219 protein-coding genes, 1 pseudogene and 1 riboswitch (2 of these 221 running past the window's edge) are annotated in these 230686 nt (G+C 39.1%); of the genes and pseudogenes, 107 read left to right on the top strand and 113 right to left on the bottom strand.

The window, feature by feature from the left end; genetic code table 11:
• The 7 genes from ABDV71_RS02625 to ABDV71_RS02595 all read left to right on the top strand — a co-directional run.
• Positions 1 to 912, top strand: the 3' portion of a protein-coding gene (locus ABDV71_RS02625; RefSeq protein ID WP_343530869.1) for a hybrid sensor histidine kinase/response regulator. The gene continues 213 nt to the left of window position 1, outside the view; only the last 912 of its 1125 coding nucleotides appear in the window; its start codon lies beyond the left edge, outside the window; it ends in the stop codon at positions 910 to 912.
• A 15-nt stretch (positions 913 to 927) separates the two neighbouring features.
• A complete protein-coding gene (locus ABDV71_RS02620; protein WP_343530868.1) occupies positions 928 to 4518 on the top strand; it encodes a response regulator in 3591 nt (1196 codons plus the stop codon).
• 9 nt (positions 4519 to 4527) lie between these two features.
• Positions 4528 to 4902, top strand: a complete 375-nt coding sequence (locus ABDV71_RS02615; RefSeq protein WP_343530867.1) for a response regulator — start codon at positions 4528 to 4530, stop codon at positions 4900 to 4902.
• Positions 4899 to 5729, top strand: a complete 831-nt coding sequence (locus ABDV71_RS02610; RefSeq protein WP_343531556.1) for a protein-glutamate O-methyltransferase CheR — start codon at positions 4899 to 4901, stop codon at positions 5727 to 5729. The genes ABDV71_RS02615 and ABDV71_RS02610 overlap by 4 nt, the downstream gene beginning before the upstream one ends.
• Positions 5726 to 6298 carry a chemotaxis protein CheB gene (locus ABDV71_RS02605; protein WP_343530866.1) on the top strand — a complete coding sequence of 191 codons (573 nt, stop codon included), beginning with the start codon at positions 5726 to 5728 and terminating at the stop codon, positions 6296 to 6298. Before ABDV71_RS02610 ends, ABDV71_RS02605 begins: the two co-directional genes overlap by 4 nt.
• Positions 6299 to 6304: 6 nt before the next feature.
• Positions 6305 to 6667, top strand: coding sequence for a response regulator (locus tag ABDV71_RS02600; protein ID WP_343530865.1), 363 nt, complete (start codon positions 6305 to 6307; stop codon positions 6665 to 6667).
• Between the two features lie 115 nt (positions 6668 to 6782).
• Positions 6783 to 9458: a T9SS type A sorting domain-containing protein gene (locus ABDV71_RS02595; protein ID WP_343530864.1), complete on the top strand. Its 2676-nt coding sequence runs from the start codon at positions 6783 to 6785 to the stop codon at positions 9456 to 9458.
• Between the two features lie 93 nt (positions 9459 to 9551).
• On the opposite strand, the gene ABDV71_RS02590 is transcribed toward ABDV71_RS02595, so the two are convergent.
• Together ABDV71_RS02590 and ABDV71_RS02585 are read right to left on the bottom strand one after the other, a co-directional pair.
• Positions 9552 to 11993, bottom strand: a complete 2442-nt coding sequence (locus tag ABDV71_RS02590; RefSeq protein WP_343530863.1) for a TonB-dependent receptor — start codon at positions 11991 to 11993, stop codon at positions 9552 to 9554.
• A gap of 253 nt (positions 11994 to 12246) precedes the next feature.
• Positions 12247 to 13923 (bottom strand): Zn-dependent hydrolase, encoded by a 1677-nt coding sequence (locus ABDV71_RS02585; RefSeq protein ID WP_343530862.1) that lies wholly within the window; start codon positions 13921 to 13923, stop codon positions 12247 to 12249.
• Positions 13924 to 14046: 123 nt separating this feature from the next.
• Here ABDV71_RS02585 and ABDV71_RS02580 point away from each other — a divergent pair, with 123 nt between their 5' ends.
• Complete coding sequence (locus ABDV71_RS02580; protein ID WP_343530861.1) at positions 14047 to 14871, top strand: N-acetylmuramoyl-L-alanine amidase; 825 nt, start codon at positions 14047 to 14049, stop codon at positions 14869 to 14871.
• 44 nt (positions 14872 to 14915) lie between these two features.
• Here the strand turns inward: ABDV71_RS02580 and ABDV71_RS02575 are convergent, their stop codons facing one another.
• Together ABDV71_RS02575 and ABDV71_RS02570 are read right to left on the bottom strand one after the other, a co-directional pair.
• Complete coding sequence (locus ABDV71_RS02575) at positions 14916 to 15323, bottom strand: hypothetical protein (RefSeq protein ID WP_343530860.1); 408 nt, start codon at positions 15321 to 15323, stop codon at positions 14916 to 14918.
• Positions 15324 to 15882: 559 nt separating this feature from the next.
• Positions 15883 to 16551, bottom strand: coding sequence for a S24 family peptidase (locus ABDV71_RS02570; protein WP_343530859.1), 669 nt, complete (start codon positions 16549 to 16551; stop codon positions 15883 to 15885).
• A gap of 86 nt (positions 16552 to 16637) precedes the next feature.
• Between ABDV71_RS02570 and ABDV71_RS02565 the strand changes: the two genes are divergently transcribed.
• The 7 genes from ABDV71_RS02565 (at position 16638) to ABDV71_RS02535 (ending at position 21832) form a co-directional block, all read left to right on the top strand.
• Positions 16638 to 16838, top strand: coding sequence for a helix-turn-helix transcriptional regulator (locus ABDV71_RS02565; RefSeq protein WP_343530858.1), 201 nt, complete (start codon positions 16638 to 16640; stop codon positions 16836 to 16838).
• A 3-nt stretch (positions 16839 to 16841) separates the two neighbouring features.
• Positions 16842 to 18902 carry a hypothetical protein gene (locus ABDV71_RS02560; RefSeq protein WP_343530857.1) on the top strand — a complete coding sequence of 687 codons (2061 nt, stop codon included), beginning with the start codon at positions 16842 to 16844 and terminating at the stop codon, positions 18900 to 18902.
• 2 nt (positions 18903 to 18904) lie between these two features.
• Positions 18905 to 19771, top strand: coding sequence for an ATP-binding protein (locus tag ABDV71_RS02555; protein WP_343530856.1), 867 nt, complete (start codon positions 18905 to 18907; stop codon positions 19769 to 19771).
• Positions 19771 to 20433 carry a hypothetical protein gene (locus ABDV71_RS02550; protein WP_343530855.1) on the top strand — a complete coding sequence of 221 codons (663 nt, stop codon included), beginning with the start codon at positions 19771 to 19773 and terminating at the stop codon, positions 20431 to 20433. Before ABDV71_RS02555 ends, ABDV71_RS02550 begins: the two co-directional genes overlap by 1 nt.
• 10 nt (positions 20434 to 20443) lie before the next feature.
• A complete protein-coding gene (locus ABDV71_RS02545; protein WP_343530854.1) occupies positions 20444 to 20800 on the top strand; it encodes a hypothetical protein in 357 nt (118 codons plus the stop codon).
• Between the two features lie 12 nt (positions 20801 to 20812).
• Positions 20813 to 21016, top strand: a complete 204-nt coding sequence (locus tag ABDV71_RS02540; protein ID WP_343530853.1) for a hypothetical protein — start codon at positions 20813 to 20815, stop codon at positions 21014 to 21016.
• A 171-nt stretch (positions 21017 to 21187) separates the two neighbouring features.
• Positions 21188 to 21832, top strand: a complete 645-nt coding sequence (locus tag ABDV71_RS02535) for a DUF3164 family protein (RefSeq protein WP_343530852.1) — start codon at positions 21188 to 21190, stop codon at positions 21830 to 21832.
• Positions 21833 to 21955: 123 nt separating this feature from the next.
• Here ABDV71_RS02535 and ABDV71_RS02530 read toward each other — a convergent pair whose 3' ends face one another.
• The 3 genes from ABDV71_RS02530 to ABDV71_RS02520 form a co-directional block, all read right to left on the bottom strand.
• Entirely contained in the window at positions 21956 to 25051 is a 3096-nt protein-coding gene (locus ABDV71_RS02530; protein ID WP_343530851.1) for a hypothetical protein, read from the bottom strand.
• Between the two features lie 294 nt (positions 25052 to 25345).
• Positions 25346 to 25828 carry a hypothetical protein gene (locus tag ABDV71_RS02525; RefSeq protein WP_343530850.1) on the bottom strand — a complete coding sequence of 161 codons (483 nt, stop codon included), beginning with the start codon at positions 25826 to 25828 and terminating at the stop codon, positions 25346 to 25348.
• 28 nt (positions 25829 to 25856) lie between these two features.
• A complete protein-coding gene (locus ABDV71_RS02520) occupies positions 25857 to 26138 on the bottom strand; it encodes a hypothetical protein (protein WP_343530849.1) in 282 nt (93 codons plus the stop codon).
• A 273-nt stretch (positions 26139 to 26411) separates the two neighbouring features.
• On the opposite strand from ABDV71_RS02520, the gene ABDV71_RS02515 reads away from it, so the two are divergent.
• The 18 genes from ABDV71_RS02515 to ABDV71_RS02430 all read left to right on the top strand — a co-directional run bounded on the left by ABDV71_RS02515 (position 26412) and on the right by ABDV71_RS02430 (position 39441).
• A complete protein-coding gene (locus tag ABDV71_RS02515; protein ID WP_343530848.1) occupies positions 26412 to 26870 on the top strand; it encodes a CHAP domain-containing protein in 459 nt (152 codons plus the stop codon).
• Positions 26871 to 26980: 110 nt separating this feature from the next.
• Positions 26981 to 27418, top strand: coding sequence for a hypothetical protein (locus ABDV71_RS02510; RefSeq protein ID WP_343530847.1), 438 nt, complete (start codon positions 26981 to 26983; stop codon positions 27416 to 27418).
• Between the two features lie 3 nt (positions 27419 to 27421).
• Positions 27422 to 28591, top strand: a complete 1170-nt coding sequence (locus tag ABDV71_RS02505; protein WP_343530846.1) for a DUF2586 family protein — start codon at positions 27422 to 27424, stop codon at positions 28589 to 28591.
• Position 28592: 1 nt separating this feature from the next.
• Positions 28593 to 29003 (top strand): hypothetical protein, encoded by a 411-nt coding sequence (locus ABDV71_RS02500; protein ID WP_343530845.1) that lies wholly within the window; start codon positions 28593 to 28595, stop codon positions 29001 to 29003.
• A 2-nt stretch (positions 29004 to 29005) separates the two neighbouring features.
• Entirely contained in the window at positions 29006 to 29299 is a 294-nt protein-coding gene (locus ABDV71_RS02495; protein ID WP_343530844.1) for a hypothetical protein, read from the top strand.
• A 284-nt stretch (positions 29300 to 29583) separates the two neighbouring features.
• Entirely contained in the window at positions 29584 to 31569 is a 1986-nt protein-coding gene (locus tag ABDV71_RS02490) for a tape measure protein (protein ID WP_343530843.1), read from the top strand.
• Positions 31570 to 31574: 5 nt separating this feature from the next.
• Positions 31575 to 32192, top strand: a complete 618-nt coding sequence (locus tag ABDV71_RS02485) for a DUF6046 domain-containing protein (RefSeq protein WP_343530842.1) — start codon at positions 31575 to 31577, stop codon at positions 32190 to 32192.
• Positions 32192 to 33169 carry a hypothetical protein gene (locus ABDV71_RS02480; protein WP_343530841.1) on the top strand — a complete coding sequence of 326 codons (978 nt, stop codon included), beginning with the start codon at positions 32192 to 32194 and terminating at the stop codon, positions 33167 to 33169. Before ABDV71_RS02485 ends, ABDV71_RS02480 begins: the two co-directional genes overlap by 1 nt.
• Positions 33166 to 33657: a hypothetical protein gene (locus ABDV71_RS02475; RefSeq protein WP_343530840.1), complete on the top strand. Its 492-nt coding sequence runs from the start codon at positions 33166 to 33168 to the stop codon at positions 33655 to 33657. The genes ABDV71_RS02480 and ABDV71_RS02475 overlap by 4 nt, the downstream gene beginning before the upstream one ends.
• The gene (locus ABDV71_RS02470; RefSeq protein WP_343530839.1) at positions 33658 to 33876 is read left to right on the top strand and encodes a hypothetical protein; all 219 of its coding nucleotides are present in this window, start codon (positions 33658 to 33660) and stop codon (positions 33874 to 33876) included.
• On the top strand, positions 33876 to 34172 hold the full coding sequence (locus ABDV71_RS02465) for a hypothetical protein (protein ID WP_343530838.1): 297 nt from the start codon (positions 33876 to 33878) through the stop codon (positions 34170 to 34172). Before ABDV71_RS02470 ends, ABDV71_RS02465 begins: the two co-directional genes overlap by 1 nt.
• The gene (locus tag ABDV71_RS02460) at positions 34172 to 34462 is read left to right on the top strand and encodes a hypothetical protein (protein WP_343530837.1); all 291 of its coding nucleotides are present in this window, start codon (positions 34172 to 34174) and stop codon (positions 34460 to 34462) included. The genes ABDV71_RS02465 and ABDV71_RS02460 overlap by 1 nt, the downstream gene beginning before the upstream one ends.
• The gene (locus tag ABDV71_RS02455; RefSeq protein ID WP_343530836.1) at positions 34462 to 35301 is read left to right on the top strand and encodes a hypothetical protein; all 840 of its coding nucleotides are present in this window, start codon (positions 34462 to 34464) and stop codon (positions 35299 to 35301) included. Before ABDV71_RS02460 ends, ABDV71_RS02455 begins: the two co-directional genes overlap by 1 nt.
• Positions 35291 to 35761: a hypothetical protein gene (locus ABDV71_RS02450; RefSeq protein ID WP_343530835.1), complete on the top strand. Its 471-nt coding sequence runs from the start codon at positions 35291 to 35293 to the stop codon at positions 35759 to 35761. Before ABDV71_RS02455 ends, ABDV71_RS02450 begins: the two co-directional genes overlap by 11 nt.
• Positions 35754 to 36602 carry a hypothetical protein gene (locus tag ABDV71_RS02445; RefSeq protein WP_343530834.1) on the top strand — a complete coding sequence of 283 codons (849 nt, stop codon included), beginning with the start codon at positions 35754 to 35756 and terminating at the stop codon, positions 36600 to 36602. Before ABDV71_RS02450 ends, ABDV71_RS02445 begins: the two co-directional genes overlap by 8 nt.
• Before the next feature lie 2 nt (positions 36603 to 36604).
• On the top strand, positions 36605 to 37126 hold the full coding sequence (locus tag ABDV71_RS02440; protein WP_343530833.1) for a hypothetical protein: 522 nt from the start codon (positions 36605 to 36607) through the stop codon (positions 37124 to 37126).
• Entirely contained in the window at positions 37126 to 37998 is an 873-nt protein-coding gene (locus tag ABDV71_RS02435) for a hypothetical protein (protein ID WP_343530832.1), read from the top strand. The genes ABDV71_RS02440 and ABDV71_RS02435 overlap by 1 nt, the downstream gene beginning before the upstream one ends.
• Positions 37999 to 38010: 12 nt before the next feature.
• Entirely contained in the window at positions 38011 to 39441 is a 1431-nt protein-coding gene (locus ABDV71_RS02430; protein WP_343530831.1) for a hypothetical protein, read from the top strand.
• A 230-nt stretch (positions 39442 to 39671) separates the two neighbouring features.
• Here ABDV71_RS02430 and ABDV71_RS02425 read toward each other — a convergent pair whose 3' ends face one another.
• From ABDV71_RS02425 to ABDV71_RS02385, 9 genes are all read right to left on the bottom strand, one after another.
• On the bottom strand, positions 39672 to 39920 hold the full coding sequence (locus tag ABDV71_RS02425) for a hypothetical protein (RefSeq protein WP_343530830.1): 249 nt from the start codon (positions 39918 to 39920) through the stop codon (positions 39672 to 39674).
• 2 nt (positions 39921 to 39922) lie between these two features.
• Entirely contained in the window at positions 39923 to 40231 is a 309-nt protein-coding gene (locus ABDV71_RS02420; RefSeq protein WP_343530829.1) for a thioredoxin family protein, read from the bottom strand.
• A gap of 198 nt (positions 40232 to 40429) precedes the next feature.
• Positions 40430 to 41062 carry a peroxiredoxin gene (locus ABDV71_RS02415; RefSeq protein WP_113638430.1) on the bottom strand — a complete coding sequence of 211 codons (633 nt, stop codon included), beginning with the start codon at positions 41060 to 41062 and terminating at the stop codon, positions 40430 to 40432.
• Positions 41063 to 41255: 193 nt separating this feature from the next.
• Entirely contained in the window at positions 41256 to 42809 is a 1554-nt protein-coding gene (locus ABDV71_RS02410) for a T9SS type A sorting domain-containing protein (RefSeq protein ID WP_343530828.1), read from the bottom strand.
• Positions 42810 to 43039: 230 nt separating this feature from the next.
• A complete protein-coding gene (locus ABDV71_RS02405) occupies positions 43040 to 43933 on the bottom strand; it encodes a DUF4886 domain-containing protein (RefSeq protein ID WP_343530827.1) in 894 nt (297 codons plus the stop codon).
• 128 nt (positions 43934 to 44061) lie between these two features.
• Positions 44062 to 46473 carry a prolyl oligopeptidase family serine peptidase gene (locus tag ABDV71_RS02400; protein ID WP_343530826.1) on the bottom strand — a complete coding sequence of 804 codons (2412 nt, stop codon included), beginning with the start codon at positions 46471 to 46473 and terminating at the stop codon, positions 44062 to 44064.
• A 12-nt stretch (positions 46474 to 46485) separates the two neighbouring features.
• Positions 46486 to 48213, bottom strand: coding sequence for a M14 family metallopeptidase (locus ABDV71_RS02395; protein ID WP_343530825.1), 1728 nt, complete (start codon positions 48211 to 48213; stop codon positions 46486 to 46488).
• 19 nt (positions 48214 to 48232) lie between these two features.
• Positions 48233 to 49879 (bottom strand): M14 family metallopeptidase, encoded by a 1647-nt coding sequence (locus ABDV71_RS02390; protein ID WP_343530824.1) that lies wholly within the window; start codon positions 49877 to 49879, stop codon positions 48233 to 48235.
• Between the two features lie 93 nt (positions 49880 to 49972).
• Positions 49973 to 51172 carry a hypothetical protein gene (locus ABDV71_RS02385; protein ID WP_343530823.1) on the bottom strand — a complete coding sequence of 400 codons (1200 nt, stop codon included), beginning with the start codon at positions 51170 to 51172 and terminating at the stop codon, positions 49973 to 49975.
• 102 nt (positions 51173 to 51274) lie between these two features.
• On the opposite strand from ABDV71_RS02385, the gene ABDV71_RS02380 reads away from it, so the two are divergent.
• Together ABDV71_RS02380 and ABDV71_RS02375 are read left to right on the top strand one after the other, a co-directional pair.
• Positions 51275 to 52672 (top strand): aldehyde dehydrogenase family protein, encoded by a 1398-nt coding sequence (locus tag ABDV71_RS02380; RefSeq protein WP_343530822.1) that lies wholly within the window; start codon positions 51275 to 51277, stop codon positions 52670 to 52672.
• 11 nt (positions 52673 to 52683) lie between these two features.
• The gene (locus tag ABDV71_RS02375) at positions 52684 to 53148 is read left to right on the top strand and encodes a DUF6265 family protein (RefSeq protein WP_343530821.1); all 465 of its coding nucleotides are present in this window, start codon (positions 52684 to 52686) and stop codon (positions 53146 to 53148) included.
• On the opposite strand, the gene ygiD is transcribed toward ABDV71_RS02375, so the two are convergent.
• From ygiD to ABDV71_RS02360, 3 genes are all read right to left on the bottom strand, one after another.
• The gene (gene ygiD / locus ABDV71_RS02370; protein ID WP_343530820.1) at positions 53149 to 53973 is read right to left on the bottom strand and encodes a 4,5-DOPA dioxygenase extradiol; all 825 of its coding nucleotides are present in this window, start codon (positions 53971 to 53973) and stop codon (positions 53149 to 53151) included.
• A gap of 71 nt (positions 53974 to 54044) precedes the next feature.
• Positions 54045 to 54617: a YceI family protein gene (locus tag ABDV71_RS02365; protein WP_343530819.1), complete on the bottom strand. Its 573-nt coding sequence runs from the start codon at positions 54615 to 54617 to the stop codon at positions 54045 to 54047.
• 76 nt (positions 54618 to 54693) lie between these two features.
• Positions 54694 to 55251 carry an AraC family transcriptional regulator gene (locus ABDV71_RS02360; RefSeq protein WP_343530818.1) on the bottom strand — a complete coding sequence of 186 codons (558 nt, stop codon included), beginning with the start codon at positions 55249 to 55251 and terminating at the stop codon, positions 54694 to 54696.
• A gap of 111 nt (positions 55252 to 55362) precedes the next feature.
• Here ABDV71_RS02360 and ABDV71_RS02355 point away from each other — a divergent pair, with 111 nt between their 5' ends.
• The 4 genes from ABDV71_RS02355 (at position 55363) to ABDV71_RS02340 (ending at position 59164) form a co-directional block, all read left to right on the top strand.
• Positions 55363 to 56064 carry a peptidylprolyl isomerase gene (locus ABDV71_RS02355; RefSeq protein WP_343530817.1) on the top strand — a complete coding sequence of 234 codons (702 nt, stop codon included), beginning with the start codon at positions 55363 to 55365 and terminating at the stop codon, positions 56062 to 56064.
• A gap of 1 nt (position 56065) precedes the next feature.
• Complete coding sequence (locus ABDV71_RS02350) at positions 56066 to 56833, top strand: exodeoxyribonuclease III (protein WP_343530816.1); 768 nt, start codon at positions 56066 to 56068, stop codon at positions 56831 to 56833.
• Between the two features lie 83 nt (positions 56834 to 56916).
• Positions 56917 to 58155, top strand: coding sequence for an imidazolonepropionase (gene hutI / locus ABDV71_RS02345; RefSeq protein ID WP_343530815.1), 1239 nt, complete (start codon positions 56917 to 56919; stop codon positions 58153 to 58155).
• Positions 58148 to 59164: a formimidoylglutamase gene (locus ABDV71_RS02340; RefSeq protein WP_343530814.1), complete on the top strand. Its 1017-nt coding sequence runs from the start codon at positions 58148 to 58150 to the stop codon at positions 59162 to 59164. Before hutI ends, ABDV71_RS02340 begins: the two co-directional genes overlap by 8 nt.
• Here ABDV71_RS02340 and ABDV71_RS02335 read toward each other — a convergent pair.
• From ABDV71_RS02335 to ABDV71_RS02300, 8 genes are all read right to left on the bottom strand, one after another.
• Positions 59121 to 59282: a hypothetical protein gene (locus tag ABDV71_RS02335; protein ID WP_343530813.1), complete on the bottom strand. Its 162-nt coding sequence runs from the start codon at positions 59280 to 59282 to the stop codon at positions 59121 to 59123. The two genes, ABDV71_RS02340 and ABDV71_RS02335, sit on opposite strands and share 44 nt — an antisense overlap.
• A gap of 15 nt (positions 59283 to 59297) precedes the next feature.
• Positions 59298 to 59864, bottom strand: a complete 567-nt coding sequence (locus ABDV71_RS02330) for a 5-formyltetrahydrofolate cyclo-ligase (protein WP_343530812.1) — start codon at positions 59862 to 59864, stop codon at positions 59298 to 59300.
• Between the two features lie 85 nt (positions 59865 to 59949).
• Positions 59950 to 60510, bottom strand: coding sequence for an elongation factor P (gene efp / locus ABDV71_RS02325; RefSeq protein WP_343530811.1), 561 nt, complete (start codon positions 60508 to 60510; stop codon positions 59950 to 59952).
• Positions 60511 to 60664: 154 nt separating this feature from the next.
• Positions 60665 to 61282, bottom strand: coding sequence for an ATP-binding cassette domain-containing protein (locus tag ABDV71_RS02320; protein WP_343530810.1), 618 nt, complete (start codon positions 61280 to 61282; stop codon positions 60665 to 60667).
• A gap of 5 nt (positions 61283 to 61287) precedes the next feature.
• The gene (lpxA, locus tag ABDV71_RS02315) at positions 61288 to 62073 is read right to left on the bottom strand and encodes an acyl-ACP--UDP-N-acetylglucosamine O-acyltransferase (RefSeq protein WP_343530809.1); all 786 of its coding nucleotides are present in this window, start codon (positions 62071 to 62073) and stop codon (positions 61288 to 61290) included.
• Complete coding sequence (locus ABDV71_RS02310; RefSeq protein WP_343530808.1) at positions 62070 to 63482, bottom strand: bifunctional UDP-3-O-[3-hydroxymyristoyl] N-acetylglucosamine deacetylase/3-hydroxyacyl-ACP dehydratase; 1413 nt, start codon at positions 63480 to 63482, stop codon at positions 62070 to 62072. Before ABDV71_RS02310 ends, lpxA begins: the two co-directional genes overlap by 4 nt.
• Entirely contained in the window at positions 63482 to 64555 is a 1074-nt protein-coding gene (lpxD, locus tag ABDV71_RS02305) for a UDP-3-O-(3-hydroxymyristoyl)glucosamine N-acyltransferase (RefSeq protein WP_343530807.1), read from the bottom strand. The genes ABDV71_RS02310 and lpxD overlap by 1 nt, the downstream gene beginning before the upstream one ends.
• Before the next feature lie 102 nt (positions 64556 to 64657).
• Complete coding sequence (locus ABDV71_RS02300; protein WP_343530806.1) at positions 64658 to 65881, bottom strand: HD domain-containing protein; 1224 nt, start codon at positions 65879 to 65881, stop codon at positions 64658 to 64660.
• Between the two features lie 98 nt (positions 65882 to 65979).
• Between ABDV71_RS02300 and ABDV71_RS02295 the strand changes: the two genes are divergently transcribed.
• Complete coding sequence (locus tag ABDV71_RS02295; RefSeq protein WP_343530805.1) at positions 65980 to 67533, top strand: bifunctional response regulator/alkaline phosphatase family protein; 1554 nt, start codon at positions 65980 to 65982, stop codon at positions 67531 to 67533.
• Positions 67534 to 67956 carry a tRNA (adenosine(37)-N6)-threonylcarbamoyltransferase complex ATPase subunit type 1 TsaE gene (tsaE, locus tag ABDV71_RS02290; protein ID WP_343530804.1) on the top strand — a complete coding sequence of 141 codons (423 nt, stop codon included), beginning with the start codon at positions 67534 to 67536 and terminating at the stop codon, positions 67954 to 67956.
• A gap of 2 nt (positions 67957 to 67958) precedes the next feature.
• Here the strand turns inward: tsaE and ABDV71_RS02285 are convergent, their stop codons facing one another.
• Positions 67959 to 69785, bottom strand: coding sequence for a hypothetical protein (locus ABDV71_RS02285; protein ID WP_343530803.1), 1827 nt, complete (start codon positions 69783 to 69785; stop codon positions 67959 to 67961).
• A gap of 171 nt (positions 69786 to 69956) precedes the next feature.
• Here ABDV71_RS02285 and ABDV71_RS02280 point away from each other — a divergent pair, with 171 nt between their 5' ends.
• On the top strand, positions 69957 to 71183 hold the full coding sequence (locus ABDV71_RS02280) for an alanine dehydrogenase (RefSeq protein ID WP_343530802.1): 1227 nt from the start codon (positions 69957 to 69959) through the stop codon (positions 71181 to 71183).
• Between the two features lie 3 nt (positions 71184 to 71186).
• Complete coding sequence (locus tag ABDV71_RS02275) at positions 71187 to 71873, top strand: M15 family metallopeptidase (RefSeq protein ID WP_343530801.1); 687 nt, start codon at positions 71187 to 71189, stop codon at positions 71871 to 71873.
• Here ABDV71_RS02275 and ABDV71_RS02270 read toward each other — a convergent pair whose 3' ends face one another.
• The 4 genes from ABDV71_RS02270 to ABDV71_RS02255 form a co-directional block, all read right to left on the bottom strand.
• The gene (locus ABDV71_RS02270; protein WP_343530800.1) at positions 71874 to 72395 is read right to left on the bottom strand and encodes a phosphoglycerate mutase family protein; all 522 of its coding nucleotides are present in this window, start codon (positions 72393 to 72395) and stop codon (positions 71874 to 71876) included.
• A gap of 35 nt (positions 72396 to 72430) precedes the next feature.
• On the bottom strand, positions 72431 to 73486 hold the full coding sequence (locus ABDV71_RS02265; RefSeq protein WP_343530799.1) for an aminotransferase class I/II-fold pyridoxal phosphate-dependent enzyme: 1056 nt from the start codon (positions 73484 to 73486) through the stop codon (positions 72431 to 72433).
• Complete coding sequence (locus ABDV71_RS02260; RefSeq protein WP_343530798.1) at positions 73487 to 74530, bottom strand: glycosyl hydrolase family 18 protein; 1044 nt, start codon at positions 74528 to 74530, stop codon at positions 73487 to 73489.
• A gap of 167 nt (positions 74531 to 74697) precedes the next feature.
• Positions 74698 to 76026 carry a D-alanyl-D-alanine carboxypeptidase gene (locus ABDV71_RS02255; protein WP_343530797.1) on the bottom strand — a complete coding sequence of 443 codons (1329 nt, stop codon included), beginning with the start codon at positions 76024 to 76026 and terminating at the stop codon, positions 74698 to 74700.
• A gap of 103 nt (positions 76027 to 76129) precedes the next feature.
• Between ABDV71_RS02255 and ABDV71_RS02250 the strand changes: the two genes are divergently transcribed.
• The 4 genes from ABDV71_RS02250 (at position 76130) to ABDV71_RS02235 (ending at position 79501) form a co-directional block, all read left to right on the top strand.
• Positions 76130 to 77368: an aspartyl protease family protein gene (locus ABDV71_RS02250; protein ID WP_343530796.1), complete on the top strand. Its 1239-nt coding sequence runs from the start codon at positions 76130 to 76132 to the stop codon at positions 77366 to 77368.
• Between the two features lie 6 nt (positions 77369 to 77374).
• Positions 77375 to 78244, top strand: a complete 870-nt coding sequence (locus tag ABDV71_RS02245) for a phosphodiester glycosidase family protein (protein WP_343530795.1) — start codon at positions 77375 to 77377, stop codon at positions 78242 to 78244.
• Positions 78192 to 79220 carry a hypothetical protein gene (locus ABDV71_RS02240; protein ID WP_343530794.1) on the top strand — a complete coding sequence of 343 codons (1029 nt, stop codon included), beginning with the start codon at positions 78192 to 78194 and terminating at the stop codon, positions 79218 to 79220. Before ABDV71_RS02245 ends, ABDV71_RS02240 begins: the two co-directional genes overlap by 53 nt.
• 89 nt (positions 79221 to 79309) lie before the next feature.
• Complete coding sequence (locus ABDV71_RS02235) at positions 79310 to 79501, top strand: cold-shock protein (protein WP_113647558.1); 192 nt, start codon at positions 79310 to 79312, stop codon at positions 79499 to 79501.
• A 73-nt stretch (positions 79502 to 79574) separates the two neighbouring features.
• Here ABDV71_RS02235 and ABDV71_RS02230 read toward each other — a convergent pair whose 3' ends face one another.
• Complete coding sequence (locus tag ABDV71_RS02230) at positions 79575 to 80360, bottom strand: glycerophosphodiester phosphodiesterase family protein (protein ID WP_343530793.1); 786 nt, start codon at positions 80358 to 80360, stop codon at positions 79575 to 79577.
• A gap of 196 nt (positions 80361 to 80556) precedes the next feature.
• Between ABDV71_RS02230 and ABDV71_RS02225 the strand changes: the two genes are divergently transcribed.
• Both ABDV71_RS02225 and ybeY read left to right on the top strand, forming a co-directional pair.
• A complete protein-coding gene (locus ABDV71_RS02225; protein WP_343530792.1) occupies positions 80557 to 83874 on the top strand; it encodes a DUF4175 family protein in 3318 nt (1105 codons plus the stop codon).
• Positions 83875 to 84010: 136 nt separating this feature from the next.
• The gene (gene ybeY / locus ABDV71_RS02220; protein ID WP_343530791.1) at positions 84011 to 84430 is read left to right on the top strand and encodes an rRNA maturation RNase YbeY; all 420 of its coding nucleotides are present in this window, start codon (positions 84011 to 84013) and stop codon (positions 84428 to 84430) included.
• A gap of 187 nt (positions 84431 to 84617) precedes the next feature.
• On the opposite strand, the gene ABDV71_RS02215 is transcribed toward ybeY, so the two are convergent.
• Both ABDV71_RS02215 and ABDV71_RS02210 read right to left on the bottom strand, forming a co-directional pair.
• Positions 84618 to 85238 (bottom strand): PepSY-associated TM helix domain-containing protein, encoded by a 621-nt coding sequence (locus tag ABDV71_RS02215; protein WP_343530790.1) that lies wholly within the window; start codon positions 85236 to 85238, stop codon positions 84618 to 84620.
• A gap of 6 nt (positions 85239 to 85244) precedes the next feature.
• Positions 85245 to 86762 carry a DUF2271 domain-containing protein gene (locus ABDV71_RS02210; protein WP_343530789.1) on the bottom strand — a complete coding sequence of 506 codons (1518 nt, stop codon included), beginning with the start codon at positions 86760 to 86762 and terminating at the stop codon, positions 85245 to 85247.
• A 271-nt stretch (positions 86763 to 87033) separates the two neighbouring features.
• Here ABDV71_RS02210 and ABDV71_RS02205 point away from each other — a divergent pair, with 271 nt between their 5' ends.
• The 5 genes from ABDV71_RS02205 to ABDV71_RS02185 all read left to right on the top strand — a co-directional run bounded on the left by ABDV71_RS02205 (position 87034) and on the right by ABDV71_RS02185 (position 94488).
• Entirely contained in the window at positions 87034 to 87666 is a 633-nt protein-coding gene (locus tag ABDV71_RS02205; RefSeq protein ID WP_343530788.1) for a DUF2807 domain-containing protein, read from the top strand.
• 169 nt (positions 87667 to 87835) lie between these two features.
• Positions 87836 to 88522: an MCP four helix bundle domain-containing protein gene (locus ABDV71_RS02200; protein WP_343530787.1), complete on the top strand. Its 687-nt coding sequence runs from the start codon at positions 87836 to 87838 to the stop codon at positions 88520 to 88522.
• Positions 88523 to 88848: 326 nt separating this feature from the next.
• The gene (locus tag ABDV71_RS02195; protein ID WP_343530786.1) at positions 88849 to 90705 is read left to right on the top strand and encodes an ABC-F family ATP-binding cassette domain-containing protein; all 1857 of its coding nucleotides are present in this window, start codon (positions 88849 to 88851) and stop codon (positions 90703 to 90705) included.
• A gap of 83 nt (positions 90706 to 90788) precedes the next feature.
• Positions 90789 to 92651: a tRNA uridine-5-carboxymethylaminomethyl(34) synthesis enzyme MnmG gene (mnmG, locus tag ABDV71_RS02190; protein WP_343530785.1), complete on the top strand. Its 1863-nt coding sequence runs from the start codon at positions 90789 to 90791 to the stop codon at positions 92649 to 92651.
• A 121-nt stretch (positions 92652 to 92772) separates the two neighbouring features.
• Complete coding sequence (locus tag ABDV71_RS02185; protein WP_343530784.1) at positions 92773 to 94488, top strand: Ig-like domain-containing domain; 1716 nt, start codon at positions 92773 to 92775, stop codon at positions 94486 to 94488.
• Here ABDV71_RS02185 and ABDV71_RS02180 read toward each other — a convergent pair.
• Both ABDV71_RS02180 and nadB read right to left on the bottom strand, forming a co-directional pair.
• Entirely contained in the window at positions 94485 to 94997 is a 513-nt protein-coding gene (locus ABDV71_RS02180; protein WP_343530783.1) for a gamma carbonic anhydrase family protein, read from the bottom strand. The genes ABDV71_RS02185 and ABDV71_RS02180 overlap by 4 nt on opposite strands.
• 47 nt (positions 94998 to 95044) lie before the next feature.
• Entirely contained in the window at positions 95045 to 96631 is a 1587-nt protein-coding gene (gene nadB, locus ABDV71_RS02175; protein ID WP_343530782.1) for an L-aspartate oxidase, read from the bottom strand.
• Positions 96632 to 97089: 458 nt separating this feature from the next.
• On the opposite strand from nadB, the gene nadA reads away from it, so the two are divergent.
• The 4 genes from nadA (at position 97090) to ABDV71_RS02155 (ending at position 101997) form a co-directional block, all read left to right on the top strand.
• Entirely contained in the window at positions 97090 to 98082 is a 993-nt protein-coding gene (nadA, locus tag ABDV71_RS02170; protein ID WP_343530781.1) for a quinolinate synthase NadA, read from the top strand.
• Position 98083: 1 nt separating this feature from the next.
• Positions 98084 to 99649: a S41 family peptidase gene (locus tag ABDV71_RS02165; protein WP_343530780.1), complete on the top strand. Its 1566-nt coding sequence runs from the start codon at positions 98084 to 98086 to the stop codon at positions 99647 to 99649.
• Complete coding sequence (gene thiL / locus ABDV71_RS02160) at positions 99636 to 100676, top strand: thiamine-phosphate kinase (RefSeq protein ID WP_343530779.1); 1041 nt, start codon at positions 99636 to 99638, stop codon at positions 100674 to 100676. Before ABDV71_RS02165 ends, thiL begins: the two co-directional genes overlap by 14 nt.
• 73 nt (positions 100677 to 100749) lie before the next feature.
• A complete protein-coding gene (locus ABDV71_RS02155; protein WP_343530778.1) occupies positions 100750 to 101997 on the top strand; it encodes a hypothetical protein in 1248 nt (415 codons plus the stop codon).
• Here ABDV71_RS02155 and ABDV71_RS02150 read toward each other — a convergent pair.
• Positions 101992 to 103275, bottom strand: coding sequence for a DNA recombination protein RmuC (locus ABDV71_RS02150; protein ID WP_343530777.1), 1284 nt, complete (start codon positions 103273 to 103275; stop codon positions 101992 to 101994). The genes ABDV71_RS02155 and ABDV71_RS02150 overlap by 6 nt on opposite strands.
• A 78-nt stretch (positions 103276 to 103353) precedes the next feature.
• Here ABDV71_RS02150 and purU point away from each other — a divergent pair, with 78 nt between their 5' ends.
• Entirely contained in the window at positions 103354 to 104193 is an 840-nt protein-coding gene (gene purU / locus ABDV71_RS02145; RefSeq protein WP_343530776.1) for a formyltetrahydrofolate deformylase, read from the top strand.
• A gap of 5 nt (positions 104194 to 104198) precedes the next feature.
• Entirely contained in the window at positions 104199 to 104804 is a 606-nt protein-coding gene (locus ABDV71_RS02140) for a hypothetical protein (protein ID WP_343530775.1), read from the top strand.
• A gap of 7 nt (positions 104805 to 104811) precedes the next feature.
• On the opposite strand, the gene ABDV71_RS02135 is transcribed toward ABDV71_RS02140, so the two are convergent.
• Positions 104812 to 105954, bottom strand: a complete 1143-nt coding sequence (locus ABDV71_RS02135; RefSeq protein WP_343530774.1) for an FAD-binding oxidoreductase — start codon at positions 105952 to 105954, stop codon at positions 104812 to 104814.
• Positions 105955 to 106036: 82 nt separating this feature from the next.
• Between ABDV71_RS02135 and ABDV71_RS02130 the strand changes: the two genes are divergently transcribed.
• A complete protein-coding gene (locus ABDV71_RS02130; protein ID WP_343530773.1) occupies positions 106037 to 106732 on the top strand; it encodes a zinc metallopeptidase in 696 nt (231 codons plus the stop codon).
• Between the two features lie 46 nt (positions 106733 to 106778).
• On the opposite strand, the gene ABDV71_RS02125 is transcribed toward ABDV71_RS02130, so the two are convergent.
• Positions 106779 to 107246, bottom strand: coding sequence for a cupin domain-containing protein (locus tag ABDV71_RS02125; RefSeq protein WP_343530772.1), 468 nt, complete (start codon positions 107244 to 107246; stop codon positions 106779 to 106781).
• A gap of 133 nt (positions 107247 to 107379) precedes the next feature.
• On the opposite strand from ABDV71_RS02125, the gene ABDV71_RS02120 reads away from it, so the two are divergent.
• Positions 107380 to 107730 carry a helix-turn-helix domain-containing protein gene (locus ABDV71_RS02120; protein WP_343530771.1) on the top strand — a complete coding sequence of 117 codons (351 nt, stop codon included), beginning with the start codon at positions 107380 to 107382 and terminating at the stop codon, positions 107728 to 107730.
• 11 nt (positions 107731 to 107741) lie between these two features.
• On the opposite strand, the gene ABDV71_RS02115 is transcribed toward ABDV71_RS02120, so the two are convergent.
• The 5 genes from ABDV71_RS02115 to dusB form a co-directional block, all read right to left on the bottom strand.
• Complete coding sequence (locus ABDV71_RS02115; RefSeq protein ID WP_343530770.1) at positions 107742 to 108173, bottom strand: VOC family protein; 432 nt, start codon at positions 108171 to 108173, stop codon at positions 107742 to 107744.
• Positions 108174 to 108260: 87 nt separating this feature from the next.
• Positions 108261 to 109067 (bottom strand): helix-turn-helix domain-containing protein, encoded by an 807-nt coding sequence (locus ABDV71_RS02110; RefSeq protein WP_343530769.1) that lies wholly within the window; start codon positions 109065 to 109067, stop codon positions 108261 to 108263.
• A gap of 26 nt (positions 109068 to 109093) precedes the next feature.
• Entirely contained in the window at positions 109094 to 109975 is an 882-nt protein-coding gene (locus ABDV71_RS02105; protein ID WP_343530768.1) for a DUF5694 domain-containing protein, read from the bottom strand.
• 149 nt (positions 109976 to 110124) lie between these two features.
• Entirely contained in the window at positions 110125 to 110511 is a 387-nt protein-coding gene (gene apaG / locus ABDV71_RS02100) for a Co2+/Mg2+ efflux protein ApaG (RefSeq protein WP_343530767.1), read from the bottom strand.
• Positions 110512 to 110545: 34 nt separating this feature from the next.
• Positions 110546 to 111553, bottom strand: coding sequence for a tRNA dihydrouridine synthase DusB (dusB, locus tag ABDV71_RS02095; protein ID WP_343530766.1), 1008 nt, complete (start codon positions 111551 to 111553; stop codon positions 110546 to 110548).
• A 101-nt stretch (positions 111554 to 111654) separates the two neighbouring features.
• On the opposite strand from dusB, the gene ABDV71_RS02090 reads away from it, so the two are divergent.
• Positions 111655 to 112551: a CPBP family intramembrane glutamic endopeptidase gene (locus ABDV71_RS02090; RefSeq protein WP_343530765.1), complete on the top strand. Its 897-nt coding sequence runs from the start codon at positions 111655 to 111657 to the stop codon at positions 112549 to 112551.
• Between the two features lie 6 nt (positions 112552 to 112557).
• Positions 112558 to 113367 (top strand): phosphatidate cytidylyltransferase, encoded by an 810-nt coding sequence (locus ABDV71_RS02085; protein ID WP_343530764.1) that lies wholly within the window; start codon positions 112558 to 112560, stop codon positions 113365 to 113367.
• Here the strand turns inward: ABDV71_RS02085 and ABDV71_RS02080 are convergent.
• The 3 genes from ABDV71_RS02080 to metE all read right to left on the bottom strand — a co-directional run bounded on the left by ABDV71_RS02080 (position 113364) and on the right by metE (position 116589).
• Positions 113364 to 113612, bottom strand: coding sequence for a hypothetical protein (locus tag ABDV71_RS02080; RefSeq protein WP_343530763.1), 249 nt, complete (start codon positions 113610 to 113612; stop codon positions 113364 to 113366). The genes ABDV71_RS02085 and ABDV71_RS02080 overlap by 4 nt on opposite strands.
• Positions 113613 to 113834: 222 nt before the next feature.
• On the bottom strand, positions 113835 to 114221 hold the full coding sequence (locus ABDV71_RS02075) for an acyl-CoA thioesterase (protein WP_343530762.1): 387 nt from the start codon (positions 114219 to 114221) through the stop codon (positions 113835 to 113837).
• Positions 114222 to 114285: 64 nt separating this feature from the next.
• Complete coding sequence (metE, locus tag ABDV71_RS02070; RefSeq protein ID WP_343530761.1) at positions 114286 to 116589, bottom strand: 5-methyltetrahydropteroyltriglutamate--homocysteine S-methyltransferase; 2304 nt, start codon at positions 116587 to 116589, stop codon at positions 114286 to 114288.
• Positions 116590 to 116742: 153 nt separating this feature from the next.
• A riboswitch (cobalamin riboswitch) is annotated at positions 116743 to 116947 on the bottom strand.
• A 255-nt stretch (positions 116948 to 117202) separates the two neighbouring features.
• Between metE and ABDV71_RS02065 the strand changes: the two genes are divergently transcribed.
• Positions 117203 to 119884, top strand: a complete 2682-nt coding sequence (locus ABDV71_RS02065) for a M14 metallopeptidase family protein (RefSeq protein ID WP_343530760.1) — start codon at positions 117203 to 117205, stop codon at positions 119882 to 119884.
• A gap of 452 nt (positions 119885 to 120336) precedes the next feature.
• The gene (locus ABDV71_RS02060) at positions 120337 to 121053 is read left to right on the top strand and encodes a DsbA family oxidoreductase (protein WP_343530759.1); all 717 of its coding nucleotides are present in this window, start codon (positions 120337 to 120339) and stop codon (positions 121051 to 121053) included.
• Positions 121054 to 121225: 172 nt separating this feature from the next.
• Here ABDV71_RS02060 and ABDV71_RS02055 read toward each other — a convergent pair whose 3' ends face one another.
• From ABDV71_RS02055 to ABDV71_RS02045, 3 genes are all read right to left on the bottom strand, one after another.
• Complete coding sequence (locus ABDV71_RS02055) at positions 121226 to 123430, bottom strand: carboxy terminal-processing peptidase (protein ID WP_343530758.1); 2205 nt, start codon at positions 123428 to 123430, stop codon at positions 121226 to 121228.
• A gap of 130 nt (positions 123431 to 123560) precedes the next feature.
• On the bottom strand, positions 123561 to 123779 hold the full coding sequence (locus tag ABDV71_RS02050; RefSeq protein WP_343530757.1) for a LuxR C-terminal-related transcriptional regulator: 219 nt from the start codon (positions 123777 to 123779) through the stop codon (positions 123561 to 123563).
• Between the two features lie 68 nt (positions 123780 to 123847).
• Positions 123848 to 124534 (bottom strand): hypothetical protein, encoded by a 687-nt coding sequence (locus ABDV71_RS02045; protein ID WP_343530756.1) that lies wholly within the window; start codon positions 124532 to 124534, stop codon positions 123848 to 123850.
• Between the two features lie 213 nt (positions 124535 to 124747).
• Here ABDV71_RS02045 and ABDV71_RS02040 point away from each other — a divergent pair, with 213 nt between their 5' ends.
• Positions 124748 to 125071: a YbjQ family protein gene (locus tag ABDV71_RS02040; RefSeq protein WP_343530755.1), complete on the top strand. Its 324-nt coding sequence runs from the start codon at positions 124748 to 124750 to the stop codon at positions 125069 to 125071.
• Between the two features lie 156 nt (positions 125072 to 125227).
• Here the strand turns inward: ABDV71_RS02040 and ffh are convergent, their stop codons facing one another.
• The 8 genes from ffh to ruvX form a co-directional block, all read right to left on the bottom strand.
• Positions 125228 to 126562, bottom strand: coding sequence for a signal recognition particle protein (ffh, locus tag ABDV71_RS02035; protein WP_343530754.1), 1335 nt, complete (start codon positions 126560 to 126562; stop codon positions 125228 to 125230).
• 312 nt (positions 126563 to 126874) lie between these two features.
• Positions 126875 to 127867 carry a DUF3078 domain-containing protein gene (locus ABDV71_RS02030; protein WP_343530753.1) on the bottom strand — a complete coding sequence of 331 codons (993 nt, stop codon included), beginning with the start codon at positions 127865 to 127867 and terminating at the stop codon, positions 126875 to 126877.
• Positions 127868 to 127939: 72 nt separating this feature from the next.
• The gene (locus ABDV71_RS02025) at positions 127940 to 128266 is read right to left on the bottom strand and encodes a hypothetical protein (protein ID WP_343530752.1); all 327 of its coding nucleotides are present in this window, start codon (positions 128264 to 128266) and stop codon (positions 127940 to 127942) included.
• A complete protein-coding gene (locus tag ABDV71_RS02020) occupies positions 128266 to 129015 on the bottom strand; it encodes a hypothetical protein (protein ID WP_343530751.1) in 750 nt (249 codons plus the stop codon). Before ABDV71_RS02020 ends, ABDV71_RS02025 begins: the two co-directional genes overlap by 1 nt.
• A gap of 50 nt (positions 129016 to 129065) precedes the next feature.
• Positions 129066 to 129911 (bottom strand): glucosaminidase domain-containing protein, encoded by an 846-nt coding sequence (locus ABDV71_RS02015; RefSeq protein WP_343530750.1) that lies wholly within the window; start codon positions 129909 to 129911, stop codon positions 129066 to 129068.
• A 7-nt stretch (positions 129912 to 129918) separates the two neighbouring features.
• Positions 129919 to 130587, bottom strand: a complete 669-nt coding sequence (locus ABDV71_RS02010) for a glucosaminidase domain-containing protein (RefSeq protein WP_343530749.1) — start codon at positions 130585 to 130587, stop codon at positions 129919 to 129921.
• 64 nt (positions 130588 to 130651) lie between these two features.
• Positions 130652 to 131281 (bottom strand): O-methyltransferase, encoded by a 630-nt coding sequence (locus ABDV71_RS02005; RefSeq protein WP_343530748.1) that lies wholly within the window; start codon positions 131279 to 131281, stop codon positions 130652 to 130654.
• Positions 131282 to 131286: 5 nt separating this feature from the next.
• On the bottom strand, positions 131287 to 131703 hold the full coding sequence (gene ruvX / locus ABDV71_RS02000; RefSeq protein ID WP_343530747.1) for a Holliday junction resolvase RuvX: 417 nt from the start codon (positions 131701 to 131703) through the stop codon (positions 131287 to 131289).
• A 212-nt stretch (positions 131704 to 131915) separates the two neighbouring features.
• On the opposite strand from ruvX, the gene ABDV71_RS01995 reads away from it, so the two are divergent.
• The 3 genes from ABDV71_RS01995 to ABDV71_RS01985 all read left to right on the top strand — a co-directional run bounded on the left by ABDV71_RS01995 (position 131916) and on the right by ABDV71_RS01985 (position 134442).
• Positions 131916 to 132467, top strand: a complete 552-nt coding sequence (locus tag ABDV71_RS01995; RefSeq protein ID WP_343530746.1) for a sigma-70 family RNA polymerase sigma factor — start codon at positions 131916 to 131918, stop codon at positions 132465 to 132467.
• Complete coding sequence (locus tag ABDV71_RS01990; RefSeq protein WP_343530745.1) at positions 132464 to 132997, top strand: hypothetical protein; 534 nt, start codon at positions 132464 to 132466, stop codon at positions 132995 to 132997. The genes ABDV71_RS01995 and ABDV71_RS01990 overlap by 4 nt, the downstream gene beginning before the upstream one ends.
• Positions 132998 to 133071: 74 nt before the next feature.
• Positions 133072 to 134442 carry a hypothetical protein gene (locus tag ABDV71_RS01985; RefSeq protein ID WP_343530744.1) on the top strand — a complete coding sequence of 457 codons (1371 nt, stop codon included), beginning with the start codon at positions 133072 to 133074 and terminating at the stop codon, positions 134440 to 134442.
• Positions 134443 to 134657: 215 nt separating this feature from the next.
• On the opposite strand, the gene ABDV71_RS01980 is transcribed toward ABDV71_RS01985, so the two are convergent.
• Genes ABDV71_RS01980 through ABDV71_RS01930 form a run of 11 tightly spaced genes read right to left on the bottom strand, consistent with a single transcriptional unit; the run spans position 134658 to position 149788 of the window.
• Positions 134658 to 135833 carry an AGE family epimerase/isomerase gene (locus ABDV71_RS01980; RefSeq protein ID WP_343530743.1) on the bottom strand — a complete coding sequence of 392 codons (1176 nt, stop codon included), beginning with the start codon at positions 135831 to 135833 and terminating at the stop codon, positions 134658 to 134660.
• A 1-nt stretch (position 135834) separates the two neighbouring features.
• Positions 135835 to 136767 (bottom strand): DUF4434 domain-containing protein, encoded by a 933-nt coding sequence (locus tag ABDV71_RS01975; RefSeq protein WP_343530742.1) that lies wholly within the window; start codon positions 136765 to 136767, stop codon positions 135835 to 135837.
• 49 nt (positions 136768 to 136816) lie between these two features.
• Positions 136817 to 137497, bottom strand: a complete 681-nt coding sequence (locus ABDV71_RS01970) for a GDSL-type esterase/lipase family protein (RefSeq protein WP_343530741.1) — start codon at positions 137495 to 137497, stop codon at positions 136817 to 136819.
• A gap of 2 nt (positions 137498 to 137499) precedes the next feature.
• On the bottom strand, positions 137500 to 138177 hold the full coding sequence (locus ABDV71_RS01965; RefSeq protein WP_343530740.1) for a GDSL-type esterase/lipase family protein: 678 nt from the start codon (positions 138175 to 138177) through the stop codon (positions 137500 to 137502).
• A 1-nt stretch (position 138178) separates the two neighbouring features.
• The gene (locus tag ABDV71_RS01960; RefSeq protein WP_343530739.1) at positions 138179 to 139489 is read right to left on the bottom strand and encodes an MFS transporter; all 1311 of its coding nucleotides are present in this window, start codon (positions 139487 to 139489) and stop codon (positions 138179 to 138181) included.
• A gap of 18 nt (positions 139490 to 139507) precedes the next feature.
• Positions 139508 to 140893 carry a DUF5009 domain-containing protein gene (locus tag ABDV71_RS01955; RefSeq protein ID WP_343530738.1) on the bottom strand — a complete coding sequence of 462 codons (1386 nt, stop codon included), beginning with the start codon at positions 140891 to 140893 and terminating at the stop codon, positions 139508 to 139510.
• Positions 140894 to 140927: 34 nt separating this feature from the next.
• Positions 140928 to 141839: a DUF5017 domain-containing protein gene (locus tag ABDV71_RS01950; protein ID WP_343530737.1), complete on the bottom strand. Its 912-nt coding sequence runs from the start codon at positions 141837 to 141839 to the stop codon at positions 140928 to 140930.
• 26 nt (positions 141840 to 141865) lie between these two features.
• Positions 141866 to 143677: a RagB/SusD family nutrient uptake outer membrane protein gene (locus ABDV71_RS01945; protein WP_343530736.1), complete on the bottom strand. Its 1812-nt coding sequence runs from the start codon at positions 143675 to 143677 to the stop codon at positions 141866 to 141868.
• A gap of 21 nt (positions 143678 to 143698) precedes the next feature.
• The gene (locus ABDV71_RS01940; RefSeq protein ID WP_343530735.1) at positions 143699 to 146878 is read right to left on the bottom strand and encodes a TonB-dependent receptor; all 3180 of its coding nucleotides are present in this window, start codon (positions 146876 to 146878) and stop codon (positions 143699 to 143701) included.
• 9 nt (positions 146879 to 146887) lie between these two features.
• The gene (locus ABDV71_RS01935) at positions 146888 to 148771 is read right to left on the bottom strand and encodes an FAD-dependent oxidoreductase (RefSeq protein ID WP_343530734.1); all 1884 of its coding nucleotides are present in this window, start codon (positions 148769 to 148771) and stop codon (positions 146888 to 146890) included.
• Positions 148772 to 148777: 6 nt separating this feature from the next.
• Positions 148778 to 149788 (bottom strand): phosphodiester glycosidase family protein, encoded by a 1011-nt coding sequence (locus tag ABDV71_RS01930; RefSeq protein WP_343530733.1) that lies wholly within the window; start codon positions 149786 to 149788, stop codon positions 148778 to 148780.
• Between the two features lie 178 nt (positions 149789 to 149966).
• Here ABDV71_RS01930 and ABDV71_RS01925 point away from each other — a divergent pair, with 178 nt between their 5' ends.
• The gene (locus ABDV71_RS01925) at positions 149967 to 151181 is read left to right on the top strand and encodes an ROK family transcriptional regulator (RefSeq protein WP_343530732.1); all 1215 of its coding nucleotides are present in this window, start codon (positions 149967 to 149969) and stop codon (positions 151179 to 151181) included.
• On the opposite strand, the gene ABDV71_RS01920 is transcribed toward ABDV71_RS01925, so the two are convergent.
• The 5 genes from ABDV71_RS01920 to radA all read right to left on the bottom strand — a co-directional run bounded on the left by ABDV71_RS01920 (position 151178) and on the right by radA (position 157195).
• Entirely contained in the window at positions 151178 to 153028 is a 1851-nt protein-coding gene (locus ABDV71_RS01920; protein ID WP_343530731.1) for a family 20 glycosylhydrolase, read from the bottom strand. The two genes, ABDV71_RS01925 and ABDV71_RS01920, sit on opposite strands and share 4 nt — an antisense overlap.
• A 4-nt stretch (positions 153029 to 153032) precedes the next feature.
• A complete protein-coding gene (locus ABDV71_RS01915; protein WP_343530730.1) occupies positions 153033 to 153833 on the bottom strand; it encodes an alpha/beta hydrolase family protein in 801 nt (266 codons plus the stop codon).
• Positions 153833 to 155020 carry a copper amine oxidase gene (locus ABDV71_RS01910; RefSeq protein WP_343530729.1) on the bottom strand — a complete coding sequence of 396 codons (1188 nt, stop codon included), beginning with the start codon at positions 155018 to 155020 and terminating at the stop codon, positions 153833 to 153835. The genes ABDV71_RS01915 and ABDV71_RS01910 overlap by 1 nt, the downstream gene beginning before the upstream one ends.
• A gap of 182 nt (positions 155021 to 155202) precedes the next feature.
• Positions 155203 to 155667, bottom strand: a complete 465-nt coding sequence (locus ABDV71_RS01905; protein WP_343530728.1) for a DUF4920 domain-containing protein — start codon at positions 155665 to 155667, stop codon at positions 155203 to 155205.
• Positions 155668 to 155818: 151 nt separating this feature from the next.
• Positions 155819 to 157195 carry a DNA repair protein RadA gene (gene radA, locus ABDV71_RS01900; RefSeq protein WP_343530727.1) on the bottom strand — a complete coding sequence of 459 codons (1377 nt, stop codon included), beginning with the start codon at positions 157193 to 157195 and terminating at the stop codon, positions 155819 to 155821.
• Positions 157196 to 157611: 416 nt separating this feature from the next.
• Here radA and ABDV71_RS01895 point away from each other — a divergent pair, with 416 nt between their 5' ends.
• On the top strand, positions 157612 to 158007 hold the full coding sequence (locus ABDV71_RS01895) for a hypothetical protein (protein WP_343530726.1): 396 nt from the start codon (positions 157612 to 157614) through the stop codon (positions 158005 to 158007).
• 177 nt (positions 158008 to 158184) lie between these two features.
• On the top strand, positions 158185 to 158607 hold the full coding sequence (locus ABDV71_RS01890; RefSeq protein ID WP_343530725.1) for a hypothetical protein: 423 nt from the start codon (positions 158185 to 158187) through the stop codon (positions 158605 to 158607).
• 187 nt (positions 158608 to 158794) lie between these two features.
• Here the strand turns inward: ABDV71_RS01890 and ABDV71_RS01885 are convergent, their stop codons facing one another.
• The 4 genes and pseudogenes from ABDV71_RS01885 to ABDV71_RS01870 form a co-directional block, all read right to left on the bottom strand.
• A complete protein-coding gene (locus tag ABDV71_RS01885) occupies positions 158795 to 160342 on the bottom strand; it encodes an Rne/Rng family ribonuclease (RefSeq protein WP_343530724.1) in 1548 nt (515 codons plus the stop codon).
• Positions 160343 to 160454: 112 nt separating this feature from the next.
• Positions 160455 to 160544: a hypothetical protein gene (locus tag ABDV71_RS01880; RefSeq protein WP_008506795.1), complete on the bottom strand. Its 90-nt coding sequence runs from the start codon at positions 160542 to 160544 to the stop codon at positions 160455 to 160457.
• Positions 160545 to 160583: 39 nt separating this feature from the next.
• Positions 160584 to 161432 (bottom strand): tetratricopeptide repeat protein, encoded by an 849-nt coding sequence (locus ABDV71_RS01875; RefSeq protein ID WP_343530723.1) that lies wholly within the window; start codon positions 161430 to 161432, stop codon positions 160584 to 160586.
• A gap of 12 nt (positions 161433 to 161444) precedes the next feature.
• Positions 161445 to 161765: pseudogene (locus tag ABDV71_RS01870) on the bottom strand (HU family DNA-binding protein); the annotation flags it as partial.
• Between the two features lie 157 nt (positions 161766 to 161922).
• Between ABDV71_RS01870 and mutY the strand changes: the two are divergent.
• Both mutY and ABDV71_RS01860 read left to right on the top strand, forming a co-directional pair.
• A complete protein-coding gene (gene mutY / locus ABDV71_RS01865) occupies positions 161923 to 162969 on the top strand; it encodes an A/G-specific adenine glycosylase (RefSeq protein WP_343530722.1) in 1047 nt (348 codons plus the stop codon).
• A gap of 12 nt (positions 162970 to 162981) precedes the next feature.
• Positions 162982 to 163419, top strand: coding sequence for a single-stranded DNA-binding protein (locus ABDV71_RS01860; protein WP_343530721.1), 438 nt, complete (start codon positions 162982 to 162984; stop codon positions 163417 to 163419).
• Positions 163420 to 163483: 64 nt separating this feature from the next.
• On the opposite strand, the gene glmS is transcribed toward ABDV71_RS01860, so the two are convergent.
• The 3 genes from glmS to ABDV71_RS01845 form a co-directional block, all read right to left on the bottom strand.
• Entirely contained in the window at positions 163484 to 165322 is a 1839-nt protein-coding gene (gene glmS, locus ABDV71_RS01855) for a glutamine--fructose-6-phosphate transaminase (isomerizing) (protein WP_343530720.1), read from the bottom strand.
• A gap of 81 nt (positions 165323 to 165403) precedes the next feature.
• Complete coding sequence (locus ABDV71_RS01850; RefSeq protein WP_343530719.1) at positions 165404 to 166837, bottom strand: DUF4270 family protein; 1434 nt, start codon at positions 166835 to 166837, stop codon at positions 165404 to 165406.
• 24 nt (positions 166838 to 166861) lie between these two features.
• A complete protein-coding gene (locus tag ABDV71_RS01845; protein ID WP_343530718.1) occupies positions 166862 to 167686 on the bottom strand; it encodes a glycogen/starch synthase in 825 nt (274 codons plus the stop codon).
• Positions 167687 to 167798: 112 nt separating this feature from the next.
• Here ABDV71_RS01845 and panC point away from each other — a divergent pair, with 112 nt between their 5' ends.
• From panC to ABDV71_RS01830, 3 genes are all read left to right on the top strand, one after another.
• Entirely contained in the window at positions 167799 to 168683 is an 885-nt protein-coding gene (panC, locus tag ABDV71_RS01840; RefSeq protein ID WP_343530717.1) for a pantoate--beta-alanine ligase, read from the top strand.
• 72 nt (positions 168684 to 168755) lie between these two features.
• The gene (panD, locus tag ABDV71_RS01835) at positions 168756 to 169106 is read left to right on the top strand and encodes an aspartate 1-decarboxylase (protein WP_097133386.1); all 351 of its coding nucleotides are present in this window, start codon (positions 168756 to 168758) and stop codon (positions 169104 to 169106) included.
• 333 nt (positions 169107 to 169439) lie between these two features.
• Complete coding sequence (locus ABDV71_RS01830) at positions 169440 to 170579, top strand: acyl-CoA dehydrogenase (protein ID WP_343530715.1); 1140 nt, start codon at positions 169440 to 169442, stop codon at positions 170577 to 170579.
• A gap of 86 nt (positions 170580 to 170665) precedes the next feature.
• On the opposite strand, the gene ABDV71_RS01825 is transcribed toward ABDV71_RS01830, so the two are convergent.
• Positions 170666 to 171013: a phage holin family protein gene (locus ABDV71_RS01825; RefSeq protein WP_343531555.1), complete on the bottom strand. Its 348-nt coding sequence runs from the start codon at positions 171011 to 171013 to the stop codon at positions 170666 to 170668.
• A 59-nt stretch (positions 171014 to 171072) separates the two neighbouring features.
• On the opposite strand from ABDV71_RS01825, the gene ABDV71_RS01820 reads away from it, so the two are divergent.
• The 6 genes from ABDV71_RS01820 (at position 171073) to ABDV71_RS01795 (ending at position 179597) form a co-directional block, all read left to right on the top strand.
• Positions 171073 to 171447: a hypothetical protein gene (locus tag ABDV71_RS01820; protein WP_343530714.1), complete on the top strand. Its 375-nt coding sequence runs from the start codon at positions 171073 to 171075 to the stop codon at positions 171445 to 171447.
• Between the two features lie 72 nt (positions 171448 to 171519).
• Positions 171520 to 172782, top strand: coding sequence for an MFS transporter (locus tag ABDV71_RS01815; protein WP_343530713.1), 1263 nt, complete (start codon positions 171520 to 171522; stop codon positions 172780 to 172782).
• A 140-nt stretch (positions 172783 to 172922) separates the two neighbouring features.
• Positions 172923 to 173387, top strand: a complete 465-nt coding sequence (rimP, locus tag ABDV71_RS01810; RefSeq protein WP_343530712.1) for a ribosome assembly cofactor RimP — start codon at positions 172923 to 172925, stop codon at positions 173385 to 173387.
• A gap of 2 nt (positions 173388 to 173389) precedes the next feature.
• Positions 173390 to 174625: a transcription termination factor NusA gene (gene nusA, locus ABDV71_RS01805; protein ID WP_199132310.1), complete on the top strand. Its 1236-nt coding sequence runs from the start codon at positions 173390 to 173392 to the stop codon at positions 174623 to 174625.
• Between the two features lie 67 nt (positions 174626 to 174692).
• Positions 174693 to 177695, top strand: coding sequence for a translation initiation factor IF-2 (gene infB / locus ABDV71_RS01800; RefSeq protein ID WP_343530711.1), 3003 nt, complete (start codon positions 174693 to 174695; stop codon positions 177693 to 177695).
• Positions 177696 to 178118: 423 nt separating this feature from the next.
• Positions 178119 to 179597, top strand: coding sequence for an MAC/perforin domain-containing protein (locus ABDV71_RS01795; protein ID WP_343530710.1), 1479 nt, complete (start codon positions 178119 to 178121; stop codon positions 179595 to 179597).
• Between the two features lie 96 nt (positions 179598 to 179693).
• Here ABDV71_RS01795 and ABDV71_RS01790 read toward each other — a convergent pair whose 3' ends face one another.
• Positions 179694 to 180659 carry an SGNH/GDSL hydrolase family protein gene (locus ABDV71_RS01790; RefSeq protein WP_343530709.1) on the bottom strand — a complete coding sequence of 322 codons (966 nt, stop codon included), beginning with the start codon at positions 180657 to 180659 and terminating at the stop codon, positions 179694 to 179696.
• A 201-nt stretch (positions 180660 to 180860) separates the two neighbouring features.
• Here ABDV71_RS01790 and ABDV71_RS01785 point away from each other — a divergent pair, with 201 nt between their 5' ends.
• Positions 180861 to 181946, top strand: coding sequence for an acyltransferase (locus tag ABDV71_RS01785; protein ID WP_343530708.1), 1086 nt, complete (start codon positions 180861 to 180863; stop codon positions 181944 to 181946).
• Between the two features lie 25 nt (positions 181947 to 181971).
• Here the strand turns inward: ABDV71_RS01785 and ABDV71_RS01780 are convergent, their stop codons facing one another.
• From ABDV71_RS01780 to ABDV71_RS01770, 3 genes are read right to left on the bottom strand one after another with little or no spacing between them, the layout of a single operon-like run.
• On the bottom strand, positions 181972 to 182820 hold the full coding sequence (locus tag ABDV71_RS01780; protein WP_343530707.1) for an alpha-1,2-fucosyltransferase: 849 nt from the start codon (positions 182818 to 182820) through the stop codon (positions 181972 to 181974).
• 5 nt (positions 182821 to 182825) lie between these two features.
• Positions 182826 to 183848 carry a glycosyltransferase family 2 protein gene (locus tag ABDV71_RS01775; protein ID WP_343530706.1) on the bottom strand — a complete coding sequence of 341 codons (1023 nt, stop codon included), beginning with the start codon at positions 183846 to 183848 and terminating at the stop codon, positions 182826 to 182828.
• A 10-nt stretch (positions 183849 to 183858) separates the two neighbouring features.
• Entirely contained in the window at positions 183859 to 185031 is a 1173-nt protein-coding gene (locus ABDV71_RS01770; RefSeq protein ID WP_343530705.1) for a glycosyltransferase family 4 protein, read from the bottom strand.
• A 146-nt stretch (positions 185032 to 185177) separates the two neighbouring features.
• Here ABDV71_RS01770 and ABDV71_RS01765 point away from each other — a divergent pair, with 146 nt between their 5' ends.
• Positions 185178 to 186134, top strand: a complete 957-nt coding sequence (locus ABDV71_RS01765; protein ID WP_343530704.1) for a glycosyltransferase family 2 protein — start codon at positions 185178 to 185180, stop codon at positions 186132 to 186134.
• On the opposite strand, the gene ABDV71_RS01760 is transcribed toward ABDV71_RS01765, so the two are convergent.
• Positions 186112 to 187059, bottom strand: coding sequence for a glycosyltransferase family 2 protein (locus ABDV71_RS01760; protein ID WP_343530703.1), 948 nt, complete (start codon positions 187057 to 187059; stop codon positions 186112 to 186114). The two genes, ABDV71_RS01765 and ABDV71_RS01760, sit on opposite strands and share 23 nt — an antisense overlap.
• Positions 187049 to 188884 (bottom strand): ABC transporter ATP-binding protein, encoded by a 1836-nt coding sequence (locus tag ABDV71_RS01755; protein ID WP_343530702.1) that lies wholly within the window; start codon positions 188882 to 188884, stop codon positions 187049 to 187051. Before ABDV71_RS01755 ends, ABDV71_RS01760 begins: the two co-directional genes overlap by 11 nt.
• A gap of 107 nt (positions 188885 to 188991) precedes the next feature.
• On the opposite strand from ABDV71_RS01755, the gene meaB reads away from it, so the two are divergent.
• The 5 genes from meaB to recG all read left to right on the top strand — a co-directional run bounded on the left by meaB (position 188992) and on the right by recG (position 195182).
• Positions 188992 to 189894 carry a methylmalonyl Co-A mutase-associated GTPase MeaB gene (gene meaB, locus ABDV71_RS01750; protein ID WP_343530701.1) on the top strand — a complete coding sequence of 301 codons (903 nt, stop codon included), beginning with the start codon at positions 188992 to 188994 and terminating at the stop codon, positions 189892 to 189894.
• 279 nt (positions 189895 to 190173) lie between these two features.
• Positions 190174 to 191508 carry an OmpA family protein gene (locus ABDV71_RS01745; protein WP_343530700.1) on the top strand — a complete coding sequence of 445 codons (1335 nt, stop codon included), beginning with the start codon at positions 190174 to 190176 and terminating at the stop codon, positions 191506 to 191508.
• Positions 191509 to 191778: 270 nt separating this feature from the next.
• Complete coding sequence (locus ABDV71_RS01740; protein WP_343530699.1) at positions 191779 to 192159, top strand: RidA family protein; 381 nt, start codon at positions 191779 to 191781, stop codon at positions 192157 to 192159.
• Positions 192160 to 192161: 2 nt separating this feature from the next.
• Entirely contained in the window at positions 192162 to 193070 is a 909-nt protein-coding gene (locus tag ABDV71_RS01735) for an EamA family transporter (protein WP_343530698.1), read from the top strand.
• Positions 193071 to 193073: 3 nt separating this feature from the next.
• Entirely contained in the window at positions 193074 to 195182 is a 2109-nt protein-coding gene (recG, locus tag ABDV71_RS01730) for an ATP-dependent DNA helicase RecG (RefSeq protein WP_343530697.1), read from the top strand.
• A 194-nt stretch (positions 195183 to 195376) separates the two neighbouring features.
• Here the strand turns inward: recG and ABDV71_RS01725 are convergent, their stop codons facing one another.
• The 3 genes from ABDV71_RS01725 to ABDV71_RS01715 form a co-directional block, all read right to left on the bottom strand.
• Entirely contained in the window at positions 195377 to 196579 is a 1203-nt protein-coding gene (locus ABDV71_RS01725) for a DUF763 domain-containing protein (protein WP_343530696.1), read from the bottom strand.
• A 114-nt stretch (positions 196580 to 196693) separates the two neighbouring features.
• Positions 196694 to 197227, bottom strand: a complete 534-nt coding sequence (locus tag ABDV71_RS01720; protein ID WP_343530695.1) for a GNAT family protein — start codon at positions 197225 to 197227, stop codon at positions 196694 to 196696.
• A 12-nt stretch (positions 197228 to 197239) separates the two neighbouring features.
• Entirely contained in the window at positions 197240 to 198475 is a 1236-nt protein-coding gene (locus tag ABDV71_RS01715; protein ID WP_343530694.1) for a serine hydrolase domain-containing protein, read from the bottom strand.
• Positions 198476 to 198923: 448 nt separating this feature from the next.
• Here ABDV71_RS01715 and fumC point away from each other — a divergent pair, with 448 nt between their 5' ends.
• The 4 genes from fumC (at position 198924) to ABDV71_RS01695 (ending at position 202256) form a co-directional block, all read left to right on the top strand.
• A complete protein-coding gene (fumC, locus tag ABDV71_RS01710; protein WP_343530693.1) occupies positions 198924 to 200321 on the top strand; it encodes a class II fumarate hydratase in 1398 nt (465 codons plus the stop codon).
• Positions 200322 to 200359: 38 nt separating this feature from the next.
• A complete protein-coding gene (locus ABDV71_RS01705) occupies positions 200360 to 200869 on the top strand; it encodes a fumarate hydratase (RefSeq protein ID WP_343530692.1) in 510 nt (169 codons plus the stop codon).
• Between the two features lie 56 nt (positions 200870 to 200925).
• Positions 200926 to 201717: a S1/P1 nuclease gene (locus tag ABDV71_RS01700; protein ID WP_343530691.1), complete on the top strand. Its 792-nt coding sequence runs from the start codon at positions 200926 to 200928 to the stop codon at positions 201715 to 201717.
• 101 nt (positions 201718 to 201818) lie between these two features.
• On the top strand, positions 201819 to 202256 hold the full coding sequence (locus ABDV71_RS01695; protein WP_343530690.1) for a low molecular weight protein-tyrosine-phosphatase: 438 nt from the start codon (positions 201819 to 201821) through the stop codon (positions 202254 to 202256).
• Here the strand turns inward: ABDV71_RS01695 and ABDV71_RS01690 are convergent.
• A complete protein-coding gene (locus ABDV71_RS01690; RefSeq protein WP_343530689.1) occupies positions 202245 to 202919 on the bottom strand; it encodes a hypothetical protein in 675 nt (224 codons plus the stop codon). The genes ABDV71_RS01695 and ABDV71_RS01690 overlap by 12 nt on opposite strands.
• A 92-nt stretch (positions 202920 to 203011) precedes the next feature.
• On the opposite strand from ABDV71_RS01690, the gene ABDV71_RS01685 reads away from it, so the two are divergent.
• The 5 genes from ABDV71_RS01685 to ABDV71_RS01665 all read left to right on the top strand — a co-directional run bounded on the left by ABDV71_RS01685 (position 203012) and on the right by ABDV71_RS01665 (position 206984).
• Positions 203012 to 203557, top strand: a complete 546-nt coding sequence (locus tag ABDV71_RS01685; RefSeq protein WP_343530688.1) for a DUF1543 domain-containing protein — start codon at positions 203012 to 203014, stop codon at positions 203555 to 203557.
• A 248-nt stretch (positions 203558 to 203805) separates the two neighbouring features.
• Positions 203806 to 204867 carry an NADPH dehydrogenase NamA gene (gene namA / locus ABDV71_RS01680; protein ID WP_343530687.1) on the top strand — a complete coding sequence of 354 codons (1062 nt, stop codon included), beginning with the start codon at positions 203806 to 203808 and terminating at the stop codon, positions 204865 to 204867.
• Positions 204868 to 204957: 90 nt separating this feature from the next.
• On the top strand, positions 204958 to 205782 hold the full coding sequence (locus tag ABDV71_RS01675) for an OmpA family protein (protein WP_343530686.1): 825 nt from the start codon (positions 204958 to 204960) through the stop codon (positions 205780 to 205782).
• A gap of 208 nt (positions 205783 to 205990) precedes the next feature.
• Positions 205991 to 206296 carry a YbaB/EbfC family nucleoid-associated protein gene (locus ABDV71_RS01670; RefSeq protein WP_343530685.1) on the top strand — a complete coding sequence of 102 codons (306 nt, stop codon included), beginning with the start codon at positions 205991 to 205993 and terminating at the stop codon, positions 206294 to 206296.
• A gap of 10 nt (positions 206297 to 206306) precedes the next feature.
• Positions 206307 to 206984, top strand: coding sequence for a metal-dependent hydrolase (locus tag ABDV71_RS01665; protein ID WP_343530684.1), 678 nt, complete (start codon positions 206307 to 206309; stop codon positions 206982 to 206984).
• 71 nt (positions 206985 to 207055) lie between these two features.
• Here the strand turns inward: ABDV71_RS01665 and ABDV71_RS01660 are convergent, their stop codons facing one another.
• The 3 genes from ABDV71_RS01660 to polA form a co-directional block, all read right to left on the bottom strand.
• On the bottom strand, positions 207056 to 207409 hold the full coding sequence (locus tag ABDV71_RS01660; RefSeq protein WP_343530683.1) for a hypothetical protein: 354 nt from the start codon (positions 207407 to 207409) through the stop codon (positions 207056 to 207058).
• Between the two features lie 50 nt (positions 207410 to 207459).
• On the bottom strand, positions 207460 to 208329 hold the full coding sequence (locus ABDV71_RS01655) for a TonB family protein (RefSeq protein ID WP_343530682.1): 870 nt from the start codon (positions 208327 to 208329) through the stop codon (positions 207460 to 207462).
• 125 nt (positions 208330 to 208454) lie between these two features.
• Positions 208455 to 211262, bottom strand: coding sequence for a DNA polymerase I (gene polA / locus ABDV71_RS01650; protein WP_343530681.1), 2808 nt, complete (start codon positions 211260 to 211262; stop codon positions 208455 to 208457).
• A gap of 135 nt (positions 211263 to 211397) precedes the next feature.
• Here polA and ABDV71_RS01645 point away from each other — a divergent pair, with 135 nt between their 5' ends.
• Both ABDV71_RS01645 and ABDV71_RS01640 read left to right on the top strand, forming a co-directional pair.
• Positions 211398 to 212165: a hypothetical protein gene (locus ABDV71_RS01645; protein ID WP_343530680.1), complete on the top strand. Its 768-nt coding sequence runs from the start codon at positions 211398 to 211400 to the stop codon at positions 212163 to 212165.
• 211 nt (positions 212166 to 212376) lie between these two features.
• Complete coding sequence (locus ABDV71_RS01640; protein ID WP_343530679.1) at positions 212377 to 213057, top strand: hypothetical protein; 681 nt, start codon at positions 212377 to 212379, stop codon at positions 213055 to 213057.
• A 98-nt stretch (positions 213058 to 213155) separates the two neighbouring features.
• On the opposite strand, the gene ABDV71_RS01635 is transcribed toward ABDV71_RS01640, so the two are convergent.
• The 3 genes from ABDV71_RS01635 to trmB form a co-directional block, all read right to left on the bottom strand.
• Positions 213156 to 213497, bottom strand: a complete 342-nt coding sequence (locus ABDV71_RS01635) for a carboxymuconolactone decarboxylase family protein (RefSeq protein WP_343530678.1) — start codon at positions 213495 to 213497, stop codon at positions 213156 to 213158.
• A gap of 131 nt (positions 213498 to 213628) precedes the next feature.
• The gene (locus ABDV71_RS01630; protein ID WP_343530677.1) at positions 213629 to 213955 is read right to left on the bottom strand and encodes an MGMT family protein; all 327 of its coding nucleotides are present in this window, start codon (positions 213953 to 213955) and stop codon (positions 213629 to 213631) included.
• A gap of 148 nt (positions 213956 to 214103) precedes the next feature.
• Positions 214104 to 214754, bottom strand: coding sequence for a tRNA (guanosine(46)-N7)-methyltransferase TrmB (gene trmB / locus ABDV71_RS01625; protein WP_343530676.1), 651 nt, complete (start codon positions 214752 to 214754; stop codon positions 214104 to 214106).
• A 231-nt stretch (positions 214755 to 214985) separates the two neighbouring features.
• On the opposite strand from trmB, the gene ABDV71_RS01620 reads away from it, so the two are divergent.
• Positions 214986 to 217304 carry a TonB-dependent receptor gene (locus tag ABDV71_RS01620; protein WP_343530675.1) on the top strand — a complete coding sequence of 773 codons (2319 nt, stop codon included), beginning with the start codon at positions 214986 to 214988 and terminating at the stop codon, positions 217302 to 217304.
• Between the two features lie 11 nt (positions 217305 to 217315).
• Positions 217316 to 218122, top strand: coding sequence for a DUF4249 domain-containing protein (locus ABDV71_RS01615; protein ID WP_343530674.1), 807 nt, complete (start codon positions 217316 to 217318; stop codon positions 218120 to 218122).
• A gap of 14 nt (positions 218123 to 218136) precedes the next feature.
• On the opposite strand, the gene ABDV71_RS01610 is transcribed toward ABDV71_RS01615, so the two are convergent.
• Complete coding sequence (locus ABDV71_RS01610; RefSeq protein WP_343530673.1) at positions 218137 to 218718, bottom strand: hypothetical protein; 582 nt, start codon at positions 218716 to 218718, stop codon at positions 218137 to 218139.
• Positions 218709 to 218987: a hypothetical protein gene (locus ABDV71_RS01605; protein WP_343530672.1), complete on the bottom strand. Its 279-nt coding sequence runs from the start codon at positions 218985 to 218987 to the stop codon at positions 218709 to 218711. The genes ABDV71_RS01610 and ABDV71_RS01605 overlap by 10 nt, the downstream gene beginning before the upstream one ends.
• A 205-nt stretch (positions 218988 to 219192) precedes the next feature.
• Between ABDV71_RS01605 and ABDV71_RS01600 the strand changes: the two genes are divergently transcribed.
• On the top strand, positions 219193 to 220125 hold the full coding sequence (locus tag ABDV71_RS01600; protein WP_343530671.1) for a LysR substrate-binding domain-containing protein: 933 nt from the start codon (positions 219193 to 219195) through the stop codon (positions 220123 to 220125).
• A 22-nt stretch (positions 220126 to 220147) separates the two neighbouring features.
• Here ABDV71_RS01600 and ABDV71_RS01595 read toward each other — a convergent pair whose 3' ends face one another.
• From ABDV71_RS01595 to ABDV71_RS01570, 6 genes are all read right to left on the bottom strand, one after another.
• A complete protein-coding gene (locus tag ABDV71_RS01595; RefSeq protein ID WP_343530670.1) occupies positions 220148 to 221041 on the bottom strand; it encodes a hypothetical protein in 894 nt (297 codons plus the stop codon).
• A complete protein-coding gene (locus ABDV71_RS01590) occupies positions 221038 to 221421 on the bottom strand; it encodes a DUF2784 domain-containing protein (RefSeq protein ID WP_343530669.1) in 384 nt (127 codons plus the stop codon). The genes ABDV71_RS01595 and ABDV71_RS01590 overlap by 4 nt, the downstream gene beginning before the upstream one ends.
• Positions 221418 to 221864 (bottom strand): hypothetical protein, encoded by a 447-nt coding sequence (locus ABDV71_RS01585; RefSeq protein WP_343530668.1) that lies wholly within the window; start codon positions 221862 to 221864, stop codon positions 221418 to 221420. Before ABDV71_RS01585 ends, ABDV71_RS01590 begins: the two co-directional genes overlap by 4 nt.
• 147 nt (positions 221865 to 222011) lie before the next feature.
• Entirely contained in the window at positions 222012 to 222626 is a 615-nt protein-coding gene (locus tag ABDV71_RS01580) for a superoxide dismutase (RefSeq protein WP_343530667.1), read from the bottom strand.
• Between the two features lie 84 nt (positions 222627 to 222710).
• Positions 222711 to 223184 (bottom strand): nucleoside deaminase, encoded by a 474-nt coding sequence (locus tag ABDV71_RS01575; protein WP_343530666.1) that lies wholly within the window; start codon positions 223182 to 223184, stop codon positions 222711 to 222713.
• Between the two features lie 69 nt (positions 223185 to 223253).
• Positions 223254 to 223589, bottom strand: a complete 336-nt coding sequence (locus ABDV71_RS01570; protein ID WP_343530665.1) for a tRNA-binding protein — start codon at positions 223587 to 223589, stop codon at positions 223254 to 223256.
• 128 nt (positions 223590 to 223717) lie between these two features.
• Here ABDV71_RS01570 and ABDV71_RS01565 point away from each other — a divergent pair, with 128 nt between their 5' ends.
• Positions 223718 to 224905: a class I SAM-dependent rRNA methyltransferase gene (locus tag ABDV71_RS01565; protein WP_343530664.1), complete on the top strand. Its 1188-nt coding sequence runs from the start codon at positions 223718 to 223720 to the stop codon at positions 224903 to 224905.
• A gap of 57 nt (positions 224906 to 224962) precedes the next feature.
• Complete coding sequence (locus ABDV71_RS01560) at positions 224963 to 225862, top strand: bestrophin family ion channel (RefSeq protein WP_343530663.1); 900 nt, start codon at positions 224963 to 224965, stop codon at positions 225860 to 225862.
• Between the two features lie 288 nt (positions 225863 to 226150).
• Here ABDV71_RS01560 and ABDV71_RS01555 read toward each other — a convergent pair whose 3' ends face one another.
• The 6 genes from ABDV71_RS01555 to ABDV71_RS01530 form a co-directional block, all read right to left on the bottom strand.
• Positions 226151 to 226402, bottom strand: coding sequence for a DUF6814 family protein (locus tag ABDV71_RS01555; protein WP_343530662.1), 252 nt, complete (start codon positions 226400 to 226402; stop codon positions 226151 to 226153).
• A gap of 3 nt (positions 226403 to 226405) precedes the next feature.
• Positions 226406 to 227995, bottom strand: a complete 1590-nt coding sequence (locus ABDV71_RS01550) for an MFS transporter (RefSeq protein ID WP_343530661.1) — start codon at positions 227993 to 227995, stop codon at positions 226406 to 226408.
• Between the two features lie 79 nt (positions 227996 to 228074).
• Positions 228075 to 228836, bottom strand: coding sequence for an SDR family oxidoreductase (locus tag ABDV71_RS01545; RefSeq protein WP_343530660.1), 762 nt, complete (start codon positions 228834 to 228836; stop codon positions 228075 to 228077).
• A gap of 63 nt (positions 228837 to 228899) precedes the next feature.
• A complete protein-coding gene (locus ABDV71_RS01540; protein ID WP_343530659.1) occupies positions 228900 to 229283 on the bottom strand; it encodes an AraC family transcriptional regulator in 384 nt (127 codons plus the stop codon).
• 53 nt (positions 229284 to 229336) lie between these two features.
• Positions 229337 to 230392: a nucleoid-associated protein gene (locus ABDV71_RS01535; protein WP_343530658.1), complete on the bottom strand. Its 1056-nt coding sequence runs from the start codon at positions 230390 to 230392 to the stop codon at positions 229337 to 229339.
• A 150-nt stretch (positions 230393 to 230542) separates the two neighbouring features.
• On the bottom strand, positions 230543 to 230686 hold the 3' end of the coding sequence (locus tag ABDV71_RS01530; protein ID WP_343530657.1) for a TerC family protein. 645 nt of this gene lie beyond the right edge of the window; the window shows 144 of its 789 coding nt (coding positions 646-789); the start codon falls outside the window, past its right edge; its stop codon occupies positions 230543 to 230545.

The raw sequence follows: 230686 nt of genomic DNA, 5'->3' as shown, positions 1-230686 counted from the left end.
AAAGAAACAGCCATTATTTTTCTTTCTGCGGCAAACACCGAGTTTCGATTCATTGCGAAAGGTTATTCTTCAGGCGGTCTAGATTACATTACCAAGCCCGTCGATATCAACATCTTACTATTAAAAATCAAAACATTCTATCGTATTTACGAACAAAATCGGAAATTGGGTGAAGTACAAAAAGCCCTTTTGGAAGAGATAGAGTTTAGAAAACAGGCCGAGCTTAAAAAAGACGAGTTCATTAGCATAGCCAGCCACGAGCTTAAAACACCGCTTACCAGTGTGAAAGGATACATCCAACTTCTGGAAAGAGGCTTAGCTAAAGGCGATATTGACTTGGTTAAAAGCCACTTGTCGAAAGCACAAATACAACTGGAGAAACTAAACGGACTTATTGCCGACTTGCTCGACATCTCGAAAATTGAAAGCGGAAAACTCAAGTTCAACAAACAATACTTCGATATGGACACCTTGCTAGACAACATTATCGAAGTTATGCACCAATCTAATCCTGATTTTAAAATCACCAAAAATGGCACTGTAAATGCCAAAGTTTTTGGCGACGAAATGCGTATTGAACAGGTGATTGTTAACTTTTTAACCAACGCCATTAAGTATTCGCCCGGAACCAATGAAGCCCTCTTGAATGTTCATTTACAAAACAATGAGCTGTATATTGGTGTTAAAGATTTCGGAATTGGCATGCAACCAGATCAAGTAAAAAGAGTTTTCGAAAAGTTTTATCGGGTAGAAGAAACCTCCCATCGCTTTCAAGGCCTTGGGATTGGCCTTTATATTTCTTCAGAAATCATCAAGCGCCATGGAGGCCATATCCATGTAAATTCCGTGTATGGGGAAGGGTCCGAATTTTATTTCACCATTCCTATTGACCAATTAATGACCGACGTTTAAAGTTAAATATTGTAGATGAAACTATCCCTAAAAACTAACCTCCGTATCGGTTTAGGCATATCATTAATCCTATTGATTATCAGTTCTGCAGCGTCTTACATCAGCATCAAAAATTTAATTAAAAGTGCCGATTTAGTGGTAGAAAGCAACAATATCATCAACGATGTAGATAATATTGTTTCAGCATTAAAAGATGCGGAAACCGGACAAAGAGGCTTTCTACTTACTGGAAATACTGTTTTTTTAGAACCCTACAACAATAGTGAAAGAAGAACCGATTCTCTGTTTACGAAGGTGATGGCCAGCACCAAGGATAATGCTTACGAGCAACAGAAACTCAAAGAACTTCGGGACATCATCGAGAAAAGGATGAAAATCTTAATAAGCACCATCCAAACCAAGCGCAATAAAGGCGTGGTTCTTGAAAATGCCCTGTTGGAAGGGAAAGTATATATGGATGATGCCCGCAGGGTAATTAGGGAAATTAAGGCAGAAGAAAAAAACTCCCTAGCTACAAAAACAAAAGAAATGAACACCTTAGCCGGGTTTTCACCAATTTTGATTGTATTAGCAGCAATATTATCCATCTTAAGTACCGTCTTTTTTTACCGAAAAGTAAGTTCAGAATTTAACGAACGCGTTGTTCTGTTTCAGCAACTACAACATCTTAATGAAGATACGGCCAAACGCATTGATACTATTAAAAGCATTGCTCATCAAATTTCTAACGGAAACTACAAAGTTAGGCTTCATGAAAATGCAAAAGATGGCCTCGGGGTACTATCAACATCCCTTAACAGCATGGCCGAGGCATTACAATCATCATTTAGCATGCTTGAGGACAAAGATTGGATGCAAACCGGCGTCGCAACATTAAATGATAAAATGGTGGGCGACAAAGATGTGCATTTACTCTCTAAAGATATTTTGGAAGCCGTAATAGAACACACAAAAAGCTTTGTGGGCGCATTTTATCTTTTAGAAGAAGACCACGAATTACATCTCATTAACGGCTATGCCCTAAATACCAAGCAACAACGAAAAAAAATTGCCATTGGCGAAGGAATAGTAGGACAAGCCTTCCAATCTGAAAAGCTCATCCTTTTAGAAAAAATTCCGGATAAAGAGGCAACCATCAGTTATGCTACCGGCGAAACAAAACCCACAACTGTAGTTGCCTTCCCAATTATTAGAAACGGTTTGGCTATGGGTGTAATCGAATTAGCAACCATTAATGCCTATCCACAGCGCAAGCTGGATTTCATGAATCATATTTCTTCAAATATTGGTATCGCCATTAATGCGGCCCAAAACCGAAAGAAATTGCAGGATTTCTTGGAAGAAACCCAATCACAGGCAGAAGAACTACAGGCCCAACACGGGGAGTTAGAAGCCTTGAACTCGGAATTAGAAGCACAAACACAAAAAATACAAGCTTCGGAAGAAGAATTAAGGGTACAACAGGAGGAATTACTGCAAAGCAACCAAGAGCTTGAGGAAAGAAGCAGTTTACTGGAAGAGCGCAACCAATTGATTTTGGAAAGAAATTTGGAAATCAAACAAAAAGCCGAGCAATTGGAGCAAAGTACCCGCTACAAATCCGAGTTTTTAGCCAATATGTCGCACGAGCTTCGTACACCTCTAAACTCTATATTATTGCTCTCTAAACTAATGGCCGAAAGCGAACAGTTAGAAAAAGAATACACAGAGTATGCGGCCGTAATCCAAAGTTCTGGCCAAGGCTTACTAAGCCTAATTGACGAAATTTTAGACCTTTCGAAGATTGAGGCGGGCAAAATGGAATTAGAAATTAGTGACGTGAGGACTGACGAAGTTACGGCTGATATCAGGTCATTATTTATGCCGATTGCCAAGGACAAGCACCTAGATTTGGTGATTGGGGTTTCAGGAGATACTCCGGCGTCTTTTACTACCGACAAAATGCGATTGTCGCAGATTTTGAAAAACTTATTATCCAATGCATTCAAATTCACTTCAAAAGGCCGGGTAAGCTTATCCATTGGTTACCATGCCAAAGAGGAAGCAATTACTTTTGCTGTTAGCGATACCGGAATAGGCATTCCGCCAAACAAACAAGGGCTTGTTTTTGAGGCTTTCCAACAAGCAGACGGATCTACCCGACGTAAATTTGGCGGTACAGGCTTAGGCTTATCCATCAGTAAGCAATTGGCCCAATTGTTAGGCGGCACCATTAAATTGGAAAGCAAAGAAAATGAAGGCAGTACCTTTACCCTGATTATTCCTGCCAATTTTAACGAAAGAACAGGCGCCTTATTTACCGACCTGCAAGAAGAGGAAAAAGCAACTGAAGAAAAAGCAGAACAACAACACGAAGAAGAACGCTTTGTGGTCTCAAAAATACCAGATGAGGTAGAAGATGACAGGAACCACCTCAACCCTGAGGATAAAGTTATCCTCATCATAGAGGATGATACCTATTTTGCTAAAACACTATTAAATTTCACCAGGAAACGCAACTACAAAGGTTTAGTAGCTGTACGTGGCGATGTGGGCATAGAAATGGCACAAAAATATAAACCTTTGGCCATCTTATTAGATATCCAACTTCCAGTTAAGGATGGCTGGCAGGTAATGGACGAACTGAAATCGAATCCAGTAACAAGGCCAATTCCTGTACATATCATGTCTTCGCTTTCGGCAAAAAGGCAAAGTCTGCAAAAGGGAGCCGTAGACTTTATCAACAAGCCTTTCGCACTAGAGCACATGAAACTCATCTTCGAAAAACTGGAGTATGCGCTTAGTAAAAACCCTAAAAAGGTACTCATTGTTGAAGAGAACCAGCAACATGCCCTAGCACTGAGCCAATTCCTGAGTTCCGCTAGCCTACAAACCATTGTGGCTTCGAACATCAGCGATAGCATTGAAGCTTTGCACCAAAAAGAAGTAGATTGCGTTATTTTGGATATGGGAATCCCCGATAAAAATGCTTATGAAACCTTAGAAACAATTAAAAAGAGCGAAGGATTGGAGAACTTACCAATCATCATCTTTACCGGAAAAAACCTTTCCAAAGGAGAAGAAAGCAGGATTAAACAATACGCAGATTCTATTGTGGTAAAAACCGCCCACTCTTATCAAAGAATTTTAGATGAAGCAGCTTTATTCTTACATCTGGTAGAAGAAAAAGGGAACAAGAGCAAAGAAATAAAGGGCGAGACCTTGCAAAACGTTACCGATGTGCTCAAAGACAAGGTGGTGCTTATCGCCGACGACGATGTACGAAACATCTTTTCGTTGACCAAAGCTTTAGAACCGCACAAAATGAAGGTGTTGCCCGCAATTGATGGTAAAGAAGCATTGGCCGCCATTAAAGCCAATCCCAAAATTGATGTGGTGCTCATGGATATGATGATGCCCGAATTGGACGGTTATGAAACTACCAAACAAATTAGGGCAATGCCTGCTTACAAAAACCTGCCTATTTTGGCGGTTACCGCAAAAGCCATGATGGGCGATAGAGAAAAATGTATTGCTGCCGGTGCTTCGGACTATATCTCTAAACCAGTTGATATAGACCAGTTGATTTCGTTATTGAGGGTTTGGCTTTATGATAAATCTAATTAGGCTCCAAATATGCAAAGTACAGAAAAGAAAATTTTAATTATTGATGATGATAGCAGAAACATTTTTGCCTTAAAAGCTGTTTTAACTGCTAAAAAGTATGCCTGTGTAGCCGCAAATAACGCTGAGGAAGGCTTAGACATCATTAAGAAAGATGGAGATGTAGGTGTGGTTCTTTTGGACATGATGATGCCAGACATGGACGGATACCAAGCTCTTGCAAAAATGCGGGAAGACCAACAACTGAGGGATATTCCGGCCATTGCCGTTACTGCACAAGCCATGTTGGGCGACAAGGAAAGATGCCTGGAAGCTGGAGCTGTAGGCTACATTTCCAAACCAGTTAACGTTGAAGAATTAATTAAACTCATAAACCAATATCTATAGTGTCCTACGCCGGCATCATATCTGACGAACAAGTGGAAATCCTTGTCAATGATGTGTTAGAGCATCATGGTTATGATTTTACGGGCTATTCTAGAGCATCCCTAAAAAGACGTTTATCTAGATTATATAGCTTGGACAAGCATTTGAGCTTTGCCGAATTCAGGTACAAAACCCTGAACGATGACGTATATTTTAAGCATTTTGTAGAGGGGGTAACGGTTAACGTGACCGAAATGTTCCGCGATCCTTCTTTTTATCATTTACTGCGGCACCAGATACTGCCCAACCTAAATACCTACCCATTCATCAGAATTTGGCTGGCCGGGTGTTCAACGGGCGAAGAATCTTACTCTATTGCCATTTTACTGAAAGAACTTAATCTGTTACATAAATCTCTAATTTATGCTACCGATATTAATCCTACGGTATTAGAAAAAGCATCCAACGGCATGTTTCCGCTTAGCCAAATGAAAGGCTACTCTGAAAACTACATTGCCTCCGGTGGAGTTAAGGATTTTTCTTCTTACTATACCGCCAATTATACCCTGGCGAAATTTGATGAGGAGCTGAAACGGAAAATGATTTTTTCGACACACAATCTCGTCTCTGACAGGTCTTTTAACGAGTTTCAACTAATTTTATGCAGAAATGTGCTCATCTATTTTGACAGACCTCTGCAATTTCGCGTACTTAATTTGTTTGACCAAAGTTTGGAAAACCTTGGTTATTTAGCTTTGGGAACCAAAGAAACCATCGATTTTTCGCCCATATCATCGAACTACAAAAAAGTAGGAACAGAAAAAGTTTGGAGGAAAGTGAGCACATGAGAAAAATAGATGCATTGGTGATTGGTGGTTCTGCGGGCAGCTTAGATGTGCTCCTTAAAATACTGCCCGAAATAAATCCTCATATCGACTTTTCTATCATTATTGTGGTGCATCGTAAGCAAGGCATGGATTCGTTACTTAGTGACCTCCTATCCTATCGCACAGAACTAAAAGTAAAAGAAGCAGATGAAAAGGAGAAAATCAAGAAAGCACATGTATATATCGCGCCTTCGGATTACCACCTACTTATAGAAAAAGACTATACCTTCTCCTTGGATTACTCGGAGAAAATCAACTATTCTCGTCCATCCATTGATGTTACTTTTCAAACTGCAGCCGATGCTTATGGAGACCGATTGGTTTGCCTATTACTTTCGGGCTCTAATGCCGATGGTGTGAATGGGCTGATATCTGCCAAGAAAAATGGGGGAATTACTTTGGCACAAGACCCCGAATCGGCACAAGTCACGTATATGCCCGAACAAGCAATTTTAAAAGCCAATGTTTCTGCGGTGCTAAAAATCGAAGAAATGGCTAATTATATCAATTCTTTATCTTTAAACCCTTAAAAAGTGATGAGCAAAAAGGTTTTCATTTTTGATGACAACAAAGACATTCTAGAACTTTGCACCCTTATTCTCGAGGGTGCAGGATATGAAACCAAAACCTCATCTACTTCCAATCATATTATTGAGCAAGTGGAGAGCTACCAGCCCGATGTAATTTTAATGGACAATTGGCTACCCGATGTAGGAGGCATAGCAGCCACACAGGAGCTTAAAAAACATCCGTTGTACAAACATATTCCCGTCATTTATTTCTCGGCCAATAACGACATTAAGGCACTTGCGGAAACGGCCGGAGCCGAAAGTTATTTGGCAAAACCTTTTGATATTGACCAATTGGAAGAAATTGTGGTTTCTATGATTGGGAAGTAACCTAAGCATTGATAACAACCCCATAAAACAATCTTCGTTTATATTTCTACGTTCATTACTCAAATCACTATTGGTTGATTTTAGGGTATTTACTACTTTTGCCAAAAAAATCGCCATGCTCAAATTCCGCCTCAAAAAAGCTATCTCCAGAAAGCTTTCTGCTTTTTATGCAATTTCTGCTTTTACCATCTTCAATTGTATTCCTGAAACCACCCACGCACAAAATTGGCAGGCCATAGGTCCCAATGATTTTACGCAGGCAAGTTACGATGAAGCGGCTTATACCAATCTAGAAATGCCCAATGGTATTGCCCATCTTATTTTTCAAGACAAGACCCAAAACAATAAATTAACAGCCCGAAAATTTAACGGTACGGAATGGGAAACCGTAGGCACGGCAGGTTTCAGCGCAGGAGCGGCCTATCAGGCGGTTAGCGCCACCGATCAATCAGGCCTCATCTATGTCGCGTATCAGGATGTCGCTAACAATAATAAAATAACGGTACAAAAATTCAATGGCACTTCGTGGGAAGTCGTAGGGTCACCTGGTTTTTCGGAGGGTACTGCATCCTATATTTCGCTCTGCATTGATGGTGCCACTCCCTATGTGGTTTATTGTGATATTTACAATAACAGTAAGGCCACCGTTCGAAAGTTCAATGGAACCTTATGGGAAACGGTAGGTGCAGCAGGCTTTTCTCCAGGAGTTGCCTACTTCAATTCCATTGCTGTAAACAGCAATGGCACTCCTTATATTCTTTACCAAGATGGCGCTAATGGCAACAAAGCCGCCGTTCAAAAGTTTAACGGAACTAATTGGGAAACTGTCGGCAACGCTGGGTTTTCTGGTGGCGCAATCAATTACGCTGACATTACTTTCTATCAAAACATTCCATATGTAGTTTATCAGGACCTGTCCAATGGAAACCAAGCGACGGTACAACGGCTAAACGGCTCCACTTGGGAACCTGTCGGCACATTTGGATTTTCTGGGACAACCGCTATCCAAAATGCCATTGCTATAGACCACAATGGTACTCCATACGTTACTTACCGAGGTGGTAATAACAAACCTACGGTACAAAAATTTAATGGAACCAATTGGGAAATTGTAGGACAGAGTGGAATGTCTGTCGGCATTATTAATTTTTTATCTTTTGCTATTAACAATGGGGTTCCCTATATAGCCTATGATGACAATGGGAACAACAACAAAGCCTATGTCAAAAAATTCAATGGCGTTAACTGGGAATCGCTCGGATTCAACGGATTTTCTGCTGGAACGGCAGATCACGTTGCTATTGAAAGCAATATCTCAGATGTTCCTTATGTACTTTATCAGGATCTTGCAAATAGTGGAAAAGCCAGCGTACAAAAATTTAACGGAACTGCTTGGGAAAATGTAGGTATGGCAGGTTTTTCTGCAGGAGCTGCATTTTACAACAGCATCGCTTTTAACGGGAATATACCCCAAGTAGCCTATTGTGATGCCAGTGATGCCTACAAGGGCTTTGTTAAAAAGTTCAATGGAACGTCATGGGAAACGGTTGGCAATACTGCATTTTCTGAAAGCTCGGCTCAGTTTAACGACATGACCGTTCACAACGGGGTCACCTATGTCGCTTATCGGGACGCAAACAACTCAAGCAGGGCAACCGTAAAAAAATTCAACGGTACGTCATGGGATCTTGTTGGTAATAGTGGTTTTTCGGCAGGTGCCGTAGCTTTTACGGCTATAGCCATCTACAATAATGTGCCCTATGTGGCCTATAGTGATATAGCAAATGGCATAAAGATAACCGTGCAGAGGTTTAATGGTGTGAATTGGGAACTTGTTGGGTCTCCACAATTTTCAGCTGGAACAGCGTTATATATTGATCTCGCAATTCATAACGGCACACCATATGTTGCTTACCAAGATGGAAATGCGAGCAATAAAATTACTGTACAGAAATTTAACGGCACCAATTGGGAAACCTTAGGTCCTGCCGGGTTTTCGCTTGGTGCGGCAAACTATATCAAAATGGTATTTTATGATGGTATGCCTTATGTTGGCTACAGTGATGCTGGCTATGAAAATAAGGCTGTGGTTAAGAAATTTAACCTCAATAATTGGGAGCTGGTAGGATCAGGTCCAGCCTCTGCCGCCAGCACTACCTATAGCAGCATTACTACTACTCATACCGAACTGCTTATTGCCTACTTATCAAAAGGGGTTTTTACCAAAAAAATAACCTTACCTCCAAGTACGCTCCCGGTACAGCTAATTTCATTTAAGGCCAGCAAAACGTTTGATCAATTGGCCTTATTGCAATGGCAAACCGGATCAGAACAAAACGTAAAAAGTTTTGATATTTATCGCCGTACAAATGAAACTGCCTTTACTAAAATAGGGACTTTAGCGGCAAATACCCAGTATGCCAACAATAGCTATACTTTTTATGATAAAGCCCCGTTAAACGGCACCAACTATTATCAATTAAAGTTGGTAAACCAAGATGCAACCACTACAGATTTGGGAACAGCGCATTTAACTTTTGGCTTTGAGAGCGATAATATGCGTGCGTTTCCCAACCCAACTTTACAGCATGTAACCGTTTCATTCAACCCAAGCAAATATGGCTCAATTAGCGTATTTGAGCAAAACGGACGAAAAATTGAGCACATACAAATTAGCCCTAAAGCAACCAGCATCACCATCGATTTATCCATTTACCCTAAGGGCATTTATTTCATCAGCTTAAATGGTAGTAATGGCATTATGGAAACAAAAAAAATCATCAGACAATAACATCATCTGCTTTACTGTTAGAAACTGTTCAAAATAAAAAGCCTCACGAAGTTTTTGATACTTCGTGAGGCTATCTTCACAACGGCTAAGATGCTAGTTCTTCATCCTTCCTTGTTCCGATTCTGTTCCCGTAGATCTTCTTCGGGCAGGTTTAATTTCATTCTTACCAAATCTGTAGCTAAAGTTAAGTCTGAATAACTGAGTTTCATTTTTTTGATAAAGGTTGTAGTTCAAACCAGGATATGCGCTGCTCAATCTGGTTCTGTTGGTATCAAAAACGTCAGAAACAGCAAATCTTATACTTCCTTTTTTGTTAAGGATAGCTTTGCTAATGCCTACATCAACAAATGCTTTCTCCTCTATCGCAAGTGTACCGTAGGTTAATGGCGATTCGTAATTAGCATTAATTTCTGCCGTTAAACCATCCATAATAATAAAGTTGTTCTGCATACGAACTTGATAAGAAGTTTGGCCAGTTTTTAAGGCTTGCCCTTCTAAATTAGGTGTTTCGAAAGTCAGGTGAAAAACATTTAAGTTATTGTTCATCGTCCACCATTTGCTCACTTTTACAGGTACGGAAAGATTTCCTGAAATGGTTGTATTTTTAGCAATATTAGCGTTGGTTTGGTACAAAGCTTTTTGTTTTTCATCTGGCAAAATTACCTCCGTAATCGCATCGTTTACCACACTGTAGCCAAAGTTCAAGAAGTATTTTTGCATAAAGGTGTAATTTACTTCGTAATTGTTGGTATACTGCGGATTTAAGAAAGGATTACCTTTGTTGTAGGTATATTGGTCCAAATAATACATAAATGGATTTAAGGCGTCGTAACTAGGTCTATCAATCCTACGGCCATATGAAACCCCTACCTGATGGTTTTTAGACAAGGTTTGTTGGATATAAATGGTTGGAAAGAAATCCCAATAACTGCGCTTTACCACTTCGTTAGTGGTTAGCAAATTACCTTTCGAGTTGGTTTGCTCCATACGTAACCCTAACTGAACATTGGTGTTCTTAAATTGCTTGCTCAAATTGGTGTATACTGCATTCACATTTTCATCGTACACAAATCTATTGCTACGGCGCACATCGTTTTGCCAAGCATTGCCTACCCATTCTTCAGCACGCAAATCGTTATCGGTTTCTACCCAGCTGCTTTTTGCACCGGCTTCAAACTTCATGGTTTTGTTTATAGGTAAAACATAATCTACCTTAACCGCTTTAATATCGATAATGCTGGGGCTATTGTTTCTTAAACGACCAATCGGCTTCACCAAAGATCCATCTGGAAAGCGATAATCATTTACCAGCTCGGCATTGTCCTTTCCATGATATCTAGAATAATCCGCATCTGCAGTAAACTCCTGCCCAGTAGTGTCCAAAACTGATTTATAATTTAGGTTATAAGAGAAGTTACGATAGCTTGATATTTGCGTGTTATTGGCCGCCAAGGTCGAATCGATTTGCGTAAACGACTTTCCAATCAACGTACGGTTGGTTGATATGTCTTCAGCGCTATTCAAATAACCATTCACCAAAACACCGATGGTATTGTTTTTATTAAGGAAGAAATCGGCTCCTACTTTAAAGTTATTGTTTTCGTAATCGCGGGTATCATCTCCTTTTTGAGAAAAATAGGTATCGGGATTAACGCCAGAACCTTTAGAAACACGATCAATATTAATGGTATTGTCCCTTGCTCCTTTGTTAAAATTATAGCTACCAAAAACGTTAACGCCTTTGTTCCTGTAGTTGAGGTTTAACCCAGTATTTCCCCTAAGGTTTTTACCGTAAGCCATCCCTGCATTGAAGCTACCATTAGCGCCGCCGTTTCTGGCTTTTTTGGTTTTGATATTGATGATTCCCGAGTTTCCAGACGCATCATATTTTGAAGATGGATTGGAGATCAGTTCAATAGTTTCTATTTCCGAGCTCTGCATGTTCCTCAACAAATTGGCCACATCTGCTTGGCTCATGTAAGTTTGCTTACCATCTAGCATGATCAAAACACCTTGCTTACCCTGCATCGAAATTCTATCATTTTGGTCTACCGTAACCCCTGGCGCTCTTTGCAGCACTTCCAATGCCGACGAACCTACCGCAGCCGAACTAGCTTCAACGTTCATCACTAATTTATCGGCCTTACGCTCCAAAAGAGGCTTTACGGCAGTAATACTCACGGCATTTAGGGTTTTGCTGGTGGCTACTAAAATAATTTCAGGTAAGCTGAGTGCTTGCTCGCCCACCGTAAACGTTTTGCCTTTATGAATTTGGTAGCCCATCATGTTAATTTTGATGTAATAGTTCCCCGAAGCAATGCTTGGAAAGCTAAATTTACCTTCAGGAGTGGTCATCGCAGTTTTTACCAATGACGAATCCGAAGATTTAAATAAACCTACCGTGGCATAATCGATGGGTTTGCGCTGCTCGTCTAAAACCAAGCCGTTAACTTCTACCTGTTTAGCTTTAATGGGCGAAGCATAAAGTGCTGTAGAAGCAAATAAAGTAAGGATTAAGAGGTATATAGTTTTCATTTGTGTGTGTTTTTATCTTCAAAAATCTGGACAATAAAATTCCTGTGCGCTTTTAGCGCATTTTTTAAACTTTTAAAAGCTTCTGCTTAGTTTTTCAAAAAGGGAAACCCCTTGGTAATAGTTTGTAGCATGTAGACGATAGACTTTTGCAAAAGGTTACAAGAAATTTTCACTTTTTTAAGCATCCGGGCCAAAAGACATAAAAAAAGCGGCCTAGTTGTTTAAACAGGCCGCTTTTTTTAATTAAAGAAATTTATTTCATTCCCAGGACATCTACTCCTTGTTCAAAAACTACATCTACAGGAATACCTTTTTGGGCCAATTTGTCTAAATCGGTTTGCAGTTCGGCCTTAATCACCCCTCTTTCCTTCTGCGCTTTTTCTACTGCTGCCTTATCTCCATTACCTTGCAGGGTAAGAATAGCAGCACTTAACTCATTCATTGCCGAAGCAAATTTATCATAGTTAACTTTATAAGCACCTTGTGCTGTGCGCTCAAATGCCCCTTTTTCCTGGAAAAAATTAAAACATTGCATGTTTGCTTTGCCATGTGCGCTAGAAGCACCAAAACGTACCGAGCGTAAAATACCCGCCATATAAGTCGTATAGTAATCTTTAATATCGCCCTGTAGCTCTCCTTTTTTAAGTAATCCAGTCACCATGTAAAGGCCCAACACATCTGCCTTGCCTTCCTCTAACCATGAGTATTGCTCTTGCAATGCATTACGCACCATTCCTTTTCCTGTAATTGTATTTTTAATCCCTAAACCGTGAGCCACTTCGTGAAACATTACATTAGCGAAAAAAGCATCAAACTTGATATACTTTTGTTGTTCTTTATCAATTAGCACATTGGCAATTGGCACTAAAATTTTATCAAATTTCGCTTTCATGGCATTTTTTAACTGCGAACGACGGGTCCCTTTTTCCTGTTGGATTTTCTCATCATTAGGCAGGTTTACCGCAATGGTTTTTGAACCTGAATTACAGTCACCAGCATAATAAACCACATCGTAAGCATTCAGCTCTGAATCGGTTCCTGGAACTTCTTTTTTATACTTATCTGGTACCGGCAACCCTTTTTGAAGCTCGGGAAGCAATGCCACGTACTTGGCTAAACGTTTGCTCCACTCCTTATCTTTTACCAACACATAGCTCTCAAAAGAAGCTCTTGCATTAAACAATTTATCCTCGTAGTTTTCAATTGGACCAATAATAATATCCAAACCATTTGTTTTCATATCCAGCCAAGCATAATCACTTGCGGTATAATTATCGCTAACCAAAGCATCGGCACGCAGGTTAAGATATTTTTTCAGACCCGCGTCATCGGTAATTAATGCAGCCTGTTTTAACAAACTACTCGCCTTTTGCAATTCATTAGCAAAATACACGTGATATGGTATCGAAATCAACTTTCCATTTTCTCTTTTTATCACAGAATAAAGTCCGTGTTTATCCTTTACATCCGACTTTTCCAACTCCTCCTTGGTCATATCCAAAGGATAAAAAGTCACCCCAAGTGGCTTTTCCCCAATACCAGCTACAAAAGGTTTATCGCCATTTAGCCTATCCCAAGGACCGTAGTTAATTTTTACAAACTCTTTTGTTTTTTCATCTTTAATAGTGGCCAATAAACTATCGCGTTGAGGATATGCTTGCCTCCAAAAAAGCTCATCCATAATTTGCGCCGCTTCTATAAGCAAAGGCAAAACCTGTCTTTCATTGGCCGTAAGCAGGTTAAGGTCAGTGCTTAATCGTACTTTTTCGTAAATTGGCAATCGTTGAGCAACATATTCTTGCAGGGTATCCAATTCATTGTTCCCAATATTTTCCTGGTTAGAATTTTTGCTTGTACAGGCAGTTATTGAAGTCGCTAAAGCAGTTCCTAATATCAAACTTTTGACTACACGTATCTTTATTTTTTGCATAAATAATATTCTTTCGGATGTTGTTTGAAAGCCCTAAATTAGTAAAAAAGTTGAGGAAGAATATAAGTAGTTAAATACCTGAAGGTTTCCCAATCAACTCACCCAACAACAAATCATATTTTAATGAACCGTTACCAATCTTCATTTCTTGCCGCAGCATTTGGGCTGTTAATTGCAGGATGCAGCACCTACAAGTATAAGGCTACCGATAAGGTGTACAAAAAAAATGCAAAGGCTTTTTCAGAAATCATTAAGGCTACCCCACCAGAGAATCAAAAAATTGATTCGCTATATAACGAGCAATATTTTGTGGGCACCACTAACATGGGCATCAGAAAACCAAACTTTGTCATCATACACCATACGGCACAAGATTCTCTTGGCCAAACATTAAGGACCTTTACATTGACGAGAACGGGAACCAGTTCACATTACGTGGTAAGTAGAGATGGAAAAGTAGTACAAATGGTGAACGACTATTTAAGGGCGCAACATGCTGGTGCTGGCAAATGGGGCAGTGTTACCGATATGAACTCTTGCTCTATTGGTATTGAAATGGACAACAATGGTACCACCGATCCTTGGACAGATGCCCAAATCAATAGTTTATGTGCTTTATTAAGTACTTTAAAGAAAAAATACAGTATCCCTACCGCTAATTTTATTGGTCATGCAGATTTTGCTCCTGGAAGAAAGAATGACCCGAAAAATTTCCCTTGGAAAACTTTGGCGCAAAAAGGTTATGGACTTTGGTATGATGAGGTATTGGATAGCGTTCCGCAGAACTTCGATACTACTGCAGCCCTAAAAGTGATTGGCTATAATGTACAACGCTTAAATTATGCCATTGAAGCTTTTAAAATCCATTATATCCAAACGGACATCACACAAACCCTAACAGATTTCGACAAGCAGGTGCTTTATAATTTGTATAAGAAGAGTTTGTAAAAAAGCAGGGAGAAAGCTATTACTGTTTCTCCCTACTAGCATGATTAATTAGCAGGGCAAATCCATTCGATTCCTCTCTGTAAGAAGAATTTTATGATTCTTTTCACCAATCCTTTAATAAATACCCCAAAAGGAATGATGGCAGCGATTGCTTCCAAGATAAACTCTATTATCTTATCGAAAACACTGCCCTCTTGCACAATAGAGCAAAATATTCGCTTTAATTCTTCCCATAAACTTCCCTTATTTAGGTTGACAGCCATAAATGCCTCTTTTCCATTTCCTTCAAAAAAGGCTTCCAATTGATATCGGTTATTTTGTAAGTATAGTTCTGCTAAAGCATCTTGCGCATCTTGCTCCGTAACTTCTCCTTCACCTAAGCCTTCAACTAATAATTCATCTACATAGGCGCGAATAGGCACCATCTGCATTTTTTCATTTCTGATCAACATGATTTCTTGGTTTTATAAGTTTGTTTTTAAGATTTTGAATAACCAAAACTAACCGTTGACTTATTGCACCAATAGGGTATTTAACCCCATGTTAACAGGGTATTTTTACGGCATCATTAGAAAATATTGAATGTAGAACGGGAGCCCTTATCCTATCTATACCCCTCAAAACAAACCGTGTCATCTTAGAGATTTCTCTTTGGGAATTTCAAAAACAAAACGTTCCAAAGTGCTGTAATTCCCTCAAAAGCTAATTTCATCATCAAATCCCTAACAATCTCTGCTTTAGAAGGGAGGAACAATATTCACCCATTTTTTAGAGGTTAGAAAACAATCTGCGAAAAGAATTAGAGAGACACTTAGGGAGACATTAAGGGAGACAAAACGATGCGAAAATAGCAGCATAGAGCCTGTCGTATCTAATCCAAAATGGGTTTTATCCGCTAAAAAACTGGGATTAGAAGGTAGATATCCCCTTACTTTTTACATTTACTTTTCAGCTAAAACACTTACTTATAAGATATTGCAGCTTATCCCTTTAGATATAAATGTGCGTGCGCTACTCCAAACGTATTACGCCCACAACAATAGCCACCTTATATATGGCAGAAACAGGTAAATTAAAAGGAGGATAGAACTCCGAATTATCAGATTTACAAATCAACACATCCTTTTTTTCTGGGTTTTCAAACAAGCGTTTTACAATGGCACCCTGTTCCGTATCTAATACATAGGGTTTGCCCCATTGTACAAAACTGAGGTCTTTAAGTGGTTTACAGGCCAGCAAATCCCCGCTTGCGTATTTTGGGTACATGGAATTTCCGGCAACAGAAATCAGATACTTTGCGCCCCTTTTTTCAAACAGGGGAACTTCATAGTAATCGGTTACTTCGTTTTCGCTAACCTGTATATCACCATTTCCAAACCCCGCCATTGCATCTATAGGAATAAGGGGTAAACCTAATCCACTACTGTTTTCTTTTTTAAAAAGGCGCTTAGACCCATAAGGTATTTGAGGCTCTCTAACCATAGTGCTATGACCGCCCTCAATCAATTCATAAACACTTTTATTTATTGACCTAGCAATCTCTTCAATGAACGACAGCTTCAAATCATCAGAATTAAGTTTACTTTGAAGATTTTGAGGAGACACCCCCATGCTTCTAGCAATTTCAGCCAACTCAATATTATATTTTTTCAGCTTGATTTTCAGTTCGTTGCCAGTCATAATAAACAAATTAATTTATAATCGCTTTTTTATATAAACAAAACTATTTATTTTTGCGTATACTATTTACAAATATGTAAACAATTATGCACGCATCCAAAGAAGTAATTAAATATCCTGAAAACCTTACCCTGGCCGAGGCCTTAAAAGAAACAGGCATTAGCTATAAACATATTGCCAAAAAAGTAAATGTAAGTCGTGTGTACCTGAGCAGGGTACTCAACGGAAAAGACAAAGGCGGACAAATTATCGGAAAACTAAAAGAAATCGCAGAACTAACCCAATAAGCAATGAGCAGCTCTCCCTACGAAATATACAATAATCATTACGGCGTAAGGCTAAGCTTTATCGTGAGCGACCATCATCGTCGACATAAAGAAAGCGTGAAGCTATTGGCTTATGATGCCTACAAAAAAAGGGCTTCACGCAAAGAAGGCTTCAGGCTTAGGGAAGGTAAAGGACTAGGAAACGAAGCGCTCATCAATTTCGAGAAGCTAAACCTTAACGAACAACAGGCGTTGGTAAATCGATGGGGAGAGCCTGTCAAAACAGCCAAAATCCATCAATTTAAAGATTTTATTGAAGAAGATGCCACGGCCATCACTTTTTTTAGTGCCTATCGCTTATCAGACAAACGCAGTTTACCTACCAACGTAATACTCGAATACACTACAAATGCCAAGGTTTTAAATGCCTGTCATACCATTATCACCAATAATGCAGCACGTCGTAAGGCAATGGGCGGTGTTCGTACCAACCTTTGGACAAAATTGGCAGACTGCGTCATCAATCTTAACAAAAAAGAATTCCCACACACGCTACCTGCAAATCCTCGCCGTTTGCAAGAAAAATACAGAAATTACAAAAAAGAAGGATACACCACACTGATACACAAAGGCTTTTGCAACAACAACAGCCGTAAAGTTACTGTAGATATTGAAAGGTTGATTTTAAGTTTATATGTACAGAGCAATAAGCCCTACGTTACAGAAGTTGCCAGCGATTACTGGAGGTTTTTAGCTGGAGATATCGACATTATAGATTTCAAAACTGGAGAAATATATGATAGCAAGCATTTTTACGAAAACGGACAGCCAATTACGCTAAGCGAAGCAACCATCTGGAACTATATCAACCAGCCTTCCAACCGTGCAATCGTTGACAAATACAGAATGGATGGCCAAACCTATCAAAGTGTGCATGGCCCACATCACCATCGCCATGCGCCCAATTATTCGTTCAGTAAAATCTCGATGGACGACAGGGACCTGCCCCGTAAAATGCCAAACGGAAAACGCGTTAAAGCCTATTATGCCTATGATGTTGCCAGCGGTTGCATTATCGGGTTCGCACACAGCCAGGCTAAAACCACAGAACTGTTTATCAACTGCATGCGCAATATGTTCCACTTTTTAGATAGCCAAGGCCACGGAATGCCTTTACAAGTGGAAGTTGAGCACCATTTGGTAAACAACTTTAAAGATGACCTGATGAAAGCTGGAGTAATTTTCCCTTTTGTTCGCTGGTGTAATGCAGGTAATTCGCAAGAAAAATGGGCTGAAACAGGGAACCGCGTCAAGAAATATGGTTTTGAAAAAAGGCATCAGGATGGTATAGGTCGCTTTTACGCCAAGCTAGAGGCCAACAGGACCAAAAGCGAAAAAATATTTGATGCCGACAATGACAACTACAAAGAAAAAGCCTACTCATATGAAGTTTTAGTGGCCGATGATTTAGAAATCATAGAGAAATACAACAACGCACTACATCCCAACCAAAAAAAGTACAAAGATTTAACGAGGGCACAAGTACTACAAATGTATGCAAATCCGCAAATGGCCCACATAGATAGGCCACTGTTGATGAAATACATTGGAAATAGTACTGCAACAACCATCAGGAGAAATCAATATGTGTCCGTAAAACAAGCTAAGTATGCTTTGCCATCTCCTGAAGTAATGGAACAGTTGCTTCCAAACAATTATGAGGTTATTGCCTATCACCTGCAGAATGAGCAAAAGGAAGTGGACTGCGTGTATCTCTATCAAAATGAAGTCTTCATCTGCAAATGCGACAAAATAAAAGCCTATAACACAGCCAATGCCGAATGGCTTGATCGAGACGTAAATAACTACCATGAACAGGCCAAATATGTTTCGAAGTTCAACCAGCAAATTAAAGAAGGCAAAAACGAATTGGGTAGGCTGAAATTGATGGAAAAGACTGGATATGAACATGACACTCCCGTAGAGATTATCCTACCAAAAGTGCCCGAACCTAACCAAACCATTGATTTTGAAGAAGCCTACGATAACGATTTTAACAGATTAAACGCCATTAATTCACTATAGAAATGATTACATCAGCAACCAAAGAGAAGATAATAGCGGCCATTAGCACTCAAAGAAAATTATATAGTAGTGAAGCCAAACAAGCGCTAGCCCTAGGCATTAACTCGGCACAATTAAATAGAATTAAAAAGGGTGAATTTGAAACCGAACTAAGCAATGCCAATTGGATCAGACTGGCCAGAATACTTGATATCCAGTTTAGCGATGCTCCGCAATGGATTACGGCTAAAACGCCAACCTATAGCTTCATCTACCAACAATTGAGCGCCTGTCAAGCATCTAGCCTATCGGCAATGCTTTGTGACCTGCCGGGCATTGGAAAAACTTACACAGCCAGACAGTACGCCCAAGAAAACGCCAATGCCGTTTATTTGGACTGCAGCCAATACAAATCAAAGCAGAAGCTCATTAGGGCCATTGCAAAAGAATATGGAGTGACCTACACCGGCAGATACAATGAGGTGTATAACGATTTAATCTACTACCTGTTGAGCATTCCCTCCCCCCTAATCATACTGGATGAAGTTGGCGACCTCGATTATGCTGCCTTTTTAGAGCTAAAAGCGTTATGGAATGCTACCGACAAATGCTGCGCCTGGTACATGATGGGCGCTGATGGTCTCCGCGAAAAGATAGAACGTAATAAGCATTTAAATAAAGTAGGTTATGCCGAAATCTTTGACCGCTACGGAAATAAATACCAGGAAGTCGTTCCACAGGGCAAAGAAGCCAGAGAGGAGTTTTTGCTCAAACAGGTTAGCCAGGTAGCAAGAGCCAACGGCATCCAGGATATCCAAAAACTATATGCCAGATCTGGCTATAGCCTAAGAAGAGTTTACATAGAAGTACAAAAATTAAAAGTAGCGTAATGGAGATCATAGCACAAACAAAAAGGACCAAATCGCTTAACGACCTGCCCAGGGCAAAAAGCGCTAAAGAACTGCAGACCATGAAATTTAAAGCTTGGTCGTTCGAAGGGAAATGGAAAGATTTTTTGGGAACTCCCGAAACTACGGGCTGCTGGATGATATGGGGAAACTCATTTAATGGCAAAACAAGCTTTGTACTGCAGCTCTGCAAATACCTCTCAAACTTTGAAAACGTCATTTATGATGATTTAGAAGAAGGCTGGTGCCAGGACACCCAAGATGCGGTTAAAGCTGCTGGCCTAGACGATGTAGGAGGAAAATTCCTACACCTCCACAAAGAGCAGATTCCTCTTTTGAAAAAGCGTTTGCAGAAGCATAAAAGCCCCAATATAGTAGTCATCAACAGCCTACAGTACGCAGACCTTAACCTCAAAGGATATATGGAGTTAAGAGCAATGTTCCCCAAAAAGCTCTTCATCCTCATCAGTCACGCCGAAGGAAAGCATCCCGAAGGAAGAATAGCTAAACGAATTAGATACGACTGCGCCAAAAAAATTAGGGTTGAAGGTTTTAGGGCTTTCGCTCAGGTGAGAGGAAAAGGACTTGGCCAATACGACATATGGCCTGAAGGCGCCGCACAATACTGGAACGAACTACAATAAAGCACCAACCATGAGAGATTTTAACAAACATGTAAAACAAATGGCACAACATGTTAATGTGAACGAAGAGTTTATCAACAACCTTTTTCTAGACACTGCCAATGAATTTTTAAAAGACTATACCAACAACGAAAACCTCACAATGCTATGGAAAGCAACCCCAGAGTTTTGGGCTTGGTGGCAACAAATATGGATCAACAGGGATCGGATGATTTTAAAACGATACCCCCACCGCATCACCGCCAACCATCGTAGGGAAATGTACAAAGTATGGCATAGCCCTGAATTTATGCAGGCAAGGCCAAGTGCCAAAGCCTATCGAGCATTTATCTGCATCGCAAAACAAAAACGAGTATTCATCAAATAAACAATTCAGCATATGATTACCAATCAAAAAGTTGCGTACTACCAAGGCAGCGAAGTGCGCATCGTTAACCACAAACACCCACATTTTAATGCCGTAGGCAATGTATTAAGAGGCGAACAAACCCCAATGGGCTATGGGCTGGTCGTTAAGCGGTTCGATACCCAGGAAATCTTTTTCGTAATGGATGAGAACGACGTGAAAGTCACCAAACGCTAATGCTACAGCACCAGATCAAAACGCTCGATAATAAAATACAGATCAAAGCTAATGAACTAAATAGCCCAAAGTTAAGCCAAGAAGAAAGATTAACAAAAACCCGAGAGCTGATCGATCTTTTTAAAGAGCAGAACAAATTGTTAAAGCAAATATTCACAAAACCTTAAGAACATGAACATCAACACCATCAACGAGTTAAGCACAAAAGAGTTAGAAACATTATTAATCAGTCGTAAAAAACAGGAAAACGCAAAAAGAGAAGCCGATAAAAAAGTATACGTAGGTCAAAGGGACTATATCATTGATGAGTTGTTTTCTGAAGCTAAGGATTTGGCGCTTTCGGTAAGCAGGTTTAAACAAAAAATGCATTCGGTAATGGATATCCAAAAGCAGAAATTGGAAGAATACGGCGCTATTAGAAGCAATAGCAAAGGCGGTTTTTCCATTTTCCACAGTGATGGAATTACACAAATTACCCGCAGACGAGACACCGATCCTGTTTGGGACGAAAGGGCGCATAAAGCTGTTGAACTTATCAAAGATTTTTTGAGCGATACCGTTAAAAAGCGTGATGCCAAATTGCACAGCATCCTTTTAGGCTTTCTGGAACGTAATGCCAAAGGCGATTTAGAATATGCCAAGGTAATGGATTTGCTCAACCACGAAGATAAATTTGAAGACGCCCGTTGGTTAGAAGGTCTTCGTTTAATCAAAGAAAGCTACTCACAAAGCTTCAAGGCCTTTGGTTACGAGTTTAAACAAAAAGACAATTATGGAAAATGGAAAGCTTTGGCACTTAATTTTTCGAGTTTGTAATCGTAAAATCATCGAGAACTGCTCAATTTCATATCTGCAAAGAGCGTATTAGAAGCGGTTAAGACGGGTAGTCTTAACCGCTTTTTTTTGTTTCAAGCTAATGATTCTCCTTAACTCTTTTTATTAGTAAGCCGACAATACCCTCCAATATTTAACACCCGACTTCTGTACTACCTGAAATGTATAGGTACGATAATCACTTATTAATATGTTATTGAAAGTGCTTGAATGACCAGAAATCTTATTGCTGGTGGAACAAGTAATATTCACCACATCACTCATAGCAGATATAACTACCATCCTACCTGTGGACTCATAACTTGGGTCTGGCAGTGTCACAGTTACGTTACTACTAACCACAATAGTATAATCAGTACTTTTTACAACATAACTAGACGTTACTTCTTTAGCATTTGTAACTTGCATTAAACCATCAGTGCTAGGAATGGTTATGATGTAGTTTCCGCTCTTTTCTTCTGTCTGTAACTGTTCCTGCTTTAAAATCACGCTTTCTTGGCCATACTTGTTAAATGTTAAAGAATTTGTAGCCAATACTGCACTGCCAATGTATTCGTTGTTTATTACGATATTTGGGATCGTAGATTCAGCATCAAGAATTACATTCCTATCTACATCTTTTGTTAATTCCAACTTGCCCATTTCCAATTTTGCCCTGTCATCTCCACCATGACCCTGCAAAATCACGTGCGGCACGGGCTGGTCTATATGTACCTGATAAGTGACATCCGCTTCGCTACTAAGCCACATCGCAGATGTACCTATGACTCCTGTGAAACCACCATTATTATCTCTAAAAACGATTCCATCGGTTGTCAAGGAAGCATATTTTGATTCATCATAATTTCTCAGCTTAACTGCTCCAGACCTATTGACCTCAAATGCCGGCGCCAGATAGTCAACGCCCCAGGCTTCTATAGCATTACTTAGATCGGCATCATCACCCGCAAAATACCTAAATCCTCCACCGTCGTAAATATTGCGAGCATCCACGGTAACGCCATACGTATTGCTAGCAGGCAGTACAGTATTAGCTCCCGTAAATGTATTTCCTCCAGATAAATTTGCTTTTCCGTCCAATTGAGAAGTTAAAGCTAATACACCACTATAGCTAGGCAATCCCACTTCTATAGGGAATGCAGAGTTAGCAACAATAGTCGTATTATCCATCTTAATTTGTGATGAATTACCCTCTAAGTTGCCTAACACAATCTCACCACCTTTTATTGTTGCTACACCCTCATCAGACGTAACTTTTATTCTACCCCCATTAACATCAAGTTTTTCAGTCGGTGTGCTAGTACCTATACCAACATTACCGCCAAAATAACCCGTGCCTAACGAGGTAAAACCTCCATCTACCCTAAAAGCACTAGGAGTATAAACACCATTAGAAAATGCAGAACCTTGGTTTAATCTCAGATAACCTCCCGAAGCCTCCAAAGCAGTAGAACCATTAATAAGATAAGCATTGTCAATGGCTATGCCAATATTCCCGTCTACAAACTGGTTACCACTAAACGTGTTGCCTCCAGTTAAATTTGCCTTGTTACTCAAGTCTAAGCCATAATAAATAGTCCCCTCTGTCGCAGCCCTAGTGATAGCATCAGGCGTAGCGCTATCGGTAAGATAATTGGCTATGAACGTTTTTACAGACAGGTCTGCGTCTATCGTGAACTTAGAAAATGCCGGAGTAGAATTGTTCACCACCGCACCAACTGATGTTACATTAAAAGCTACTCCAGTTAAAGATCTTTCATTATAAAGAACCAGATTACCGACATAATTGGCGAGAGCATTTCTTATATTACCTGCAAAAAAAGCGTGCCTAATCTCTGTTGCCCTTAGGTTAAACACTGTTCGGCCAGAAAATATTGAAGTAGCCAGTCGATTAGATATGGTATTCTGAGAAAATGCATTACAACTTATGATAGAAGTGGCCACCGTAAACAAGTTATTGCCATTAATCGCGAAATTTACACTAGCCGTACCTGTATTCAATCCCTGGAAGATAGATGCGGTGGTATTCTGAAATATGTTGTCGTAAAAATATTGCGTCCCCCTTATAGAGGCCGTATTATTCGTTGACAGCCCGGTAAATTTATTCCTAACCGTCGAAAAGGACTGCCCATCGGTAAAGAACACATTATTGGGCAAAGACAATGCACCATAACTTCCATTTTCTATCACGGTGGAAAATACATTGTTATAGTTGCTAAATGTATAGGTGTCTATGAAATCTGAGGCATTTACAGGTATGGTTATTGTCATACCTGCGGCATTAACATAAGTTCTATTCGTGCTTAAATACGATAGGTAGTCGGTATTATCTCTTATCACCACTCCCCAATATGGATTATTGTCCAGAGTCGGGGTTTGAGTATCAGAGTGTGCCTGTAAACATACATATACAGTATTATTGTATTGTACAACATTGCTATAAGCATAGCTCGTACCACCCACCCACGCGATAGGATTTAATTTCCATCTGCGATATTTTACATTCCTAAAGTCGTTAGGTAGATCATTACCCCTAGTATTGTCAATACGTCTGGTGATATAACCTTTTGTAGAACCTGCTGAATTGCTTACGGCGTACCATATGGTATCATTTGGATATAGTGTACTATGAGCTTCAGTAGAAAGGGTATTGGTTGAAATGGCCATTACTATCAGAGGTTCTATAGAGCCGGTATTCAACACGCTTGTATTGGGTATAGTATGAATAGTTTGAAAGTCGGTGATAATGTAGTGTTGATTTACTTTTAAACCATTGCTAGCAATCAAAGCGGTAAGATCTGCATAAGTAACAGAAATGGCATTACTAACTTTGGCATTCAATGCCGCTTGCAAATCTCCCTGGTCTGATAAGTTACCTGTAAGATCTCCCCAAGCATTACTGCCTCCAGCTGTAAATGGCATCCAATCTACATTGGCCAAGCCTACGCCAAGGGTATAGGTACTATCTACACTGGCCGATTTAACCCGAACCAGCATTCCAGCTTTTCTACGCTCAACAGGAATAGCATTTCTTTCCTGCCAACTTGTGGTGGTCATTAAACCGCCGCGCCCCAAGCTATCCACATGAGTAGGATATTTATCCGTGGCACCATTGGGCTCTATACGCCCTAAAACTTTTACCTGGGCATTCGTAAATTGATATGCCAGAACTAAAATTAAAACAATGAGTGTTTTTTTCATTTTAAATATAATTGTTTATAAAATTGATTAATCAAATGAATTTCAATACAAAAAGGATAAAGCTTTGCTAAACAATAAACAATTTTGTTTATTTTTGTGATATGACAAAGACTTATCTAAAAGACCGAAACTTAGCCCTTAGGCGATATTTTGATGAATTATGTAAAAAGCATCCCGAATGGCGGCTCGATGCTTTGGAAGAAAAAACCGCTAAACAGTTTTATATATCCCAACGAACCGTAAGAGCCATTCTTAAAGAGCAAGGTTGTTATAGTGTTTAATAACCCAACCTTGCTAAACAAAACTAATAGTGGTAACAGGGTTGGCCATTTCCTGATATTTCGGAGCGGTTCTTTTGTAAATCGTAGAAATAAAGGAAAGCTTGTAGGCCAACAAACCATCCACTTCCGTCTCTATCGATTCGTCTAAAATCTGCTCCAGCGGCTTAAATAATTCTCCTTTTAAAAATCTTAGCTTCGCAGTAATGGCATCTATTAGATCCATCGCTACCAAACCATCTACCCCCACTACTTCTGGATTAGGGTGTGTCTCAAATAAATAAAGAGTAGCCTCGACCAAAGCACTTCCCTCTTGCATCTGTTCGCTCATGGCGTCCCACTGAATGGAAACCACCTTTACCAAACAAGCCACCGCATAGGGTGGATAACTTTCTTTTCCCGGGGCAAACTGATTGCGGTGCAAATCGACGTATCCAATCTCCGGAATAGTGATCAGCTCGTCCTTTATCGCTAAATAAACTTCTTTTCTTGGTGTCATAAATTCTGTTGTTAAATTTTCAGGTAGGTTATCTATAATTTGCTTTGACCACTAGGGTATTTTCGTCGCTAAATCTTAGCTCATCCACCCTCATTCCATCATATTCAAAATTGCGCCGTGCCTCTATCAACATAGCCACCATTTCTTCGCTGTTGAGCAAGTTGAACATGCCCACGCCCAGTTCCGGAAATTGCTTGTATTCGCCCTTCTCCGCAATTAAAATATGCTTTTGGTGATACTCGTCACTAAAGCCTACCATGAGGTCTCCTGCCTCAAATTCCAAATCGTTGTTAATAATAAAATCTTGCATTTTTTGATCTCTGTTTAGGACAAATCTCCGGCTATTTTAAGACTACAGAAAAAGTTAAAACAATGGTTGTATGGCTATTTGACAATCGTTGTAAGGATAGTGACAATCATTGTTTGCCGATTTTTTTAGCGTCCAAAAACCCATCAATTTTGTATCAACATCACCCCCCAAACACACGGTCTTTACATAGCACGGGTACTTAAAATTGGGGGAATGAAATCAAGCTTGAACAGCTTAAGTCATCAACCATTAAAAAGTAAAAGCAAATAAAAAATGAGCAGTTGGATAAGAATAGCACAAAGCCAATTAGGCGTACAAGAGTTCCCAAAAGGAAGTAACTCTGGCAAACAAGTAGAAATCTACTTAAAGTCGGTAGGCTTGGGCAAGGGATATGCCTGGTGCATGGCTTTTGTTTACTGGTGCGTACAGCAGGCCTTTTCTACAAAAGGACTAAACTCGCCACTAAAACGTACAGGGGGCGTAAGAGATCAGTACATTTTTTCGAAGAAATGGATTGTAAAGACTCCACAGCCCGGCGACATCTTCATGATGCTCTATAGCAACGGTTCTGGACATACCGGCTTTGTAGAAAAGCTTTTGCCTGGCGGCTATATACAAACCCTAGAAGGAAATACCAACGACGAAGGATCAAGAGAAGGTTACATGGTCTGTAGACGTGTAAGGGCGATATCAACAATCAACGCCTTTATACGGCTAGAGGAACCGCTTTAGCCTTTACGTTTTGGGTTGATAGCACTTTGTTTCGAACGCGTCGCTTTAGGGCGGCCGTTCGCAAACCTAGTGTCGAAATAAAATAGCGAATAAAAATTGAAAAAATTATCATGAAAAATTTCATTAAAAAACTGATTGAAAAAATAAAAGCACTTTTCCAGGTATTAGCTCCCTCTTATAAAAAGGCCCTAATATTTGCCGTTGCCGTAGTAGATACTGTATACACCGCCATCAATAACCCCATGGCCGATGTTTTAGTGACACTAACTAAAAATACTACCGACGACAAAATTTTGGCCTGGCTAAGGGAGCGTTTGCCAACCTTCCTCAAACAATTTAAGCTTTTTGCAGAAGTGGCAGATCTTACCGACCCCCAGGAAATAGTACTGAAAGTTTCAGAAATCTTACAAAACCTAGAGAAAGCCGACCGTAACGGTGAACGCCTGAAAATGGCCGTTGCGTTGGCCTTAGAAATTACTGCAGACGGTAAGTTGGATTGGGCCGATGCTGTAAAAATAATCCAATCATTAAAAGACAAAAGTATTTAAAAAATGAGTTTACCAAACATTTCATTTAACATCCTCAATGGAGGGTTGCTACAACAACCTGTAACGAGCGACAAAGTTGCGGGCTTAATTTTAACTGGAGCAGCAGTAGTTGGCAAAGTTCAACTTGACACACCTTACCAAGTGTTCAGTTTATCGGAAATCGAAGAGCTGGGCATCACGGCCGAAGGAACTAACGCCTTTGCCTACAAACAATTTGAACAGTTTTACACCGAAGCAGGACAAGGTGCCGAATTATGGTTCATGTTGGTAGCCAGCACAGTTACTTACACCACCATGCTGGATGTAACCACCAACAACGCCGTAAAATTACTCGATGCGGCAAACGGAGCCATTCGAGTTCTAGGTGCGGTTAAAACACCTCCTACAGAAGTAACGGCTACCGAAGGTTTAGATGCGGACGTACACACAGCAGTAGTAAAAGCACAAGCTTTAGCTGAGCATTATGCTACCAAGTTTATGCCCGTTAGAATCATGATTTCGGGTAACAACTACAGCGGTACCATTGCAGATCTGAAAGATTACAAAACCGCAGGTTTTAACCATGTAGCTTGTTTAATTGCCAACACAGATGCCAGTAAAGTAGCAGCGGTAGGTTTAGCATTAGGCAGATTAGCACATATTCCTGTGCAACGTAACATTGGCCGCGTAGCCGACGGACCGGTAGAAAGTTTAGCTGCTTATTTCACCAACGGCGTAAAAGCAGAAAGCCAACAAAGCGGCTGGGAGGCCATCCACAACAAAGGCTACATCTTTTTAAGATCTTTTGTAAGCAAAAGTGGCTACTATTTTAACGATGACGTAACCCTTACTGCCGCAACTGATGATTTTGTAAGCTTGGCTCGCGGCTTAGTGATTGACAAAAGCATTGTTTTAGGTTACGCCACCCTGGTTGAAAACCTATTGAGCGAAGTAGAAGTAACTGCTGATGGGAAAATCCATCCTGCAATCGTAAAAGGCTGGCAAGCGCAAGTGGAGCGAGCATTATCGACCATGGTAGAAGCAGGAAACCTATCTAATGCCGAGTGTTATATCGATGAGCAACAAAACATCCTAAGCACAGGAAAATTAGACGTGGCCATCAGGTTGCAACCAGTAGGCTATGCCAAACAAATTAACGTAAATATCGGATTTACCACCACAATAAATAATTAATATGTTTTCAAGTAAGCAATATGCATGGAGCGACATTAGCGTGTCCATTGGCGGAAAAGTACTACAAGGCATTACAGCCATTGAGTACACCCAAAAAAGAGAAAAAGAACTGATTTATGGCCGTGGCGACGACCCGCACTCTATTGGCCGCGGTAAAAATTCCTACGAAGGAAAAGTTTCCATTTGGCAAAGTGAATTAGAGGCCATGGTACAAAGTACTGCAAGTAAAAATGTGCTTTCCTTATCCTTTGATCTAATCGTTTCCTATGTTCCTCAAGATGGCGGCCCAATTGTGACCGACATCCTTCAAAACGTGGAATTTACCGAGGTAAAAAAATCGATAAAACAAGGCGACAAAAACATGGTCATCGAAATGCCTATCATTTTCACCAAAATTAAACCACAACAATAAAAATGAGTAAAGTAACAACCCAACAAATTGCCGAGTGGAAAAAGAAGCACGGCGATATTTTCAAAATCACAGTAGATGGCAAAGAAGCCTATTTACATAAACCAGACAGGAAAACTTTAGGTTATGCCACAACCCTAGCCAGCAACGAGCCACTAAAATTTAACGAGGTTCTTTTAAACAACTGCTGGCTAGGTGGTGACGCCGAAATCAAGACCGATGACACCTTGTTCCTGTCGGCATCCTCAAAATTGGCAGAGCTTATTGAGATTAAGAATGCCGAACTGGTAAAGTTGTAGAGGGGAGTGAAGTAAGGGACGGTGAATGGATAAGAATTTGTAATGCTCAATTACGCTACTATATGCACCTTGATCCAAATGTTCTTAGCGACCATGAATGGGCTAGCGCTATAAAGGACTTAGAGTGGATCCGAAAACAGGAAGCGAGTGCAAATTCTTTCTAAAAAACCACATCGGTTTTGCCGTCCCAAGCTTTACCAATAGCATGCCCCTCAACACAATAATTCATTTTTTTAAGCAATCTGCTTCTTAACAAGCACCTTTTTCCAATAAAAACTACTTCAATGGCCGATATCCCAAGCAATATTTCCTCTTTATCTGATAGAATGTCACGATTGATTATTCTTAACGATATTTTATCCAATCAATGGGATAGAATAAACATAGGTACACGTGCATTATCCAGTGCTTTTGAAGGTTTAGCAAGATCGGCAGATACCTTGATCCAAAGATTGGACCGCTTGGGATCACAGTCTGGTCTTTTTTCGGGAATGAGCTTAAGTTATGTAAGGGCCTATAGCAATGAAATTAGCCAAGTAAACACTCAAGTACGTCAGCTCAGCAATGTTGACAGCATCGGAAGTTTCGAATCGAGCATACAAAGTGTCAGATCCTATAGTAATGAGCTAAGTGCACTAAACATCCAAATGAACAATGCACAAACGACCGCGCCTACCGAAGCCCCCCCTGCTCCAGCCCATAGCACCTGGATAAGGGATGCGATGCCAAATATCGAGACAAACCCCTATAGAGTATTAGGGAATATTATAGGTAATGGGATGGCGGCCGACAAACAAAAAGGCAGTTTATTGGGCGCAGTGAAAGGAGATACAGAAAAAGCAAAATCCCTATATGAACAGCTCTCTTCCTACAGCTTAAAATCTCCATATGACAAAGCAGAGCTGATAGAAGTACAAAATACGATGATGAAGTTGGGCTTAAGTTCTGAAACGGCTTTAGGCAAACTGAAGAACATTGGAGACATCGCCCTAGGAAACGCAAGCAACATGTCGACACTATCCGATGCACTCGCCAAAGCCACTGAAAAGGGACAGTTACAAAAAGAAGAATATCAGAAGATGAAAGATGCTGGCTTTGATCCTTTGGAGGCCATTAGCAAAAAGACAGGAGAAAGTATAGAAAGCCTTCAATCTAGGATGGCAAATGGCGCTATCAGTGCAAAAGAACTTTCTCAATCTTTTGAATGGGCTACCCAGAGCGGTGGAGATTTTTACCAAGGATCAGAAAAGGCCGGTCAAAACCTAGGAACCAAATGGCAACAAATGCTCCGGGGAGTATCAGAAGTTTCCTTAAAAATTCACGAACTGATTGCTCCAGTACTTATGCCAATTGTTTCGGGCATCACCGTTGTTTTTGAGAAAATAGCCCAGGGAATTGGTTGGTTCATTGGTCAATTGCAAGCGGGCAATCCATATGTTGTTGCCGCAGCAATCATAATTGGTTCTCTTGCAGCAGCCTTGCTAATATTTAACGCTTATACAGAACTGGCGGCCATTGCCCAAAATAAATTATCTCTGGCCTTTTTAAAAAATCCAGTAGTATGGGTAATTGCAGCAATTATTGCACTCATTGCTGCCATCGCTTATGTAATTTACAAAACCGATGGCTGGGGCAAAGCTTGGCAGCACACTATCAACGCTGGCCGATACATATGGCAGGCATTCTGTGCTGCTGGCCAACTACAGTGGGACATCATGGTTAACGGAATCATGATCGGACTTAATTTGATTAAGAGAGGCTGGTATATCTTTAGAAATAGCGTAGGCCTAGGGGATAGAAAAGAAAATAATGCCGCTATTGCCGAAATAAATGCAGACATGAGGCAGCGTGCAGTTGCAGTTGCCCAAGGAGCAGCAAACGTAGCCAGACTCACCGCAAGTGCTGGACGAGAGATGCGAGCAGCAGCCGGCTCTTTAAGCTGGAATAACGGACGAAACCTTTCAGACCTGACAGCGGGATTTAAAAAACAGCTTGGAATATCTGATGCACCAGGCCAACCTGCGACAGCTAAAGGAGCCGGGATTGAAGGCTCAAACACTTCCACAGGCAACCCTATTCGAGGCACAACAGATGGTATTACGGGTGGAGGTGGCAGGCCAAGCATCATCACCATCAACCTGGGCAAAATGCAAGACCAAATCGTGATCAATGCTATTACCGCTGGAGAAGGTGTCAACAGTATGCGTCAACTATTAGAAGAAGAATTAAACCGATTATTAGGCTCAGTGGCTGCCATGCAAACCACATAAATGATATGGAATTTTCAATAAAAGAATTAACCGCACTGGCTCACTTAAGCTATATCGCTGCACCCTACCCCGATTTTGGAGGACTAAAAAAAGATGCCTTGAAAAGAAAGGCCCAAAGCTACTACCTCCACGATGTTTATAACTTAGATCAGCGAGCGGCTTTAGGCAAGCCCTATTTCATGACTTTAGAGGTACAAGAGGAAACGATACAAAACAAAAATCAGAATCAAAATCAAATTGTTTCATTCCCTAATGAACCCTTGGTATCTATCTCTCGCAAAAAAACAATTGTAGAAACCGCTACCGTCGGTGAAAACCGCATGGGAACCGTAAAGGAATACATCTGCGCAGAAGATTATGAAATTGACATTAAAGGAGTAATTATTGGAGCTGGTGATGCTTATCCAGCAGAGGAAGTAAAAATGTTGAACAACCTATTCAACATAAAGGGGACTTTGACAATAGTCAAAAATCCATTTTTTGAGCTTTTTGGTATACAGCGAATCATACTAAAAACCATCAGTTTCGACGAAATGGTGGGTAAGCAAAGTATACAGAAATATACAATAAAGGCTGTGAGTGAGGAACCATTTTTTGCAGAACTAGAGAATAGGAATAAGTAATGTTTGTTTTAACTGGACACTTTGAAATAGGAGATTACAAGTTTGAAGCCATTAACGAGGTACAGATTACCCGCAGCATCGACGAAATCAGCGGAAGCGCGGTAATCAAAATGCCTTCGAGATTCTTCATTAAGCATAATAACGCCTTAAAATATACCGAAGAGGTAATAACCGCTGGGAATTCCGTAAAAATCACCATAGGATACAAAGATAAATTGGTGAAGCAGGAGTTTGTGGGCTTTGTAGACAGCATTAAAACGGGAGACACCATACAGATCAATTGTATAGATGGGCTCTGGCTTTTAAAAAGAAAAGATTTCAAATGCAACGAGCAAAAGACCACCCTTGCTAAAGTCCTTAAAAAAATTGTCGAAGGAACCGGTATTGAACTGTCTGACAAGGTACCAAAGCTGAATTTGGAAAAGTTTACCCGTAAACAAGGCAACGCCATGCAGGCACTTCAATCCCTTAAAGAACAAACGGGTCTAAGCATTTTCCTTAACGACGAAGGAAAACTTTACTGTGGACTACAACAATTGCTCAAGATAGGAAAAATTGCCACCTACGACCTCAACTACAATATCGTTAAAAACGACTTGCAGATTCGCACCAAAAACGACAAGAAAATAAAGATTGTTTACAGCGCAAAAACCAAGGACAACCAGAAAATTAGTGTAGAGGCTGGAGATAAGGATGGTGAATTACAAGAAATTACACAACAAACGGTTGTAGATGTAGACACACTAAGGCAAATGGCCAACAATCACCTATCAAAACTTAAATACGACGGTTACGATGGCGATTTAACAAGTTTTCTAATTCCTTATGCTGCACCATCAATGGGGGCCAAAATTATCGACGACAAACGTCCACATCGAAACGGCACCTATCTTATCAAAAAGGTGGTAACCACCTTCGGCACCAGCGGAGCCAGACGAAAAGTAAGTATCGGCAACAAATTATCCAATGAAAAATGAGTGAGACCATCAGAACAGCTTTAAAGCTGATTACCAAACAAGATACCGACACCAACATCATGACGGTACTATCGGTTGATAAACAAAATGGCACCTGCACTTGTGACGATGGATTCATTACCCATACCGATGTTAGGCTTTCGGCAATTATCGATGAAAAAGCGCAAAAGCTTTACGTCATCCCCAAGGTAGGCACTACGGTGTTGGTAACACCAATCGAAGCCAGTTACAACCTACAGTTTGTAGCGATGGCCAGCGAGGTAGAGGAGTTTTATTTAGGCATAGATCAAGTGGTATTTGATGTAACCAAAGAAGGTTTCCTGCTCAAAAAGGAAAATGAAACCCTCAGGACAATCATGCTCGACCTCCTAACGGCCATAAAAGCCATAAAGTTTACCACAAACGTAGGGCCTACCATTGCCCTGGTGAATGCCGCCCAATTTACCGGCATTGAAAATAGAATTAAGGATTTTTTAAAAGCAGATTAGATGGCATTAGATAGCAACAGGTTAAAAGCCAAAATTAAGGAAGCATTTGAGGCTGAGCAGAGTGAGCAAAATGACCACAACACTGCCTTGGACCGAATAGCCGACAAATTAGCACAGGCAATTGTGGAAGAGATTAAGCAGCTTAAAATAAACTATAACAATGGTTTATTGGCACCAAACGGAGCGGTAACGGGAACAATTAATGCCAGCATATCCTAATGGAAGATTTTTTTAAGAATTATTTAAGCGAATTGGCCCTGGCCGTCATCGGAGCTTTTGTGGGTTGGTTCTTTCAGCGCAAAAAGCAACAGGCCGAAGTAAGGGGCAGCGAAATTGAAAACGCCGAAAAAGGATTGCAGTACTACCGTCAAATGGTTGATGACCTGGGCAGTCGTTTAACTCAAGCCATTATGGAGCTTAACACCACCAAAATGGTGATCAAGGAACTGGAAGAAAAAATAGAAGCCCTTACAGAAGAGCTAAGGAAATATAAGCAGTTAAACGGGAAATTATAATGCAGATTAAAGCACTACACAATCAATCGGTTTTAGACTTACTGTTACAGCATACAGGTAGTTTGTCAAGCGCTCTCGCGTTTGCCGAGGCCAATCAAATGTCTATTACAGACGAACTGGAAATTGGCTCGAGCTACGCCTTACCTGATGGGGTTATTACCGACTCGGATATTTTAAACTATTATATCAACAACGCCTACAAACCTGCCACAGGCAACGCCGTCGTGGTCATCAACACCGATTATGGTATCGGCGAAATGGCAATAGCACAAACATTTATAATAAGATAATGGCTAGAAGTATAGATCAAATTCAAACAGAAATTATTCAAACGAAAGAGCAAAACCCAGCATTAGCGGGGCTCACCAGTACAAGCAAAACTTCCATCTGGCAGCTAATTACTTATGTGGTTGCATATGCCATTTATACTTTGGAAGGGTTGTTTGACGCTCACAAAGCAGAAACCGATAATGCGATTGCGCTGTTAAAGCCGCACACCAAACGTTGGTACAGGCAAAAAGCACTTGGTTTTCAATATGGTTTCGACCTGATGGAAGATAGCGACAAATATAACAACACAGGTGTAGAAGAGGATATCATTGAGCAAAGCAAAATCATCAAGTATGCTGCAGTAACAGAAGCAACAGACGAAAGTAGAGTGATTATTAAAATTGCGACGGAAACCGATGGAAAATTAAGCCCTATTGAACCTGAACAAAAATTCGCCTTTGATGCCTATATCAGCGAAATAAAGGATGCTGGTGTAAATGTAAGCGCTATCAATTTTCAACCAGATAAGCTTTATCTCAACATGAAAATTTTTTATGACCCCTTGGTATTAGACGCTCAAGGAAACAGCATTATCAGCGGGGGCAGGCCGGTAGAAGACGCTATTCTTAGTTACTTGAAAAACCTACCTTTTGACGGACAATTGGTGCTGGCACACTTGGTAGATGCACTTCAAAAAGTAGAAGGCGTACTCATCCCCCATTTGGACAGTGCAGAAAGTGCCTGGATAGACGGCACCATTAACAATTACGGTACTGCAGTTCCAATTGATGTGAAAGTAACTCCCGCATCCGGATATTTTGAAGTGGTAAACTTTAACAACATCAGTTATGTGGTATAAAATAGACATCAATAAGCTGGTTGTCCTCCTCACTCCCACTTTTCTCCGCAAGGCTAGCTTTCTAGCTTGGTTACAGGCCTTGGTTACACCCATTGCCTCCATACACCAGCTATGGCTACTGAATAGAGAAAACAACTTAAAGCGTCTTCAGCATAATGGTCAGGTATGCTATTTAAGGAAAGCCTTAAACGACACTTTTGACATCGAATTACGTCGAATTACTATTGCAGAAGGGAACAGGTATACACGCAAATACATCTATACCAACATTGAGCAGCAATCACAATATTTAGGCACGAAGTACCTGAGGCAAAGTGCAGATTATGCCGATACCGGTGTAGATTTTAGAATAGTAGTTCCGCAAGGATTTGATTTAACAAACAATAAATACCAGCTACAGGCCTTAGTTGACTTTTATAAGCTGGCAGGAAAAAGATATATAATTGAAGTAAATGAATAACGTGCTTTTACAACAAACGGGTGGTTTTCCGTTGGAAACCGACACGTTAAATTTTATGCAAAATGCTTATAGCTTCTTGCAGCATATGGCCGCACTAGGTGGTGATAATTACATTTTATCGGGCTGTACAATAACGGGATCTACCGTAAGTAATGGCGTAGTGGTAATTGCAGGCGAAGTTTTAGAGTTCAGGGGCGGTCTTATACAATCTACTGTGGTAGTAAGGGAAGACAAAGCCACTAGGCCTTTCGAAAATGGACAGGTGAAAGATGTATACTTTAGCAGGTACGTCACCTTTGGGACAGGTACAGGAACCATCGCCTGGGACAGCTTAATCCGCTTTAAACCGCTATTGGCCTTTAAAGATCTCCCTACCGAAAAAAGTAATGCCATTGATCTGGACGACGAAAACAAATTGGCTACCGCTAGAGCAGTAAAATTGCTGAACGACAAGGTAGAAAGCAGACTGCCTTCAGGAGCCATTATCATTTGGAGCGGAAGTATCAATGCTATTCCAACTGGATTTGCGCTATGCGATGGACAAAGCGGCCGCCCAGATTTGAGAGATAAATTTGTATTGGGAGCGGGTTTAGGTTACGGTGTTGGCGCGACAGGGGGTGAAAAAGAACATTTATTGACTCTCGCGGAAATGCCTAGACACCGCTTTTCTGTAAATGTTCCTACAAGAGCTGCATTAGTAGCCGCCCCAGGAAGTAGTGGCTCTAAATTAGCATGGTGGGACTTGTCTAGTACAAATGTTTCAACAGATGAGAAAGGCTCTGACCAACCACACAATAACATGCCTCCATATTACTCATTGGCTTATATCATTAAATTATAATTATGGCAAAGCAAACATTAAATATCATTAAAAACTGGTTTAAAACTGGTTTAAAGCCAACACAAGCACAGTTTTGGGATACTTGGGACAGCTTTTGGCATAAAGACGAGACCATCCCAACAAGTAGTATCGAAAATTTGGACGCCCGATTTAACCAAAAAGCAGATCAGGAAGCCTTTCAATCGCACTTGTTAGACACGAATGCACACGGCATTTCTACCAAAGCAAATGCAGCGGATCTATTGGCAGAAACACAAGCTCGGGAGCAAGCTGATCAGGCTTTGGCCCTTCAAATTGCAGAGATGCAGGGGCAGGTCGTGATTGTTAGTCGTCTGGGAGAAGCAGTAGATGTCAATGGCGATTTAAACCTATCAGAAGAAGAACTGCCAGAATATCCAAGGCAACCAACCGTCTACGTAGACGAAGTTGCCGGGAGTTGGCAAACCCAATACAATAAATCAACTAAAGTATTAACAGGGCTATATGGCATCTCACCAGAAGCCACCATCGAAATTATTTTCTAATGAGACAAATTTTGCTTTTTATCTTGATGCTATTTGCCTACGTTGCAAATGCTCAACAACAAAACATTACGGTTGATTCTATTGCCATTGGTCGCAAGCCTGCCAGCAAGATCAATTTGGATGGCAGTATCACCGCTAAAAATTTTAACGGCAAACGCCCAATTACCGGAAGCGTGGCAACCGGCCAAAATCCTAATACCAACGATTTGGTAGCTTGGTTAAATGCGGTATTTTACCCCAGTCAATCTCCTACAGCTAGTTTAATTGGCGGTCAAACCTATGAGCTCACCTCCCAATCTTTAATCGGTCCAATTAATGTAAATTGGACGATTGGAAGGCAAAATGCTACCGAACCTATCAATAGCATCGTGATTTCTAATAGTTTAAACGCTACCTCCTGGCCTCAAAGCTTCAATCAACCTGCAGCAGGTTCAACGGTTAGCGGAACACAAGGGTTTAGTATTGGCGGAAATATTAACCAAACCCTAACGGTTACCGCGACCACAACCGATGGGAAAAGTGCCTCAGCTTCTACATCTTTTACTTTTTTACCTAAAAGATACTGGGGCCGTACCACATCAGCTGCGGCAACAGAAAGCGATTTATTGGCAAGTGCCGGTGGCAACAATGCGCTATCAAACAGTAAGGCAGGAACTTTTTCGATTACAGCAAGCGGGAGCAACCGTGTTTTTTACGCCTACCCTTCAAACTTAGGGGACCTATCAAGCATCAATATCGGCGGACTGGAAAGCTTGTCGTCGTTTACCAAAACGGTGATAAATTTTACTAACGCCTCAGGTTACTCCCAGAATTACAATGTATATACTTCAAATAATGAAACAGGCGGTAACGTAACTGCCATCATTCAATAGTTTATGATAACCATGAAAAATTTAATAATCATATTCATTTTGGCTTTTTGCGCAACAATAGTGAATGCGCAAGTTAAAGTCCTGGGCAAAATAGAGCCCAATGGCCCTACCGACACCTATCCTACCCATGTGGATAGTTTGGGTCGTGGCGGCTTTGTAGCAGTCAAAACATGGCAGGAAAGAAACAATATTCCTCTTCCGAGGAGAAAAGCGGGAATGATGGTTTCTGTTAAGTCTGCTACTGTTGATAGTTTATATCGTTTAGGTGTTGGCTTGACAAATGTTGATTGGATGCCATATAACCCAACTGTAGATGTAAGTGATAAGGCATCTTTAACAACGGATAACTATTTTCAGGGTATTCAGAATTTTGACAGCGGAGCCTATAGCATAGCGGGATTTTGGACTGATGGTAATTTTGAAGCAGAAGGAGGTTTACAAACCAAATCTGGTATTTCGTTAGGGACTGATTACTTATCTGCCAATTCTTGGGCGCTTATTCAATTAGACCCTTCCTTACCTCCTAATTCTTCTTTAGATATAAAGATGCCCCTTTCCAGCGGTAGATTAGCTTTAACTAGTGATTTAGCAAACAAAGCTAACCTACTTGGCCCAAATAGTTTTTATGGAGGTATTAATAGTTTTAATTACATCACTCATTTTAATGATGAGTTACACGCAAGTTCCGGATTGTATACTGACGGTACTGACATTGATGTATCAGGTGCCAACATAAATAATCTTGGCTTCGCTAATTTTATACAGTTTAGCGGAAGTAATGCTTACAGAGGTCAATTAAGAGGTCCGACCTCTTATACAGCTAGTAGAACCTACACATTGCCTGATGCTACGGGAACAGTAGCTCTTATTGCTGATATAGAAGATAAAGCTAACTTAAATAGTGGTAACATGTTTAATGGTAGACAAACTATTGCGGGTGGTGGTCTACAGGTTGGTGGTAACGATTTTGGTAAAGTAACATTTTCCGACAACCAATTTGATAAAGCAGTCTCATTGGAATTTACCACAGCAGGTGTCAGTGGCGGCTATGGATTAGGATTTGGCGGCTCAAGCGCTTATTTAAGCATATTAACACAAGATGCTTTATCGGATAATAGAGAATATAGACTTCCTGATGCTAACGGTACTGTGGCTTTAACTTCTGATATTCCCAAGATGCTTTCTTTAACAGCAAGCGGAGACGGTGTTACAGGTACGTTTCAAATAGCACATGGCTTATCATACACGCCTACAATGATTTCGGTAACGGCTAATTCAAAGGATGCTGCCGTTAATGATTTGTTGGAGACGTCATTGGGTAACTGGGCCTATGCTGACGCAACTTATGTGTATGTTGTCGCATCTAAACCAGATGGTGGTCCTGGGGGCGTTGTTCCTGTTTCTGGAGTAAACAATTTGAAATGGACCATAATGGTTAAATAACGCTTTAAAGCAACCTTAAGAAGGAGCAGATTATAATCTTGCTCCTTCGTTGTTTTAAACCTTTTGAAATTGCCTTCAGACTCATTAGTTTACATCTGAAAATAATTTTAACACACAATTCGTTTTAATTTTAAACATAATTCGTTTTGGTGTTTACATAAGAGCAAAAGTGAAATAACAAAAAAGGCTGCCCAATATTTGAACAGCCTCTTTTATTGAGAAGATTATTTCTATCTATCAATAGAGCCCATTACCTTTTGAGAAAATGCATTTAATGCCTCTCTTTCTGCCATGCCTCCTTTTACACTTTCGTGAACTTCTAATGCACCACAAATATTGGTGATCATTTCGCCCGCTACATCAACTTCACCTTCACTTACTCCTCTAAATTCGCAAAATGCTTCTAACACTTCAAGAGTTGCATTTAATTGCTCAGGGGTTGCATTTTCGAAAAACTGTCTGATTACTGGAACCTTCATAATTACTTGATTTTAGCAAATAAATCGGTTAAAACTTCTGCTTTGTTAGTTTGAACCTGGTCAACCAAAGCACCGTTCTCAAAAGCTGCGAAAGTTGGCAGATTATCCACTTTTGCAAATTTTCTCGACTCTGGAAATTTCTCTGCATCAACAATCAAAAAAGGTACTTCTTCATTTTCTGATGCCAATTTTTTAAACTTTGGTTTCATGATACGGCAGTTACCACACCACGAAGCTGCATATTGTACCATCACCTTTGGATTATCCGAAAGGTATTGGCCTAAACTATCTTCTGTTAATTCTAAAAACATGATATAAAATTTAATAGCTATGCAATCACACTACTTTTACAGTCTTGTGTCAGTTTAGAAATCGCATAGTTAATGGTTTGAAAAAGAGATTATTTAAATGGTGTCAAGCTGAGCTTGTCGAAGCCTTATTTTAAAAGAATATTTCGACAAGCTCAATGTGACAAGCGTCGGCATGAACAGCCTCCGTTAAGCTTTTGCTTAGTTAGCGCTTAAGTATTCAGCAACGCCAGTTCTGGTAGCGTTCATTGCTGATTTACCTTCTTCCCAGTTAGCTGGACAAACTTCGCCATGTTTTTGTACGTGTGCGTAAGCATCAATTAAACGCAAGTATTCTTTTACGTTTCTACCCAACGGCATATCGTTTACGCTTTCGTGGAATACTTTTCCAGTTTCATCAATCAGGTAAGTTGCACGGTAAGATACGTTTGAACCTGAGAAAATTTCTTCACCTTCTTCAGTGTACTCAACCTCTTGATCCAAGATGCCTAAAGTACCTGCTAATTGTCTGTGAGTATCAGCAATTAGTGGATAAGTAACGCCTTCGATACCTCCGTTATCTTTTGCCGTGTTTAACCATGCAAAATGTACTTCGTTAGTATCGCAAGATGCACCGATAACCACTGTATTTCTTTGTTTGAAATCTTCTAAAGCGGCTTGAAAAGCGTGTAATTCAGTAGGGCAAACAAAAGTGAAATCTTTTGGATACCAGAACAACAATACCTTAGAGTTATTTTTTACTGCTTCTTCAAAAACGTTGATTTTCAAATCGTCACCCATTTCAGACATGGCATCAACTGTAATACTAGGGAATTTTTTACCTACGTAACTCATAATATTTAGTGTTTTTTAAATTTCGTGCTGCAAAGATAGGTTAAATAGCCCTGCAAGACAATGCCCAAGCCATACTTAATCTTGATGCAAGCATAGATAAAAACTATAACTTGCTTAAGAGAATTAGATAATAGCTATACAAAAAAGGCCCCAACATTCTGTCGAGGCCCTCCGCTTATTTAACTAACCCTATTTATTGTTTAATGAGCTTTACCGTTTTTTGGAGCTCGTTATTTTTTGAAATTCTTAGGTAATAGATAGAGGCAGGTAAACCGCTTAAGCTAAGCTCTTGTTGAGCCGCTTTGGCACTTTCGCTCAAAACTCTCCTACCACTAACATCAAACAATTCGTATTTAACCGCAGAATAATCATTGGTTCCTGCATTAACCGTTACATATTTGGTGGTTGGGTTAGGGAAAGCCACGACGCTATTTCCATCAAAACTAAGTTTTACGCTTACCACTTTATCAAACAGCTTTTCTCCTCCATCTAAATCAACTTGTCTTAGTTTGTAATAGTTTTCTCCCGCTTTTGCTGTACGATCTACAAAACTGTAATTCAATACCTCCGATGAATTGCCGTTTTGTGCCTTCGAATTCACAAAGCCAACTGGCGAGAAATTACTACCGTCATTTGAGCGTAGCACTTCAAAACCTTTATTTTTCGCCTCTGAGGCGGTTTGCCAGCTTAAGGTGCTTTGACCATTTATTAGCGCGGCATCAAATGAAGTTAGGGAAACCGGAAGGGTTCCTACGGTAGTATATGAAGCTAAGCCATTACCAGCTACCAAATGAAAGAAAGTATGTGTTCCATTAGCATTTTTCCGTATAGCAACATCAGCGTAGGCATTTCCATTTGCTGTATATGCTGCTGGAGCCAATGCTCCGCTGGAGATTAGCGTTGGTGCATTTACATTCGTAATATTATAAACTTGCAGATTTAACCCAATAGTTGAATTGTTTGCTCCAGAAATCGCGAGATAACTAGATGCGCCATCCTTAAAATACTCCGCATTTGAATATAACTGACTAATAGTTGCTGTAGGGATAATTTTTGTCGCTGTTATTACCCCTCCCGCATCAAAAGTTATCTTTCTAGCTTCAACGTTAAGTGTATTTATCCAAAGATTTGATGCATCTTGTACAGAGATACTTGAACGGGCTTGGGTTGCAGGTGTAAGCCCAAGCGTAATGGTTGAGGTATTAGCATCATTAAATGTCGCTCCGTCTTGAGTTTTACAAACATAAATTTTATCTAGCCCCGCCCCGCTGATGTATAATACAGTATTCAATCCTGTACCTGCAACCGTAAAAGAATCCCCTGTTCTTGCCGAAACGGCGATCGAGGAACGAGTAGGTGCATTATCGGTTTCAGATGCCCATCTGTAAATATACAATGTACCACTTCCCAAGGTCATGTTTACCGCATAGATGGCGCCATCTTCTGCAACCCTAACTTTGGTGTATTTATAACTTTCTGTCCAAGCTGCATTTGTAGCAAGTGTAGATGGACTACTTAGAGCTCCCGTAGCCGGATCTAATATGCTTATTTTATTATTCCTTTCCGGAACATACAATGTATTCTTAATGGGATTGTACGCAACAGTGGTCGGTGTATTAGTGCCTGAAATAATTGGCCCTCCAGATGCCACTGGCGATATCTCCCAGTCTTTATTTAACGGGACCGTTTGTGCAGACGCACTAAGTGCGGTAGTAAATAAAGCAATAGATAGTAAAAGTTTTCTCATACGTTTGAATTATGGTTTAAAGATTAGTTTGGTCAGTGAAATGAGTAAAAAATGGCGAATGCGGGTCAAAACGCAACAATTTGCAGGTTTAAACCAAGCAAAGCCGCAACTTCTCTCTGTTTCAATGAAATAATGATACGAAAACTAAATTTAAAACGCAAGAAAACGCATTAAAAAATTAAAAGCCGCATAAAAATATGCGGCTTTTAATTTTAAGGAGAAAATCCTATTTATTTAATTTTGGAGACCTTAAAGGGTTTTCTTACTGCTTCGTGGGCCGATTGCTGACCAACTGCGGCTTGTTCTTCCGTTACCTTTTCGGGTTTATAAGTATTTCCTATCACACTGGTTTTAAAAATGGCCTCGTACCAAGCACAAGAAGCGATGTATCGGCCAATATTAAGGTCTAGGTGATAACCGTCCCTACATAAGATATCGCCCAGTTTGGTGCGTGCATTTTGTATAGCCGTTCCCGATGGCACCAAAATATCAAAAGGAACTAGTTTCATGGCTTTCTTCGAAGCGCCCATAATGCTTTGGTACATCTTCATTTGATCCTTACCATAACTGGCAAAACCATTGTGGGTAGAGTTCTGTGCATAGGCCCAGGTTTGATGCCAAACAAATTTTACTTGGGGATTAGTAGCCTTGTCTTTTACATAGTTGAATAGCAAAGGAAGCGGTTCAATGTAAGTTTCAAACAAACCTGATTTAGGGCTAGATTGCTGCAGACTAATATAATCCCAATTTTCATCCGCTATAGCTTTAGAAATACTGGTTTTCGGAAAACGTTCCTTCTTACCATCTAATCCGATCTTGCGATATTCATAGGCATCTTTATCTTCTTGTACATTTTTCCAATGCAGATCCAATGGAGCACCACCGATGTACAGGTTACCAATAACCACCTTATAACCACCCGCTTTGGCCAGCCCATAAAAATATTGCTCCAAAGCATCTTCGGAAAAGCTGTTACCTATGGCCAAAATTTTGATGACACTATCTTTATTGGGCTTCTCAATGTTCAAAGGCTGTAAGGCACGAACATTTTGGAGCCCAATTGAAAAAAAGCATACCACTGCAAAAACATACGCAAAGCATCTTCTAAAAACCCTAATATCCATCATTTAATTTTTATTCTTTGTTATCTAATTTAGATAGAAAATTACTTATTGCCAATCTTTTTCGAGCAACAAAGCCTAAAGGATTAAAAAAGCATCTCTATCGGATAAAATAATACCGAGCCTCTCAGCTATTTCTTTAACGTGTTTTCGAATAGTTTGAATATCCTTTTGTATTCATCTGTCCAACTGCTCGGCTCTACAAAGCCGTGGTCTTCTACTGGATATACGGCTAGTTCCCAATTATCTTTGCCTAATTCGATAAAGCGCTGGCTTAAACGAACAATATCTTGAAAATGTACATTCACATCAACCATACCGTGTAACATCACCAAATCGCCTTTAAGCTTGTCTGCAAAGTAAATTGGAGAGCTCTTCTTATAGGCTTCTGGGTCGTTAAATGGTTCGTTAAGGATATTTGAGGTATAACCATGGTTATAGTGTGCCCAATCGGTTACCGATCTTAATGCCGCACCTGCTCTAAAAGTATCCGCCGCATTAAATAATCCCATTAAGGTGATAAAACCACCGTAAGATCCGCCATACAGACCAACATTTTTAGGGTTAACGCCGTATTTTTCTACCAGCATTTTTACTCCGTCAACCTGATCGGTCAAATCTTTTCCGCCCATATGGCGATAGATTCCTGTACGGTGGTTGCGGCCATATCCAGAACTTGCCGTATAATCAATGTCAATTACTGTATAACCATTATCTGCTAGCATATTATTGAACATGTATTCTCTGAAATATTGGCTCCACCAGTAGTGTACGTTTTGTAAATAGCCTGCTCCATGCACAAAAACAACCGCTGGTTTGTTGGGATGAGGGTCTTTAGCTGGATATACGCGAGCATAAACATCATCACCATAACGGTTTTTAAACGACACCAAATCTGGTTGACGCCACTGATAGCTCTCAAACTCCTCAGAAGTAGATTTGGTTACTCTTACTGCTTTCGCCCCTGGTTTATTGGCTTGGATATACAATTCCCAAGGTTTGTCCATGTAGGAGTAGTTGATGGCCAGCCATTTTTCATCGGGAGATAGGGTTACTTCATTACCACCTTTCATACTGGTAATTTGCACTAAATCGCCACCATTTACACTGATTTTGTAGAAATGGGTAACACCTGGATGTTCTTTATTTCCACTGATGTAAAAAGTGCTCTTATCTTTAGAAAGTTGTACCTGTTGAACTTCCCATTTTCCTGAAGTCAATTGCTTTTTCTCTCCTGTGCTGATATTGTAGGTATATAAATGTGAGTACCCAGTTGCCTCACTTTGGAAATAAAAACGTTGGTTGTCAATCCATCTTACATCTCTGTTGACCCCAGGACCTCCTACCCAAGCTTCATCTCGTTGACGATCAATCAACGTTAATTTCCCTGTGGCAGGGTCTAACTTCAAAATCCAGAAATCTTTATTGTCCTGTGCTCTACCAGAAACCACAGCAAAAGATCCGCTTTCATTCCAGTTCACCACGTTTAGGTTCACTTTTCTATCTTCGTTTTTCTTAGTTCTTTCTTCCAATTGTTTTGGATAATCTTTCACATAATCTGGCAAATCTTTAATGCCTGGTATTTGTGAGGCACTTACGGCATAAACCGAATCTTTGTCCAAATCCAAAACATAAGTGATACTGGTCGACAAGGTTTCTCCTACTTTGGTACGGCCGTTAATATCTTCGGTATAGCCCGAAGCGGTTACGTAATTGGGAACGATGGTATTTTTGTTTCCTGTAGCTTGTTTGATCAAACGATAACTAACAAACTTACCATCTGGGCTAACGTTTAAGCCTGCCATAAAATCTTCCTCTAAATAAATAGGCTTAATGGTTCTGGCAGGGGCCGAACTAGCACCTGCAAATCCAAAACGTCTTCCTCCTCCAGCACCTCTATTTCCTCCTTCTGCATTTCGTTTTTTGATGATATCGAATAACGCAGTTTGGTCGTTTCTTAACCAAGTATCTTGTTGAGAAGCACCTGCAGAACGAACAGGACCTCTACCCGCAGGCATTCCGAAGCCTTCCTGTTTACCTTTGATGAAATTGGTAAGCTGCTTCAATTCCCCTGTTGCCAAATTCAACTGGTAAACATTTTCTGTACGTTGAAAAACCACATCATTGTTGTACAAAAACTTGGCATTACTTTCTCTTTCTAAAGTATTGGTAAGGCGAGTTTCCTTTTTGGTCTTGAAGTTTGAAAGGTAAAGATCTCCTCCTTTTTCCAACAGCCCCAAGGATTTGTCCTTATTGTAGGCATAATTAACTTCCGCATTTTTATCCGCTTCTTCGTTTTCCGCTTTATCTACTTTTACGCTTGCTACATTTACCTTATAAGGCTGTGCCTTGTCTTTATTTTCAGGATTCCAGTTAAAGAAAACCGTTTTACTGTCTGCCGACCAACGGTAAGCTTCGGGAGAGGTTCCCATCCACTTGGGATCCCTCATAATTTTTTGAACGGTTAAGGGAGCCAGTTGCTGCGCCTGAGCCGATGCTCCTACTAACATAGAGAGCGATAAGAATGCAATATATTTTTTCATTATTCTGTATTTCTAGTTTGATTTACTTGCTGATCCGCCTTTTTTGCTATTTACATTTACGGTGAATTTAGTTCCTCCTTTTACCAACCATCTTACGGTTACATAAGAATTACCAGGAATATTTTCTACCCTAATGTTGGTTGGGTCGAGTTTTTGCTCCGTTGTAATTCCCAAGTCGCGATTGTTAACTACCATTCCTGCAACCACAGTCCCACCTGTTAAGGAAATCATATCCGGGATTTCGATATTGTTCTTAAGATCCTGGCTAGAGTGGGTTGGGATCATGCGCAAATTGCTTATTACTGCCGTAACTTGTTTTAAGCCTGACCCGATATCTTTCACCTCGATTTCGTCGATACTCAATTTTGGGGTATTGTAAGCATGAAAAACACTAAAGGCCATATTGCGATGGGCATCGCTTTCCAACAAAAAGCCTGGGTGGAGACGCGTGTAGGTTTTCTTGAATCCTCCTATCTCAATATCTCCATACTGAGGGTGTTTATAAGGCTTCCAGTCCACGAAAGCATCTTTCATTAGCAAATCCTTGTCGAAGGTGTAAAGTTGGTCTTGCGTGTTGTCTGCTCCAGCTTTGTTGTACATGGCGTAACCTGTCCAAAGTTCATTGGAGAAAGTATAAATTCCTCGGCCTCCGTAAAACCAGTCCAACTCACCGCCAAAAACTGAATACAGATCTTTGTAAACTACCAAGTAACGATAACCAGGCAACAATTCTTCTCCTTTTTTACCAAGCGCATCGTACACGCGTACATCTTGGGCATTGTAAGTGTCTACGTCTTCTGCAGCTCCGGGGCCGCGTAAAATCATTCCGCCATTGTTGTGATAAGATTGTGCCGCAGCAATATTAGGATGTTTCATCACGAAATCTACCACCGCACGGTTTTCTGGGATAGAGAATGGGTATTTATAAGCTCCGCCCTGGATGTAGTTAGGCTGCCAGTTCCATCCCCAATCGCGGTTAGGGTCATAGGCACCTTCGCCGTCTTCATTCACTAAACCATCGCCATCATTATCAATCCCTTCAGAACCCAAAAGTTCATATTCTCCTTTTTCATCGTAGCCTACTACAATCATTCTTCTCGGATCGCTTGGGTCCACTTTATAACGGCCATTCGGGTTTTTACGGCGCATCATGGTGATATGTCCATCGCCATCCAAATCGTCAAAACCATCTTCATTATCAACACCATCTCTATCGTTATCAATAGGAATTAGGCCTGTACGCGGCGAATGTGCAGTATTGGCTTTATGGATAAAACTATCTCTTGCATCAGGGTTAATGGTGGGTACGATATAAAAAGTTTTATCGGCCAAAAGCGATTGTATTGTTTGGTTATTGGCGGCATACATTTCTACCAAATACCAAGCGGTGTACAAAGCAAATTCACTTCCCTGTATTTCGTTAGAGTGGATATTTCCATCAATGTACATGGCTGGTTTTTGATCGGCGTTGCCAATTTTGTGGTCGCTGATGCTCATGATCCATAGGTCTTTGCCCTGAAAGGATTTGCCTATGGTTTCTAGCTTAATCAGGTTGGGATGGGCCGCGGCTAGCTTTTTACAGATTTCTGTAATGGCAGCATAATCATGATACCTGTTCCAACTGATCGGTACTTTTGGGTTTGGCGGTGTACCTACTGCCGCTAATATATTTTCCGGTTTCTGGGCTTTTAATGTTACGGCACACAAAATCACCGCAGCCATTAGCATGTATTTCTTCATCCTCATTTGTTGTGTCTGATTATAGTGTAACCTCTATTGATTTATTTCCTGTAGTTGGGCAACCTGCATCAATGGTAACCTTACCGCTGCCTTTAATGAGCCAAGTCAGTTCTTTAAACTCCTTACCCTGCAAGCTTTCAATGGTTTGGCTTTTACGTCCGCTTACTACTTCCTGTCCATTTTTAGCATTAACTTTTATAGCTATCTTTTTAAGGAAATAACTACGGTCGCCTATTTTCGTATAGGTAGATATATCACCTGTGTTGAGCAGTTGTACCGTCACACGGGTAAGACCGTCGGTAAGCTTTTCCGTTTTAAGGTTAACAAATTCAATTTGTGGAGCCATGGCCGCAAGTGCCACCAAAAAGTCGGTATGCTTGGCCACAATATTATCTACCAATTTGTATGGAGGGTTATTGAGCACAAAAGGATCTACGCCGCCCACTTCTACGGTTTGTCCAGCAAAATCTGGATGCGAAACCGTTTTCCATGGGGTGTAAGTATCGGTAATCCCTTCTTTAGCCGCCCAACGCAAATAGGCCGCTACCGGATCGTCATTGGTAAATTTCTTTTCTTTCTTAGCCGAATCAGGCGCAACCTTTGGCACCCACCACCCCGGTGTGCTAAAGCTTAGGCGGCCATAGTGAAAATAAGCCCATTGCGAAAAATCGCCAGGCTCTGCTTGCGTTTTCGGCGCATCTTTGGTTTTGGTAATTTTATTGTATCGTTCGGAAACCAGAGCATTAGATTTTACATCTGCGTCAAACCAGCTCGTGATAATTCTTTTGGTCAGGCCCGCTGGATTAAATGTCACTGGCGACGAAAGGTTATTCATCGGTCCAAAAGTAACTACTGCATATACGTTAAAGGCATCAAAAAGAAAGTCGAATAAAGCCCTATTCTCTTTTTCAGAAACCGCATACTCTCCTGCTCCTGGAACAAAATTTTTATAGTTGAAGCTTGCGTTTTTATTAAAGCTAACGCCCCCTTCCCCATCTTCATTAAATTGACCGTCCTTATCGTTATCTAGCCCCTCTTGCAAAAGGGTGTAGGCACCATTTTCACCTTTGGTCGCGTCAGCCAAAATCAGTGAACGGGGGTCATCAGGGTTTAGTTTGTATTTTCCCGTAGCATCCTTAACACGCATCCAAGTAATTTTGCCATTACCGTCTAAATCATCAAAACCATCTTCGTTTAACCTCCCGTCGCGGTCGTCATCAGTTTTGGTGGTGTTGCCGCTACGTTCGTATTTCAGCTTTGCAAAATATTGCTCGGTAGCATCAGGGCTCATGTTTGGGAAAACATAGAAGGTTTGCTTGTTCAACAGGTTTTTAACGCTGTCGGCATTTGAACTTGCCAATAATTTTTCAGCAAAGCCAATAGCCATTTCTACACCTAAAAGGTGTTTACCATCTACCCCTCCAACTACGGCAATGGCAGGTTTTTGGTCAGCGTTTTGGGTGCCTAAAGTAAGCATCCAAATGTCTTTTCCGCCAAGCGTTTGGGTGAGTGTTTTTGATTTGATTAAATTGGGATATTTGCTTGTCAACGTTTTGATGCGTTGTGCCAAGCTGGCACTGTTGCTATAGTTTTGCGGCGACTGCGCAAAAGCACCAAGCGTAACAGACCAGAAAAGGAGGTGGGTTAGGTAAAGTTTTTTCTTCATCTTGGTTTGTAGTTATGTATGCAAGTTATGCAAAAAAGTGCTGGGCTAGCATACCCCAAAACAAGATGTTACAATTGTTACAGATAGAAAAGCCTATCTAATGATTTTTCCCGTTTTATCTACCGTTACATTAAATGGAGGCATATAATCTTGCAGCAACACCGCAAGCTCTCTTCTAGAAATTTGTCTTTCCGCTTCAAATTTTGAAGTAAAAGCGTAGGTTGTTTTCCATTTCTTCTCCACTTCTTTGAGGGTGCTTTCAGGTGCTTTATTGCCTACGTAGCAGATCATATCCAAAGCAGCACCAATGGTAATCACATCGCTTTTATAGTCGTCGAACCAAATTTGGGCTTTGTAGTAATGGTCTTTCACCACCTGTTTAATATCGGCTGTGCTTACCAGCTTTTCCCCGTTGAACAACAGCTTTCCATTGGTTTCTTCAGCTTTGATGACACCAGAAATACCCACCATCTGGATAGCTTTCCAACTGGCATCCTTAATGCCAACGTCTACAAAAGGCATAAGGTTGCTATTAAAGGCAATGAGTTCGCCTTGTATTTTCTTAAGATTTGATTCTGAGGTTCTCTTATCAAAAAAGCCAGCAAAGGCTGCCACCGCCCCCCCGGCCTGTCCCATCAGCATACTGGTTGGGTCGCTCACATAAACTAAATTCTCCTGTGTGGGCATCAACAATTGATAGAGTGAGAAAATGGTGTTAGTACTTCCATTAATTTGTTTCCCCGCCGCAATATTGGTTTTGTAAATTGGGTTTTCATAGCTGAACTTTTGCCAAGTTCCTACCATAGAAGCATCTATTTTCAGGGCTGCATTTAATTTTTGGTCGGCCACATTCACAAAAATTTCTGGTCGAATGGTTTTACCATCTGATAGTTTAAAAACCCAGCCTTTCCCCGATCTATCGGCTTTTACCCACTGAACGTTTTTGATTACCGTGAGATTTTTAATGCTATCGGTCCATTGAAGCAGTACCTGATTGGCGGTTTGCTTATCAAACTGCACTTCGCCGATGCTATCATTCAATTGTTTAAATTTCTTAATCTTATTTAAAAAAGCCGCTTGAACCCCAGAATGCAAATCTTTTCCAATAGGCTCAATATCAAAGCCTCCTGCCTGCAACAGCAACACTGTTTTCACATTAGATTGTGCCGCTTGTATGGCTGCAGCAACTGCCGCATTGCCATTTCCGATTACAAAAACATCAGGTTTGACGGTTTGTGCACTTAACTCAAAGGATAAAAAGAAAACGGAAATTATAAACAGATACTTTTTCATTGTGTTATGCAATGGTATTACGGGACTAATTTGCTGATAATTATAAGAAGTTTTATTGGCGTTTAACTATATTTAACAATTAATCTTCCACTTTGTGAGACTATGAACAGAATTGGCTGCGTTTTCAAAAATCAGCAGGCGCATCATTTTGCGCTAAGGCAAACTAATGCAGCGGAACGAATAGAGCAGCTGCGGAAGCTTAAAGCGGCGATAGAAGAAAACGAGGATGAGATTTTTTTAGCCCTTTACAAAGACCTTGCAAAAAACAGGTTTGAAGCTGCAATTACCGAAGTTTTTTTTATTTATGGCGAGATTGATTATGCGATTAAAAATCTAAGCAGTTGGATGGCTCCCAAACGTATTGGCAAAACATTGAGCAATCCTTTCGCAAAAAACAGGATCTACTACGAACCAAAAGGCGTTTGCCTGATTATTGCTCCATGGAACTATCCTTTTCAGTTGGTCATGTCTCCATTGATTTCTGCCATTGCTGCGGGAAACTGTGTAATGGTGAAACCTTCGGAACTTAGCCCCGCCACCAGTAAAATCATCAGCAAGATCATCCTGAATACTTTTGATGAGGAACAAATTGCCTGCTTTGAGGGTAATGCAGAAACTTCAAAACAACTTTTGGAACAACCTTTTGATCATATTTTTTTTACGGGAAGCACCGAAATTGGAAAAGTGGTGATGAGCGCAGCGGCCAAGAACCTCACCTCGGTAACGCTTGAATTGGGCGGAAAATCTCCAACCATTATCGATAAGGAAGTGAACTTACCAAAAGCGGCACAAAAAATTGCTTGGGGGAAATTGGTCAATGCTGGGCAAACCTGTATTGCTCCCGATTACATTTTAATACAAAAGAATTTAGTTGACGAATTTGTAGGCCTTTACAAACAGTTTGCCACAGAAATGTATTTCAAGGCGAAAGAAGAAATTGACACCAAGGTTTACGGCAAAATTATTAGCAAAAAGCATTTTGATAGACTTGAACATTTGATTAACGATGCCGTAGACAAAGGAGCCAGAATTAACTGGGGCGGCAAATCTGACGAAAAAACATATCGTATTGACCCTGTGATTTTAACTCAACTGCCAAAAGATGCCAAAATTATGGAAGAAGAGATTTTTGGGCCTATTTTACCTATTATCCCTTATAACGATTTAACCGAAGCGATTGACTATGTGAACCAAAAAGCAAAACCCTTGGCCTTGTATATCTTTAGCAAAAGCAATAAGAACATCAAGAAAATCATTAAATCAACCAGTGCCGGAGGCACCTGCATTAATGATGTTTTGGTACACATTGCCAATCCAAAACTTCCCTTTGGCGGCATAAATCATAGCGGGATGGGAAGCAGCCATGGTTTTTTTGGCTTCAAAAACTTCTCTCACGAACGTAGCGTAGTTACTCAACGATCGCTTGATTTCAACAATTTGGTCTACCCCCCTTTCACCACCAAACAATGGGTGCTCAAACTATTGAGAAAAATCATGTAATTTCAACAAACATGAAAAAGCTATTCTTATTCTTCATTCTCTTTACGGCCGCTGCTTCTGTTTCCGCCCAAGTATCGTTGAAATCTTTTGATTTTATACTTGGAAAATGGGAAATGAATACAAAAGGAGCAAAAATTGTAGAACGTTGGCAGTTACATAAAGATAGCCTTACCGGCCAATCCTATCAATTTAAGGGGGCTGGGGATAGCGTTTTAACGGAATCCATCGTGCTCAAAAAGATCAAAGGCGAATGGACCTTTTGTGTAACCGGTTATGAGAAAAACAATCTTGGCACCACTCATTTCAAATTAGTCGGTAGCGAAAACAAGACCTTTACTTTTGAGAACAAACAGCATGATTTCCCTCAGCAAATTACTTATCAAAACAAAGGAAAAACCGAACTACTTGCTTGGATTGAAGGAAACATTGGCGGAAAGCATAGGAAAATGGAGTTTCCCTACAAACGCGTGGAATAATTAAGCCACTTTCACGGAAGTCATGGTAAGCGAGCCTCCCACCGCTTTGTCGTTAAATAAAAATGCTTGCTCGCCTTGTTGTTGTAAACCCAGGGTGTACATTAAGGGTAAATAATGTTCTGGTGTAGGCACTGCCAAACGCACATCGCTACCCATTTGTTCAAACTTAATGAGCGCCTGATGATCATGGTTAAGAATAGCCGACTTGAATTTTTCGCTTGCCTCCAAAGCCCAATCGTAACCACCACCATGGATCATTTCCCAACTTAACATGCGCAAGTTGTGTACCATGTTGCCACTTCCCAAAATCAAAACACCTTTTCTGCGCAATGCGGATAATTCCTTGGCCAAATCGTAATGATATTGTGGCCCTTTGCTATAATCAATGCTCAACTGTAGCACTGGAATCTCCGCATTAGGGTACATGTGTCTAATTACGGTCCAAGCGCCATGATCCAAGCCCCAATCGTGATCTAACGCAACGGAAGTTGAGGTAATTAATCCCGCAGTTTCTTTGGCCAACTCAGGATTGCCCGGCGCAGGGTATTGCACATCGAATAACGCTTGCGGAAACCCTCCAAAATCATGGATTGTCCGCGGGAAATCCATAGCCGTAATCTTGGTACCTGAGGTAAACCAATGTGCCGAAACCACCAAAACTGCAGATGGCTGCGGAATAGACTTGGCCATATTTGCCCAGCCATTACTAAACTCGTTCACCTCAATTCCATTCATTGGCGAACCATGCCCCATGAAAAGCACAGGCATTAAATCGCTTTGTGGTAAACTAGAGGTAAATGTTTTGAATTGATTGAATGTGTCCATGGGAATAAGAATATGTCATGCTGAGCTTGTCAAAGTATACATTTCAACAAGCTCAATGTGACAATAAAGGTTTATTTTGCTTGTGCAAACTGCAAATTCAAGGTAATGTTTACGTCTTTTGCAACGCCAGCACCAGTTGGGTCGTATTTAATGTTATAATCTAACCTGTTAATAGTCGTAGAAGCTGAGAAGCCAATCTTAGCATTTCCTCTTTGGTCTTTTGCAGTACCTCCATAAACTACAGTAAAAGTAACATCTTTGGTAACATCGCGTATGGTTAATTTACCGGCAAGCGCATAAGTATTATCTTTCATTTTCTTGAATGTAGTACTTACGAAAGTCATTTTAGGGAACTTTTCTGCATTAAAGAAATCGTCTGACTTCAAGTGATTATCACGCATGTCTACGCTAGTGCTAATACTCGCTACGTCGACAGAAAAATTGATTTTTGCATCGGTAAAATCAGTTTTTGAGGAAGTAAATTCACCCTCAAATTTCTTGAAAGATCCGTCTACAAGTGAAATTCCAGAATGTTTAACCGAGAAATTCACAAAGGAGTGCATCGGGTCAACTTTCCATTGGGTTTGGGCAAACGTAGCTACACTTAAGCTCGTTGCCAATAAAAATAAGAATAATCGCTTCATGGCTATTGTCTTTTGTTAATGAACAAAGCTACAACAGCGAATTACAGAAAAAGTTGATGTATGATAAGAAAGTAAATCAGACCTTGTCGAGCGTTTTCCGCTTCAAATCTTGTTTAAACTGCGAAGGCGTTAGACCTGTCTCCTTTTTAAACTGGGCAGATAAATGGGCAACACTGCTATAATTGAGCTGAAAGGCGATTTCGCTCAAGGTTAGTTCGCCATAGCTTAAGAGTTCTTTAACTCGTTCTATTTTCTGTTGGATATAGTAATGCTCGATCGTATTTTTCTCTTCGGCCGAAAAAACACTGCTCAAACTAGAATAGTCTGTATTTAGCTTATTGGCTAGAAAATCGGAAAGGTTTACTTTTAATGGTTCCTTGGTGTAATGTACCAGGCCCACTACAGCACCTTTGATCTGCGCTACTAACATCTTTCTTTTATCTTCCAAGAGCTCAAAACCAAGGCTTTCCAAAGTCTGCTTTACGCTTTGGTATTGTTCGTCGCCAAGTGCCTTTTCTTCAAGTTCTACTTCCCCTAAAGTAACCGCTTTTGTCTTAAGGTTTAGTCTTTCAAAAACATCACTTACCGCCATTTTGCAGCGGTCGCATACCATATTTTTAATGTAAAGCTTCATCAATCACTAAAGTAAATAATAAATTCTACAGCTTAAAATCGTGAAGAATAATTCAACTTTACTTAGACAATGATTTGCTTTTTAAATAACTTAGCGCAAAACCAATTTATCATGAAGAAACTGCTTCTATTTTGCACAGTATTACTTTGCCAAGTAACTTTTGCTGCAAAACCTAGATACCAATACGTTAAAATCAGCACCAACAAAGGCGAATGTATTGTAAGGCTTTATAATGAAACTCCGCTACACCGCGATAATTTTTTGAAACTCGCCAAAGAAGGTTATTACAACGGCACTATTTTTCATCGGGTAATCAAAGATTTTATGATCCAAGGTGGTGATCCCGATTCGAAAAACGCCACCCCGGAAGCTACTTTGGGTAACGGAGGTCCTGAGTACAAAATTCCCGCAGAGTTTCGCGATAGCATTTTTCACAAAAAAGGTGTTTTGGCCGCAGCTAGAGATAACAATCCCGAAAAAGCTTCTAGCGGAAGCCAATTTTATTTAGTGCAAGGAAAAGTTTTTACCGACGAGCAGCTGAACACTGTAGAAAAGAACCGATTGAAACATCAAATTCCCGATTATCAAAGAGAGGTTTATAAAACTATTGGCGGCACGCCACATCTGGATAGAAATTACACCGCTTATGGCGAAGTAGTTAAGGGAATAGAAATGATAGATGCTATTGCAGGCGTAGAAACCGGAAACGCCAATCGCCCCAAAGAGGATGTAAAAATGACCGTTACCGTGCTTAAAAAGAGGGAAGCAAAAAAACTGGAGAAAGAATTGAAAAAAGCAGAAGCTAAGAAATAAAATGAAAATAATATCATATAACGTTAATGGCATTCGTGCCGCCGCCACCAAAGGTCTTTTTACTTGGTTGCAAGCTACCGATGCAGATATGGTTTGCCTACAAGAAGTAAAAGCACTTAAGGAACAAATTCCTGATATTTTGGCCCTTATTGAGCAATTGGGTTACCATCATTACTGGTTCCCTGCCGAGAAAAAAGGATACAGCGGCGTAGCCATTCTTACCAAGATAAAGCCTAACCATGTGGAATATGGCTGCGGAGAGCCATGGATTGATGCCGAAGGCAGGGTTTTAAGGGCCGATTTTGATGGCTTTTCATTGATGAGCTTGTATATGCCTTCAGGATCAAGCGGCGATGAGAGACAGGCGAAAAAATATGAATTCATGGCTTTCTTCAACGGCTATATTGATGAGCTTCGAAAAAGTTATCCCAACTTGATCATTTCTGGAGATTACAACATTTGCCACAAGGCCATAGACATTCACAACCCGAAATCCAATGCCAATTCTTCTGGTTTCTTGCCCGAAGAGCGTGAATGGATGGAACTGTTCATCAATAATGGCTTTATCGACTCTTTCCGTCATTTTAACCAAGACCCACACCATTATACCTGGTGGAGCTACCGAGCTGGCGCCAGAGGGAAAAACTTAGGTTGGCGTATCGATTATCATTTAACGACAAGAGAATTGGAAACCCGGTTAAAAAATGTGCGCATTTTGCCTGACGCCTTACATAGCGACCATTGCCCCATATTGTTAGAATTACAATAAAAGGTTAATCGGTTAATTGTTTAAACTGTTTAACCATAGCCAAAGCAATTAACCGATTAAGCGATTTAAACAGTTAACCAAATATGCTCATTATCAACATCAAAGCCCTTGTTGGCGTACATCCAAAGGAAACACCTTTTCTTCGCGGTAGCGAACTAGATCAGCTTCCCGTTTTAGAAAACGCTTGGCTGCTATTAGAGAATGGCTTAATCAAGGATTTTGGGCCAATGGAGAATCTCCCTAATTCAAGTGCCAAGTTTGATACGCTAAACGCTAAAGGTCGTTTTGTGTTCCCTTCTTGGTGCGATAGTCACACGCATATTGTGTTTGCTGCGCCTCGCGAAGAAGAATTTGCCCTAAAAATTGCCGGCAAAACCTATGAGGAAATCGCCACAGCGGGCGGAGGTATTTTAAATTCGGCCAACAAGTTACAGAAAGCTACGGAAGATGAACTTTTTGAAAGTGCCAGCATTCGTTTAAACGACATGATCAAGCAGGGCACAGGAGCCTTGGAAATTAAAAGTGGTTATGGGCTAACGGTAGAAAGCGAGCTGAAAATGCTCCGAGTAATTCAACGGTTAAAAGCCACATTTCCCATTCCCATTAAAGCAAGTTTATTGGCTGCTCATGCTTATCCTTCCGAGTTCAAAGAAAACCATCAGGGCTATATTGATTTGATCATTAATGAGCTGATTCCCCTGGTAGCCCAAGAAAAACTGGCAGATTATATTGACGCCTTTTGCGAAAAAGGATTTTTCTCACTTGAAGAAACGGCTCTTATTTTGGAAACCGCAGCAAATTATGGTCTTAAGCCTAAAATCCACGCTAATCAACTTTCCGTTTCTGGCGCTGTACAATTGGGTATTCAACACCAGGCCGTATCTGTTGACCATTTAGAAGAAACTGACGGAGCTGTATTAACGGCGCTTAGTGAAAGCAATACCATTGCCACACTACTACCTTCGTGTTCGTTTTATATCAACATCCCTTTTGCCAATGCCAAAGGGCTGATTGAGCACAATGCCATTGTCGCTTTAGCTAGTGATTACAATCCGGGTTCAACTCCCTCTGGGAACATGAATTTTGTGGTTTCTTTGGGCTGTATCAAGCTAAAAATGACACCCCAGCAAGCCATTAACGCCGCTACCATTAACGGAGCTGCGGCTATGGAGTTAAGCGATGAAATTGGTAGCATTGCCATAGGAAAGAGAGCAAATTTATTTATCACCAGACCGATGACTTCCTTGGCTTACTTGCCTTATAGCTTTGGGCAGAGTCAGGTGGAAACCGTAATTTTAAACGGAGAAATTTACCATGGCTAGTTTCAAAATCTTTTCGCAAAGCGATATCCTAAATCTGGTAAATATCCGCAAGGGGGAAACCAAACTTGGCGAAAGAGTGGCATATTACGGTCAAAAGGATGCCATCTCGATAGATTCCTTGAAAAAATCATCTGCCAAATTTGTGCTTTTAGGCATTCCAGAGGATATTGGGATAAGGGCTAATTACGGAATTGGTGGTGCAGATACCGCTTGGAAACCCGCTTTGAAAGCATTTTTAAACCTGCAACAAAATCCTTTTTTAAAAGGCGAAGATATTTTGGTATTGGGTGAATTTGAAATCCCAGAAAATCCTTCTACCGATATTGCAACACTAAGAAATTCCGTAAAGGAAATTGATGATTTGGTGTTTCCTGTTATTCAAACCATTGTGCTGTCCGGAAAAACTCCAATCGTAATTGGTGGCGGACACAATAATTGCTACCCAATCATTAAAGGAGTTTCTTTAGCAAAAGAAGAAGCTATTAACGTGCTCAATATTGATGCACATACCGATTTACGTGACCCTAGCGAAGGCAGGCATAGTGGAAACGGCTTTAGTACAGCTATGATGGATGGCTTTTTAGAACAGTATCGAATCTTCGGCCTGCATCAAAATTATGTGAGCGAAGCTCAATTAGATTTTATTGCAACAAACAACGGCATTAAGGCCGCTTATTTCGACGATTTACTATCGAACGGCGAAGATATCCCTTCGGCCCTACAAAAGCTCCTAAAAGGCGTAAAATCGCCTTTGGGCCTAGAGATCGATTTGGATAGCATAACAGGTATCCTTTCTAGTGCCGCTACGTCCACAGGTTTTTCCATAAACGAAGTACGTCTACTGATTTTAACCGCCAAAAAGGAATTTTGCTACTTACATATCTGTGAAGGAGCGATGCAATTAAAAGACGGCAGAAGGGAAGCAACCATAGGCAAAACCATTGCCTATCTGATTAGCGATTTTATTAAAGCTCTTCATCCTCGTAACGTTGAGCAGCCTTCATCATAATTTCCATTTCCGCTAGTTGCGCTTTGGTCAAAGGTTCTTCTTGCTCCTGCATTTCAAAAATAGCAATCATGGTCTCTTCGTATTGCTTTGCGTTCGTTATTCTAAGATCCTTTTCCATAACTAAAATTATTGACTAGCTTACAAAGCTATAAATTTGTTTTGGAGTGATGCACAAATCCAATCTTATATCGTCTTGATGCACGTTCGAAATCTCTTCAGGCATCATTTCGAAAAGCGAAATCCCTACCTTTTTGGCTTTAATTTCTGACAGGAACCGGTCATAAAACCCCTTTCCATATCCTACTCTATAGCCCTTTTTATCAAAAGCCAACAAGGGCACCAACACCATATCTATTTTATCCCTAAAAATCTCCATTGTTTGTGGTTCTGGGATATGGTAATGGTTTACCTTTAAATCATCTTTTTGGTAAGGATGATGACTCATCGAATGGTCATTGAAATTGGATCTGGACACTACGATACTCATCTCAGGGTGATTTTTCTGCAACCAATCAATCAAAAGAAACGTATCAGGCTCCCGCTTCTCCACAATGGGCAAAAAAACATGGATGCTACTGATTCCAAAAAAGTCAAGTGTTTTAAATTGTGCTAGAAGTAGCTGGTTAAGCGCTAAAAAATCGTCGTCGGCCAACGTCCTCCTTTTTTGCAAAGCTTCTTTTCTAATGGCCGATTTTAGCATGATTGCTAAGGTATAAAAAAAAGATGGCTTCGGGAACCACTCCGAAGCCACAATCAACCTAAACCTAAAACTAAACTATGAAAATTTATTTTACTCTTTCTATGTAATCCCCTGTTCTGGTATCAACCTTAACTTTATCGCCTTGGTTAATGAACATTGGCACACGTATTTCAACTCCAGTTTCAACAGTTGCATATTTCTGTGCGTTTGTTGAAGTATTGCCTTTTACTGCAGGCTCAGTGTAGGTAATTTCCAACTCTACGTTCTGAGGCAACTGAGCCATAATTGGTTCTTCGCTTTCGAAAGCCACAATTACGTTCATTCCTTCTTTTAAGAACTTAACGCCTTCGCCAAATAAAAACTTAGGCACGTTATATTGTTCGTAGGTAGTGTTGTCCATAATTACCAAGAAAGTACCATCTTCGTACAAATATTGATAATCATTGGTTTCTACGCGGCAAATTTCTACCTCTTCGTCAACACGGAAACGATACTCAACCAATTTACCGGTTTTCACGTTACGCATTCTTGCCTGATAGAAAGCTCTTAAATTTCCTGGGGTACGGTGAATAAATTCTTCTACCTGTACCAAATCTCCGTTAAAACGAAGAATATTTCCATTTTTAATATCAGATGCTTTTGCCATTTTCTTTTGAAATTTACGCCTATCTCCTAAGCCTCATTTCGTGCCGCAAAGGTATAGACTATTTTTTAATTAAACAATAGTAGTTTTAAAATATTTTTACGAAGTGCTTTTAAGCCGTTTAAAGCTAGTTCTTCGCACTTTTATCAAATTAATTTTACTTTTTATAATCTAAAATATTTAGCTGATGTTTACAAAACTCGTACTCATAAGCTTGGTTGGAGCCCACCAAAACCAACCTGTTTTTCGAATATTTTTCAATCAGGCTTAAATACCAATCAGTACCTTGAACGTCCAAATTGGAGGTCGGCTCATCAAGCGCCAAGATAGGCGTATCTGCACAAAATGCCAAGGCCAACTTGGTCCTTTGCTTCATCCCTGACGAAAAATATTTCAAAGGCTTGTCTTGCGCCTTGCTTAAAGCCAGTATATCAAGCACCGCCTCTGCTCCAAATCCTTGTTGGTATTTCTTAAAGCGGAAATGGAAGTCTATCGTTTCTTGTAGCGTAAATTCTTCCACCAAATCCAGATAGGGAGCTGCCAAGCTGATATAGCTAAAAATGCTCTCAGGAAGAATCTCCTTCTCTTCTTGATAGCTTATCTTACCTTCAGAAGGGGTTAAACTTCCTAAAACAACACTTAGTAGCGTAGATTTACCAGAACCATTTGGGCCTAATAAAGCATATTGTTCTCCTTGGGCAAAGGTGTAGCTGATCTCTCTAAAAATCCACTCCTTATTAAACCGCCTACCTAAATGCTCAAGGATAATTTGCATACCGATCAGTTGCCCGAGCCAAAGCCTTTCATCACCCCTCGGTTTGAGTTTCTGATAAAATCTACGATTTCGTCGCGAATTTCAGTAGGTTGAAAATCTGCCTCGATCATATCTAATGCTTTGGTCACGTTATTATTTTTCACAAAAAGCACACGGTAAATTTCCTGGATTTCGTTGATCTGTTCAGAAGAAAATCCTCTACGACGCAGGCCAACCGAGTTAATCCCAACGTAAGAAAGAGGTTCGCGGGCAGCTTTCACATAAGGGGGAACATCTTTACGTACCAAAGAACCTCCCGTAACAAAAGCATGTGAACCTACCTTAACGAACTGATGGATAGCCACCAAGCCTGCTAAAACCACATAATCTCCAATGGTAATGTGCCCTGCAAGGGTTGTACTGTTTGAGAATATACAGTTATTGCCCACATAGCAATCGTGTGCAATGTGCGAATAAGCTTGTATTAAACAATTACTCCCAACAACCGTACGCCATTTATCTTTAGTCCCCCTATTAATGGTTACACATTCTCTAATCGTAGTATTATCACCAATTTCGGCAGTAGTTATTTCACCTGCGAATTTTAAATCCTGAGGAATACCAGAGATTACTGAGCCAGGAAAAATACGGCAGTTCTTACCAATTCTGGCACCATCCATAATGACCACATTGGATCCAATCCAGGTACCTTCTCCAATCTCTACATCTTTGTGTATTACGGCAAAAGGTTCTACGACTACGTTATCCGCTATTTTGGCTTGCGGGTGTATATATGCTAGGGGTTGTATCATTTTGTGGTTTCGCTATCTTTTACTTTAACTATTTGTGCCATCATTTCTGCTTCAACGGCTATTCTGTCGCCAACCATCCCCACGCCTTTCATTTGCGCTATTCCTCTTCGGATAGGCTCCACCAAGTCACATCTGAAAACAATGGTGTCTCCAGGCAGTACTTGCGACCTAAAGCGAACATTGTCTATTTTAAGGAAATAGGTAAGGTAGTTTTCTGGATCAGGAACGGTACTTAATACCAAAATACCTCCCGTTTGCGCCATTGCTTCTACCTGTAATACCCCGGGAAACACGGGTGCCCCAGGAAAATGTCCTTTAAAAAACTCTTCATTCATGGTAACGTTTTTCACACCAACCACATGGGTTTTTGATAGCTCCATCACCTTATCTACAAACAAAAACGGCTGTCTGTGTGGCAAGATTTTCATCACGTCTACCACATCGAAAAGTGGTTTGGCATTAACGTCGTATGTATTTATTTTCTTTTTGCCCTTGTCTTTTTTGATAGCGGCTTTGATTTTCTTTGCAAAAGCTACATTGGCAGCATGCCCTGGTCTAGCAGCCATGATATGACCTTTTAGGTGTACGCCCACCAAAGCCAAATCACCAATCATATCCAATAGTTTATGACGGGCTGGCTCATTTTGGTAACGTAGCTCCATATTATTTAAAATACCTTGTGGCGCAACATCTATTTCTTCTCTGTTAAAGATTTTAGCTAGATGTTTCAACTCCTCTTGGGTAACTTCCTTGTCTACAATAACGATTGCATTATTCAAGTCGCCACCCTTGATCAAATTATGTTGTAATTGATATTCCAATTCATGTAGAAAACAGAAAGTACGGCACGAAGCGATTTCTTTTTTGAATTCGCCAATGCTAGTAATTCCTGCATGTTGGCTGCCCAATACCGGAGAGTTATAGTCGATCATACACGTAAAACGGTAATCGTCTAAAGGCATGGCCACAATTTCTACACTTCTTTCTGGCTCAGTATAGGTAATGTTATGAGGAATGGTATAGTATTCCCTGTCGGCACTTTGTAAAGCACTGCCCACTTGTTCCAAAACCTCAATAAACTTAATGGAACTTCCGTCCATGATTGGCGTTTCTGGACCGTTAACTTTGATCAGAACGTTATCCAAGTCCATGCCCACCAAAGAGGCCATCACGTGTTCTACTGTACTAACACTAGCTCCATTTTGAGAAATGGTTGTTCCTCTCGCCGTGTCGGTTACATTGTCACAATCCGCATCAATTATTGGTTCTCCGGGCAAATCAACGCGTTGAAATTTAAAACCGTGATTTTCTGGTGCCGGGCAAAAAGTTAAGGTGACATTTGCTCCAGTGTGAAGTCCTACCCCACTCACTGAGATTTCGCCTTTAATAGTTCTTTGCTTAACGTTCATTATTGTGTTTGTGTTGTTGTCAATTTCTCAATGATAGCGGTAAGGTGCGCTATCTTAGCTTCTAGTTCTCGTACTCTTTTGTCAACTTCTGGCAACTTCTTAAATATCACGGTTGAGCGCATCCATTCCTTTAAGGGTTGGGCCGGACTTCCATGCCATTGTTTATTTTCTTCGGTATCAAAATTTATCCCTGCTTGTGCACCCACTTGGGTTCTTTTGCCCAAATTAAGGTGTCCAGCAATCCCAACTTGGCCACCAATAACCGAATTTTCCCCCAGCTTGGTACTGCCAGAGATTCCGCTTTGGGCCGCCACCACAGAGTGTGATCCCACATCTACATTGTGTGCAATCTGTATCAGGTTGTCTAACTTAACGCCTTTACGCACGTAAGTAGATCCCATCGTGGCTCTATCAATAGTGGTGTTCGCTCCAATCTCCACGTCATCTTCTATCACCACATTTCCTATTTGAGCTATTTTATTGTAAGAACCATCTGCTTGGGGCGCAAAGCCAAATCCATCGCTACCGATTACAGCATTAGCATGAATAATTACCCTATTGCCCACTACGGTGTGCCTGTATAACTTTACTCCTGGAAAAATGATTCCTTCAGCGCCTACCTTGGTATCGGCACCAATATAGCTCTGTGCATGTATTTTGGTATTATCACCAATCTCTACGTTTTCTTCTACACAACAAAATGGCCCGATATATACGTTTTGACCAATTTTTGCTGACGGATGAACGTAAGATGAGTTGTGAATTCCAACTTCGTCTTTGCTCATGTTGAGCACTTCATTGTATTTATCCAACAAAATAGAAAAGGCACTATAAGGATCTTTCACTTTCACCAAGGTGCTTTTTACAGGCTGTAAGGCCACAAAGTCTTGGGAAACAATCACCACAGACGCCTCTGTTTTGTAAAGATAATTTTCGTATTTGGGATTAGACAAGAAGCAAAGAGAGCCAGCAGCGCCATCTTCTATTTTAGAAAGCGTACTCACTTGAGCGTTTTCATCGCCTTCTATGGTTCCATTTAAAAATTCGCCTATCTGCTTGGCAGTAAATTGCATCTTACAAAGTTAAATGTTAAATTGATATGAACAAATTATCACTCTTCAGTCTTGATAAGACCAAATAACGAGAATTTTGGCCCATTATTTTGTTAAAAAAAGCTAAATATCTCTTACATAACACAGTATATGCTTTTTAACGGTTTTGTCTAATGATTCTAAATTAGATAAATCTGATGCTTTTGTGATATCTAACAGGCTGCCATTTTTTAATAAAATATTAATATTACTGCTTTCGGCATTATACGCTCTGTTGGTAATAGTGTCTGTAAAAACAAAATACCTTAAATCATTGCTATTGATTTCCAATTTTTGTGCAATGCCAGAAGCCATCTTTTCTACTCGTTGGGCATCTGGCGGTTCATTGCTAATCTCCACTTTGTAGAGCTTTCTAGCACTCAGCATTCTACATAGCCTCGACAAAATGAAGTCATCACTATCAACCCAGACCTTAATAGAGGCATAAATATCTTGATCATCTAGTTTCGCAAATTGGGCCAAATGAATCTCCTCATTAAAAAAACTAGATTCGTTTACATCATTTTGAAGGAAATGCTGAAGGGCCGGAGTGGCAAAAAGGGCTTGCCCCTTTGAGGTGAGTTCCTTAGCTCTTTCTAATATTTTCACCAAAAGCTGCTCTCCAGCAATTACTGTTTTATGCAAGTAAACTTGCCAATACATTAATCTTCTGGCAATTAAAAACTTTTCTACTGAATAAATCCCTTTTTCTTCTATCACCAATTGGTCGTCGACCACATTGAACATTTTGATGATTCGGTCGAAACTGATTACTCCTTCACTAACTCCAGTATAGAAACTATCACGATTTAGATAGTCCATCCGATCCAAATCAACCTGTCCCGAAATAAGCTGACAGAAAAATTTTCGAGGGTACTGTCCTCTAAATATACTTATTGCCTTGCTAAGTGCTCCCCCAAACTCATCATTCAGCTTGTTCATCATCAACAGGGAAATATCTTCGTGCTTAATTCCCCTCGCTAAGGTATGTTCCAAAGCATGCGAAAAAGGTCCGTGCCCTATATCGTGCAATAAAATAGCAATCGTAGCCGCTTCTTCTTCCTCTGGGCTAATTTCGTGCCCTTTGTTTTTTAGCACTTCTATGGCCAAGCTCATGAGGTGCATAGCTCCCAAGGCATGGTGAAATCTGGTATTTAGTGCTCCTGGATATACAATATGTGTCATTGCCAACTGCTTAATATACCTTAAGCGCTGGAAATAATGATGCGAAATGAGGTCAAAAACAAGTTCCGAGGGAATGGTGATGAAACCGTAGACGGGGTCGTTGATGATTTTCTTTTTGTTCAAACTCTAAAAATAAATACGGTACAAAAATTGCTATTTTTATCGACAGTAAAAAAGCTAAGCGCTTTTTAATCTTTTAATTTACAAAAAAAGGATACAACATGCAGGAAACGAAGATATTATGGGCAGATGATGAAATTAACCTGCTTAAGCCACATATTTTATTACTGAACGAAAAGGGCTACGCTGTTAGTACTTTCACAAATGGTAACGATGCATTGGAGGCTTTTGCAAAAGAACATTTTGATTTGGTTTTCCTGGATGAGAATATGCCAGGTCTCACTGGATTAGAAACACTTTCGGCCATTAAGAATATCCGTTCCGATGTTCCTGTGGTGTTGATTACCAAAAGTGAGGAAGAAAATTTGATGGAAGATGCTATTGGTTCTAAGATAGATGACTACCTGATCAAACCTGTAAACCCAAAACAGGTATTACTGACCATCAAAAAATTGATAGATAATAAAAGACTCGTAAGCGCAAAAACTTCTTCGGCTTATCAACAAGATTTTAGACGCCTGGGCATGACGCTTAACGACAAGTTGAGCTACGATGAATGGGTAGAAGTGTACAAAAAATTAGTTTTTTGGGAGCTTGAATTGGAAAAACTGGACGACCCCCAAATGCACGAAATATTGACCATGCAAAAAGCGGAAGCCAATATGCAATTCTCAAAATTTGTGGAAAACCATTATATCGATTGGATTAACGGCAGTGCTGATGCTCCTTTATTTTCACATGAACTACTGAAGAAAAAAGTATTCCCGCTAATCAATAGCAACAATCCGGTATTTTTTATCTTGATTGATAATTTAAGATATGATCAGTGGAAAATTATCAACCCATTGATTACAGAATATTTCCGTTTGGAAGAAGAAGATACTTATTCAAGTATTCTACCTACGGCAACGCAGTATGCCAGAAATGCCATTTTTTCAGGCCTTACACCTTTAGACATGGAAAAAAGATTTCCATCTTTATGGCAAAATGACGACGACGAGGGCGGCAAAAACCTACATGAAGAAGCTTTCTTGGACGACCAAATTAAACGCTCGTTAAGGAAAGATTGCAAATTCAGTTATCATAAAATCCTTACTTTTGACCAAGGAAAAGATTTAGTAGATCAAGTGAATAATTTGATGCATAATGAATTCAATGCCATTGTTTTCAATTTTGTGGACATGTTATCCCACGCCCGCACCGACATGCAGATGATTAGGGAACTTGCCAATGATGATGCCGCCTACCGATCATTGACCTTATCTTGGTTTGAGCACTCTCCTTTGTTAGATTTGATCAAGAAACTTTCCCAAAAGCGCGTGAAACTGGTTATTACCACTGATCATGGTACTATTCGTGTAAAAACACCAAGCAAGGTTATTGGAGACAGAAGCACTAATACCAATTTACGTTATAAACAGGGCAAAAACCTGAATTATAATCCGAAGGAAGTGTTTTTAATCAAAAACCCACATGAAGCGAAATTGCCTAAGGTGAATATCAGTTCTAATTATATCTTTGCCAAAGAGGATCAATATTTCGTTTATCAGAATAATTACAATCAGTTTGTAAATTATTATAACGAGACGTTTCAGCACGGAGGTATTTCTATGGAAGAAATGATTATCCCTATTGTAACCTATAGCGCCAAATAGATGCAGTTAACCATCAATGACCTTGAGGAGCTACCCAAAGTAGCCCAAGCCCTTCTAAATTATGCCAATGATCAAAATTTCTTCATTTTTGAAGGAGAAATGGCTGCGGGGAAAACCACATTTATTAAAGCTTTTTGTAAAGCCCTGGGCGTTACCGATGTAGTAAGCAGTCCAACATTTTCTATTGTTAACGAATACGAAAGTAACCATGGCCCTGTTTATCATTTTGATTTCTATAGGCTTAAAAACCTACAGGAAGCTTATGATATTGGCTATGAAGAGTACTTTTATAGCGGAAACTATTGTTTAGTAGAATGGCCCTCGAAGGTAGAAGAGCTACTCCCAGAGGGATATATTAAAATTCAAATAACCGTTACTGACAATGAGCAACGGCTATTTGAATTTTCGAAAGAGAACTCCTAACATTAAACCTGCGTTTTTACTACATCTTTAAGTCCGGTTGTTGCTTTTTCTTTAACTTGTGCTTTTGGTTTGGCCTTTGGTTTAGGTCCAGCAACCCCTTTTTCACTAATACTTTTTCCTTGTGGTTCGTTTTTACGCCCGCCAGTATAGGTTCTTACTTCTTTAGCATTAATGTTTGTGCTTGTAGCGGCGGTTTTGTTACTTTTCAAAACCTCAACCTTTCTTCTTGAAGCACTACGTTTAACTCCTTTTGAGCTAATGCTTTTGTTGGTTTGAGGCATTGCCTCTTCTACAATAAGTTTATAATTTCCTTGTTCCAACACTTCAAAGTCAACTTTCCCATTTCCATCTGTAGGCAAAATGATGTAATTACCTCCTGGATTTTTTCCGCCCTTTACAATAATTCCACCTATTGGATTCCCTGGTTTAGCCATAGCTTCCGCGGTACGTTTAACTCCTTTTGAGCTAATGCTTTTTCCCGCGGGTTGCGCTGGCGATGTCATTTGAAAGGCGTAGCTTCCTATCTCAAGATTATCTAAAAGCACTTCTCCATTGTTGTTTGAAACCAAAATCATATTTCCTCCAGGGTTTTTACCTCCTTTTACTACTATACCACCTATTGGGGTGCCAGGTTTTGCCATGGCGTCACTGCGTTTAACACCTTTTTCGCTGATGCTTTTACCTTGTGGCATTGCCCCACCAAGTAACGAGGCTCCTTGTCCAATCGCATTTCCTCCTGATTGTAACCCTGAAGCTACTTTCTCCCCAAAAGTTTTTCCTTGGGTTTGTTTGACCGTTACGTCGCTTTGTATAGATTTTTGCTCAAACATTGGGTTTACGCCTTTTATGCCTTTATCTTCATAAACGGGATTGACCGTCTCGTTCGACTGCACCTTGGCCCCAAAAGAGGTATTTGGTGTTTGGCGGGTGCTGGTAGGTGTCATCGATAAACGATTTGCAGTTGTTGCTGAATCCTGCGCCATTGTTGTGTTTCCAGAATTTGCTACACCCTTTGCATATGAAGCAGAAGCTGCGCCAGAACCTCCCTTACTTCCTTTCGTTTTTCCAATGGATAACGCCAAACCGAAATTTAGTTCCGTAAAATTATACCTGCTAGTGCTTACTTTGTGTTCCCAAGAACCATTCGCCAACTGGCTCGCCTCGTACATTTTCTTGTCATTAAATCCGCCTTGTGGCACTCGTTGTGAAGTGGTATGGCTCATTTCGGGACCCAGCCACATGGCTGGACTAATAAACAATGAAAGGTTTGGATTAATGGCATAGCCAACTTTCAATTGCGGCTTAAAAGCTAAACCACTCGTGCTCTGCGCTTCAGATTTCACCAATGCTAGCTGTTGATTTTGACCATTAATAGTTGCACTCCCTGTTTGTACAAAGCCATTTTGTTTTACTCTTAAATAGCCAGAATTAAGGGACGGAGAAATATTGATCTTCCCAAATGAAAAACTTGCCTGAATACCCAACATACCTGAAAAACTGGAGGAAGCAGCTCCTTTTTGGGAGATAACCGATAAATTTCCCCCATAAATCTGATATTGATCTGCCACTAAAGCATTGTCTGGGGAAGGATTTTTCAATGTTGCATAGTTTCCGAGAACATTTAGGCCTAGTGCGAAATTGCCTACTTTACTATAAAAAGGAACAAAGGCATCCGCCTGTACATTTAAACCATTTCCCATTCCCATGGCTTTATTCTCACTACTTGCATTTGCCATGCCCGCCCCCAATGATAACTTTAATTTATTTTCTTGTGCAAAAACGATTTGTGCCGAAATCAATATGATGCTAATTGTAAAAGTTGTTTTCATATCATTATAAATATTTAGTTTACTTATTCATATATCAATTGACTCCGAATTTGTTACCCCTTCTTTTACCTAAAAGGTCTTATTGGTCTCAAGAATTGATTTTGTGAAGATCATTTTGACGAAATCCCTCAGTTTTTCGTATCTTCAATGCTTAAAACCATACCATAAATAATGGCTACAGGACTTCGCGATGAAATGGCTGCCATTGCTCAAAGGGGATTATTGCAAACCCAAGAAGCAATGCTAGAAACCGGAAAAAAAAGCAATAGTTTGTTTATTGGCATCCCAAAAGAAATATCCTATCAGGAATGTAGGATTGCTTTAACACCGCTATCGGTCGCACTTTTGGTGAATAATGGACACAAGGTAATTTTAGAGGCTGGCGCTGGAGATGGTGCAAATTTTAGCGACAAGGACTACAGTGAACAGGGTGCTCAAATTTCATTCAACAAAAAAGATGTATGGGCTGCTGACATTATCGTAAAAATTGCTCCGCCAACCTTGGAAGAAATAAGTATGATGCACAAGGGACAAACGCTTATTTCGGCCTTACAGATAGGCACCTTAAAAGCAGAAGTACTTAAAGGTTTATTGCACAAGAAAATTAATGCCCTATGTTTTGAGAACATCCGCGATGAAGGTAATGTGCTTACCGTAGTTCGTGCCATGAGTGAAATTGTTGGGGCTACCTCTATTTTTATTGCAGCAGAATACCTAAGCAGTGCTTTTGGAGGAAAAGGTTTAATGCTTGGGGGGTTCACCGGCGTTCCTCCTACCGAAATTGTCATTTTAGGTGCTGGCACTGTTGGCGAATATGCTGCAAGGACAGCCCTTTCGCTAGGTGCAGAGGTGAAGGTTTTTGATAGTTCGATTTTTAAGCTCAGAAGGCTTCAAAATAATTTAGGAAGTAGGGTTTTTACCTCGGTAATGCAGCCCATTGTATTGGCGAAGGCCATTACCACTTGCGATGTGGTCATCGGTGCCATTCGTTCAGATCACGGCCGTAGCCCTTGCGTGGTGATGGAAGAAACCGTGGCGAGAATGAAACCTCATTCTGTGGTGGTTGATGTAAGTATAGACCAAGGCGGATGCTTTGAAACTTCGGAAGTAACCAACCACAAAGATCCTACTTTTGTAAAGCACGATGTTATTCATTATTGTGTTCCAAATATTGCTTCTAGGGTCCCTCGTACTGCTTCATATGCCTTAACCAACATATTTGCGCCTATTTTGGTTGATATTGGCGACATGGGCGGGTTAATGAACATGGTTTGGAACAAACCAGGGATTAGAGAAGGGCTATATTGTTACCAAGGCCATTTAACCAATAAAGATTTGGCAACGATGTATAACCTTCCTTACAAAGATTTGGAATTACTTGTGCTTTCAAACCAATAGGCAATGAAAAAAAACCTGTTTCTACTTTTACTTTTTACCTTTAGTTTAAGCGCCTGTGCGCAAAAAAATGCACAAAACAAGTATGGGCTTAAGGTCGTCAACGATTTTAAAGCCTACAAGGCCGAAGTGGCCAAAAATCCAAACTTAGAATTGGTCGATATTAAAAAAGCAATCCCCTCTATTGTCCTGGAAATTCGTTATGCGACTAAAAACAACTTTATGGGCCAAGTTATGTATAAACAGGCAAGGGCTTTTGCTCGCAAACCAGTAGTTGAAAAATTAAAGCTGATACAAGCCGAACTAAAGAAAAAAGGTTATGGCCTTAAAATTTACGATGGCTATCGTCCTTATGCAGTAACCGTATCGTTTTACGAAAAAGCAGCAGACAAAAACTTTGTGGCAAACCCTGCCAAAGGTTCAAAGCATAACAGAGGCTGCGCGGTTGATTTAAGTATTATCGATTTGAAAACAGGAAAAGATGTGCCCATGCCAACGCCTTATGACAGTTTCGAAGCTGCGGCCGCACCACACTACAATAATTTGCCAGCTCATATCATCAAAAATCGGGACTTTCTAATCAATACGATGCAAGCAAATGGCTTTAAGGTAATTTACAATGAATGGTGGCACTTTGATTTCATTGGGTGGCAAGATTACGACCTGATGGACATTCCCTTTGAAAAACTATAACTATTTTTCTTTGCTTGTCACTCCGTATTTATCCGTTTTTACCTCCACTTTACCTCCTTTAATGGTTAAAGAAAATAGGTAATCGTATTCATCGTCAGCAATAGAGGGCACAGGGCGCTTAGCCCCAAAAGCTTCAATCAGCTCCAAAATCGTATTGGAATGACCAATGATCAATATTTTCTTGCCCGCAGCATTCATTTTTAATGATTTTGCCAATTGGGCGCCTTTTGATGGATCGTAAGTTTGGATACTGATTCCCGTGATGTCTGCCAAAGGAAAACCAGTAAGCTTTGTGCGTTTATAATCTGTAGAAAAAATGGTATCTAATCGCTGACTTTTAAGCTCTTTTTTTAAAGCTTCTGCTCTTTGGGCTCCTGCACCAGATAAATCTGGATCTTTGTCTTTGGGGTCTGAGGTATCTTTTTCAGCATGCCTAACAATCCAAACTTTTAGTGTTTTTTGAGCAAAGCCTATTTGTTGCAAGCCCAACACTAAAACCAATGCAAGTATCAATTTTTTCATCTTCAATTCATTTAAACCCTATATAACTCTAGAAGTTAAACCTTCAAGGCTGAAATCAATTTTAAAATATCAGCCTCGCTGTGCCAACTAGAAAGCACAATACGATTTAAAATCTCTCCATTTCTATCGGGATATGGAAAAGACGAAATTAGAATTTTTTCTCTCAATAATTGTTGCTCTATATCATGTCGTTTACATAAAAATACCGGAAACCCCCTCACGTAGTGCCAAGCAGCTTCATCGTCCAATAATTCTGTGAATTTTTTGACGTTTTGTTGAAGTTTCTGATATGCCTTAAGGTATATTTCCTCTGCTTTGATAAAAGCATGCAAACCCGCGGCAGCAGGAGGCGAAGCTCCATAAAATTCGTCGCTTTGTTTTAGTTGTTGAATGGCCTGTTTGGATCCTAAAACAACCCCCGCATCAAGCCCAAGAGCCTTAGCCATAGAAGCCACAACAACGACTTCAACATGTTTAAGCTTAGGAACGTTTGGCAAAGCCCCCGCCCCTTCATTAAGGATTCCGATACCATGCGAATCATCAATAATCAATACAATCTTTTTATTGGAATTGATTTCCTTAATAAACCCGAAATCGTAAACTTCCGGATAAAGGTTATTCATGGAATTGCTCAACAAAACCCATCTTTCGGCTTCGCTTGAATTGATCTCGTTTACAATCTTTTGGCTCCAGCCTTCAAACTCAAGTCTATTTTCGGGATCCCCGTTTAACCAAATGGCGGGGTGACTGTTAGGGGCATATCTCAAATGACCGAAAGTGGCATAATGCTGCACCACAAGTTTTGCGGCCAAGTAGCCGCTAGAGCTAATTAATCCTGCCTCAGCACTATATTTTTGGGCAATATACGCTTCCGCTTCGTCATAAATTCCCAGCTGAACATTGTTGCCTCTACTGGTACCGTTGTTTAATCCATAGCGATCAATTCCCTGTATGTACAAGTCGATGAAATCTTTGTTTTGGGGAATGCCCAAATAAGCAGTTCCACCAAAATAAAGGTATTCGTTCCCGTCAACCGCAATGGCAGCGGATAATTTTTGATTTAAGTGATTAAAATTCTGTTGGGTACTCATTTAATAAGCTCGCCCTAATTTATCATTTGCAGCTTTAATTAACGAATTATCGTTGTTGCTATCGTGTGAAAATTCCCAAAACATGATTCCATTAGCCCTATCTTTTGCCAGTTGTGTTTTTTGTTGAATAGTGGCAATACCATTGTAACCGTATTGTACGCCACTCACCGTAGCTATATTCAAATTTATGTTCGCCCCTGAAGCTTCGATATCCCTATAGCCTATGGAAGCACCGCCTGCGCTTTTTCCATATAAAGGCATTCCAACCACCGCTTTTGCCTTTGGCAAATTCCTGCTAAGCCCAAGCCAATAATCTAAACTAGCTACGCTCATTTTATACGAAGCATGATTTAAGGGTTCCGTATTATCGTAACCAGCACCATCATACTGCATGATATTTAAAAAATCAATGTATTGGTAAGTACTTTGCAAAATGGCGTCCTTATTTGTAGAAGCATAAACCGCTGGGGTTACTGCTGCGCTGAGGAATTTTCCAATTTTATGCAACTCCGTAGAAAGTTCTTGCATAAGAGAATGGAAAGCATCTGAACCGCCATTGTCATTTCTTGGGTATTCCCAATCCATATCTACGCCATCCAATTCGTTACTTTTAGCAAAGTCCACAATATTTTTTACAAAATTAGCCCTTGCTGTAGCCGATTTTGCAATGGTTAAATAAGTGCTTTCTGTAATTCCCGTACCAGGGCCAATTGAAATCCCAAACTTTACATTATTTGCTTTTGCCTTGGCCTTAATCGTAGCAAATCTAGTTGGTTGAGCCAGGGGCTGCAAAGATCCATCTGCAGTTGCTGTTGGATTTAAAAAGGCATAAAAAAGATGCGTAATCATTTTATACTTATGGTCCGAAACCGTAGCTGGGTCTCTATAACTTGGCATATAGGCCACAATTTTAAAACTATTATCTGGCACATAAGGATTTACTGGCGTAGGTGGGGTTGGCTCATCAATAGGGGTTGCATCATTTTTCTTACAAGCAGTAAAGAATAGCGCTGCGCCTAATAAATAGAGTAATTGTTTTTTCATTGTTGGTTTTGGTTGGTTCTATTTTAATGGAGCGCTAGGTTACAATAGCTTAAAAGCTAAGTAATATTATAAAATCTTTTTTAAAACCGCAAGAACCTGCGCCGAGAATTAACAAAACACCCCAAAACCAAACAAAACACGGCTTTTGTTGCACAAAACAGCAAAAATTAAAAATTATCGTGAACAAATGTCATTACCCTAACCATTTCCTTTCTAACCTCGGCCGTGGGTTGCACGTAATTGTTGTTCATAAAGGAGTAATACAACAATTTCCCCTTTTTTGTAATAATATAACCGCTTTGATTATGTACGCCAGAAAGTGTCCCTGTTTTTCCATAAACGAAAGGAGTATCGGTTTTGGCGTAGGCGTTTCTTAAAGTCCCCGTTTTTCCTCCCGCCGGCAACATGCTAAATAGCCTTTCCTGATTGTTTACTTCCTTGTAAATCATATCCAAAAGCTTAATGATTGATCTTGGGGTAAACAAATTTCCTCGAGATAGTCCAGAGCCGTCCACCCATTTTGGTTTGTCGGGAAGTTCGGTCAGGTATTTTTCCTGTACTGCGGCAATAACTTTTGAAGTATTCATCTCTAATCCCAGTTTATCGGCATAAGTAAGTAGTAATTGTTCGGCTACAAAATTGTCTGAAGGCAACATTAATTGCCTAAATACATCGTCACTTTTCGAACTATAAATTGTTTTTGCGTTAGCTGGAAGAACCTCGTTAACCACTTGTATCTCTTTTTTCAAAGTATCTGCAAGTAAGGTTAAGGTTACATTGGTTCCGGTTTTAAATGGAATCTGCTGTTCGTAATTGGCCGTCGTTTTTACTGGTGGAAAATGAAATTTATTCACCAAAAACTCTCTTTGGGCATAAAACTTTGTGGCTTTACTACTGCTATCAGCGGTAAAGCAAGAATTAAAGATTTTAGGAAAAATATTCATTTCACCAGCTTGTTTAGCAGTAACCAGTACTACATTATCAAACAAAGGAAGCTCGGTAATTTCAGGCTGATAGTAGTCGTTATAGTCATCCCAACCCCAGCCGTTTCCAAAAAAATCCCCGGTATATCGGCCCACCGCGAAAAACAACTTTTTGTTAGTTTTTTTTAAGAACTCGATAGCTTTTGTGCCCTTTACAATGGTATGCAAGAGCGACGGGTCGCCCGTTCCCCAAAAAATCAAAGAATCTCCCCTTTCCACATATCTTAATGAAGGAATGGAATCGGGAGTAACTTTTAAACCGGCGTAAAAAGTGAATAATTTAGTGTTAGATGCGGGAGTAAAATATTTATCGGCATCCTTTTCTAAAATCATTTCCTTTGCGACAGGGTCGTATAAAGCAAACCCTACCTGATATTTGCCCAGCATTTGAGAGTTTTTAATTTCTTTTGATACTTTTTTAGAGATCATCTGATTAGGCTTACAGGCATAGACCAGTGAAACAGCTATAAAAAGTCCGTTAAATATTACCTTTTTCAATTTGATTTTATCCATAATGAATTTGCCATTTGTTAAATAGCGCAAATAGTTTAGTTGATTCTCACTTTTAAATATTCTCTCTATATACAAGTGTACTCTAATTTATTAATTTAGTTCTATGAACTCCAGCAAACCAAAGATACATTTTCTATTTTTTAGTGTTTTTTGGGTATTCCTATGCTTTTTAATTCCTATAAAAGCTACAGGGCAGGTATTTAAGTTCCAAACAGGCCGAAAACAACAGACAATTAGCTTTAGCCTTATTAAAAACCTTGTTATTATTCCTATTTACATTAATGGCAAAGGTCCTTTTGATTTTATTTTAGATACGGGCGCTAACCCAATGATTGTTACCGACTCAACTTTAAAAGAAAGCTTAAAGGTCCCCTATATACGGAATGTTAAAATTGGAGGTTATGGAAATTTTGATGGTGTTGATGCTTTCCTCGGTACCACCAGTGTAACCATCGGAGACGCAGAAGGAGAAAATATTCCGACTGTTTTTCTAAAGAATGACGCCTTGTCATTAAGTGGTTATGTCGGGAAAAAAATCTATGGTCTAATTGGCTTTAATTTTTTCAATAGTTTTGTCGTCAAAATCAACTATAATGATAAAACTTTAAAATTTATTTCTCCAGAAAAGAAAATAAAAATCAAAGGAGAGAAAATCCCGTTCCAGCTTATCGAGAACAAACCTTATATTACTGTTAACATAGAACAGGAAGGCCTAGGCCAAAGAACATTAAAAGCGCTATTGGATTGTGGTGCTAGCCATTCAATTTCTCTTGAAGCTTTGAAAAAAAATCCATTTCCAGTACCACGATTTTCAATTCAAGCAAATCTGGGGAGCGGGTTGACTGGTCCTATAAGCGGCCGGATGGGACGAGTGGAAGCCCTAACGCTCGGCAAATTCGTTTTCAAGGATGTTGTTGCCAACTATCCTAAATATCAAATTGACACCGCAAATAACCGAGAAAGAAATGCCAATTTAGGCGCAGAGCTGTTAAGTAGGTTTAACACCACTTATGATTATCGCAATTTATGTGTGTACATTAAAAAAAGTGCCCGTTTTAGCCAACCCTTTGAACATGATATGGCCGGGATTGAGCTTTATAACGAAGGGGGCCCCGCCTCTCGAACCATAATTTCAAAAGTAGACCCCGAATCTCCAGCAGAATTAATTGGCCTAAAAGAAGGCGACGAAATTACTGCAATCAATTTCAAAAGTATCGAAGATTATTCGATAGATGAAATTGGTAGTATTTTTAAAGCCAAAAACGGGTATAGCGTTATTTTAGAAATATGGAGAGATAAATCCTTCTTAATCAAGTTATTGAAACTTAAAAAACGTATATAAATTCCAATGATGAAATCTCTTCTCCGTGTATTGCTGTTAACGTTCGTCTCCTTCAATATTTATGCCCAAGACCTAGATTCGATTAGCTTTTCAAAAGCGAAATGGGGAAAAACCTCAGTTGCAAAAAAGACCAAGCTTTTCACCCATCAATTTACAGATAGCAGCTTATTTAAAGCCAACCAATACATCAGCTTTGTAGAAGTTAAAAACCATAAAAAAGCGCCTGACTTTTTTATCGGATACGACAAAAAAGAATTGATTAAAACGGCTGTTTTTGCTCAGAAATATCAAGCTAAGGCCGCAATAAATGGCACTTTTTTCGATATTAAAAATGGCGGCTCTGTTGATTTTCTCAAAGTAAACGATACCGTTATCAACCAAAACAGGGAAGAAAAAAACAACATTCGTGCGCTACACCAGCGAGCGGCCGTGGTGATCAATCATCATTTGCTCAACATCAAAAAATGGGATAGTTCCACCTCTTGGGAAAACAACCTAACCGACCAGAATGTAATGCTTAGCGGACCTCTTCTAATTTTCAATAACGAAAAAGAAAAATTGGATTCCGTTCCGTTTAATAAATTACGTCACCCCCGCTCTGCCATAGGCATCAAGCCCGATGGTACGGTGTTAATGCTTACCGTTGACGGCAGACAGCAAAACTCAGCAGGAATGAGTCTTTTTGAACTTACTAAAATCATGAAATGGCTAGGCTGCAGCAGCGCAATCAATTTAGATGGGGGCGGTTCAACTACGCTATGGGTAAGTGGTTATGGCGAAAACGGCGTGGTAAATCATCCTTCCGACAATAAAAAATGGGATCATGAAGGCGAAAGAAAGGTTGCCAACGTTATTTTTATTAAAGCCAAACCATAACTTTGTGCCGCTACTTTACACCTTAATTGCAAAAATGAGCCTTAAACGAACATTTTTTATTACCACATTAGTTTCCATTGCCCTATACGCCTGCAACAGTCAATCAGAAAAGAAAACAACAACTAAAGATGATACCCCTGCTGAAAGCCTCACTTTTAGAGAAGTGGATGGTATCCGTTTTTATGAAGTAAAACGAAGATTTAGCAATGGCCTGTCTTTCAACAAGGATGGCTTTATGCTGGTTCCTACTTGGATCATAGAATACAAGGCGCCTGACACCATGCTCGCCTATAGCCCTGAAAAAAGAGGTATGGAAGCCTTTTATTTACAGTTTGACCACGGAAAGGTGTACAATTTTGCTAGGGAGTTTTTTAGGGTAAAAATGATTGCCAAAGATAGCTTAGTGCTCCAGCGGTTACAGGTTGATGCGAGGGTAATTACCAAAGGCGAAGTTTCTGACGTAAACTGTACCTATTACACCAAAGATTATATCGAAAAAGTACTTAAAACCACTATTGGTGAGCTGCAAAGGCCAACAAAATTAGATACAGCCTTTATTAAAAAACTATCTGCCGCTACCTACAAGCACCCGGCAAATCCAGATACTGCATTTGCCGCCACCGAGCCTGTAGTGTTTGAACCAAACAGCAAGAATGTAAAAGTGGAGAAACTTGCCTATTCAGACAGTGCCCACGCCAAAAAATCATATGCCTACATGTACCCCGAATATAGGATTGAAATCAACAAATCCTATAAAGCTTTTCGTTTCCGCTTCTCGATGGTGGTTGATATAAAAGGCAATTTATATGTGAATAGGATCGAGGGCGTTTTACCCGAAGATGTGGCCTCTCGAAAGAAGCTGATACAGGGCATTGCCGACGTTTATATGAAGAATCTACTTCATATAAAACCAGGCACAACAATGGGCATTCCACACTCTAGTGAGGTAACTATCAACCTAGTGGGAAACCCATAAATGGAAATTCTAACAAAAAATTAACCATAGATTTTGTGGTTATCCCGAATTTAATCTGTACCTTGCCAACTTACTTAATTAAAATAATAATGCAAGAAGGAACAGTAAAATTCTTTAATGTAACCAAAGGTTTCGGTTTCATTATCCCTTCAAATGGAGATGCCGAGATTTTTGTACATTCAACAGGCCTAATCGACGAAATTCGTGAAAACGATAAAGTTCAATACGATGTTGAAAACGGTAGAAAAGGCTTAAACGCCGTTAATGTGAAAGTAATCTAATTATTATCATATTTACCAAAAAAAGGCCCCGAAAATTTCGGGGCCTTTTTTATGCTTAAGGAAAACGGTGGCCTTACTTCTTGATTTTTGTAAATAATAATTCTGGTTCGTTGGTGGTCATATAATCTACTTTTTGCTCCAATAACCAGTCCATATCTTTAGCCGCATTTACCGTCCAAACGTTAATGATCAAACCTGCTGCTTTTGCCTGTGCAATCCAGTCCGGATTTTTCTTAAATACGCCTTGGTTGTAATCTAAACCATAAAAACCTTGCTCCTTCAGCTTTGCCGGCTCTATTTCACCGTTCAGATATGAAACTCTTGCGCCAGGTACGTTGGCAATTAGGTATTTACAGATGTAATGACTAAAGCTGATATATTCAATCCAAGGGGCTGCTTTAAGATCATTTACCATCGCGATTACTTTTTTGGTAAGCTCCTCTTCCTTTTCTTGTGTTTTTTGAGGTTTAACTTCTAAAATCAACTTGGTTTTTTTCTGCTTCATCCCAGCCTTTAAATATTCTTCTAAAGTAGGAATGCTTTCGCCATTGCTTAGTTTTTTATATTCTACCAATTCTTTATAGGTACTTGTCGCAATATCTTTCCCAAGGAAATCAGCGTTATGGTTAACTACGGGCACACCGTCTGCTGTAAGCTGAACATCAAATTCACTCCCAAAACAACCTATACGAATGGCTTCATTTAAAGAAGCAATAGAATTTTCAGGCAAACCTTGGGTTTTGAATGCTCCACGGTGAGCAATCACCATGTTTTTATTCCACGATTTAATTTGTTTTTGTGCAAAGGCCGTTCCAGTAATCATTAATGCTAAAATAGCCACAAAAATTTTTCTGTTCATGTGTGTAAGTATTTAATTTGATCGGGTTGAAGGCTGCAATATACAGTCTTTATGGTTGCATTTTGTTTTTATTGATTATATTTTATTTCTAATTTACGTTTTATGCTCATTATTTTAAAACAAATTGAAAGTTTTGGCTAAAATTTATCTTTTTTTATTTAAGCGCACATTCTTTACCTTTATTGTCGTTTAAATGATGATGGGCAACAACTATAGCTTACTAATATCAAAAATCAATGAGTTCACCCGAAAGTTTTACCTCAATAAACTTTTGCGTGGAAGTATTTATGCTGCCGCACTTATTTTAAGCCTTTATCTATGTCTCTTCGTCTGGATTTTTTATACCTATCCGAGCATCTCCACCAAAACCCTCCTTTTCTTCTCTTTTATTGCCGTTTCACTATTAGCCATAGGCCTATGGATCATTAAACCCGCACTTTCCTATTTCAAACTCAGTAAAACCATAGGATTAGAAGAAGCTGCAAACTTAATCGGAAATCATTTCTTTAATGTTAAGGATAGGTTACTGAATACTTTACAGCTAAAAGAACTGGCGGATAGTTCGCCGCAAAACAGTGCGCTTATTTTAGCTGGTATTGATCAAAAAATAAACGAGCTAAAACCTATTCCCTTTTCTACCGCTATTAATTTGGGTGAAAATAAAAAACACATCAAATACATTGCACTTCCTTTGGCTGTCATCATGCTGATTGGCATTTTGGCTCCTGCCATTTTAAAAGAAGGAACCAGCAGTTTTATCCGTTATGATCAGGAAGTACTGCCCCAAGCCCCATTCCAATTTTTGGTAGAAAACAACCACCTAAATGTGACGCAGGGCGATGACCTAACCGTTAAGCTTAAACTCACTGGCGATGAATTTCCACAAGATATTTACCTAGAAGATGGGGTGAATAGCTATAAGTTAGAAAAGCAGGACATCAGCCATTTTAGCCATACCTTCAAGAATATCCAAAAAGATAAGGTCGTCCGTTTTTCTGGCGGTGGATTTAGTTCTATCAGTCATACCATTAGTGTAAAACCTCGTCCTTCTTTACTAAATCTTAGTGCCACTTTAACTTATCCAGCGTATCTAAATAGAAAACCGGAAGAAGTTCCAAATGTTGGCGATTTGCTAATCCCCGAAGGGACAAAAGTGAATTGGAAGCTAAAGACAGAAAACAGCGAAGAAATTAGTTTTATTTTTCAGCAAAAAGCCCATCAATTATCGGTTGAAGATAACCAAGCAAGCTTTACGGCCACGATTAAATCAAACGGAAATTACCAAATTGTCCCAAAAAATAAATACGTAAGTCTGCAGGATTCGTTGAGCCACCAATTGACCGTTATTGTGGATCAATACCCAACCATTTCCGTTACGGAAACGCCAGATAGTTTAAGCAGCAAGGCGCTCTATTTTAATGGTGTGGTAAACGACGACTATGGATTTTCCTCTCTAAAATTCAAATACCAAATCAAGGAGCAAAACAAATTGGTGGCACAAGGTTCAAAAACCATTGCCATAAAAAACAATCAAACCGAAAATAACTTTTTCCATTTTTGGAACTTAAACGAACTAAAAGCTAAACCAGGCCAAACTATCGAATATTTCTTTGAAATTGCCGATAACGATGGGGTAAACGGTGCAAAAATTGCTCGTTCTGAAATTAAAACGTACCAAGCGCCAACCCAACAGCAAATTGCCGAAAAATTAGCCGAAGGAAGTCAATCGCTAAAACAGAAAATGGAGCAGACCATTAAATTAGCGAACAGCATCGAAAAAGAAAGTAAAAAGTTAAGCGAAAGCCTGTTGGAAAAAAAGCAGCTTAATTTTGAAGATAAAAAACAGATTGAGCAATTGTTAGACAAACAAAAACAATTAGACGAGGCAGTAAAAGACATTAAAGCTCAAAATGAAAAAAATAATTTCGATAAGCAAGAAAACAATACGCTGAACGAGGAGCTTAAAGAAAAGCAGAAAAAAATAGATGAACTTTTCAACAACGTATTAGACGAAAAAACAAAAGAGCTGCTACAAAAGCTTCAACAGTTAATGGACCGAAACAACAAGGAACAAACCCGTAACGAGCTCTCAAAAATGCAAATGGACAATAAGTCGGTAAAAAATGAGCTTGACCGTATCCTTGAACTTTACAAACAACTGGAGTTTGAGCAAAGTTTGCAGAACAAAATTGACCGTTTGAACGAGATGGCTAAGCAGCAAAAAGATCTGTCGGAGCAGAGCAAGGACAAAAATTCTTCCTCTCAAGACCTTAAGGATAAGCAAGACCAACTTAATAAGGACTTTAAAGACCTAAAAAAGGAACTGCAGGACCTAGAAAAAAAGAACCAGGCCTTGGAGCGTCCAAACAACTATAAAAATCCTGAAAAGGAGACCGATCAAATCGAGAAAACCCAACAAGATAGTAAAGAACAGCTTAATCAGAATAACAAACAAAAAGCTTCTGATAAGCAGCAGCAGGCCGGCCAACAAATGCAACAATTGGCCCAACAAATGCAAGAGCAACAACAGGATGGTGCCGAGCAGGAAAACAAAGTGAATGCTCAGGAGCTTCGCAAGCTGTTGGAAAATCTGTTAAATACCTCTTTCGAGCAAGAAAAAGTAATGGAATCGTTCCGTAAAATGAGTGCTTCTGACCCTGCTTATGTGCAACAGGCTCAAAAGCAAAACATGATACGGGACAATATGAAAACCATTGCCGACAGCCTTTTTTCATTGAGCAAACGGGTTCCGCAAATAGAAAGCGTAGTAAATGCCGAAGTGGAGAAAATCAACTTTAATATCGGCAAATCCATCGATTTTTTGGGGGATAGAAGAACCGGAGAGGCTAATCGCTCGCAACAGTTTACCATGACTTCGCTCAACAATTTGGCATTAATGCTCAATGAGGCTTTGGAACAATTGCAAAACGCCATGAAAAACGCCAAAGGCGGAAAAGGCAAACAAAAACAAGGCATGCAACAACTACAGCAAATGCAGGATCAGCTGAATAAAAATATGCAGCAGGCTAAGGATAAAATGGAACGTGAGGGCAATCAGGGCACGGTACCCAAAGGCCAAATGAGCCAAGAGTTTGCCAAAATGGCCCAGCAACAGCAAATGATCAGGGAAGCTTTGGAAAAAATCAACAAGGAAGACAATAAAGATGGCAAAGGTTCCATGGGCAATTTGAACCAGGCCATCCAGGAAATGAAGCAGTCTGAGTTGGATTTGGTGAATAAACGCATCAACCAAGAAACGCTTAGAAGACAAAAAAACTTAATGGTTAAATTGTTGGATGCCGAAAAAGCACAACGTGAACAAGATGAGGATTCGAAACGGGAAAGCAATGCCGCGAAGCAATTTCCTCCATCCTATCAACAAATGTTGGAGAAGTTCAACAAAAGCATGCAGAGCGAAAGTGAACTGATTCAAAAACTTCCTCCAAACCTCAATTACTACTATAAAAACAAAGTAGCGGAATATTTTAGATTGCTAAACTCTACGAAAAAATAATCTTCTTGTCATTGCTAGGCATGAAGCAATATTGTACAGATAGGTCTCCCCTCGAAATGAAAATCCTTTCGGATTTAAGCCCTTGTTCGACAACTATACATTTTGAATTTTTACTTTTGCCTTTTAACTCATCCCCATGCCAAAAATCAATTTCTTTACAGAAGACACCAGTTATGACCTCAAAGGAAAAATCGCCATTAGAAAATGGATTACCGAAACCATTACCAATGAAGGCTACACTTTAAACGAGCTGAACTTTATTTTTTGTTCTGACGAATATTTGCTGCGTGTAAACCAAGATTTCCTTCAACATGACTATTATACCGATGTGATCACTTTTGACAACTCAGAGGAGCTTAAAATGATTTTAGGGGATATTTTTATCAGCATAGACAGAGTAAAGGATAATGCCAAGCAAAATAAGGTCTCTACGCACGATGAGTTATGCCGTATTATGATCCACGGAACCTTGCATTTGCTTGGCTACAGGGATAAAACCAAAAAAGCCAAGCTTGAAATGACAGCTAAGGAAGACTTTTACCTAAACAGGCGATAAGTTTTAAATTAGGATTTTTTCTAAAATAGCTTGATTTATAAGTTAACCAACAACGTGATGAAAAAAGCGAAAGAGCTGAATTTATAAAACAAATCTCCTACTCTTTTTGTCATTCAGAGTGAAACGAAGAATCCATGCTCTCTTTCAGACTTACGAAGTTTTTGAAACTTCGTAAGTCTTTAATACCCTAATGCACAAAAATCAAATAAATCAGATAGCTTAAAGCCAGTCCTAAAACAGCAGTAACAATTCCCGAAACTCGTTTCTTTTTGATAAAGAGTAATAAAACCAGCCCTGTTAAAGAAACCATGATAAGGAAAATCGCAGAAACATCAATTAGCGAGCTCCATCCTTTTCCTGAGTCCCTACCTTTGTGCAAATCGTTCCAAAGCGCAATTACCCCTTTTTTTATTTCGGTAACTTCATAATTGCCCTTTTCTCGATCAATAAAAACATCAGCAGAATAAGCTGGGCCCTTAAATGTGATGCTCACTTCGTAGTCTTCTATCCTAAAATCACTGACAGCACCCTTCAATTTGTATTTGCCCCGCAGAAACTCTACGATTTCCATCTTGGCAATTTTATTGGTATCGGGCTGATTTACCCATTGCACCATCAATTTTCCCGTATGCTTCTCTTCTATCTGTTTTTCGGCACCAAACCACGTTGGATGGTTAAGCGTTAATCCGGTGAAGGAGAAGAACAGGACGATAGCAAAACTTATCATCGAAAGGTAGATATGCAACCAACGAGATAATTTGACAACATCTTTCTTTACCCTTCCTCCTTTTGTCTTTTTAGTACTCAAATCTTACTATTTCTTTTTACCAAACTCAAAACTCGCTGCAGAAACTTCTACGTTACCTGCATTGGTTACTTTGACTGGGGCTTTCTTTAAATCTAACGCCTGACGAATGATTTCATTGGTTCCGTGCTCTTTTGCCGTTTCAATAATCACCGTATATTTCCCTTGTGGCACGTAGTTTCCTTTATCATCTTTTCCATTCCACCTTATGGTATAGCTTCCTGGGTTTCGGGTAGCTCCGGTTACCGAAGCATAATTTTCCTTATCGGCTTTAAATCTTTCCCCATTAATACGATACCAGTTTCTCAAATCAGGAATCCAATTGGTCTTTCTGTACCATAAAGCCAAATTTCTAACCGATTCGCGTTTTTCATTTTCTACCCAAATGGCAGCATAAGGCCTATGACTGTTGTCCTCAATAGCGTTGAATTTAAAATTGATGACCAGTTCAAATTTAGGATCCCAAAATTTTTGAGTTTCTGCATAAGGAGATTTTTCCACTTCTTTAACCGATTCCTCTTTATTCGGCACTACATATTCGCTCCAATTTTCGCTCGTAATAACCTTACCTCCTTTGGTGACAATGAGATATGCTGCCCCTATCTTTTTGGCCAACTCTTTACTTTCTTTTAGTGTCAAGATATTAAAAGCAGTTGCCAAGGCCCCAGCATCAACCGCGTTTTCCGTAATTACCGTAGCTCCAATAATTTCAGTTACGGGTTTGGCAGTTCTTGGATCAATAATGTGCGAATACCAATTTTTACCAATCTGTTCTCCCCTCCTATAATTTCCGCTCGTTGCTACTGCTTTATTTTTTACCAAAAGTTTGGCAAGTGGCGCATCGTTTTCGGCATTTTCCAAAGGATTGGTTACGTAAATCAAATCTGTATCATTCCCTTTTGTGACTAAATCACCTCCAATATTAACCACCACATTTTCAATATTTCCGGTGCCCAGTGCAGCATCACATGCCTTGTTAATGATATAACTTTTAGCAAATGAATTCATCACCAAAGGAACTTGATCTAACCTGGTTGCTGTTAAATCTGCCAGATTTAGCAGATAGTGTTTAGCCTGCATTTTAGAAACAGCTTCCCTAAGCTTTGCTTTTGATGGAATATCTTGGTTCAAAGCTGCCTCATGCCAAAGCTTAGTGGCTACCGCCGCCGAAGGATCCAAAGCTCCGTTAGTTTGATATTTCCATTGCTCAAATAAACTTAGCATTTCAAAAAGCTCCTTCGAAACCTTTATTGGCTTATTCAAATCACTTTTCATCCATTGGCTAAATTCACTATTGCTATGGTAAGCACTAAAGATATTCGAAAGTCTATTGATTTCCTTTAATGCTGCTTGCTCTGCCTTAGCTACTTCAACTTCTGAAACACTTACAATTTTAAATTCCAAAGAAGTTCCCAAAACATTTTCATGGTTAGAAACATATAATTGGGGTTTTAATGGCTTCTTTTCTTCCCTAGGCTGATTGCCAATTAGCAGTAAAGCAGTAAAAATAGTCGTTAGTATTTTCACGATAATAATTTTATTTAAGACCGAAGCCAAAGTTAGTGTGTTGCAATGATATTCGGCCCAGATTTATCGTTTTTCTATACCCTATCGGGCTCAATTTTTATTTTTTTCATCTCCAGTTGGTCGAAAAATTACAGCCGTTGGTCGAAACTTTACATGCGATGGTATAAAACAGCAAGTTAGCATGCAACCTTTTTAGGGTTTGACGGTCTTATAGATGTAACCAGTTTACAAAAACACAGAAAATTAAATAACGATATAAAAAACACACAATATGAAAACCGCTATCAAAAATCTATTCGCAGCCATCTTAACAGTAGCTATTAGTGCAACTGCTCCAACTTTTGTAAATGCTAAAGAAGCGAAAAAAGTAACTGTACTTAGCGCCGTTAAAAACTTCAACAAGCTAAATGTTTCTGGTAATGTAGAAGTTATTTTGGTTCAAAGCGCTAACCCTAGCGTACAAGTTTACGACAACTACTATGCTAAGAATGCATTGGTACAAGAGAAAGATGGAGAGTTAAGAATTAGTTCTTTTGATAAAGAAACTTTAACAGTGGTTGTTTACGCTAGTCAATTGAATGAAATTACCGCTAGCGATAAAGCCGTAGTAAAAACGAATGGCAAATTCAGCACGTTAAACCTAGAAGTTAACTTAAAAGATCAAGCAAAGGCAACATTAAATACCAACACCGTTGATTTATTTGCCAAAGTAAACGACAAAGCGAGTTTAAATTTAAGCGGATCAACTACAGATTACAACGCTGTAATCGGCAGCTTTGCTTCATTAAGCTCTGAAAAATTCATTGCAGAAAACACCAATATTCAATCAAAAAATACTGCAGTTGCTCAAACACAATCAGTAAATAGCACCTTGCCTACTGAGGACATTTTGACCTTATTTTAAAATTCATATACACACATATAAATTTAGTTTAGTTTTAGTTAATCAAGCGGGTGGATGCCCGCTTTTCTTTTTTATCCCTTTTCCGACATAGGTCAAGCCTCCAAAAAAGAAAGAAGCTAAAGCTTTAAAAAAAAGGCTATATTGGGGGTTATTTTTATTTCAAGAAAATATGAAAATAGCGTATTCACTAAAGCAAAAAACAAAAATAGCCCTCCTACTTTTCTTAATTATGGCCTGTACAATTCTGATAAGAGTATTGGAAGACAGAAGCATTAAGAACATGGAAAAGGCTTTTTCATCGCTTTACAATGACAGGTTAGTTCCAGCCACAGATATTTTCTACATTTCCGAAAGGCTATATGCCAAACGTTTTTTATTGGAGACTTTTGTTTATAGTGATAAAAACAAGCTCAGCCCCCAAGAGCTCAACAATAAACTAAAAAGCTACGATAAAGAAATTGATACGCTATTGGTCAAATATGAAAAGACTTTTTTAGTGAGAAATGAGAAAAACCATTTAACTGAATTAAAAGTTAAACTACTTGAAAATAAAGTTCTGGAAAAAAACATTTTATTAAACTCTGAATCATTGGATAAGACTTCTCTTCGAAGGCTATATGACAGCGGTGCCGAGCAATCCTTTAACGCTATTTCCAGTTTACTTTCGCAACTCACCAAAATACAAACAGTAGTCGGCGAACAACTCAAAGAAGAATCTCAAAAGATTGTAATGGGCACCAATCTATATTCTACACTTCAGTTAATCCTGGCAATTATTATTGGCGTACTCATTGTTTCCATCATTTTTGCTTCCAACGTGATGAATATTAGGAATGATAAGTTCAATCTGAATTAGCCTAAAATGAAAAACAAACCCAAAAACCTGCATCTATTAGCACTATTTTTAAGCATAATAGTATCTCGGGCATTAGCAACATCTATAGATTTAAACAAATTAGGCTAATAACACTAACTCTGTGCTGCTTAATAAATCTCTATCTAGGCCTAAGCTTCCATAATATTCCGTTTTTTCATTGTTTTAGTTTGCTTTAATAACACGCTTGACATCTATCGGTAATTTTTACAGCTTGAAGAACTAATCTGTTAGCCATAAACCATTAAGCAGTTTATAATCCGTACTTTTGCTACAATTTTTGATTATATAATTCGTTTCAAATCACCTTGAGTACACTAATTGCAGCAGAAGGGCTTGGCCATGCCTATCACGATGAATGGCTATTTAAAAACTTAACGTTAGGAATTAACGTAGGCCAGCGTGTGGCTCTTGTTGGCGTCAATGGCGCTGGTAAAAGCACGCTGATGAAATTACTAGCAGAACGCTTTGCACCTCTGGAAGGAAAGATTGTAAAGAACAAATCCGTACGGATTGGCTTTCTCGATCAGGAGCCTTCTTTTCCAGAAAATGCTAGTATCAGCGACTTTATTTTCTCTTCAGAAAACAAGCAACAGCAGTTGATTAGAGAATATGAAGAATTAGTTGAACAAGAACACCCTGATGAAAAGAAGCTCAATAGATTATATGAAGAATTAAGCGAACATAACGCTTGGGAATACGAACATCAGATTAAAACTATTTTAAGCAGAATGGGCATCAATCACCTGCAACAAAAAATAGATACATTATCTGGTGGTCAGCGAAAAAGGCTAGCCTTAGCTAAACTTTTAATTGAAGACCCAGATATTTACGTTTTAGATGAGCCAACCAACCATTTAGACATTGATACCATTGAATGGTTAGAGAAATTATTAACGTCTGGAAATAAAACTTTACTATTAGTTACCCACGACAGATATTTCTTGGATAATATTTGCAATACCATTGTAGAACTAGAACGAGGTAAAACATATACTTACAATGGCAACTATGCTTATTTTCTAGAAAAGAAAGCAGAAAGAGAAGCCCAAGATGATGCTACCTATCAAAAAAACAAAAATCTATTAAAAAAGGAATTGGAATGGATGCGCAGAATGCCGCAAGCAAGGGGAACAAAATCGCAAGCTAGACAAAACGCATTCTATGACCTTGAAGAAAAAACAAAACAAAGAGTAGACAACCAAAAGGTAACTTTGAATGTAAAGATGGCCAGACAAGGAAATAAAATCCTTGAATTGGAAAACATCAAACAAACTTTTGATGATAAAAAAATCATCAATGACTTTACCTATGTCTTTAAAAAAGGTGACAGAATTGGTTTAGCGGGCAAAAACGGTACAGGTAAATCTACTTTATTAAATATTATTACAGGAAGTTTAATTCCAAATCAAGGAAAAGTAGACTTGGGAGAAACCACAAAATTTGGATATTACAAACAAGGTGGATTAAATTTTAACGAGAAAGACAGAGTAATTGACATTGTAAAAGCAGATGCTGAATATATTAAAATGGCAGATGGACAAACTATCTCTGCCTCTGCTCTACTTACCTTGTTTTTATTCCCACCAAAAAAACAACATGGCCTAGTTGAAAAATTAAGCGGCGGAGAAAGAAAGCGTTTACACCTGATGAAGGTTTTAATGCAAAATCCAAACTTCTTAATTTTAGATGAGCCAACAAATGATTTAGACATAGACACCTTGAATGTACTAGAAGAGTTTCTAGAAAACTTTCCAGGTATACTCGTTTTGGTGTCACATGACAGATACCTACTTGACAAAATGAGTGATCAACTTTTCATCATGGAAGGCAATGGAAACGTCAAAATATTTAATGGAAATTATTCGGAGCACCGTAATGCTATAGAGCAAGAAAAGGAAGCAGCCACAAAGAAGGAGAAAAAAGAAGAAAGCAAACCATCTTCCACCGCTACAAAATTAAGTTTCAAAGAACAGCAAGAGTTTAAAAATCTAGAAAGTTCTTTAGCAGAAAATGAAGAAAAGATTAAAAATCTAACAGCAAAACTTAATCAAATCGATCCTGCGGATTATAATCAAATCCAAGAAATATCTTCAGAGATAGAAAAAATAAACGAAACTATTGAGAAAGAGATGGAGAGATGGATAGAGCTTTCAGAAAAATAAATTAAAGCTTGTGTTGTTCCACGTGGAACAACACAAAAAAGGAAATAAAATTCAAATGTTTCACGTGAAACATCATAAAATATATGTTTAAAGAATATGACGTAATAGTGGTTGGCGCTGGTCACGCTGGTTGTGAAGCTGCCGCTGCTGCCGCAAATTTAGGTTCATCGGTATTATTAATAACGATGAACATGGAGACTATTGCTCAAATGAGTTGCAACCCTGCAATGGGTGGTGTAGCTAAGGGACAAATAGTAAGAGAAATAGACGCAATGGGTGGTTATTCAGGTATTATTGCCGACAAAACTACCATCCAATTTAGGATGCTTAATAAGTCAAAAGGTCCTGCCATGTGGAGTCCCCGCACTCAAAATGACAGAAAAAGGTTTGCCGAAGAATGGAGATTAGCTCTGGAACGTACACCAAATATTGATTTTTGGCAGGAAATGGTTAGCTCACTTCTCATTAAAAACAACACAGTTGTAGGTGTAAAAACAAACTTAGGTGTAGAAATCAAAGCCAAATCTGTAGTGCTTACTAATGGTACTTTCCTAAATGGAGTAATCCATATTGGTGAGAAAAAAATGGGTGGTGGCAGAACCGGAGAAAAATCAGCTACTGGATTAACCGAGCAATTGGTAGAATTAGGCTTCGAAGCTGGCCGTATGAAAACAGGTACCCCTCCCAGAATTGATGGTCGTTCCCTTAATTATTCCCTAATGGAAGAGCAATGGGGAGATGAGGACAGAGGTAGATTCTCCTATACAAATGTAGAATTACCTACCGAACAACGTTGTTGTTGGATTACCTATACCAATGATAAAGTACATGAAACTTTGAAAGAAGGTTTCGAAAAATCTCCAATGTTTACAGGCAGAATCAAAGGCTTAGGTCCTCGATATTGCCCATCTATTGAAGATAAAATCAACCGTTTTGCAGAAAGAGAACGTCACCAAATATTTGTAGAGCCTGAAGGTTGGAACACCTGTGAGATTTATGTAAATGGTTTTTCTACTTCTTTACCTGAAGATGTACAATATAAAGCACTTACACAAATCCCTGGATTTGAAAATGCAAAGATGTTTAGACCGGGATATGCCATAGAATATGACTACTTCCCTCCTACCCAGCTATCATTAACCTTAGAAACCAAATTAATCAGTAACTTGTTCTTTGCAGGTCAAATCAATGGTACAACAGGGTACGAAGAGGCTGCTAGTCAAGGTTTTATCGCTGGAATTAATGCACATCAAAAGGTAAATGACAAGCATGAACTGATTATGAAGCGTTCGGAGTCATATATTGGTGTTTTAATAGATGATTTGGTTACAAAAGGTACAGAAGAGCCATATCGTATGTTTACTTCTAGAGCTGAACACCGACTACTATTAAGACAAGACAATGCCGACATTCGCCTCACTCCTATTGCTCATGAATTGGGTTTGGTAGGTGATGATCGTCTGGCCATCGTTAATCAAAAAGTAAAAGATTCCGACGAGATTGTTGCCTTTACCAAAAAGCAAGGTATAGAAATGGCAGAGGCAAATAACTTATTAGAAGAATTAGGAACTTCCGCCCTCACTCAAAATGTAAAATTATTTAGCGTATTGAGCAGACCACAAGTAAACATCAGCGATTTAAGAAAAGTGAGTGAGCCATTTGAGGAAGTGCTAAATCAATTCGATAAGGAAACCGTGGAACAGGCTGAAATAAAAATCAAATATGAAAGCTACTTTGAAAAAGAACAAGAGATTGTCGCGAAAATGCAGAAGATGGAAGACAAAGCAATTAATCCAGATTTTGATTACAACACTTTAGTATCTTTATCAAAAGAAGCCAGAGAAAAATTATTGAAGATAAAACCACGAACTTTAGGGCAAGCATCCCGAATTTCTGGGGTTTCACCTTCAGATATTTCAGTTTTGATGGTCCATATCTCTAAATAATTGAAAAACAATTATTTAACTATATAAAAATACGACTTAAAATAAAGCGTTATAAAAGCATAACTAAAAATTTTAATATCAGAGTTCCAAAAAAGGCAAAAATAGATTAAAACGCTTATAAATGGCAAAAAACAAAAAAGACCCTTTTTTTAGCATATTTTTAGCACTGATAGTGCTTGCTACTTTAATTTACGGATGCGCGGCCATGCAAACTCCTCAAGGCGGACCAAAAGATACCACTCCACCAAAAGTAGTTAAAATGACTCCAGAAAATTTGACTACAAATTTCAAGTCAAAAAAGATAGTGATAGAATTTGATGAGTACATCAAACTCAATAATGAGTTTAAAGAATTTTCTATTTCTCCAGAATTAGAAAGAGTACCAGAATTAAAAGCGAAATTAAAAAGATTAGAAATATCCTTACCAGATACCTTAGAAAAGAATACTACTTATACTTTAAATTTTGGAAAATCAATTGTTGATGGCAACGAAGGTAACGAACTTAAAAATTTTAGCTACGCTTTTTCCACTGGGCCAACTTTAGATTCTTTAAGTATTAGTGGTACGGTTACCAATGCACTTACCTTAGAACCTGAACTTGAAGCTATCGTTTTTATCCTACCCCTATCTAGGGATAGCCTTTTTGGAAAAAAACGTGCAGCAATATTTACCTTAACAGATAGTAGTGGAAATTTTAAACTCAACAACTTAAAGAAAGACACCTACAAAATTTATGCATTAAAAGAAAAAGGTGGAGATAGGATTTATCAACAAATAAGTGATGAAATTGGCTTTATCAAAGAACCCTTTCTACTGGACAAAAATCTTGATAGCTTACACTTAAGTATATTTAAAGAATTAGCTCCCCAGTTTCGTATTCTTGATAGAAAGCTAAATGCAGATGGAAGTATTACTATGAACTTCAATCAAAAGCTAAAAAAGCCTGATTTATCTGTTACATTTCCCAGCGCTGTTGATCAAGGAAAGCTATTACAATTCAACAAAACAAAAGATAGCGTAACGCTATGGTTGAATGATTTATCCTTTGATTCTGTAAAAATTGCTGTTAAAGATGACGGAAAAATATTAGATACAGTAAAGTTCACAAGAGCGAAAAGAGATACCTATAACCGTGTAGTTAATATTTACGATAACTTGGACGGTAATTCATTAAATCCATTTAAAGACCTGACAATCACCTTCAATTTTCCAATAAAAAATCTAGATGAAAGTAAAATATTACTGCTGGAAGATAGTATTCCAAGACAATTTACTTTAGTGAAAGACAGCTCTAATATGTTAAAATACCACATTAAATATAAGTGGCGTGCCAAAGAAGAATATATCTTACTATTAAGAGAAGGTGCTGCTACAGCCATTTTCGATGCTAAAAATAAAGAGCTGAGAAAAAACTTTACCCTTGGAGATGCCAATGATTATGGTACTTTAACACTTGCTGTAGAACCGCCGGATACCACCAAAAACTATATTCTCGAAATTGTAAACAAAGACAAAAATATCGTATCCAGTTTTCCAATCACCAAGAAAACTTCTGTAAAACTTAACAAGTATAAACAGGGAGTATACTATGGCAGAATTGTTTACGACGAAAATAAAAATGGCATTTGGGATACAGGTAATGTAAAAGAAGGTATACAACCAGAAGCTATTTGGTATGAACCTAAAGAGCTGTCTATCAGAGCTAATTGGGATAGAAATGAAATCATAAAAATTCCATTGGTTGCTCCACTTCCAACACCAAAACCCAAAGAGCAGAAAGAAGTAAAACCTATTCCCAAGCCCTCTACTCAAACACAAAAATCAAGAGGAAATTAAGACTTAAACCAGTCCGAATACATGATATAATTATCAGGTAATTTATTAAGTAAAGCCCTTTGCTCATCAGTAATGGGCTTTATTTTTTTTGCTGGGGTTCCTGCATAAATGTATCCACTTTCACAAACTGTATTCTCCAATATTACAGATCCAGCAGCTATAATACAGTATTCATCTATAATGGCATGATCCATCACGATAGCTCCCATTCCAATCAGTACATTATCTTTAACAGTACAACCATGCACAATGGCATTGTGTCCAACATTTACCCTATTTCCAATAAAAGTTGCTGCTTTTAAATAAGTTGCATGAATCACTGCTCCATCTTGAATATTGCTTTCATTCCCTATGGTAATACTGTTAACATCTCCCCTAACCACTGCATTAAACCAAATTGAACAGTTTCTTCCAACTTTAACATCTCCAACGATGGTAGCATTTGGTGCTATAAAACAATCACTTCCAAATTGTGGACTAACTCCTTTTACTGGTAAAATAATAGACATAATAGATATAGATATTGGGATAAGAGACCAAACTTAAAACTTATCACTTAAATAATAGTATCAACTAATTCTTTTGCGTGGCTAGGATAATCTGTAGTATAATGCAATCCCCTACTCTCCTTTCTAGCAATAGCAGATTTGATAACCATATAGGCCACTTGGATTACATTACGTAATTCACAAAGTTTCACCGAAACTTTATTTTTTTTATAAAATTCTTCTGTTTCCTCAAATAATAAATAAAGTCTCCTTAAAGCCCTATCTAATCTGAAATCTGAACGCACAATTCCCACATAATCACTCATAATTTTTTGGGTTTCCCTTAAATTGTGGGTAACCAAAATATCTTCATTGGATTGTATCACTCCTTTATCATTCCATTCCGGAATATCATCAGGAATAATATTCTTTTTATAATTTTCTATAGCCGATAAAAATATACGATGTGCGAAAACAGTAGCTTCTAATAATGAATTGGAAGCCAATCTATTAGCGCCATGTAATCCAGTTGAAGAAACTTCTCCACAAGCATATAAATGATTGATAGATGATTTTCCATCTTCATCAACCATTACCCCACCACACATATAATGACAGGCTGGCGTTACTGGAATAAAATCCTTGGTCATATCAATGCCAATGGACAGGCATTTGGCATAAATGTTAGGAAAATGTTTAAGAATATCAGCTTTGCTCCTCATTGTGATGTCTAAATAAACAAAATCATCACCAGATTTCTTCATTTCATTATCAATAGCCCGGGCTACAATATCACGTGGGGCTAATGAACCCCTTTCGTCATATTCATACATAAATTCTTCGCCAGTTCTTCTACGCAATACCCCACCAAATCCCCTTACTGCTTCAGAAATTAAAAAGGAAGGATATTCACCAGGATTGTACAACGCTGTTGGATGGAATTGAATAAATTCCATATTTCTAATTTTTCCCTTTGCTCTATACACCATGGCCATACCATCTCCAGTAGCAATTACTGGGTTAGTAGTATTGGCATAAATGTGTCCTGCCCCCCCACTGGCCATCACCGTTACATTTGCCAATATCTTTTCCACATTATTATTCTCTGTGTTAAAGGCATATATCCCATAACAATTGATATCTGTGCTACTCTTATCCACATGTTTTCCCAAGTGGTGTTGCGTAATTAGCTCCAAACAGAAGTAGTGTGTTAATATCTCTATGTTCTCATTCTGGTGAATCTGCTTCAACAAAACGCTTTCAATCTCATAACCCGTAATGTCTTTATAATGAAGTACTCTGTGTTCAGAATGGCCTCCCTCCTTAGCTAAATCGAATACGCCAGCTGGATTTTTATCGAAATTAATTCCATAATCAATAATCTCCTGTATACGCTGTGGGCCTTCTTTCACCACAATTTCCACAATGCTCTCATCACATAAACCATCACCAGCTATTAATGTATCTTGTATATGCTTTTCAAAGGAATCTGACTTGTCAACTACCACCGCTACACCACCCTGGGCATACTTTGTATTTGACTCATCTTCATTTGATTTGGTCACTATTAACACTTTACCAAATTTGGCAGCTTTAAGTGCAAAACTTAAGCCTGCAATTCCCGATCCTATAACTAAAAAATCGACCTTTCTCATTAATTTAAACCTATAATAACAAGTATGTGGATAAGTTTGACAAGCTTGTGAATTGCATGTATAAATTATCCTAACAAATAAATTTGAATGTTTAAAGCTAAGGTAAAAAGCCAAATTTGGAACAATCTTTTACATAATTTTTAAGCACCTTTACCCAGGTTATCCACTTTTAACAACACTACTAACAATACACATTTCTATATTGATAATTTAATGAAGTAAAAACTATAACATTGAAAATCAATGGAAGTTTAAAATAAAAAATCATAAAAATTGTTAGTAACTAAGGGAAAAGTCATTTTACAACATTTTTTGACTTAATCTTTCTAACAGTTTCAACACACTAATAAAGAATAAGAATCTATTTATTTAATTAAATTATATTTTGTTTGAGGCGTTGATAAAGTTGAAAGCTCTGTATCTTTACAGAAAATTAATTGGAGCTAAAAAGCATGTCAATGGAAATTTTAGAAGAACTTAATAGAAAAGGTTACGTAGAAGAAAAAATAGATCCAACGTTAGATTTATTTGCAGAAATAGAGAAGCTAAAAAAGGAAAAGAATGCTATCATTTTAGCTCACTATTATCAAGAACCTGATATACAGGATATTGCGGATTATATAGGTGATAGTTTAGGATTGTCACAGGAAGCAGCTAAAACAGAGGCCGATGTTATTGTATTTGCTGGTGTGCATTTTATGGCTGAAACAGCGAAGATTTTATCGCCACAAAAAAAAGTTTTACTACCAGATTTAAAAGCTGGATGTTCTTTGGCAGATAGTTGCCCACCGCATTTGTTCAAAAAATTCAAGGAAAAATATCCAGATCATTTGGTAATTACCTATGTGAACTGTACTGCAGAGCTAAAAGCTTTAAGTGATATAGTTTGTACCTCCACAAATGCGGTACAAATTGTGGAAAGCTTACCTAAAGATCAAAAAATTATTTTTGGTCCAGATAAAAACTTAGGTGCTTGGGTAGCCAAAAAGACGGGCAGAGACCTAGTTTTGTGGAATGGTGCGTGTATGGTACACGAAATTTTCTCTAGAGAAAAAATTACGAAGTTAAAAGAACGGCATCCAAATGCGAAGTTCATTGCGCATCCAGAATGTGAGGAATCAGTGTTGAAAATGGCCGATTATATTGGATCAACTACAGGTTTGTTGAAGTATACGATCAATAGCGAAGCTAAAGAGTTCATTGTAGCTACTGAAAGTGGCATTATCCACCAAATGGAGAAAGCTAATCCGGATAAAACTTTTATTCCGGCCCCTCCTACCAATGCTTGTGCATGTAACGATTGTCCTTACATGAAGAGAAATACTTTGGAAAAGCTCTATTTGTGTATGAAAAATGGCTTGCCAGAAGTTACTGTACCTGAACATATTATCGTAGAAGCTAAAAAACCTATTGAAAGAATGCTGGAGATTTCGGCAAAACTAGGTTTGTAACATGTTTAAAAAACGCTTTTTCGGAAACTTTTTATTGATAAGTACCTTTTTTTTGGGTGCTTGTTCATCTGTAAAGGATTTTAACTACACCATTACGGAAAAAAAACATAGTGCAGAAGCGTTAAAGAAAGATGTGAATCTTTCTTATCAAATTCTTAAAGAAGGGCATCCAGGTTTATACTGGTATATTTCAAAAAAACAGCTTGATGATAAGTTTGATAGTTTAAAAAATGCTATTAATGAGCCACTTACTACGGCACAATTTTATCAGAAACTTTCTCCGGTAATTGCTGCCATTAGGTGTGGACATACTAGTTTAAGATACCCGTCTGTTGTTCAAAAAGGTAAGAAAGAGCGAGAAGCTGTTAAAAATAAAGTTTATCCGCTTCAGCAGTTTACTTATGCGGTAGTTGATGAGAAATTGATTGTTATTAACAATAAGAGTAAGGACAAGACGATTAAAACAGGTACTGAAATTTTAGAGATAGATGGATTAGCTCCAAAAGAGATTTTTAACATTATTTCCACAGGTTTTAGTTATGATGGTTATAATTCTTTATCGAGAAATAAGCGTATTGAACGTAGTTTTCCACAGCTTTATAAGATTTATTTTGCTGAACAGGATAGCATAGCTGTTAAACTGAAAAGGGACAGCACTATTATCAGTACTTATATTTCGTTTTACGACAAAAAGAAAGAAGCAGCACTAAAGAAAAAGACGGATACTGCTAAAAAAATATCGCAAGTACCAATAAATAAAGTACCTAACACTATCAAACATCGAGGTAACAAGGTGAATGACGAGTATCAGTTGGATTTTAAGTTTTTAGATAAGGAAAAAGAAGTGGCTTACATGAAAATAAAAAGCTTTTCGGTTCCTAGTGCTAATTTTCCACTGTTTTATAAACAGTGCTTTGATAGTATCAAAATAGCTAAAACTCAAAACTTAGTCATAGATATCAGAAATAATCCCGGTGGTACTTTAAGCGCTAGTTTAGCCTTATTTGCTTATTTAACCGATAAGGAATTTGTGTATTTGGATAAGCCTATAAACAATGGTCGTTTTAATGCCAATAAATATGGAACAGGTTTACAAAAGCTTACTTATTATCTTACTGGCTTTAATGATGATAATAACCTTTATGAAGATGATCAAGGTCATTTCTTTTCTTTTATGAAAGGATATAGTCCTCAAAAAGCGCAAAAAAATAATTATAAAGGCAAGGTATATGTGCTAATTAACGAATTTAGTTTCTCTGCATCATCATTATTAAGTGCTAATTTAAAGGCAATTAACAGGGCTACGTTTGTAGGTACAGAAACTGGCGGCGGGGCAAATCAATGTACCGCCGGTAGGATACCAGTAGTTACTTTGAAAAATAGTAAATTAGGTTTAAGGTTTGGTTTAAACAGAATGGCACCGGTTTATCAACAAAAAGAAGTTGGTAGGGGTGTTTTTCCAGATGTGGCCATACAATCGACCTTACAAGATAGAATAAGCAACTATGATAGGGAGTTGCAATGGATTTTAACAGATATAAAAGGAAAAGATAATGTTCGAAAATAAAGAGCGTACTTCATTAGAAGAGTTGGGAGAATTTGGTCTAATCAAACACTTAACAGATAACTTTAAGCTAAGACATGAAAGTTCTGTAAAAGGTATTGGAGATGATGCTGCTGTACTTGATTTTAAAGATAAAGAGGCTTTAATTTCAACAGACCTTTTGTTGGAGGGTATCCATTTTGATCTTTCTTATGTGCCCTTAATGCATTTAGGTTATAAAGCGGTGCAGGTAAATTTGAGTGATATTTATGCCATGAACGGTGTAGCAACCCAAATTACTGTTTCATTAGGTGTTTCCAGTAAATTTCCTTTGGAAGCTGTGGAGGAAATTTATAAAGGAATTGAACTGGCCTGCAACAAGTTTAACATTGATTTAATTGGAGGAGATACTTCTGCCAGCAGACAGGGTTTGGTGATTAGCATTACTAGTATTGGCTACGCTGCTAAAGAGGATGTTACTTACAGAAATGGCGCACAAGAAGGTGATTTACTTTGTGTTTCGGGGGACTTGGGAGGAGCTTACGTGGGGCTACAAATTTTGGAGCGTGAAAAACAGATTTTTCTGGAAAACCCACAGATACAACCTGACTTAGAAGGAAAAGATTATATCATAGAACGTCAATTGAAACCGGAAGGACGTAGAGATGTAGTGGATTTATTAGCTCAATTGAAGATAAAACCTACTGCTATGATTGATGTTTCGGATGGTTTAGCCTCTGAAATTCTACATATTACTAATCAAAGCGAGAAAGGTTGTACCATATATGAGGATAAACTTCCTATTGATCCAGTAACTTATGAAACTGCTAGAGAACTAGGTTTAGACCCTACGGTTTGTGCTCTTAATGGTGGAGAAGATTATGAGTTGCTTTTTACTATAAAACAGTCTGATTACGAGAAAATTAAGAATGATGTAGACATCAGTATTATTGGTCATATTACCGATAAAAATTCAGGTGTTAAAATGATTTCAAAATCTGATGTAGTGCATGAATTAAAGGCCCAAGGTTGGAATGCTTTTAAAAACTAGTTGCTATTAATCAATTTTATTTGACAAAATCATTTCATATTCAATATATTGCCTATCCAAACAACGATGACTATTGAAGAGAATATTTGTATTTTCTTATCATGGTAGGGAAACTTACCAAACCGGATTTAATAGGCTATTAAGTATTTCCGAAGCACTCTCCCAAGCTTATGAAGTGCACTTTGTTTATGGTAATAAAAACAAAGTTGAAAAACCCATAAGAATTAAAGGTAGTCTTATTGAGATACCGCTAAGCTATACACCAGGTTTTTTCCACAATCTTTATAAAAATCTGTTGGAAAATGGAAGGAGGGGTATAGCTAAATTATTGCTGATTACCTATTACTTTTTTACTGGAAAAGAAATATTTGATTTAGGAAGAGAATTTAATAAATATAAAAAGAAGACCAATATCAATATCACTCCAGATGATATTGTTTTTGTTTCATTTCCTTCCATTGCTATTCATAATCTTGGAAATTCTTTAAAACAGGAGTTTGGATGTAAGCTGGTGTTAGATTATAGAGATCCGGGAGTATTTGGCTACCCTTCTATTGAGGATAATAAAATGCTGTCTTTTTTGCGAAAATTCTTTCTGAAAAGAAGGGAAATGAGAAATTTGAAAAATGCAGACTTAATCGTTACTATTTCTGAATCTATCCGTAAACTTTTTCCTGAAAAATATAAAAATCAGGTACAGGTGATAAGGAATGGCTACGATTTTAGAAAAATAGATTTTAAACAAATTAAAGATCATCCTTATACCTTTAAACTGATTTATTTGGGTTCTGTTTATAATGACCAATTACAGGATACTACGTTTTTTAAAGCAGTAAGAAAATTTATTAATCAATTTACTATTCAGCCCCAATATTTTCAGATTAGGTTTGTAGGAACTGATGAATCAATTAAACTTAGAGATTTAATTAGAAGCTATAGACTGGAACCTTACACCTCCATTAGTGCAAAAATGCCAATTGGGGATGTATATACAGAATTATATAGCGCGGCCATGTTTTTTCATCTAAAATATGGAGGTAGAAAAGAAATCATTACCACTAAGCAATATGAATATTTGGCTTTTCAAAAACCTATTTTATTGCCCGTAAGTGATCATGGAGATTTAGAAGAAAGCATTACAAAGAACAATGCTGGTTTTATATGCAATACGGAAGAAGAGATAGTAAACTTGCTAAAAGAATGTTTAGATAAACATTTTGATAACCAACCTGTACGCATTCATCGTACAGAAGAAGAACTTTATGAGTTTAGCAGACAATTCCAGGAAGAAAAGTTAACGAAGCTGATAAAACACTTATAGTTCTCCCTGGTCCAAAAATTTGGTATCAATATGTTTGTTTGATTTTGTTTTGGCTCCTAATTTTTTGATTTTTTCTACCTTTCCAATCAAATTACCGCTACCATATTGTAGCTTCTTGAAAGCATCATCATGAGCTTTTTGCGTCTGTTCTATATGCTTTCCTATTTTTTCCATATCATTTAAAAAGCCAACAAACTTATCGTAAAGTGCCCCAGCCTCTTCTGCTATTTCAAACACATTTTTATTTTGTCTATCTACTTTCCAAATACTAGCAATGGTACGTAAAGTGGCCAATAAAGTTGTTGGACTCACTAAAACTACCTTTTTGTTCCAAGCGTAATTGAAAAGTTCGGTATCTGCCTGAACGGTAACACTGAATGATGCCTCTATTGGTAAAAAAAGCAATACAAAATCCGGTGAATTGATGGTATATAAATGCTGGTAGTTTTTAGCAGACAAGCCATCGATATGATTTTTGATGGAAAGTAGGTGCTGTTTAAGATAGGTCAGTTTTTCTTCCTCATCTTCTGCACTGACCATTCGTTCGTAAGCAACTAACGAAATTTTAGCGTCTACAATCAAGTTTTTTTCGTCCGGTAGGTTTACTATCACGTCGGGTTGTAAACGGGCGCCTTCGGCGCTATTTAAGCTTTTCTGGATAACGTATTCCCGGTCCTTAACAAGCCCAGAAGTTTCCAACACACGTTCTAATACAATTTCGCCCCAGGTTCCCTGCTTTTTATTGTCGCCTTTTAGAGCTTTGGTCAGGTTGTTTGCATCCGTTTGTATTTGCTTACTTTGGTCCATTAGCTGGAAAATTACCCCTTTTAACTGGCTTCTTTCGGCGGCTTCTGTTTGATAAACCTTTTCTACCTTCTCTTCAAATGATTTGATATTAGCTTTAAGCGGATTGAGGATTTGATCTAAGTTACTTTGGTTTTGAGCAGTAAACTTTGCCGATTTCTCATCCAATAATTTGTTGGCGATGTTGGAAAACTCCAGCGTAAATTTTTGTTGTAGTTCTTCCAGGTTTTGTTGTTGTTTTTGGGAAATTTCACGTTGTGCTTTCAGGTTTTCTTCCGCACGGGTAGCACGATTGTTTTCGTTAATGTAATTTGCTCGTACCTGCATTAGTTCTTGTTGCAGTTTTTGGTTTTCTTCTTTTAAAAAATTAATAGAAAAAAGATCCTGCTCAGCGGTTTTATTGGGTTTTCTACTCAATAAAACTACCAAGAAAATTAAAACGACAACTAATAAGGCAACGATAGCGATTTCCATACGAACGAATTTTATACAAAATAACGAAATTAACGTGGCGGGCTATATTTGATTTTACTTAAATCCTATATTTAGTTCATGAATAAACTTTTAGTTTTAATACAATGTAAAGACGAAGTTGGTTTAGTGGCAAATATTACCCATATTTTGGCTAGCCATCAGCTTAATATCATCGCTATGCGTGAGTTTGTGGACGAAGAGGAACAACGGTTTTTCGCAAGAATATCATGCAGCAATATTATAGATGAAACAGAAGAACTAAAAATTGAATTGCAACAAAAACTACCTCAAAATGCATTGATTGAAGTATTACCCAAAACAGATAAAAGTATTGCCATTTTGGTTACTAAAGAGTTTCATTGCCTGTCGGATATTTTGATTAGGAACTATTTCAAAACCCTTGGAGCGAAGGTAAAATGTGTAATTGGCAATTACGAAAATTTGAAAGAGCTTTCTGAAAAACTGGATGTTCCTTTTTATTATATCTCGCACGAAAACCTTTCTAAAGAAGATTTTGAACTAGCTATTATGAAGCAGTTAGACCAATACCAACTGGACTATATTGTGTTGGCTAAATTTATGCGTATCATTTCGCCTAGTTTTGTGGCGAAGTATAAGCATCAGATCATTAATATTCACCATTCTTTTTTACCAGCATTTATTGGTGCTAGTCCTTATCAGCAGGCTTTTAATAGAGGTGTAAAAATCATTGGAGCAACTGCTCATTTTGTAACCGACGATCTGGATGAAGGGCCAATTATCAATCAGCAAACTATTCATGTGAACCATACTTATGGGGCTAAGCAAATGTCTGTTGCAGGTAGAGAAATAGAAAAATCGGTATTGAGTAAGGCACTAGAATTGGTATTTGATGACCGTGTTTTTGTAGTTGGAAATAAAACCGTGGTTTTTGATTAGGTGATATGAAATATTTAATAATCTCATGTTTGTTGATAACAAGCATAAATTCTTTTGGTCAGAATAAAAAAGAAACACGTCCTCCGGTGGAAACCAAAAGCTCACATAAATTTGGAAGAGTTTCTAATATTAATTTTTCTGAAAGAATTAAGAAATTTCCGTTTAATATCGCTGTTAGTATACAACTGGTTTCTTTCGAAGACCAAACAGGAGGTGGACAATTAGATACAGCTACAATTATTTATAATGAAAATATGCCAAAGTCAAAAATGGCCACTTGCATCAATCCTTTTAAGGAAAGTAAAAAGTTAAATCTTATTCAAATTGATAAATTAACTGATATTTGGTTCAATTATAAACCTATCGGTTATAGCCACGTAACAAACTTTGGGGCTTGTTACTCTCCTAGAAATGCAATATTATTTTTGGATGAAAAGGGTAAAGTGTTTGATTTTATAGAAATATGTTTTTCTTGCCTACATATGCGTAGTTTTTCAAATAAAATTGCTGTAGAAGAGGAGTGCGATCATAAAATTAACATGGTTAAGGAATTTTTCAAAAGCGTGGGTATAGAATATGGGATTATTGAAGAAAAAAGCAAGCTGAACTAATACTAGTTTATAAACTTCTTAATATCATTTCTGCAGCCTCTTGTCCAGTTTGGCTACCAATGGCAATGCCCATACCGTTACAACGCACAGCGCAAAATACATTTGGACTTACTTCTTCGATAATGGGAGAGAGCGATGGTCCAAAAGCCATGATACCACTCCATTTTTGCTCTATTTCAAAGGATGTTTCTGGCAGGATCACTTCTTTTAATAAGTGTAAAAGAGTGTTTTGCACCAAAGGAGTTTCTCCAAATTGATGTGTTTCTTCGGTAAAAAAATCTAAATTTCTACCTCCACCAAGTAATACCCTATTGCCTACATTTCTAAAATAATAATAACCTTTGTCGTAGTGGAAGGTACCTTTCCATTTCAAATTATCAATAGGTTTGGTAATGATTACCTGCCCACGACCAGGTTTAAGCGAAAGCTGTGGAAACAATTGGTTGGCAAAAGCATTGGTGCAGAATAAAAGCTTTTTTGTACTGAAATTACCTTGAGGGGTAAAAATTACCTGTTCGTTTTCGCTTTCTTCAAAAGCAGTGACCTCACAACCGCTTAAAATAGAAACACCTAATGAAACAGCAATTTCAACAAGTGCCTTGATCATTTTTCCAGGATCAAGTTGTCCTTCCAATTTATTTGAGATGAGGTAATTAATATTTTCAAAACCAAAGGATTCCAGTTTTTCCATGGAAGAATTAAAAACATTTGCCTCATTGGTAATGTCCTTTATCAAATCATTATAATGCCCAATTTTCGATACACATTCTTCGGTTAATGGCTCATCTTCCTTTTTAAAAAGCTCAAATCCGCCATTTATTTGCAATTCTAATCGGGTATCGCCAACGAGTGAGCGTAATTTTTGTAGGCCGAGCCAACGTTTTTTTACAAGCGTGTGTAAACCCTCCGTTCCGCAAATTTTTTCTTGCTCAATTAGTTCCGAAATACTTCCAAAACAAGCAAAACCAGCATTTTTGGTACTTGCACCTGAAGGTAAAAAACCCCTTTCAAGTACCGTTACACTAATATTTGGCTGTTGTTTTTTGATATTGATAGCAGCATTTAAACCTACAATTCCACTGCCTACAATGATGACATCAGTTCGGTAAAAATTTACCTTTTCCCAATATGATATGTTAGGCACCAGCATGAAAAATGTAAAATTTTAAAGTTTTTATAAAGATGGGAACACTTTTTGATTTATCGAAACTGAAAACACAAACATTTGAAAAATGGAAACGTATTTAATTTTATTCATTCCGATACTTCTGCTTAGTATGTTTGTACAGTGGCGTTTCAGAAACAAGTTCGCGAAATATGCAGAAATGCAGCTCAATTCGGGCTTTTCCGGAAAAGAAGTAGCAGAGAAGATGCTACACGACAATGGAATCTACAACGTGAAAGTATTAAGTTCAGAAGGTCAGCTTACGGATCATTATAACCCTGCAGATATGACCGTAAATTTAAGCACAGATGTATATTATGGTAGGAGTGTTGCCGCGGCAGCTGTAGCAGCACATGAATGTGGACACGCCATACAACATTCAAAAAGTTATAACTGGTTACAGTTTCGATCTAATATGGTACCTATTGTAAGCATATCTTCAAACTTATTGCAATGGGTGCTTTTAATAGGGGTATTGTTAATTGCCTTTAATGGGCCTTCTATTGTATTGGGCATTGGAGTGGTTGGTTTGGCTATTATTACTTTGTTTAGTATTGTAACCCTACCCGTGGAATTTGATGCCAGTAACAGAGCATTACTTTGGTTAAAGAATAATCAGGGGGTGATGCAAACCTCAGAAGAAAATGTACAGGCAAAGGATGCACTTTGGTGGGCAGCCATGACCTATGTGGTTGCAGCTTTAGGAGCTTTGGCTAATCTGCTTTATTATGCTTCGATGTTGTTTGGCAGAAGCAGGGATTAATATCAGTGTAAAAAAATGATGAAAGGCAATCGAGAGATTGCCTTTTTTATTTGGCATCAATCAGCACCGCTAATTGGATGCAGGGTTCATCGGAACGATTGCTCCAGGCGTGGTTGGTCCCTCTTTGAATCACAATATCACCTGGCTCTAAAAGCGTCTCTCCTTCCTCCAAAATCAAATAAATTTCTCCAGATAAAATAATGATGTAATCTAATGTAGAAGTTTGGTGCATTAAAGGGTGGGGCGAGCCAACCTTGGTTTCAATCCCTAAATCCTTATCAGGAGGAATCTGCACATAACGAAAATAGGTGCCATTTTTAGGTGTATTAGGAAAAGCCGTGTTTTCAATAATTAGCTCCTCCGTTAAATTTGCAGGTGTTTGATGGGTACTCCAAATATCGGAGATGATTAGCCCGGGATAATGTTCAATTACGTTGTTAGAAATGCGGTCCTCTACAATTACTGATTTTCCGTCTTTTAATCCTGTGATTATTCTTCTGGGTATGGTTTTCATTTAAATTATGAGGTTTGATTAACATTTATCGAACGAAAGTATGGAGCGAAACGCTTATTTTGTTCATGGGTTAATTGGAGGTAACCAGTAACCACAAAGTAAGTATTAAGAAACGTTGGAAAAGGAAAGCCGTATGGAGAAAGAAAAGACAACTTGTAGTGAGCAACTGATTGCTTTGCGGGATAGTTTGGAAGTTTTAGGGGGAAAATGGAAACTGCAGATTTTGAGATACCTGACCAATAGGCCTGGGGAAATCAACCATTTTAAAAAGATTCAACGAGAAATAACAGGCATTTCGGCCAAGGTATTGAGTAAGGAACTAAAAGATATGGAAGACAATCTGCTAGTCACCAGAACCGTTCAGAATACCAAACCTGTAACGGTTGCTTATGCGGTAACCGACTATGGTAAAACTGTTTTTCCTGTTACCAATACCTTGGTAGAATGGGGAATAAACCATCGAAAGAAAATTATCGAAAAGTAAAGTTTATACTTTTATTGAGGAGAATACTTTACGATATCTATCCCAATCCCGTTAGGATCCTGAATGGCAAAATGTCTATCGCCCCAAGGTTCATCCCTCAACTCAATTTTAATGGCGACACCTTTAGCCTTTAGCTGGTGATATAGGGCATCTACATCCTCCACTTCTATGGTAAGGTACATGCCCTGTCCTTTAAATGGTTGGTGGAACAACAGCTGTTGAGTAGGATGATTGGGCAAAAGAAAACTGATTTCGGCACTTTTATTTGGGGTGTGCAACAATAAATAGAACTCGTTTTCGAAGGTAATTCCAAATCCTAAAACTTCCGTGTAGAATTTCTTGGTTTCTGCTAATTTTTCGGTAATTACACCTGCATTTAATTTCATCGCAATCTTGTTTTTAGAAGTTTGACCATCGGCACCCGTGGCAAAAAATAAGCCCATTAGCACCATCGTTATATATTTTGTTATTGACATCATCAACACAAAATTGGTTAAACCTTAGGGGCTAAAATTGTAAAAATCGGACAATTATCTGCCAAAAGCCTTACTTGGAGTTACGCCGTAAAAATGCTTAAAATCTTTAATAAAATGAGATTGGTCGAAAAAACCAGAATCAAAAAATAATTTGTTCTGTCGTAAACTTTGGGTGGAGGGTTTTGCTCTCAAAATGTTTTGAAAACGGACCACCTTGCTAAAGGTTTTCATGGAATCGCCGATGTAGAAATCAAAAAGCCTGCGCAGCTGTCTGTGACTAAGTCCTGTATCGATTTCAGTCATATCAACTACGCCATAGTTTTTCATAATTAAGGCAATGGCATGATAAAGACGAGTATCATTTTGGAAATTTGCCGAAGGAAGAAGGTCTAAGAAAAACTCATTTAATAAAGAGATAATGATGTTAATATTCAAATTGGCTCCCAAATGAGATTGGATAAAAGCAGCAGCCAGCGGTACCACTTCTTTTAATTCTGCGGCCTTGTTGCTGATACTGGAAGCATTAACGCCAAATAGTTGTGGGAACATAGAAGGAAGAAACCGAATGCCCACGTAATTAAATTCTTCGGCCAGATCAAATTCAGTATACTTTTTACAGAAGCCCATTACAAAATTTTCTTGAGGTTGATTGAGCTCGAAAAAAATATCGATACAACCATCGGCTACTACGCGATAAGTAAAAGGATTATCGAGCTTTTGATTGGTTTTTAACTGCCAATAACAATAAATAAAGGAATGTAACTGTTGATGAGGTAGAAACTCCTGATAGCTTACGGTTCCATAAGATTTTACCGTAGGTTGAACGGGAATATATAATTGCCTAATGAAGGAGACATCCATTTAACATTTAATTACTGAAATTGACTTTAAAGATCGTTAAACTTTACCAATTCAAATTGCGGACTGGTTTGAAATAACCATTTAAGTATTGGAATATGTCCGGAGCCAAAAAGAACAAGAATCCTATCGTTTTCATCGTGAGGGATATCTTTAATTTTTTTGAAAATTCTGAGGTTTCTGTTCATCCAAAACATCGAAAGGGCATCTGGTCCTTCAAATCTTTTAGATTCGAATTGACCCCCGGCGATACTAGCACCGAACATACGGTCTATCACCTTATCTGAATTGATATACTTAAAATTATCAAGCAATGTTCTTTTTACCGTCATACTTTCCTTATAATTATAAAATTCGGTATATCTATTCGAAATTTCATCGTTTCCTCCAAAATAATGTCTTTTCAATATTTCGTCGGTGTAGGTCTTTGGAAGTAGGGTATCTTTTTTGTCTCGCAGTTCTAGTAAAAGAGGGTAAGCATCTACCCCATAAATGGTATCTAAATTAAATTTATCTACCAATCTCATACCTATCTGACTTCTTTCGTTTGCATAGAGCTTTTCTTTTCCTGCTTTATAATTTTTAAAATTATGGATAAGATAGCCTGTTATCGGTCCAGATTCTACCGCTATTTTTGTTGGTTTGAATTTGCTGATGTAGTCTATCAGTTTTTTTAATTCCTTTTGACGCTGATCGCTATAAATATTAATCTTATTTTCCTCCTTTGCTTTATGTGCATCAAGTCCCGGATAGTTAAAATGCCAGCTTCCAACCAGTAATACTTTTGGCGCTTTCTTATCTTTTAACAAAAAGACATCGGGGTCTAAAAAACCCTTTTGAGCATTAAGCGTTTTTATAAACAGTACGGAAAAGATAGATAGAAGGATAATGAATTTACTTTTTAAATACATGGCTTTTGTTTTTATAGATGAGCAAATTTTAGCTAACTGGTTTATAAAAGACAAAAGAAAAAAAGTAACGTTGCATGCTAGTTCCCTTTTCGGTAAAGGGAATTCGACGCATGATTAGAAAAGAAAAGATTGTTTAAAAAGGCTTAGGGCTAATTAAGCCTGAAAGGAACCACCAACTCAAATTCGGGAATATCAACCAAAAACTCTGAATCATCTAAAGTACGGCGCATCAAATACCGACCACGCATACTGCCGATATCTGTTTTTAGGTTGCAGCCCGATACGTATGAATAGCTATCACCAGGCATAATCACAGGTTGTACGCCCACCACGCCTTCTCCTTCAACTTCTCTTACGGTACCGTTGGAATCAAAAATGAACCATTGACGACGCATTAACTGTATTTCAAAATCAGTAAGGTTTTCGATATTGATGCGGTATGCGAACATAAAATGCCCATTCTCAGGATTAGAATGTTCATCCTGATAAATGGTATCAACCGAAATTTTTATGCCTTCAGTAATTGCTGTAACCATAACCATAAATTTAACGAATAAATGTACTCAATAATCACGCCATTTCACTAACTGGCGTAACATTGGAGTATTTGTCAGTAATTTCATCTAACAAAGCATATATCGTTTCTATGTTTTCCTCTTTAACAAGCTGTGTACGGTAATGTTTAAAATCTGGCAAGCCTTTGAAGTAATTGCTGTAATGGCGTCGCATTTCGAACACGCCAACTTTTGGACCCTTCCATTCCAATGATTTGGTAAAATGTGTACGGCAAGCCTCTACACGTTCTTCTAAAGTTGGCCCCTCCAAGTGCTCTCCAGTAGCAAAAAAGTGTTTAATTTCCCTGAAAATCCACGGATAGCCAATGGCCGCTCTACCAATCATCATGCCGTCTACACCATATTCCAATCGCCAATTGGCTGCCTTTTCTGGGCTATCAATATCGCCATTGCCAAAAATTGGGATTTTAATACGTGGGTTACGTTTAATTTCTCTAATCAATGTCCAATCGGCTTCACCTTTGTACAATTGGGCTCTGGTACGGCCATGAATAGTTAAAGCTTGAATGCCCACATCTTGCAAACGTTCAGCAACTTCTTCCACATTTTTGGTATTATCATCCCAGCCTAAACGGGTTTTTACGGTGACGGGCAAATGTGTAGCTTTTACTACGGCCTCGGTCATTTTCACCATTTTGTCGATATCCTGTAACAACGCAGAACCCGCACCTCTACAAGCAACGTTCTTCACCGGGCAACCATAGTTAATGTCCATTAAATCGGGGCCTGCCAAGGTGGCTATTTCGGTTGCTTCACGCATGCTTTCAATATCGCTTCCAAAAATTTGGATGCCTATTGGTCGTTCGTATTCAAAAATATCGAGCTTTTGCCTGCTCTTTGCCGCAGAGCGAATTAATCCTTCAGAGGAAATAAACTCCGTGTACATCATATCAGCTCCGCCCTGCTTGCACACATAACGGAAAGGAGGGTCGCTCACGTCTTCCATTGGTGCCAGTAACAAAGGGAATTCTCCTAAATCAATATTTCCTATCTTTACAGACATTTTTCTATCTTCAAGCTAATTAAAACATTGCAAAGTTACGCATAATTCATAAAATGTATCAAAACCCATTACACAGGCCCGAAAACAGTCCTTTTCTGCAGATGCTGTATCTTTTATTGTTTGCTTTTGGCGGATTGATTTTTTTTGGCTTAATAAGTTTTGCCTTAGTTTATTTTTTTTATGGAGGAGAGGCGGTGAGAAGTCTTTTTATGTCTGAACTAAAATATCCTGGAGCATTCAAGATTGTTCTTGTGGGACAACAGCTAGGGTTATTTCTGACGCCAGCTGTTTTACTATCCATAGTAGAAGGTAAAAGGCTGCCAAAGTTTTATGGAATGACGTTTCCTAAAATAAATCTTTTGCTGTTAGCTGCTATACTGTCCATTTGCTGGATGCCTTTAATGGGCTTTGCGAATGAATGGAATCAGAAAATGGTATTTCCAGAGTTTTTGAAAGGAGTAGAAGCTTGGATGAGAGAAATGGAAGATTCTGGTATAAAGGCTACTGAAGCCATGTTGAAGATGAATAATCCGGTAGCGTTGTTTGTTAATCTATTGGTCATTGCCGTTACTCCCGCCATTTGCGAAGAATTTATTTTTAGGGGAGCCGTGCAACGAACTATCTTCCGCCTCAAATCGAATCCACATGTGGCCATTTGGTTATCGGCGGCTATTTTTAGTGCCATCCATTTTCAATTCTATGGGTTTTTACCACGCTTGTTATTGGGAGCTGCTTTTGGCTATGTTTATTTTTGGACGGGCAGTATTTGGTATGCGGTGTTTGCTCATTTTTTAAATAACGCTTATGCCGTTTCGGTGGCGTATTATTTACAGGCCAATAACCAATCGTACACCAATGCAGACGATATTCAAATGCCTTGGTATGGATACTTGATAAGTGCTATTTTAACCTTAGCTTTGTTCAAATTTTTGAAAAATACGACTGATAGGAAAAAAGAAGGGGAATTAAACAGCTCCGACCTTAGCCTTAAACCTTAGTTTTAAATGAAGACCAGAGCCATTACCGCTTTCTTTTTTACCATTGTGATGTTGGGTTCCATTTTATTGGGTGCCTACACTTTTTCAGGGTTTTACTTGCTACTGAGCTTGGTAGCGTTGTTGGAATTCTATAAAATGATAAAAATAGGAGGAATCCGACCACATCGTAATATTGGCGTAGTGGTAGCGGCGCTTATTTATATCACTACTGCAGCCTATCATTTTTTCCAGTTCGAGCTTAAATATCTCCTGTTGATGATTCCCTTGGTGTTTTCGGTATTCATTGCAGAACTTTATAAGAAAAACAAAATTCCATTTGCCAATATCTCCTACACTTTCGTGGGATTTGTATATGTCACCATTCCTTTTTGTTTCTTCTATTCCCTAGGGTTTTTGATGAATTTTGAGGAATACAGCTTTCATTTTCCATTGGCCTTTTTGTTAATGCTTTGGGCAAATGATACGGGCGCTTATTTATTTGGGATGAAATTGGGCAAGCGAAAGTTGTTTGAAAGACATTCCCCTAAGAAATCATGGGAAGGCTTTTTTGGCGGTGTTTTTACCAGTTTAGTGGTAGCAATCATCCTATCCTTTCAGTTTACAGAGGTAGAACCGATTGTTTGGGCAGGAATGGCTGCCATTATTTCGTGCTTCGGTACCTTGGGCGATTTAGTAGAATCGATGTTAAAGCGCAGCCTCGACGTGAAAGATTCGGGAAGCTTTTTACCTGGACATGGCGGTTTTCTTGACCGTTTCGATGGCTTATTGATTGCTGCGCCTATCGTTTATGTATACCTTTATCTGCTAATTCACTAAGTAGTTTCTCTCTTTTTTAACTCATTGTTGACTTGTTTCAACTGACTTGAAAAGATGATTAACAAAGGCGCAAAAGCCAATGGCGTAACCGTTAATGCGCTAAAGCCTTTTTTCATAGAAACGATAATACCACAAATGAGCATGCCTATCACTGAGATGCCCATGTAAATGGTAGCTATTTTTAATGTTTTTGCTTTTTTCTTTAACTCTTCGGTGGATAATTCTGTAAATGGTTGTGGTTTCATCTATTTCATAAAAGTTACCCGCGTCTAGATTGAGCGTGGAATTTTGCTGGCTAAATTAACGGGGATTATTGAATGCTCAAAATTTGTTTTTTAAATAACTAAGCTTCCGAAATTGTCGCATAGTAGGAAACATCTGCCTTTTTCTTTGCGTTCTTCGAGTTTAAAAATTTACCGCAAAGGAGGGATGAAGTTTTCGCAAAGGACGTAAAGTATCACCAACCTTTACTTAATTACCGGCGTAGGTTTTTTATCTTCATCCAAAGCCACGAAGGTAAAATCACCATGAATAGCCAATTCCCTGCCTTCTGCATACATTTGTTCGATGTAAATCTCTACACCAACCCTTAAGCTCGTATTGCCCACGTGGGTTACTTTTCCCACAAGCTCAACAAATGTTCCCGCAGGAATGGGTTGTTTAAAATCTATTCTGTCGCTGCTTACCGTCACCATTCTTTGTCTGCTAAACCTGGTAGCCGTAATAAAGGCTACTTCATCCATCATGTGCATGGCTGTACCACCGAACAGCGTGTCGTAATGGTTAGTGGTGCTTGGAAAAACAGCTTTGAAAATACTAGTTTGAGAGCGTTCTATCCTTTCTTCTAATGTCATGGACAAAGATAAATTTAAAAGACTTACGAAGCTTGAAAACTTCGCAAGTCTATGGTAAAAATTGTTAGTTGTTCCTCATGGTTTTGGCGGCTTCCACCATTTCTATCAATGCCTTTTTGGTTTCGTCCCAACCACGGGTTTTAAGCCCACAGTCAGGGTTTACCCATAGCTGCTCTTTTGGAATTACCAAAGCCGCCTTTTTCAGGAGCTCCACCATTTCGTCCTTATTGGGGACCCTTGGCGAGTGAATATCGTAAACGCCAGGCCCAATTTCATTTGGGTATTTGAAATCGGCAAAAGCATTGAGTAGTTCCATTTGCGAACGAGAGGTTTCAATGGTAATGACGTCGGCATCCATTGCGGCAATGCTGTCAATAATATCATTAAACTCCGAGTAGCACATATGAGTGTGTATCTGTGTTTCGTCCTGTACGCCACTAGCCGAAATACGGAAGGCTTTAACTGCCCAATCCAAATAATTTTGCCATTCAGCTTTGCGTAAAGGCAAACCTTCTCTAATGGCAGGCTCATCAATTTGGATGATTTTAATACCCGCTTGCTCTAAATCTACCACTTCATCTCTAATGGCTAGGGCAATTTGGGTACAGGTGGTAGAGCGAGGTTGGTCGTTACGCACAAAAGACCATTGCAAAATAGTTACCGGTCCGGTGAGCATTCCCTTCATGTATTTTGAAGTTAGGGACTGTGCATAGTTGGTCCATTTGAGGGTCATGGCCTCTGGTCGGTAAACATCACCGTAAATGATGGGCGGTTTTACACAGCGTGAACCATAGCTTTGCACCCATCCGTTTTGGGAAAAGGTAAAGCCACTTAATTGCTCGCCAAAATATTCTACCATATCATTTCGTTCAAACTCACCATGCACCAAAACATCCAGCCCAATTTCTTCTTGCCAACGTACTGCTTTTTCGGTTTCAATGGCAATTAATTGGTCGTATTGCGCTTGGTTTAAACTTCCTTTTTTGAGTTTTGCTCTCCAGCTCCTTACCTCCATAGTTTGCGGAAAAGAGCCGATAGTGGTGGTGGCGAAGGAAGGAAGGTTTAAAGCTTCCTGTTGCAAGATTCTTCTTTTAGCAAAAGCATTTGAACGTTGGTCGTGGCTTTCGGTAATGTTGGCCACCTCATTTTTCACCTTTTCATTGTGGATTAACGGTGAGGTTTTTCTGCTTTGTTGAGCTTTCGTATTTTGTACCAGTTTCTCTTTTGCCAAAGTAGCTTCCTCATTATTGGTGAGCTGCTTTAAGGTAGTTAATTCGGCTACTTTTTGTTTGGCAAAGGCCATCCACTGTTTAATTTCGGCGGTTAATACTTCTTCATTTTTTTCACTGTCTAAGTCACAAGGGCTGTGAATCAATGAGCATGAGGTACCAATCCAAACCCTTTCCTTACCAAGGGTATCCATTGCATGATTGATGATGGAGATAGAGTTTTCAAAATCGTTTTTCCAGATATTTCGGCCATCAACCAAACCTAACGAAAGTGTTTTTTCTTGAGGTAATTTGTTAATCAGTTCCTCTAATTGCTGCGGTGCTCTTACCAAATCAACGTGTAACGTGTTTACAGGCAGGCCACAAGCCAACTCTAAATTATCCCCCAGAGCGCCAAAGTAAGTGGTAAGGATCAAATTTAATTCTGGAAAAGCTTTCCTGAGTTGTTGATAGGCTGTTTGATAGGCTTGTTTCTCTTTTTCCGATAGATCTAACACCAAAAACGGCTCATCTAATTGGATATGGGTGGCGCCCAAGGCTTTCAATCTGGTTAAAAGCTCGATATAAACAGGAAGCAGATTTTTAAGTAGATCAATTTTATCAAAACCAGCTTCTTTTTCTTTACCTAAAAGCAAATAACTTACGGGGCCAATCAATACAGGTTTGGTGATAATGCCCAGCTGTTTGGCTTCGTAAAACTCATCAATCACCTTTGTGGAGAACAGATTGAAAGTTTGATTTTTATAGAATTCGGGGACAATATAATGGTAGTTGGTATCAAACCATTTGGTCATTTCCATCGCAATAATATCCAATCCATTTCGCTGATAACCTCTGGCCATCGCAAAATAAAGGTCTAACTCTGCGTGGTCTGGCTGCACGGCCACTGCGTTGTAGCGTTGTGGAATAGCGCCAAACATTAAGGAGTGGTCCAGTACCTGATCATAATAAGAAAAATCGTTGCTCGGGATTAAATCTACGCCGAGATTTTTTTGGAGTTCCCAGTTTTGCTGGCGGATGTTTTTGCCAACCTGAAGTACGTTTTTGTACCCCGAAGTACCTGCCCAATAGCTTTCGCAGGCCTTTTTCAATTCTCTTTGGCTACCAATTCGCGGATAGCCCAACACTTGAGTTTGCATTTTAAAAGGGTTTAAATGAAAATATTTAAAGCCCAACTCTAAATAACGTCTTTGGAAAAAATAAAGGAAGCATAGAAAAGCAAGGCCAACGAAACCTAAATTGTTTCTGGCACCACTCATCATACCTTGACCCTTTGTCCTATTCCGCGAAGACATTGTCAATTCAATAAAGGCAGGTCTCCTGACTTATCCCCAGCACTATCGCCTTCCCATTCCAACCTTGGTTGGCACAGTGGCATTGTGATAGCGCTGTTCTTTTTTGCAAAAGAGGACTTACAGTTGCGCGACAGCTCGTGATTTGCACACGATTCCCTATTAATCCCGATATTACTCGGGAACCGTTATCGGTTTGATTTGAGATAAAGTTAAGAACTTGTTGCAGCGAAGTTATGCAATAGGGACGAGGAAAAGAAACTTGTGAAGGATATTATGTTAGCCACAGAGGGACAGATTTGTCTCTCTATCTTTATACAATTTGTTAAATAATCGGATTAAAAAATTATTTGTGCACCTGTAGTACCCGAGAAAATTAATCGTGTAACAAATTTAAAGAGGTCCTACAAAGAGTTTTTATCTGTCCTATATTTGATTTAACCATCAAACAAAAATTAGTATGATAAAAAGATACTTGATCAAGGGCGCATGGATGTTCTTTCTGGTAAGTAGCCTTAATGCGGTTGCTCAAGAAGTACCAAGTCCTAAATCGCACTTTGGTTTTACCATAGGCGATAATTACCAGTTGGCCAATTATTCTCAAACTGAAGCCTATTTTAAGAAATTGGCCGCCAGCTCAAAAAGAGTGAAATTGGTTGATATTGGTAAAACAGAAGAGGGTAGAAGTCAGTATATGCTGATCATTACTTCGCCAGAAAACCATCAAAATTTAGCGAAATACAAGTCGATTTCCCAAAAACTGGCCCGTGCCGAAGGTTTGAACGAGCAAGAAGCGAAGAGTTTGGCACAGCAAGGTAAAGCCATCGTTTGGATTGATGGTGGATTACATGCCAACGAAACCGTTGGTGCCCATCAGCTAATACAAACTGCTTACAATTTTGCTAGCAGAACTGATGCGGAAACCTCGAGGATTTTGGATGATGTGATTATATTGATGACTCATGCTAATCCTGATGGACAAGAACTGCAAAGTAATTGGTATATGAGGGAAAAAACACCGGAGAAAAGATCTTTGGCTGGCTTGCCCGTACTGTACCAAAAGTATGCGGGACACGACAATAACCGAGATTTCTTTATGCTTAATTTAAAGGAAACACAAAATATGGGCCGACAGTTGTTCATTGAGTGGAATCCTCAAATTATGTACAACCACCACCAATCTGGCCCAGCAGGAACGGTAGTGGCAGGGCCTCCATTTCGCGATCCCCATAATTATGTTTTTGACCCAATTATCTTAACCAGTTTAGATGCCGTTGGCGCCGCAATGCACAACCGTTTGAACATTGAGGATAAACCCGGATATACCCAAAGAAATGGTTCGGTATTTTCTACATGGTACAACGGGGGTTTAAGAACCACTACATATTTTCATAACATGATTGGGCTTTTAACCGAAATTGTGGGTAACCCAACGCCAATGGAAATACCTTTAGTGCCATCTAGGCTATTGCCCAACAGCGATTCCCCAAATCCAGTGCTACCTCAAAAATGGTTTTTCAAAAATGCAATCGATTATTCGGTATCTATGAACTATGCCGTATTGAACTATGCACAACGTTACCACGATGAGCTGTTGTTCAATATGTATAAAATGGGTAAAAATTCTATTGAAAGAGGAGGTAAAGATACTTGGTCTTTCTCTCCAAAGAAAATAGAGGCCATTAATGAAGCCGCAAAGAAAGATAAAGCAGATAACGCTGGTGGTAGAAGAAACATGGATCCAAAATTTTTGGATGAAGTGATGAAAGACCCAGCAAATAGGGATGCCAGAGGATACATCATTTCAGCTAACCAGGCTGATTTTACCACAGCTATTAGGTTTTTAAATGCGCTGATCAGAACAGGTGTAGAAGTACAAAAAGCAACAGCGGCTTTTACGGTTGAAGGCAAACAATATCCGGCAGGCTCATATATCGTAAAAACGGATCAGGCATTTAGACCTCACGTTTTGGATATGTTTGAACCGCAAGATCATCCGAACGATTTTAAATATGAAGGCGGCCCTCCAGTAGCGCCTTATGATGCAGCGGGCTGGACCTTGGCTTATTTAATGAATGTGAAGTTTGACAGGATATTAAACGCATTTAACGGACCTTTCCAAAAAATGCCGGTTGGAGAGCTGCTGAAAGCAACTCCTCAAGCTTTGCCAAGTGCTAGCGGCTTTGCCTTAAGCGCACAGGCTAATGAAAGCTATTTGGCGGTAAATGAACTGTTAAAAGCAAATGTAGAAGTATTGAGAAACCCTACAGACGGCTCTTTTTACGTTCCTGCAAGTACTGCAGCAAAAGCGGCCTTAAACAAGGCGGAGCATAATTTTGGAATGAAAGTTACTGCAGCAAGCAAACCAAAAGGAGCCGTAAAAGTTAAGCCTTCTAGAATTGCCCTTTGGGATACCTATGGAGGCTCTATGCCATCAGGCTGGATGCGCTACATTATGGAACAGTACCACTATGATGTTACCGTGGTTTACCCACCAGATATTGACGCTGGAAAGCTTAAAGACAATTATGATGTGTTGATTATGGTTGGAGGCTCTGTACCTGCAGTGGCTAATGAAGGCGGAGGAAGAGGATTTAATCCACCAACAGTTGATAATATTCCAGATGAATTTAAGGGACGTGTAGGCAGAATGACTGCCGAAAAATCGGTTCCTCAATTAAAAGCATTCTTGGAGAATGGTGGGAACATTGTGGCCATTGGTTCAGCAACCAGCTTGGCAACACATTTAGGACTTCCAGTTAAAAATGCTCTGCTTACCGCAGATGGTAAACGTTTGCCAAATGATAAGTACTACGTACCAGGAAGTGTATTAAGTGTTAAAACAGATGCTAAATTAGCCGCCAACTGGGGCTTAGATGAAAATACAGATGTTTATTTTGATAATAGCCCTGTATTTAAACTGACCGAAAATGACGGAAAAATTAAGCCATTAGCGTGGTTTGCCACAGATAAGCCTTTGCGTAGTGGTTGGGCTTGGGGACAAGCTTATTTGAAAGATGGTGTTGCCGCCTTTGAAGCAGACTATGGCAAAGGGAAACTATTTGCCTTTGGTCCTGAAATTACCTTTAGGGCACAAACCCATGGAACATTTAAATGGCTGTTTAACCAGCTTTATAAATAAAAGAAGCTATAAGTTAGATTATAGTGTTTGATTTCACGGGCAGCTCATTATTGGGCTGCCCATTTTTGTTTCAATACAACAGGAATTTTTCTCGTCATTGCGAGGAGGAGGAACGACGACGAAGCAATCTTAAAACGTTTGGCTAATCTGTTTCAAAAGGTTGTTACTTTATAATTTGGTTTTAAAATCTGTGTCAGGCTGAGCCTGTCGAAGCCTAATGATGGAAAACACTTCGACAAGCTCAGTGTGACAACATAGGAGCTTAAGCTGTTTCTTCCCAAACTTGTAGCCTGAATTTATTTCAGGTCAGCCGAGGTAAATTAACTTAGCACAAGCCGCTATCGCTTTAAGATTGCTTCGCTAAGCTCGCAATGACAAAATGTTATTTTACCTTCCTGAGACCAAGGCTTTTTAGGAATGCCCTTACCTTTGTTTTATAAAAATTTAAAGTGATGAAAATAGAAATATGGTCAGATGTGATGTGTCCCTTTTGCTACATTGGTAAAAGACACTTGGAGAAGGCCCTGGCAGAACTTCCTTTTGGCAAAGCGATAACGATTGACTGGAAAAGCTATCAACTTAATCCTGACTATAAAAATGTGGATGGAGAGAACCTTTACCAATACCTGTCTACCAATAAAGGAATAAGCATAGCACAAGCACAACAAATGACCCAACAAGTAGCATCTATGGCTACGGAAGCAGGGCTTGATATCGATTTCGAACGAAGCATTCCTGCAAATTCTTTTAATGCCCATCGGCTGATTCATTTTGCCGCAAGCAAAGGCAAGCAAGACTCAGCAGAAGAGCAACTTTTTAAAGCCCATTTTACCAATGGAAAAGATATTGATAACCTTGAAGTGTTGTTGGAAATCGCTGCGGTTTTAGGTTTGGATCAACAAGAAACCAAAGAAGTATTAGAAGGGAACGAATTTGAAGAAGGGGTACGATACGACATTTACGAAAGCCAACAATTAGGCGTTAGGGGCGTTCCGTTCTTTGTGATGGACAGAAAGTACGCGCTTTCAGGAGCACAGCCCGTAGAAGCGTTTAAACAAGCACTTACACAAAGCTATAATGAATGGCAGGCTACACAACAAAAAGCTCCTCTAAAAAATTTAAATGAAATGACGGGTAATGCCTGTGATGATAATGGTTGTGAGATTTAAAGAACCTAGGTCGTCATTACGAGGTACGAAGCAATCCTAAAAGCGATTAAAGGATTATTTATTAAGATTGCTTCGCAAAGCTCGTAATGACGCTGATATTTCCATATTGAAATTATAAAACAAAAAAAGCGGTACGAACTCGTACCGCTTTTTTATTGTCAAGATTGGTTACTTAGTTAAGTATAGTCTTGTTATTGTTTTTGCTCAACTTCGTGTTCTCATTAAGCTTCATGAAATCAACCATAATGTTCATGCTTTCATCCTCAATAAAATCAGAAGCTTCTTGTTTAGGTGTTTTTTCTCCTTTTTTCAACGGCGCTAAGCCTTTCTCGGCTCTTACTTGATTTAACCTTGCTAAAGACTTTGCTTCCAAAGCATCTCTTTCTGCTTTCAGCTTCGCTTCATTAAGCGTTATAGATGTTTCACTTTCTCTTCTCTTACCTTCAGCAATATCTTCTTTCAACATTTTATAGTCTAAAGATTTAGACATGCGTTTTTCGTGTAACTTAAGTAAAGCCGCTTTTGCCGCATTCAAATCATATACGGTAGTATAAGTAGATGGGTTCACCATATCAAAAGGCAATGCCGAAGGCTCTGTGTCCTCTCCAATTTTATCTAATGGATAGATAGATGGGAAATTGATATCAGGAATAACGCCTTTATGTTGCGTACTGTTGCCGCTTACACGATAAAACTTAGCCATCGTAAGATTGATTTGTCCTAGTTGAGGAACACCATTCTTATCAACAATAGTTACCGTTGGCGAATTGGCATCCTTGGTATTAATGGCTTTCTTTTCACCTTCGTTCTTTTTAAACAAAGCGGCTAATTTTTGCAGCATCGACGAGTTCATCAATGAGTTTAGGTCAATAGATGATTGTACGGTTCCTTTACCATAGGATTGGGTGCCCATCACAATGCCGCGACCATAATCTTGTATTGCCCCAGCAAAAATCTCCGAAGCCGAAGCGCTCAAGCGATCAATCATTACCCCCATTGGGCCATCCCAAACAATGTTATTATCCTCGTCTTTGTAAACTTTTACACTGTTTCTGTAATCTTTAACCTGTACTACAGGCCCTTTCCCTATAAATAAGCCCGAAAGTTCGATCGCTTCATTTAACGAACCGCCACCATTAGCTCTTAAATCAACCACAATGGCGTCTACTTTATCCATGTTTTTTAGGGTATCAATCAACAACCTAACGTCTCTGGTGGTACTCTTATAGTTGGGATCGCCAGCATTTGCTGCTTTAAAATCTGCATAAAAAGCAGGAATCTTAATCACTCCTATTTTATAAGGTTTACCATCGCTTTCAATTGTTTTAACCACTTTTTTAGCAGATTGATCTGCCAAAATGATTTTCTCCCTCACCAAAGTCACAATTTGTGGTTTCGAAGAAAGTTCTTGACCTACAGGGATAACTTTTAAACGAACCGTTGTGCCTTTAGGACCTTTGATTTTTGATACCGCATTGTCAATTCTCCAGCCAATAATATCTTCAAACTCGCCATCAGCACCTTGGGCAACCGCAATGATCTTGTCACCAGCATTCAGTTTTTTGCTTTTGAAAGCCGGACCACCAGGCATGATCGAAGCAATTTTAGTCACTTCATTTTCTGATTGCAGCACGGCGCCAATACCTTCTAATGAGCGAGACATTTCTTGATTGAAAGCCTCTGCATTACGAGGGTTAAAGTAATTCGTATGTGGGTCAATAGCTTCGGTAAATGAATCCATTAGGATCTGGAAAACATCTTGGTTATTGAATTTTGCTGCCTGCGATTTCAGATTGGTATAACGCTTGGTTAAAGTTTCTATGTTTTTAGCATCGTCAGTACCTGCAATTTTCAAGTTTACCAACTCGTATTTCACACGTTTTTTCCAGATGTCGTCAAGCTCAGCAGTACTTTTTGCCCAAGGCATCTTCTCTCTGTCGTATACATAAGTATCATTCTGGTTGAAATCATACTTGTTCTTGATTTGTGAAATGGAATAATTCACACGCTCGTTATATCTTTTCAAGTAAACGTTGAAAATATAAAAAGGAGTACTTAAATCTCCAATCCTAAAATCATCATCAAGATTGTATCTATTGGCCTCAAACTCTTTGATGTCGCTTTCTAAGAAATAATATCTAGAAGGGTCTAAGGCTTTAATATACCTGTCAAAGACAATTGAAGAAATCGAATCGTTCAATTTTGGCTTCTTGTAATTATAATTTTCCAGCAGCCCCACAACTTCTTTGGTTACCAAACTTTGTTGTTCGTCTGGTTTTATGTTCGGAATACCTTCCACCGGTTTTTGTGCCTTTGGAGAGGCGGTGCAGGCTAGAACTGCAGCGGTGAAGGTAATAGCAAATATTTTTCTCAGCATTTCTTTAACTGTTTTAAAGTCCATTCGTTATAAAATCATTATCCAATATGATACCAATTTCTTAAATAAACAAAAAAGATGCAGTTTTAGTCTGTATCTTTTTTGTAAAGTTTGTTAAAAATAGTTAAATCTAGGGCACTAAGTCATTTTTTAAAGCCAAAACCACTAGACCGACAACGCTCTTTACCTTAGTTTTCTTAAAGATGTTTTTACGGTGGGTTTCTACCGTTCTTTTACTAATGTCTAAATGTGTGGCGATATCTTGGTTACTATATTCTTTGGTAATAAGCCGGATAATTTCCAGCTCACGATTGCTTAAAATAGCAGCAATGTTGCTTTTGGGTTTCATGGAGCGTGTTTATTTCAGAGAAGCGTTAGAAATGAAGCCTTGGAAAGGTCCTTCAGCATAGCTGAAGATTATCCCTTTTTGCTAATTGTTTTTTCAGCAATAATGGCCCTATTGTTTTTGATGATTTGGTTATACTGTATGGTATTGGCGTTTTTTGAAAGCAATTCCGCTGTATTAAGATCTTTTGAGGCCAGTAAATAATCTTTCTTTTTGATTTTTACCGAAGCAATGCCCAAAACCGATTCAATAAAAGCGTTTTTATCTTGAAGTTGCTGTGCCAATATGCCATGTTGTGTATAAAACCAAAGAGACTGAGGTAATTTATTGGCCGCTAAATAGATTTTTCCCAATTGTTGGTAGGCAGACATTTGCCCGGCCTTACTGCCCATTTTAGCATAATTTCTAAGCACCTGTTTCAATACCACATGCTCTGCTTCTGCAAAGTTTGCTTGATAAAGATAAACATTGCTCAAACGAATTAGCGTAGTACCATATAGATTATATTTTTTGTCCTGCTTATATTCGTTAGCTGCTTTGTTGAACATCATTGCGGCACTGTCAAAATCACCAAAACGCTCATAACGTTCGCCTTCTTCATAAAAATTCTCGGCGGCACTACGACTACTAGTCCCCAATACCGCCAAATTAACAGAAAACTGAGGATTGGTTTGTTCAAAGCCTGGAGCCATGGTATTTTGCGCTTTCGCAGAAAATACAACGGAACAGAAGAGCGCAAGCAGGCAGAAATTTTTCATTTTATTCGATTTTCATTGTAGGCAAAGTCGAAACGTTTGATTATAGCGTTAAAGGAACTTCACATACAAAGATAAATTTTTTTAAACAAAAAAGGTGAATTGGTGTTTATCTTCTTTTTGTAACCCTTTGAAAAAGAAGGAGAATTTCATGAGAATTGAAAATATATGTAACATATTTAGTCTATAACTGTCGAATAGAAAAAACTTAAAACGATGTTAATAACTACCACAAATACTGTAGAAGGCAAGAAAGTTGTAAAATACATTGGCCTTGTTACCGGCGAAACCATTATTGGCGCAAATTTCTTTAAAGATATATTGGCTGGTCTTAGAGATATTGTTGGCGGACGTTCAGGTTCGTATGAGCAAGTACTACGCGAAGCCAAAAATACCGCGGTAAGCGAAATGCAACAGTATGCTGCGGCTATGGGTGCAAATGCCATTATTGGTGTTGATTTGGACTACGAAACTGTTGGAAATGGTGGAAGCATGCTAATGGTAACCGCAAGCGGAACAGCCGTTGTTTTGGAAGATTAGCAGTTTTTTGCATGCTGTCATTCTGAGCATGGCGAAGAATCTCTTTGGAACAAATAGATTCCTCCTGGCGTCGGAATGACAAGGAGGAAATAAAAAGCCCCGATGTCTACTCAGATATCGGGGCTTTCTAGTTTATATTTTGACTTTTAACTTAGTCTAACGTTGAGGCATTTTAGGCATGTTGCGCATCATTTTAGCGGCAGCAGCCGGATTAGAGAATTGTTTCATCACCTTTCTCATATCCTCAAATTGTTTCAACAACTTGGTTACATCTTCTAATTTATTGCCAGAACCTTTGGCAATACGCAATTTGCGGCTTTGCTGTATCGAATCTGGGTTTTCTCTTTCAAAAGGAGTCATCGATTGGATGATCGACTCTACACCTTTAAAAGCATCGTCTTCAATATCAACGTTTTTCATCATCTTGCCAACTCCCGGAATCATGCCCATCAAATCCTTCATGTTACCCATTTTTTTGATTTGTTGGATTTGTCCGTAAAAGTCGTTGAAATCGAATTTATTCTTGCGGATTTTCTTTTGTAGCTCGGCTGCCTGTTTTTCATCAAACTGTTGTTGGGCACGCTCTACAAGGGAAACCACGTCGCCCATGCCCAAAATACGCGAAGCCATCCTGTCTGGGTAGAAAACATCCAAAGCTTCCATCTTCTCACCCGTACCAATAAACTTAATTGGTTTATCAACTACAGATTTGATCGAAAGGGCCGCACCACCGCGGGTGTCACCATCTAATTTGGTTAAAACAACACCCGTAAAATCCAAACGGTCGTTAAATACCTTTGCTGTATTTACCGCATCCTGACCGGTCATCGAGTCAACCACAAATAAAATCTCGTGAGGTTTAGTTTGTGCTTTAACTTCCGAAATCTCGTTCATCAGGGCTTCGTCAATAGACAAGCGGCCTGCAGTATCCACAATAATTACATTGTTGTTGTTCTTCTTACCTTCGGCAATACCTTCAAGGGCAATTGCCACAGGATCTTTAGATTCTTTATTGGCGTATACTGGCACCCCAACTTGCTCGCCTAATACCTGCAATTGGTCAACAGCCGCCGGACGGTAAACGTCGCCAGCAACCATTAAAGGCTTTTTGCCTTTGCTTTTCAGGTGTAAAGCTAGTTTTCCAGTGAAAGTAGTTTTACCGGCACCGTTTAAACCTGCAATTAATATAATGGTTGGATTATTTTTTAAGTCAAGTTCCGTAGCCTCTCCGCCCATCAAAGCAGCAAGCTCATCGTTCATGATTTTGGTAAGCAACTGGCCCGGCGAAATGCTGGTCAGTACGTTTGCTCCCAAAGCCTTTTCTTTTACCTGATCGGTAAAAGTTTTGGCTGTTTTATAATTTACGTCCGCATCTAACAAAGCTTTTCTGATTTCTTTCATGGTCTCGGCCACGTTGATCTCTGTAATGCTTCCCTGTCCTTTCAGGACTTTGAATGCCCTGTCTAACTTATCCTGTAAATTTTCAAACATTGTTGAATGCTTTTATATTAAAAATTTTGTGAAACGCAAAGGTATTAATAATTTACGATTGTAGATTTACGAATTGCGATTTAATGGTAATATAACCAACACTTTGCTACTTGTTTTTTAGAAAAGCAATGAAAGTGCTAATTGTTTCCAATAGTCCCGCTTTACACTTTAGCCCTCGTTCCTCGGGGCTGCCGTTTCAATCGGGTTTAGTTGGCAAGTATAGATTTACGAAGTTTTTAAAACCTTGTAAGTCTCAAGCGCTGTCGGTGAAAAACTTTATAGGTTTGAAAATAAATAGAAATTAGGGAAAGGCTACCTCGGGAAAGTAAAACTTAGCCCCAAAGCCAAGGCCTGACTTTTTTGCACTTTTAAGTCCATGTCCCTATCATACAAAATAACACCGGTTAACGACACGTTCATAAAACGGTTAATCCTAGAAGTGGCCGCCATATCCAAACGGTGGTCAATATGGCCAAAATTATCATAAGGAATAAACATGTTGTACTTTGCTTTTAACACCACGTTTTTAACCACCTCTTTCTCAAAATTGCTCACAATCTGAAAAGCGAGCTCATTTTTAATCCTGCTCCCAACGGGAACACCAAAGTTTTTAGGATTGGTTTTATAAATGTTGGTGTCTAGTACAAAAGTTTGACGGGCGGTACCTGTACCAATACGGGTAGAAAAAATAGCGCTTGGCTTATACTCAAAACCCAGCGACTCGGTAAAATAGCCGGGCGACATGAATTTAGAAAGTAGTTTCGGTACTTCATTTCCTTGTGCATCCTTTGAATATGAGAAACCCTTGTCAAACTGCGATTCGAAACTTAACGAGGCGAAGAAATACCAGTTTTTAGACAACTGCACTGCTGCTTTATTGTCCCAATAAATACGGTCGTTGGTTTTCTTTTGCAACTGGCCTTTATTTTTAACCTTCCCGTATTGCAAAATAACCTCAGTGGTATAGCTATAGCTTTCTTTGCTATATTCGGCCTTATAGTTGATTAAACCTCCTAGTGCAATAGAGTTTACTCCGCCGCCCTTCCAGTTGTCGCTAAACGAAGCTTGGTTGGCGTTAATGCTCACCGTTCCTTTGGTTTTCCAGTAATTGATTTTTGCTTTTACCAGTGCAGGACTTAGGTCTACAGGTTGAAAAATAATGACCCCTGTTCTTGAAGGTAACGGGCTTCGCTTTAGTTTAATTTCCAGATCTTTTACGGGAATGGGTATGGTGTCTATCTCTTGGGCCGAAACGGAACAATAAAGAGCTAATACAGTAGAAATGGTAAATACTAAACGCTTCATTATTCACAAAGAAACGTAAAATTTTATAAAATGTTTATAACCACAGGGTGTTTATCTGATGAAAAAGCTAAGCTAAACGCGGATGTATTTGATCCACGAGAACATTTTTCTTGTACTTAAGTAGGAGGGGTTTTGCTGTTGTACAAAGGCTTCCTTTTCGAAGATGATATTTAAGTATGCCAACTGGTGTTTCTTGTATTTCAGTAGGTTATACAAATAGTTGAGCAGGTAAAAAAGATAGAAGGGAACAATGAGCAGCTCTAATTGTTGTCGGTGGTGTATTTTTTCATGATTAACCAGCACAACATCGTTTTTGTAGGAAACTTTTTGTACCAAAATAAATGGATAAATGGCCATGGCTGCTACTCGGAGCTTAGGAACGACGATTAACCAAGCCATTACAGTTTATCTATACTTAATTCAGGTAGTTTGGGCAAACGGAACATAGATGGATTCCGTTTGTAGGAAGCATAGCTGTTTTTCACAAATTGTATAAAGGCATATTCCGATGCGCTAAGGACAAATTGGTACGTTGGCCTATATTGGGTCATAAAATCTTGCAGGTCTTCTTCCTTAATGGCAATGAGGTTTTTGACGTAGGTAGGGTTATAGCGATAGTCGATAACCTGTTCCTTATAATCTTTCTCGAGGATCTGCTGTAGGTGACGAGCATTTTTACCGTCGCGGCTCAATAAATTATAGATGGCGTCAATGCCTAAACCAACACCTCTTTGTCCTAAGTTAAGAAGGTCCCTGCTACTGCCCTTATCCAGTTTGTACTTAAACTCATCTAGTTTTGATTTGTAAAGTTCCTGAGGCGTTTTGGCCTTACCATAAATACTTACTTCTTTTAATCTGATGCCCATGGAGCGCAGTTGGAAAACAATGGCGCTTTGCCCGCGGTAAACTACGGTATCCATGGCATGGCCGCTAAGTGCCGCAAATAAAGTGTCGCCAAGTTTAACGGGAGCCACAAACTCGCCCTTGGTGTTGTTGTAAAAACCTTCGTCTGATGATGAATTGTAGATATAAACCTTGGCAAGCCTTAGCTTGGTATCCTTATCAACCACAAAGCCTTGTACTGCTTTTTGCTGGGCAAAAGCAGACAACATGTTGAGTAAAAATATGCAGGCCAGTAGAAATCTCATTTTACAAGCAAAGCTACAATTTAAACAGATTGGTGCTATTTATCTTAACATTATTTAACCACCATTAGCTTTTGACCAACCTTGATATTGTTGTCTGACAGTTGGTTGAGGGCCTTTAAATCGTCAACAGAAATTTTGTAAAGCTGGCTAATTTTATATAGTGTTTCTCCTGCCTGTACCACATGATATTTCCCATTTTCCAGCGATGCCGGAGGGTCTTTAGGCGCAACATTTACCGGGGTGTATAGCTTTTTCTCGTTAGGGATATTGGCATTGATTTCTTTGAAGACTTTATCTTCCCTAGCTAGTTTTTCACGCTCACTTTCCGATTGGTCATATTGATAGAGCTGGTATTTTTCAATCAGATTGATAAGTAAATCAGGATATTTTGGATTGGTGGCATAGCCCGCATTTTTAAGTCCAATTGCCCAATTGCGGTAGTCGTTTTTGTCCAGCTCAAAAAGAGCAGCATAACGCTTGCGCTTTAAAAACTCAGAATGGTCTTTGTATGATTCCCGAGGATCTTTATACACCCTGAAACAGTCATCTCTTTGGTCATCATCTTTATAATAAGCTTTGCCCTTCCAGTCGGAAGTGCATTTGATGCCGAAATGGTTATTGGCATACTTGGCAAGGTCGCTGGCCCCGCTACCCGACTCGAGGATACCTTGTGCTAAGGTGATACTTGCAGGGATGCCATATTTGTTCATCTCCTCAATGGCTATACCTTTAAAAGCATCAATATAGGAAACGGTGGTGTAGGAAATAGGGGAAGGGTTATCCTTTTTTGCATCTTTTTCTATCTGTTTGTTGTTGCGGCTATACTGCCTGCTTTTACAGGCACTTCCTAGGGCAATTACCAACATTAAGAGAAGTAGCGATTTATTTTTACTCATTTTTTTACTATAGTTTCAGTTTTTGGCCGGGTTTTAAGGCATTTGACTTGAGCCCATTTTTACTTTTAATGGCCTTAACCGTTGTTTTATTTCTTTTGGCAATAATACCTAAATTATCTCCTTGTTTAACAATATAGCTGCGTCCGGTTTTCTTTTTGGAACGATAAACAGTTTTAGGCTCGACCGGTTCTAAGTAATCTTCTGGGCGGTTATCGTATTGAAAGAGCTCGTATTTCCGGATCAATGCAATTACCTGCGAGGCCCAAGTTCGGCTGCGGGCATAACCCCCGCGTTGTATACCTCTGGCCCAAGCTTTAAAATCATATTGATCATATTTGTCGAAAAGTTCGTTAAAATGGTCGCGGCTTTTCAAAAAGCTAATGAAGTGGCTGTAGGAAGAGTCTACCGTAGGAAAGTCTTTATATGCTGATCGGATTTCGGTATTGGAGTTCTTGCCTTTAATGCCAAAGTGGTTATTTAGGTATCGGGCAATTTTGCTTTTGCCCGCGGCCGATTCGTGGATGGCCACGCCCAAGATAATACTTGCAGGAATATGATGTTCTTCCATCAAGTCCTTGGCCACATCGGCATACTCTTCAATATACTCTTCGGTGGTTTGGGCAAAGGAAAATATTGTTTTTGTACATAGGAAGAGCAGGAATAGAAATTTCTTCATTGTTAAATTGTTTTATTGTAAATGTTAGCAAGCGCTAAATTTCAACTGACAATTGCCAACTGACTTATTTTTTTCTGATGACAAACAAGCCATCTCTAACAGGTAAAATCAACTTTTCTACCCGTAGGTCTTCATTTATTTTATCGTTAAAAGAACTAATGTTCTTGGTGTCTTTATCCTGCGCATTATTTACAATTTTGCCACTCCAAAGCACATTGTCTACTATTATCAATCCGCCGGATCTTACTCGGTCAAAAATCAAATCATAGTAGGTACCGTTATTTTTTTTATCCGCATCAATAAAAACCAAGTCAAAGGTTTCCTGTAGTTGTGCAATGCTTTTTTGGGCGTCGCCAAGGATATATTTGATTTTGGTATTTAGGGGAGATTTGGCAAAATTTTCCCTCACCATATCTTCTAGCTCTTCGTTAATATCCAAGGTATAAATAATGCCGTCTTGGGTTAAGCCTTCGGCCAAACATAAGGTGGCATATCCTGTAAAGGTGCCTATTTCCAAGATTCTTTTTGGAGAAATCATTTTGCTGAGCATGCTGAGCACACGGCCTTGGTAATGGCCGCTTAGCATACGGGGCATTAATACTTTAAGGTTGGTTTCCCTATCAATATGTTGTAGCAGTTGGTCTTCGGGCTCGCAGTATTTGAGCAAAAGTTGCTGTAGTTCTTCGCTGATCATTGTGCTTATAAACGGTTTTGTTCCATAAAATATTGCAGGATTATGGTTGCCGAAATGGTATCGACTCTTTCCTTGTCCCTTCTATCGCTCTTTTTTAATCCACTTTGTAGGATGGTAGCCTGTGCCATTTTAGAGGTAAAACGCTCGTCGACCAAGTGTTGCGGAATGCCCGGAAAATTCTTTTTTAAAATAGTAGAAAAACCTTTCACATGTTGTGCGTTTTCAGATGGGGAGCCATCCATTTGTTTGGGATCGCCCAGAACAAAAGCCTCTACCTGCTCTGCCTGCATGTATTTTTTAATGAAATCCACAATGTCTTTGGGGTGGATAGTGTCGAGACCAGTTGCGATGATCTGCAAAGGGTCAGTAACGGCAATGCCGATACGTTTGGTGCCATAATCAAAAGCCATGATGCGTGCCATGGTGTCAAAGATAGGATTTTTAAAATTTAAGGATTTTAGTTGGTTGAGGTTAAGTCTCATTTATGCTTTGCGTTCTTTTGCGAAAACTTGATAAATCTTTGAGATAAAGATTTTTTTAATCGACATGCAAAAGAAGAAACAAAAAAATATTTTTGTAACATGATGCAACGTTTTGAATTTCACGTTGTCTTTTGATCAGAACGCTTTAGAATTTGGAAACAGTTTACATAGACAAGCACGCAGATTTAGTAGCCGAATGCCGAACAGGCAGCAGGAAAGCACAATTTGAGATTTACAAGTTGTATGCTGCGGCTATGTACAACGTGGCCCTGAGGATTGTTAATGACGATGCCGAAGCCGAAGATGTGTTGCAAGAGGCCTTTTTGGATGCTTTTAACCGCATTGCCGACTTTAGACAAGAGACAACTTTTGGCCTATGGTTAAAACAAATCGTAATTAACAGGTCTATTAACTATCTGCGCAAGCGTAAAATGGAAACGGTGAGCATGGATGAGGTTGAAGTGGCCGATGAGCAGGATACAGATTTTGAAGATACACAATTAAAGGTGGAGGCGATTAAAAGTGCAATGGCCGAACTGCCTGATGGTTATAGAGTGGTGTTAAGTTTATACTTGTTTGAAGGCTATGACCACGAAGAGATTGCACATATTTTAAAAATAACAGAAAATACATCGCGTACACAGTATATGCGAGCAAAGAGAAAGTTGAATAGTTTATTAGTAACGAAAGGAGTAGCAAGATGAGCAATAAATTAGAGGGGTTTGTAAGAGATAATAAAAAACAATTTGAAGTTAAGGGCCCTTCAGATGCGCTTTGGGGTAAAATTGCCGCAGAGTTGGATAAAAAACAACCTAAGAAAAAAACATTTGGCCTTTACCAATGGATGAGCATAGCTGCCATGTTGGTGCTAACGGTGGGCATATATTTTGGCTACCAGTATAAAAAATCGACTAAAGAGATTTTAGTGGCAGATATTAATCCAGGTTTAGGTAAAAAAGAAGTAAGGTTTACAAGCCTAATTGAAGAAAAGAGAGACAGTTTGCAGGTTTTAGCGAATACAGATCCAGAACTTTATAAACAGTTTATTGCCGATATGGGCAAACTGGATAAAGATTATCAGGAATTGAAAAATCAGTTGCAAACAAGTCCAAACAAAGCCTTAGTAGGCAAGGCAATGATGAAAAATCTGGAAATACAATTACAGATGATCAGCCAGCAGTTATACATTATCAATCAAGTCAATCAATATAAAAAAGAGGAGAAAACGATTTAATACTTTATTTCTTTCGACGTCGGTTATAATGTATTTAAAACAGTTTTGCTCTGCCAAAAACAAGTTTTAAAGAAATGAAAAATATCATATTTAGTATCTCGGCCTTGGTTTGGTCGGTACTACAAGCAAATGCGCAGGTAGCGGTGCCGCCTACGCCTCCAACACCGGCTGCCCCTGTGGCAGAGTTTAGTCAGGGTTCTTCAACTTCTGTATCTAGATTTACAGTGACCACCCGTCATAAAACGACAAAGGATGGTAAGGAACGAGAATATACAGAAAGCTATACTACTTACCAGCAAGGCCAGTATGATGATCCACAAAGGACCAAGTCTTTTTCAAAATCGTATAGCATTGGTCGTGGCGATAAGGTGAATGTGTCTAATATTTATGGAAATATTATTGTTAAAACCTGGGATAAGAATGAGGTGAAGGTTGATGCAGACATCAGGGCTTTTGCAAATTCTGAAGACGAAGCGCAGAAGTTGATCGAGAATGTATCAATTACAACGTCGAAAAACGGTGATGAGGCGGTGTTTAAAACCCAAATGGAAGATAGAAACGGCTGGGGCAATGGAAGCAGAAATGGGAAGAGATGGCGCAGGGAAGTAAAAATCTTTATGACGGTTTATTTGCCTTCAAACGTAGCCCTTAGTGCTTCACAGCAATATGGTAACTTAGAAATGCCTGACTTTTCTGGACCAACAGCACTTAAGGTACAATACGGAAAACTGATTACTGGCGACCTAAGTAATGTAAACAATTTTATCTCGGCCCAATATACCAGCGTAGACCTAAAAGATGTAAACAAAGCCACCATCAAACAGCAATATGGTAGTGGTTTAACCATATCTTCTATTGGCGATTTAAATCTTAATGCTCAATATGCGACCGTTCGTATTGGCGATATCAAGAGAAATGCAAACATTAGACAGCAATATGGAAGTGGGCTTAGCATTGAATCGGTAGGCAATTTAGATTTGGACGCCCAATATGCTTCGGTTAAAATAGGAACGGTTAGAGGTGAGGCTGGAATAAAAATACAATATGGAAACGGCCTGTCTATTGAACAGGTGGGTAACCTAAGTCTTACATCGCAATATGCTGCGGTAAGGGTAGGGCGCTTAACGGGAGTTTTTACGGCCAAATCTCAGTATGGGGGTAAAATGACCGTCGAAAAAATTGAAGCAAGCAGTAAAACGATTAATCTTGACACGGAGTACGTAACCGTTACCTTGGGATTTGCACCGAACTTTGGGGGAAGCTTAAATGTGGATACCCAATATGCCAGCTTTAAATACGGGGAAAACGTGAATGCTAGAAGAGTTGGAGCGGATGATGATGACCGTGGTTATAGTTCAACAAAGGAATACACAGGAACTATTGGAAAGGGAGGCTCTTCGAATGTTAAGGTTGCCGTGAGATATAATTCATTGACGATAAGATAAGTGAGTGATGAGGGCGCAAAATGAGAAAGGGGCTAATTAGCCCCTTTCTCATTTTGCTATACAGGTCATCATTCCGAATTTATTTCGGAATCGTAATGCATGATTATGTTTTTATAAGCATTAAGATTCCCTCCTACGTGGGCATGAAATAAAAAACCTCGCAGGTTTCTAGATCCTACGAGGTTTGGAACATTTAAGAGACGTTTTTTTATGAATTAGATTTTAGCAGGCTCAACCACTTGCTCTAAAGTATTGTAAACTTGGTAAAGCGCTCTGGGAATATGGAAACAGCCTTTCCATTTACCACCTTTGGCTGGGATGGAAACTTCGCCCCTGCGATTAAGGTAGCCATACCATTCGCCACCGTTTTCGGCATCTCTAAAGTTTTTCCAGGTGTAGTGGTGTAATTTTTCGAACCACGCTGCACATTTTTCATTCTGGGTAATGGCATAGCCTTTGGCCATGGTTACCAAAGCCTCTACATGCACCCACCAAAGCTTTTGGTCCCACTCCAATTGTTGTACAGGATGGCCTTTAATGTCTTTAAAGTACAGAATACCTTCATGTTGGTTGTCCCAACCAAACTCCAGTGCTGTAAAAGCAATTTCAAGGGCTTTATTAGCGAGTTCAGTATCATTTTTCCTAACGGCTAAATCCATGATGAACCACATCGCTTCAATAATGTGCCCTGGGTTCACTACCCTGCCTTCAAACGAATCTGAGAAACTGCCATCATGATGAACATTTTCCAAGATCAATCCCGATTGTGGCTGATAAAATACCGACATCACTTCGTGCAATACTTCGTCAATTAAACCATCAATGGTCGATTTGTCCAGCAAGTGCTCTAGCTCCAGCGAAAGGTTGCAAAGGATCATTGGCAGGGAGAAGTTTTTCAGATCTCTGGTGCCAGGAAAGCCTTTGGTATATTTCCCTTTTGGATTATTTCTTCTCTCTAAAATTCGATTAAAGGTTTTAAGGGCAGTGTCGGCATCTTCGCTACTGTTGTTGATTTTACACAATGCACCAAAGCCCAAAGCAGCAAAACAATCCGAAAAAATATTATAGGGCTGTACCAGTGGTTTTCCTCTTTTGGTGAACGAAAAATACCAATCTCCGTTTTCATCTCTTCCGTGTTTTCTCATAAACGAAGCGCCCAGCTCAGAAATGTCTTTCCATTCTTGTTTAGCTTCAACTTTGTCAAAAAGCATGGCATAGGTCCAAATTTGGCGGCCTTGTAACCAGGCAAACTTATCGGTATCGTAAATATTTCCCTTGGCATCTAAGCAGGTAAAGTACCCTCCAGCATCTTTATCTAAAGAGTTTTTGCTCCAAAACGGGATAATTTCGTTCAAAAGCTCATTCTTGTATATCTCTATGTACTTGTTCATATTATAAGTTCTTTGCGTATTCCTGGTATCTGTTGTAAAGGTGGTGTGCTTGTATGTAGGCTGATTGCGGGCTCATAAAGTGCGAGAATTCGAAAGTAATGGCCTTGTCGTAACCAGCTTTGCGTGCGGCTTCTAGTTTTAGGCGTAGCTTTTCAAATTTGATAGGTAAAAACTTAATGGGCATATCGCGGTCGAAACTCTCGGCGTTGGTCCAGCATTGTAAACCAAATTGATCGGCCATTTTTTTATTCACCTCAAAGAAATCTTGTAGCTCATGGTAATCAACATGTCCATCTTGGAAAGCTACGGCATCAATAGAGCCTTTCAGCCCCGAAAATATTTCCGACCATTCGTCTTCATGCTCTTTCAGAGAAACGGCGTTTTCCTTGGTTAAGGTCGCTTCGGCAGCCATCACGGCTTTTTTGCCATCAATCCAAGGTGAAATGAATGTGGGCAAACCATTGCTAACCCCTTTGCATTGTAGCCCTAAGGTATTAAATGCCTCAGTTGCGCCTTTGGTACGGCGACTAATTTCCATGCTTAAATACCAGCCACCAAAGCTTTTGTAATGACCATATTTGGCCCAAACTTCGTCAATTACATATCTATTGGCATCAATTTCATGCTGTAGGTTGCCTGTATCCCAATAGTGTCCGCTATCATATAAGCCGAAATAGAACTTCATTTCGTTTTCTTCTGCCAATTGCAGATAAAGTTCAACCAGGTCTATTGGTGGTTCATAACAACCGAATTTATTTTGAAGGTAAACCGAAGGATAAGTGATAAACCTTCTGTATCCGCTTCTAATCAGGATGACGGTGTCAATCCCCATTGCTTTCATGTGGGCAAAATCCTTGGCCCATTCTTCTCTTCCCCAGTTTTGGTGTGGGATATCGTGAGAAATCTCATCAATAAAAGTTCCCGTTATTTTCATTTATGCTACTCTTCGTTTTTTATTGCTAATGCTGTTTTAAGCCAAGGGCCTATAAATATTTTTTATCCTTTAAAAACTTTACCCAGTCGATGTATGCACTAGCTTTTAGGTGCACGCCATCCATGGTAAACTCTTTCTTTAATACACCGTTTTCATCTTGAAACAAAGGACAGATATCGATGTAGGTTACTCCTTCTTCTTTTGCTAAGGCTTTTAATTTTTTATTCAGTTCGGGAACTAATATATTGCGGCCTTTGGTATAGGCTTCCTTGGTCATGTCCTCGTTAATGGGCAAAGCACTTTCAAGGTAAATCTTTGTTGTTGGCGACTGTTGCTTGATTTTTCTGATGATGCGACGATAGTTGTTGACGCTCACCTCATGTGGTAATTTTCTGAACTGGTCGTTAATGCCGTCCATTAAATAAATGGCTTTTGGTTTTGCGTTTATGATTTCGTCCATTCTGGCTAAAATGCCAAAAGAGTTGTCACCACCAATACCTCTGTTGATCACCGGATATTTGCTGTCGGCAAGCAGTTCCTGCCATTCGGCTCTCTCTGTAATGCTATTGCCCAAAAAGATAATAGCGTTTTTTGGAATAGGTGTTTTGGCAAAATATTCCATACGCTGTTGGTAATACCAGTTAGCGTAGCTGCTATCTATTTTAACGGTTTGTGCTTGGCTAACATTAAAGATGGCAAGGCTGATGATAATTAAGCGTAGTTTTTTCATTGTTAGATTACCTTTAGTCTTTTTAGTTCGTTGGCCCATAACACATAAGACGCTTGACGTAAATGCAGGCCATCAATGCTCAATTCCTTTTTAAGACTTCCATTCTCATCAGCCAGCGCAGGGTGTAGGTTAATGTAATTTACCCCCATTTGCTTGCAAAGCACCTGCAGTTTTTGGTTCAAGTCGTTGATTTTGCTATTTTTTACTTGTGCATAAATGGCGGGCAACATGCCTTCGTTAACCGGCAGAACGCTTTGCATGTAAAGGATGGTTTTTGGTGATTGCGTTTTAACCATCACAATCATTCGCTTAAAGTTGTTAAGGATTACTTCGTTTGGTGTGCCGCGCTTCATGTCGTTCACGCCACTTAACATGAACATTTTTGCTGGTTTCGATTCGAGTACCTCATCTAAACGGGCCAATATGCCGTAGGTTACATCGCCGCTAATGCCCCTGTTAATAATGTTCTTTTTTTGAAGAAGCTCTTGCCATTTTCCTCCTTCAGTGATGCTATTGCCCACAAAGGCAATTTCACCTTTACGGTTAGGCATTTTTCTGAAAAAATCCAGGCGTTGCGTATAGTGGCTATTTAAATAACCACTATCAACAGCAACGGTTTCTTGCGCATTTGCAAAATGAGCAGCAACGACTAAGCAAAAAGTATAAATCAATTTCTTCATGTTATTCCTTGATCAAATTTTCTTCATTGTGGTTTTCGCTCTGCTCTTCAGATTTCTTTAAAGGGACAATCCATGTGGCAATAAAAGCCGGAATGGTAGCAATAAGCACCCAAACAAAAAAGTGTTTGTAGCCCAAATAATCACTGATGTAACCACTGATCATGCTGGCCAACGTATAGCCGAAATAGGTAATGGCACTACCAAAGGCATAATGTGCCATTTGATATTTACCAGGGGCAATTTGCTGCATAATGAAAAGGATAATACCGATAAAACCGAAGCCATAACCAAAATGCTCAATAGCCACAGCGCTTCCTATGATGAACAGGTTAGAGGTTTGGGTAAAAGCTAGATAAGCGTAGGTGATAAACGGCAGGTTAAAAAATGCACAAAGCATTAATAATGTTTTTCGGGTTAGGCCTTTGTTTGAGACAAAATATCCAGCGGCTAAGGAACCCAGCACAAAAGCAATGGTGCCGTAAATACCGGTAAGCATGCCTAAAGTAGCTTCGCTAAGTTCTAAGCCGCCAACAGCTTTAGTTGCCTTAAAAAATAGGGGCATTATTTTAATGGCTTGTCCTTCGGCAAAGCGATACAAAACGATAAATAAAATACCGAACCAAATATGTTTTTTCTTGAAAAAGCTAGTAATAACATCCGTTAGTGTTTGCCAAACCTGCGCTGTAGTTTGTACCTGAACTTGCGCCTGTGTTTGGGGCAAGAACTTTTTGTTGTATAAGCCAAGCAAGAACATTACTGCTGCGTAAATCAACAAAATAATGGCCCAGGCTTTGGTGTTGCCGTAAAGCGGAATGAGTACACCCACCAAAAAAACCATGCCTCCGTTGGAGAACAGTTTGGCAAAGTTGTAAAAAGTGCCTTGCCAACCTACATATTGTGCCTGTTGTTTGTTGCTTAACGACTGTAGGTACAAACCATCGGCAGCAATGTCTTGTGTGGCGCCTAAAAAAGCAATCAATAAAAACACAACTACCGAAGCAGCAAAGAAATTACTGAGAAACAATAGGCCTGCGGCAATGGCAAACAATAGTCCACAAAGGATTTGAGAGCCATAGATGTAAAACTTTTTGGTTTTGTATAGCTCCATAAAAGGTCCCCATAACGGTTTAAAACTCCATGGCAAAATAATGATGCCTGTATATACCGTAATTTGCGTATCGGAAAAGCCCATGTTTTTGTATAGCAATGAGAGCAAAGTGCCCCCAAGTACCAGGTTGGGCAACCCCATGGCAAACCATGTACTGGGTATCCACGATATAGGATTAGTGTTTTTAGTTTTTGTTTGGTCCACTGTGTGTATGTTGTTTGTTTAGGTTTTCCAGAAAAATTTAAGGCGGGTAAATAATACCGTAATTAATGCTACAATGCCGGTGAAAATAACTCCTCTGGCAAAACCCATAAAAGCGCCAGTGTTCATGGCATCTAAATAGGTAGACAGTGTAGTTAATTTAAGGAACGGGATTAGCAAAAGGTTGCCCGCAGTATAGGCAATCATTGGGTTTTTTCCGTTGCTGGCCAAAAAGGTGGTCAGGCCTTTTAAATATCCAAGTTTTTCAACCAAGCTAAAGGCTAATAGGGTAAGGAATGATAAACCGGAGCAAACAAAATAGTAGCTATAGGTAGAAAAATCTTTTTTGATCCCGCCTTCGTAAGCTTCAAAAAATAGGCCCAATAATAAAAGATATACTCCCGCCGATATCATGTTGTTAATTAAAGGACTTTGTTTCACCTGTTTTGCTAGTAACAATAAGCAGGCACAGGCAATGACGTTGAGCAATAGATTTAATTCTAACGATCTTGTAAAGAGTCCCCATAAATTTACAAAAACCAAAATGCATGCAATCGCAGCAATAAGAAGCAGCGATTTTTTGGAGGCTGTTTCCGCTTTTTCATTTTTAGCTTCTTTAATGAACCATTCTCCGGCGAAGGTTCCCGGAATAATGATAAACAAGTATTTGAGGTAGTAGAATTTATACAGCCAGTTTGCAGGTGTCCCTTCAAAAATCAACTGGTTAATGCTGTTATCTTCTTTTGAAGCCAAAAATACGGCCATTACAAAAGGGAGTATAGCGATGCGCCAAATGGGCTGCTTTCGGGTGAAGTACCAAACCAAGCCACCGAAGAAAGCCATGTTGGCCAATACAATGATAATGATGTCGCTCTTGGCTAAACTAAAATCGCCGTAGGCAAAGGGATAGATAGCCATAAATAAAACGGCCAAAAGGATGCCCAATATTTTTAAGCCCAAGGCCAGCTTGCTCTTCACAAAGGCCGACCAATTTCCATAAATTAGAAAAAGACATGCAAATGCAGCGATTGAAATCAACTGTGTTATGCTGTTAGGGTTTTTCTCCATTACCCAGGCTCGTGCATGAAAGGTGAAAATGGCAAAAAAGGCCAGCAGTACCATTCTGCTGAAAAGCTGGGTAAATATTTTGTGGAAAGGAAGTTCTTCGGCTTTTTTATGCAGCGCCAACGGAATAGCGGCTCCCATAGAAAATAGAAAGAAAGGGAATACCAAATCGACCCAAGTAATGCCTGGGAGGTTTGGATTAAATGCATGTGTTGGCGGAGGGGTTTGCGCATGGAACATCCAAGCTGGCATCATTTCTCCAAAAGCAATGCTGCTAGAGAGCACCATGCAGAGTATGGCAAGCCCTCTAAGAGCATCGAGACTGTTTAAGCGTTTGTTCATCTTTTAAAGATATGCAAGGTGAAGCTTCAAAAGGTTATTTAATAGTAACAGTCAGTTCTTTCACTACTTCTTTAACATTTCCATTTAGCCCGTTTTTGGCAATAAAGGCAACATTGTATACGCCCGTTTTGCTGAACTTGTATTTGTAGTTCTTCATCCTGTCGGTGTAAGCTTTTACGTTTACGCTAAGGTCTGGGCTGACTTTATTTGGGAATAAGGCCTTAGATACAGCCCAATCTTCCGATTCGTTGAGCGTGCTGTTAGGAGCAAAGTATAAAAACGGAGTTGTAGACTGGATGGTCCATTTGTTAGCCGTATTCTTTACATCAATAGCTAGCCAACCCGCAGATGTGACGGTGGCAATGGTTGATGCTCCGCTTGCGGTTTTGTTGGTAAGATTAAAGGCCGGAACTCTCCAAGTCCTTCCTCCAAGGGCCGCGGTAGTACTCGCTTGTCCTACCCATTTGAATGCGAAAAAAATCGGCTTGCCAGAAACTGGCAAATCAGAAAGATCTACATCGGCAGAAGTAACGGCTGTTCCAACAGCTCCGGCTGCCGCGGTTGAAAGCGTAAAGCGGTTGGTAATGTCTGTCCAAGTTGCTTTGCTAATTCCATCTACCGAATAAAGGTTGTCAAAATCAGTAGAGTACAGTAAGCTTAAATTGTTGGCCTGTGTACCATATAATACTTGCGTTTGAATGTTCAAGTGCATTTTGCCATCATTGGACTCCAAGCGATTTCTGTAACGATATTCCTTTCCAGCTTCGCCAGAGTAAAAGCCAATCACATCGGCATAACCTGATATTTGAAACTCTACCGAATCGGCCAAGTTGTATTCTGCCTTGCTTGTCACTACATTGAAGGTAGGTGCATCTGGTGCATCTTTTTTACAGGCATATACTGCCGGAATTAAAAGCAAGCCAAGGATATATTTTAATTTATTCATGACAATATTTTTTTAGTTAATTATTGTTACCAGCCTTTATTTGGAATAATTAATTTGTTTAAGCTAAGCTCATTTGCGGGAATCGCGAACAATACATCTTTCTCTGAAACGTTTTGTGCTGATTTTGCCGCATAAGTGTAGGCTGCAGGGGCTGTGGTTGCAATTTCATTGGCAAGGGCTTTCATCGTCTCATAAAAAACACCCCAACGGATCAGGTCGAACCTTCTTAAGCCTTCATAGCCAAGCTCCCATGATCTTTCGTTTCTTACAGCTAAACGGAAATCTTCTTTGGTGGCCGTGGTAGTAATGCTTAAATCGTGGTTTGCAGTTTGTGTATTGGTTAACGTAGCTACAGCCACTGCACCACTGGCTACCGTTGCTCCCGAAGCATATCCGCCAGTAAAGGTAATGGTTGGTGCTGAGGTATAACCTGTGCCCATATCGGTCACATATACTCCGTTTACTTTTCCTGATGACACGGTGGCGGTTGCTTTGGCACCAGTTCCTCCACCTCCGCTAATGGTTACCGTAGGCGCTACGGTATAATTGGCACCGCCAGCAGTTACGGCGATAGATTTTACCATCTCGGCATTGGTCAGTGTTTTTCCAAAAGCACGACGACGCACCTCGTTAATGGCGTCAAATGCTTTGGTTGTTGGGCCGTTTAGCTCATTTTCTGCTTCAGCCAACATCAATAATACATCAGAATATCTTAATAATGGAAAGTTAATGCTTGTTGTTCCGTTAAATTTAGGTGTTGCAGTTTCGTACTCGCGTCTCCATTTAGCATCATAACGGTTATAGATCTGCGTTGGTCCATAGCCTACACGAGAGTTATCGGAAGCATAATAATAAGGGCTAATGTTCCAGTCACGACGTAAATCGCCATCGGCAAAGCTATTGTAATATCTTTCAGTTGTATGCTTTGCCCCGTAACTATAGCCAAGAGATGCATTTGCACCAATACCGTTAATAGAGCCTAGCGCACCTTCTTCTTCTTGTGTGCCATTTTTCTTGTTAAACTCAACTTCCCAAAGCACTTCTTTGGTGTCGTATTTGTCTTGGCACATGTTAATGAATACCTGCGAATAGCTTGGGTTTAGGCTGTGCCCTGCAGTTTTCACTTTTTCAGCCCACTTCACTACCTCGCTGTAGCGAGAAGCATCTAACAATGGAGCTCCTGCCATTTTAAGGTTTACACGGGCCAACATGCCCCAAACCACAGATTTGGTTACGCGACTGCTGTAAGTATAATTAGAGATAGGATTGACCATATCAGCTGCGGTTTCCATATCCTTTATAATTTGCTCATAAATGGTTTTGGAAGGAGTGTTGGCAAAGTTTACATCGTTAGGCGTTTTGGTTGAAGCGAGACGTAAAGGCACATTTCCCCAGTTGGTGGTTAAAACAAAATAATAGTACGCCCTTAAAAACAACGCCTCGCCCTTTGCCGCATTTTTCTTTGTGGGATCCATTGAGGCCTTGTCAATATTTTCCAACAGCATGTTTGCACGATTAATTCCGTTGTACAGAGTGGTCCAAGCTTCGGTAAGCTTGGTGTCGGAAGGATTGTAATTGTACAAGCCAATATCTTGTGTCCAAGAAGATAGTGCAATAAATGCATCATCGGCAACGTCCATTTCGAAATAAAAAGATCGTCCGTAAGTAGCATTTTTACCCAATACATCATACACGCCAGTTAGGGCAGCATTAATATCGGCTTCAGTGTTATAGTAGTTGGCTGGGGCCAAAGAATCGGTAGGGGCAATTTCTAAGAACTTTTTACAGGCGCTTAGGGATAATACCGAAACAAATAGTAGAATTAAAATACGTTTCATCATTTTATCTATTAGGAATGATTAAAAAGTTGTGTTAATACCAAAAGTGATGGTTCTGGCCCTAGGATAAGCCGAGTAGTCGAAACCTGGAGTTAATGCACTGTTTCTCACCGAAACCTCTGGGTCGTAACCAGAATATTTGGTCCAAGTGTACAGGTTTTGGGCCGCTACGTATACCCTACCGGTTTTAAATACTTTTGATTTTTGTAACCATCCTGTTGGAAGTGTATAGCCCAATGAAACGGTTTTTAATCTTAGGAATGAACCATCTTCGATGATGCGGGTAGAGTATGCTTTTAATGAAGAACCTCTTCCGGCAGCAACACCTGGAATGTCTGAAGTTGGATTTTCTGCCGACCATCTGTTGGCATAAGTAGCATATTGGTTGTAGCCATATTTGTATGAAGATTCGAACATGATACGGTTAGCGTTGATGATATCATTACCGTATGACCATTGGAAGAAAATCCCTAAATCAAAACCTTTATAGTTAAAGTTGTTAGAGAAACCTCCAATATGTACCGGATTTGGATTACCGATGACCGTTTTGTCTGCTTCTGTAATTTGTCCATCTCCATCAAGATCCATGTATTTTACATCGCCAGGTTTAACATTGGCTCTTGAACCACCGTTTGAAGGTACGTTGTCTTTTAAGGTGTAAACGCCACCAAGCAGATCAAAATCTTCGTATTTGTAGGTTCCTGAATAAATTAAACCATAAAACTGAGCAATTGGCTCGTTGATCTTGGCAATATATCCTGGAATGTTTTTCCAATCATCGCCCCAGCCTTGTGCAGTAAGCATGTACAATTGGTTATCTGTTAAACCAAGCACCTTGTTACGGTTAAAGGCGATGTTGAATGAACTGGTCCAAGTAAAGTTTTTAGTTTGTATTGGCGTACCACCGATAGTGATTTCCAAACCTTGGTTTTGTACTTTGCCAATGTTTTTGAACACTCTGTTGTAGCCAGTACTTGGCGACATTGGCGCGTTAAGCAATAACCTGTCGGTAACTTTTCTATAAACATCAACCTCAACGGTTAAGCGCTGTTTTAAGAAACCTAGATCTAGGCCCATATCCGTTTGTTTGGTTACCTCCCATCTTAAATCGGCATTACCCAAAGATGAGTATACCAAACCTTTATTATCTGCTCCGCCAAAGGTGTAACTTGGGAAATTGTTCACCGTGTAGGTTCCATCGGGGTTGGCAAAACTTAATGCTGGGTGAGCTGCAAAGTTGCCTACGCCGTTATTTCCCGTTGTACCATAAGAGATGCGTAGTTTTGCGCTTGAGATCGCCCTGATATTTTTCATGAACTCCTCGTTGTTGATCTGCCATGCAAAAGCTCCGGAGTGGAAGTAGCCCCATCTGTTGCTATTCAAGAAACGAGAAGAACCATCTGCCCTAAAAGTAGCTGTGAACAAGTAGCGGTCATACAATTTATAGTTAGCACGGCCAATAAAGCTAGACATCCTAGATTTTGAAGTTAATGAAGTAATGTTTAATGGATTTCCCTCATCTAAACCGCTTAATCCTAAGCTTTCGTTAGGAAGTAATACCGCGGCAGCGCCAAAAGAAGTGTTGTTGCTTTCTTCGAGGGTAAAACCACCCATTACATCAATGTAATTGTTCTTGTCTAATCTTTTTACGTAGTTAAGGGTACTGTAACTTTGCCAAGTATTTGAGTTAAGATAGGTTTTGCTACCATTAACCAAATAATTTCCAGCAATACCACTTCTAGACATTGAACCATTGAAAACATCGTAAACTCTTGAGCCTTTATTTAAGCTGGCTACGGTTTTAAATTTCAGGTTTTTGGCAATTTGGTACTCAATGTAGGCGTTGGCGGCCAAGTTATCGCCCGAGTTTTCTCTTAGCTCATTTTTTACAGTAAGAATTGGGTTGAAAGTAAAATTGCTGGCCTGTTCCACCTCTGGGTCATTTGCCAAATCCAATAAATTGGTGGCCGGATTTACCGCTAAAGGTCTAAAAGCCCAAACGCTGAACAACAAGTTGATCTCGTTGCTAAAATTACCAGTAGAGGTGGGGCTACCATAATTCTTAACCCCCGAATAGGTAGCCGTCAACCCTACTTTTAGTCGATCAGAAACTTCTTGGTCCAATGCAAATTTACCTTGTAAACGATTGAAACCAGAGTTCAATAAAATACCATCTTGTCCAGTATAGGAAAGAGATGCGCTGTATTTTGTCTTTTTATTACCGCCCATTAAGTTTAAATAATGGTTTTGCATTGGTGCAATGCGGGTTACTTCGTCTTCCCAGTTAATACCTTTCAAACCTCTATAGTTTTCTAAGGTCATGTTGTTAACGAAGTATAAGTTTTTGGTTCTTACTGGATCGATCTCGTTTTGAAGCTTTACAAATTCATATGGAGAAAGTGTTTCAACCCTTTTTCTATTTTCTTGAAGTCCGTAATAACCATTGTAACTAATGGTTGGCATTCCTTCTTTACCTCTTTTAGTGGTTACCATTACTACACCATTAGATCCTCTGGCACCATAAATGGCCGTTGATGAGGCATCTTTTAAAATATTGATTGATTCGATATCATTTGGGTCAATGGTATTCAATGGATTAACAGAAAGGTTGTTAGGATCTTCGAAAATAATCCCATCAATTACTACTAATGGATAGTTGTTTTGTGTTACCGAGTTGTTACCACGAATGGTAATGTTAATGGCCGATCCTGGTTGACCTTCGCTCGAAGTTACCTGCACACCAGCTACACGACCAGCTAAAGCTTCGTCAAATGATTTAACTGGAGCTTTTTGTAAATCGGAAATATTAACGGTACCTACTGATCCCGTCAGGTCCTTTTTAGTGGAAGTGCCATATCCAATGATTACCACATCGTTAAGTGTAGATACATTTGATTTAAGACTAATTTTAAGTTCTCCTCCTGTGGCAAGGGCCTCTTTGGTTTCGTAGCCCAAATAGCTAAATACCAAAGTAGTTGAACCTGCTGGTAGGGTAATTTGGAATTTACCATCTTGGTTGGTAGTCGTACTTATTTTGGTGCCTTTTACCAAAACACTTACTCCTGTAAGAATTTCTCCCTGATCATCATTTACCGTTCCGCTAACCTTGGTTTGGGCCATTACGGAAGTAGTGAAAGTGAATAGCAGTATTGCTAATAGGGCAAGAAAGCCTTCTTTTCTTACTGAAAATCGTTTCTTCATGGTTAATTATTAATTTGTTAGGTTGTTAGTTGCTTGTTTTGTTTTTCCGGTGAAGTCTATTTCCATGTTAAAAGGATTTAGAAAGTGGTCTAGCACGTGGGTAACCATTCTTCTGCTCAAGGTACTTTCGGCACTGAGGCCATTAAAGTTTTGTTGTTTTAAATAAGTAAGGATTTGCTCAGCCTTTACCTCTTTTTTGCTGATGGCTTTCACCACTTTTGCTAAGTAATCAGCGGTACTTAAATTTCCCGAAGGATGTATTTCCTCAAAAGGAGGATAGAAAGCTTTTAAGCCGTTAACCAAATCCCATTCACTTATGGGAAGCTCAGGATAGAACCAAGTTTGGTTGGCCCACTTGTAAGAAAGGCCTGTTCCTTTTAAAATGCCTGTTGCACCAATTTTTTGGATAACCTTGAAAGAAGGGTCGTTCGGTTTTACATCAATGAAAGGCATTAAATAAGCCTTGCTTTCTAATAGTGCATTTTGAACCGCTCTAATGTTAATGTTTGCAGGGTCGGTGTTGCTAAGCACTGCGGTAGCAGCTAATGCTCCAGCGGCTTGACCAATACCTAGTACTACCGGCTGTAAACGGCTAGCACCGGCGACGATATTGGTTACACTAATACTTTTTTCAGCTACAATTAAGCCTTCACCAGTTTTAGGAACTAAAGCACCCAAAGGAATGTTGTATGAAGGCACTTTGATTTTCACAAAATCAATTTGTGGGGCATCTGGATTTTTAAGGTGATGGTGGTCAATGGTATAATCTCCAACGGCTATACCTGTTCGGTATAACGCAGTTTTTTGAGTGTAAGGCGAAGTCACATCATTTAAGGTTAAGGTTACTTGACCGTTTAAACGACGAGACTCCCTGTGGTAAGCAATCATAGGCAGCTTGTCGGCAGTTGGAAACTCATCATCGGCAATGCCTAAATTTTTGAAGCCTAGTTTGGTCTGTAGGTGATAGATGAAGCGCAAACTGTGTAGTTTGGCTTTTTTCAAAGCCTCTTTGCGCTCCGCATCGTTCATTTCAATAATGTTCAAATAAATATCGTTACCGCATTTTGGCCAATTGATCATGTATTTACCGTTGGGCAATTTGCCGTAGGTAATCATTTGGCTGCAGTCAATTTTTGGGGTATTGTCGTGCGAAGCGGGGTCTTGAACATCGCAGCAGCAATCAAACTCTTTTGGGTCGTAGCCTTCGGGCTTTTTGATGGTTTTATTGGCATTAGCGCCAAAATCCTTCAAAATCACTACATAAGTTAAATCTTGGATAATGTTGTTGGCTTTCTCTGGAGCAAAGCTTTCTCCTGTATCGTAACGACTGTCCATTCCTACGCGGTAAGGAACTTTCAATTTGGCCATTACATCGCCAAGTTCTGTGGCGTCAATCACTACTTTTGCCTCTACGGTTTGTTTTTTACCTTTATTGTTGATTTCAGCCAGCCACAATTTTCCGTTTTTGGAGATGTTGCTCAAACTGCTTTTATACCAAATGCTTAAATTTTCGTGTTGGGCCATCTTTTTGAGCGTGATATTGCCAAAAGAAGGTTCGAAAAGTGTATTGCTCACCCATCCAGTTTCTACTGCTTTGGGGCCTCCGTAGTAATCATATAGGTGTTGTCTAAACTCTCCCCATAAGCCTGATGGCATGTTGTGGTTGCCATCAATGGCCGAAACCCCAGCCGAAGTAAGCATGCCGCCCAGCCACTCGGTTTCTTCCACTACTAATACTTTCACCCCCATACGGGCCGATTGGATGGCAGCCGTTGTGCCACTGGCGCCGCCTCCAATAATCAATACATCTGTTTTATGGTTTACTTGTGCAAAAGCCGAATAACAGCTTAGCAAAAGCCCGAAAACAAAGAATTTGGTAAATTTTATATTCATACTTGGTTATTTGCTTTTAAGGATAAGGGCTGTAACTACTGGTCTTTCTCCTGCTGCGTCAGAAGGTTTTATGGTGTGTACCCCATTGATGTAAAGAGCTGTAGAACCACCCCCGTCTAAATTAACGGCACCAACACAGCCCATGTCTTTCATTACTTGGGCTACTTCTGCCAGGGTTAGGCCTACTGCTCCGTTAGTATTATTTCCTTCCGCTGCTAACAGAATGACCTTGTTGTTGGCGGTGTAGCCTATCGCAGATCTAGCCCTCGATGAATTGTTGTCAATCACAATAAGCTCCTCCTCGTCGGTAATATTGATGCTCCCATTTTTAATTAACATCGGGGAGCCGCCAATAGCGCTGTTTATGTTCCAAACCACTCCGCCAGCTGGAAAAGTTGCACTAGGTATTGCTTGTGGTGCCGTGTTAAGTAGATTTGGAGATGGCGTTGGATAGCTATAAACCGTGCCGTTTCCAGCCCCTACGTGATAAACCCAAGCTACTTCTGCGGTATAATTTGCAGTTAAACCAAATGCCGCACGTGTTGGGTAGTAAGTTGCATTAGCGCCGTTATAGGTCCTCGTTAATGATTTGATGTTGGCAGCAGTCATTACTCCATTAAACATACTTAAGCTGTAAGAGGCATTGGTGCCAAAGAAACCACCGTTGATGCAAGCAAATTTTTTCCCAATCTCTTCTTGGTAAAAGTCGCTCACCTTTTTATTGGTGGCAGAGGTGATAGGTTTCAATTCAACCAGTTTTGGGTCAAAAACCACCGCATACATTAAAGTAGTTTTGTTATTGATGGATTTTTTGTTTAGATAAACTTGAATGCCCGTAGGGAAATCCTTCATCAAATGCACGGCCTTTTTCCAATCTGAGGGCAAGACCGTTAGCGCCGTAGAATCTACGGGAATTACCTCGTGTTTGGGATGGTACTCGCCAGAATTTGATTTACTGCATGCACATATCGAAGCAGTAAATGCCAATGTGGCTGCAATTGAGGTTAGTCTGTTCATGTAGGCCTTCGCTGGTTGAAGGGTAAATATAAATACTTTTTTAAAAAAATTAATAAGTGTAACATTATTTTTTTAATTTTTTAATTTTATGCTGGTAGGATTTCTAATAAAAACAGTCTGCTTATTAGGTTTAGTGAGATATTATTCTAATTTTGATTTTTAAAATTTATTAATAAAAATGACTTTCTTTAACGAACTCAGTGATGAGAACATTTCAGGTGTTGCCTATAAAAATGTAACCATCAAGAAGGCAATAGTGGCGTATTTCAGTAAAAATGGCAATTCTACCATTGCTGATTTGTGTGGAGAACTAGGTTTAAGTACCCCTAAAATCAACAATGTTTTGAACGATCTAATTGCTGAAGGGTTGGTGAAAGATTTTGGTAAACTACAGTCGCGAGGAGGTAGAAAACCAAACATCTATGGCCTGGTGATGGAATCTGGTTACTTTTTGGGCGTTGATGTTAAGAAATCGCATATCAATATCGGTTTAACCGACTTGCAAAAGAACTTGGTGCACGTGAAGGAGAATATTCCCTATAGTTTAAACAATAGTGAGGAATCCTTAAATCAGCTATGCGAGCTTATTAATAATTTTATAAAAGAGGCTCCGGTCAAAAGAGAAAAAATATTAGGCGCTGGTCTCAACCTATCGGGTAGGATTAATTACTCTACAGGCTATAGCTATAGTTTTTTCCATTTCAATGAAGAGCCATTAAGTAAGGTCATCGAAAGAAATATTGGTCTTAGGATATTTTTGGAAAACGACTCAAGGGCAATGGCTTTTGGAGAATTCTCTGCAGGAGCAGTACATGAAGAAGAGAATGTGCTTTTCCTAAACATGGACTATGGGATGGGGATCGGGATCATGATCAATAGCCAGCTTTATTATGGGAAATCGGGTTTTGCCGGCGAATTTGGACATATTCCTTTCTTTAATAATGAAATTCTGTGTAGCTGCGGTAAAAAGGGTTGTTTAGAGACAGAAGTTTCTGGATGGGCATTGGTGCGGAAGTTTAAGGAAAAGTTGGCAGAAGGTTCTACTTCTGTGCTATCAGGAATGCCAGTAGATGAAATTAAGTTGAACGATATTATTGACGCAGCGATTAAAGACGACGTATTGGCTATTGAATTGGTAGCCGAGGTAGGCGAGAAACTAGGAAAGGGCATTGCGGTGTTGATCAATATTTTCAACCCTGAGATGGTGATTTTGGGTGGAAGCTTAGCTGCAACAGGAGAATACATTCGTTTGCCTATTAAAAGTGCATTGAATAAATTCTCCCTTAGTTTGGTGAATAATGATACGCAACTAAAAATGTCTAAACTTGGAGAAAAAGCAGGGGTTATTGGTGCATGTTTACTGGTAAGAAACCGCTTGCTTGGTCTAGTTTAAAGTTTTGCCCTCTTTTTCAATTCGGCAATGGGTAAGCGCACAATCCTACTTTTTTGCACAGCGCCTTTGTAACTAACTACTCTAATATTTTTTGCCCCTTTTGGAATGGTGAGCTCTTGTCCGTTATATTTTGGGTAAAATTGATCAGGGTCGGTGTCATCAAAAGAATAGTAAATGGCCAGTCCGGGTATTTCTGTATCAATATTCAGAACAACATCATCATTTTGCCCTTTTTTGGCACTGATGATTGCATCATAAAAATAGTTGCTATAGTTGGTGCTATCAAGAGTTAGTAAAGGTAAGTGCACTTCGATTCGATTAAAGAAATCAGGCCAGCTCAATTTAGGGGCTGTTGACCATAAATTTTCAGATAGTGTTAATCCTCTAGGCCAAGTCATAAATTGTAGTTTACGCTCGTTTGGAACTTGTTCGGTCCATAAACTGCCTTGTCCGCCCAATACATTTTTAACATTGATCCCGGGAGGTAGGGGGTTAAATTTATAACTATTGCTAAGTCTGTTTACTGTAAAAGGAGCATTTTCCAAATATGGATCGCCTTGATAGAAATCCAGATAGGTTAAAAAAGCAGGGGTTAAAATTACTTTTTTCCCTTCGTTGGAGGATTTAACCGCACCTTTCTCATCTTTCCAGCTCATTTGAACAATATTGCTGTCCAATCCTTTTTCCAAGGTTTCATACCAGCCAATTGGTGTTTTCCCCTTTGCAACGACCATTTTGGCTACTCTATTCACAAAATAGCTTTGTAATTCATCTACATTTCTTAAGCCCTCTTTAGCAATTCGATTTTGGCAAACGGTACAATTGCTCCAATAGTTTCTGGTCACTTCGTCACCGCCAATGTGAATGTATTTGGATGGGAAAATTTCTGCAATTTCGGTAATAATTTGATCAATTTTGGTATAGGTAGAATCGTTGCCTACGCATACTACGTTTGTTCTTTTGGCATTCCATGGGTCGCCCGCAAGTACTTGCTGTGGGGTTTTGGTACAAGAAACTTCTGGATAGGAAGCCACGAAGGCTAAACTATGCCCTGGCAGATCGATTTCTGGAACAATATCTACAAAGCGCTGTTTGGCATAAGCGACTAAATCTTTAATGTCTTCTTGAGAATAATAACCGCCATAAGTTGCTTTTTCTTCTGGCTCTGGCGCAGGCATTCCGCTCCAATAGCCTGTTCTGGGAACTCGCCAAGCGCCTATGCTCGTTAGTTTGGGCAATTGTTTAATTTCCAGTCGCCATCCTTGATTATCGGTAAGATGAAGGTGAAGTACATTGAATTTGTATTTCGCCATTTGGTCAATATATCTTTTTAAAACTTCCTTACTAAAGAAATGTCTGCTCACGTCAATCATTAAGCCTCGCCAGCCAAATTTGGGTTGATCTTTAATGTCTACCTCGGTCAGATAAGCTTCTTTGCCATTTTCTAGCTTTAATCGGAGCATTTGGATAAAAGTTTGCCATCCGTAAAACCAGCCAGCGGGTTCTGATGCACTGATCACCACATTGTTTTTGGTAACTTTAAGTTGATAGGCCTCTTTTGGTAAGTCTTTTTTTATCGAAAATGAAATACTGTTTTTGCTTAGTGGAGCAACATTGGTTTTGATTTTTGTATTTAAAACTGCTGAAAGTTGCTCGCGAAAATGATTAACCAAGGGTAGATATTCTTTCTCTTTTGGTATTGAAATGGCGGTTTGTCCATTGATTTTTAAGGAAGAATTGCCCAATACCAATTGCGAGGGTTGTGGAATTAAAGGAAGGCTACCTTGTTGAGCATTGACGTTATGAGCAAAAAAAAGGAGTAATAACGCTTTAAATAGATTTTTCATTTGGTTAGTTTTTGAGATGTTCGGCAAAGAACTCAAAATGTTTAAGGATGGTTTTGCTCCAATAGCCGCCAGTATGGCCGCCTGGTTGAGCAATGTAAGTGGCTTTTATTTTAAGCTCATCACATTTTTGCCTAAACTGCTTACTGGTAATATATAGATAGTCTTCGGTGCCTGTATCAAAAATCAATGCTTTGTTTTGTCCTTGTAGTGCTGATAGCTTATTTACCGGCGAATACTCGTCGTAAAGTACGTTTTTATCATCATAAGTGCCTAAAAGATAGGCTATGGTTGTTTTTCTGAAAGCAGAATAACGAAGGTTTAGCACCCCTGAAGTACTTCCAGCTCCAGCGAACAAATTAGGGTATTTGGTCATCATCCACATCGCGCCAAAACCACCCATGCTGGCACCTGTAATAAAAACACGTTGAGGATCCACTGGGTATTTTTTATTGATAGTCGGCATAAGCTCGTCCAAAAAGAAGCTTTCATATTGGGTGCTGTCGGGATTTGGAGAGTTGAGATACCAGCTTTTTTTCAAGCCATCGGGACATACAATAATGAAATTATATTGGTCTGCTAACGTTTGAAGATTCGCCAACTTGCTCCAGCTCTTATAATTAGCGCTGTGCCCATGTAGTAAATATACCAAGGCTGTTTTGCCCAACATTTGCTTAGGCTTGAACACCAGAACAGAGTCCGTTTGCTTAAGATTTTTTGGAGAGGAAATGGTTAAAATTTCTTGGGCATACAGTGTAGATACGCCCAAGAAGAGTAGAATGAAGATGAGTTTGATGAATCTCATCATTATGGGTTTAAGTCAACAGGAACTAAAATTAATGGGGTTGGTAGGCAAGATGCGCCAGGAGGCGAATAAGTTAATTTAATCGTCTGCTCTTCGCCTTTGCCAGAAGGTTTGAAAACTTGGATCAGTACCGCTTCCGGGGCAGCTTTCGTTACTAATTCATCTTTCGGCAATTGGATAATGCCCTCTTTAAACTTTCCTTCGCTCACTTTCATCGCTGCAGCCATTCCGCTGCACCACTTGTTGTCTGCAGAGCGAGAGTTCCAGGTTATTAAAGCTAGTCCCTTGCCATCGGAGCTTTTCCATTTTAATTCAATGTCGTACATCACACCATAATTTCCAGCAAGTTTAGCCTGTTGGCCAGTGGTCCCTTCGCGTCCAATAATCCAAGGGTCATTTACGCCATCAGCAACCACTAAGGCAGATGTACCGTTTTTAGTGTCAATTACAGCGGTGTTATTTACGTGGTAGTTGCTCACACCATACAAACCTCTTCCTGCACCACTTTTTGTTTTAGGAGGTAAAATATTAGTAATGCGTTTTAGAGCCTCTTTGCCGCTGGTTTTAAGGTCGGTTTGCAATACGGTAATTTCTGCAGGCTGGTCAATCACAAATTCATAGAAGCCGTGGACAAGTTCGTCATATTTTACCACATATTGTTCTAGCTTTTCGTCAATAGGAACAGCGTCGCCAGGTTTTACAATGCGGACATCTTCGCTAGGCTGTGCAGCAAAAAAAGAAGCCAATCCCTCTTTACCCAATTTAAAATAATTGGTGCTAGGTTTTTGGGTTACATATTTCAACATTTTAATGCGCATAGGAGTTTTGCCGATATTTTTGATCATGGCAATAATTTTCCTATCTATTTTTTGAGGCTCTACCACGCCATTTACATTGTACAGATAGAATCGAACCGAACCGGGTACCACACTTTCTTTTAGCGCAATGGCTTCGGGTACGCGGATGTACTCTGGGTCATCAGAAATAATGTATTGAGGCCCAGGAGTTGGGAATTTTTGAAAAGGAATTTGAGCGGTTTTCTCGGTTAAAAATCCATCAAGCCTAACGATAGCACCTTGACTGGCGTTCAGCAAAGCTTGGTTTTGCTCTTTGTTAAGCTGTTGGGCATGGGTTTTTGCACCAAATATAGAAAGGGCGGCAAGCAGAAAGGTTGTTCTGTTCAGTTTCATTATTTAATCAGGTTTCATTTGTTAATAGAGTGAAGATAGCACAAAGATTTAATAATTAAAAAAATTTAATAATTAAATCTTTGTTTGTTAAAAATATTACAAATGTATTTAAACAAAAAATAAGCCCTAACGTGAGTTAGGGCTTTTCAATCAATCAATATTAAAAAGGAGAACCTTTCTAATTACTTTAAAATTACTGCGCCTTTCGCTTCAAAAACGATTTCTTTTTTAGGCTGGGTAATTTTTGCTATTTCTTCAGGAGATTTTTTCGCATCTTCAGCATAGTGCTTCAAGTCTTCTACAGAGGTTTCTTTTCTTTGGGCGAAGCCATCAATTACTACTTTTGTGCCAGCAGGCATATCTTTTGGCATAAAGAAACCGTAATCTTTAAATTTAACGAACATGGTTTCTGTGTCCGAAATTTTAACGGTCATGAAGCAGCCTTTTTTCTTGCAAACAGTTACTACTTCACCTTCTACTTTCATGTCTGCTTTGGCTTCTTTGCCCAACTTGGCATTTACGTCTGTAGCAGCAATGATATTACCTTTTTTAACTCCTTCGCCAAATGATTGGCCTTCTACGTTATCTTGTGCAAAACCAACACTTGCTAAGGCACAAAAAACTAAGCTTAAAATTAATTTTTTCATCACTATTTTGTTTTAATATCTAGTTAAGATTGATGAGCAAAGATATTTAAAATCTTTCTAAATAACTATCCGTGATCAAACTTAGATTTTCTGCTGCTCTAAAAACGCCAAAAAAACCTTTGTAGTACAAATGGATGGAATATTTTTTCAGTTAACCAAATAATGCCGAGAAAACCTCCTCAATTTTGGAAACCGTAACCAGCTCTATTTTAAATTTATCCTTATTAAAACCTTTCAAATTATAACTAGAGATAAAAATCTTTTCAAAGCCTAATTTCTCCGCTTCTGAGATGCGTTGCTCTATCCTATTTACGGCCCTAATTTCTCCAGAAAGGCCTACCTCGGCCGCAAAACAAATCTTAGATGAGATAGAAATATCCTCATGGGAGGAGATGATGGCTGCAATGATAGAAAGGTCTATCGCGGGGTCTTCTACTTTAATGCCCCCTGCAATATTTAAGAAAACATCTTTGGCGCTTAATCGAAATCCACATCTTTTTTCCAATACCGCTAAAAGCATGTTCATGCGCTTGGTGTCGAATCCTGTAGCAGAGCGTTGTGGAGTTCCATAAGCAGAAGTACTCACTAGCGCCTGTGTTTCAATGACCATTGGTCTGGCTCCTTCAATGGTAGCACCGATGGTGATACCGGTTAGTTCTTCATCACGTTGCGAAAGCAATACTTCCGAAGGATTGGAAACTTCTCTTAAGCCATTACCGTGCATCGCATATATTCCCAATTCGGCAGCAGCTCCAAAGCGGTTTTTAATGGAGCGTAAAATACGGTAAATATGGTGCCTGTCACCTTCAAATTGCAGAACGGTGTCTACCATATGTTCCAGGATCTTCGGCCCCGCAATGGCTCCGTCCTTGGTGATATGTCCAATGAGGAAAACAGGGGTAGCAGTTTCTTTCGCAAATCTTAGTAGCTCGGCTGTACACTCTCGCACTTGGGAAACACTGCCGGGGGTTGATTCGATATGGGCCGAATGTAGCGTTTGTATCGAGTCGACTACTAAAATTTCAGGCTGTAGTTGCTCCAGTTGCTTGAAAATATTTTGGGTGGAAGTTTCCGTAAGGATAAAGCAATTGGCTTTGGGAGCTTTAGTAATGCGCTCTGCACGCATTTTGATCTGTTGTTCACTTTCCTCTCCCGAAACATACAACACTCTCTTTTGATTAATGTTGAGCGCCAGTTGAAGCATGAGGGTTGATTTGCCAATACCTGGTTCACCACCAATCAATGTTACAGATCCTGGGACCAAGCCTCCGCCCAAAACCCTGTCGAGTTCTGCATCGCCAGTCATTACCCTTTCTTCGGTAGCGCTGGTAATATCTTCCAGCTTGCTAGGTTTAGCTACTCTTTGTTGTCCAGTAGACGTTTTCCATATGGCCGATGCAGCAGAAGGTTTTTCAACCACTTCCTCTACAAAGGTATTCCACTGCTGGCACGAAGGACATTTGCCCAACCACTTGGCCGATTCGTAGCCACAGCTCTGACAGAAATATGCTGATTTGATCTTAGCCAAAATAATTGACGATTTTAGATTTACGAAATACGATTATTTATTTACGAATTTAGATTTAATCGATTGGAAATGCTAGGCGAGTTTTAAACAAAAATCTAGATCTTTATTAAGATTTTTAATTTCCTGTTGTGGTTTACCGCCTGTCGAATAGTTATGCTCAAAAAAATAAATAAACTTATTTTGTTGCCTTTAAAATGGTCGCCTTTAATAAATACCGATAGAGATTTTATAACCGACAAATACCCACGAGATATCTGTTATCTGAGAATGAATGATTTTCCCGATGAGCCTTTGTGGACCCTTTTCTATAAAGGGGAAACAAAAGATCTTGAAGATACTCCGGCCCTTTGGAAAATTAATTATAGAAGTCTCCCTGAGCGTAAACATTAACAGTAGTGCTTAATGCCTAAACAAGTATGGAAGTATTATCATTTATAACTAAATCCCCTGATTTTATAGATAAATTCGGATCTTTTTTAAAAGCGTATAACAACCTTATTTTGGGTGACCAAGATATTGACACACTGTATTTTATTAATCCTAAAACAGGGTGTAATGTAATTTATTTTCATTTTGTGCCAAATAATTTAGAGGAGGAATTTTCTTATAATTACACAAACAAGGAACAAGAAGAAATAATAAAATACTTAGGAAACGGTGAGATTCATTTATTTGATATACAATTTAGAGATGAAGTTTTTTTAGTGCAGTTGCTCAAAGATTTTAAAGAATATCTAATCTTTCAAACAGAATATTCATCAGATAACATCCTGATAAGCCACCCCCATAAGGGAATACAGAAGTTTCAATAAGGCGCTCACTCCTGACAGAGTGTTACAAACGTTTTATCAAAGGAATATTGAGAGATGTGGGGATAAACTTGGGGCTACAATTAAATTTTTGAAGGAAAATGGTAAAAGTTGGGATGATATAATTGAGAGCGCATCAAGACCAAAGGGAAAAGATTTAGGGCTTTAAAATGATTAAATATGTTTTTTAGAAATTTCGATTTTGCTACAAAATATTATGATTACGAGTCAAAGACTGAACAAGTAATGAGTTTAGATACGCCAATCAATGGCTGGTATAAATTTATTAATGGAGTATTATCAGCTTTGATGGTAGCAGATAATAAACTTTATTTCCTTTACGGTGAGGATGAAATTTTAATAACAGACTCTCATCGCGTCATACTAAAAGAAAAGAGCAAAAAGGAAAATGAATTTGTATTTTTCGATGGGAATAAGGAACTCGCTAGATTTTTATATGACTTGCCAGATCCAAAATTCAATGTTTCACCATTTGAATATATCGATGAAGAAGATTTTAAATGGGGTAATTTTATTGGAAAAATTGTAAATAGTAAAGAAAGACAAAGGAATTTTGTGACAAATTTAATGGAACTTCTGTGAGAATTCATATAATCTCCCAAATTGGTTATCTAATTTTAACGAGGTTGAAGAGGTCCCCTTAAAAGGAGTAGATCTAGACAATACCTGATAGTAGTTTACTCGGAAATACTAGGCAAGTTTTAAACAAAAAAAGTCCCGCATTTGCGGAACTTTCAATATTTTCATCCCTTTTAGGGGACAGAGGGGTTTAAAGTTTGATTTCTTCATCTTTAGAAGACAAGAAGTGGAATTCGGTTAAGTGATAAGAAGATATCGCTTTAACCTTTACCCATTGCCCAAATTTGAAGAACCATTTCCATTGTAAGGAAACTAACCCTTTTTTAATAAACGCAGCGATGTAAGGGTGTACATTCAGCGTAATATTTTTTTCGTTCTGTTCACGTAGGATATAAGTCAAGTTGCTTTCAATGTCATCCATCAATACAATGCTTGCCTTTATTTCCCCGGTGCCATCACAGGTTGGACATTTTTCAACCGTTACAATGTTCATCTCTGGTCTTACCCTTTGACGAGTGATTTGTACCAAGCCAAATTTGCTAGGAGGTAAAATAGTATGTTTTGCCCTGTCCTGAAGCATTAACTCTCTCAGGTGGTCAAACAACACTTTTCTATTAGCGGGTTTGTGCATGTCAATAAAATCAATCACCACAATACCGCCCATATCTCTTAGCCTCAATTGGCGGGCAATTTCTTTAGCGGCTTCTTTATTTACCTGAAGCGCATTTTCTTCTTGGTTCTCTTTGCTGGCGGTTCTGTTACCACTATTAACGTCTATCACGTGCAAAGCTTCGGTGTGTTCTACCACTAGGTAGGCACCTCCTGCCAAGTTCACGGTTTTTCCAAAACCGTTTTTAATTTGTTTTTCAACCCCAAAGTGGTCGAAAATAGGCTCTTTATGCTTGTATTGCTTTACAATACGTTCCATTTCCGGAGAAATTTCATGCACATAAGAGCGAATGTCTTCGAATAATGCTTGGTCGTTTACATAAACGTTGGCGAAATCGGTATTTAAAATATCGCGGATAAGCGTTGATGTCCTATCCATTTCGCCCCAAACACGCTTAGATGGCTCTGTCTCGGGCAACTTCTTCATGAAGCTTTCCCATTTGGAAATAGAGTCCAGTAAGTCTTTTTGTAATTCGGTAACGCCTTTTCCCTCAGAAACTGTTCTAATGATTACTCCGAAATTTTTGGGCTTTATACTTTCAATGATCTTTTTTAGGCGACCACGTTCGGTATTGCTTTTTATTTTTTTTGAAATGGAGATCACATTCGAAAAAGGAACCAGTACGGTATATCTTCCCGCAATGGAAAGATCTGAACTTAATCTGGGGCCTTTTGTAGAAATGGGTTCTTTGGCTATCTGTACTGGTACCAGTAAATTTTTGCTGACCACTTCCGAGATTTTCCCGGCTTTGTTAATATCAGCTTCTAGTTTAAAGTTGTCCAGTAAAGTGCCCGGTGTGCCGTTACGTCTAATCTTTGTTAGCTTTATCAGAGATTGTACCTGAGGGCCTAAATCAAAGTAATGCAAAAATGCATCTTTCTCGTAACCAACATCTACAAACGCAGCATTTAGGCCGGGCATAATCTTTTTAATGCGGCCTAAATAAATATCGCCTACAGCGTAGTTGTTGTTAACGTGTTCTTTGTGAAGCTCAACAAGTTGTTTGTCTTCTATTAAAGCTATGGTTACTCCCGTAGGAGTAGAATCTATTATTAATTCCTTTACCAAAGCTACAGATTTTAAGGCTTTAATGCCTTATTAACACATGGACCAAAAAACATTAGAATCCAAAAGTAAATACTTTTAAGAGCATTTACCTTTGGCCAAACACTAAGAAAAATTATTTTTTCTTGTGTCTGTTTTTTCTTAAACGTTTTTTGCGTTTGTGGGTAGCCATTTTATGTCTTTTTCTTTTTTTACCGCTTGGCATAATTTTGAAGTTTTAAATGTTTTTATTAATTCTATTAATTTATTTTTTCAACTCAGCTACCTTTTTATCTATAAAGCTAGATAATGTAGGGTTAGCTGCGAGTTTTTTGCTTTGTAGATAGGCATCAATTGCCTCTTGGTTTTTCCCTAGGTTTTCATAGGCCGTAGCCAAATAGAAATATGCATCAGGAGTAGCCTTAATGTTTTTGATCAAATCCTCAAAGCGGGTAATGGCCTTGTCAAACTGACCAGATTTTATGGCGAACAAACCTAAGTTCATGTTTGCCTTGAAGTTTTTTGGATCTTTTTTAACCACGTCTAATAACATGGCAATACCTTCCATAGGAGCGCCCATACCATTTACAATGGTGATGCCCATTCCTGTTTTCGCATCTAAATCTGTCGAGTCAATAGCTACGGCTTTGGTAAACGCCTGATTTGCTTTTTGAAGCATTGCAGGTTTCACTAAGCTATCTTGTGTATTGTCGAATGCTTTTAGAAAACGATCCCCAGCTTTAACCCAATTTTGTAACGAAGATTGTTCCTTGGCAGCTTCTTCTAAATAAAGTGCGCTAGGAACAGCTTGTTCCAAATCATCCCATTTTTGAGCTAAAGCCTTTGCCTGGCTTGCTCTTTCTTCGCCTTTTGCCTTTTGGAAATCACTTTCCAAAGAAGCAAACTCTTTTGCGGCTGCATTACTAATCAGGTTTTTAGCAGTGGCCGAAGCTGCTGCCAAACTAATGCCTTGGGGTGTTGGCTCCTGTGGCATTTCCACAGCCGCATTTTCCTTAGGCTTCACCAGTCCCTTAATATCTTGGCTAAATAAAAAGCCCACAAGCAATACAATACCTGCAATAATTACAATCTGTGTGGTGCGTGGGCTTTTCATAAATGTCAAATATTAAGCTTCTGCTTTAAGTTTTTTAGTGCTGTTTTTCACTTTGTCAACAAATACTTTTGCTGGCTTAAAGCTTGGAACGAAATGCTCTGGAATAATGATAGCAGTGTTTTTAGAGATATTTCTTGCAGTTTTTTGAGCTCTTTTTTTCACTACAAAACTGCCAAAACCTCTTACGTAAACATTTTCACCATTAATCATGTTGTTTTTGATCACTTTGAAAAATGCCTCTACTGTTTCTTGAACGTCAACTTTCTCAATCCCTGTCTTTGTTGATATTTCAGCAATAATATCTGCCTTAGTCATATTTCTAAAATTAATTAAATTATTGTGTGTGTTTTTTAATTACATCTGATTTGGGGTTGCAAAAGTATTGCTTTTTAACGAGATAGGAAAATAAAAGATCATTTATTTACACCCGCAACAATCATGGCATTGCAAGTTTTACGGTTTTAATAGCTTTTATTGTACTTTTGTTACAATGTCCTTTCAGTCCGAAATAGTAAAGTGGTACCTAGAAAATAAGCGGAATCTGCCGTGGAGAGATACTACGGATGCATATGTAATTTGGCTTTCAGAGATTATCCTGCAGCAAACCCGAGTGGAACAGGGAATGCCTTATTTCCTGAAATTTTTAGAGAATTTTCCGACGGTTAGCGCTTTTGCTGAGGCTTCAGAGGAGCGTGTGCTTAAACTTTGGCAAGGTTTGGGCTATTATTCTAGAGGGCGGAATATGCTGTATACCGCTAGGTACGTGGTAGAACATTTTCATGGCAAATTTCCCACGGCCTACCAAGACCTGGTTAAACTAAAAGGAATAGGCAGTTATACCGCGGCGGCAATTTCTTCCTTTTCCAGTAACGAAAAACAAGCCGTGGTAGATGGGAATGTTTACAGGGTGTTAGCCCGCTATTTTGGATTGGGAGAAGCCATCAACTCGCCCAAAGGACAAAAGCAGTTTGCGCAATTGGCCCAAAAGCTAATCGAAGATCAACAACCCTCTATATATAACCAAGCCATTATGGAGTTTGGCGCATTGCAGTGCAAGCCGAAATCACCGCTTTGTAACCAATGCCCCATAAGACCCGGGTGTTATGCTTATCAGCACCAAAAGATTGAGCAATTGCCCTTGAAGTTGAAAAAAGTTAAAATAAGAAAACGATGGTTTAATTATTTTGTTGGTATAAATGATGATGAAATACTCACCAAGCAAAGACAGCCAGGTGATGTTTGGCAACAACTATATGATTTCCCTTTGATAGAGTCGGAACAGGAGGTCGCTATTGACGATGTTGTGCTATTGACTAAAGTAAAAGAACTGTTTGGAAACGATGTAGAGCTAAAGGTTTTAGAAAGCAAAAAACATGTTCTTACACACCAAACAATATATGTTCAATTTTTTGCAATAGATAATTATATTGTTAACTTTAATCAGCAGGCCGAAATTAAATCGGTAAAATTAACGACATTTAGACAATTACCTCATCCTAAAATTATAGGGGATTTTATTGAAAAACATATAGACTAATCAAATATATTTATGTCAGGTATTAACAAAGTAATCTTAGTGGGGCACTTGGGAAAGGACCCCGAAGTTAGACATTTGGAAGGCGGCGTTACCGTAGCGAGCTTCCCCTTGGCCACATCAGAGACATTTAACAAAGATGGTAAACGAGTTGAACAAACTGAATGGCACAATATTGTGTTGTGGAGAGGATTGGCGGAAGTAGCTTCTAAATATCTTCAAAAAGGGAAATTGGTTTACATTGAAGGTAAACTAAGAACACGCTCATTCGAAGACAAGGAAAAAGTAAAAAAATATGTTACCGAAGTGGTTGCAGAAAACTTTACCATGTTGGGCCGTAAAAGCGATTTTGAGCCAAATGCTCCAACAAATGGAAATAGCAGTAATATTAATAATAAGATAGAGGACGATTTTTCGACATCTATTGATGAAGCAGGCGATTTGCCTTTTTAACTTAACTAACCAAAAATAAAAAAGACATTAAAAAGCCCCAAGCAATTTGCTTGGGGCTTTTCTTTTATTCAACCGTAACCGATTTGGCTAGGTTTCTAGGTTGGTCAACGTTGCAGCCCCTCATTACCGCAATGTGGTAAGAAAGCAATTGCAATGGAATTGTGGCCAATAATGGAAGGAAGGCTTCGCTGGCATCAGGAATTTCAATACAGTAGTCCGCCATTTTCTTCACATCTACATCCCCTTCGGTAACTATTGCTATTACTTGTCCCTTTCTTGCCTTAACCTCCTGTATATTGCTAATTACCTTTTCATACGAAGAATTTTTGGTGGCAATAAACACGACGGGCATTTCTTCGTCTATCAAAGCAATTGGTCCGTGTTTCATCTCTGCGGCAGGGTAACCCTCCGCATGGATGTAAGAGATTTCCTTCAATTTTAGAGCGCCCTCTAAAGCTACAGGGAAGCCGCTTCCTCTGCCCAAAAACAAACAATTTCTGGCATCTTTGATTTTGGCCGAAATCTCTTGGATCAAATCATTGGAAAGTAATGCTGTCTGTATTTTTTCTGGAATGCAATCGAGCTCTGTAAGCAACTCTCTTAAGGTTGAGCTGCTTAATGTGCCTTTTTGTTGTGCCATATAAAATGCCATTAACGTAAGTACGGTTACCTGAGCCGTAAATGCTTTGGTGGAAGCTACCCCAATTTCAGGACCCGCGTGTGTGTATACTCCTGCGTGTGTAATACGCGGAATGGAAGCCCCTACAACATTACAGATGCCAAAAATGGTAGCCCCTTTTTCTTTGGCCATTTCTATAGCGGCCATGGTATCAGCAGTCTCTCCAGATTGTGAGATGGCAATCACTACATCTTTTTCGGTAATGATTGGGTTTCTGTACCTAAACTCCGAAGCATATTCTACCTCTACAGGTATACGGGCGTATTCTTCAATTAAATATTCTCCAACTAAGCCCGCGTGCCATGAAGTGCCACAAGCTACAATAATAATGCGGTCAATATTTTTTAGTTTATCAGCAAACTCTTTAATGCCTCCTAATTGCACCTTTCCTTCTTCGGGATAGATACGGCCCCTCATACAATCACGAATGGATCTAGGTTGCTCATAAATCTCTTTCAACATAAAATGTTCGTAGCCTCCTTTTTCCAGCATTTCGAGTTTAAGCTCCAGCTCTTGGATATAAGGAGTTTGCACAACATTATCTAATCGTTTGATCTCGAGTTCATCGCGCTTTAAAAAGGCAATTTCGTTATCATTTAGATAAATTACATTTTTGGTATATTCTACAATCGGGGTCGCATCAGAAGCAATGAAGTACTCGCCTTGGCCAACGCCGATGACCATTGGGCTGCCTTTTCTTGCGGCAATTAGCTGGTTTGGATTTTCTTCGTCCATAATGACAATTGCATAAGCTCCGGTTACTTCATTTAGGGCCAAACGAACTGCTTCGGTTAAGTCGATGTTGCTATTTTGATAGATGTCCTCGATCAAGTGAATCAGGACTTCGGTATCGGTGTCACTGCTAAAAGAATGGCCTCTTGAAATTAGCTCTTCTTTTAGCGTCGCATAGTTTTCTATGATGCCATTATGGATGATGCTAAGGTTTCCCTTTTGAGAAGTATGGGGGTGCGAATTTCTGTCAGAAGGGGCTCCATGGGTAGCCCAGCGGGTATGTCCCATCCCTATGCTGCCTGAAAGATTTTTATCGGCAGCAAAATCTTCGAGTTCTTTTACCTTTCCTGCCTTCTTATATATGTTTAAATTTTCATGGTCTATCAGGGCGATTCCTGCGCTGTCATATCCTCTATATTCGAGTCTTTTTAGACCTTTTAAAACGATTGGCCAGGCTTCTCTAAAGCCTATATAACCTACAATTCCGCACATGTTTTTTTGGGGGTTAAAATATAAATCCCCCTAAAGTATTTCTTTAGAGGGATTTTGTCAAACGTTTGCGTAATTTTTTCGTTAGTTTACTTTTGTGTAATAAACATTGAGCTTGATCAGGTTGTCGCCGGCTGCGGGATTCTTCTTGAAGCTGCCGATTATTGCCCGTGAGGCTACGCCAAATGATGGCAAGACCTCAAAAGTAGAAGAAGGCGTAACAGCTAGGTAAGTCCCATAGTCTTGTGTTTTGCCGTCTAATAAATCTTGCATGTAGGCTGTAACAATAAATACATATCTCTTTTTGGTCGAATCAAAATATCCGCCAAATGTAGATGGGTTTGCTCTTGGGTCTCCAGAGGTGGTAACTCCATTGCCAGCATCATTGTCAGGCAAATTCTTTCTCTGCCCTGCGATATCAGCTCTATACAAAGCTATCCTTGGAGCGGCTCTAAATGGAGCAACGTCAGTTCCTGTACTTAGGTCGACAATTAATTCCGCTTTGTTTACAATCATTTTACCTCCTACTTCAGTTTTCATTTTTTGGAGATATGGAAAAGAAAGTTTAGTTCTTAAGCCTCCCAATGGTTGTAAGTAAGTCGTGGCAAATTGCAATTTAGGATCTGCACTAAGTTGGGTTTGCACCTGTGTTGAATAGGCGCGAGATACGCTTGCTCCCAAAGGTGAAGAACCTGTGGATATAGGGAAATTGATAGATACAGTGTCGGTTAAGGTGGTGGTTGTCGCATTTTGCTTTCTGTAGTACAACATCACTCCGGAGCCTGCGGTACTTGCAAAATTAAAGAACATTAAACCGCCATTGCCCATGGCCCCTTTTGCCGAAGGTTTAATCTGGACATATAAACCTTTAAACTTATCTTGAAAATAAGAGTTATACTTTAAGTCAGTTGCAGAGAGATTGACAATGTTGGTGTTAATAAAATTGTTGTCTAGTTTTACACGTAACTGAGGAGTATTTGTCTTGATCGTGTCTTTTGCTCCGGTTAATACATCCGTAACCTTTATGGGTGTAGTTGGGAAAACTTTACCGGTATAATTGGCTACTATAGAGCTGTTAAACGGATAGGTTTTAGAGCTCAGGAAGGAATTCTCCTTTGCCACATTATTGTTTAGCTGATGAACATCAATATTGTAGGTGGCGGTGCTATCTCCATAAAATTCTCCAGCATAATTTAATACCAAAATGGCAGAGTCTAATACTGCGTTGGTGCCAAAGCTATAGGCATCGATTGGAACATTTACCGATAGAGCCAAGCTAGAAGTGGTAGAGCCCAATGTTTGATCATTAAGGAAGCCAAAAGGATACCTGCTAAGTGCGCTGGTGTTGGCGTCATCGTCTTTCACTGTTCTAGAACTAATCGTGGCAGTGTCAATCAGGGTACCTTGTATAACATTGCTAGGGTCTACTTCTAAACCAATGGTAGAAGTGCGCTCGCATGATGCGAAAAGAAAAAGACTTATCAACAAGGTCAATAAGTCTAATTTTATAAATCTCATATTTATTATCAAATAAAGCCTTTGTTATGCTAAAGAAACCAATTCATCACTGGCAACTTCTTCATAAAAAGAGTAGAAGCTGTCATAATTTTCGGTTAAATTAAAAGCTAAAGTTGGTTTATTAGAATCTTTAACAAATTTTAACACCCCTTCATCTATCTTTTCGTCAGCTAACACTACTGCGTCAGAGTGAGTTATAGCGCCAATATGCAAACTGTTGCAATCGCCTTCGGCAAAAGCTTTTGTGTCGTCCGCAGTCATGTGGTTCATGATTGCCTTTTTGTGGAAATCTGCATTTAACTTTTCACCAAAGCAATTTTCGTAAACCGAGTAAACAACCTTTGCATTTTTAAATGTAGGGTCGTTTTTGTAGGTAGTTTTGATGTATGCAGGAACCAAAGACGTCATCCATCCATGACAGTGTACGACGTCGGGCGACCAGCCCAGTTTTTTTACAGTTTCTAAAGCTCCTTTGCAGAAAAAGATGCTCCTCTCGTCGTTATCCGCATAGAATTTATTCTCTTTGTCTCTGAACACATACTTTCTTTGGAAATAATCTTCATTGTCCAAGAAATACACTTGCATACGAGCCGCTGGTATCGACGCCACCTTAATGATCAAAGGGTTGTCATTGTCATCAATAATGATGTTCATCCCTGATAATCGGATTACCTCGTGCAACCTATTTCTTCTTTCATTAATATTGCCAAATTTGGGCATCAAGATGCGGATTTCAAATCCTTTTTCCTGCATAGCCTGCGGTAATTGGCGGGTAATTTCAGAAATTTTAGTGAGTTCGAGGAAAGGCGACATCTCGTGGGTAATAATCAGTAGCTTCGTTTTTGCCATCTCCATATATTATTAAATTACTGTTAATTTAAAGATTATCAAGGGGCAAAGGTACGGAAAATATTAATATTTATCAATATCTTGCTCTTCCCGCTTTGTAAGTTTTACAGAAATGCCCAATTTAGCGGGCTCAAAACAAAACACCATATTGAAAGTAATAGCAACCTTAGCTGAACTTCAGAGCTCGCTAACACCTTTGAAAACAAGGGGCTTGAAAATAGCATTAGTGCCTACTATGGGCGCATTGCACCAAGGGCATCTTTCGCTCATTGCCGAGGCGCAAAAATTAGCGGATATTGTAGTCTGTAGTATTTTTGTGAACCCAACGCAGTTTACCGACCCTAAAGATCTGGAGAAATATCCACGTCCTTTGGAGCATGACATTAAAATGCTTACCGAGGCGGGATGTAACTTTGTATTTATGCCCTCGGTAAAAGAAATGTACCCCAGCTATCCAGAACCAGAACAATGGAAAATAAATTTAGGCGAAGCGGAATTTGTATTGGAAGGCGAATTTAGGAAAGGACATTATCAAGGTGTTACCCAGATCGTATATAAGCTTTTTGATGCGGTAAAGCCTGATGTTGCTATGTTTGGCCAAAAGGATTTCCAGCAGGTGCTGATGATCAAGAATATGGTTAAGGCACTCGATTTGGAAGTGCAGATTGCCGTGTGTCCAATTATAAGGGAAGCCGATGGCTTGGCCATGAGTTCTCGAAATATACATTTAAGTGAAAGCGATCGAGAGCATGCGTTGGTGTTGAGCAAAGCTTTATTTTATATAGAAGCAAATTATAACAACCTTGAGCTTGCTGAGCTTTTGGAAAGCGCCAAAGCGATGATCAATACGGTGCCCGGAGTAGAATTGGATTATTTGACGATTGCCAACGGCGATACTCTTTTGCCGGTTGAGCAAAAAACAATACAAAATACAGTGGTTTTAGTTGCCGCAAAAGTTGGCCACACTAGGTTGATCGATAATGTCATCATTAATTAGTGGGACTTTTTGTGACTTTAAACTGAAAACTGTTTGATGCAAACTCTAAAACTTAATTCCTAACTTTGCCAAATGATTATCGAGATTCTAAAATCGAAAATACACCGTGTTAGGGTAACCCAAGCAGAGCTTAACTATGTAGGCAGCATTACCATTGATGAAGATTTGATGGATGCGGCCAATATTATTGCCAATGAAAAGGTACAGATTGTAAACAATAATAATGGTGAACGCTTTGAAACTTACGTGATTAAAGGAGAAAGGGGGTCGGGTGCTATATGCTTAAATGGCGCTGCGGCAAGAAGAGTGCAAATTGGTGACATCCTTATCATTATATCTTATGGTTCTTTGCCTATCGAAGAAGCTAAAAAGTACGAACCAATTTTGGTTTTCCCCGACGATAACAATCGTTTGCTGAAATAAATTCTTTAATTGGCCCCGTTTATATATGCTGTTTGGGATGTTAAATGTATTTTAGGCACTAAGCGACTTCTTTTTCAATTATACTCTTTGTGCCCAAATTTAATACGCTATCGGGGCGTAATATATTGAGTATTATAGCTTTTAATTTCTAAATGAAAGGTGTGCCCGCGCATCCAATAAAATGCTGTTAGAGGGGCGTGCCAATGCTTCAAAATTTTTTATGAATCTCAGGTAAAGCACCCATTCACAAAAATGTGATAGGAAATAAATGTTATGTTTGCATAGTATTATTTGAAAAATATTATCTTTGAAACCTAACCAATTTACCTTTTTATGCATTTTGAATTAAGCGAAGAGCAGCAAATGATCAGGCAGGCAGCCAGAGATTTTGCCCAAAATGAATTAAAGCCCGGTGTAATAGACCGAGATGAACATCAGAAATTTCCAGCTGAGCAAGTTAAAAAGCTTGGAGAGTTGGGCTTTTTGGGAATGATGGTTGATCCAAAATATGATGGAGGGGGCATGGACAGTGTTTCTTATGCTTTAGTAATGGAAGAGCTTTCTAAAGTAGATGCCTCGACTTCTGTAGTCGTTTCTGTAAACAACTCCTTAGTTTGTTACGGACTAGAGAAATATGGAACTGAAGCGCAGAAAGAAAAATACCTTAAGCCATTAGCGGCGGGTATGCAAATTGGCGCATTCTGTCTTTCTGAACCCGAAGCTGGATCGGATGCTACTTCACAGCAAACTACGGCCGAAGACAAAGGTGACCATTATCTTTTGAATGGGACCAAAAACTGGATTACCAACGGGAGTACAGCCAGTACCTATTTGGTTATAGCGCAAACCCACAAGGAATTAAAGCATAAAGGTATTAACGCATTTATTGTCGAAAAAGGAACACCTGGTTTTACGGTTGGACCAAAGGAAAACAAGCTGGGCATTCGTGGGTCTGATACCCATTCGTTAATGTTTAATGATGTAAAGGTGCCTAAAGAAAACCGTATTGGTGAAGATGGTTTTGGTTTTAAATTCGCTATGAAAACCCTTGAAGGAGGGCGTATTGGTATTGCGGCACAGGCGTTAGGTATTGCTGCAGGAGCCTATGAGCTTGCTTTGGCTTATGCTAAAGAGCGTAAAGCTTTTGGGAGACCTATTGCCGATCACCAAGCTATTGCTTTTAAACTTGCAGATATGGCGACACAAATAGAGGCTGCTAGACTATTGGTGTATCGTGCAGCTTGGTTAAAAGATCAAGGATTGCCTTACACTTTGGAAGGCTCAATGGCAAAACTATATGCCAGTAAAGTAGCCATGGAGGTTACGGTAGAAGCCGTACAGATCCACGGAGGTTATGGTTTTGTGAAAGAATACCACGTAGAACGATTGATGAGAGATGCCAAAATCACCCAGATTTATGAGGGTACCTCTGAAATTCAAAAAGTAGTCATCAGCAGAAGCGTATTGGGCTAAGGTACAATCGACGTCCTATAGAGCTTTCGTTATATATTATTCGCCTCTTTTTCAGCAAACACAGAAGAAGAGGCGAATTTTTATGCTTATGATTCGGAAGTGCCAAAGGCTGCATCCAAAATCATTTTGATTACCGTAACAGCAATTGCCAGAATAGCCGCAGAGAAAAATCCAGAGGTATTAAAACCAGTCATCCAGCTATCTACTAACAAAATCATCAATACTGAAATGATGAACGATACCAATCCTAAGGTTAAAAAATTGAGGACAAAGGTAAATACCCGCAGGATCAAGCCTATGGTAGCATTGGCTGCGGCAATTAAAAGAGCGGCAATAATAGCACTTCCATAGCCATCTACACTAACGCCGGGTACTAAATAAGCTCCGATCAATACGGCAAGACCCATTAATAGTACTTCTAAAAGTAGTTTAATCATAGTAACTTCGTTAAATGTTTAGCAAAATAACACTAATTATTACATGTTGTTTAGTTTTGAGCTCTTGTTTTTTCAAGGAAGATAAAAGTTTAGATATTCGTTTTTCTAGCGATAGCACCAAAATTGTGCTTAGCGGTATAGAGGATGCCAATCTTTTTCAGCTTCGAAAATATTTAAAGGATACCGCATTTGCAGAAACCTTGCTGAGTGTAGAGGTGGTGGGTCAAGAGAATAAAGCAGACAGTTTGATCAAAGGGAATTTGGAGGTAGTGGATAAAACGCTTGTTTTTACACCCCGGCAACCTTTTGTAAAAGGAACCGCTTATATGGTGCAAACGGTACTGAATTCAAGCTTTGGAAAAACCAAAGATATTCTACAATCTGATTTGGGGCACAAGCCTAAACTGCAGGAGGAAAGACTGGAAAGATAATTCCCATTTCTCTCTTTAAGAATGGATAAGTAGTGCTTAGGATTACTATCTTTGGCGGCTAAACCCCTCCCAATGTCCGAGCAAAAAACCAGCACATTTACCAGTTATCAGAAACTCGTCATTTTATTATTGGCGCTAACGCAGTTTTCTGTCATTCTCGATTTTATGGTAATGTCTCCTTTGGGTGATATCCTAATGAAATCTTTGAGCCTTAGCCCAAAAGAGTTTGCGGTGGTAGTTTCGGCCTATGCATTAAGCGCCGGTGTATCGGGACTGTTAACCGCAGGTTTTGCAGATAAATTTGATCGCAAAAAATTACTGTTGTTTTTTTATGCAGGCTTTATATTAGGCACTGTTTTTTGTGGCTTGGCTCATACTTATGTGGAGTTGGTAGCCGCTCGCATCATTACAGGCATTTTCGGTGGGGTAATCAGTTCTATAGGCATGGCCATCATCACCGACTTGTTTAGCTTGCAACAACGTGGCAGGGTAATGGGGTTTGTGCAAATGGCTTTTGGGGCAAGTCAGGTATTGGGAGTTCCTATTGGGCTTTATTTAGCTAACCTTTGGGGCTGGGAAGCTCCATTTTGGCTGGTAGTTGGTATTGCAGTTACTACCGCGTTTTTCATTGCCATCAAATTGCGACCAGTAACAGAACACCTTTTCCTTAAGAAAGAAAAAACAGCCCTCGCCCATTTATGGCATACTGTTAAGCAAAAGAAACATCGTATCGGCTTTACCTCAACGGCATTGCTTTCCATTGGAGGTTTCATGATGATGCCCTTTGGTAGCGCCTTTGCTGTCAATAATCTTGGAATCACCGAAGGCCAATTGCCTATGCTTTTCATGGTTGCAGGGCTAAGTTCATTGATTATCCTTCCTATGATTGGAAAGTTGAGTGATAAAATAAGTAAGCTGAAGATTTTTACAGTAGCCTCGTTATGGATGATGCTGATGTGCGTGATTTACACCAACCTCTCGGTTACTCCTTTTTTAGTAGTGATTTTGATCAATGTGTTGATGATGATGGGTGTAATGAGCCGTATGATTCCTTCGCAAGCGCTTACTTCGGCTATTCCCGAACCACAGGACAGGGGAGCTTTTATGAGCATTAATACCTCGTTACAACAAATTGCAGGTGGAGTGGCTTCTATTGCTGCGGGACTTATTGTTACCTCAAAAGGCAAGGGGCAGCCCTTGGAACATTATGATATGGTGGCCTATGTAATTGTGGTGATTAGCATCATCAGTATTTGGCTGATGGGAAGGGTAAATAAAATTGTAGAGGCTAAAACTACAAAAATGCCAAGCAGTGCTCCAATAATGGAACATTAAAACTTCTGGTTTTCTTTTCTAAGGCATTCACCCTAAGAAGCATTGATTTTTTAAATTAAATTATTTTTGTATCTTTGCAGAGCAAAACAAGAAAAGAGGGGACGAGTGTCCCCTCTTTTTATTTAGCAAAAAATAATACAATGCAAGTAGAAAAGAGAGTTAGCGAACTGGTAGAAGAAAAAATTGCGGATAGGCCAGATTTGTTTTTGGTGGATGTAAAAATGCTCCCAAACAATAAATTAATTATCCACGTTGACGGCGATCAGGGCATTAGTATACAAGATTGTGTGGCCATTAGCAGGCATGTAGGTTTCCATCTAGAAGAGGAAAATGCAATTGAAACAGCCTATAATTTAGAGGTTTCTTCTCCTGGCGTAGGCGAGCCATTAAGACTACATAGACAATATGCTAAAAATATTGGACGTGAGTTGGGGCTTAAACTGACCAATGGCGATAAGAAAGAAGGCAAATTGGTGGAGGTAAACGAAAACGTCATTACCATTGAGGAGCAAGTAAAAGAAAAAGGAAAAAAAGTGCAATTGGTAAGCAGCCAAATTGCATTAAACGATATAACAGAAACAAAGGTTTTAATTTCATTTAAGTAAAAATGAACAATATTAATTTAATCGATTCTTTTCAAGAGTTTAAGGACTTTAAGAATATCGACCGCCCTACAGTAATTAGCGTATTGGAAGAGGTGTTTCGCAGTATGTTGCGTAAAAAATACGGAACAGATGAAAACTGCGATGTGATTGTGAACCCGGATAACGGAGATTTGGAGATTTGGAGAACCAGAAAAGTAATGGAAGATGGTTTTTCGGAGGACGATGATTTAGAAATTGAGCTTGCAGAGGTGCATCAGTATGATGCTGATTTGGAGGTTGGCGACGACTACATCGAGCAAATTACCTTAGAGAGCTTCGGGCGTAGAGCTATTTTAGCAGCTCGTCAAACGTTAGTTTCTAAAGTGTTGGAATTAGAGAAAGACGAAATCTTCAAGAAATATAAAGATAGAGTTGGTGAAATTGTAACTGGTGAAGTTTACCAAGTTTGGAAAAAGGAAACTTTGGTGCTTGACGACGAAGGAAACGAATTGTTGATGCCCAAAACAGAGCAAATTCCTGCCGACTACTTTAAAAAGGGAGATTCTGTGAAAGCGGTAATCTCTAAGGTTGACATGGTGAATGCCACTCCTAAAATTATTATCTCTAGGGTAGCGCCAGAATTCTTACAACGTTTGTTCGAATTGGAGGTGCCTGAGATTTTTGACGGACTAATCACCATCAAGAAAATTGTTCGTGAACCAGGAGAGCGAGCTAAAGTTGCGGTAGAATCATACGACGACAGAATTGATCCAGTAGGAGCCTGTGTGGGTATGAAAGGTTCTCGTATCCATGGTATTGTGAGAGAGTTGAAAAACGAGAATATCGATGTGATTAACTTTACCAATAACGTTTCGTTGTATATACAACGTGCATTAAGTCCAGCAAAAATCACTTCTATTAAATTAGATGACGAGACCAAACATGCGTCAGTATACTTAAAACCAGATCAAGTATCATTGGCAATTGGACGTGGCGGCCACAACATTAAGCTTGCGGGCAAATTAACAGGTTACGAAATCGATGTATATCGCGAAGCTGATGAAGAAGACGAGGATGTGGATATCGAAGAATTCTCGGACGAAATAGATAGTTGGATCATCGACGAGTTGAAAGCGATAGGTCTTGATACAGCAAAAAGCGTATTATCCCTATCTTTAGATGAGCTTGTAAAACGTACCGATCTGGAAGAAGAAACCATCAAAGAAGTAGTTGCTATTCTGAAGTCGGAATTTGAATAAACATCAGATACTTGAATTAATAAGAATAAACGTTACTTTTGTATAATTAGAAAAAACAGGATAATAAATGTCAGACGACAAAACAATAATGTTATTAAAAGCAGCAAAAGAGCTTAACATAGGACTAGCTACCGCGGTAGAGTTCCTTGGTAAGAAGGGCTATGCTGTGGATAATAAGCCCAATACTAAGCTTTCTGGAGAGATGTATAATGTCTTGTTGAGAGAGTTTCAGGGAGATAAAATAGTTAAAGAGGAGGCTAACCAAATAGTTATTGGCAAAATTCGTCGTGATGAACCTGAAGTAACAACAGAGAAAGCTTCTGAACCTGCAAAGAGAAATCAGGATTTCGAAAGTGAAGGTATTTTGATTAAAAACCTTCATCAATACACTCCGCCTGTAGAGAAACCTGCCGCGGAAAAACCTGCTGAACCTGAGAAGGAAGTTGCAAAACCAGTAGAGAACAAGCCTGCTGAAAATGCGGATGATTCTTCGTTGCCAGGTGTAAAAGTTATTGGTAAGATTGATCTTAACAATCTGAATCCCAAAAGCCGTCAGCCTAAAAAAGAGGAAGCCCCTGCGCCAGCTCCTAAAGAGGAAAAGGCAGTAGCTCCTGTGGCGCCAAAGGTTGAAGAAAAACCTGCAGCACCAGTTAAGGTTGAGGAACCTGTAGCAGCCAAGCCCGAACCAGTGAAACCTGTGGAGGAAAAACCTGTAGCAGTACCTGCACCAGCCCCTACGCCAACACCTGCTCCTGCGCCAGCGAAACCTGAAGCGCCAAAAGATGAGGTAATTAAAGCCAGATCGGTAAAATTATCAGGTCCAAATATTATTGGTAAAATTGAATTGCCAACTACTCCTGATAGAAGAAACCAACCTGTAGCCTCTTCTAGTGATAGTGAAGCTGCTAGACGTAAGCGTAAGCGCAAAAAAACACCGGGTGCTCCTGGTGCTGGAGGACATCAACAAGGTCAGGCAGGTACAGGAACACCTGGAAATAACCAACAAGGAGGCGGTCAAAGACCACCTTATCAAGGAGGGAATAACCGTTCAGGCGGAGGTCAAGGAGGTGGTTACCAAGGTAATAGAAACAATAGCCGTCCAGGTTATCAAGGAAATAGAAATTCGCCAGCTGGCAATGCTCCAAAGGAGGAACCAACTGAGAAAGAAATACAAGATCAAATTAAGGCAACACTTGCCCGTTTAAGCGGAGCAGGTAAGTCTGGTAAATTTGCCCAAAGAGCTAAACTTCGTCGTCAAAAAAGAGATGATGTAGCACTTTCTGCGGAAGAAGCAGCTTTAGAGGAAGAATTGCAATCGAAGGTGTTGAAAGTAACAGAATTTGTTACGGCCAACGAATTGGCAAACATGATAGATGTGCCGGTGACCAAAATTATTGGAACCTGTATGAGCCTAGGTATGTTCGTGTCAATTAACCAACGTTTAGATGCAGAAACATTAACCATCGTTGCTGATGAGTTTGGTTACGAAGTTCAATTCGTAAAACCAGACGAAGAAGAAGATATCAACATTGAGGAGGAAGATGCAGAAGAAGATTTGAAACCAAGAGTTCCTGTGGTAACCATTATGGGTCACGTGGATCATGGTAAAACTTCATTACTGGATTATATCCGTAAAGCCAATGTGGTAGCTGGAGAAGCGGGGGGAATTACACAGCACATAGGTGCCTATAAAGTAACCACCAGTGCTGGAAAAGAAATTACTTTCTTAGATACGCCAGGTCACGAAGCCTTTACGGCCATGCGTGCTCGTGGTGCTAAAGTAGCGGATATTGCAATCATTGTGGTTGCTGCGGATGATGCGGTGATGCCACAAACCAAAGAGGCAATTAATCACGCACAAGCTGCGGGAGTACCTTTGGTATTTGCCTTTACCAAAATTGATAAACCAGGAGCCAATTCAGATAAAATACGTGAGCAGTTATCAGTCATGAATATTTTAGTGGAAGATTGGGGTGGTAAATATCAATCACAAGAAATTTCTGGTAAGAGCGGTTTAAACGTTGACTTGTTGCTAGATAAAGTATTGTTAGAGGCTGAATTGTTAGAACTTAAAGCAAACCCTAACAAACGTGCTACGGGAACAGTTATTGAAGCTACCTTGGATAAAGGACGTGGTATTGTTACTACGGTTTTGGTACAGGGTGGTACTTTAAAAGTTGGAGATCCAATTTTAGCGGGTAGCTATAGCGGTAGAGTAAAAGCATTATTTAATGAACGTGGCGCTAAAGTTAACGAGGCAGGCCCATCGGTACCGGTACAGGTATTGGGTATGTCTGGAGCACCTACGGCGGGCGATAGGTTTAATGCTTTAGAGAGTGAAGCCGAGGCCAGAGAGATTGCCAACAAGCGTTTGCAGTTGATGCGCGAACAAGGCTTACGTACACAAAAACATATTACCCTTGCAGAGATTGGTCGTCGTTTAGCGATTGGAAACTTTAAAGAGCTTAACTTGATCATCAAAGGTGACGTAGATGGTTCTATAGAGGCTTTGGCAGATTCACTATTGAAGCTTTCTACCGAAGAGATCCAAATCAATATCATCAGCAAAGGTGTAGGACAGATTTCAGAATCTGACGTACTGTTAGCTTCTGCTTCTGATGCGATTATCATCGGTTTCCAAGTTCGTCCTTCTGCGGGAGCACGTAAGTTGGCAGAACAAGAGCAAATCGATATTCGTTTGTATTCGATCATCTACGATGCCATCAACGAGATTAAAACAGCAATGGAAGGCATGTTGGCTCCAGAATTCGAAGAGAAAATTGTGGCTAACGTGGAAATTAGAGAAACTTTCAAAATCTCTAAAGTGGGTACCATTGCAGGATGTATGGTGTTGGATGGTAAAATTACCAGAAATAGCAAAATCCGTATCGTTCGTGATGGTGTAGTAATCTACACAGGTGAACTAGCTTCATTGAAACGTTTCAAAGACGATGTGAAAGAGGTTACCAAAGGCTACGAATGTGGTTTGAATATCCAAAACTTTAACAACATTGAAGTGGGAGATATTGTAGAAGCCTACGAACAAGTAGAAGTAAAACGTAAATTATAAATACAATTTATTTGATATAGAAAAGGAGCGATTTTGTCGCTCCTTTTTTGTTGAATCTATACTTTCGAAGTTTCTAATTTATGAGGAGTATAAGCTTCCATAATAATCATGTGAAGGGGAACTTTATATAAGTCGGCTATTTTCTTTAATTGAGAAATCGAAAAATCGACATTGTTTTTTTCCCAACGAAGGTAGGCCTGTCGACTTATATCTAAATGATTTGATACATATTGCTGAGACAGCTTATTTATATTTCTAAACTTTCTCAGAGTGTTTCCAATATCAATATTAAAAGTGCAATTATATTTCATGATAGTATAGATAATTGTTGCAAGAATCGTCATTTTCTTTTTAAAAAGATGTAAAACATTCGTTGTCATAATTTAAAAAGAATGAGCCTAGCTTTGGGCAAAACTTCAAGATATGAAAAATCGTTATTATCTAACAACCATTTTAACGGGCTTACTGCTTGTTTCCTGCTCAAAAAGTGAGCTTCAAAATAGTCCTGAAAATTTACCCGCTCCATTTAAAAAATTGTCTGGAGGAGGTATTGGTGTAAATTCTGCTGGAGATGGTAAAAACGATTTGTTAGGTTATGGTTACGATGTGACAGGAGAATTTGCAAATTCAAGTGCTGGAAAATTTGCTGTTATAGATATTGAACGACTAAAAGCAGAACATCCAACAAGAGTAGAATGGGATTTGTCAAGTAAGAAATATGGGGAAGTTATTGCTGGTGAAAATGCAATCTCCTACCTATCGGCACTAACAGATAAATTAGGGGCTGGATTGTCAATTAAGGATCCAACAGCGCCTGCGAATGCAGATCCTAAAGCTGCTGCAATTCCATTGTTTAAAGCAAATATTGATAATTTTTTTGACAATACTAGCTCGCACTCTTCTAAATATATATATAGTGGATACGCATTAAAAATCCAACAAAAAAGAGTTAAGTTAAATGCAGACAAAGCATTGTTGCAACAATATCTTACACCTAGTTTTATTGCAGATGTTCAAAATGGAAGTCCCCAATCTATTGTAAGCGCTTATGGAACACATATCCTAAAGGACATTATTTTAGGAGCGAAGCTAGATATCGCCTATCGTGCAGAGACAAATAAGTCGGATCGTAAGGAAGCAGCTACCAAAGGCATGGATATAAATGTGCTTGGAATATTTTCAATTAATACGAAAAACACGACAACAACGCACGAAACTACCGATAATACGAATCAGAGGTTATCTTTTAAAGCTATAGGAGGGGAACCCTCAGCAAGTTTATTTGGAAATCTAGCAATAGGTAGCACATTGCCTGTAATTAGTACAGCACAATGGGAAAATAGCTCGTCATTACTAAATGCTGAGATGATAGATATTGCGCAAGATGGCTTAATTCCAATTTGGGATTTGATTTCAGACCCGATAAAAAGCGAATTAGTTAAAACTTACGTTATACAGTATTTATTGAGTAATAAGATAAGCCTAGTGCCTGAACCGGTGTATTCTTTTTATCATCCAGTGGCAAAAGATCACGCCTATACAATAAACAAAAATGATTATCCTTACTTACAAAACGGATGGCAAGATGGTGGTATTTCCTTTTATGCGTATTCTTCTCAAGTACCAGGTACATTGCCTGTATATTCCTTTTATCATCCAGTAGCAAAAGGTCACGCCTATACAATAAATAAATATGATTATCCCTACTTGCAAAATGGATGGCAAGAAGGCGGTATCGCTTTTTATGCATATGCTTCTCAAGTTAGTGGCGCGCAGCCCGTATATTATTATTATCATCCGGTAGCTCAAGATTTTGTTTACACAATAAACAAAAATGACTACCCATATTTGCAAAACGGATGGATATACGGCGAAACTGTTTTTTATGTACCTCAATTATAATTCATCTGAGTAAAAAAGGGAGCGATATTATCGCTCCCTTTTTTACTCATGTCATCTCAAAAAAATGATTTTATAGTAAACAGCAAAAGTAATATCTTATCTCGAAACGATTATTTTTTTTGTGGTGGAATATAAGCCCGAAGAAGAGGTAATCTTATAAATATAGATGCCTGCGGGAAGCTGGCTTAAATCTAACTTTACTACGTGTTTTCCTGTGTTTAAATATTCATTTATAGGGAATGACATTAACTTACCTTGTATAGAGTAAATTTTAAGTTCTATTTTATCAGACTCAGGCATTACAAGGTCTATAGAAGTGTATCCATTTATAGCAGGGTTTGGATAATTCTGTGATACCGTAAACTGTAAAAATCTTTCAGCAATTATTTTGTTTATCGTATCAAATATTACATAGCTAATTAAACGATAGCCCCTAGCATTAGGGTGTACATCGTCTTGATAAAGAGAAAAATCACGTCTAAAAACTCTATTGATATCTGCCAGATAAATTCCATTTTCTTGGACTATTTTCCTATAGAGCGCATTGATTTGAATAATGACATTGTTTACTCGTCTTAATCTAGCGTTATTTCTGTCATCGAAAAATTGAAGAGTGCAAATTAACGGGATTAATTTTTGATTTAGAACAGTGTTTATGATTGTCCTCATATTGGCTTCAGTTTCAGCAATGGATTGTCTGCCTGCTTCTATTCTTACTGCGTCATTTGCGCCAACCAATATTACAACAAAGCCTGTTTTTCCAGCAATAGCACTGTTTAACCTGAATAAACTTTGTCCTGTTGTTTCACCGCCAACCCCATACTTTTCTACTCTTATCATCTTGTTCACATAGCATCTGCCGAAGTTTTGTGCAAGGTATGATTGAAATTCCAGGCCCTTTACCCCTTCAACAGTACTGGCTCCAAAAGTGATGACATTGATACTATCCTTTGAATAATACTGCGCAGATTCTGGACAGCTTACGCCCATTCCCTGTGCACCCGCATCAAAATATATCCCTATAAAAAAGATATAGAAAAGAGCGGATATTAAAAACTTCATTTTAGTAGTGATAGAAAATTATAGAACTGCAAATATATGTAATAATTTAGATAGGTGGTAATTAGCTAGATGCCCTTTAAGGTTTTGTTTAGAGGTTGATCTGGTGTGTTTTTGGAGTTATTGTAACTTTTACATCGTTAAAGAATGTTAAAGGCGTTCTAAAATGATACCGGAATGCTTTTTTTGTAGAGATTTGCAGGGATGAGTGAAATAAATACTATAACGGAAAAGAAGAATTTCGATTTCGTGGATACTATCAGGTGTATTTCTATGATAGGTATTGTTTGGGAACATGGTTCGGCCGTTCCTCCTAATATATATCATAATGTTTTTGATACCATCGTAGAAGCAAGCGTTATACAATCTTTTAAGTTCAGTACTATTGCCTTTTTTTTAATTGGAGGCTTTTTAATTAACCATAAATTTCAAGAATACTCCACCCTACAGTATTTAAAAAATAGATTTAACAACACGGTAAAGCCATGGCTGTTTTGGGCCATATTGCTGATATTGCTAACTTGTTTGGATCGATATGTGGCCTATATAAAGGGAGGTAGCAGTGAAATTGTCGATAATTTTTTTGGATACTTAGGCCATTTGTCTTTTAGAAGCTTTTTCTTTACCAGCTTCTGGTTCATCCCCAATTTTCTATTTTGTATCACCATTCTGTTATTATTCAAGAAGTATCTTTACAAGATTTGGTTCGGTGTAATACTGGCTATCATGTCATTGTTTTATAGTGTTAACCTTTATTATGGTTGGGTAGAAACTTTGCATGCTGCAGCATTATTTGGCTTCATATTTTACCTTTGGCTGGGAGTATATTTGAATAAATATTTCACCACCGTGATGGCTTGGATAGAGAAGAAATCATATGCAGTTCTAATTACTGCGGTGGCATTAACTTTTTGTTTGGCATGTTTAGAATCAATGAACCTGAACAGAATTGGAATTTCTGATTCTTACAATACCCTACGCGTTACCAATATTTTATACTCCTTCGCCATGTTTGCTCTTTTGTTAAAAATTGGGAATATTCAGTTTCTGAAAGATAAACTTAAGCCTAGGGAAACCACTTTTGGCATATACTTGCTCCACTTTGTAATCATTGATAGGGTATTTAAACTGATACTTCAACCTATGCATATAGACGTAAAAAAGTTTGGGATTTGGGAAAATACAGCAAATCATTTTGTGAGATTCCTGGTCGCATATTCTTTAAGTTTATTCGTTACCATGCTCATCAATAAAACCAGGTTTAAATGGATTGTAGGAAATAGAAATTAATGAAGTTGATAGATTAACAATCTTTTTAACACTTTATCCATTCTTCTAGCGCTAGAGTATTCACTGAATTATTTGTCCATTTTTTTGGTGAGATTATAATCTTATTTTCATTTGAGTTAAGCCACCCCCCCCACCAACTAAAACTACTGTTTGCAATGATATTATGCTTACATAAGCTCATTAGTTGCATATCTATATAGCTATCATTGTTTTTGTTCCAAGAAATATAGTGAGCATCTTTAATATTTAAGTTTTCTTCGCACCATTCGATATCATTCGAAAAAATAAAGAAATTTGGGGTTATAACACGGTTTTCTATGACTGAAATAGCTTGCTTATAATAGTCTAAGTCACATATTCCGCCCAATAAATCATGACCAATATAATCACCTCGTCTGATATGAATGCTCACACTTTCACAAGAGCTAATTATTTCTGCAATTTGCTGATTTTTACCTGTCAGTGGTTTCTTAAACATAAAGCATTTCCTGATTTTATTGGCTACATGCTCAAAATATTGAGTGTTTTGCCAGTAGCCCCAATAAATTCTGCTTTTAGGGTCATTTAATATATGCTTGTCAAAAGAAAAGAAATTCTGCTCAACAACAAGGGTGTTTTTTAGATTTAATATCCGTCTTAATTTTCGATAGCCCCATGCTCTATAAGACGGGTCTAATAGTTCGGTTATAAATCTTGAAGCTTTTTGTAGTTTTATATCAAAGACATTTTCAAGCTCCAAACCATTATGTAATTCGTAATTTCTAAAATCGCTGATATCTATTTTTACGTTATTATATTTATTGGCTAGTGCAAGATAAAATGCATATTGAAACATTTGGTTGCCAAGCCCCCCTAAGATTTTTACAACTTTCATTAAACTTATTTCTTCAAAAATGATAAATATGAAAAGAACGATTGTTTAAAGATCTTCCTTAACTGTTTAAAGGTTACAAATGACCAATCAAAAAAGGGTTTTCTAAAGAATAAGGTGACGATATTTCTTTCCTTTTTTGCTCGTAAAATGTTAAACCAAGCTTCGAATAAGAACTTATTAAATGGTTGAACAGCATAGGCTTTGACTTCAATATTGGCAGCTCGAAGTCTTTCAAGAAGCCTTTCAAAATCGTTTATACTAGTTTGTTCTACATTGTACTTTAGTACATTGTGATGAATTTTAATAAGTTCTTGATCTAACGGGATGTTTAAACAGCTATGAATATGTTCTATAATCTGACATTCCGCATTACTTAACTTTTCTGTTTGTAATCTTGATATGTTATTGCCATGTTCTCTATAAGCAACAAGCTTCTCACTCAAGTTTGCCACTTGGTACTTAAACGAAATTCTAAATGATAAGTCATAGTCTTCGGCAGGAGCCATCTCTCTGTATCCGCCCATTTCTCTCATTACCGAGGTTTTGATCATTAGCGTAGAATTAATAAACGCATTGTGAATCACCAGCCAATGTGAAATGTTCTCGCCTATAGGCACTCTATATCCAGTCATTTCATTGCTTTGACCATCTATAAATACCGCTTGGCCACCACAGATTGCAACGCTAGGGTGGTTTTCCATAAATTCAACTTGAAGCTTCAGGCGCTTTGGCATAGCAATATCATCACTATCCAATATGGCAAAATACTTTCCCCTAGCTTCTCTTACACCGTGGTTTCTAGTATAGGTAAGCCCTTTATTACCGTCGTTATGTAGTAAACGGATTCTTGGATCTACAAATCCAGCAATGATATTTAGTGTGCCATCGGTAGACCCATCATTTACAATTAATAATTCAAAATCGGTATAGCTTTGGTTAAGCACACTTTCTATGGCCTCTTTTATATATTTTTCCCCATTATAAACGGCCATGAAAACGGTAACGGTAGGGCTTTTAATGTTGTTCATCTGTTGTTAATTATTTAAGCTCTCCCAATATTACATCTTTATACACCTGATTAAAGTCTTCTTTTTGTGCTAGCTCTTTAATGGTTTCAAAGGCATTGATGCTAAAATTTTTTAGTTTCGGTCTGTCATTGCAAAATTGTTTGATCTCTTTTGTAAATAGTTCTGCCAATAGCTCATTATCGTCAGCGTTTTTAATTAATACTCCGTTGCTCTTTTCATTAGAAATGTAATAAGGCAGGTCACCAACATTAGTTGATATCGGAACTACTCCAAAATTCATTGCTTCAAAAATAACAAGGCCCCAACTTTCTCTCTGAGAAGTCAGCAGTAGTAAATGTGTATTTTTGTAGTGTTCGTTTATAATATTTTTGTCGTTAACTATGCCCACCATTTCTACATTTGAAGGAGCTTTTATTTTACTTGGTTCGTAATCACCAATCATTTTAAAAGTAACAGGAAGGTTTTCTTCATGGCACTTTTCTGCCACTTTTATGAAGATATCACTTCTTTTTTCAGGGCTATTCCTAGCTACAAAAACGATCTCAAGATTGGAATCGTAGTTTTTTGTTGGGAAAAAATTGTCGAAAGGAATTTTATTTCGGATAAAAATAATCCTGTCCAGATAATTTTCGGAAATATTGTTGGTCTTGTAAAGGGTTTCAAATTGATGTATTAAGCCTTTGGAAACTACTATTCTTTGGTCTATTCTAGGTACGTATGGAAGTGTTTTCAGTTCTAGTCCTTTGCCGTTGTCTGTAAAATTATGGGTAATGTCAATAATTCTTACGTGAGGTTCCAATAAAGGAATCATCTCGTACATAAACTCGCTACTCCAACCAACAATAATGGGATTTTTTTGCTTGTTTATAGCACGAGCCATTTTTTTTAAAAGATAGCCTTTCAGTATTTTTTTTTGTGCCCAACGGTTTAGGTTAATCGTGTGCGCTGCCGCTTCATATTCTCCTCTAAATCCATCAGTAACAGAAGTGCCTGTAATAAAGCAAATTGGTTGCAGGTCTTTGAAGAGATTTAGCATGTCTACATAAACTCTTTCGCCTCCCCCAAAAGACCAAGAATAGGAAAAGAAATAGAGCGTATTCTTTTTGGAAAGTACGGCATGTATTGCAGGATATTTCAATATAGATTTTATATTTTCCAGTATCCTTTTAATTCTCTTATTCATAATTTCTTTACTGAGGTAAAAATAGTCATTTTTGTTTACCGTTAGACCATTGTTATTTGTTAGCCTTTTTATCCAAATTTGATACATTTGTGGTTAAAGACTACACTTGTTAAAACAATCAGCTAAAACTTTTATTTTTCCATACTATGTCGCTTAATGCATTGGTCTCTATTATTATCCCAAGCTATAATTACGCAGGGTTTATTATAGAGACTTTAAATTCAATTCGGGCACAAAAACATGAGCATTGGGAGGCTATTGTTGTTGATGACGGTTCAACCGACGACACTGGAGCTTTAGTTTTAGAACTGGCCGAAGTAGATGCTAGGATCATTTACATCTATCAGGAAAACAAAGGGCTGTCGGCAGCTAGGAATGCAGGAATTAAGAAGGCCTCTGGAAATTATATCCAGTTCCTAGATGCTGATGATCTAATTTCTGAAGATAAAATCCAGTTGCAATTGGAACATTTTGCGACGGATAAAAGTTTGGGGATATCCTATTGCAATACTTACTACTTTACCAATAATAACATTCAGGAGAGGTATAGGAGTTTGGACCTCACTCAACAAAAATGGATTATCAGGTTAAATGATAGGTCTACAGCTGAGCAGCTTTGGCAATTGGTGAATAAGAATATTATGCCTGTAAATTCACCGCTTATTAAAAGAGAAGTGGTAGAAAAAGTGGGCGATTTTAATACAGGACTTACTAGCTTGGAAGACTGGGAATACTGGTTTAAAAGTGCAATGTATTTTAAGTTTGGGTATTTGGATGATGAAAAGGCCTATTGTATGGTTAGGGTACATCACACGAGCATGAGTAAAAACTTGAAAAAGATGTATCTGAATGAAATCATGGTCCGGTATCTATTTCAAACTTATATTAGCGATGCAATGCTGGTGCTTGGTTCAAAAGAAGGAAAAAAACTGATGAAGGAAAATATTCGGTTGTTAAAACGACCCCATAGTTATTTCATTGCCGAAGAAGGCTTTTTCAATTTTAAGCACGCTTTGCAGATAATCAAAAAAAATGGACTGAAACCGTTTATGAGTGCCTATATGAAGGCCGTTAATGATTTTAGGAAGAAGGGCCGCTCTTAAATTTTCCTCCAAAAAAGTGTTTGATAATAAAATTCAGATTACTTAATAGCCCTTTTTTGGGGATAAAAAATAACAATCTGTAATTTGAAATCATGAATGCGGGCAAAGACCAACAAAAATAAGAATTAACCCAAGCCAGATAAGCGTGATGTAGTTTTCTTATTTTATGAGGTTGTTTCAGGTAAGGATAATCGCCAAAACGGGAAAGCTCATTCAGAATTTTCATCATCTTATCATGACCTGATACCGGCGGCTTCCTGTCCTTTTTTTTAAGTTTTAAAATATTGGTGTCGGTGTTTTCATGCTGTCTGTACTTTACCAATGTTTTATTTAGATAAATGATGCCGCCGTTGTTTATGGAAGTAAAAGCAAGCCATCTATCATGAAAAATCTCGGTAGGAAAAGGGAGGCAGTAAGGAACAAGCTTTCTGTTAAAAAGGCAGGCATGCCCAGATATGCAATTGAAAAAGAGAAAAGGGACATTGCTGTCTCCTTCATACATGTTGAGTAAATCTGATTTCTTTTTACCAAGGGAATGTCCCCTATCATCTACAAATTCCGAATCGTGATAGGTCAAAGCGGAATCGCCAATAGTTGCTAATTGCAATTCAATTTTGTTTAAATCCCAAATGTCATCTTGGTCACAAAGAGCAATATAATCGCCATTGCATAAAGAAATGGCTTTTTCAAAATTCTTGATATACCCTAAATTTTGATCATTTTGATATACTTTGAAATTTGTATGCCTTTCTTCGTACTGCCTTAAGATGACAAGTGTATTGTCTTTGGAACAATCATCAACCACTATTATTTCAGTATTGCTATGACTCTGACCAATTAGTGAATCTAGTTGTTCAACAAGAAATCGTTGGCCATTATAAGTACATACTGCAATTGAAACCAGTGGCTGCGGGTTATTGTTCATTAAACGTTTGCATTTCTATTAAACGATAGTAAAGCCCTTTTTTGGCGAGCAGTTCGGTATGCGAGCCTTGCTCAATAATCCTTCCTTTATCAACTACTACAATCTGGTCTGCATGTTGTATGGTACTTAGTCGGTGAGCTATAACCACAGACGTTCTGTTTTGCATCAGATTGTTCAGTGCTTCTTGTACCAGTTTTTCCGATTCGGTATCCAATGCTGAAGTTGCTTCATCTAATAGCATAATAGGCGGGTTAGCTAAAACAGCACGAGCAATACAAACTCTTTGCCTTTGTCCGCCCGATAACTTATTGCCGCGATCGCCTACATTGGTATTGTAGCCATTTTCTGTATTAAGAATAAAGTCGTGGGCATTGGCAATTTTGGCTGCCATAAACACTTCTTCTTCGGTTGCATCAGGTTTGCCAAAGGCAATATTGTTAAAAATAGAATCGTTGAAAAGAAATGATTCTTGGTTCACAATTCCCATTTGACGCCTAATGCTTTCTATTTTCAAATCTTGATATTCATTTCCATCAATTAACAGCTTGCCGTTTTTCGGGTCATAAAAACGAGGGAGCAAGTCCATCAAGGTACTCTTGCCGCCGCCAGAAGGCCCCACCAATGCAATTGTCTTGCCTTTTTCTATTTTTAAATTGATGTCTGTTAAAATCTGTTTTTCTCCATAAGAAAAGCTAACATCTTGGAATGTTATCGAATCATTAAAAATACCTAATTCTTTCGCTTCCGCTTTATCGGTAATTTCAGGTTTGGTGTCAATAAGATCAAGGACCCTTTCTCCGGCCGCAATACCTGAATGGATACCACTGAATGAATCGGTTAAAGCCTTTGCTGGGCGCATCACTTGAGAAAAAACAGCAATGTAGGTAATAAAATCAGCTGCAGCTAGTGCATCTTTTTCGTTATGTAAAATCAATGTTCCGCCATACCAAACAATAATGGCCACCATTAATACACCCAAGAACTCAGAAACAGGAGACCCCAATTGTTGTCTACGGACCATTTTACGGGTAAGGTTAGAATAGAAGATGTTCTCCTGATTAAATTTGTCTTTAATGCGTTCCGACGCATTGAATGCCTTTACAATTTTAATACCGCCGAGCGCCTCATCTAAAAAGCCTATCATTTTAGCAAAGGATTCATGGGCTTCTTTGGCCTGTTGTTTTAATCGTTTTACAATTTTGCTAATTAAAAAGGCCGATATTGGGATTACCAATAACGAAAATAAGGTTAGCTTAACTGAGATGAGCAGTAGCAAGACGATGTAGACGATAAGCGTCACGGGCTCCTTAAACACCACTTGTAGCGTATTGGTTACCGTGAACTGCACTACCTGTACGTCGGAAGCGACCTTCGAAATGATGTCGCCTTTTCTTTCGTTGCTAAAGTAACCTACATGTAGGTTCATTACGTTGTTGAAAACCCTTTTTCTGAAGTTTAACAAAGTATGTACCCTCAAATCTTCCATTGTTCTTTGAGAGAAATACTTAAATAAATTGGAGAGTAGCACGGAGCAAACGATAACTAAGCAAACGTATGCTAGTGTTTTTTCGGCACCGATGGTATTGACAGAATCATTTACCAACTCTCTAAATTTCGCTAAGATCTCAAAAGATTCGGCTTCCTTTTTTGGCGTATTAGCGTTAACTCCAGAATTATTGGCTTTTAGTAGGGTTTCGAAAAGAGGGGATAGTAACGCAAGGTTTAATGTGCCAAATAAAATCGATAGCATAGTTGCTATGATATATGGAATAGCAAACTTTTCGATGGGTTTGGCAAAGGATAATAACCTAAAATATATTTTCATCTAAATGTATAAAAGAAGACAAAGTTACGCTTTTTAAAAAATCTTCTGTCATTACATTATATTTACTGTTTTAATGTATCTAATAGATTTTCTGTTTCTTTGTGGATATGGATTCTGTACAGGTTTACCTAAATCAGCTGATAAGCAAAATAGCCGAAGGAAATTTTTTGGCACTAGCTAGAGCGCTAACCTTGGTTGAAAATGATATTGCTCCCGCTTCAGATTTATTGAAATCGCTTTCAATTAACAGAGCCGTTCCTGTTGTGGGCATTACGGGACCTCCAGGAGCAGGAAAAAGTACTTTAGTGAATGCAATAACAGATGAACTTTGCGGTTTGAACAAACGTATTGCGATTCTTGCGGTTGACCCTTCGTCGCCGTTCAATTACGGATCTCTTTTAGGTGATAGAATCAGAATGGCCAAACATTTCAATCATCCAAATGTATATATCCGGTCTGTGGCTACTAGAGGCTCGCTAGGAGGTGTTTCTGCGAAAACGATCGAAATGGTTGATGTGTTAAGGTCTAGCAATTTTGATTTGATCATTATCGAAACGGTTGGCGTTGGCCAGTCTGAAATAGAAATAGCGGGACTAGCCGATAAGACCATTCTGGTTCTGGTGCCAGAAGCAGGGGATGAGATACAGCATATCAAATCAGGTTTGATGGAGGTAGCCCAAGCTTTTGTAGTGAACAAGGCAGATAGAGAAGGGGCAGATGGTTTTGCTAATAACCTTCAGAAGATGGTAAGAGAGCAACAACAACAAATTCCAGTTTTTAAAACTGTAGCAGATAAAAATGTTGGTATAAGCTCTCTATGTGATTGGATTTTGAATGAAGGGCCGTCTGACAGAACTAAAATAGAATATTTTTTAGCTGAACAAGCATTTAGGCTAATCCAAAATAAGCGAATGAAGGACATTGATAAGAATAAGATTCTTACCTTAATTAAGGAAGAGTTGGCCAGCAAACACTTTAATATGTACCAGTTTGTAGAGCGGATGTTGTAGCAAGTGTCTACATTTGTATATAATTTAGGACTGGTTGTACACAAATGTGCAAAATGAGCCCAAAGGGTATAGGAGCATTCTGTTTTTAGTTAAATTTTGTTAATTTTATTTAAATAGCTTGTAAATCAGTATATATTTTATATTTCTCTTGACACTTTTGAGCAAATTCTATCTTTGGAACGGAGTTTGTGTAGGGTTTTGAGATTATAAAAATTTGTTTAATTTTGTGTTGCAAAAAATTATACAATAAATATTTTGTTTAACCTTAAAAAGAAAATTATGAATTATTCTACTTTAAAAAAGGGTGTAGCAGCTTCTTTAGTAGCCTTAGTAGGAGTTTCTTCTCTTGCTAGTGCTCAGGATGCTCCTGCAACTTCCTCTTCTGCCAAGGTATTTGGTGGTAGAGCGCAGTACAGAACATGGTCTTTGGGGATTAACGGAGGTGTTTTAGCCCCTGTTGTATTAACTGGCGGATCGAACGACTTTACTAACTGGGATGTAAACTTAGGTTACGGTATCTCATTACGTAAGCAATTAGGTCATGCTTTTGGCTTAGAAGGTAACATTTTCCGTGGTAAACTTTCTGGAACTAACAAGGATGCTCCTGGTGGTGCAGTTGGTGGTATTAGAGAGTTTGAAACTGATATTCAGTATTCAGCTGATTTAAGAGGTGTTGTTAACGTAGCAACTGTTGACTTCTTACGTCGTGAAAACTCTGTTAACTTCTTTGTAACTGCTGGTTATGGTGTGATTGCTTACAATCCAAAAGTAAATGGCGTTGACAACAAAGGTAAATTTGGTTCTGATAGAGATAAAGATTTCATCAAAGAAGCTTACATCCCTGTAGGTGCTGGTATTAAGTTTAAAGTTTCTGATCGTGTATCTTTCAACTTAGCTTATACAATGAACTTTGTTGATGGTGATAACCTTGATGGATCTTATGCCAAATCTATCTCTAAAGATAAATTCTCTTATGGTTCAGCTGGTTTAGAATTCTCATTAGGTTCTAAATCTAAACCAAACTTGGATTGGGTTAACCCTCTAGCAATGATGTATGATGAGTTGAAAGATCCTTCGTTACGTCAAGAAGTTGAGGCTTTGAAAAACCGTGTTGCTAACGTTGAAAAATCTGTTGAAGATTTGAAAAAAGATAGCGATGGTGACGGTGTAGCTGATATGTTCGATAAAGAGCCTAATTCAGCTCCAGGTGCTGTTGTTGATGGTTCAGGTCGTACAATCAAATTTCCTGAGCAAACAACTCAAGTAACTACTCCTAACACAGGTGTAACTGGTTTCGAAACTATTCAATTTGAGTTCAACAGCTCAGTGTTGAAAACTGAATCTTATCCAACTTTAGATAAATTATCTTCTATCTTGCGTGAAAACGGTGGTAAAGTGACTGTAGCTGGTCACGCTTCTAGCGAAGGTACTGCTGCATACAACATGAAGTTATCTAAAGACAGAGCTAACTCTGTTAAAACTTACTTAGTAAACTCAGGCGTTAACGCTAGCAACGTTGTTGTTAAAGGTTACGGTGAGAGCAGACCAATTGCTTCTAACGATACAGAAGAAGGCCGTATCCAAAACCGTCGTGTTGAGTCTTCAAGAAACTAATATTTCTTAGTAAGAACATTATAAAAAAGGCCCCGAAATTTTCGGGGCCTTTTTTTTATACCTAGATTTGTATATGCCAATTCCCAAAAGCTCAAATAAAAATGTAAAGATTATGCGTGCGATTAATTATATCGCTATTACTGTATTTGTTCTAGGTATTTTGTATAAGCTAATAGACACCTTTATTTTAAAATAACAACCATTCTAATATTAGTCCACGTCATTGATGGGATGATTGGATGGAGATAGAATAATCCAAAAAAATAACAAATGAAAAAAATAATCTATACCACTAACGCACCAGAACCAATTGGTCCTTATAGCCAGGCAATTGTTGCAAATGGCTTTCTATTTGCATCTGGACAAATTGCTATTAACCCGGAAAATAATGAATTAAATAATGCTACTCTTGAAGAGGAAACTCACCAGGTGATGCGTAATATCAAAGCATTGTTAATCGAAGCAGAATACGAGTTTGAACATATTATCAAAACAACCATATTTCTTTCAGACATGTCGTTGTTTGCCCAAGTGAACGAAATCTATGGTGCTTACTTCAAAAGCGATTTTCCCGCAAGAGAAACGGTAGCGGTGAAAGGCTTGCCAAAGGGTGTGAATGTTGAGATTTCTATCACCGCATATAGAGCATAACGTTGACCCCGAATAAATCAAAGTATCTTTTTTCTGGAATTTTGGCTGCTGTGATTTGGGGCTTCTTTGCTATTCCGCTGAGAAGCCTTAAATCTTATCCTTCAGAACAGATTTTGTACTACCGGATATTTACCTCATTAGCGGTAATATGGTTAACCATTTTCTTGTTTAGGAGGAAGGAGTTTAACAAAGACTGGAGCTATTTTAAGTCACGTAGTGCGAAGGAAAAGAAAACCATTTTGATTCAGATTATTGGTGCTACGGTGCTTTTGGTACTCAATTGGTATACTTTTATTTATGCCATTAACAATATCAGTATAAAGTCTGGGGCCTTTGCCTATATGGTTTGCCCCTTGATTACCGCCTTTGGGGGTTTTGTCATTCTGAAAGAACATTTATACCGAATTCAGATTATTGCGCTTTTATTGGCAACGGCTAGTATTTTAATGCTAGCCACAGGCTCATTGATAGAAGTAGCTTGGTCGGTAATTATTGCTGCACTGTATGCCTTCTACTTGATTATTCAACGTAAAATGCAAGGTTTGGATAAACTGAATGTACTGGCCTTACAAATCACCATTGCGGTATTGTTGATGTTGCCCTTCTTTATCTATCAACATACAGAATTGCCTACGGAAGCCAGTTTTTGGTTTAATGTTGTGCTAATAGCGGTTTTATTTACCGTGGTGCCACTTTTCCTGAGTCTTTTTGCGCTGATAGGAATTCCTTCGTCAACCTTGGGCATTATCATTTATATCAACCCAATTATAGCTTTTACGGTAGCTATTGTTTATTTCAATGAGAAAATCGACATCCATCAGTTGATGGCATATTTATTATTGCTATTTGCCGTTTTCTTATTTAATTGGAACATGATTAAAGATATGCTTACCTTTAAAAGAAAACACTAGGCTTTGTTCTCCTCAAATTTAGAAACCCCTTTAGCTTACCTAAAAGGCGTTGGGCCTAAACGTGCTGAGTTGCTTCAAAAGGAACTGGGTTTCTTTACCTACGAGCAACTTTTGCACCACTATCCTTTTAGATATATAGACCGAACCCGTTTTTACAAAATAGCAGAGCTTAATCCTGATATGCCTTTAGTGCAGGTGATAGGGAAAGTGATAAGCAAGGAGACGATTGGAGAAAAACAGAAGAAGCGCATCGTTATCAAATTTGAAGACGAAACGGGAAGGATGGAATTGGTTTGGTTCCAAAGTTTAAAATGGGTAGAGGAGAACATTTATAGAGGTAATACCTACATCGCCTTTGGCAAACCTAATTTCTTTAACGGCAGTTTCAGTATTTCCCATCCAGATTTAGAGAACTATCCACGGCAACAGACCGGAGTAGCGGGTAACATTACCTTACAACCCATCTATAGTTCGACCGAAAAGCTGAAAAAGGCTTTTTTAGATAGTAAAGGAATCCAGAAACTCATTTATCAACTGCTAGAACTTCATGTTAACGAAGTAAGAGAAACGCTCCCCAGATACATTTTAGATAAGTACAAACTGATAGGTAAAAAAGAAGCACTCATCAGCATACATTTTCCATCAAATGCCAATATGCTTCAACAGGCTGAGCGCAGATTAAAGTTTGAAGAACTTTTCTTTATTCAGTTACAGTTGTTGCATAGCAAGCATTTACGAAGCTTAAAGTTTAAGGGGGCTTTGTTTGATAATGTTGGCGAACGTATCAATAAATTTTATAATGAAATTATCCCTTTTGATCTTACCAATGCACAGAAGCGAGTAACTAAGGAAATTAGAATAGATACCCAGCGGGGAACTCAAATGAACCGCTTGGTTCAGGGTGATGTGGGTAGTGGAAAAACAGTGGTGGCACTAATGAGCATGCTCTTAGCAAACGATAATGGCTACCAAGCTTGTATGATGGCTCCTACTGAAATTTTAGCACGCCAGCATTACGAATCACTTGTGGGAATGCTTAAAGGTCAGCTGGCTAATGTGGCTATCCTAACTGGAACCACCACCAAAAAGCAAAGAACCGTTTTACACGAGCAATTAGAGAATGGCGAAATAGATATTTTGGTGGGAACGCATGCACTGATTGAAGATAAGGTGAAGTTTAAAAATCTAGGTTTAGTGGTGATTGATGAGCAGCATCGTTTTGGGGTAGAGCAACGGGCTAAACTTTGGAGAAAGAACAGCATTCCTCCTCATATTTTGGTGATGACGGCCACACCAATCCCCAGAACTTTGGCTATGACTTTGTATGGAGACTTGGACGTTTCGGTGATCGACGAATTGCCTGCTGGTAGAAAACCTATTGAAACCAAACATTTGTTGGAGAGCCAACGCATGCGAATGTTTGGTTTTATGAAACAGGAAATAGCCAAAGGTCGACAAGTGTATGTGGTGTACCCGTTGATTAAGGAGAGTGAAAAACTGGATCTTTTGCATCTCGAAGCTGGAATTGAACAGTTAAGTTACCAATTTCCTTTGCCGCAATATCAAATCAGCATTGTTCATGGTAAGTTGAATAACGTTGATAAGCAATTTGAGATGCAACGATTTATTGAAGGGAAGACACAAATCATGGTAGCGACTACCGTGATTGAAGTTGGGGTAAATGTGCCTAATGCCTCGGTAATGGTGATAGAAAATGCAGAGCGATTTGGTCTTTCTCAACTGCATCAATTAAGGGGACGTGTTGGCCGGGGTGCCGAACAGTCTTTCTGTATCTTGATGTCGGGGAACAAACTAAATCCAACTTCTAAGAAGAGATTAGAAACCATGGTGCGTACCAATAATGGATTCGAAATATCAGAAATAGATTTGGAGCTGCGTGGCCCTGGTGATATTACTGGTACCCAGCAAAGCGGTACGGTTGAGCTAAAAGTAGCCGATTTGGTAAAAGACCAAGTTATTCTTAAAGAGGCCCGAAACACCGTAATTGAAATTTTTGAGCAAGACCCGAACTTAGAAAACCCCAATAATAGTTTGCTGAGAAGCTTCTTGGCAAAGAAAAATACCGGGATTAGTTTTGATAAGATTTCGTAGTGTAGTATGCACCGTTTTTCGTCATTTCGAGTGTAGTGAAACGGAACCGAGAAATCTTTATCCTTAGTGTCTATTTGATTTTTTGAAAACTGTAAAGAACCTTTAAAAGATTTAACTTCGTTGAGCTTCGGTTCTCGACTTCACTGTGTTTCGCTCGAAATGACGTTCTTATTATCGGTTTTGCAAGATGGGTATCACTCAAACAAACTCAATTGATTACTTGGCCTCTTTGCTTTGCCAAAAACCGTTCTACCTCCATACTTCCATGAATCTGCTCGCTCCTTCGCAATTACTTCATCCAAATTTCCATTGGGGGTAAAATCTTTTTCAACTCGGGCAGCAATTTGAGAAAGTGATTTAATGGCTTCCGCCTTATCCGAGTTTCCTATCTTCGACTTTTTGATGGCATCATTAAGGGTTTTAATGGTTTCGTCGTACACATCAACAGGAACAGGAAACGGATGCCCATCTTTACCGCCATTGGCAAAAGAGAATCTAGCAGGGTCTTTAAAGCGCGAGGGAGCTCCATAAATCACTTCGCTTACCAATGCAAGCGACTGTAGTGTTCGTGGCCCTAAGCCTTCCAAAAGTAGCAGTTCGTCGAAATTAGAAATGTTATTGTTTTGGGCTAACCAAAGGATGGAACCTAGCCTTTTTAGATCAAGATCTTTGGCCTGCACATCATGATGTTTAGGCATCACTAATTTGCTGATTTCTGCCAACATCTTTTTTGGGGGCTCGGCCATCATTCCCAGCATCGACGCTTTAAGTGGCTGTGCTTTCTTATCGGTAAGGTTTAATATTTTCCCCTGATTTTCGCCATAAATAAACGTATGGGGAGCTTCGGTAAACGATTGCACGTTGGCCGAATGCCAATGATAGCGTCTCGCGGTAGAAGTCGCATCGCTCATACCTTGTTGTACTACGGTCCAATTCCCTTCAGTACTCACTATAAAATTATGTTGATATAGCTGAAACCCGTCTTGAATGGCGGTGTTGTCTACCTTTGCAGAGAGTTTGCTACTGCGTACCAGGTGGTCGCTGTCCAATCCGTTAAGCTGTGCAAACCTAGCAAGTTCTGTAGGGGTTTCTCTAGAGAATTTTCCCTTGCCACCGCAAACGTATAAGCCAAAAATAGCCGTATTAGGATTGATGGCTTTTTTTAATGCCCCCATTACCGAAGTGGTAATGCCCGACGAATGCCAGTCCATACCCATTACAGCGCCAAGACTTTGAAACCAAAAAGGGCTGCTCATTCGGCTCAGGAAATCATCTTTTCCTTTGTTGGCCAAAATCTGCTCGGTAATTGCCAAACCCAATTTGGCCATGCGTTCCGCCAGCCAAGGCGGAACGGCTCCATAATGTAAAGGTAAATCGGCAACTCCTGCTCTTTTCATTTGCTAACAAATTTAGCAAAATAAATAGATTGTATGGCAAAGATTTCCAGAAGTTTTCAGAAAAGAAGGTAATTGCGTTTATTTTAGATATGAGAAACTATGGCTCACAAATTATCAATCTGTTTTTAACTTAGAATAGATATCAATACTTAAGAATTTGCCATCTTTTACTTCACAATCTCTCATGGTGCCTTCATGCTTGAAGTTAAGTTTCTCAATTGCTTTTTTACAGTTGATGTTATCACTCTCAACAAAACCTTCAATTCTATTTAGCTCTAGCACTTCAAAACCGTAATTGCAAATTAGGGGGAATGCTTCTTGCATCAAACCCTTGCCCCAGAATTCAGGGATTAGCCAAAATCCAATCTCGGCTTTTTTGTGTTGTTTACTCAGGTTGTTGAAACCACCCGCACCATAAAAAATCTGACCATCTGTAGAGCAAATAGCCCACCAAATTCCAGTTTCGCTTTCCTCCAGTTCCCTGTACCAAATCATTTGTTCTTCTGTGGCTTCTAGCGAAGTAAAACTAATTCCATAGTATTTGATTACATCTGGTTGCGACAAACCTTTGTAGATATTTTGTATATCTTCTGATATTATTTTTCTTAGAAGAAGTCTATCCGTTTTTATGGTTGTGGCCGCACTCATTAGTCTTAGCAATTAATCCTCGTCGCTGCCTGGAATAGAGCCTGCGCCGGTGTATGCTCCTTTACGGATAATCGGCATTTTTAAATATTTGTAAAGCTCATCCAAGTGCATTAAGCTTCCATTAGTGAGGTTGCCTAAAAAGATGACCACAATATCCTTATCCAAATCCCGCACGTAAATGTGGCGGAAACCATGCCACCACCCCGTATGGTAAACCACTTTATCCATACCTTTGCCATCAAACATACGCCAGCCGTAACCATAGTTAAAGTGACCGTTTACAGGCTTGTTACGACCTACATAAGCGGAATCCAAGGAGCTGTTTTTAAGTAGTCTTTCATTGCGCAGGTACTTGTCGTAAAGTACTAAATCATGAAGCGTGCTGTAAATTCCTTTATCGCCAACAGGGCCATCTAAGAAATTTTGCACTACAGAGTATCGGAAGCTATTGCGGTCGTGACCAACCACATCTACAGGGATTTTATCGTATTCAGCTTTGGAATAAACATGGGTGTTTTTCATTCCGGCAGGTTTGAAGATATGCTCCATCATGTATTGCGAGTAGCGCATGCCACTAACCTTCTCGACAATGGCGCCCAATACCATATAGTTGGAATTATTATAATGAAATACCTTATCGGGTTTGGTATAAGGGTTTGGCTTTTTCTCGGCAATTACCTGCATCACTTCCTGATTGGTAATTCCCTTTTTCATATCCTTTTTTTCTTTTCGCCAAATGTCGTCAATAAAATAAACGTAGTTCATCATACCACTGCGGTGTGGAAGTAAAAGCCTTACGGTAATTCCTTCGTATGGAAAATTAGGGAAGAACTTTTTCACGTTGTCATCTAAACTTAACTTGCCAGCTTCTACCAGCTGCATAATTGCCGTGCCTGTAAAGGTTTTGGTAATGGATGCCAATTCAAACTCCGAATTTATTTTTAAGCTATCGCGATGTAGGTAGTCGGCCCAACCTTTGGCTCCCTCGTAAATAATTTTGCCTTTTTTGGCTACCAGTACGTTTCCGTTGAAGGAGTATTTTTTATGAAGATTGTTTACAAAATCAGCTATCCATTTATCTTCCTTCTTTTTATCGTAAACTAATAACAGACTATCCGCTTTATCATCCTCGGGTTTTCTAACTTTTTTGTCTTCTGCAGTTTTCTTTTCCTTTTCCTCTTTGCTGGTGCAAGCATTTAACGTAAATATGGATAAAGTTATAGCGGTTAATAGTATTTTGAATCTCATTGATGTGTGGCAACGTGGTTATAAAAGCTGGAAAATTAAGCATTCTTAAAAACTTAACGGTAAAAGAGTTTTAAACATTGTTTTTGTTTAGAGATTTTAGGCCGCAGATGTACAAATGTTCTTTTATGCGTTTAAAAATGCATGCTAAATTTAGGATTGACAAGGTTGATGTAGTGTAAGGTGTTAAATAAACCCGATGGTAGCGCCTGCCTGCGGTAGGCAGGGAAATACTTTTTGTTTTAGGTAAAACCTCATAGGTTTATAAACGATATGCAAGTAAACCTATGAGGTTTGTGTTATGGCAAACAAAATATTGTAGGCAACAGCGGGGCTATAACTGCCCAAAAGCTTGTTCCAATGTTTTTCTAATGTTCGTGTAACGTTTCTAAATAAATTTCCTATAAGGTTCAAAAAGGTTAAATTTGGGCAAAAATAATTTTGTATTACCATGAGTTTTAGAATAGAACACGATACCATGGGCGAGGTACAAGTACCTGCCGATAAATACTGGGGCGCACAAACTGAACGCTCTAGAAACAATTTCAAAATTGGACCTGAGGCTTCGATGCCTAAGGAAATCATCCATGCTTTTGGCTATTTGAAAAAAGCAGCGGCTTTGGCTAATAATGAATTGGGTGTGCTTTCTACCGAAAAAACTGAACTGATTGCTAAGGCTTGCGATGAGGTAATTGCCGGTAAATTAGATGACCAGTTTCCATTGGTAATTTGGCAAACAGGTTCCGGTACGCAAAGCAATATGAACGGCAACGAGGTGATTGCTAACCGTGGTCATGTGATTGGTGGCGGTAATTTGTTAGATGAGCAAAAATCATTGCACCCGAATGATGACGTGAACAAATCGCAATCATCAAACGATACTTACCCAACAGCCATGCACATTGCGGCTTACAAACAGGCGGTTGAGGTTACTGTACCGGGCATTGAGAAATTACGCGATACCTTAGCCGCAAAAGCCGAAGGTTGGGGCGACATTGTAAAAACGGGGCGTACGCACTTTATGGATGCTACGCCTTTAACTTTAAAGCAAGAGTTTTCGGGCTATGTGCAACAATTGAACAATGGCTTAAGGGCTATTAAAAATGCCTTGGAAATGATTGCTGAGTTGGCACTAGGTGGTACCGCAGTAGGTACAGGCTTGAATACGCCTAAAGGTTATGATGTGTTGGTGGCTAAAAAAATCGCTGAGTTAACTGGTTTGCCTTTCGTAACTGCTCCTAATAAATTTGAAGCTTTGGCGGCTCACGATGCGATGGTGGAGCTTTCTGGGGCTTATAAGCGCGTAGCGGTTTCGTTGATGAAAATTGCGAACGACATTCGTATGTTAAGCTCTGGCCCACGTTGCGGTATTGGCGAAATCATTATTCCTGACAACGAGCCTGGGTCGTCGATCATGCCAGGAAAGGTTAACCCTACACAGCCAGAAGCTTTGACCATGGTTTGTGCACAGGTAATGGGTAATGATGTTGCCGTGAGCATTGGTGCAAGCAACGGACATTTTGAGCTGAACGTTTTTAAACCCGTAATTGCAGCAAACGTATTGCAAAGCGGTCGTTTAATTGGTGATGCTTGCGTTTCTTTCAACGATAAATGTGCGGAAGGGATTGAGCCTAACCGTCCGGTAATTAAACAGCACATGGAAAACTCATTGATGTTGGTTACTGCTTTGAACCCTCACATTGGTTACGAAAACGCTGCTAAAATTGCCAAAAAAGCGCATAAAGAAAATAAAACATTAAGAGAAGCCGCTATTGAGCTTGGTTTGTTAACTGATGAGCAGTTTACTGCTTGGGTTAAACCAGAGGATATGGTTGGTAGCTTGAAATAATTTTTTGGGTTGAAAGTTAAAAGTTTAATGTTGATGCAATGATGAATAAAAAGGGCCTTTACTTTTTGCTTTTTACTTTCAACTTTTTACTTCTTGTATTCTCCTGCTCCCGTCTCCCCAATGTACAGGGCAAGGGCGAAACCTTTCTTCAAGGCGTTTGGAACCAAGATAGCATTGCCAATAAGGAACAAATGCAATCGTATACCCGGCATCAATTTAGGTTTACTTGCGATTCGTTTTATGTAGACCTGGTGACGCATTCTAAAGTAAATTACTACGAAGAGGATTGCTTTAACAATGGCGAGTGGAAGGAATACGCGAAAGGAACTTACCAGGTACGTAATGATACCTTAATGTTAGTTGGCGATTTTACCAAAGCAAATTACAAGCAAAAGGTTTCGGGCTGTTACCGTCTTGGCAGGTACTTAACCAATTTTAAGGTGAAGTCGTGGAATGCCGAGCAGTTGCAATTGGAAAACCTGAGCGACCAAACGGAAGTAAAACTTAATTTAAAAGAGAAAATAACCTGCGTTCAAAAGGCGCTTTGATAGTCCGAAAAGACGGGGAGTCAGAAAGTCGGAGCATTCACTCATTCAAAATCAAAATGAAAAATTTAAAAAGATTAATCTTAGCATTTGCCTTTATTTATACTCCAATTGCGGCCAACGCTTGGGGCGTGTTGGGCCACCGTATTGTAGGTGAGGTTGCTGACAGCTATTTGAGCGCTAATGCGCGTAAAGCCATTAAGCAAATTTTAGGGAACGAAACCTTGGCCATGAGCGCTAACTGGGCCGATTTCATTAAATCGGACACCAGCTACAGGTACCTGAACAACTGGCATTATGTAAACTTGCCAGAAGGTTTGGATAAATCGGGTATAAGCAACTATTTAGATGGCTTTAAAGATGCAAACATCTACAGCAAGACCAACGAGATGATTGCCTTGTTGAAAGACCCTAAAACTTCTGCAGAGAAAAAAGTATTTGCCATGCGTTTATTGGTTCACTTAATTGGTGATATGCACCAGCCCATGCACACCGCTAGAAAAGAAGACTTGGGCGGTAATAGAATTTCGGTGATGTGGTTTGGTCAAAAATCTAACCTGCACAGGGTTTGGGATGAGCAGTTAATTGATTTTCAACAGTTAAGTTATACAGAGTACACTAAGGCCATTAACTTTGCTACACCGCAACAGATAAACGAGTGGAATAAAGCAAGTTTAAAAGATTGCATCTTCGAATCGTACCAAGTTTGCAATAAAATTTATGCAACAGGTATTAAAAATGATGACAAACTGAGCTATAACTACAATTTTGATTGGATTGGGACTGTAAATGAGCAGTTGTTAAAAGGTGGCGTTCGTTTGGCAAACATTTTAAACGGAATTTATAAGTAGTTGGTTAATTGTTCGAATTGATAAATTGTTTAATTGCTGAAGCTCGATGAGTGGTCTTTGGTCTTTATTCTTTGCTCTTTAATCTTTATTTCCTCTCAAAAATGAAAATACTAATGGTTTGTTTGGGTAATATCTGCCGCTCGCCCTTGGCACACGGTATATTACAGCACTTGGCCAATCAAGAAAATTTAGGTTGGCAGGTGCATAGTGCTGGTACAGGAGATTGGCATGTGGGTAATCCGCCCGACCGACGGAGCGTATTGGCTGCACGAAGCTTAGGTTATGATATCTCTGCACAAAGAGCCAGACATTTTAACAAGGCCTTTTTTGACGAATACGACCATATTTTGGTGATGGATAGGAACAACCTAAGGGATGTATTGGATTTGGCCAAAACAGAAGAGCATCGACAAAAGGTAAGATTGTTTTTGCCAGATGGTGAAGTGACCGACCCTTATTACGACAACGATTTATTTGTGCCCGTGAGCTTGGAAGTAGAGCAGCGCTGCAAAGAAATATTAAAGGAGCTACGTGGTTAGCTCCTTTTTGTTTTGGGTCAAATAAATGTAGTTGAACATACAAAAAGTAGCGATAGCACCAAAGGTGTGCCACAAGAAATGTGTGCCAAAACTGAACCATTCCCACTTATCCGCAATGCGAAAGGTAAGTGCCAAAGCAAAAGATGATAAGGCGTAGCCTACCCATTTCCCCGCTTTCCATTTGGTATAGATCAGGTATTTTAACACAGGGAGCAGTACCAGCAGGGCCATTAACGCATAGTTGATGTTTACAAAAAGGTGGATATTGTCGGCACTTAGCCAGTTCCTAATGGAAAACTGTAGGCCTACATAACCCAGTACCATTAATACCGCATAATACCACCTACTGCTTTGGGCCAAAAAATAAACTCCTGCCGAAACGCAAAGTAGCATAATGGGCATCCAATCCATCATGATAAAAACGCTCCATTGCCTTAATGCATGGTACACCGTACCACCAATACCACCAATGTATAGCAATATAAGGCAATAGCTAAGAAAGGGATTTGATTTGAAGTTTCCCTTCATTTTAACCGTCCAGTATAAGGCAATGATTAAAAAGAAACCAGAAGTAATGGCGTTAAATGGCTCGGGAAAAAGCTGTGCCATATTGGTTTCGGTATAGAGCATGCCGCCATCGGGCGGAAGTTGGTTAACAAGCATATGGTCTTTTTTTTGAATAACGTGAAGATAATTGTTTTTGTTTTAGCTTAACTTTATGCTTTCATTAAGGAATATCTGACAAAACAAATTTCATGACGACACCAAAACTTTTTATGCTTTTATTGGGCTGCAAACCACAAGGCAGACATACGGAGCAGCACGACATCTTTTTTGCCATAGCAACGGAGCTAAAGGAATTGGTGCCTGCCATCAAGCAGTTTTGGCCCGATGCAAATGGAAAGATTCATTTGGATGCTTATCGAGTAGTCAATCATGTAGATGGCTATAAGGTAGATATTATAGAGAAACCAACACAAAGTGAAGTAGATCAAAAGCTGTTCTTTTTGAATTTGGGAGGCTATCAAAGCAATGTGTTTGAGGAGATACATTACAAAATGTTGATGGTGGCACCTGATAAGGCAACGGCGACCGCCAATGCCAAAAGTAGTCCCTTTTTTAAACAATATTTTAGCCCTCACATTGACGATAAATACGGAGTAGATGTGGACGATGTTTTTGATATCGAAGAAGCGTTACCCCTAGAAATGAAACAAAAATATACTATTCAGTTTATAAAAGCAGAAGCGTTGCCAGATGACGAAATTGTACTGGGGTATATGCCCGTAGATAAGCTTTAGTGAAGATTCTATCTCCGAAAAAGATTTAAAAAAAGAAGGTCGATGCATCCATATTGCCCGCCAAACTATTAAGGAATTAAGAAGCACTTGTTTATGCCTCAAATCTAAGCGAGTAGTTATTAAAGTATATCCAGATGTCTGCCAAAAGCAGCTATCCGTTGTTAAAATTTTGTCACCCTAGCTTCACAACTTTTTCAAGGCTTAGTAATTGGATGTAATCTTCTTAAATTGCATTTAAAAGCAAGTGTATGTCAATCTTATTTTCTCCCATAAAAATTAAAAACCTGACGCTCAAAAACCGTATCGTGGTTTCACCAATGTGTCAATATTCCTCTGTAGATGGCTTTGCCAACAACTGGCATTTGGTACATCTGGGGAGTAGGGCCGTAGGTGGTGCAGGGTTAATCATTACCGAGGCTACGTCTGTTTCTCCTGAAGGACGAATTTCTATTGTCGATTTGGGTATCTGGAAAGATGAGCATCAGGAAAAGTTAAGGGAAATCGTAGATTTTGTACATGCTAATGGTGCCGCTATTGGCGTACAGTTGGCACATGCAGGTCGTAAGGCAAGTTTTGATGTGCCTTGGGAAAGTCCTACACAATTAAGCAAAGAAAATGGTGGCTGGGATACCGTGGCGCCAAGTGCCATTCAATTTAACCCGAAGGATAAAATGCCTATTGCATTAGATTTGAAAGGCATTGAAAAGGTAAAAGCTGATTTTAAGGCCGCAACCTTGCGTGCTTTGGAAGTTGGCTTTGATGTGGTAGAGATTCATGCGGCCCATGGTTATTTGTTGCACCAATTCCTATCTCCCTTAAGCAATCAACGTACTGATGGATATGGAGGTAATTTTGAGAATAGGATACGTTTGTTGCTCGAAGTGGTAGCTGTTGTTCAAGAAGTTTGGCCGGCTGATAGACCTTTGTTTGTTCGTATATCGGCAACGGATTGGGTACAGGGCGGTTGGAATGAAGATGAATCGGTGCAATTGGCTAAAATTTTGAAGGAAAACGGGGCTGATGTGATTGATACTTCCACTGGGGGGCTGTCGAGAGAGCAACAGATTCCGGTGGAGCCTGGCTACCAGGTACGTTTTGCAGAACAGATCAAACAACAAACGGGAATGATTACCGGGGCTGTGGGGCTAATTACCAGAGCTCAACAGAGTGAAGCTATTTTAAGGGAAGGCAAGGCAGATCTGATTTTTATGGCCAGAGAACTGCTCAGAGATCCTTACTTTCCGTTGCGCGGCGCAAAGGAGTTGGGCGATGACGTGTTGTGGCCTTCGCAATATCAAAGAGCTAAATAAGAGGAAATTACGGGCGGGAAACATAAAAGAGCTCAATTTTTGTAAAGAACGAAGTTTTTCTATCTTTATATGGCCAAATGTTAAACGTCTATGCAAAACAGAGGATTTATATTGATCCTATTCTCACTCTTTGTTCTCACTGGCAATGCCTTTGCACAGAAAACAAAGACCACCAGCTTTTTCTTTGAAACGGATCTAAGCACCTTAGACAATAAACAAACGGAGAGCTTCGGCCAGTTTATCAACGAGCTCGATTTGACTGGTATTCTTTCCATTGCAATTTTGGGTTATTGCGATGACCGTGGCCGAATTGGTTATAACGATACGCTTTCTGTTAAAAGGGCCAATCATATGAAAGAACTGTTATTGGCTAGAGGAATTATTGAGGAAAAGATTAGACTTTTAACTGGGCATGGAAAAGTTGACCTTTCTCAGAAAAATAATATTGCTCAGCAGCGAACATATAATAGACGGGTAGATGTGGTAATTAGCTATGCCAAGCGTAATTTGGCCGCAGACAATTCTATTTTATCGGATACCCTAAAAGTGGGAGATAAAATTGTGCTGGAGAATATTTTGTTTGAAAATAGCCGGTCAGTGCTTTTGGAGGAATCCATTCCTGTGCTGGAGAAAATTACCAAAACGATTAAAGAAAAACCACAATATAACATCGCCATCCTAGGGCATATTTGCTGTAACCCGCCAAATAGGGATGTGAAGGATTTTGAAACCGGAGAATATAACCTTTCGCATGCAAGAGCAAAAATTATCTATGATTATTTAATTTATAAGGGGGTTGACCCCAAGCGGCTTGCCTACAAGGGTATGATGGCTAACTATCCGTTGGGTAAAGGAGAGAAATACGATAGAAGGGTTGAACTGCAAATTACAGGTATTAATAAGGTTGGTAATTAAGCTTTAAATTTTAATACCTGTTCAAAATAAAATATTAAATAAACCACTTAGACACCTTAGTTCATCTGAGCACTTTGCAAAGAAAACTAAAATGTTCTTAGGTGGTTAAAAACCATCGTTCAAAAAGAAAATTAAAACCTTATTACTAGCGTTACGGTTTAACTTATAGGTTTTTTGCTAATTTTAAACTTCAATAAAATAAAAGCACATGTTTGATAAATTAATGGCCGCACAAGGCAAGGCCGAAGAAATAAAGAAGAGATTAGATGGTATTTCGGTATTTGGAGAAGTAGAAGGTGGTGCTATTAAAGTTACTGCAACGGCTAACAAAGCCATTACAGGCATCAGCATTACCGATGAATTTTACGAGCAGGCAGACAAAGAAGAATTGGAAGAGCTTCTGCAAGCTGCGGTAAATAAAGCTTTGGCGCAAGCAGACCAAGTGAGTGCAGTGGAAATGCAGGCTGCCACAAAGGAAATGTTCGGTGGTTTTGGAGGTTTATTTGGACAATAATCAATAAGTTATGAAGTATACGTATTACGGACAATCTTGTTTCCTGCTAGAAACTTCTTCGGCAAAACTGTTGTTTGATCCTTTCATTAGCGGTAATCCGCTGGCAAAACATGTTAAAGTAGAAGAAATTGCGGCCGACTATATTTTGGTGAGCCACGGTCATGGCGACCACGTGGCGGATTTGGTTGATATTGCCAAAAGGACCAATGCTAAAGTGATTTGTATGCCCGAAATTGCTGGCTGGTTGCAAAAGCAAGGGGTGACCAATATCCACGACATGAACATTGGTAAATTCAAGTTTGATTTTGGAACGGTACGCATGGTGGCGGCTACGCACTCTAGCAGTTTGCCAGATGGCTCTTATGGTGGTAATCCTGCCGGCTTTGTATTAGATGCAGATGGAATGCAGATTTATTTTGCCGGGGATACAGGCTTAACACTTGAGATGAAGTTACTGGCAGGGCTGTATCAGTTAGAATATGCTATTTTGCCAATTGGTGGCAATTATACCATGGATCCTGATGATGCGGTGATCGCGGCAGCATATGTAAACTGCGATAAGGTAATTGGGGTACATTATGATTCGTTCCCGGTAATTACAATCGATAAGAATTTTGCAGTAGAGAGCTTTAAGAGAGCTCAAAAGACATTGTTGTTGCCAGCTATTGGCGAAACGATAGTCCTGTAGAAATATATTAGACTTACGAAGTTTTTAAAACTTCGTAAGTCTCTAGCTTAACTTTTGTAGTTTGATAAAGCTTAGCCTTTCTTTTTAGCAGCTTCTTTGTTTGCTTTGTACCTCATGTCAGCGGTACCATCTTTTTTCTTAGGTCCTGGAGCTACTACTTTGGTTGTTTTGTTCTCTTTGTAGCGCATGTCTGGCGTACCATCCGCCTTTAACTTTGCACCAGTGCTTTCTACTTTTTTCTCTGCTTTTTTAGCTTCGGTCTTAACGTCGGCTTTAGCGGTAGTGGTCGCTTTTTTAGCTTCGGTTTTAACGGCAGTGGCAGCTTTTTTTGGAGCTTGTTTAACGGTTGTTGTGGTTGCAGTTTGTGCAAAAGAGGTGCTAAAGCCAAATAGGGCAATAGCAGCTAGGGTTAACATTTTTTTCATGGTTTACTATTTGATTTAGGTGGTTTAATAACGAACTAATTTACAGATTATTATTTTCTCAAAGAAAACTTAATTGGAACATTATATTTTGTGTCTACCACCTCTCCAAACATTTTTCCGGGAATCCAGTCTGAAGACGATTTTAATACTCTTATCGCCTCTATGGTCAGCTCGTTGTTAGGAGATTCTACTACTTCAATATTATCAAGGTCGCCATTCTTTTTAACGGTAAAGCTTAACTTAACCGTTCCTTGCACACCGTCTCTTGCCAATTGTACAGGATACCTTATTTCTGACGCCAAGTGCTTATAAAACTGATTGATTCCTCCTTTATAAGTAGGTGGCGCAAACAAGTCATCGTAGGTGGCAGGCTTCCCATCTTTATAAAAATATTCTGCTTGACTTTTCTTCCCATATATATCATAGGTTTCTTTGCCAGCCAGCTTTGCATTGCTATAATAAAGCTTCCATTCGCCTATTTTTCTATTGTCTTCATACATTCCCTCTTTTTGTACTTGTTGGCCATTCCAGTACTCTACAGCTTTGCCGTTTAACTTGCCATGAACAAAGTTTTCTACTTTCCTGACCTGTTCTTCGCTGTTGTAAGTGGTCCACTCACCATGTTTGTGGCCTTTGTCGTATTCACCTTTTTCCCTAAGCTTCCCTTTTTGATAGCTGGCGAACGGGCCTTTTCTAATGGTTAAATCTTTGTCTTCAAAATTGATGACTTCTTGCGCTATGTCTTTTCTGTCGTAAAAAGTAACCTGATAAAACTGGCCAACATGTTTTACCACGGGTCTCCATTTAGAACGGATAGGGTCTTTGGTGTACATTGGACTATTGTATATCAGCGTAGTGTCTTGCTGGGCAAAGCCAATTTTAGTAATGGCTAGCAAAAGGATGAGCATTAGTTTTTTCATATGATTGTTTTTTGGTTGGTTCGTTGTTTGGTTCTGGATTCCGTCATTGCGAGGTACGAAGCAATCTATTTGAAGGCATAGGTATACGCTTGAGATTGCTTCGTGCCTCGCAATGACAGAAGTGGCTAATGTGCTTCGAGCCAGTTTAACCCTTCGCCAATTTCAATTTCAATAGGTACTTCAGTTTTAATGGCGGTTTTCATCCTATGGGTAATAATTTCTTTTACTTGTTCTTTTTCACCTTTGATTACATCAAACACCAACTCATCATGTACCTGCATGGTCATTTTCGATTGTAGTTTTTGCGCTACCATATCTTTATGGATGTTGATCATGGCAATTTTAATCATATCTGCAGCAGAGCCTTGTATAGGAGCATTAATGGCATTTCGTTCTGCGTAACCTCTAACGGTCATGTTTGCTGAGTTGATGTCTCTTAAATACCTGCGACGGCCCATGATCGTTTCTACATAACCATTTTCACGAGCAAAATTCATCGTGTTGTTCATGTAGTTTTTAATACCCGGATATTGGATGAAATATTGTTCAATGATTTCAGCAGCTTCTTTACGTGGGATGTTCAGGTTTTGCGACAAACCGAAAGCCGATTGTCCGTAGATGATACCGAAATTCACCGCCTTGGCATTTCTACGTTGGGTGGAAGTTACGTCGGCTACATCAATGCCATATACTTTGGCTGCGGTAGCGGTGTGGATATCGATGCCATTTAAAAATGCTTCCAACATGTTCTGTTCCTTACTGATTTCGGCAATGATCCTCAATTCGATCTGCGAGTAATCCGCAGAAAGCAAAATGTGGTTTTCATCTCTAGGAATAAAAGCTTTGCGTACTTCCCTTCCCCTGTCCGTTTTAATAGGGATATTTTGTAGGTTGGGATTGTTGGAACTCAAACGGCCCGTAGCGGCTACCGCTTGATTATAGCTGGTATGAACGCGTCCGGTGCGAGGGTTTACCAATAAAGGTAAAGCATCTACATAGGTTGACTTCAATTTTTGCATTTGGCGGAAATCCAAAATGTCCTGAACAATATCACTTTTGGCTGCTAGGGCCGTTAATACATCTTCGCCGGTTTGGTATTGTCCCGTTTTGGTTTTCTTCGCTTTAGCGTCCAGTTTTAAATGGTCAAACAGTACTTCGCCCAATTGCTTTGGCGAAGCAAGGTTAAACTTAAGCCCCGCTTTGTCGTACACATTCAGTTCGGCCTTTGCAATCTCTTCCTGCAACTGTGCAGAGTAAGTGGTTAAAGTATCAATGTCTATTCTAACCCCTTCTTTTTCCATGTCGGCCAATACGAAAATCAATGGGTTTTCTATGTCTGATGCTAATTTTTGAGCATTTCTTTCCTGTAGCATGGGTTCAAAAACATTGGCCAGTTGCAAGGTCACGTCGGCATCTTCGGCAGCATAATCTACAACCTTTTCAATCGGAACGTCTTTCATGTTCAACTGCCCTTTTCCCTTAGCTCCAATTAAAGAAGTAATAGAGATAGGGGTGTAGCCCAAATAGTTTTCAGAAAGCACGTCCATATTGTGTCGAGTATCAGGGTCAATCAGGTAATGGGCCAACATCGTATCAAACAGTTCGCCCTTAAGCTCAAAGCCATACCATTTCAATACCAACAAATCATATTTAATATTCTGGCCTATTTTGGTAATATTTTCGTTTTCAAAAACGGGTCTAAAATCTTCTAAAATGGCTAACGTTTCTTCTTTGTTTTGTGGTGTTGGAATATAGTATCCTTTTCCAGCTTCTATCGAGAAAGATAAACCTACCAAGTCTACTAAATTGGCGTCTATTCCTGTGGTTTCCGTGTCAAATGAAATCTTTTTTTGCTGTAGCAATAGGTTAACCAGGTCTTTTCTTTTCTCTGCAGTATCTACCAATTGGTAATCGTGCGGTGTATTTTCAATATTTTTGGCATCAATAGGTGTGTCAAATAACGAAGGTTGGTTCTCTATTTCCTTAGAGGGCGGCATAGCTACGGCATTGCCAAACAAATCCTGTTGTATAGAGGCTTTGCCTTCGTTTACGGTAAAGCTTTCTCCAAAAACACGCTTGCCAATGGTCCTGAATTCTAGTTCAGCAAAAAGAGGCTCTAGCAGGTCCTTACTTGGTTCTTCGAGCTGCAAATGCTGCTCGTTAAATTCTATGGGTACGTTTAAAATAATGGTAGCTAGTTTTTTGGAAATCAGTCCCTGCTCTACATGGTTTTCAATATTTTCTTTCTGCTTTCCTTTCAGCTCATGGCTATTGGCAAAAATATTTTCCATGCTGCCGTATTGTTTGATCAAAGCCTTGGCCGTTTTTTCGCCAATGCCCGGAATACCTGGAATATTATCTACCGCATCTCCCCATAGGCCCAAAATATCGATCACTTGGTCAACCCTTTCAATTTCCCATTTGGCCAATACCTCTTTTACACCTAAAATTTCCATTTCATTGCCCATTCGAGCAGGTTTGTAAATAAAGATATTTTCCGAGACCAATTGCGCAAAATCCTTATCAGGCGTCATGCAATATACCTGAAAGCCTTGTTTCTCGCCTTCTTTTGCCAAGGTGCCTATAATGTCGTCGGCCTCGTAGCCATCTTTGGTAATTACTGGAATATTAAAGCCTTCTATCAATCTAAAAATATACGGAATAGCTTTTGACAGGTCCTCGGGCATGGCCTCGCGATGAGCCTTGTAGGCCTCAAACTCTGTATGTCTTTCCGTGGGAGCTTCTGTATCAAAAACAACCGCAATATGCGTAGGCTTTTCCTTTTTAAGTACCTCCAAAAGGGTATTGGTAAAGCCCATTACGGCCGAGGTATTGATGCCTGTAGAGGTAAATCTAGGGTTTTTACTGAGGGCAAAATGCGCACGGTAAATAAGTGCCATTCCATCTAAAAGGAAAAGTTTTTTGTTGCTCATTTTTTATATATTGAGTTGATAGAAATCTTAACCTTGTAAAGTTATAGAATAAGAGCATAGCTGAAGTATATAATTTATTTTTTAGGCGGTTATGTATTTTCTACTGTTTAATCATCAATAGATTAAAACAATTTTATGAAACATTTTCTCTCCTTAATTAGCTTAGTGCTACTCGCATACTGTTCTCAAGCACAATACCCTAAAGTATTTGCTGTTTTGCAGTTCGAAAACCTTGTTAATGAAGTTAAACCCACTTATGGGACTTTGGAACAGCCCGTTGAAAGTGGTGCTTTTATCCATATGGCTAACCCTAAGTCAAGAAATGCGGGCTTTGTACGACTGTTCAATTCCTATCGGTGGCCAAATGGTGAAAAGATAGATTTTTCGAAACGGGGAAGTACTCAGGGCGGGAGTAAGGGAATTGTAGACCGATATGTTCTGGTTAATCCCGAAAGTAGCGATACTGTTTTCTTATATGTAGATCCCTACAAAACATCGGATAAATATTATGTGCCTAAAGGCATGATTGCACTGACACCTGCGCTTCTTAAAAAAGAAATAGAACCCATTTTACAGCAGATAGAAGAAATTAACCAGGCGGAGGAGGGTTCGAAGCTTATTTTACATGCAGAAGAGGTGATGAGTTATATTTCCCAGAATTTTGATCAGCACAAATTGGTAGACGAAGATAAAGTGGGGCCAATAGTGGAGGATAAAGAGGTAGATAAAATGTTGATGGGTTATTTAATGAGAAGCTATGTTTTTAGCAAGTATTATGCCTTGGCCAAAGACCTTGGGAATGAAGCTGACTACGCCTTTGGCCAAATGAGAAACAACTTTAAAAAGTATGTGAAGTTAAATCCGGAAACAAACACTGGAAAAATAGGGGAATACTTTAAGTAAGAGCGCAAATTTTTGTCCTTGCGTTCTTGGTGAACATCTTATTTTTTTGCGATTAGATTTCACCGCAAAGATTATTGAAGTTGTCGCAAAGTGATGCAAAGACTAAATTGATCATTAACGGTCTTGACTTTGTGTTCTTCACGATTAAATCGCGATTGTTAATAAATGTTATCATCATAACAACACTACATTATTTTGCGTTAATTTGAATATGAAAGTTTTAAAGCTTGTTATGGTCTTCTGTTTGTTGGCGCTAGGTGCCAAAGCGCAAGATGCCGTGCTCATTAGCGAAGGTAATTTTGTAAGGGGGGAAATCAAAGGAACTAACTTCGAATCTGTTTTTATACAACTAGAAGACCAAGGTGTTAAAGAATATAAAGCCAAAGATATTAAGTCGTTTTTGTGGAATGGCGATACTTACGAAAGTAAACCCATTATTGTGGGCAAAAAAGCGGCCATCAAATTTTTTAAACTGATAGAAGGCGGCAAAGTTAACCTATACGCTTACGGAAGCACTTCTGGAGTAGAGGAACCAACCACACAGCCAAGAGTAAAGGCCCGTCCTTCGGTGGGTATTGGTATGGGCACCGGTGGTATTGGTGGCGGACTAGGTGGCGGTGTGAGCATTAACTTGGGAGGTCGAAGAGCCGCACCAGAACAGCCTGCAGGAGCGCCGCCCAAAGCTAAAGTATTCTATTTTATTGAAAAGCCTGGAACTGGGCCTATACAAGAAATTGCTGCCGATGGGTCAAGAACAGCAGCTACTAAAGCGTTATTGCTTCAAAAACTTACGGGCGACGAGGGCTTAACGGAAAGTATTAAGGCTACAGAGGTTTTTGATGAAAAAATGCTGATTGCCTTGGTGAAATCATATAACGAATCTGTGAAGTAAGGGGAGTTGCGATTTCAGATTTACGAACTACGATCTATGGCAAGACTTACGAAGTTTTTAAAACTTCGTAAGTCTGTAAAAAGGAAGTCTGTAAAAAATTATTGCTGCAAATCATCCCAAAACTCTACGGCTCTGCGATAGTGTGGAATGACAATAGAGCCGCCAACCAAATTGGCAATCATGAAAATTTCGTTCATTTCGTCGTTGGTAACCCCTTCATTGTAGCATTTTTCCAAATGGTATTTAATGCAGTCGTCACACCTTAAAACCATAGATGCTACTAAGCCTAGCATTTCTTTTGTCTTTACGTTCAAGGCTCCTTCGGCGTAAGAGGTGGTATCCAATGCAAAGAAACGTTTGATGTTGGTATTGGCGGTTTCCATTACCCTATCGTTCATTTTGGTACGATAGCTGTTAAATTCTTCTACTAATTTTCCCATGGTTATAATGTTGAATGACTGAGTTTTGAATGATTAAATGTTTGGCTGTTATTTTTGTTGATTAGTTGTTTGGTTTTTTTGTTGGTTAGATTTCCAAAAAACTAAAAAAACCAACCACCCAAAAAACTACACTATATTTCCTGCAAAGGGTCCCAAAACACTTTTTTGAAGTTCTTTATCTTGTCGTTTACTACCGTTATTCCTTCTTTTTCCAGTAGCTCCTGCATCAATGTTGGAGGTGAAAAGTGAAACCTGCCTGTTAGCAGGCCGCTACTGTTTACAACCCTATGGGCTGGAATTTTAGGACTGGCAGAGCCGGCGTAGGCCATGGCGTGACCTACCATTCTTGAAGATTTGGCTGCGCCCAAGGCTTTGGCTATGGCACCATATGAAGTAACTCTTCCCTTTGGGATCAGCCTTACTACTTCATAAACTTGTTCATAGAAATTGGCATCCATTTTAATTGAAAAGTTTAAACCTAGTGTGCTCGTCATTTCGATCGCAGAGAGAATTGAAAATCAGCGGAGCTAAATCTAGCAAAATGCATATTTTAAAGCTATTCGTTAGATTTTTCCTCATTCTTCGTTTGAAATGACGGATAGTTGGCTAATTAAAAGAAAACTGAATATAATTAATGTTTTTGTCCTTTTTAAGATAGATGTTTTCGTAATGCGTTTTGATGGAAAGTACTTCGTCTACCAAATCAGATTGGTACAAATGATCAGTGTCTTTATGGGTGAGCAATTCTAGTTCCGCTACTTTTTCCTTAGTATAGCCATACAAACCGTCGTTATCTGTTTTAAGGTTAATCTTCCCTCCATCACGGAGCAAGACCTTATATTTGGATAAGAAGAACGGAGAAGTTAAGCGCTTGCGCTCTCTACTGATTTGGGGCTGAGGATCGGCAAAAGTGATCCAAATTTCATCAATTTCTTTTTCATCAAAATACTCAAGCAAGTCTTCAATTTGTATACGTAGAAAAGCTAAGTTAGTAATGCCTTCTTCTACTCCGGTTTTGGCCCCACGCCAAATCCTGTTTCCTTTTAAATCTACGCCAATAAAGTTTTTTTCAGGAAATAACCTTGCAAGGTTAACGGCATATTCGCCTTTGCCACAAGCCAATTCCACTACAACGGGATGGTCGTTTTTAAAATGATCTTTCGCCCATTTTCCCTTTAAAACTTTTCCTGCCTCTAACTGATATACGTTTGGAAAGGTGTTGATTTCAGCAAACTTTCTTAATTTATCTTTTCCCACTTTCAAAAATTAATGCACAAAAATAAGATTTAATTGTCTATTTCGTTCTCCATGCGAAGTAACTATTACGGAAAAAGAGGGTCTTAATAAGAAATTTAACGTTTTATTAAGATTTACGTGCCTATAAACTATTTAACTTGCGAAAAAAATTAATGACTGCATAGGGGTATGTACAGTTCTTGCTGTCATATCATTAAAAACCATTCATTAACAACAAACCCCAACACATAAATGACATCGAAAATTTTTAAACTACTCGTTCCTCTACTCTTCATCTGCTTTTTATCCTTTGCTCAACAAACTTTTAAAATTTCTGGTCGTGTGAAATCTTCTGATGGCGCTATTGAGGCAGCTACCATTCACATTGTGGAAGAAAAACGTAATATCATGACCGATAGCCTTGGCTATTACGAGGTAGAACTTAAAGCCGGGAATTATACCTTTTTGATCAGTGCCGTAGGAATGAACTCTCTACGTAAATCAGTAAAGGCGAACAAAAACCACGAGGTTGATTTTCAGCTGGAAGACAGTGCCAACAATCTTGATGAGATCGTGATTTCTACCACAAGAGATGACCGAAGCTTGGCCAGTCCTCAAATGGGTGCTGAGCGCTTGACCATGAAAACCATTAAAAATATTCCACTTATTTTTGGTGAAAGGGATGTGATGAAAGCCATCCAATTATTGCCCGGAATTAAATCGGCAGGAGAAGGAGGTGCCGGTATTTATGTGCGTGGTGGGGCGGCAGATCAAAACTTGGTGTTAATGGATGATGTTCCGGTTTACAACGCAGCGCACCTGTTGGGGTTTTTCTCCACCTTTAACCCCGATGCGGTAGAAGATATTACCGTTTACAAAACAGGTATGCCGTCGCAATATGGTGGTCGCCTATCCTCGGTACTAGATATCAAAATGCGACAAGGCGACGCCGAGAAGTTTTCGGCTTCAGGAGGCATTGGCTTAATTTCATCTAAACTTACCTTGGAAGGCCCCATCCAAAAGGAAAAGTCTTCTTTTCTGGTGTCTGCCCGAAGAACCTATGTCGACGCACTATTGAGGTTATCACCTGATAGTACCATTAATCAAAACACCATGTATTTCTATGATATAAATGGTAGGGCCGATTTTCAGTTGGGAGAAAATGACAAGCTGGTTTTCAGTGGTTATTTGGGCAGCGATAAACTGGGGATAGCCAAAACCTTTGGGCTAACCTGGGGAAATGCCATTGCAAGTGCACAATGGAAACACCTGTATTCTTCAAAATTGAACTCAACCACTACGGCCTCATTTACCCGCTATCAAAATAAGATCCAGATCAACACTGGGATTGATAATGTACAGATTTATTCGCAATTGAATGATTGGGCCTTAAAACACAACTTTTTTTGGCAGGCTTCTGATAAAAACTTGGTGAAGTTTGGTTTTAACTCTATTTATCACAAGGTTACTCCAGGTGAAATCAGTTCGGAAGGGGCTTCGAGCTATAACTCCGTGAACTATCAGAAAAGATTTTCATTGGAAAATGCAATCTTCGCATCAAGCGATTGGCAAGCAACTGACAAACTTAACATTGGCTTTGGTGTGCGTTTAACAGGTTTCAGCGTATTGGGGGGTGGCGATTTCTTAACCGTTGATCCTAATGGCAATGTGATTAATTCAACCTATTATAAAAAGGGCGAAGTGGTAAAAACCTATCTGAATTTAGAGCCACGTTTGTCATTAAGCTACCTGTTGAATGAGCAAAGTTCTGTAAAAGCATCGTATGTAAGAAACGCACAGAACATGCACATGATTTCCAATTCTACGTCGAGCAGACCAAGCGACAAATGGTTGCCAAGTTCTTTGATGGTAAAACCTGAAGTTTCTGACCAGTTTGCCGTAGGGTACTACAGAAATTTATTTAACAATGCCTTTGAGTTGAACGTAGAAAGCTATTACAAAAGTATGGACAACCAGATTGATTATCGTGATGGCGCCGAAACCTTTAACTCTGATAATATTGAAACTCAGTTATTGTATGGCATTGGCAGGGCTTATGGTTTAGAGGTCTTGTTTAAAAAGAAGAAAGGAGATTTTACAGGTTGGTTAAGCTATACACTTTCTAAAACCGAAAGACAGATTGATGGTATTAATGGCGGTAACTGGTACAATGCCCGTCAGGACCGTACCCATGAAGTTGCTTTGGTAGGTTCTTATCAATTAAATAAGAGATGGAGCTTATCAGCCTCGTGGATTTACTATACTGGTGATGCCATAACCTTCCCTACTGGAAAGTATAATATGGATGGCCAAGTATTCTTTTACTATACGGATAGAAACACTTATCGTATGCCATCTTATCACCGTTTAGATTTGGGGGCTAACCTTCAACTGAAAAAGAGAAAGAACTTTAGCTCAGAATTGTCCTTTAGCTTATACAACGCTTATGGTCGGAAAAATGCCTATACAATTACCTTCCGCGAAGCGGAAAACGATCCGTCGAGGACAGAAGTGGTACGTACTACCTTGTTTCAGTTCTTGCCTTCTGTTTCTTATAATTTCAAATTTTAAACTTCTCTGAAATGAATAACTTAAGATATATCTTTTCCCTAATTGCAATAGTGGTTTGCCTTTCTTCATGTGAGGATGTTATTGACCTTAAATTAGATACCGCTGCTGAAAAATATGTAATTGAAGCCAATTTGACCGATCAGGCCAACGGTACAAGGGTGCTCATTAGTAAAACCAAGAGTTTTAAAAGCACCAATGATTTTGCAGGTGTTTCAGGTGCCGTAGTAGAAATAGAAGACCAACAAGGAAACATTACCCGTATTACCGAAAGCACTAATAAAGGTGTTTATACCCATGCCACCTTAAAGGGAATACCAACGCAAACCTATAAACTGAAAATAACGATTGGCACCGAGGTGTTTACTTCTACTTGCGTAATGCCGGCGGTAGTCCCTTTGGAAGATGTTTACCAATTTGAGCTGAGCTTGTTTGACGGACCTAGGATATTCACACATGTAAAGTATACCGATCCCATTGGCGTGAAAAACTTCTATCGCTTTATCGAATATAAAAACAGTGTTTACACCAAGTCTATCATGGCTTCAAATGATGAATTTACGGATGGGAAGCAGGTGAACCAAACCATTTTTCCTTATGAGTTTACTGATGAAACCAAACTCAAAAAGGGGGATAAAATCAAGCTAGAGTTTTTAACTATTGATGAGCCTGTTTACAAATATTGGTTCAGCGTAGATAACGGCGCACAAGGCGGTGGCGATAGTGCGGCACCTGTTAACCCGGTAACCAACATTAAAGGCGGGGCGATAGGTTATTTTAGTGCACACACTATACAAAGCAAAGAATACACCGTTAAGTAAGTCTTTTCAAGAAATTACTTCGCACCATTCCAAATGTCCACGGGGATTGCATCCTCGCAAGGGCATTTGGATTTATTCACGGTAATCAGCTTCATCGAGGAAGCCACTTTTGAAGCGTACTCCTTAAATCCTTCCTCATTCATACTGCTGCGGGCCATTGCTGCCGCTGCGCAAAAAGACCACAACTGAGCATCCTTTTTATCGCTTAACATCTTAGCTTTATACTTTTCGGCAAGTGCAAAATAGGTATTGAACTGCTCATTGGAAGCTGTTGTATTCTTGCTGCTGAGCGTAAGCGTATAGCGACTGCTATTGGCCGCAGGTTTAAAGGTTTGTATGGTTGTTGGGCTCATCACCTCTATCCTATAGTCGATTTTATTGGTAGGATGAATAAACTGGAATACATTTCCTTCAAGCTTGTGGTATACCGACGTGCGGTTAGGTTCAATTAAGGTAAGTTCCTTGTCAGCAAAATTAATAGTAACCGTATAATAACCATCCTCGGTGGTATATTGCCCTGAAGTGAGCTTTATTTGAGCGTTTACACCACCTCCAATAAAGCAAAGTAGTGCAATAGTTAAAAATCTTAAGGACATTGTGCTTTTCTCCTATTTGCTTCCGGAAAATTATCAGCATCATTACAGCCATAAGTACGGGCGTAATACTCCCAGTTGGCTTTACAAGTGGCAGATAAGCGGTTGGGAATTTGAATAGTGTTTTTTCTCCCTGTAGGACAAGTGTAGGAGTAAGTGTAAGTAGAGTTGTCTACTTTTTTTTCCTCCTCAGGCTCCTCTTCAAAAAGCTCGCAGCCAAAAGCAAAAAAGCAGCCGGCCAATAATAGAAATAATTTTTTACTTGTTTTCATGTTAATAAGATTTATTGATATCTCAAAGCTAGGGCTAGTTTAAGCGCTGGCAAATACTCAAAAATGAGTATTTTTAGATTTGTAATTTTGCCTTTGTAATAATGCTTTATGGGAATTTTGACATTATAATTGGTTTTTTTATAGCGAGTGAAGGCAATATTTTCTAAATTTATAGTGTAATGTATATAATATCAATTTTAACTATATGACACTCGTCCAGCTTGAATATATTGTTGCCGTTGACACTTATCGCAGTTTTGTAAGTGCCGCAGAGAAATGTTTTGTAACCCAACCGACCTTGAGTATGCAAATACAAAAGCTAGAGGAATTTCTCAATGTCAAGATTTTTGATCGTAGCAAGCAGCCCGTAACCCCAACAGAAATAGGCTCTCAGATTATTGAACAGGCAAGGATTGTGCTTCAAGAGAACAGCAAGATCAAGGAGATTATCAGCAATCAGCAACAAGATATTACTGGAGAGTTAAAAATTGGGATTATTCCTACCATAGCACCTTACTTGTTGCCCGAAGTGATTGCGGCAATGCTAGAAAAGTATCCAGAACTAAAATTGATGATCTGGGAATATACCACCGAAGATATTATTCATCATTTAAAAACAGGGGTAATAGATTGCGGTATTTTGGCGACCCCTTTGGTAGATGCCAACATTGTTGAACAGCCATTATACTATGAAACTTTTGTGGGTTATGTAAGTAAGAACAGTAAATTATTTAAGAAAAAGGCCATTGATGCGGAAGATTTTGAAGAAGAGAATATTTGGTTACTTAACGAAGGCCATTGTATGCGGTCGCAGGTTTTAAATATTTGCCGATCCACCAAGAATAATAAACTACAGGCTTTAACTTATAATACCGGAAGCGTAGAAACACTGATCAGAATGGTAGACGTGAACGATGGTACTACTTTACTTCCCGAACTCTCCTTGCACGATCTGAACAGCAAACAGCTAAACAAGGTTCGTTACTTTAGGTCCCCAGAGCCAGTAAGGGAAATTAGTTTGGTTACCCATAAAAGCTTTGTAAAAAAGAAAATGTTAAATGCCTTGAAGGAGGAAATCTTAACATTGATCCCAAAAGGAATGAAGAATAGGAAGAAAAAAGATGTTGTTGGGATTTAAGCCAATACAATCTGTAATGTGGTTATATATCTAAGTAATCCATGTTTTTCAGCTTATTTGGCTTTAGGTAGATGAATTGACGTTTGGCATCGATGATAAGGTTAAAACGCTTTAAAATATCACCTCCTAATATGCTCATTTTTTGACGACCTATAGCGCCATCAAAAAAGCCGACCGAAATATTCTTAAGATTGAAACGGCCTAAGATAAAATTTGGAAGGATTGCCTTTTTGGTCTTTAATACATTACCATAGGAATCTTTTAACTGTTTTTCGCTGGTGATTTTAAGCTGCTCCGATAGTTTGTTCGTGTTCGAGAATTGATCATCAAATAATATTGAACCCGCATATCCAGAGTGGATTAGGAACTTATTGCTAACGGTGGAATTTCCGAGCTCGCAATTCGCGGATACAAACATCATCTCGTCATGGTAATCAATACTTAGTTTCTGATATTGTCCAATGTCTTTTGGGAGTTCCTCATTAACGGTAATGGTGCTTTTCTCAAAGTTAATGCCCACTACTTTATCTTTAAACAGGTCTAATCCAAATTTACCATCAGTATTCGGACCAGAATTTTTATTTTCCCAAATTGGTGTTTTTGCCCAAGAGAAATTTCCGATCTGTAATTCGTTTCCGCTACTAAACCTAGAAGTATTTCCCGATCCGCCCCAGCTGCTTACGCTGTCGGTTCTTTCAAATCTTACACTCTTGATTTTTCTCAAAGCTTCCTCTGTTAAGGTTACGGACGAGGCCGCCAGATGAAACATCAGGATTGCAGTATCTTTTTTATTGATAATTGTCTTAACGGCGATATTATTATGCGCAGTCAGTTGAAAGGAAATTTGATTGGTTTGGGCAATTGCTTTGTTTACCAAGAAACAAAAAAGGAGGGCAATTATTTTTAGAATCTTCATCGTTGTTTATTAGTCTTTTTCTTATTGAAGAAGTTCATTTTTACCGAGCAAACAATTGCAATTAAAAAGGTTCCCAAGGTAATGATATCAACTGTGGTATCGGGAACGCTAAAACCGACGATGTGATCCAGGTGATATTTTACAAACGAATTGGGCAGGTTAGTCTCTCCCAGTTCCGTTTTAACCTTCCACTGCCATTCGGTAATGGGACAATAGCCTATGCCATACCAAATGCCAAGAACTAGCCAGCAAAATAAGGTAATACCTACAATGTATAGGTGTAGTTTTCTGGTTTTTGGCCAAATCCACACAAATAGGTTAAGGCCAATAATGACAAGATGTAGAGCGGTTAAAAAATAGTCGAGTAGCAGTAGCCTCACGGAGTTCCGCTTCCAGATTTAAGACCTTCAATGCCAACTACTTTTTCCTCTTCTTCACCTTTTTTCTTTTTCTTCTTTTTCTTGGTTGGGTCTACACCATTTAAACGGTCTTCAATTACTTTGTCAAACTCAATAATCTGCTCAGGCTTTAATACCGCTTTAATGTTTTTATTGGTTTCGTTGTTTAAGCGATATAACTTCGACATTTCTTCATCATTGTAACCAGTAGCCTGTTGTTTTTTGCTCAAGGCAATCTGCTCTTTTGCTAAATTATAGGCGTAGTTATAAATAACGCTTTTTTGCGTAGCAGTTAACTTTAAACGAGTTTCCAGTTCGTCTACATTCTTTTTCGCCAGTTCTTCGGGAGTTGGCATTTTTTGTTGGGCCAAGGCAGAACTAACTAGTGCCGAAACAAATAAAAGAGCAGATAAAAACTTTTTCATGGTGCTTTTACTATAGTTTAATGCTGCAATTTAGGAAAAATTTGGGAAACAACTGGGTGGATGACAGTGACAAAAAGATTAAAACGAAAAGCGGGACTATCGTATCCGACGTCCCGCTCTATTGCTTTTCTAAAAAAGAAAATCGAATTATTTACCTAGTGCTTTTTTATAGCGCTCAGCTACAGCATCCCAGTTTACTACATTCCAAATTGCCGCTAGGTAATCAGGGCGTTTATTTTGGTATTTTAAGTAGTAGGCGTGCTCCCAAACATCGATACCGAAAATAGGTGTACCTTTTTGCTCGGCAATATCCATTAAAGGATTGTCTTGGTTAGGCGTAGAAGACACAAACAATTTACCATCTGCACCTACTGAAAGCCAAGCCCAGCCAGAACCAAAACGGGTTGCGCCAGCATCTTGCATTTTTGTTTTCAGGTCAGCAAAAGAACCAAATGTATCATTGATTACTTTAGCTAAATCGCCAGTTGGCTCACCACCTTTATTTGGGCCCAAAACAGTCCAGAATAGAGAGTGGTTATAGTGACCACCACCATTGTTGCGAACTGCAGCAGGGTATTTAGAAATGTTTTTGATGATGTCATCCAAGTTGGCATTTGCTTCTGGTTTGCCCTCCAAAGCCTTGTTTAAGTTGGTAACATAAGCTTGGTGGTGCTTGCCATGGTGAATTTCCATGGTTGCTTTGTCGATATGTGGTTCTAAAGCGTCGGTTGCGTATGCTAACGCAGGTAATTCAAAAGCCATAATATTTATTTTTAAGGTTATTTAAATGTTATCTCTACAAATATAGCAGAGAAAGGTTAAGTTTTATTCAATTGTTTGTCAATATTACTTGCGTTTATTAACAAAAAAAGCCGACATAAGACTACCGCATTCCTCGGCTAAAATCCCTCCTGTTAACAACGTTTTGGGGTGCAAAAGGTTTTGGTTGATTTTGGTAAAGCCTCGCTTTTCTTCTTTGGCACCATAAACAATCCTGCTGATTTGTGTCCAGTAGCTGGCACCAGCACACATTACACAGGGTTCAATGGTCACGTACAAAGTACAATCTTTAAGATATTTGCCGCCTAAGGTTTGTGCTGCGGCAGTAAACGCCTGCATTTCGGCGTGTGCCGTCACATCATTAAGCTGTTCGGTAAGGTTGTAGCCTCTGCCAATTACTTTACCCTTACAAACAATTATAGCACCAATGGGTATTTCCTGCGCATCATAAGCTTTTTTTGCCTCATTGAGCGCTAAGCGCATGAAGTGCTCGTCTTCTTGCTGCGGGTTGGTGTTTTCTTCGAAATTATAGAAGGACATTTGGTTAATTGTTATAACTGTTGGAATTGTTAGCAGATATCATCGGACTTGCGGACTGGCAACTTCTAGCTAAATTAACTTACTACCATTTGGCACTTTTCGCTCTACGCTGCTCAGTACAATATCCCCATTTTCGTCGGCAAAGCCAGTGACCAAAAACTCGCTCATGAACTTGCCAATTTGTTTTTTGGGAAAATTGATTACCCCAACAATCTGGCGGCCAATTAAATCTGATAGGGTATAATGTTTGGTAATTTGCGCACTGCTCATCTTAATGCCAAACTCCCCAAAATCAACTTTTACTTTATAGGCAGGTTTGCGTGCCTCGGGATATTCAAAGGCCTCTATAATGGTGCCTACCCTTAGCTCAACTTTTTCAAAATCATTCCAGCTAATTTCTTCCATGTGGTAAAAATACTATTAAACCGCAAAGGCACGAAAAACACTAAGATTTATTTGGGAAATTAACGTCTTATTTCTTGGAGCTCTTTGCGTCTTTGTGTTTATAGACCTTGTTTTATTACCTTTGCCCTATGGTAGAAATCAAGCTAAAAAAGGGAAAAGAAAAAGCAGTGTATCAACGACATCCTTGGGTGTTTTCTGGCGCTTTGGACAAGGTAAAGGGAAAGCCTGAAAATGGGGATGTAGTAAAGGTATTGGATGCGCAAGGTGAATTTTTAGCCTACGGTTATTATAACGACCAATCACGCGTAGCCATCAGATTGGTGGAATGGGATGAAAGTGTGGGCATTGATGAAGCTTGGTATGCACAAAAAATAAATACTGCCATTGATGGTAGAGCGCATTTGTTGGCAAATGAAGAAACCACAGCTTGCCGTTTGATTTTTAGCGAAGCTGATTTTTTACCTGGGTTGATTGTTGACCGTTATGCAGATTTCCTTTCGGTACAAATATTAAGTTCGGGCATTGAAAAGGCGAAAGAGACGATCATTAAAGTGTTGGTGGAACGTTTAAAACCCAAAGGAATTTTTGATAGAAGTGATGCGACGGCTCGTACCCACGAAGGAATTACCGCCGAAAATGGTTTGCTTTGGGGTGAAAATCCTGCCGAGTTTATTGAAGTAAAAGAGAATGGTATTAAATACCACATCAATATTGCCGAAGGACAAAAATCTGGCTTTTATTGTGACCAACGTGATAACAGGAGCATCTTGGCTTCGTACAGTAAGGGTAAAACCGTGTTGGATTGTTTTAGCTACAGCGGTGGTTTTAGCTTGAATGCTTTTGCCCAAGGTGCTGCCGAAGTGACAAGTGTAGATAGCTCGGCCCTAGCCATTGAAACTTTAAAGCAGAACATCGCATTGAACCAATTTGAGGCTTCTAAGCATATCGCTATCCAAAGTGATGTGAACAAACAGTTGCGCCAATTTAATGATGAGGACAAAAAGTTTGATGTAGTAGTGTTGGACCCGCCAAAGTATGCACCCTCACGTTCGGCTTTGGATAGGGCGGCAAGGGCATACAAAGATTTAAACCGTAGAGGTTTGATGTTGTTGGAAAGTGGTGGTTTGCTAGCTACCTTTTCTTGCTCTGGTGCGGTGGATATTGAAACCTTTAAACAGATTATTGCTTGGGCGGCTTTGGACGCTGGTAAGGAAGTACAGATCATTAAACAATTTTGCCAACCCGAAGATCATCCGGTAAGGTTGTCTTTCCCAGAAGGAGAATATTTAAAGGGATTATTGTTGCGGGTAGTTTAATTTTTGAAAAAATATCTAACTATTTTTCTAATTTGTTGTTAACAAACCAAAAATCCTATGCTTCTTGTCAACAACATTCGACTAAGTAGAATTATCATCAACACATGGTATGTAGATATCATCATGATTGCTTCCTGTATGGGAGCTTACTTTATTCGTGAATATCTCATCGCCTACCACTTTTCAATTCCAACCATTATCCCTACGGTACTGGGGACGGCCATTGCTTTTTTTATTGGTTTTAACAATAACCAAGCTTATGATAGGTGGTGGGAGGCCAGAAAAGTTTGGGGCGGCTTGGTGAACGATTCGCGTTCATTTGCACGTAGCTTGCTCAGCTATGTTCCGCAAAGCGATGAAAATAATGTGATTGTGCAGAAAATGGTCCGTAGGCACATTGCTTTTTTATATGCTTTAAAGGCTAAGTTGCGTGGAACGGTAGATTTGATTTATGTAAAATATTTAGATGAGGAAGAACGCCAACAAGTAGAAAAACAGGCCAATATTCATAATGCCATTTTACATAAACAGTCTGAAGATTTAGAACAGCTTTACAGTGGTGGAAAAATAGATGGCTTTAAGTTTATGCAGATTAACGAATTGCTGGTAAGGTTTAGTGACCAAATGGGCATGAGTGAAAGGATTAAAAACACAGTTTTCCCTACTACTTACAGTTATTTAACCAAGGTTTTTATTTGGCTTTTTGTGGTGACTTTTACTTTGGTAATTAGTCAGGAAATGGGCGTTTGGTCTATTTTTATGGGCTGGATGATTGGTTTTGTGTTTGTGTCTACCCAAATCAATGGGATGAACTTGGTCGACCCTTTTGAAAATAATGTAGCGGGTATTCCTTTAAATCAAATTACCAGGACTATAGAAATTAATTTGCTGCAAATGATGGGCGAAGAGGATGTTCCTCCTCCTATTTTGCCTATTAATGATGAATATGTGCTTTAGTATGCTGCATGGCTGCTTTGCGGTCTTTGCGTATCTTATCCTTTCTTAGCAATTTAATTTACCGCGAAGACTTTATAAAGTAACGTAAAGAGCACAAAGTTTTCCTGAGAATTGAAGGTTTTGAATTTGTTATAGTTACTAGAGATGATACGAGGAACGTCATAGTTAAAGCGTTAGATTTCTCGATTTTACTGTGTTCCGCTCGAAATGACGTCCGGATGTATATTACTTCACAAAAAAGCCCAACGAAAATTAATCCGCTGGGCTTTCAAATAGTGTTGGTCGGTTTTAAAGTTCCTCTGAATTAGTTGGCAGCTCGTCAAATTCGCCCGCTAGCGCATATTTTCCAAAAATCATCAATCCTGCCGCTATTGGAATATAAATGAGCAGAATAATGCCCCATTGGAGGGCCGTGTTGGTTTGGTCAATTCCTGCAGAAGCCGAACTGATTTTGTCCCAAGCTTGCCAAAACATAAATATGGTTGAAAGTGGACCTAATAAGATCCATATAATGCCTAATACTCTTTTTAATGCTTTCATGGTCTAGTCGTTTACGTTTTCGTCTCTTTTGTTAGATAAATAAATGGTGCCTATTACAAAGCAGAGTGCCGCTATACCAATAGGATACCACAGTCCTGATAAAGGTGTAGAACCTTTAAAGCTGGCAATTAGAGTAGCCACAAAAGGCACTAAGCCCCCGAATACGCCATTTCCAATATGATAAGGTAAAGACATAGAAGTATAGCGGATCTTGGTTGGAAAAAGTTCTACTAAAAATGCTGCAATTGGTCCATACACCATGGTCACCAACAATACTTGGAAGAAAATTAATCCTACGAACACCCAAAAATCATTGGAAGCTAGTTTTTTGTCCTTGTAAAGCACTGGAGCATGTCCAATCGCTTTGCTGGCATCAGCATATACGGTGTCTACCTGTACTTTATGGAAAGAAGAACCATCCAACAAACTCACGATGGTTGTGGTGGTTACTAAGCTATCGCCGCGTTCATGTACCGCTGTTTTTACGGCAGTGGATGCATTATGTACGTCTACAATGGGAGCTGCATCATGTATCGCTGTGCGTAAAGTGGTTGGTGCAGAGATTTCTTTGATTTCAGTAGGGGCCACATTGCTTACATCTGTTCGGTCCAAAAACTCTTGGTAAATGGGACGATAGCAAATGACACCTAATAACATCCCCGTAAGCATGATCCATTTTCGGCCAATTTTATCGCTCCAAGCGCCAAATACCACAAAGAATGGCGTGGCAAAGGCAATGCCCCAAAGCAGGATGTATCGTGAATCGTTGAAATCTACCTTACAAGTGTTTTCAATAAAAGATTGTGCATAGAATTGTCCGGTGTACCAGACTACGCCTTGTCCCATAGCTGCACCAAATAGTGCTAACAACACCATTTTAAAGTTCGATTTTTTGCTAAAGCTTTCTTTCAATGGGTTTTTAGAAATATTCCCTTCACTTTTAAGTTTGCTGAATAAAGGTGATTCGTGCATCTTCATACGGATGTAGACCGATACCAAAATCAATACAATCGAAAGTAAGAAAGGAACTCTCCAGCCCCAGTCGGCAAATTGTTCGGCACCGATGATATTTTTGGTGATTACAATTACACCAAGGGAAAGAAATAAGCCCAAGGTTGCAGTGGTTTGTATCCAACTGGTAAAGAACCCGCGTTTGCCTTTTGGAGCATGTTCGGCAACGTAAGTAGCTGCGCCACCATATTCACCACCTAAGGCCAAACCTTGTATTAATCTTAAAATTAAGACTAAAATAGGAGCCGCGTAGCCAATACTTTGATACGAAGGGATTAGGCCAATTAAAAACGTAGAGCCACCCATGAGCACCAAAGTGAGCAAAAAGGTGTATTTACGGCCAATTAAATCACCTAAGCGGCCAAATACTAAAGCGCCAAAGGGCCTTACAATAAAGCCTGCGGCAAAAATAGCTAAAGTGTTGATGAGGGCTGATGCGCCAGCATCTGAAGGAAAAAGTTGGGATCCGATGATGGTGGCCAAACTACCGAAGATGTAGAAGTCGTACCATTCAATGAGCGTCCCCAAAGAGGACGCCCCAATAACTTTGAAAATGTTGTTGGTTTTGGGTTCGTGGTTCATATAAAGGTTAGGTTCAAAATACTAAAACTAATCCTTTAAACTCTAAATCACAACATTTTACTGAAAATATGCTAAGATTCTACAGATGCATGCCACCAGATGCTTCTAGTCGTTGTGCGTTTACCCAGCGAGCTTCCTCGGAACATAGGAATGCAACTACCCCTCCAATATCGTCAGGCAAACCCACTCTTCCTAGTGCCGTATTGGCTGCAATTACTTTGTTCACTTGTTCGTTGTCTCTCACTACACCCCCGCCAAAATCGGTTTCTATGGCTCCAGGAGCAATGGTGTTAACCGCAATTCCTCTTGCGCCTAGTTCTTTCGCTAAATATTTAGTAAGCACTTCAATGGCCCCTTTTAAAGCAGCATAAACGCTATAACCCGGCATCGCAAAACGAGTTAAGCCGGTTGAAACGGTAACAATTCGTCCGCCATCAGCAATTAAGGGTAATAGTTTTTGGGTAAGAAAGTACACTCCCTTGAAATGTATATTCGTTAACAAATCGAATTGTTCCTCGGTAGTTTCGGCAAATGGAGTGTTGATGCCAATGCCCGCATTATTGATCAAAAAATCAAAGCTTGTTCTATTCCATTTCTCATCTAAAACAAGGCTTAATTGTTCGGCAAAGTCTCCAAAAGTTTTTACTTCTCCAACGTTTAATTGTATGGCGGCTGCTTTTCTGCCTAAAAATTCAATGGTGTTTACCACTTCATCAGCCTCTTCTTTTTTACTGTGATAAGTGATGATGACATCATTCCCTTTTTGTGCCAAAGCAATGGCCATATTTTTGCCCAAGCCACGACTTGCGCCCGTAACTAGTGCTATTTTGTGTGTTCCCATGATCATTTTAATTAAATTCTATACAAATATCAAGGCTAGCATGGTTTCAAAAATGGTGACAGTTTAAGTATTTTCCATCAGTTGTTTTCGGTATTGCTTAGGGGTAATCCCTTCAAATGATTTAAAAAACTTGGTGAAATTGGTTGGGTCAGCAAAGGTTAGCCTGAAGCTGATTTCATTGATGGGTTTGTTGGTTTGGCTCAGCATCTTTTTGGCTTCGTCCATTACCCTTTGTTCTGCAAAATGGCAAGGAGAGTAGCCTGTGGTAAGTTTAATGGTATTGCTAAAATGCGTAGGGTGAATAAACAGCTTTGCCGCAAAATCCTTGATATGATACATTTGTTCAGTTCGCCCAAACAAAATGTCTTCAATATGAGTATCAAGCAAGGCGAAAAAATCTTTAGTGATTTCTTCTTTGCGGCTAAGCAGTTTTTTAGGAATTGGCATGTGCTAATTTAACAATAGCACGGGTATGATTTCATAAACGAACTGTCATAAATTTACTGTTCTTCCTTAAAATAAAGTTTATAGCAGTTCATTCCTTTCTCCGCATCGTAGTCTTTCTCTATCATGTCCTTGTTTCCGTGGATGTAGACATGGAAGTTTTTATCCAGTTTCAGGATGCTTTTAAAGTCTTTTGCTTGTTTTTTTACAGCAGCGCTGGAGATATCGAAGCTATCGGCAATTTGAGTGTCGAACTCTTCTTCGTAAGATTGTTTGTAATTTTTAAATAGCTCAATACCCTCTTCGTTGGCAATTACCTCATTGGCAAATTCGTCCATATCAAAGGTTTCTTTCTCCTTAAAATATTTCATCGATCGGTTCAGCAAATCGATTTTGTCTGTCTTTTCAACATCAAACTCTTGATCTAATTTCTCAGTAACGAAGTGCTTGTAGACATCCATTACATTTTGGGTTTGGTTAAAATTGTCATTCCTTACCTTTAACATCAGGAATTGGTCTTTCCAGTAGGCGGCATCTGAAGTACGGCTCGTGGTGTCGATCACAACTACTTTGTAGCCTTCTTCAGCTTCAGTTTTGAAGATCAGGCAACCTTTATCTAATTTATTGATGTTGATGCCTTGCTGTTCATAGCTGATGCCAAAATTGCCATTTTCAGGATAGACCTTGATATAGCTTTCTTTACTTTCTGAGCGAAAAATTCCAATGGCATCATGTAGGTCGCCTTCAATTTGTACGTTTTCAAAGTAACCTACATATAGCTCTCCGCCTTTAACCTTTGGATGGTCTGCCACTTCAAATAGGTAGGTTGCTATGTTTTTACTGTTTTCATGAAACAATCCGCCATCTGCAAATATTTCTGAGGCAAGACGGTATATTTCGTTCGAGTTTAAATCGTTACTGTGCTGCGTAAAGCGATAAACCTCATTTACCTTTTGGAAAGGAGAAAGAAAATATTGCTTTAACAGTTGGTTGAGCATCTCGTCGTCTATGTGCATAGAACTGTCGGAAAGCGAATAATATTCTTCGTTTGTTTTATTGCCAACGTGATGTACAGAAAGCTCTGCTAAATTCGACTCGAAAAAAGATACCATAGTTTTGAATTGAGGAGCAAAGGTATTAAAAAGTCGGCAGTGGAAAAGAGAGAAAGCGAAACGAGCTTCTCTGTGGCTTGGAATAAGCATTTGGCCAGTAAAAAAGGGCTATCGTTTCCGAAGCCCTTTTGATATGTTTTATTGAGAAAATTATTTCTTTTCTTCTTCTACTGGAGTGTTGCGCAGCTTAACGGGTTTTGATGAGTTCTTTTTCATTCTTAAGTTCAACATCTCAACCAAAACAGAGAATGCCATGGCAAAATACACATAACCTTTAGGGATGTGCTGATCCAA

Origin of the sequence: Pedobacter sp. (assembly GCF_039594775.1) — a bacterium.
In the GTDB taxonomy this organism is placed as follows: domain Bacteria; phylum Bacteroidota; class Bacteroidia; order Sphingobacteriales; family Sphingobacteriaceae; genus Pedobacter.
This window is presented reverse-complemented; position numbering and strand designations above follow the sequence as displayed.

Excerpts from the sequence above, each read along its gene's own strand:
- ABDV71_RS02320 (WP_343530810.1), bottom strand. The coding sequence starts at position 61,282 with ATGCAAATTATCCTTGAGCATTTAGGTAGGCGGTTTAATAAGGAGTGG.
- ABDV71_RS01940 (WP_343530735.1), bottom strand. The coding sequence starts at position 146,878 with ATGAAGAAACGATTTTCAGTAAGAAAAGAAGGCTTTCTTGCCCTATTA.
- ABDV71_RS02240 (WP_343530794.1), top strand. The coding sequence starts at position 78,192 with ATGAAGGCGAAAGAAAGGTTGCCAACGTTATTTTTATTAAAGCCAAAC.
- ABDV71_RS02570 (WP_343530859.1), bottom strand. The coding sequence starts at position 16,551 with ATGACTGGCAACGAACTGAAAATCAAGCTGAAAAAATATAATATTGAG.
- ABDV71_RS02330 (WP_343530812.1), bottom strand. The coding sequence starts at position 59,864 with ATGCTAAAATCGGCCATTAGAAAAGAAGCTTTGCAAAAAAGGAGGACG.
- ABDV71_RS02280 (WP_343530802.1), top strand. The coding sequence starts at position 69,957 with ATGGCTACAGGACTTCGCGATGAAATGGCTGCCATTGCTCAAAGGGGA.
- ABDV71_RS01705 (WP_343530692.1), top strand. The coding sequence starts at position 200,360 with ATGATGAATAAAAAGGGCCTTTACTTTTTGCTTTTTACTTTCAACTTT.
- ABDV71_RS01720 (WP_343530695.1), bottom strand. The coding sequence starts at position 197,227 with ATGAGTGCGGCCACAACCATAAAAACGGATAGACTTCTTCTAAGAAAA.
- ABDV71_RS01815 (WP_343530713.1), top strand. The coding sequence starts at position 171,520 with ATGTCCGAGCAAAAAACCAGCACATTTACCAGTTATCAGAAACTCGTC.
- ABDV71_RS02525 (WP_343530850.1), bottom strand. The coding sequence starts at position 25,828 with ATGACACCAAGAAAAGAAGTTTATTTAGCGATAAAGGACGAGCTGATC.
- ABDV71_RS02255 (WP_343530797.1), bottom strand. The coding sequence starts at position 76,026 with ATGGATAAAATCAAATTGAAAAAGGTAATATTTAACGGACTTTTTATA.
- ABDV71_RS01665 (WP_343530684.1), top strand. The coding sequence starts at position 206,307 with ATGAAGTATACGTATTACGGACAATCTTGTTTCCTGCTAGAAACTTCT.
- ABDV71_RS01920 (WP_343530731.1), bottom strand. The coding sequence starts at position 153,028 with ATGAAAAATCTATTTAAAGCGTTATTACTCCTTTTTTTTGCTCATAAC.
- ABDV71_RS02555 (WP_343530856.1), top strand. The coding sequence starts at position 18,905 with ATGATTACATCAGCAACCAAAGAGAAGATAATAGCGGCCATTAGCACT.
- polA (WP_343530681.1), bottom strand. The coding sequence starts at position 211,262 with ATGAGCAACAAAAAACTTTTCCTTTTAGATGGAATGGCACTTATTTAC.
- ABDV71_RS01620 (WP_343530675.1), top strand. The coding sequence starts at position 214,986 with ATGACATCGAAAATTTTTAAACTACTCGTTCCTCTACTCTTCATCTGC.
- ABDV71_RS02085 (WP_343530764.1), top strand. The coding sequence starts at position 112,558 with ATGAAGACCAGAGCCATTACCGCTTTCTTTTTTACCATTGTGATGTTG.
- ABDV71_RS01630 (WP_343530677.1), bottom strand. The coding sequence starts at position 213,955 with ATGGATGCCAATTTCTATGAACAAGTTTATGAAGTAGTAAGGCTGATC.
- ABDV71_RS02475 (WP_343530840.1), top strand. The coding sequence starts at position 33,166 with ATGAGTGAGACCATCAGAACAGCTTTAAAGCTGATTACCAAACAAGAT.
- ABDV71_RS02235 (WP_113647558.1), top strand. The coding sequence starts at position 79,310 with ATGCAAGAAGGAACAGTAAAATTCTTTAATGTAACCAAAGGTTTCGGT.
- ABDV71_RS02545 (WP_343530854.1), top strand. The coding sequence starts at position 20,444 with ATGAGAGATTTTAACAAACATGTAAAACAAATGGCACAACATGTTAAT.
- ABDV71_RS01880 (WP_008506795.1), bottom strand. The coding sequence starts at position 160,544 with ATGCCAAGCGGTAAAAAAAGAAAAAGACATAAAATGGCTACCCACAAA.
- ABDV71_RS01725 (WP_343530696.1), bottom strand. The coding sequence starts at position 196,579 with ATGAAAAGAGCAGGAGTTGCCGATTTACCTTTACATTATGGAGCCGTT.
- ABDV71_RS02465 (WP_343530838.1), top strand. The coding sequence starts at position 33,876 with ATGGAAGATTTTTTTAAGAATTATTTAAGCGAATTGGCCCTGGCCGTC.
- metE (WP_343530761.1), bottom strand. The coding sequence starts at position 116,589 with ATGCAAACTCAAGTGTTGGGCTATCCGCGAATTGGTAGCCAAAGAGAA.
- ABDV71_RS01610 (WP_343530673.1), bottom strand. The coding sequence starts at position 218,718 with ATGTCCTTAAGATTTTTAACTATTGCACTACTTTGCTTTATTGGAGGT.
- ABDV71_RS02535 (WP_343530852.1), top strand. The coding sequence starts at position 21,188 with ATGAACATCAACACCATCAACGAGTTAAGCACAAAAGAGTTAGAAACA.
- nadB (WP_343530782.1), bottom strand. The coding sequence starts at position 96,631 with ATGAGAAAGGTCGATTTTTTAGTTATAGGATCGGGAATTGCAGGCTTA.
- ABDV71_RS02090 (WP_343530765.1), top strand. The coding sequence starts at position 111,655 with ATGCTGTATCTTTTATTGTTTGCTTTTGGCGGATTGATTTTTTTTGGC.
- ABDV71_RS02250 (WP_343530796.1), top strand. The coding sequence starts at position 76,130 with ATGAACTCCAGCAAACCAAAGATACATTTTCTATTTTTTAGTGTTTTT.
- ABDV71_RS01765 (WP_343530704.1), top strand. The coding sequence starts at position 185,178 with ATGTCGCTTAATGCATTGGTCTCTATTATTATCCCAAGCTATAATTAC.
- ABDV71_RS02445 (WP_343530834.1), top strand. The coding sequence starts at position 35,754 with ATGAATAACGTGCTTTTACAACAAACGGGTGGTTTTCCGTTGGAAACC.
- ABDV71_RS01915 (WP_343530730.1), bottom strand. The coding sequence starts at position 153,833 with ATGATGAGATTCATCAAACTCATCTTCATTCTACTCTTCTTGGGCGTA.
- ABDV71_RS02285 (WP_343530803.1), bottom strand. The coding sequence starts at position 69,785 with ATGAAAACAACTTTTACAATTAGCATCATATTGATTTCGGCACAAATC.
- ABDV71_RS01690 (WP_343530689.1), bottom strand. The coding sequence starts at position 202,919 with ATGCTTGTTAACCAACTTCCGCCCGATGGCGGCATGCTCTATACCGAA.
- apaG (WP_343530767.1), bottom strand. The coding sequence starts at position 110,511 with ATGGTTACAGCAATTACTGAAGGCATAAAAATTTCGGTTGATACCATT.
- ABDV71_RS02080 (WP_343530763.1), bottom strand. The coding sequence starts at position 113,612 with ATGAAACCACAACCATTTACAGAATTATCCACCGAAGAGTTAAAGAAA.
- ABDV71_RS02125 (WP_343530772.1), bottom strand. The coding sequence starts at position 107,246 with ATGAAAACCATACCCAGAAGAATAATCACAGGATTAAAAGACGGAAAA.
- ABDV71_RS01930 (WP_343530733.1), bottom strand. The coding sequence starts at position 149,788 with ATGAACAGACTAACCTCAATTGCAGCCACATTGGCATTTACTGCTTCG.
- ABDV71_RS02500 (WP_343530845.1), top strand. The coding sequence starts at position 28,593 with ATGTTTTCAAGTAAGCAATATGCATGGAGCGACATTAGCGTGTCCATT.
- mnmG (WP_343530785.1), top strand. The coding sequence starts at position 90,789 with ATGTTTAAAGAATATGACGTAATAGTGGTTGGCGCTGGTCACGCTGGT.
- ABDV71_RS02140 (WP_343530775.1), top strand. The coding sequence starts at position 104,199 with ATGAAATATTTAATAATCTCATGTTTGTTGATAACAAGCATAAATTCT.
- thiL (WP_343530779.1), top strand. The coding sequence starts at position 99,636 with ATGTTCGAAAATAAAGAGCGTACTTCATTAGAAGAGTTGGGAGAATTT.
- ABDV71_RS02115 (WP_343530770.1), bottom strand. The coding sequence starts at position 108,173 with ATGGGCTTATTTTTTGCCACGGGTGCCGATGGTCAAACTTCTAAAAAC.
- ABDV71_RS01635 (WP_343530678.1), bottom strand. The coding sequence starts at position 213,497 with ATGGGAAAATTAGTAGAAGAATTTAACAGCTATCGTACCAAAATGAAC.
- ABDV71_RS01675 (WP_343530686.1), top strand. The coding sequence starts at position 204,958 with ATGCAAAACAGAGGATTTATATTGATCCTATTCTCACTCTTTGTTCTC.
- ABDV71_RS02505 (WP_343530846.1), top strand. The coding sequence starts at position 27,422 with ATGAGTTTACCAAACATTTCATTTAACATCCTCAATGGAGGGTTGCTA.
- ABDV71_RS02480 (WP_343530841.1), top strand. The coding sequence starts at position 32,192 with ATGTTTGTTTTAACTGGACACTTTGAAATAGGAGATTACAAGTTTGAA.
- ABDV71_RS01685 (WP_343530688.1), top strand. The coding sequence starts at position 203,012 with ATGACGACACCAAAACTTTTTATGCTTTTATTGGGCTGCAAACCACAA.
- ABDV71_RS02405 (WP_343530827.1), bottom strand. The coding sequence starts at position 43,933 with ATGGATATTAGGGTTTTTAGAAGATGCTTTGCGTATGTTTTTGCAGTG.
- ABDV71_RS02565 (WP_343530858.1), top strand. The coding sequence starts at position 16,638 with ATGCACGCATCCAAAGAAGTAATTAAATATCCTGAAAACCTTACCCTG.
- ABDV71_RS02005 (WP_343530748.1), bottom strand. The coding sequence starts at position 131,281 with ATGATCAGCGAAGAACTACAGCAACTTTTGCTCAAATACTGCGAGCCC.
- ABDV71_RS02310 (WP_343530808.1), bottom strand. The coding sequence starts at position 63,482 with ATGAACGTTAAGCAAAGAACTATTAAAGGCGAAATCTCAGTGAGTGGG.
- ABDV71_RS02385 (WP_343530823.1), bottom strand. The coding sequence starts at position 51,172 with ATGAAAAAGTATCTGTTTATAATTTCCGTTTTCTTTTTATCCTTTGAG.
- infB (WP_343530711.1), top strand. The coding sequence starts at position 174,693 with ATGTCAGACGACAAAACAATAATGTTATTAAAAGCAGCAAAAGAGCTT.
- ABDV71_RS01985 (WP_343530744.1), top strand. The coding sequence starts at position 133,072 with ATGAAAAATATCATATTTAGTATCTCGGCCTTGGTTTGGTCGGTACTA.
- ABDV71_RS02605 (WP_343530866.1), top strand. The coding sequence starts at position 5,726 with ATGAGAAAAATAGATGCATTGGTGATTGGTGGTTCTGCGGGCAGCTTA.
- ABDV71_RS02400 (WP_343530826.1), bottom strand. The coding sequence starts at position 46,473 with ATGAAAAAATATATTGCATTCTTATCGCTCTCTATGTTAGTAGGAGCA.
- ABDV71_RS01715 (WP_343530694.1), bottom strand. The coding sequence starts at position 198,475 with ATGAGATTCAAAATACTATTAACCGCTATAACTTTATCCATATTTACG.
- ABDV71_RS02185 (WP_343530784.1), top strand. The coding sequence starts at position 92,773 with ATGGCAAAAAACAAAAAAGACCCTTTTTTTAGCATATTTTTAGCACTG.
- ABDV71_RS01560 (WP_343530663.1), top strand. The coding sequence starts at position 224,963 with ATGCTTCTTGTCAACAACATTCGACTAAGTAGAATTATCATCAACACA.
- ABDV71_RS02135 (WP_343530774.1), bottom strand. The coding sequence starts at position 105,954 with ATGCTGGTGCCTAACATATCATATTGGGAAAAGGTAAATTTTTACCGA.
- ABDV71_RS01965 (WP_343530740.1), bottom strand. The coding sequence starts at position 138,177 with ATGAAGAAATTGATTTATACTTTTTGCTTAGTCGTTGCTGCTCATTTT.
- mutY (WP_343530722.1), top strand. The coding sequence starts at position 161,923 with ATGTCCTTTCAGTCCGAAATAGTAAAGTGGTACCTAGAAAATAAGCGG.
- ABDV71_RS01740 (WP_343530699.1), top strand. The coding sequence starts at position 191,779 with ATGAAAAAAATAATCTATACCACTAACGCACCAGAACCAATTGGTCCT.
- ABDV71_RS01570 (WP_343530665.1), bottom strand. The coding sequence starts at position 223,589 with ATGGAAGAAATTAGCTGGAATGATTTTGAAAAAGTTGAGCTAAGGGTA.
- ABDV71_RS02260 (WP_343530798.1), bottom strand. The coding sequence starts at position 74,530 with ATGAAAAAACAATTACTCTATTTATTAGGCGCAGCGCTATTCTTTACT.
- ABDV71_RS02015 (WP_343530750.1), bottom strand. The coding sequence starts at position 129,911 with ATGAGTAAAAATAAATCGCTACTTCTCTTAATGTTGGTAATTGCCCTA.
- nadA (WP_343530781.1), top strand. The coding sequence starts at position 97,090 with ATGGAAATTTTAGAAGAACTTAATAGAAAAGGTTACGTAGAAGAAAAA.
- ABDV71_RS02245 (WP_343530795.1), top strand. The coding sequence starts at position 77,375 with ATGATGAAATCTCTTCTCCGTGTATTGCTGTTAACGTTCGTCTCCTTC.
- ABDV71_RS02375 (WP_343530821.1), top strand. The coding sequence starts at position 52,684 with ATGAAAAAGCTATTCTTATTCTTCATTCTCTTTACGGCCGCTGCTTCT.
- ABDV71_RS01945 (WP_343530736.1), bottom strand. The coding sequence starts at position 143,677 with ATGAAACGTATTTTAATTCTACTATTTGTTTCGGTATTATCCCTAAGC.
- ABDV71_RS02025 (WP_343530752.1), bottom strand. The coding sequence starts at position 128,266 with ATGGCTTGGTTAATCGTCGTTCCTAAGCTCCGAGTAGCAGCCATGGCC.
- ABDV71_RS01925 (WP_343530732.1), top strand. The coding sequence starts at position 149,967 with ATGACTTTCTTTAACGAACTCAGTGATGAGAACATTTCAGGTGTTGCC.
- ABDV71_RS01670 (WP_343530685.1), top strand. The coding sequence starts at position 205,991 with ATGTTTGATAAATTAATGGCCGCACAAGGCAAGGCCGAAGAAATAAAG.
- ABDV71_RS02430 (WP_343530831.1), top strand. The coding sequence starts at position 38,011 with ATGAAAAATTTAATAATCATATTCATTTTGGCTTTTTGCGCAACAATA.
- ABDV71_RS02390 (WP_343530824.1), bottom strand. The coding sequence starts at position 49,879 with ATGAAGAAAAAACTTTACCTAACCCACCTCCTTTTCTGGTCTGTTACG.
- ABDV71_RS02550 (WP_343530855.1), top strand. The coding sequence starts at position 19,771 with ATGGAGATCATAGCACAAACAAAAAGGACCAAATCGCTTAACGACCTG.
- ABDV71_RS02295 (WP_343530805.1), top strand. The coding sequence starts at position 65,980 with ATGCAGGAAACGAAGATATTATGGGCAGATGATGAAATTAACCTGCTT.
- ABDV71_RS01615 (WP_343530674.1), top strand. The coding sequence starts at position 217,316 with ATGAATAACTTAAGATATATCTTTTCCCTAATTGCAATAGTGGTTTGC.
- ABDV71_RS02585 (WP_343530862.1), bottom strand. The coding sequence starts at position 13,923 with ATGCAAAAAATAAAGATACGTGTAGTCAAAAGTTTGATATTAGGAACT.
- ABDV71_RS01660 (WP_343530683.1), bottom strand. The coding sequence starts at position 207,409 with ATGAAAAAAATGTTAACCCTAGCTGCTATTGCCCTATTTGGCTTTAGC.
- ABDV71_RS02045 (WP_343530756.1), bottom strand. The coding sequence starts at position 124,534 with ATGAAAAATTTCTGCCTGCTTGCGCTCTTCTGTTCCGTTGTATTTTCT.
- ABDV71_RS02460 (WP_343530837.1), top strand. The coding sequence starts at position 34,172 with ATGCAGATTAAAGCACTACACAATCAATCGGTTTTAGACTTACTGTTA.
- ABDV71_RS01905 (WP_343530728.1), bottom strand. The coding sequence starts at position 155,667 with ATGAAAAAATTAATTTTAAGCTTAGTTTTTTGTGCCTTAGCAAGTGTT.
- ABDV71_RS02110 (WP_343530769.1), bottom strand. The coding sequence starts at position 109,067 with ATGGATGTCTCCTTCATTAGGCAATTATATATTCCCGTTCAACCTACG.
- ABDV71_RS02620 (WP_343530868.1), top strand. The coding sequence starts at position 928 with ATGAAACTATCCCTAAAAACTAACCTCCGTATCGGTTTAGGCATATCA.
- ABDV71_RS01830 (WP_343530715.1), top strand. The coding sequence starts at position 169,440 with ATGCATTTTGAATTAAGCGAAGAGCAGCAAATGATCAGGCAGGCAGCC.
- ABDV71_RS02490 (WP_343530843.1), top strand. The coding sequence starts at position 29,584 with ATGGCCGATATCCCAAGCAATATTTCCTCTTTATCTGATAGAATGTCA.
- ABDV71_RS01875 (WP_343530723.1), bottom strand. The coding sequence starts at position 161,432 with ATGAAAAGCCCACGCACCACACAGATTGTAATTATTGCAGGTATTGTA.
- ABDV71_RS01890 (WP_343530725.1), top strand. The coding sequence starts at position 158,185 with ATGTTTTTTAGAAATTTCGATTTTGCTACAAAATATTATGATTACGAG.
- ABDV71_RS02365 (WP_343530819.1), bottom strand. The coding sequence starts at position 54,617 with ATGAAGCGATTATTCTTATTTTTATTGGCAACGAGCTTAAGTGTAGCT.
- ABDV71_RS01850 (WP_343530719.1), bottom strand. The coding sequence starts at position 166,837 with ATGAGATTTATAAAATTAGACTTATTGACCTTGTTGATAAGTCTTTTT.
- ABDV71_RS02580 (WP_343530861.1), top strand. The coding sequence starts at position 14,047 with ATGAACCGTTACCAATCTTCATTTCTTGCCGCAGCATTTGGGCTGTTA.
- ybeY (WP_343530791.1), top strand. The coding sequence starts at position 84,011 with ATGCCAAAAATCAATTTCTTTACAGAAGACACCAGTTATGACCTCAAA.
- ABDV71_RS02105 (WP_343530768.1), bottom strand. The coding sequence starts at position 109,975 with ATGTATTTAAAAAGTAAATTCATTATCCTTCTATCTATCTTTTCCGTA.
- ABDV71_RS01785 (WP_343530708.1), top strand. The coding sequence starts at position 180,861 with ATGAGTGAAATAAATACTATAACGGAAAAGAAGAATTTCGATTTCGTG.
- ABDV71_RS02225 (WP_343530792.1), top strand. The coding sequence starts at position 80,557 with ATGATGGGCAACAACTATAGCTTACTAATATCAAAAATCAATGAGTTC.
- ABDV71_RS02205 (WP_343530788.1), top strand. The coding sequence starts at position 87,034 with ATGAAAACCGCTATCAAAAATCTATTCGCAGCCATCTTAACAGTAGCT.
- ABDV71_RS02515 (WP_343530848.1), top strand. The coding sequence starts at position 26,412 with ATGAGCAGTTGGATAAGAATAGCACAAAGCCAATTAGGCGTACAAGAG.
- ABDV71_RS01990 (WP_343530745.1), top strand. The coding sequence starts at position 132,464 with ATGAGCAATAAATTAGAGGGGTTTGTAAGAGATAATAAAAAACAATTT.
- ABDV71_RS02600 (WP_343530865.1), top strand. The coding sequence starts at position 6,305 with ATGAGCAAAAAGGTTTTCATTTTTGATGACAACAAAGACATTCTAGAA.
- ABDV71_RS02530 (WP_343530851.1), bottom strand. The coding sequence starts at position 25,051 with ATGAAAAAAACACTCATTGTTTTAATTTTAGTTCTGGCATATCAATTT.
- ABDV71_RS02425 (WP_343530830.1), bottom strand. The coding sequence starts at position 39,920 with ATGAAGGTTCCAGTAATCAGACAGTTTTTCGAAAATGCAACCCCTGAG.
- ABDV71_RS01895 (WP_343530726.1), top strand. The coding sequence starts at position 157,612 with ATGGAAGTATTATCATTTATAACTAAATCCCCTGATTTTATAGATAAA.
- panC (WP_343530717.1), top strand. The coding sequence starts at position 167,799 with ATGCCCAATTTAGCGGGCTCAAAACAAAACACCATATTGAAAGTAATA.
- ABDV71_RS02470 (WP_343530839.1), top strand. The coding sequence starts at position 33,658 with ATGGCATTAGATAGCAACAGGTTAAAAGCCAAAATTAAGGAAGCATTT.
- ABDV71_RS02050 (WP_343530757.1), bottom strand. The coding sequence starts at position 123,779 with ATGAAACCCAAAAGCAACATTGCTGCTATTTTAAGCAATCGTGAGCTG.
- ABDV71_RS02340 (WP_343530814.1), top strand. The coding sequence starts at position 58,148 with ATGGCTAGTTTCAAAATCTTTTCGCAAAGCGATATCCTAAATCTGGTA.
- ABDV71_RS02020 (WP_343530751.1), bottom strand. The coding sequence starts at position 129,015 with ATGAGATTTCTACTGGCCTGCATATTTTTACTCAACATGTTGTCTGCT.
- ABDV71_RS01595 (WP_343530670.1), bottom strand. The coding sequence starts at position 221,041 with ATGAAGATTCTAAAAATAATTGCCCTCCTTTTTTGTTTCTTGGTAAAC.
- ABDV71_RS01795 (WP_343530710.1), top strand. The coding sequence starts at position 178,119 with ATGAAAAATCGTTATTATCTAACAACCATTTTAACGGGCTTACTGCTT.
- ruvX (WP_343530747.1), bottom strand. The coding sequence starts at position 131,703 with ATGGCACGCATCATGGCTTTTGATTATGGCACCAAACGTATCGGCATT.
- ABDV71_RS02060 (WP_343530759.1), top strand. The coding sequence starts at position 120,337 with ATGAAAATAGAAATATGGTCAGATGTGATGTGTCCCTTTTGCTACATT.
- ABDV71_RS02510 (WP_343530847.1), top strand. The coding sequence starts at position 26,981 with ATGAAAAATTTCATTAAAAAACTGATTGAAAAAATAAAAGCACTTTTC.
- ABDV71_RS02055 (WP_343530758.1), bottom strand. The coding sequence starts at position 123,430 with ATGCTGAGAAAAATATTTGCTATTACCTTCACCGCTGCAGTTCTAGCC.
- ABDV71_RS02495 (WP_343530844.1), top strand. The coding sequence starts at position 29,006 with ATGAGTAAAGTAACAACCCAACAAATTGCCGAGTGGAAAAAGAAGCAC.
- ABDV71_RS02590 (WP_343530863.1), bottom strand. The coding sequence starts at position 11,993 with ATGAAAACTATATACCTCTTAATCCTTACTTTATTTGCTTCTACAGCA.
- ABDV71_RS02040 (WP_343530755.1), top strand. The coding sequence starts at position 124,748 with ATGTTAATAACTACCACAAATACTGTAGAAGGCAAGAAAGTTGTAAAA.
- efp (WP_343530811.1), bottom strand. The coding sequence starts at position 60,510 with ATGGCAAAAGCATCTGATATTAAAAATGGAAATATTCTTCGTTTTAAC.
- ABDV71_RS02130 (WP_343530773.1), top strand. The coding sequence starts at position 106,037 with ATGGAAACGTATTTAATTTTATTCATTCCGATACTTCTGCTTAGTATG.
- ABDV71_RS01575 (WP_343530666.1), bottom strand. The coding sequence starts at position 223,184 with ATGTCCTTCTATAATTTCGAAGAAAACACCAACCCGCAGCAAGAAGAC.
- ABDV71_RS02150 (WP_343530777.1), bottom strand. The coding sequence starts at position 103,275 with ATGGAAATCGCTATCGTTGCCTTATTAGTTGTCGTTTTAATTTTCTTG.
- ABDV71_RS01585 (WP_343530668.1), bottom strand. The coding sequence starts at position 221,864 with ATGAAAAAGTTTTTATCTGCTCTTTTATTTGTTTCGGCACTAGTTAGT.
- purU (WP_343530776.1), top strand. The coding sequence starts at position 103,354 with ATGAATAAACTTTTAGTTTTAATACAATGTAAAGACGAAGTTGGTTTA.
- ABDV71_RS02615 (WP_343530867.1), top strand. The coding sequence starts at position 4,528 with ATGCAAAGTACAGAAAAGAAAATTTTAATTATTGATGATGATAGCAGA.
- namA (WP_343530687.1), top strand. The coding sequence starts at position 203,806 with ATGTCAATCTTATTTTCTCCCATAAAAATTAAAAACCTGACGCTCAAA.
- ABDV71_RS02410 (WP_343530828.1), bottom strand. The coding sequence starts at position 42,809 with ATGAGAAAACTTTTACTATCTATTGCTTTATTTACTACCGCACTTAGT.
- ABDV71_RS01790 (WP_343530709.1), bottom strand. The coding sequence starts at position 180,659 with ATGAAGTTTTTAATATCCGCTCTTTTCTATATCTTTTTTATAGGGATA.
- ABDV71_RS02350 (WP_343530816.1), top strand. The coding sequence starts at position 56,066 with ATGAAAATAATATCATATAACGTTAATGGCATTCGTGCCGCCGCCACC.
- ABDV71_RS01980 (WP_343530743.1), bottom strand. The coding sequence starts at position 135,833 with ATGAACAAGTACATAGAGATATACAAGAATGAGCTTTTGAACGAAATT.
- ABDV71_RS02275 (WP_343530801.1), top strand. The coding sequence starts at position 71,187 with ATGAAAAAAAACCTGTTTCTACTTTTACTTTTTACCTTTAGTTTAAGC.
- ABDV71_RS01695 (WP_343530690.1), top strand. The coding sequence starts at position 201,819 with ATGAAAATACTAATGGTTTGTTTGGGTAATATCTGCCGCTCGCCCTTG.
- ABDV71_RS02360 (WP_343530818.1), bottom strand. The coding sequence starts at position 55,251 with ATGAAGCTTTACATTAAAAATATGGTATGCGACCGCTGCAAAATGGCG.
- ABDV71_RS02540 (WP_343530853.1), top strand. The coding sequence starts at position 20,813 with ATGATTACCAATCAAAAAGTTGCGTACTACCAAGGCAGCGAAGTGCGC.
- ABDV71_RS02265 (WP_343530799.1), bottom strand. The coding sequence starts at position 73,486 with ATGAGTACCCAACAGAATTTTAATCACTTAAATCAAAAATTATCCGCT.
- ABDV71_RS01745 (WP_343530700.1), top strand. The coding sequence starts at position 190,174 with ATGAATTATTCTACTTTAAAAAAGGGTGTAGCAGCTTCTTTAGTAGCC.
- ABDV71_RS02065 (WP_343530760.1), top strand. The coding sequence starts at position 117,203 with ATGATAAAAAGATACTTGATCAAGGGCGCATGGATGTTCTTTCTGGTA.
- ABDV71_RS01565 (WP_343530664.1), top strand. The coding sequence starts at position 223,718 with ATGGTAGAAATCAAGCTAAAAAAGGGAAAAGAAAAAGCAGTGTATCAA.
- ABDV71_RS02485 (WP_343530842.1), top strand. The coding sequence starts at position 31,575 with ATGGAATTTTCAATAAAAGAATTAACCGCACTGGCTCACTTAAGCTAT.
- ABDV71_RS02420 (WP_343530829.1), bottom strand. The coding sequence starts at position 40,231 with ATGTTTTTAGAATTAACAGAAGATAGTTTAGGCCAATACCTTTCGGAT.
- nusA (WP_199132310.1), top strand. The coding sequence starts at position 173,390 with ATGAACAATATTAATTTAATCGATTCTTTTCAAGAGTTTAAGGACTTT.
- ABDV71_RS02075 (WP_343530762.1), bottom strand. The coding sequence starts at position 114,221 with ATGACATTAGAAGAAAGGATAGAACGCTCTCAAACTAGTATTTTCAAA.
- ABDV71_RS02395 (WP_343530825.1), bottom strand. The coding sequence starts at position 48,213 with ATGAAGAAATACATGCTAATGGCTGCGGTGATTTTGTGTGCCGTAACA.
- ABDV71_RS01545 (WP_343530660.1), bottom strand. The coding sequence starts at position 228,836 with ATGGGAACACACAAAATAGCACTAGTTACGGGCGCAAGTCGTGGCTTG.
- ABDV71_RS01645 (WP_343530680.1), top strand. The coding sequence starts at position 211,398 with ATGAAACATTTTCTCTCCTTAATTAGCTTAGTGCTACTCGCATACTGT.
- ABDV71_RS02030 (WP_343530753.1), bottom strand. The coding sequence starts at position 127,867 with ATGAAGCGTTTAGTATTTACCATTTCTACTGTATTAGCTCTTTATTGT.
- tsaE (WP_343530804.1), top strand. The coding sequence starts at position 67,534 with ATGCAGTTAACCATCAATGACCTTGAGGAGCTACCCAAAGTAGCCCAA.
- ABDV71_RS02270 (WP_343530800.1), bottom strand. The coding sequence starts at position 72,395 with ATGAAAAAATTGATACTTGCATTGGTTTTAGTGTTGGGCTTGCAACAA.
- ABDV71_RS01755 (WP_343530702.1), bottom strand. The coding sequence starts at position 188,884 with ATGAAAATATATTTTAGGTTATTATCCTTTGCCAAACCCATCGAAAAG.
- ABDV71_RS01640 (WP_343530679.1), top strand. The coding sequence starts at position 212,377 with ATGAAAGTTTTAAAGCTTGTTATGGTCTTCTGTTTGTTGGCGCTAGGT.
- hutI (WP_343530815.1), top strand. The coding sequence starts at position 56,917 with ATGCTCATTATCAACATCAAAGCCCTTGTTGGCGTACATCCAAAGGAA.
- dusB (WP_343530766.1), bottom strand. The coding sequence starts at position 111,553 with ATGTCTGTAAAGATAGGAAATATTGATTTAGGAGAATTCCCTTTGTTA.
- ABDV71_RS01780 (WP_343530707.1), bottom strand. The coding sequence starts at position 182,820 with ATGAAAGTTGTAAAAATCTTAGGGGGGCTTGGCAACCAAATGTTTCAA.
- ABDV71_RS02450 (WP_343530835.1), top strand. The coding sequence starts at position 35,291 with ATGTGGTATAAAATAGACATCAATAAGCTGGTTGTCCTCCTCACTCCC.
- ABDV71_RS01955 (WP_343530738.1), bottom strand. The coding sequence starts at position 140,893 with ATGAACAAACGCTTAAACAGTCTCGATGCTCTTAGAGGGCTTGCCATA.
- ABDV71_RS02520 (WP_343530849.1), bottom strand. The coding sequence starts at position 26,138 with ATGCAAGATTTTATTATTAACAACGATTTGGAATTTGAGGCAGGAGAC.
- fumC (WP_343530693.1), top strand. The coding sequence starts at position 198,924 with ATGAGTTTTAGAATAGAACACGATACCATGGGCGAGGTACAAGTACCT.
- ABDV71_RS02380 (WP_343530822.1), top strand. The coding sequence starts at position 51,275 with ATGAACAGAATTGGCTGCGTTTTCAAAAATCAGCAGGCGCATCATTTT.
- ABDV71_RS02415 (WP_113638430.1), bottom strand. The coding sequence starts at position 41,062 with ATGAGTTACGTAGGTAAAAAATTCCCTAGTATTACAGTTGATGCCATG.
- ABDV71_RS02165 (WP_343530780.1), top strand. The coding sequence starts at position 98,084 with ATGTTTAAAAAACGCTTTTTCGGAAACTTTTTATTGATAAGTACCTTT.
- lpxD (WP_343530807.1), bottom strand. The coding sequence starts at position 64,555 with ATGCAATTTACTGCCAAGCAGATAGGCGAATTTTTAAATGGAACCATA.
- ABDV71_RS02120 (WP_343530771.1), top strand. The coding sequence starts at position 107,380 with ATGGAGAAAGAAAAGACAACTTGTAGTGAGCAACTGATTGCTTTGCGG.
- ABDV71_RS02355 (WP_343530817.1), top strand. The coding sequence starts at position 55,363 with ATGAAGAAACTGCTTCTATTTTGCACAGTATTACTTTGCCAAGTAACT.
- ABDV71_RS01975 (WP_343530742.1), bottom strand. The coding sequence starts at position 136,767 with ATGAAAATAACGGGAACTTTTATTGATGAGATTTCTCACGATATCCCA.
- ABDV71_RS01845 (WP_343530718.1), bottom strand. The coding sequence starts at position 167,686 with ATGGCAAAAACGAAGCTACTGATTATTACCCACGAGATGTCGCCTTTC.
- ABDV71_RS01910 (WP_343530729.1), bottom strand. The coding sequence starts at position 155,020 with ATGAAACTGAACAGAACAACCTTTCTGCTTGCCGCCCTTTCTATATTT.
- ABDV71_RS01550 (WP_343530661.1), bottom strand. The coding sequence starts at position 227,995 with ATGAACCACGAACCCAAAACCAACAACATTTTCAAAGTTATTGGGGCG.
- lpxA (WP_343530809.1), bottom strand. The coding sequence starts at position 62,073 with ATGATACAACCCCTAGCATATATACACCCGCAAGCCAAAATAGCGGAT.
- ygiD (WP_343530820.1), bottom strand. The coding sequence starts at position 53,973 with ATGGACACATTCAATCAATTCAAAACATTTACCTCTAGTTTACCACAA.
- ABDV71_RS01580 (WP_343530667.1), bottom strand. The coding sequence starts at position 222,626 with ATGGCTTTTGAATTACCTGCGTTAGCATACGCAACCGACGCTTTAGAA.
- ABDV71_RS01935 (WP_343530734.1), bottom strand. The coding sequence starts at position 148,771 with ATGAATATAAAATTTACCAAATTCTTTGTTTTCGGGCTTTTGCTAAGC.
- ABDV71_RS02595 (WP_343530864.1), top strand. The coding sequence starts at position 6,783 with ATGCTCAAATTCCGCCTCAAAAAAGCTATCTCCAGAAAGCTTTCTGCT.
- ffh (WP_343530754.1), bottom strand. The coding sequence starts at position 126,562 with ATGTTTGAAAATTTACAGGATAAGTTAGACAGGGCATTCAAAGTCCTG.
- panD (WP_097133386.1), top strand. The coding sequence starts at position 168,756 with ATGATTATCGAGATTCTAAAATCGAAAATACACCGTGTTAGGGTAACC.
- ABDV71_RS01605 (WP_343530672.1), bottom strand. The coding sequence starts at position 218,987 with ATGAAAACAAGTAAAAAATTATTTCTATTATTGGCCGGCTGCTTTTTT.
- ABDV71_RS01655 (WP_343530682.1), bottom strand. The coding sequence starts at position 208,329 with ATGAAAAAACTAATGCTCATCCTTTTGCTAGCCATTACTAAAATTGGC.
- ABDV71_RS02455 (WP_343530836.1), top strand. The coding sequence starts at position 34,462 with ATGGCTAGAAGTATAGATCAAATTCAAACAGAAATTATTCAAACGAAA.
- ABDV71_RS02180 (WP_343530783.1), bottom strand. The coding sequence starts at position 94,997 with ATGTCTATTATTTTACCAGTAAAAGGAGTTAGTCCACAATTTGGAAGT.
- ABDV71_RS01950 (WP_343530737.1), bottom strand. The coding sequence starts at position 141,839 with ATGAATAAATTAAAATATATCCTTGGCTTGCTTTTAATTCCGGCAGTA.
- ABDV71_RS02010 (WP_343530749.1), bottom strand. The coding sequence starts at position 130,587 with ATGAAGAAATTTCTATTCCTGCTCTTCCTATGTACAAAAACAATATTT.
- ABDV71_RS02435 (WP_343530832.1), top strand. The coding sequence starts at position 37,126 with ATGAGACAAATTTTGCTTTTTATCTTGATGCTATTTGCCTACGTTGCA.
- rimP (WP_343530712.1), top strand. The coding sequence starts at position 172,923 with ATGCAAGTAGAAAAGAGAGTTAGCGAACTGGTAGAAGAAAAAATTGCG.
- ABDV71_RS01600 (WP_343530671.1), top strand. The coding sequence starts at position 219,193 with ATGACACTCGTCCAGCTTGAATATATTGTTGCCGTTGACACTTATCGC.
- ABDV71_RS01535 (WP_343530658.1), bottom strand. The coding sequence starts at position 230,392 with ATGGTATCTTTTTTCGAGTCGAATTTAGCAGAGCTTTCTGTACATCAC.
- ABDV71_RS02200 (WP_343530787.1), top strand. The coding sequence starts at position 87,836 with ATGAAAATAGCGTATTCACTAAAGCAAAAAACAAAAATAGCCCTCCTA.
- ABDV71_RS01555 (WP_343530662.1), bottom strand. The coding sequence starts at position 226,402 with ATGAAAGCATTAAAAAGAGTATTAGGCATTATATGGATCTTATTAGGT.
- ABDV71_RS02335 (WP_343530813.1), bottom strand. The coding sequence starts at position 59,282 with ATGGAAAAGGATCTTAGAATAACGAACGCAAAGCAATACGAAGAGACC.
- ABDV71_RS02560 (WP_343530857.1), top strand. The coding sequence starts at position 16,842 with ATGAGCAGCTCTCCCTACGAAATATACAATAATCATTACGGCGTAAGG.
- ABDV71_RS01700 (WP_343530691.1), top strand. The coding sequence starts at position 200,926 with ATGAAAAATTTAAAAAGATTAATCTTAGCATTTGCCTTTATTTATACT.
- ABDV71_RS01540 (WP_343530659.1), bottom strand. The coding sequence starts at position 229,283 with ATGCCAATTCCTAAAAAACTGCTTAGCCGCAAAGAAGAAATCACTAAA.
- ABDV71_RS01770 (WP_343530705.1), bottom strand. The coding sequence starts at position 185,031 with ATGAATAAGAGAATTAAAAGGATACTGGAAAATATAAAATCTATATTG.
- glmS (WP_343530720.1), bottom strand. The coding sequence starts at position 165,322 with ATGTGCGGAATTGTAGGTTATATAGGCTTTAGAGAAGCCTGGCCAATC.
- ABDV71_RS02575 (WP_343530860.1), bottom strand. The coding sequence starts at position 15,323 with ATGTTGATCAGAAATGAAAAAATGCAGATGGTGCCTATTCGCGCCTAT.
- ABDV71_RS01775 (WP_343530706.1), bottom strand. The coding sequence starts at position 183,848 with ATGAACAACATTAAAAGCCCTACCGTTACCGTTTTCATGGCCGTTTAT.
- ABDV71_RS02230 (WP_343530793.1), bottom strand. The coding sequence starts at position 80,360 with ATGAACAGAAAAATTTTTGTGGCTATTTTAGCATTAATGATTACTGGA.
- ABDV71_RS02440 (WP_343530833.1), top strand. The coding sequence starts at position 36,605 with ATGGCAAAGCAAACATTAAATATCATTAAAAACTGGTTTAAAACTGGT.
- ABDV71_RS01970 (WP_343530741.1), bottom strand. The coding sequence starts at position 137,497 with ATGAAAAAACTACGCTTAATTATCATCAGCCTTGCCATCTTTAATGTT.
- ABDV71_RS01860 (WP_343530721.1), top strand. The coding sequence starts at position 162,982 with ATGTCAGGTATTAACAAAGTAATCTTAGTGGGGCACTTGGGAAAGGAC.
- meaB (WP_343530701.1), top strand. The coding sequence starts at position 188,992 with ATGGATTCTGTACAGGTTTACCTAAATCAGCTGATAAGCAAAATAGCC.
- ABDV71_RS01760 (WP_343530703.1), bottom strand. The coding sequence starts at position 187,059 with ATGAACAATAACCCGCAGCCACTGGTTTCAATTGCAGTATGTACTTAT.